The sequence below is a fragment of the Mesorhizobium sp. WSM4845 genome (genome assembly GCF_055811455.1).
On sequence record NZ_JBVVQA010000006.1, the window covers coordinates 35149 to 201142 of the forward strand.

Consider the following 165994-nt stretch of genomic DNA (forward strand, 5'->3'; position numbering starts at 1 on the left):
CGTCCACCAACAAACCCTCACAACACCTCCCGCTCCCCCCCCACGCCCCACAAAAAAACACAACTGTTGGCCGCCCAGCCGGCGGCGGGCGGGGGGCCCCCCCCGAAGCGATTCTATTTGCTGATCAGCCCGGTACCACCAGCACCTTGACCTCGCCTGGCGCAGGCGGATTGGCGATCACCGCAGCCGCATCCTCAAGCGTCACCTGCCGGGAGATGAGCTTGTCGATCTCGATCGCACCCGAGGCGATGAGATTGGCAGCCCGGCGATGCGTAAACGGATTGAGGAACGACCCCAGCACCCTCAATTCCCGGAACAACAGGTCGAAAGGCTCGAATTCGGCCTTCATGCCTTGAGGCATCACGCCGACGACGACAACCGTGCCACCGGCCCTGGCGAGCCGCATCGATTGCTCGACCGTGTCCCTTACGCCGGCACATTCGAACACCACATCGACACCACCCGGCAGGAGGCCCGACGGACCGACGACCGTGTCGATGATGTCGCAAGCGGTTGGATCGACCGTCGCTGTTGCGCCCAATTCTTCTGCAAGGGCACGCCGCGAGGCCTGGCGCGTCGACAGGATGATTGTCGTCGCGCCGGCAAGCCTCGCCAGTTGCACGGTGAGCAGGCCGATCACGCCGCCGCCAAGCACGGCGACCGAGGAGCCGGGTCTGATCTGCGCCAGGTCCACGCCATGCAGGCAGCAGCCAAGCGGCTCGCAGAACGCGCCATGCGTCGGCCTCAGGTCTTTCGGGAGGAGGAAGGCCTGCTTCTGAGGCAGCACGACATATTCGGCGAAGCCGCCGTCGCGGCGGATGCCGATGGCAACCAGATTATGGCACAGATTGATGCGACCGGCGTGGCAGTGCGGACAGTGCCCGCAGGCGATGTTGGGATCGCCGGTGACGCGATCGCCGACCGAAAAGCCGGACACGGCGGTTCCAATCGCCTCGACGATCCCGGAGAATTCATGTCCGAGCGTCACCGGCGGCGTACAGGGAAATTCGCCATGGAAAAGATGCCGGTCGGTGCCGCAGACGCCGCAGGCCTCGATCCGTACCAGGAGATCGTCCGGCCCGGCCACGGGCTTGTCGACCTCCCGAAGGGCGATGCTGCCGACGCCCTCCAGCCGCACCGCTTTCATGTCTGTAGAGCCTCCGGCGTCAATTGAAACTCGGTGGTTGGGACAGATTGGGCGCTGGCGCTGCCGGCTTGGCAGCCGGCGTTTCACCGAAATTCGGCGGCTGCGACAGATCCGGTGCAGGCGCAGTCGGCGCCGTGCCGCCATCCGCAGGCGGAACGCCGAGCGGCGACAGGCTCGGCGTTTCCGGCACCTGGTAGTCGATCGTGCCCGGGTCCGCTGCCGTGCCCTTGTAGTGCATCACCATTTGCGGGAAGGCGATGGTCAAGCCGATCATGATCACCTGGATGCAAACGAAGGGCACCGCCCCCCAATAGATCTGGCCGGTGGTTACCGGCGCGATCTTTTTGCCGGTGAGGCGATCGAGATAGGGCACCCGGGCGGCGACCGAACGCAGGTAGAACAGCGCGAAGCCGAATGGCGGGTGCATGAAGCTGGTCTGCATGTTGACGCCGAGCAGCACGCCGAACCAGATCAGGTCGATTCCGAGCTTGTCGGCGGCCGGCGCCAAAAGCGGCACGATGATGAAGGCGAGCTCGAAGAAATCGAGGAAGAAGGCGAGCAGGAAGACGAGGATGTTGACGCCGATCAGGAAACCGATCTCGCCGCCCGGCAGCGATGTCAGGAGGTGTTCGACCCAGATATGGCCGTTGACACCGTAGAAAGTGAGCGAGAACACTCGCGCGCCGATCAGGATGAACAGCACGAAGGAGGATAGCCGCGTCGTCGACGCCAGCGCCTGCTTGATCACGTCCAGCGACAGCCGCCCCTTCATCGCTGCCATGATCAGCGCGCCGACAGCGCCCATGGCGCCGCCTTCGGTCGGCGTGGCGATGCCGAGGAAGATGGTGCCCAACACCAGGAAGATCAGCGCCAGTGGCGGGATCAGCACTATGATCACCTGCTGAGCCAGCCGCGACATCATGTTGATCTTCAGGCGCTGGTCGGCGATTGCCACGACATAGATGGAGATCACGCCGATGGTGGCGCCGAGGATGTCGGCGTTTTGGCCCTGCGAGGGCGCCAGATAGCGATAGGCCGCGTAGGAAACCACGATTGCCGCCAGCACCGCGACCAGCAGCGACAGGACACCGTGGCCGAGGGTGCGGGCCTCAAGTGGCAGCGCCGGCATCGAGTTCGGCCGAATGATCGACATGATCACGATATACATCGTATAAAGGCCGGTCAGAACCATCCCCGGGATCAGCGCACCCGCATACATGTCGCCGACCGAGCGGCCGAGCTGGTCGGCCAGAACGATCAGCACCAGCGACGGCGGAATGATCTGGGCGAGCGTGCCCGACGCGGCGATGACGCCGGATGCCACACGGCGGTCATAGCCGTAGCGCAGCATGATCGGCAGCGAGATCAGGCCCATGGCGATGACGGAGGCAGCCACCACGCCCGTGGTTGCGGCAAGCAGCGCGCCGACGAAGATCACGGCATAGGCGAGGCCGCCGCGGATCGGCCCGAACAATTGGCCGATCGTATCGAGCAGGTCCTCGGCCATACCCGATCGTTCGAGCACGATGCCCATGAAGGTGAAGAACGGGATGGCCAGCAGCGTGTCGTTCGACATTACCCGACTGCCGTAGAAATTGTCCGGCAGCGCGTGCAGCAGCGGCCAAGCGAGATTGATCGATCCGCCCGAATAGGGTGACAGCACAACACCGATGAAGAAGAACAGCAGGCCGTTGGCGGCGAGTGAGAAGGCGACCGGGTAGCCGATCAGCAGGAAGATGACCAGCGAGGCGAACATGATCGGCGCCATGTTCTGGGCGATGAACTCGATCACGAGCGCACCTCTTCGGCAAGCGCCTTGGCTTCGAGTTCGGCCTGCTCATGCACCGATATGAACGGGGTGGGATCGTCCATGTCGCCGCGCATGATGGCGATCTTCTTGATGATCTCCGAGACGCCCTGCAGCGCGAGCAGGAAAAAGCCGGCCAGCAGGATCGCCTTCGCCGGCCAGATGATCAGCCCGCCCGAATTGTTCGACATTTCGCCGCTGCGAAACGACAGCGACACATAGGGAACGAAATAGATCACCATCAGCGTGACGAACGGCATCAGGAAAAAGAGGTGACCGAAGAGGTCGATCCAGTGCTGCACGCGGCGCGAGAACATGCCGTAGACGACGTCGATGCGGATATGGTCGTTCTGCTTGAGCGTGTAGGCGGCGGCCAGCATGAAGGCGGCGCCGAACAAATACCACTGCAGTTCCAGCCAGGCGTTCGACGACATGTCGAACGTCTTTCGGATGACCGCATTGGCGGCACTGACCAGCACTGCCAGCAGGATCAGCCACGACACCCATTTGCCGATGAACTCGTTCACACGGTCAATGGTTCTGGATAGAGTGAGAAGCCCTGCCATACATTCCTCCCTTTACGCATCGGCCCGAAAATCGGTCTCGATTTTCGGAAAGCACGGTGCGTGACTCAAAGAATTAGCGGCGCGCCGATTCCCGCTTGTTTTCCGCCGCTTTGATGTGGCCCAACGGTATGCCGTGCGTGGCCCGACGGGTCAACACAGGGCAGACCGAGTAAAACAATCTTGTGGGATGGGGAAGGGGCGAAACAGCCGCGGAAGGGGTCATGCGCAAAAATCAAAGTGATGTCTGCAGCAAACGCTACCCAGGTTGGCGCAGTCAGACGATCTTGCTTTGGTCTCGCCCGGCGCCGATCAGCACCAGCATGGCGACGAGGAACAGATACATCCAGGCGTCGCGCCACTCGACCGGGAAATAGCCGGCCCACAGCGATTCGGCCATGCCGAAAGCGGCAGCGCCAAGTGCTGCCCGCAACGGCGAGAGATAGCCGCCCACCGCCGTCACGAACAGGATTTTCAGCCCGTAGACCAGGCCGGAGCCGAAGCTGATGTTGCCATAGTAGAGGCCGGCGAGGACACCGGCCAGCGCCGCGCAAAGGCCGCCGGCGAGCACCGCGTGCCGAAACACCGCGCGCACGTCGACGCCGCACATGGCGGCGGCTTTGGGGTCGTCGGACACGGCGCGCCAGCGCCGGCCGAAACTCGAGCGGGCGAACGCCCAGGAGGCGAGCACAATGGTTGCCACGACGATCCCGCAGTCGAGCAATTGGATAAGCGTCAGGGTGGCATTGAAGTTGGCCCCGTTCGCAAAAATGATGGGCTGGGCCAGCATTGGCGGCAGCCACAGATCATGCGTGTCAGCGGCGATGCGGCTTGCCTCCGACAGCAGCATCAATATGCCCAGCGTCGTCACCACGATCGCATTGGGCGTGCGGTCGGCCAGCGGTTCGAAGATGCTGCGCGACAGGACATGGCTGATCAGCCCCGCATACAGGAACGCCGCGACAATACCGAGCGCGACGGCCGCGAACAGGGTCAGCCACAGGGCCTGATAGCCGAAGGCCGCGGTGAGGATCATCGTCTGTCCGCAAAAGGCGAACAGCGCCCCATAGGCGAGGTTCGTCCGGTGCAGGATGCCGTTGATCAGCACATAGCCGAAGGCGAGCAGGGCATAGAGCGCGCCGGAATGCAGCCCGTTCAGCACCTGCTGGAAGAAATAGAGCATGCCAATGTCCTTGGATCGCGGAGAACCGCGTCCGTGCGGAGCAGATTTGCATCGGCAATCTAACTTGTCAAACGCAGCTTATCGGTTAGAAATGGCGCCCATGACGGTTTCCTGGACCCCGCACCGCTTCACTGGCGGCCTTCTTGCGCTCGACACGGCGAATACCGTCGTGCTGCGCGGCGATCCCCGGAAAACCTTCGACCGATTCAAAGATCCGGCGGAGATCGCCCGTTTCGCCGACGCGGCGAGCGTCTTTCGCGCCGCCGAGCTTGGCGGCAGGCGGCTCGAAGCGCCGTTCCCGGACAAGATCGCGCCGGTCGTGCTGGCGATCCGCGAGACGACCGACCGGCTGTTTCGTCGTGCGGTGTCGAAGGGCGCGGTCACTACAGGCGATCTACCGGGCTTCCTGAAGGCCTGCGCCGACGGTCTCGCGGACGGCCGCACCGAGATCGGTGCGCCGGGACGGCCGTTCGGCGAGCCGGCGACGCCCATCGCCTTCGAGGCGGCACTGGCGGTTTCCGCACTGTCGCTGCTGCAGGCTGACACCGTCGCAAGGCTGAGGATCTGCCCCAATTGCAGCTGGTTGTTTCTCGACCGAAGCCGCAATTCCAGCCGTCGTTGGTGCGACATGGCGGTGTGCGGCAACCGCCAGAAGGCAAGTCGCCACTATCGCCGCCGAACGGCAGCCAGAGGGACCGCCAATGTCTAGGAAAATCTTGCGCCTGATCGTTGTCGGCGCCATGCTCGTGGCCGCGGCAACGCTCGGCGCCTGCCGCGATACCGGCAAGGACGGCGAAGGCAGATTGTTCGAGATTTCCGGCAGGCTGGTCGTCTTCAATTATCGCCTCGCAAGGGCAACCTTTGTCGTCACGCTGAGGCCGCTGCAGCCTATGGAGGAAGGACAGGTTGCGGTCGCCAGCTTCCAGAACCCAGCAGGCGGCGAGCCACTGATCGTCGAACAGAAAATCTGGCCGAAGCTCGGCAAGGTGTCGCTGGAGAGCCCGGCGCTTTCCTGCATCGTCAAGGACAAGCCCTATGCGATCTCGATCAGCATCAAGGATGCCAACGGTGCAATCCTCCAGAAGATCGACACCACGCTGATGTCGACGCAGGACCAATCGGTCCTGCCCGACCGGCCGCTGGTCATCGATCAGCTCTATACGCCCAATCCAGAGCTTGCCGGCCATCCGGACGGCAAGCTGCCGGGCGCTCCCAAGCCCGACTGCTCGAAGGCCGGCTGACGCAACATCGCCGGTATCGGTCGCGGCCGGAATTTTCTTGGCGCTGACGGACCAATTGGCGCGCGTTTCTTACAGCATCGGGCGTGGAACGGATCGTTTGTTGCGCTTCGCCTGGCATCTTCGATTTTGTTTGACCTGCCCGGCAAGGGGAGAAACACTGCAGCCTCCAACTCCGACGTTGGCTGCGCTCGAACTGCGGCCTCCGCAGAGGAAATGCCTGATGACGCTGCATGATGTCGCGCTCGACGACAAGTTCGACCTGCGAAAGGAGCGCATCTTCCTTTCCGGCGCGCAGGCGGTCATTCGCATGCTTTTGATGCAGCGCGAGCGCGACCGCCGGGCTGGCCTGAACACCGCCGGCTTCGTCTCCGGCTATCGCGGCTCGCCGCTCGGCGGCCTTGACATGCAGCTTTGGAAGGCCAGGAAGCAGCTCGCCCAGTCGGACATCGTCTTCCAGCCCGGCCTCAACGAGGAACTCGCAGCCACCGCCTGCTGGGGATCGCAGCAGGCCGAATTGCTGGGTGAGGGCACGCATGACGGCGTCTTTTCGGTCTGGTACGGCAAGGGACCGGGCGTCGACCGCTCCGGCGACGTCTTCCGCCATGCCAATCTCGCCGGCTCGTCAAGACATGGCGGCGTGCTCGCCCTGATGGGCGACGACCACATGGCCGAATCCTCGACCAACGCGCACGCGACCGAGTTCCTGTTTGTCGACACCATGGTGCCGATCCTCAATCCGGCCGGGGTCCAGGAGATCATCGACTATGGGCTCTATGGCATTGCCATGTCGCGCTTCGCCGGCACCTGGGCGGCGATCAAATGCGTCAAGGACAACATCGAATCGACGGCTTCGGTCGAGGCCGCGCTCGAACGGCTTGATATCGTCGTCCCGGACTTCGAGATGCCGCCCGGCGGCCTCAACATCCGCAACGAGATCGACATGCTCGGCCAGGAGGAGCGACTGCATGAATACAAGCGCGCCGCTGCTTCAGCCTTTATCCACGCCAACAGGCTGAACCGGATTGTCTATTCCGGCGGCAGTGGCCCGAAGCTTGGCATCGTCACCGTCGGTAAGAGCTATCTCGACGTACGCCAGGCGCTGGAAGACATCGGTGTCGATGAGGCCGCCGCCAACCGCATCGGCATCAGACTGTTCAAGGTTGGCTGCCCGTGGCCGCTCGACCTGCAGCACATCGCCGACTTCGCTCGCGGACTCGACACCATCGTCGTCGTCGAGGAGAAACGCTCGCTGATCGAGGTGCAACTGCGCGAGAACCTTTACGGCACGGCCATGCTGCCGATCATCGTCGGCAAGAAGGACGAGCGCGGCGACGGGCTGTTCCCTGCCAAGGGCGCGCTCGATCCCAACGACATCGCCATCGCGCTCGGCGAGAGAATCTTGCGGACGATCGGTCCGTCGGACGAGATCGCCGCGCGGGTGGCGAGAATTCGCCAGTTCCAGGCGATGCTCGCCGAGACAACAGACATCGCCTCGCGCACGCCCTTCTTCTGCTCCGGCTGCCCGCACAATTCCTCGACCAAGGTGCCCGACGGCTCGCTCGCCGCCGCTGGCATCGGCTGCCATTTCATGGCGCTGTGGATGGATCGCGACACCGTAGGTTTCACCGCCATGGGCGGTGAGGGCGCGCAATGGGTCGGCCAGGCGCCGTTCTCGAAGCGCGACCACATCTTCCAGAATCTCGGCGACGGCACCTACAACCACTCCGGCGCGCTGGCGATCCGCTTCGCGCTGTCGACCGACGCCAACATCACCTACAAGATCCTCTACAACGACGCCGTCGCGATGACCGGCGGCCAGCCGCACGAGGGCGGCCTGACCGTGGACATGATTGCCAGGCAGGTGCGGGCCGAGGGCGTCGGGCGGATCGCCATCGTCACCGACGAACCAGCCAAATATACCGGCAAGGTCGAATTCCCCGCCGGCGCCACCATCCATCACCGCGACGACCTCGACTTCGTGCAGCGCGAATTGCGCGCGGTCAGAGGCACATCCGTGCTGATCTACGACCAGACCTGCGCCGCCGAAAAGCGCCGCCGCCGCAAGCGCGGCACCTTCCCCGATCCCGACAAGCGCGTCTTCATCAACGAACTGGTCTGCGAAGGCTGCGGCGATTGTGGGGTGCAGTCGAATTGTGTGTCGATCCAGCCGGTCGAGACCGAATTCGGCCGCAAGCGCAAGATCGATCAGTCGAGCTGCAACAAGGATTTCTCCTGCATCAACGGCTTCTGTCCGTCCTTCGTCACCGTGCATGGCGCCAAGACCAGGAAGGCCGAGGGTATGGCCGGCACCACCGATCCGCTCGACGGCGTTCCCACGCCCGCGGAATTCCCGCTCGGTGACCAAGGCTGGGCGGCGATCATCGACGGCGTCGGCGGCACCGGCGTCGTCACCATCGGCGCGGTGCTTGGCATGGCGGCTCATCTCGAAGACAAAGGCTGCGGCATGATCGACATGGCCGGCCTTGCCCAGAAGGGCGGCTCTGTGTTCACCCATGTCCGCATCGCGCGCAGCCCAGGCGATATCCATGCCATCCGCGTTTCGGCCGGCAAGGCAGACCTTGTGCTTGGCTGCGACCTCGTCGTGTCGGGCGCCCAAAAGGTGCTCGCCGCGGTGCGCGAAGGCCACACGATCTTCCTCGCCAACACCGCGGAGATCATGCCCGGCGAGTTTACCCGGTCGGCCGATTTCTCGCTGCCGGTTGAGCGGCTGAAAAAGGCGATCCGCACTGCCGCCGGCGACGACAAGGCGCATTTTTTTGATGCCACCCGCACCGCCACCGCGCTGTTCGGCAGCTCGCTCGGCGCCAACATGTTCATGCTCGGCTTCGCCTTTCAGCACGGCGGCTTGCCGCTGTCTGCCGAGGCAGTCGAAAAGGCGATCGAGCTCAACGGCCAGTCGGTGGCGATGAACGTCTCAGCCTTCCGCTGGGGCCGCCGCGCCTCCCACCAGCCGGATTTCGTGCGTGCCCTCGTCGTCCAGCCGGGCACGGCTGCACAGAACACCGCTGTCGCCGAAACGCTCGATGACGTCATCGCCCGCCGCGTCGCCTTCCTCACCGCCTATCAGAACGCCGCTTATGGCAAGCGCTATGCCGACAGAGTGGCTACGCTGCGCAAGGCCGAAGCCAGCGTGGCGCCCGGTTCGACTGATGTGACCGAGGCCGCCGCGAGGAACCTGTTCAAGCTGATGGCGATCAAGGACGAATACGAGGTGGCAAGGCTCTACACCGATGGCTCCTTTGCCGCTGAACTGGGCAAGCAGTTCCAGAGCTACGACAAACTCGAATTCCATCTCGCCCCGCCGATCGGGGCCAGGCGCGGCAAGGACGGCAAGCCGAGGAAGTCGAGCTTCGGTCCCTGGATGATGAAGGGGTTCCGCCTGCTGGCAGCGATGAAAGGCTTGCGCGGCACGGTCTTTGATGTGTTCGGCTACAGCTTCGAAAGGCGTATGGAACGGCAGCTTCTTGCGCAGTACGAGGCCGACCTGGAGCTTGTCGCCGGCGCGCTGGCGCCAGGCAAGGTCGAGGCCGCGGCAGCGCTTGCCTCGGTGCCGGCACTCATTCGCGGCTATGGTCACGTCAGGCGGGCCAGCGCCGAAAAGGCCGCTGGCGAGCGCCTGAGGCTGCTCGATCGCCTGGCGAAGACAGCGGCTCGGCCGGAACTCCAGGCCGCCGAGTGAATGCCTTATCTGAAGAAACTCAACAGGCTTGACGCGGGCCCCGAGATGGCCCCTCTAAACCTTTCTTAATGCGGTTATGACATGACTGCGGTTCGCGCGACACCGCAAGGTCATGAACATAGATCGACCCGACGACATATCCGAGGACGTATACGTTGGCTTCGTTCGCTCGCTGTTTCGCGACGCGGGCATCTTGCTCGTTGGCGCCTTCACGCAAGGCGCTATGGCCCTGCTCGTGTATTGGAAAACGTCTGCGGCAATCTATCTCGCGCTCGCCATCCTGATGGTTGCCGCCAGTATCGGCCGTTATCTTGCGATCCGGAGGGTCAGTCCCGACACCATCGTCACCTACGAATCCGCGCTTGCCTGGGAACGCTACTACATTGTTGCCGGGACGATTCATGGGTCCGCGGTCGGACTTTTCGCGTTCGTATGCCTCTACGTGGTTCCGGACCTGTTTGGCGAGATTGCAGCGGTGTCGCTGGTGTTGGCAAGCACCATCACCATCGCCGGCCGCAATTTCGGCTCCCGAAAGATGGTCGCCATCCTGTCCGTGTCCGTGGTCGCGCCGATTGCGGTCGGCCTGATGCTGAAGGGCGACGTGTACAATGTCATTTTGGGCCTCTTCGTCATCCCCTTCATGTTCACCATCAACAAGATGGCGCATCTTGTGCGAAAGGTGCTGTTTACAGCAATCAGCGAAGAGAAGAAGGCGAACCGCCTCGCCCAGCGCTTCAATCGGGCGCTGAACACCATGTCGCACGGGCTTGTCATGCTCGGCCCTGATGGCCGGGTGGTGGTGGCCAATGCCGAAGCCGCGCATCTGATGTCGCTCAAGTCGCCCGACGCGCTGCTCGGGCGATCGATCCACGGCCTGCTGATGCGCGGCGTTGCCGGCGGCATGCTGGCGCCGAAGGACTGCCGCTACATCGAGGCCCAGCTCACGCGCGCCCTGCGCGAGGGCCGCGACCGCAAGGTTCTCGTCTCGCTCGCGAATGGGCAGCACTATGAGTTCTCGGCGCGTGAGGGCAGCCAGGAACTGGGCGTCATCACCTTCGAGGATGTGACGGCCCGCGTCGAGGCAGAAAGCAAGATCCGCTTCATGGCGCGCTACGACAGCCTCACCGGCCTGCCCAACCGCGCCTATTTCCAGGAGTTGATCGGAGAGGCGATGGCATCCGGCGATCTCGAGCGTCTCTGCGGGCTCGCCGTGCTCGACCTCGACGACTTCAAGAACGTCAACGACACGCTTGGCCACCCGGTCGGCGACGGATTGATCTACGCCGTCGCGGAGCGGCTGGCAGCGATCGCAGGACCAGGCGTCACCGTCAGCCGTTTCGGCGGCGACGAGTTCATGATCTTTTTCGATCGCGTTGAGGATGAGAGCCACCTGACCAGCCAAATCGACGGGATTTTCGATGAACTGCAGGGCGAGGTCGACGTCGCCGGCCATGGGCTGCGCATCCAGGCCAGCGGTGGCGCGGTGCTTTCGCGGGTCAGGGACACCGATGTCGACGCCATGATCGTCAAGGCGGACCTCGCGCTCTACAAGGCCAAGGAACTCGGCAAGAACACTTGGCGGTTGTTCCAGGCCTCGATGGATGCGGCATTTCGCGATCGTCAGCTGATGAAGGCGGATCTGCGCACCGCGGTGGAAAGCAAGGCGCTGCGGGTGGTTTATCAGCCGATCGTCGCGATGAGCACGATGCGGATCGCCAGTTGCGAGGCGCTGTGTCGTTGGGATCACCCCGATCTCGGACCGATCTCGCCTAGCATCTTCATTCCGCTGGCCGAAGAAATGGGCATCATTTCCGAGATCAGCACATTTGTCCTGCAGGCGGCATGTGCCGAATGCGTCAAATGGCCCGACCCGACCAGCGTCTCGGTCAACCTTTCGGCCAAGGATTTCCGCAGCAGTGGCATCGTCCAGAAAGTCCGTGATGCGCTCGCCAACTCCGGCCTCGCCGCTGGCCGCTTGGAAATCGAGGTCACCGAGACCGCGCTTCTCGACGACAAATCGCTGACGCGTCAGTATATCGAGGAGTTGAAACGGCTTGGCGTGCGCATTGCGCTAGACGACTTCGGCACGGGCTATTCGAGCTTGAGCTATCTCCACAAGCTGCCGCTCGACAAGGTCAAAATTGACCGCTCGTTCCTGATGGACGTCACCCACAACCCGAGTTCGCTCGCGCTGTTGAAGGGCGTGGTCGAACTCATCAGAGTTCTCGGTCTCAACGTGACTATCGAGGGCGTTGAGACATACGAGCAGCTCAACATTCTGACGCACTCTATCAAACCGGATATGGTCCAGGGCTTTTTGTTTGGTTCAGCGCTGACAGCGTCCGGCATCGGAACGATGGCTACCACGGTCTGGCCATTCGCCATCGATAAAAAGCCGGCGGGCAAACGTGCGCTTAGCTGATTTCCGCGCTTCATTTTCGACCAACTTGACCAGACGTGCCGCGGCGGCAAGTTAAGGTTAATATTAGGTAAACGACTTCGATTGGATTTCCATCTTTTATGCCACGACCGCACACGATAGGTTTTCAGGGAAGATGGCAGAAGGGAATTGTATTGTGGCGGTATCCGATGGGGTTGTTCATGTGGATGACCGACCGACCGACCTCAGCGGGATGTCTTCCTTCTCGCGCAATGTTTCGACCCTTCTTGAGCGCGTGGAATACAGGCGCTGCGAAAGCGGTGAAGACATGGAGGCGATTTACCGGCTTCGCTACAAGGCTTACCGGCTGAACGGCTTTCTGCCTGAATCCAGCGACCAGATGATGATGGATGCGCTCGACGACACGCCGAACTGTTATCGCTTTGGTGTCTTCGTCGACAATTCCCTTGTGTGTACGCTCCGTATTCATCATCTGACACCGAGCGAACCTTACGCGCCAGCAATGACCAGATTTGGCGATCTGCTTCATCCGCGGCTGCTTCGCGGCGAATCCTTCGTCAATCCGACGCTCCTGGCAGCCGACCCGGACTTCATATCGATGCATCGTGCCCTGCCTTACGTTACGTTGCGGCTAGCACTAATTGCCAGCGTCCACTTCCAGGTGACGGCCTGTCTCGGCGTGATCCGCAAGGAACACACGGCTTTCTACCAGCGGACTTTCGGTGCCGTGCAAGTGGGGCAACCGAGAGACTATCCTCCATTCACGGTTCCCGTGGTGCTCTATGACGCGAACTACGAGATCAATTTGGAGCGGGTACTCCAGCGTTTCCCATTCTTTCGGTCGACGCCGATGGAGCAGCGCATGCTGTTTGAGACACCCAGTGCCGGTGAACTCGCGCCGCTGACCATTCTGCCGACCGCCAAATACTACCGCGAAGCCGCCTGACAATTGGCAAATTTAGAGCGCGGCTGGAGCTTTCAGGCCGCTTCGGCGTTCTGGGAGGCGCGCCGGTGGTGCGCGGACGACGTCAATCTGCATCGCTTCGGCGGAAATTCTACCGAAAGGAACCCGACATGACCATTCCCACGCTCGCACTCACTCCGTTGATCTCGCTGATTGCTGGCGTGCTGATCCTGGTGATGCCGCGACTCCTCAACTACATCGTCGCGCTCTACCTGATCGTCGTCGGCCTGCTTGGGCTGTTTCCGCAACTCGCCGGCTGAAAATGTCGGCAGGCGCGGCGCGTTAGCCGGAAAGCAAGCGCGAGGGCGGCAGCCGCGAGCGCCTCCGAAACGACATCCTGCATCTGGCGTCTCCAATTTTCTTTTGAGGCTGTTGTCTCCAGCGATGCGGCAATAGCGCCATTGCCCTCGGCCTGGCTTTTCGCTATGTGCCTGAAAGATGTCTTCGAAGGGGTATTCCTATGGCTGATCACTCGCCGACCGGTCCTGTCGAACTAGGCGCGAAGATGGACTATGCCGAGCACGACCGCACCTATGCCGGCTTTATCATGCTCGCCAAATACGGGTCGCTGTTTTGCGCCGCCGTGCTTCTGGCAATGGCTTTCGGCTTCTTTGCGGGCGGCTTCTTCTCGGGCTTTGTCCTGTTCGTTCTGATCCTCGCCGTCGGCGCTTTCATTCTCCGGTAAATTCTTCAAAACCCCCTTGCCCGCGACATCGCCGGAAGTTCGGTCGGCGTCCTGCGCAGACAGGTTCCAGCCGAAAGGATCATGCGGTGGGACAGACGGTTTTCATCCCTCGTGAGCTCGATGCGAACGAGCCGCGCGTTGCTGCCTCGCCCGACACGGTGAAGCGGCTGGCGGGGCTGGGGTTTGACGTCATCGTCGAAAGCGGCGCCGGCACGGCATCGCGCATTCCCGACGAGGAGTTCGCCAAGGCCGGCGCTGCGATCGGTAAGGCCGGCGATGTCGCCAAGGCTGATGTGGTGCTGAAGGTGCGCCGGCCTGATGAGGCGGAGCTGAAGGCCTATCGCCCGGGCAGTGCCGTCATCGCCATCATCGATCCCTATGGCAACGATGCTGCGGTCGATGCTCTGGCAAGGGCCGGCGTCACGGCCTTCTCGATGGAGTTCATGCCGCGCATCACGCGCGCCCAATCGATGGATGTCCTGTCCAGCCAGGCCAACCTCGCCGGCTATCAGGCGGTGATCGACGCGGCTGCCGAATATGACCGGGCGCTGCCGATGATGATGACGGCGGCGGGCACGGTGCCGGCGGCGAAAGCTTTCGTCATGGGCGTCGGCGTCGCCGGCCTGCAGGCGATCGCTACTGCGCGTCGTCTCGGTGCCGTGGTCACCGCCACCGACGTGCGTCCCGCCGCCAAGGAACAGGTCGCCTCGCTCGGCGCAAAGTTCCTGGCAGTCGAGGATGAGGAGTTCAAGGCGGCCGAGACGGCTGGCGGCTACGCCAAGGAAATGTCTAGGGAATACCAGGCCAAGCAAGCCGCGCTGACTGCCGAGCACATCGCCAAGCAGGACATCGTCATCACCACGGCGCTGATTCCCGGCCGTCCGGCGCCGAAGCTCGTTTCGGCCGCGATGGTCGCCTCGATGAAGCCGGGCTCGGTGATCGTCGACCTGGCGGTCGAGCGCGGCGGCAATGTCGAGGGCGCCGTGCCCGGGCAGGTGGTGACCACGGTCAACGGCGTGAAAATCGTCGGCCATATCAACGTGCCGGGCCGCGTCGCTGCCTCCGCCTCGCTGCTCTATGCCAGGAACCTGTTTGCGTTCCTCGAGACGCTGGTCGACAAGACCACCAAGACGCTTGCCATCAACCGCGACGACGAATTGGCCAAGGCGACGATGCTGACCGATGGCGGCCAGGTCGTGCATCCGGCCTTCGCCGGCAAGCCGGCGGTGATGATCGCCTCGGCCGAGCCTGCGAAGCCCGCCGCTGCAAAAAATCCAGCCCTGCCAAAGAAAGCTGCCGCATCCAGGAAAGCTGCCGCACCCAAATCGCCCGCTAATAAGTCGAAAGGGATCGCGTGATGGACCAGACCTTGCAGAAAGCCCTCGACCAGCTCGACCAGGCTACCGCCGCCGTCCGGCTCGCTGTGCAGGATCTGGCCACAGCTCCAGGCGGCACCGATGCGGCGGGCGACGCCGCGCACGCGCTGTCCGGCGGGGCAATCGATCCGTTCGTCTTCCGCTTCGCCATTTTCGTGCTGGCGATCTTTGTCGGCTATTACGTCGTCTGGTCGGTGACGCCGGCGCTGCACACGCCGCTGATGGCCGTCACCAACGCCATTTCCTCGGTCATCGTCGTCGGCGCGCTGCTTGCCGTCGGCATCTCGGCGTCCGGCATCGCCACCGGCTTCGGTTTCGTCGCGCTGATGCTGGTCTCGGTCAACATCTTCGGCGGCTTTCTCGTCACCCAGCGCATGCTGGCGATGTACAAGAAGAAGGACAAGTAGAGCGCCATGAACGCCAACTTCGCCTCCTTCCTCTATCTGGTCTCCGGCATCCTGTTCATCCTGGCGTTGCGCGGCCTGTCGCACCCGACCACGAGCCGCCAGGGCAACATGTACGGCATGATCGGCATGGGCATCGCCATTGCCACCACGCTGGCGCTGGCGACCCCTTCGGCGGGAGGCTTCGGCCTCATCGTGCTCGGCCTTTTGATCGGCGGCTCGGTCGGCGCGGTCACCGCACGGCGCATCGCCATGACCTCGATGCCGCAGCTGGTCGCCGCCTTCCATTCGCTGGTTGGCCTTGCCGCCGTCATGGTGGCGGCTGCCGCCGTCTATGCGCCGGAAAGTTTTGACATCGGCACGGTCGCCGACATCCACGCCCAGGCGCTGATCGAGATGAGCCTCGGCGTCGCCATCGGCGCCATCACCTTCACCGGCTCGGTCATCGCTTTCCTCAAGCTCGACGGCCGCATGTCGGGCAAGCCGATCATGATCGGCGGCCGCCATTTCATCAACGCCGCCCTCGGCATCGGACTGATCGTGCTGATCGTGCTGCTCGTCACCACCGAGTCCAAGCTGGTGTTCTGGCTGATCGTGGCGGCATCGCTTGTCCTTGGCGTTCTTCTCATCATCCCGATCGGCGGCGCCGACATGCCGGTGGTCGTCTCGATGCTGAATTCCTATTCGGGCTGGGCGGCTGCGGCACTCGGCTTCACGCTCGGCAATCTGGCTCTGATCATCACCGGCGCGCTGGTCGGCTCGTCCGGAGCGATCCTGTCCTACATCATGTGCAAGGGCATGAACCGGTCGTTCATCTCGGTCATCCTCGGCGGCTTCGGCGGCGAGACGTCCGCCACTGCCGACGACGGCATCGAGCGCACGGTCAAGCAGGGTTCGGCCGACGATGCCGCCTATCTGATGATGAACGCGCAGAAGGTCGTCATCGTGCCTGGTTACGGCATGGCGGTCGCCCAGGCGCAGCACGCGCTGCGCGAGATGGCCGACAAGCTCAAGGCCAATGGCGTCGACGTGAAATACGCCATTCATCCGGTCGCCGGCCGCATGCCCGGCCACATGAACGTGCTCCTGGCCGAAGCCAACGTGCCTTACGACGAAGTGTTTGAGCTCGAGGACATCAACTCCGAATTCGCGCAGGCCGACGTCGCCTATGTCATCGGCGCCAACGACGTCACCAACCCGTCCGCCCGCGACGACAAGTCGTCGCCGATCTACGGCATGCCGATCCTCGATGTCGACAAGGCTCGCACCTGTCTGTTCGTCAAGCGCTCGCTCGGCTCCGGCTATGCCGGCATTGACAACACGCTGTTCTACAAGGACGGCACCATGATGCTGCTCGGCGACGCCAAGAAGATGACCGAAGAGATCGTCAAGGCCATGGATCACTGATCCGGGTTGGCGACCCCGACAATCGTCGCACTGCGAGCGTTGCCTTTCACCGGAGTGCCACCGTTCCATAGTCTGAAGCGGCGATTGAACTGCAAAGGTCAAACCACTCGCACCCGCCGCAAGCACCCCGGGTGCGGCCCGAAGAGAACGCATCGCGCATAGTTCGCAGAAGCGAGGGATGGAGCTGAAGTTCCATGTCCTCGGCAATCGAGTACCCCAGAAGCGTACCAACACTGGCCGCCGCCTGACGGTCGCGCTCCGTCACGCTGTCGCGAAGGCAGTGCGGCTCCGCCTCACCGAGCAGGGGCGCGCAAATATCGTCAGGCCCGGAGACGATCAGGATGTGTTCGCCTGCGGAGAGCCGAGCCGCGATCGCGTCGAAATTGGCGACGAACGCAGCGCTGTAACCCTTGCCTGCGTAAGTCAGCAGGCAAAGGAGATGGTGCGGCCGCAGCCAGACGGTCATTTTTGCGCGCGGGTCATGAGCTTGAGCGTCACCGCGGCCAATGCCGACTTGAGCGCCCCGCCGATCAGGAACGGCGTGACGCCGTGGACAATTGCCTGTTCGATGCCAATGGCGATGGAAAGCCATGCTGCGCCCAGCACGAGGCAAAGCGCGTTGCCCAGGAGCATGGAGACGAACGCCAGCCAGGGGCGGTTGCCGTTCCAGCCGCGCTCCGCCAGCCATCCCGTGAGCGCGCCGACCACGGGGAAAGCAAAGAGGTATCCGGCGGTCGGGCCGACAAAGTGATGCGCACCGGCAGCGCCCCCAGATAGAACCGGCAACCCGATCGCGCCTTCGACCAACCATGCAACGATCATGGCCGCGCCGAGTCTCCAGCCATAGACCGCGCCGATCAGGGTGACCGCAAAGGTCTGCATGGTCACGGGCACCGGAACCATAGGCACTTCGATGTAAGACGCCAATGCCAGAAATAGGGTTCCCAGGCCGACCGCCCCGATCTGCCAGGACAGCGACCAGTCGCGGATGCGCGGCGCGCTTGAAGCCGCGTGGCTGGCGGAGGTGGGGTTATGAGGCATATGTGTTCTCTTTCGTACTGGCTGTGAAGCAGGCGCTATGCCTGACTTGCGGGATTGAACGACGTGCTGCCCGGGAGGACGGAGTAGCGGATCAGGCGGCTGTCGGCAACGGCGGCTTGCCGATGCTTCATGGCGGCGCGACAAACGGCGCCGGATGTCACAGTCCTAAGTTTCGCGACAAAATCGCCAGCGTTGAACTCTTCAACAAATTCCTGTCGCAAAACCCTCCCGCAAAAAGTCGGCGATTTGCGACAGATATCTGCGACGCTTTTTGCACTTGCTTCGGATTCAGCACTACGATGGGCAAGTTCTGTTCCGATGGACGGATTTGTCACCAACGGAGGCACCGGTGTCTGGCCCCCAGCCTGTCGCTTCGCCGACCAAGTCCGGCTCGCCCGCGAAGGCCAACCTGCCGGCCCCCGGAAAGGCGCCGCGCAAGCTCAGCCAGGCCGTGGTCATCGTGCATGGCATGGGCGAACAGCGACCGATGGGCACGCTGAGGGAATTTGTTCAGGCTGTTTGGAGCCATGATTCCGCCCGCGCGCCGTTTTATGCCCATGTCGCGGATCCGGCCAACCCAGGCGGCGACAAGATCAACCAGAGCTGGATCACGCCTGACAGCCGGACGAACTCGCACGAACTTCGCCGGATCACCACCCCTTATGATGTCGATGGCCGCCGCACTGATTTCTACGAGCTTTACTGGGCCGACATCACGCAAGGCACGACGCGGGGCCGGCTTGCGGCCTGGGTGACAAATCTGCTCTGGCGCAAGCCCGCCGACATTCCGCGCGACGCCCGCGGGCTCTATGTCGTTACGCTTCTGGCAGTCATAACAGTCTTGGTCGCGGCGTTCGTGCTCGCGACGTCGGCCTTGCAAGGGTATATTTCCTGGATCACGGGCATGCTCGCCACGATCCTGGCCTCGTTCGTCGTCTGGGCGGTGGACCGGTTTGGTCTTCCTTATTTCGGTGATGTGGCCGCCTATGTGCGGGCTGAAGCGGCAACGGTCGAGAAGCGCGCGCTTGTCCGCGACCGTGGCCTGACACTGTTGAGGCGCCTCATGGTGGACGACGGCTACGACCGCATCGTGCTGGTCTCGCACAGCCTGGGGTCAATCATCGCCTATGATCTGCTGCAAATATTGTGGGCCGATTTCAGGCCACGAAAGCTGGAAGCCCTCCGCGACAAGGCGAGACTGAAAGCGATCCGCGCCGTCGACAAGGCTACGCTCAAGTCAGATGGTTCTGCGTGGCCCGACAAATTGGATGATTTTTCCGGATTCCGGCGCGCCCAATGGGAGCTCTACCGCCACCTCCGCGCCGGCGACGCCCCTTGGAAGATCAGCGATTTCGTCACGCTCGGCAGTCCGCTGACCCACAGCGAATTTCTGGTGACCTACAATCTCGCCGAATTCAGGCGCAGCATAGCTGAGCGGCTGTTCTCGGCATGCCCGCCGATCGCCGAGACGGCGGCCGGTGGAACCGTCCTCTATCAGGAAGGGCGCAGCCGTTCGGGCAAGCCGCAGCGGGCGGTGCATCATGGTGCGGTGTTTGCCGCGACGCGCTGGACCAACATCTTCGACAGGGGTAATGGCTGGCTGACCGGCGACCCGATCTCAGGACCGATGGCCGAAAATTTCGGCCCCGGCGTGGAGAACATTCAGGTCGAACTGCGCAGTTCGCTTGGCCGCATCTTCACGCACAGGCTCTACTGGTCGCTGGAGGCGACCGGCGTCGAGGTCGCGGCAGCCGCCGGCACCCCGCCGCGCTCGCATATCGGCGTGCTGCGTGACGCCGTCGATCTCGGCCGAAAACTGGAACGACCCGAAGCATAAAGCGGATTGGCGCGCCGGAGCATGCCAATACCGCAAATATCCGGTGCGCAGTCTCACAAAAAACCGAAAGAGTTCTCAATAACCTCGATAAGCTGGTGCGATCAATGTCAAGCGGCTTTCGAAAATTGCCCTACCGCAAACCGAAAATTGCGACGGTTCTGTCGCTGAAAAGCGGAAACGTTTGAAAGCACGCATGAGGATCCTGATCCTGGGCGGATACGGCGTTTTCGGCGGGCGCCTGGTGGAGCTTCTATCCGACATACCGGAGATTGAACTCATCATCTGCGGCCGCGACTTCTCTCGCGCCGAGGCGTTCTGCGCGCGTTACAGAGGGCGGGCCCGGGTTCGGCCGCTTGCGCTTGATCGCGCAGAAATTGTGGCCGGCCTGCGCGCGCAACGGCCCAATCTGGTCGTCGACGCGTCCGGGCCGTTCCAACATTATGGGACCAATCGCTATCGTGTGACTTCGGCCTGCATCGACGCTGGCATCGACTATCTCGACTTTGCCGACGCCGCCGACTTTGTGTTCGGCGTGCCTCAGTTCGACGCGCAAGCAAAGGACGCAGGCATATTCATTCTATCGGGCATCAGCAGCTTTCCTGTGCTGACCGCCGCCGTCCTGCGCGAGATGGCGAAGACGATGGACATCGTCTCTGTGAAAGGCGGCATCGCCCCTTCGCCGTATGCCGGAATCGGCCTCAACGTCATGCGTGCGGTGGTGGGCTATGCCGGCGCTTCGGTGAAGCTGCGACGACATGGGGTGCAATCGCATGGCATCGCTCTGGCTGAAAGCATGCGCTTCACCATCGCGGTGCCGGGCCGGCTGCCGCTCCGGAACATCCGTTTCTCGCTGGTGGACGTGCCGGACTTGCAGGTCATCCCGCCCGAGCATCCCTCAATGACCGATATCTGGATGGGAGCCGGGCCAGTCCCGGAAATCTTGCACCGGACACTCAACCTCCTGGCGAAGGCGCGCGCGAGGTTCAGGCTCTCGTCGCTGGAACCTTTCTCGCGTCTCTTCTACGCGGTGCTCAACCGAATGCGTTTTGGCGAGCATCGCGGCGGTATGTTCGTCAGCGCGTACGGCACCACGGATGGGCAGGACGCCGAACGGAGCTGGCATCTTTTGGCCGAAGGGGATGACGGACCATACATCCCATCGATGGCCATCGAAGCGATCATCCGTAAATTGCTGGCGGGCACTCGTCCGGAGGCCGGAGCACGGTCCGGGGTTCGCGCCCTTGAGCTTGCAGACTATGAGGCGCTGTTCCAAAGCCGGAAGATATTCACCGGGTTTCGGGGACACGAGATCGTTGCGCCCCTGTACTGCGGGATTCTCGGATCCGCCTTCTCCTCACTTGCTCCGCGCCTTCAGGATCTGCATGGCAGCACCGCCACCCGCCAATGGACGGGCTTCGCCGAGGTACGACGCGGTCGCGGCCCGGCGGCCGCGTTCGTGGCGGCGCTTGTCGGCTTCCCGAAAGCTGCGCCACGGGTGCCGGTCACGGTGACATTTTCGCCCGAGAACCGCTCTGAACACTGGATCCGTAGTTTCGACGGCAAGTGTTTTTCTTCGATTCAGTCGGCCGGCACTGGGAGGGACCAGCATCTTCTGGTGGAACGGTTTGGGATCGCGTCCTTCGCGTTGGCTCTGGTGGTGGACGGCGATCGTCTGACCCTGGTTCCGAGACGATGGTCGCTGCTGGGTATTCCAATGCCCGGCTTCCTCCTTCCCAAAGGCTCGAGCTTCGAAACGGAACGGGACGGGCAATTCTGCTTCGATGTGGAAATTTCGATGCCGTTGATCGGCCTGATCGTGGCGTATCGGGGGACGCTCAGCCCAACCTGAACGGCGGCTGCAGTCTCGCAGCCTGGTTTCGTGCATCGCACGGTCCCGCCGATTTCAGCGGCCTGACTACTCAGCAAGCGATTGTAGCTGCTTTGGAGTTTCTGAAGCAGCAGCCATCAGTCGATCCCGCACGCATAGTTCTTTACGGAAACAGCGGCGTGGAGAACATTCCGCTGCGCAGTTCGTTTTGGCCGCATCTTCACGCACAGGCTCTACTGGTCGCTGAAGGCGACCGGCGTCGAGGCAACAGCAGCCGCCGGCACGCCGCCGCTCGCATATCGGCGTGCTTTCGTGACGCCGTCGATCTCGGCCGCAAACTGGAGCCAAGCCAGCCGGCACCGACGACTTCTGCCGGAAGATAGGGCACGCTCGTTTGGGCGAATCAGCGCGCAGTTCATGGCCATGACGTCGTCAAAACAACCGGTCGATGCCGGGGAAAGTCTCGGCGTCGATAGAACCTCTCAAGCACCGATCAACGGTCGGTCAGGAAGACCGCCTCCTCGTCGTCGCGCTGCCTGCCCCCAAGTGCTGCCGCGGCGCTTGCGATGAAAGCGCCGACGACCAGGGACAGAGCGCCAAGCAGCGCGAAGGTGGCACCGGCTTTCCTGGCGGTATCGGCAGCCTGCTGGGCCTGGACCTTCGCCTCTTCGACCCTGGCAAGCACGGCATCGACACGGGCCCTGGCATCGGGTTCCGACAGCCCGGTGCGGGCGGCTACCAACTGCGACAGATAGGTCTTGTCGTCGGCTGACACTTCGCCTGCTGCTGCGCTCGCGATCAAAATGCGCGAGGCCTGCGCCGTCGCCGCCGCATCGCTCTCCGGGTTGGCGGCAGCAAGCCTGGCCGCATCGGCCGGGCGGAACAACGCATCGACGAAGTACGACGTTGCGTTGTCGGTCGCGGCGTCTCCGGCGTTTGCAGTAGCACCTGCCGAAGCGCCCATTGCCGCGCCCGACGCGACTGTCGAAGCGGCGTGGACGCCGGTTCCGACAGCTGCGGAGAGCGCCGAGCCGAGCACGCCGGCGACGAGCAACGTTGCAAGCGCCCAGGCGAGGAAGCCGTGTGCGGTATCGCGGAAAAAGACCTCATCGGTGTGGACGCCGACCCATTTGGTGCGTAGGCGCCCGGCAAGATAACCGCCTACGGCCGACGACAGCCACTGCACGATGATCAGCCACGCAGCCGTGGAGGCCGCGAAAGTTGTGACTGAGGTGCTCAAGCCGGACCACGGCGAAACCATCGTCAGCCCGAGCCCGGAGCCGAGCAGCATCAGGATCAATGTTAGCGTCGAGGCAGCAAAGGCGCCGGCCACGATTGGCCCCCAGCTGACAGCGCTAGAAGAGGATTCCGTCGGTGCGGAAACGTCGACAGCCGTTAGGGTTGACTGCATGTCAGCCCCCTAACGTGCGAAAAGCATGATGAGAATAATAATCGGAATCGGGACTCCGAGAAGCCAGAGCAAAATGCCACGTCCCATGAGTGCCTCCTGCGGCGATTGTGATCGATTACAATGCCTTGGATGCTCTTCCGTTCCGACCGGCCCTCATGATCCTTTTGTTGCGACGCAGCAGGGATCGTTGGTGGGCCTGGGCCTACCAATGCCTCAAGTGTCCGAAGCTGAGCAGCTGCTTGGGCTTTAAATGTCCAGGTTGGCGACCGACAGCGCGTTTTCCTGGATGAACTCGCGCCTGGGCTCGACTTCGTCGCCCATCAGCCGCGAAAACAGGGAGTCGGCGTCCGTTGCGTCATTGACCTTGACCTGCAGCAGCGAGCGCACATTCGGGTCGAGCGTGGTCTCCCAGAGTTGCTCGGCGTTCATTTCGCCAAGGCCCTTGTAGCGCTGCATGGTCAGGCCCTTGCGGCCGGTGGCAAACACGGCATTGAGCAGCGCCAGCGGTCCCGAGATAGTTTCCGATACATCCTTGCGGCGCAGCACCGGCGGCTCGCCGTAGACTTCTGCGAGGCGCGGCGCATAGCGGTCGAGTTGGCGGGCGTCGGCCGAATTGATCAGCGCGAGATCGAGATGCGCGAACTCCTTGACGCTGCGCACCGTGCGCTCAAACACATAACCGCCGACCCCTTCGTTTGAGGTCGACATGCGGCCGGTCCAGCCGCGTTCGGTGTCCTCGGCGATGATGTCGAGGCGCCGGGCGACACGCTCGGCCATCGCGTTGGCCCGGCCGAGATCGACGAAGACATCCGGATTGAGCGCGCCGGCGATCGCCGCCTGCTCGACCACGCCTCTGTTATAGCGGGTGTGCAGCCCGTTGATGAGCTGGCGCACCGCCAGCGCATCGTCGATGGCGCTGCGCAGGTCCTGCCCGGCCCGCACCTCGCCGGTGCTGAGCGCAAGCGACGCCTCTTCCAGCCCTGAGCCGATCAGGAATTCCTCGAAGGCGCTTTCGTCCTTGATGTATTGCGAGCTCTTGCCGCGCGTCACTTTGTAGAGCGGCGGCTGGGCGATGTAGAGATGCCCGCGCTCGATCAGCTCCGGCATCTGCCGGAAGAAGAAGGTCAGCAGCAAGGTGCGGATGTGGGCGCCGTCGACGTCGGCGTCGGTCATCAGGATGATCTTGTGGTAGCGCAATTTGTCGGCGTTGAACTCGTCCTTGCCGATCGAGGTGCCGAGCGCGGTGATCAGCGTGCCGATCATGTCGGAGCCGAGCATACGGTCGAACCGGGCCCGCTCGACGTTGAGGATCTTGCCGCGCAGCGGAAGAATGGCCTGGTTCTGGCGCGAACGGCCGCCCTTGGCCGAGCCGCCGGCGCTGTCGCCCTCGACGATGAAGATTTCGGACTTCGCCGGGTCGCGTTCCTGGCAGTCGGCCAGTTTGCCGGGCAGCGAAGTGACGCCGAGCGAGCTCTTGCGGGTGATGTCGCGCGCCTTGCGCGCGGCTTCGCGCGCCGCTGCCGCCTGGATGACCTTCTCGATGACCACCTTGCCCTCGGTCGGGTGCTCTTCGAGCCAGGTGCCGAGCGCCTCGTTGACGAGCCCTTCCACCACCGGACGGACTTCGGACGAGACCAGCTTGTCCTTGGTCTGCGAGGAGAATTTCGGGTCGGGAACCTTGACCGACAGCACGGCCGTCAGTCCTTCGCGGCAATCGTCGCCGATCAGCGCCACCTTCTCCTTTTTGGTGAGGCCCGTGGATTCGCCATAGCCGGTAATCTGGCGCGTCAGCGCGCCGCGGAAACCGGCAAGATGCGTGCCGCCGTCGCGCTGCGGAATGTTGTTGGTGAAGGCCAGCACGTTCTCGTGGTAGCTGTCGTTCCACCACATGGCGACTTCGACGGTGATACCGTCGCGCTCGGCCTTGATCGCAATCGGCTTGTCGATCAGCGGCTTCTTGACGCGGTCGAGATATCTGACGAACTCCTCGAGCCCGCCATCATAGTGCAGCTCATGGCGCACGACGTCGGCATGGCGGGCATCAGTCAAAATGATACGCACGCCGGAATTCAGGAAGGCGAGTTCGCGCAGCCGGTGCTCCAGCGTGCCGAAGTCGAACTCGACCATGGTGAAGGTCTCGGTCGACGGAAAGAAGGTGATCTCGCTGCCGCTGCGCCCCTCATAGGTGCCGGCAACCTTGCGCTGCTCATAGCTGCCGGTGACCCTCAGCGGTCCGTCGGCATTGCCATGCGAGAAGCTCATCTCGTAGATCTGGCCGTTGCGGCGGATTTTCAGCTTCAGCCAGGCCGACAGCGCGTTGACGACCGAGACGCCGACGCCGTGGAGGCCACCGGACACCTTGTAGGAGTTCTGGTCGAACTTGCCGCCGGCATGCAGCTGCGTCATGATCACTTCAGCCGCCGAAATGCCTTCGCCGGTGTGGATATCGGTCGGAATGCCGCGGCCATTGTCGATGACCGTCACCGAACCGTCGGGATTGAGCGTCACCGTGACGAGGTCGGCATGGCCGGCCAGCGCCTCGTCGATAGCGTTGTCGACGACCTCATAGACCATGTGATGCAGGCCCGAGCCGTCGTCGGTATCACCGATATACATGCCGGGCCGCTTGCGGACGGCGTCCAAGCCCTTCAAAACCTTGATGGAATCGGCGCCGTACTCGGCCTCAGCGCCGCTGGCGTTGTCGATCTGATCGCTCATGAAAACCTGTCTGATTGATGCCGCACATCCAGCGCAAAAAATCGGCTCCGAATCGCGCGTCCTTGATGGCCCAGATATAGGTGCAAAAGGCGGTTTTTCCAAGGTTTGCAAGCATTTCCGAATGGAAGAAGAGCACGCCTGGCGGGCCACGGCATCGGACCCAAAAAGTGGAACCGGTTTTGGGAACAGAGCGGCCGCACAAGAGCGGGCCGACCTGTTCCCGACGATCATCTACTCTCCTGTGCCCCGGTGACATTTCCGGAGAGCGGGCTCTTCGCCCTTGCCGTTCAGCAACATGGACGCTTGGCTTGCCAGCCACTACATTGAGTTCACCAGCGGAGCACGCCATGGACAGTCAGCCCGCCCCCTTTGTCCCACCGGCGCCGAAGCCGCGCACGTCGCCGCCTTCGACGCTGGAGATGATCCGCATCGTCTATCGCAATCCGCTCGAACTGTGGGGCGAGCCGACCTACAACCAGCCTTGGGTTTCGGTGACCGGCATCGGCGGGCCGCTGGTCATCGCCAACGATCCCGGCCTCATTCGCCACGTGCTGGTCGACAATGCCAAAAACTACAAGATGGCGACGGTGCGCCAGATGATCCTGCGGCCGATCCTGCGCGACGGCCTGCTGACCGCCGAGGGTGAGGTCTGGCGGCGTTCACGCAAGGCGATGGCGCCGGTGTTTACGCCGCGCCACATCTTCGGTTTTGCCGAGCCGATGCTGAGGCGTACGCGGGAGTTCGTCACCCGCTACGAGGGCGGCGGCACGTCGGACATCGCCCACGACATGACGCTGCTTACCTTTGACATCCTGGCCGAGACACTGTTTTCCGGTGAGATATCGGGTGAGCCGGGCAGCTTCGCCAAGGAGATCGACCGGCTGTTCGAAACCATGGGCCGCGTCGACCCGCTCGACCTGTTGCGGGCGCCAGACTGGCTGCCGCGCCTGACCCGCATCCGCGGCCGCAAAACCATGGCCTACTTCCGCAAGATCGTCACCGACACCGTCAAGATGCGCGAAGAGCGGGTCAAGCACGATCCGGACAAGGTGCCGCAGGATTTCCTCACGCTTTTGCTCAAGGCGGAGGGACCGGACGGGCTGACGCGCGCCGAGGTCGAGGACAACATCATCACCTTCATCGGCGCCGGTCACGAGACCACGGCGCGTGCGCTCGGCTGGACGCTCTATTGCCTGGCCGAAGCGCCTTGGGAGCGCGAAAAGGTCGAGCGCGAGATCGACGCCGTGCTGGCGCGCGAGCCCGACCCGACAAAGTGGCTCGACGCCATGCCGTTCACCCGCGCCGCCTTCGACGAGGCGCTCAGGCTCTATCCGCCGGCGCCGTCGATCAACCGCGAGCCGATCGAGCCCGAAACCTGGAACGGCCTCTACATACCGAGGCGTGCCGCGGTGCTGGTCATGCCCTGGGTCGTCCACCGCCATCGCAAGCTGTGGGACAGGCCCGACGCCTTCATGCCCGAACGTTTCCATCCGGGAAATCGCGAGAAGATCGACCGTTTTCAGTATTTGCCGTTCGGCGCCGGTCCTCGCGTCTGCATCGGCGCCAGCTTTGCCATGCAGGAGGCGATCATCGCTCTGGCGATCATGCTGTCGCGCTTCCGCTTCGATACCACCGCCGAGACCAAACCGTGGCCGGTGCAGAAACTGACGACGCAACCACAGGGCGGCTTGCCGATGCAGGTCACGCGGCGGCTTTAATGCATGTCGCGCAAAAGCATGCCCTCGGGCTTGAACCGAGGGTGTGCAGCGGTTTTGCGATAACGACATGCATGAGACAACAACCTAAAGCGCGTCGCATGAGGCCGGTCAAACGCGACGCGCTTTAGCGAGCCGCCTGATTGGCTATTCCGCCGTCTTGCGCTGGAACTGGCCGGCGGGCCGGTAGCGCCAGAGATAGCTCGGCAGGATGCTGCCGATCGACTGTGGCTGGATATCGAGACCGGCGAGCGTCCGGTTTTCCCTGATGGCCGCTTCCGAGACGATGTTGTCCCCGCGCAACTGCAGGACCTGATCCTTGGTCAGCAGCGGATTGGGCAAAAGCCCGAGGATCGAAGCCTGCATGTTCGCCACCCACCACGGCACCGACACCAGGAGCCGCTTGCGGTCGATCATGGCGAGCATTTCCTGCATGCATTGCTTGAAGGTGAGCACCTGAGGTCCGCCAAGCTCGTAGATCCGGCCACCCTGGACTTTGCCGTCGACCGAGCGCGCCACCGCTTCGGCGACATCGCCGACATAGACCGGCTGGAATTTGGTCCGCCCGCCGCCGATCAGTGGCAGGACCGGCGAATAGCGCGCCATGCTGGCGAAGCGGTTGAAGAAACTGTCCTCCGGGCCGAAAACGATCGAGGGCCGCAAGATGACCGCATCCTCGATCGTTTCCAGGACCGCTTTTTCACCGAGCGCCTTGGTGCGCGCATACTCGGATTGCGCGTTCAGATCGGTGCCCAGCGCCGAGATATGGGTGAGCCCGGCGCCGACGGCGCGCGCCGCTTCGGCGACCGCGCGTGCGCCGAACTCGTGGACGGGCGTGAACTTCTGCCGGCCGCTCTCATGCAGGATGGCTACCAAATTGACGACATGGTCGGCGCCCTGCACGGCGCGGTCGACCGACCAGCGCACGCGAATATTGGCCTGCACCGGCTGGATCTGGCCGACATTGCCGAGCGGCTGCAGATGGCCGGCGAGATCGGGCCGGCGGCAGGCGACCCTGATGCGATAGCCACGCCGGGCCAGCGCCCGCACCACATGGCGGCCGACAAAGCCGGAGCCGCCGAACACGACGACGAGCTTTGGGGTCTGCAGGATTTCGGTCATGGCTGGCTCCGGCGCGCTTTCCAGATCTACTGGGCTTGGCTGAAGCCGTTCATAATCCGTTTCGCGCCGAAGGCAAAGGGCGATCCTTTGTCGCCGTTTGCCGCGGTGTCGGCTGGTTCAGAACGCCCTGCCGATGCGCGCGTCGACCGATTGGCGGTTGCCGCCGCGGATGACGAAGAAGAACAGTATCGCCGCCCACAGCAGCGATTTTTCGGCACCCGAAAAGCCCTCGCCCAGGGTGACCCAGTGGAACCAGACGGTGACCAGGAGCACGAACATTCCGGCGAAGGCGGCCGGGCGGGTCAAGAGACCGATGGCGATGAAGATGCCGCCGAAGAACTCGGTGCAGGCCAGCAGCACCGACCAGAACGCGCCAGGATAGAAGCCGAGGCCTTCGACCATCTCGGCGGCGCCGAGCGGGTCGATGATCTTGCCAGAGCCATGGATGGTGAGGAAGATGCCGGCCACGGCGCGCAGGATGGTTTCAGAGGTAGTGTTCAGCGCCGCATAGAGGCTGCCAAGGGCCGGAACGACAAGATTGGTGCTGGGATTGTGGGTGCTTGCGGCCATTGGGGTTCCTCTTCTGCTGATCCACGCAAACAGCCGCCACCCCAGTCAAAGTCAAATGAACAAAAGTTGACCGGGAAATGCATGTTACGGGTCAGATGCGGAGAGCCCGGAAAAACCCAGCCGACGCGAGGGTTTCCGGCTGTTTCCGAAACGTGGTTCGACGAGGCAGCCTGGGCGTAACGGCAAGTACGCCCGCTGTCGACGATCCGAAAGATGTGACCGTCTTCAGGAAGAATACCGGGCGGCGAATTCGGAGATGCGCTGCACCACGGCTTTCGGAGCCGTTATACCCCGTGCCGCTGCCTTCTCCGCCGCTTCGGCCCGGGCACGGCCGGGGACATGCACGCCGTAGCGGCGGCGCAACCGGTCGAGTTGATCTTTCATGCGCTTCTCGAAATTCGGATCGAGCAGCTTGGGCTCGACGGCCAGCACGAAGAGGCCGGTTCCAGGACTGTCCGGTCCGCCACTGAACCATGGCGCATCGAGCGACCAGTTGGCGCCCGACAGGCCCGCCGCCAGCACTTCGACCATCAGCGCGATGTTGGCGCCGCGTTGGCCGCCGAAGGCAAGCATTGCGCCTTTCATGGCGGCGGCCGGATCGGTGGTCGGGTTGCCGCTCGCATCCAGTGCCCAGCCTTCTGGAATTTTCTTGCCGTCCTCGGCTGCCTTGCGGATGTTGACGAAGGCAGTGGCGCTCGATGACTGGTCGATGACCAGCGGCGCTCCGTCGGCGGCGGGCGCGGCGAAGGACATCGGGTTGGTGCAGTAGACCGGCTTGACCGAGCCCGAGCCGGCAAGCACGGCCGGTCCGTTGGTCGCGGCGAAGGACACCAGTCCCTGCGCGGCCAGCCGCCCGGTGAAATAGCCGAGCGCGCCGCATGTATAGGCGTTCTTCTGCGAAAAGATGGCAACGCCGAACAGGCGCGCCGCCTTGGCGAGATCGTCGATGGTGCGGTCGAAGCCGGTATGCGCCAGACCGCCGCGCGCGTCGGAGAGATAGATCGCCAAAGCCGGCCTGGTGATGACCGGCTCGGCCTTGCCATCGATGCGGCCGGCCTCCAGCGCTTCGAGATAGTCGATGAAATGCGACAGTCCGACCGTCGACAGACCTTCTGCCTCGGCCGCCACGACGGAGGCTGCAAGCGACTGCGCCGCTTCCTCATTGGCGCCGGCGCCGAGCGCCGCCATCCGGCACAGCCCTGTCGCCTGGTCGAGACTGAGTTGCATCTTTAGCTGCCCTGAAGCTCTAGCGAGTAGCGAATAGGGATTAGAGGAAATCAGCGAAGTATTCGCTATTCGCTACTCCTATTCGCTCCTCACTAACCAATTTTGTTCGGGATCCGCGCCTCGATCTTGCCGAGGGCGAAGATCAGGATGCCGGTGATCGCCATATAGATCAACGCCAGGAGCAGCAAGGGTTCATAGGTGAGGAACGTGCTCTGCCGCACCTTTGACGAGACGGCGAATATGTCGATCACGCTGATGGTCGCCACCAGCGGCGTCGATTTCAGTTGCAGCACGGTTTCGCCGGTCAGCGTCGGCAGCGCCCGGTAGAAGGCTTGTGGCAGCCAGATCCGCCGCAGGATCATCCAGCGGCTCATGCCGAAGGCGCGCGCCGCTTCCAACTGTCCTTTCGGCACGCCGGCGAAGGCACCCCGCATGACTTCCCCCTCGTAACCGGCGAAGGACAAGGTCAGCGCCAGGACGCCATAGGGCCATGCTTGCCTGAGATACGGCCACATCCAGGACTCGCGTACCCATGGGTACTGTGGAAACAGCGAGCCGAGCCCATAGTAGAGCAGCCAGAGCTGCAGCAGCAGTGGCGTTCCCCTGATGACGGTGCAGAAGGCCTTTGCAGGCGCCGCGAGCCAGAACGGGCCGGCAGCCTGCGCCAATCCGAGCGGAACGGCGAGCAGGAAGCCCAGTGTGCAGGTGACGGCGAGGATCCAGAGCGTACGCCAGAGGCCGACAAGCGCCATTTCGTAATATTGCGGCAGCCAGTCCCAGCGCATGAAAAAAGCGGCCGCGAAAACCAGCGCCAGTCCAGTCGCAATCAGCACGATACGGTGCGGCTGCAACCACAGCGACGCGCGGGCGGCTACGTTGACGATGGTCGTTTCGACAGCCATCAACGCGCCTCCTTGAGCGAGGGCATGCCGCGCCGAGCCCAGACCTCGATGCGGCCGATGATCAGATTGGAGACCAGCGTCAACAGAAGATAGATCACGCCCGCGGCGAGGAAGAAGGTAAGATAGGCCTTGGTCACGCCCGCCGCTTGCCGGGTGGCCAATGTCAGTTCGAAGAAGCCGACGACCGCCAGCAGGGCGGTGTCCTTGGTGGCGATCAGCCAGAGATTGGCAAGGCCGGGTATGGCGAAAGGCAGCATCGCCGGCAGCGTGATGCGTCGCAGCAGCAGGCCGGGAGACATGCCATAGGCGCGCGCGGCTTCGATCTGTCCCTGCGGGATGGCAAGGATCGCGCCGCGCATCACCTCGGTCGAATATGCGCCCTGGACGAAGCCGAGCACGGCAATGCCGGCCATCAGCCCGCTGATATCGATGCGCTGATATCCCATTGCCGTCAGCAACTGGTTGATCAAATCGGTGCCGGCATAATAGAGCAGCAGGATCAGCACTAGCTCCGGCACGGCGCGGACGATCGTCGTATAGACTGCCAGCAGATCGCGCACCACAGGCCCGCCATAGAGCTTGCCATACGCACCGCAAATGCCGATGACGAGGCCGAGACCGAACGCACCGGCAGCGATCTCGACCGAGTGGAGCAGTCCGACCAGAAGCGTTCCGCCCCAACCGGGTGGCGTCGGCGAAAGCAGTTCGATGATGCGGGCCACAGAGGCCGGAAGAAATGCGTCGATCAGCGTCGCCCCCGAATTGCTGGCGCCAAAACCACCGGCGATGCCGTCAGCGGAAAGCTTGCATAGGTAGAGTTCGACGAAGCCACACGGCGCGCTGTCTGCGCCGCGTGGTTGTTCGCTCGGGGATGCACGCCGTCAATTCGACTGTGGGTCGGCGCCATAGATGTCGAAATCGAAGTATTTCTTCGAAATCTCGTCATATTTGCCGTTGGCGCGGATCGCCTTGATGCCGGCGTTGATCTTCTCCTTCAACTCGGTGTCCTCCTTGCGGACACCGGCGCCGACGCCGGGCCCGAGGATCGCCAGATCCGGCGCGACCGTGCCCTTCAGATCGCAGCATTGCTTGCCCTGATCCGATTTCAGGAAGGCATCGAGCGCGATGGAATCGGCCTGCACGGCATCGACACGGCCGGCGGCAAGATCCTGATTGGCTTCGTCCTGGGTCTGATATTCCTTGATTTCCGCGGCTTCGGTGAAGTGCTTCTTGACGTAGTCGGCATGCACGGTCGAAACTTGCACGCCGATGATCTTGCCCTTGAGATCTTCCGGGCTAGCGCCGAACTTCTGGTCCTTCGGTCCGATGATAGCTGTCGGGGTGTTGTAATATTTGTCGGAGAAGTCGATCGTCTTCTTGCGCTCGTCGGTGATCGACATGGAACTGGCGATGACGTCGATCTTCTTGGTCGTCAGCGCCGGGATGATACCGTCCCAGGCGACGGGGGTGATGACGCAATCGAGTTTCTGCTCGGCGCAGACGGCGTCGATGAATTCGATCTCCCAGCCAACCCATTTGCCGGAAGCATCCGGCGAGGTGAACGGCGGATAGGGTTCGGCAGCGACGCCGATCTTGACCGGCTCGGCCTTTGCCATGCCCATCGCGGCGACGCCGAGCAGAAGCGCTGCGGCAAATGTCTTCAGAACCGTCTTCATGTCAATACTCCCAGTTTGTTGTTGTTCCCGGTTTCATCCGCCTCGGCTTAACCGATGTTGCGGATGAATTGCTTCAGCCTTTCGGATTTCGGCGCGCCAAAAATCTGCTCCGGCGGCCCTTCTTCCTCGACCAGTCCGTTGTAGAGATAGACGACATGTGTCGCGACCTCGCGAGCGAACTTCATCTCATGGGTGACCAGCACCATGGTGCGGCCTTCGCGTGCCAGGTCGCCGATCACCTTCAGCACCTCGCCGATCAGTTCCGGGTCGAGCGCCGAGGTCGGCTCGTCGAACAGCATGACGCGCGGATTGATGGCCAGCGCCCGGGCGATGGCCGCACGCTGCTGCTGGCCGCCTGACAGATAGGCCGGATAGACATCGCGCTTTTCGGCCAGGCCGACGCGGGCAAGCAGCTTTTCCGCCTCGGCGATGGCCACATCGCGCTTGACGCCCAGAACATGCACCGGAACCTCGATGACGTTCTCGATCAGCGTCATGTGGCTCCACAGATTGAAATTCTGGAAGACCATGCCGAGCTTGGAGCGGATGCGCTCGATCTGCTTGCGGTCGGCGGGAACGGTGTGGCCGTGGCTGTCGGCCTTCATCCGGATCTCTTCGCCATTGACGCGAACGATGCCGCTGGTCGGGTTCTCCAGGCAATTGATGCAGCGCAGCAGCGTCGATTTGCCCGAGCCGCTGCCGCCGATGATGGCGATGACCTCGCCGTCGCGCGCCGACAGCGAAACGCCTTTCAGCACATGCAGTTCGCCGAATCGTTTATGCAGGTTCTCGACATGGATGGCTTCGGCGGCGTCGTTCTGCGCCGTGTACTTCAGGGCGGGGGCGGTGCCTTGCGCTATCACCTTTGCGGTGCCTCACGAAATGGCCGGACCCGTCGCTGCTGGAATTTTTTACCCATTACCATCACTGGACAGACTTCTCATTCTCAAGATGTACCGTTCCGCTTGCCTCCGTCAACCATGCTTTTTGGACCATTGATCACTGCTCGCTGAGTGACTATTGGCTGGATGGGATGGTTCAGGAGCACTTGGTGGGTAAAGCATACGGGTCGCAGTCCATGGCCGGGCCCCTGCAGCGCGTGCTGATGCGGTCCGCCGCAAGCGCTATGGCCCGCGCCAAAACATCGGAATGGCACTATGGTGCGGGCTTCGATCCGCAAAAGGCCGCCGCCCAGCATGAGGCGCTGACGACGCTGGTTCTGGCATCCGGCGCCGCGATCGAATGGCTGACCGACGCCGATGACGGGCTTGCCGATTCGGTCTTCACGCATGATCCTTCGTTGATGACCGACCACGGCGCCATCATCCTTGCCATGGGCAAGGCGCTGCGCCGGGCCGAGCCCGGCCTGCACGAGGCGGCCTACAAGCGCATGGGCGTACCTATCCTCGGCCGCATCGAGCCTCCCGGACAGGTCGAGGGCGGTGATTGCGTCTGGGTGGATTCACTGACCCTGGCCGTCGGCCGCGGCGTGCGCACCAACCAGGACGGCATCCAGCAACTCGCCAACCTGCTCACCCCCAGGGGTATCCAGGTCTATGGCTACGACCTGCCGCTCTGGCATGGCGAGGACGCCTGCCTGCATCTGATGTCGGTGATCAGTCCGCTGGCCGACGATCTGGCGCTGGTCTATGCACCGCTTTTGCCGGCTGCCTTCTACCAGATGCTGCGGGCGCGAGGCATTCGCCTGGTCGAAGGCGACGCCGGGGAGTTCTTCGCCTCCAACGGCCTCAGCCTCAATGTGCTGCCGACCGCGCCGCGCGAGGTGATCGCCGTTGCCGGCTTCCCGAAGACGGCGGCGGCCATGGCGGCCGCCGGCTGCAGGGTTTCAACCTTCGAGGCGGACGCGCTGTGCATCGCCTGCGAGGGCGGACCGACCTGCCTCACACGTCCGGTGCTCAGGCAATGACGACAGTCGGCGAAGCGCTCATCACTTTGCTCGAAGCCCATGATGTCGATACGGTCTTCGGCATTCCGGGTGTGCATACGGTCGAACTCTATCGCGGCTTGGCGCGCTCGAAGATTCGCCACGTCACCCCGCGTCATGAACAGGGCGCCGGGTTCATGGCCGACGGCTATGCGCGCGCCGGCGGCAGGCCCGGCATCGCCTTCGTCATCACCGGACCGGGGCTGACCAACACCATCACCGCCATGGGCCAGGCCCGTGCCGATTCGGTTCCGATGCTGGTGATCTCGGGCGTCAACGCCACGTCGACACTGGGCAAGGGCCTTGGCCATCTGCACGAACTGCCCGACCAGCGCGGCATGATGGAAAAGGTCGCGCTGTTTTCGCACCGTGTCACCGAGGCCGACGAACTGCCGGGCGTTCTTGCCCACGCCTTCGCCCTGTTTTCGTCGTCGCGTCCGGGCCCGGTGCACATCGAAATCCCGACCGATATCATGGTCAAGCCGGCCGGCGGCATCGCCGCTTTGCTGACGAATGTCGCGCCGCCCGAGCCGAATCCGGCGGCGATAGCAGAGGCGGCAAAACTTTGCACGGCTGCCCGCCGCCCGCTGGTCCTTGCCGGCGGCGGCGCCAAGAGAGCCGAAGCGCCGTTACAGCGCCTTGCCGAAAGGCTGGGAGCGCCGGTTGTCCAGACGGCCAATGCCCGCGGCCTGCTGCACCGCCATCCGCTCGGCGTGCCGGCCAGCCCCAGTCTGAAGGCGGTGCGTGCATTGATGGCCGAGGCCGATCTGGTCATTGCCGCCGGCACCGAATTCGGCCCGACCGACTACGACGGATATGGCGACGGCGGCTTTGTCCTGCCGTCCAATCTGATCCGCATCGACATCGGCGCCGACCAGCTTGCCCGCCGGCCCGCCCGGATCTCGATCCATGCCGATTGCGGCGCGGCACTCGTGGCGTTGTTTGTCGAGATTGGTACGGACCAGCCGGCATCGGGCGACGGCCAGGCTCGCGCCGCTGCGACAAGGCAAGCAGCCTTTGCCGAAATGGCCCCGGCCCTCCAGGCGCAAACCCGCGCCGTCGAGATGATCCGCGATGCATTGCCGGGCTCGATCATCGTCGGCGATTCGACCCAGCCGGTCTATGCCGCCAACCTCTATTACGATCACGACCGTCCGGGCGGCTGGTTCAACGCCGCCACTGGCTTCGGCGCGCTGGGCTATGGTCCGCCGGCGGCGATCGGCGCAGCCCTTGCCGTGCCTGATGCGCCGGTCGTTTGTCTCACCGGCGACGGCGGTTTCCAGTTCACGCTGCCGGAACTGGGCGCCGCGCTCGACGCTGCGGCGCCGGTGATCTTCGTCGTCTGGAACAATCTCGGCTATCGCGAAATCGAAACCTCGATGCTCGATGTCGGCGTCGAGCCGGTCGGCGTCTCGCCGGCGCCGCCTGATTTCTGCAAGCTGGCTGAGGCCTACGGCATTGCCGCCGAGCGGCTCGCCGGCATCGGTCATCTGGCAGACGCACTCAAGCGCGCGCGGGCGACCGGACTGCCGTATGTCATCGAGATCACCATCGATTGAGTGCTGTGGCAGCGTCTGCCTGGGGATGCGATCCGCGTCGGATGGCCGACGTTCTGACGCCCACAAGCGGCGCTGCGTCATCAAGATTTCGGTTGAGTGATTGCGCGAAAGGCGCGACCTTCGGCGGCGGTGCGGCATAAGAGTGACAGGAGCGGTCGTAGATGACGGATACACTGGACGGCAGGCATGTTGTGGTGACCGGCGGCACCGGAGCGCTCGGTGGCGCGGTTGTCGGCAAACTGCTGGAGCAGGGCGCGATCTGCCATGTGCCGAACGCCCATGCCGCCGCGCCCGCGCATTTTCCCTTCCCGGCCCATGAGCGTGTTAGGCTGGCGCACAATGTCGATCTCGCCGATCCCGCCAAGGTCGATGCGTTCTTCGCCAGTGTTACGGATTTGTGGGCATCCATCCATCTGGCCGGCGGCTTCACCGCCGCGCCGGTCGAGAAGATCGAGCCCGCGTCTTTTGCCGAAATGATGGACACCAACGCCCGCACCACCTTCCTGTGCTGCCGCGCGGCGATCCGCTCGATGCTGGAATCTTCCGTGTCGGGCCGCATTGTCAATATCACGGCGCGTGCCGGGCTCGACCTGCGGCGCGGTTCCGGCATGATCGCCTATGCCGCCAGCAAGGCAGCGGTCGCGGCAATGACGGTGGCGATGGCGGAAGAACTCAAGGGCAAGGGCATCCTGGTCAATGCGGTCGCGCCCTCGACCCTCGATACGCCGGCCAACCGGGCTGACATGCCGGCCGCCGATTTCGGCAAATGGGTCAGCCTCGAAGCGGCGGCGGAAGCGATCGCCTACCTCGCTTCGCCGGCCAATCTGGCGATGAGCGGCACACTGGTGCCGCTCTACGGCAGGGCCTGATCTATCTCTTTGTTTGAGCGCGGATTTCCCAAAATCGGGTTGCCACGTTTGGGGTTACGATGCTCTGACCACGGTCAAACAAAAACCCCGCCGGATCGCTCCGGCGGGGTTTTTTAACAGGCCGCGCGAGGCGCGGCGTTAGTGGACCTAGCTACCCTGCTTCTTCAGCGCGGCGCCCAGGATGTCGCCCAGCGAAGCGCCGGAGTCGGTCGAGCCGTACTGGGCGACCGCTTCCTTCTCTTCGGCGATTTCCAGCGCCTTGATCGAGACCTGCAGCTTGCGGGTCTTCTTGTCGAAGGCGATGACGCGGGCATCGACCTTCTGGCCGACCGTGAAGCGCTCGGGGCGCTGCTCGTCGCGGTCACGGCTGAGGTCGGAGCGCTTGATGAAGGTCTCGATGCCGCTGTCGACCAGCCGCACTTCCAGGCCGCCATCCTTGACGCCGGTGACCTCGCAGGTGACGACCGCGTTCTTGCGCAGTTCGCCTGAAGTCGCCGCCTCGCCGGCCGTATCCTTCGCCAGCTGCTTGATGCCGAGCGAGATGCGCTCCTTGTCGATGTCGACGTCGAGCACCTGCGCCTTGACGATGTCGCCGCGATTGTACTCCTCGATCACCTGCTCGCCCGGACGGGTCCAGTCGAGGTCGGAAAGATGGACCATGCCGTCGACATCGCCTTCGAGGCCGATGAACAGGCCGAACTCGGTCTTGTTCTTGACCTCGCCCTCGACCTGGCTGCCGACCGGATGGCTGCTGGCGAAAGCCTGCCACGGGTTCTCGAGCGTCTGTTTGAGGCCGAGCGAGATGCGGCGCTTGGCCGGATCGACCTCGAGCACCACCACGTCGACTTCCTGTGTCGTCGACAGGATCTTGCCGGGATGCACATTCTTCTTCGTCCACGACATTTCCGAAACGTGGATGAGGCCCTCGATGCCCGGCTCCAGCTCGACGAACGCGCCGTAGTCGGTGATGTTGGTGACGGTGCCCTTGATCTTCTTGCCGATCGGGAATTTCGTTCCGATCTCGGACCACGGATCGCTCTCGAGCTGCTTCATGCCGAGCGAGATGCGGTGGGTTTCCTGGTTGATGCGGATGATCTGCACCTTGACCGTCTGGCCGATGTTGAGGATTTCGGTCGGATGGTTGACGCGGCGCCATGCCATGTCGGTGACATGCAGCAGGCCGTCGATGCCGCCGAGGTCGACGAACGCACCATAGTCGGTGATGTTCTTGACGACGCCTTCGACCACCTGGCCCTCTTCGAGGTTCTGCACGATTTCCGAACGCTGTTCGGCGCGGCTCTCCTCGAGCACGGTGCGGCGCGACACCACGATGTTGCCGCGGCGGCGATCCATCTTGAGGATCTCGAAAGGCTGCGGATTGTGCATCAGCGGCGAGACGTCGCGGATCGGACGGATGTCGACCTGGCTGCGCGGCAGGAAGGCCACGGCGCCGTCGAGATCGACGGTGAAGCCGCCCTTGACCTGGTTGAAGATGACGCCTTCGACGCGCTCGCCCTTGGTGAACTTCTCTTCGAGACGGACCCAGCTCTCTTCGCGGCGGGCCTTCTCACGCGAAAGCATCGCTTCGCCAAGCGCGTTCTCGATGCGCTCGACATAGACCTCGACCGTGTCGCCGACCTTAAGCGTCGAATCCTTGCCCTTGACGCCGAATTCCTTCAGCGGCACGCGACCTTCGACCTTGAGGCCGACGTCGATGATTGCCATGTCCTTTTCGATCGCAGTGATCGTGCCCTTGACGACTTGGCCTTCGCCGGAATGGCCGGCGGAAAAAGATTCTTCGAGCAGGCTCGCGAAATCATCGCGAGTGGGATTTGCAACTGACATAGTTTCTCCTGGAATGCCCCGCATCTCAAGCGGGGCGGGCGCCGTGGGTTAGCGTTGCGTTGGCCTGCCGGCGTTCCGGGCCTCAAAAAAGCCCTTGGCCGCCTAAGCGGCAATTCCGGCGCATGAAGAATGCTGGCAGGCTGGTTCGTGCCCGATATGGGTATCTTTTCGCCGCCGGCAATCGGCAACGGCAGGAAACCCGGCTCAGGCTTTGTTTCTCTTGGCCAGAACGCCGTCGATGATCGCCTTGGCCGCCAGGAACGCGGCTTCTATAGCCATTTCCGACGTGTCGAGCAAGTGCGCGTCGGCGGCCGGCTTCAGCGGCGAGTCGGCGCGACCCATGTCGCGCTCGTCGCGGCGCAGGATATCGACGAGGATATCGTCGAAATCGGCGGTGCCGCCGATGCTCTCGATCTCGGCCAGCCTGCGTTGTGCCCGCACCTCGGCGCTCGCCGTCACATAGAGTTTTATGTCGGCGTCGGGACAGACCACGGTGCCGATGTCGCGGCCGTCAAGCACGGCGCCCGGCGGCGCCTTGGCGAATTCGCGCTGCTTTTCGACCAGTATGCGCCGCACCGAAGGGATGACAGCCACTTTCGAAGCCGCTTCGCCGACCGCATGCGCCGTCAGCACCGACCGGTCGAGCTTGGCCAGGTCGACCTGCCGGGCAGCGGTCTCGGCGGCCGAGACATTGTCGAGCGGCAGGCCGAGCCGAAGCAGCGCATGCGCCACCGCGCGATAGGTGAGGCCGGTGTCAAGCAGGTTCAGCCGGTAATGGTCGGCCAGTCGGCGGGCAAGGGTGCCTTTGCCCGCGCCTGCTGGGCCGTCGATGGCGATGGTGAAGGTCGAAGTCATTCGCCGCCCACCGTAACCGAAAATTGCAATGATCCAGACAGGCGTGGCGATCCTTCGCGCCCCCCTCTGTCCTGCCGGACATCTCCCCCACTGGGGGGGAGATCGGCCGTCATCGCGGCTTTCGCCAATTGTCTAAGTTGCAGGTGTCTAAGTTGCAGGGTTGAGCGGAGCGGCCAAGCCGCCAATCTCCCCCCTTGTGGGGGAGATGTCGTCCGGCAGGACAGAGGGGGGCGCTGTCCCGCCGACGTTCCAATTTGGTCCCACGCTCCAAGGTTATTGATTGCCATCAACTGTCACTCGATCTCCGCCCCCAGCCCCTTCATAAGCCCCATGAACTCCGGAAAGCTGGTCGCGATCATCGCCTGGTCGTCGATGGTGACAGGTTTTTCCGTTGCCAGTCCCATGACGAGAAAGCTCATGGCAATGCGGTGGTCGAGATGGGTCTGGACGATGGTGCTCTTTCCGTTCGGGTGCTGGCCAAGCCCCTTGCCGCCTGGTTTGCCACGCACCGCCAGCGAGGCCTCGCCCTCGGTACAGTCGACGCCGTTGAGCTTCAGCCCTTCGGCGACCGCCGACAGCCGGTCCGATTCCTTCACCCGCAGCTCTTCCAGTCCCTGCATCAGCGTCTCGCCCTCGGCAAAGCTCGCCGCGACAGCAAGCACCGGATATTCATCGATCATCGTCGGCGCCCGTTCGGGCGGCACGGTGACGGCCTTCAGCTCGGAGTAGCGCACGCGCAGATCGGCGACATCTTCACCGCCTTCATTGCGCGGGTCGACAATGTCGATCCTGGCGCCCATTTCCTGTAGCGTCAACAAAAGACCGGTGCGGGTCGGGTTCATCAGCACGTTTTCGATTGTAATGTCCGAGCCCGGCACGATCAGCGCCGCCACCAGAGGGAATCCGGCCGAGGACGGGTCGCCCGGCACAGCGATGGTCTGGCCGGTGAGCTTGCCCTGGCCCTCGATGAAGATATGGCGCACGCCGCGCTCGTCGGTCTCGACCGACAGATTGGCGCCGAATCCCTTCAGCATCTTTTCGGTGTGGTCGCGCGTCATCACCGGCTCGATGACGGTGGTGATGCCGGGCGTGTTCAACCCCGCGAGCAGCACCGCCGACTTCACCTGGGCCGAGGCCATCGGCACGCGGTAGCTGATCGGCGCGGCATGTTTGGGGCCGCGCAGCGTGATCGGCATGCGGTCGCCGGGCGTCGCCTTCAGCACCTGCACACCCATCTGGCGCAGCGGCTCGAGCACGCGGCCCATCGGCCGGCCGGACAGCGAGGCGTCGCCGATGAAGGTTGTCTCCATGTCGTAGGTGCCGACCAGGCCCATGGTGAGGCGCGAGCCGGTGCCGGCGTTCCCGAAATCGAGCGGGCCTTCCGGCTGCAGCAGCGCGCCGTTGCCGGTGCCGCGGATCACCCATTCAGCGCCGCGCTTCTCTATATGCGCGCCCATCGCCTTCATCGCGGCGCCCGTGCGCATCACGTCTTCGCCCTCCAGAAGGCCGGTGATGCGGGTTTCGCCGGAGGCGAGGCCGCCGAACATGAACGAGCGGTGCGAGATCGATTTGTCGCCGGGCACCCGTGCTGTGCCTGAAAGCGCTGGCGATTTGCGGGCGGTGGCCGGTTTCTCGGCGGCAGTATGCGACATGGGTTTTCCCTAGGTGAAAAACGCCGGTGGCCGGCCTTTTTCTTGTGGTTTGCGCGGTCTCGTATCACGGCGGACGGAAATGGTCATCCCCCTGCAGGATGTCGCTCAAGGTGGGGATTTGAGACCTTGGCTTTAGGCTTTGACAGCGCCGTAAACTGTGGTTATGGGGACCAAACTTTCATCGACGAGGCTTGCTGTGGCAAAACCCGAACTTGGCACCAAACGCATCGACCCCGAGACGGGTCAAAAATTCTACGATCTGAACAAGGATCCGATCGTCTCGCCCTATACCGGCAAGAACTATCCCCGCTCTTATTTCGAGGAAGGCAAGATTGCCGCCCTTGAGGAGGAAGAGGAAGTTGCCGAGAAGGAAGCCGACGCCGAGGAGGAAGAGGGCGTCGAGGTCGTCTCGCTCGAAGAGGCGGACGAGGATGCGAAGCCCGACGATCTTCCCGATCTCGGCGATGACGAGGACGATGTGGACCTCGGCGACGACGACGATACCTTCCTCGCCGACGAAGAGGAAGAGGACGACGATGTCGCCGACATGATCGGCGTCGGCGATGACGACGACGAAGTCTGATCCGGCCTCTCCCACAGCGCCCGCCGACTTTCGCGGGTTCTTGATAAAAAGCGGCTCTTAAAGGCTTGATATTGACGGAAGGCGGGGTTAGAAGCCGCCTGCACTAACGGCGCGGTCTCAACCCGCGCCGGATCTCTTCGCCGGCAACGGCGCCGGTTGAGTGCCGGAGTGGGGCCATAGCTCAGTTGGGAGAGCGCTTGAATGGCATTCAAGAGGTCGTCGGTTCGATTCCGATTGGCTCCACCAAAATTTCTATAATGTTTCAGATGATTAGCGTTCTCCCCCTCGGGGGCCTGTTGCCCTGAAATGGTTCGGGGCACCGCCGGGGCACCCCGAGGCGCTTTTTGGGGCGCAAAATTTGCCTAGTCTCCGTTTTCCGCCAGATTTGCCGAAAGGCGAGAGGATGGGAAATGTTCGGACTTTTTAGCGCGGGCCTAGGTCCCTCGAAGTTAGATTGGCTTGAGGCACGATACGCTTGCATGTTCCGTATGCCGACGAGCGCAGGCCGTTGTGTCGCCGTAGCGTCAACCGGCTGAAGCCCGGCGGTGCTTCCTCAGCCGAGTGATTGCCGACCTGTCGACCGTAATCACGCCGCCGCAGTCAATCCGCACGGTGAGTTTGTCTGCTCCGCGATCGATGCGGGTGACGTCCCCAACAAGAACTACTCGGTCGCCGGCCCGGGCTTTGGGTGGCGGCTCTAGCGTGTAAGGATGGTCATAGGATGGAATGCTCACTCTGGCTCGGCCGCTAGGGAGAATGGAGATGACGGTACCTGCTAGCGCAACCTCATCGCCGACCTCAAATTCGCCAGGCATGTTAAGGTGCAGCATGGTCTTCCTCCCGATGCTTTCCTATTTGATGCTTTGCTAAATTAATGCCCGGCCACCGCGTTGGTTGCGTGCAATCCGCTTCGTACGGTTCCGCACATTTCCAAGCTGGATCGCGATGGCGACGGGACCACTTTGAGGTGCCTAGAGCGCCGTAAGCCGCACCAGAGAGGCATCGCCTATCAGCTGGCCGAAATTTTCTAGGGGCGCCCTACAGGGAACACTCAAAAGGTTCAAAAGGGTCTGGGCCGCAGGCTGCTCGCTGTTTCCCTGCTGTTTATCAGCGGCAGTGGATTAACCGGGAACCCGTTATTTAAAATGGGCTAAGCCATTGGCTCTTATAAGGCTTCTTGAACTGACTCCCCCTCGGGAGCATGCGCGTACCGGTCCCGAAATTACCCTCCCCAATAGTGGGTAATGGCCTCGATTACCACGCTATAGCAACGGGCCGTTCTGATAGCGGTGCAGTGGCGAAATTTTGAATAAGCCCCTATGGGGAACATTCAGGTAAGCGGTTACAAGCCGCCGCACCTTTCGGCGCGAACAGCTATGACGAAGGAACACGACCTCTGAAACGCGCGTCAGTCTTGCTCCCGCTTCCACAGATCCGAAGTCGATGCGTATGCGAACGATGCTGACCAAGCGATCAGGACGAGTCCATTGAGACCCTCCAAGGCAGCAACGATTCGCATCGGCCCAGTGGCATAGACTTCGCCAAAGCCGATCGTCGTGTAACAGGTAACCGAGAAATAGAAGAAATCCGCTGCGCTTCCGGAAAACAAGCCTGCGAGACCTCCAAGGTCTGGATGGTGGTTCATCCAGGCGTAGGCGAGCGCGAAAAGACAGATCCCCACCACGTGAGCAATGATTGCTGCGACGACCAAGAGCAGCAGATCAACCCGCATCGGAAGTGAAAAACGACGCCTCATCGTTCCGGCGATATTTAGCACTTCATAGTGCATCAGAACCGTTACCAGTGCGAGACCTACAGATATGGCGAACGCGATGAGCAATTGCGGTACCTTCAAGTAGCACTCAGATGCTCAACCGCTTATCACCGCGCGAGCGGTTCGAACAGCGTCGACCTGACGCGACGCGATGCGATGCCGAACACGCGAATGGTGAGGACGAACGCGAGCACCCGGTGGTGCCATCTCCCCGGGTCCTCGGCAAAATCGTCGGAACCGAACCGCTCCCAATGGCTTTCGTAATCAGGGGCGGCGTCAAAGAGGAGACTGTTATGGATCGGCAAGAAAATAGCGTTTTGGAGGCGGGCTGGCTTTTGGCGGTCCCGCTTTCTATCGGATTTGCCGTTTTGATTGCAGGCTTAGTGCTGGGCTAGTGTGCTATGGGAACCGGAACTCGATCACTCGCCCCTCGGCCTTCCATGATTGCCGGGCGTCAACGGAACCAAAGTCGCGCAATAGCTGAGGGACAGGAGCAAGGCGGACGCCACCGTCGCGCTTTTCGCCAGCCGGCCGCTCGGGCTTCTGCCTCGCTGCAAAACCAGCGCTCCCCCTTGCCGGTCGAGGTTACGGTTCGGTCATGACGGGCGAGGGAGAAATGCGCCGCTAGGTGTCAATCCTAATCGGAGGTTCACGCAAAGAAAAACCCGCCACCGTGAGGCAGCGGGCTTCAGTGATGGTCGCTCCCCCCACGCTTTCTACGAGGTTGCTTCGTGATCGGATGCGCTGCAAGAACCGCAATGAGCTTGGCGACTTCGTCCTCGCCGATCGGCAGATATCGGTCCTTTGCGGCTTCTCGCTTCCATTGGACGGCCATTAGATCGGGCGCTGGGACTCGGATTTGATCGGCCGCAGCCTGCCGGCTCCTGTCGACGCTGATCATCCGTTTGTCAGAATAGGCGCTAGATTTGTCCTCGTCCTCCAGGACGTACATCGCGTGAATGCTTTTCTCTTGCCAGTAAGCCGTTTCCGCTCTTGCCAGGCTGGTGACAGCATCAGCCTTGCGCCAAGGAAGTCGGCGCGCCTGACGCATGAGCTGTTGTGGTGCGTGTCGATGAGGACGACATCGGGCAGCGGATCAAGGCACTGCCGAACGAATGCAGCCAGCGCCTTTGTCTTGACGCCGGCGCTCATGCTGATGCGTCCCCTCCGGAAGCCAGCTGGAAAACCGACGCCGCCAGCTGCGCTGCCCAAAGTTCGGCTTCGAAGGGATATTTGCGCGCCGCGCCGGCCCTTGCGGGGCCGAAGCTTTTGAAGTTCAGTGCATGCGCAGGGGGCAGCATGCGCAAATACCATATTTTCGCGGCGGCAGGGGCCGCGACCATCCTTTTAAGCGGCTGCTCCGGTTCGGGCCTAGGTATGCCTGGCTCACCTGCTTGGTTTGCCACCACACCGCAGGCGGAACAGGCAACCTATTTCCGCAACCGATGCGTTTCCTACGGCTTCGAGCCAGGGACCCCGGCCATGGCCCAATGCATCCAAAACGAGTCCATTTCGTCTCGCGGCAGGGCATCTGCCAGGGCGAATGCGGCATTTGCCAACATGCAAAACAGTCAGCCGAAAACGACGACTTGCAACCGCTTCGGCAACACCGTGAACTGCACGACGTTTTGAGTCGACACCGAGAGGCGGAATGAGCGCCCGCCTCTCTCATTGCGAACGCTCGACGGCGAATGTTTGCGCGTCATCTCCCTCCGGCCTAGAGAATGGTGGCGGCGCCGGCGTGAGGCTGAGGATTGACGCGCCGCCGTGCCCCCGCCCGATCAGGACGCTTCCTGCACTTCCTCGACTTGTGGCGTCACGGGTGCAGGATTAATGACGTAGGTGTTCGAGGTCAGGTCGCTTGTAGATCGGATGATGATACCGTCGTCTCTTAATCGGGCAAACGTTGCCCTTGCGATACGCATGGGCTTGCCTTTGGCATCTGCGGCGGTGACTTTGTTCGACCAGGGAACGTGAGTGATGGTGTCAACGCGCTTGAGAAAGCGCTTTTCCTTCTCAGTCAACTCGATCACGCCGTTCCTCCATATCATCGCAGCGTTTGGCTGGCCGGTAACGCCGATGATGCGACTCCGTTCCCAGACAGGCGCATGGTTGCTGCCTATGTCGAGAAAACCTTGAGGCTAAGGGCTACCTGCCGAAAGGCGCAGCAGAATAGCTATGCTCGTCACCGTCAGCCGGGAGGAGTGTAGAGCGGCTCTCTGCATCGATGAACCAAGCACTGGCCATCGAGCGTCGGCACAAACCCTACCGCTGGGATTTCCGACCAGTCGCACGCATTGCTGTACCGGCGGACGTAGAGGGCATAGGTGTTCGGGCCGGTGGTCAGCACCGCCGAGCCATGGCTCTGGATTAGCGCCTGCGTCTGTTGGCAGGTCATGGCGCGGGTGTCCGGCCTGGCCTGGGCGAGGGTTGTGAAGGCAAGCGTGACCGCTGCCGAGGTCAACGCAATCCGGCGAATGGACATGACGAGACTCCCATGATGAGCCATTTTGTTGACAAACTCGCATGTCGCAGGGCAGCTGTGCAATGGCGGCCTTACCCTCCCGCACCGCGCTCAACATTGCCTGGGGCGGCCATGACGGCTACTGTGTCGCCAGAAACCGGGTTCATCCGGGGAATGTCGGTCTCCATAAGTTTCTGAACGGGCCTCGCTTTCGGTCGGCGGCCAGGCACCAGCATGACATCCGTGCTAAGTGCCCCCAATTCGGAGGGAAAGATGCGACTATTTTTGGTGTTGATTTTGATGGCTCTGAGCGGCTGCGTATCCAATGTTTCCCCGGATAGTGATGGTATACCACGCCGCGCGTCCTTTGCTGGAAACCGTTAGCCCGCTCAATTTGGCTGATTGCCAACGCCTATTTGCCGGTGCCTCAGCACTTGACGAGGAAAGCGAGACAAGCGGCAGCGCATAGAACGCGGAAAGCTAGCTTTCATCCCAAAAATCCTGCAGCGAGGCGTGGCGCAAGTCTTCCTCGCCGCGTAGGTGCTTGACGCGGGCCTTGATGCCCGGCTTGACCCATTGCGTTGCCGGTCGCTTTGGCATGTCCTTGGGCGGTGACCCGGCATGCTCCTGGACCCTTTTCCAAAGTCGTTCCCGCATCTCGCGATTGACGCTCACGAACGCGCTGCCGACATATTTGCGGGTGGCTGGGTCAGCCATCAGAGCAAACGCGGGCTTGCCCCTCTCGCGTTCGACGCCGAGTAGTTCAAACTCGCTTTCTGTGAAGGATTTTGTCTTCAGCCAATTGGTGGTCGGGCCGCTGCGATATTTGCTGTCCCGACGCTTCGATACCATCCCTTCCAGGCCAGCCGCGTCGATCAAGATGATAGATCGCATTAGCCTCGCCCGGCATGGTCTCACTGAACTGGATGCGGCTGTCAGACCCTATAAGGCCGGCCAGGATTTCCCGCCGATCCTCAAGTGCCATGTCGCGCAAGTCGTAGCCGTTAAGATGCAGCAGATCGAACGCGACGAAATAGAGGTCGTGCTGGCGCCTCGTGATTGCCTTGCGCAGCGCGGCAAAATCCGAAAGGCCAGCGTCATTTAAGACGACGACTTCGCCGTCGATGATGGCGTTCTGTACGTTGAGACCTTTGGCTGCCTCGACCAGATCGCGGTATTTGGAGGTCCGTCGAGTCCGCGGCGGGTGAAAATGCGCGCACCGCCGGCCCCGATGATGATTTGGGAGCGGTAGCCGTCGAATTTGGCTTCATGCATCCAGTCATCGCCTTGAGGCGGCTTGGCGACCAAGGTAGGCCTCATCGGAGGAATGAACTCTAGCCGGCCAGCACCGGCACTCACTCGTTTACGCACAGGTTCGAGTCTAGGCTCATTCGATTTGATGGCTAGGGGAACGGACCATGACCATTTTACTAAATTAGCAACGATGCATGAAGCGGCATACAATTTCGCCCAAGCCGGCGACCGCCCCCCGACCTGCCAGCCGGCCAGGCCCGGCGGCCGTTGCGCCCCCAAGTAGGGCTGCCGGGCTGCCCCATCAAACGCACTGTAGCGACCAACGTGAGACGAGATAGAACAAATAACGCAAAGGAGACCTAACCAGAGGAGCGCAGCAACCCCTCCTCCTTGGCAGCGGCTTCCAAGGCCTTCCTTACGTCGTCGGGTGTGCCCTCGCCTCCAAGGCAGGCCATGCAGGCTTCTTGGGTCCTCGCTTGGCCCACTTCATAAGTTCCGTGGCGGCACCCTCGACGTTGTTGCAGCCATAGGTGAGTCCAGGTCGGTCTGTCTCGATGTTGACCGGAGGGTGAAACCAATGGAGAGCTATGAGGGTAATTAGGGGATGCTCATGTGTTTGGTAGAGGCGAGGGCCTAGGCACGGATGCTTGGGAGAGAGGGCCACGCGCTTGGCGACGTAGCGAACGATACGGCGGGCCTGAGAGGCGGCTGGAGCATGCGACGAGGGCGATGCGGAAGGCGCTGGCATAGGCGCTGAAGATCGCGCTCTGGGTCGGCTAGACCTTCGGAGTTCCGTGACGGTAAATGAGCAGCGGGGACCGGGTGGGTGGCTTGGGGTTAGTCCCCGCTGCTTTGAGCTGCCTTCGCGGGGTGCAGTGGCAGCACAACTAAATAGTGACTGAGCGATGACAGGACCCAGACAGCGGAGCCTTGGGCGCCCTGTCAGACTTACACCGGCTAGTGCCGGCCCCAAAGGCCACCCGGGCGGGTGTCTCAAGAGTGCGGCCGGGGACGGGCCTTCAAAGATTGCGACTTCCGTACCCCAGCCTACACTCCGGCCTGACGCGCGTGCCCACCCAACCCAGCGTCAAGCGACAGGTCATTAGTAGCCGATAAAGATCGCCCCCAAATCGGCCGCTTGAGCTAGCTCGGATAGACAATTCGGGTGAGCGGGTTCAACGGGTCAAAAGGAGGGGTCGGAATATCCGGGCCAAATTTTCTTACGACCCATCGGATAACAGGCTCATGCGAGCTAAAGTGAGAGCTTCATGGGCCATAGTACCCCCTCCTCCTCGGCAGCAGCCTCCAAGTCCTTGCGTACTTCCTTAGGGTCAACCTCCTCACCCCGCAGGGCTTGAAGGCAGAGGGCCGACGCACGTTTCCACTTGGGCCCTCTTGGACCACTTCAGGAGCTGCTCGGATGCACCTCGGACATTGTTACAGGCATAGCTGACACCGACCATTTCGGTCTTCACGAACACCGGAGGGGAGAACCAGTAGGTTGCCATGGAGGGTAATTTAGAGCGGGAAGAGGAACGATGTAGGCCCGCGCGGGTTTAGAATTGCGGCGGCCAGTTCTCCGTGGAAGCACAGCCGTTGTGGGCCCGTCGCTTGTTCCTCAACGGCGGCGGGCTTCCCTTAGCAGGACCCGTCAGGGCAGCTATGGAGTTTCGTCCCGACCGGCCTTGCCGATCGCCTCAAGCAATGATGCCAGCGTTGGCGTCAATTCCTGTTCGACCTCCAGCCCAAGCAGCTTGTGTACGTGATGGCGATTGTCTTCAGCGCTGATGAACTGCCGAATGGCCTCGGCAAGTGGGGGGTAGCCCAGCCTTTCACGCTTTGCCATGTCTGCATGTCCCTACCCCGCCCTGCCGCAACTCGCAGGTCACGGAATGGTTGCATTAGGGGTCAGGAATGATTGGTAGAAATTTCTGAGCGCGAAGGACTGGCTGATCCGTATTCGGCTAGTCTGAGACTGAAAACCCCGGCAACCACCGGGGTTTTCAGCACACTAACTGCTAATAATACCAGCCCCAGACCCAAACACGCCTGCGAAAACACCGTCTGCGCAGACGGCCATATCGCCAGGCACGACGACAGGCCCTTCTCCAAGCCCGCCGCCGGCGCCGCCGCCTGCGGTGCCAGCTCCGATGTCGGACCGGCTCCGCCTGAGTATCCTCATCTTCGAACGGCTCTGTCTCCAGCGCGTCGAGTTCATCGAGGATGCCACTTCTGGCGCTCGGTACGCCGGCCACCGCGTTGATTGGCCGAACTGCGCTCGCAAGGGCTGCTGCCCCAGCAACGCCCAACACTCCTGTCAAAATAACCGCCGATCCATGGAACCTCCAATTTCAAAGCCAGCGAGACAAGGTCGCAATTGGGAAATAGCGCGGTGGATACAAAAGCAAAGTCAGATGCGTTTAGAGAGGCTTAACGGTCGGTTCCGCGAACATGTTACGGTCCCCGAAGCGATGACTTCGTCAATTCTCGCCATGCCGCATTGCACAATCACGCTGCGTGCGCAAAATGCGGCATGATCCGGAAATCCCTCACCGTCCTGGTGATCGACGAAAACCACATCCGCGCCTCCATCATCGAGGCGGGATTGCGGGAGGCCGGGCATGAGCAGGTCACGGTCGTTCACGATGTTGCGGGAATAGCGCGGCGCATTGCCGAGATCGAACCGGACGTAATCGTCATCGATCTCGAAAATCCCAACCGCGATATGCTTGAAAACATGTTCCAGCTTTCGCGCGTGGTGAAGCGGCCGATCGCCATGTTCGTGGACCGGTCGGATCAGGCTTCAATCGAAGCTGCGGTGGAAGCGGGGGTCTCCGCCTATGTCGTCGACGGGCTGCGCCAGGAGCGCGTCAAGCCGATCCTCGACATGGCGATCAGCCGCTTCAACGCGTTCTCGCGGATGGCGCGCGAACTTGAGGAAGCCCGCAGTGAATTGGAGGACCGCAAGGTCATCGACCGCGCCAAGGGCATCCTGATGCGATCACGCGGCCTGTCGGAGGACGCGGCCTATACGCTTCTGCGCAAGACCGCCATGAACCAGAACCGCAAGATCAGCGAAATCGCGCAGAGCCTGGTGACGGCGGCAGGCCTTCTGGATCCCGGAGAGATTTGAGCATGGCGGCCGAACACCAGATCAACGCAGGTTTCATACCGCTCTTCGACAGCGCCGTCCTTGTCGCAGCGAGGGAGATCGGCTTTGCCGCACGCGAAGGCGTCGACCTGACGCTCAGCCGCGAAACCTCTTGGGCCAACATCCGCGACCGCATCGCGATCGGGCATTTCGATTTGGCGCATATGCTGGGGCCGATGCCGATCGCCTGCAATCTGGGGCTCACCCCGCTCGCCTCCGACACGATCGTGCCGTTCTCGCTGGGACTGGGCGGTAACTGCGTAACGGTTTCGAACACGCTCTGGGCGGGCATGGCCGCGCACGGCGCCTTGCCCGATCTCAATCCGGCGCGGGCCGGCAAGGCCTTGGGAGCGCTGATCCGTGAACGGGCAAATGCCGGTCGCGACCCCCTGCGCTTTGCGGTCGTGCATCCGCACTCCGGACACAATTACGAACTGCGCTACTGGCTCGCCGCCTGCGGCATCGATCCGTCGCGCGAAATAGAAATCGTCATCGTGCCGCCGCCCTTCATGGCCGACGCGCTCGCCGCCGGCAGGATCGACGGCTACTGCGCCGGCGAACCGTGGAACAGCGCCTCGGTCGTCGCCGGCACCGGCCATATCGCCACGGTCAAGGCCACCATCTGGAAGACCAGCCCCGAGAAAGTCGTCGGCGTGCGCAAGGCCTGGGCCGAAAAACACCCGCAAGCGCTTTCGGCGCTGCTGCGCGCGCTCCATCACGCCGCGCGCTGGTGCCAGGATCCGGCAAACCGCGGCGAACTGGCCGCCCTGATGGCGCAGCCTTCCTTCCTCGGCCTTTCGCCGGCGCTACAGATGCCGACCCTGACCGGACATCTTGCGCTGGGCGGCGGCGCGGAACTGACCGTCGAGGACTTCTTTCTGGCTTTCGGCAAGGCGGCAAATTTTCCGTGGAAAAGCCACGCGCTGTGGTTCTACACGCAGATGGTCCGTTGGGGGCAGGTCAAGCACAGCGCTGCCCACATGGCGCTCGCGCGGGACACCTACCGGCCCGACCTCTATCGCGCAGCGCTGAAGCCGCTCGGCGTCGCACTTCCCGGCGCCAATTCTAAGGTGGAGGGCGCGCTGGCGTCTGCCACACCTGTCGGCTCCGCCGGCGCCAGTCTGGTGCTCGGCCCCGATGGTTTCTTCGATGGCCAGATATTCGATCCCGACGAGGTCGACGCCTACATTGCCGGGCAGAAATTGGCGCGCGCCGAAGCCTGATCATTTTCGCGCCATTCTTGTGCATTGCACAAAAATTATGCGTGCAACGGCGCTAATGAACAATCTTTGGCTTGCTCGCCCAACGAGCCAGCGCGCCGATGATTGTGGCATGCCGTTGATCTCATTGATGTTTGTCATCCATTCCGAAACTGGCACGGTTCCTGCATTGCAATAAGCAGACTCTTTTCGGGTCACGGAACAGGCGTCCAATGGCGGGCGCTACAGGCAAAGCTGCCGCTCAGGTCAACACGCGATCCCGGATGGACGGACGCGCGCGGCCTGGCCGGCGGCTTTTTTTGTTTTGACCGAGCACGGCAATCGACGGCGCTGATCCCAAGCAGTGCCCAACGGGAGACGACGATGACGAAACGCATCAAGACTGAAGCCCCTCTCGAGGGCATGACCCGCCGCAATTTTCTGATGGCAAGTGCTGCCACCGCGGCAACCCTGGCAGCGGCACGCGCGCTGCTGCCGTCTGGCGCCTATGCGGCGCCCGCGGCACCGGAAGTCACCGGCGCCAAGCTCGGCTTCATCGCGCTGACCGACGCGGCGCCGCTGATGATCGCCAAGGAGAAGGGCCTGTTCGAGAAATTCGGCATGCCCGATGTCGAGGTGCTCAAGCAGGCCTCCTGGGGCGCGACGCGCGACAATCTGATGCTCGGCGGCGAAGCCAACGGCATCGACGGCGCCCATATCCTGACGCCGACGCCTTACCTGATGCATACCGGCAAGGTGACGCAGAACAACCAGCCGATGCCGATGGCGATCGTCGCGCGGCTGAATTACGACTGCCAGGCGATTTCCGTCGCGCAGGAATATGCCGGCACCGGCGTCGGCCTCGACGCCTCCAAGCTGAAGGACGCCTTCGCGGCCAAGAAGGCCGAAGGCAAGGAGGTGAAGGCCGCCATGACCTTCCCGGGCGGCACTCATGATCTCTGGTTGCGCTATTGGCTGGCCGCTGGCGGCATCGATCCCGACAAGGATGTCTCGACCATCGTCGTGCCGCCACCGCAGATGGTCGCCAACATGAAGGTCGGCAACATGGACGTGTTCTGCGTCGGCGAGCCATGGAACGAGCAACTCGTCCATCAGGGCGTCGGCTTTACCGCCGCCACCACGGGCGAGTTGTGGAAAGGCCATCCGGAAAAGGCGCTCGGCCTGCGCGCCGCCTTCATCGACAAGAACCCGAACGCCACCAAGGCGGTCCTGATGGCCGTCATGGAAGCCCAGCAATGGTGCGAAGCCATGGAAAACAAGGACGAGATGGCGGCCATCATCGGCAAGCGGCAATGGATGAACGTGCCGACAGCCGACATCATCGGCCGCCTCAAGGGCGACATCAATTACGGCAATGACCGCGTCGCAACCGGCACCGACCTCTACATGAAGTTCTGGAAGGGCGGTGTGTCCTATCCGTTCAAGAGCCACGACAGCTGGTTCCTCGCCGAAAACATCCGCTGGGGCAAATTCGCGGCGACCACCGACATCAAGGCGCTGGTCGATCAAGTCAACCGCGAAGATCTGTGGCGCGAGGCGGCCAAGGATCTTGGCGTTGCTGCGGCCGATATCCCGGCGTCTCCATCGCGCGGCGTCGAGACCTTCTTTGACGGCAAGATTTTCGATCCGGCCAACCCGTCCGCCTATCTCGACAGCCTCAAGATCAAGGCATCGGCCTGACGTCGGCGGCAAGCGCCGCCGCTGCGCCGCTTGCCAGTGCTCAAGGAGCTTTTTGCGAAAATGTCTATTCAAGCCATCGAAGACACCAAGGTGAAGGCGTTCCCCGCGCCTGCCAAGCCTGCAGAGGTCATAGCTTTCACCGCCAAGGTGAGGCGCCGCTTCGATCCCGCCGCGATCGCCGGCAAGCTGGCGAGCACGCTGGTGCCGCCGGCCGTAGTCATCATCGTCATGCTCGTCGTCTGGCAGGTCGCCTGCTCGTCGCCCAATGCCAGCTTGCCGCCACCTAGCCAGGTATGGAACGAGGCCTACGATCTGATCGCCCATCCGTTCTTCGACTATGGTCCGCAGGATATCGGACTGGCCTGGCGGGTGCTGATTTCGCTGCAGCGGGTCGCCATCGGCTTCGGCCTGGCTGCCATCGTCGGCGTCGCGCTCGGTGCGCTGGTCGGCCAGTCGATCTGGGCGATGCGCGGCCTCGATCCTGTGTTCCAGATTCTGCGCACCGTGCCGCCGCTCGCCTGGCTGCCGCTGTCGCTGGCTGCCTTCCGCGATTCCAGCCCGTCGGCGATCTTCGTCATCTTCATCACCTCGATCTGGCCGGTGATCATCAACACTGCCGTCGGCGTCCGCAACATTCCAGAGGATTATCGAAACGTCTCCCGCATCCTCAGGCTCAACCAGCTCGAATTCTTCGTAAAGATCATGGTGCCGGCCGCGGCACCTTACATCTTCACCGGCCTGCGCATCGGCATCGGCCTGTCCTGGCTCGCCATCGTCGCCGCCGAAATGCTGACAGGCGGCGTCGGCATCGGCTTCTTCATCTGGGACGCCTGGAACTCGTCGCGGCTGCCCGACATCATCGTCGCTCTCGCCTATATCGGCGTCACCGGCTTCTGCCTCGACCGCTTGGTCGCGGCGGTCGGCGCCTTCGTCACCCGCGGCACAACGGCAAAGTGAGGAGAGGGGCGATGACGGCCTACCTGAAACTCGACCATATCGACAAATCCTTTGCCCGCGGCGGCCAGGTCAGCGAGGTGCTGAAAGACATCCGGCTGACCATCGACAAAGGCGAATTCGTCTCCATCATCGGCCATTCCGGCTGCGGCAAGTCGACCTTGCTCAACCTGATCGCCGGGCTGACCAAAGTCTCCGCCGGCGCGGTCCTGCTCGAGGACAAGGAGGTCGACAGCCCCGGACCCGAGCGCGCCGTGGTATTCCAGAACCACAGCCTTTTGCCGTGGCTCACCGTCTACGAGAACATCAATCTGGCGGTGTCGAAGGTGTTCGGTTCGACCAGGACCAAGGCCGAGCGGCATGACTGGATCATGCGCAATCTCGACCTCGTGCAGATGGCGCATGCCAGGGACAAGCGGCCCGCCGAGATATCGGGCGGCATGAAGCAGCGCGTCGGCATCGCCCGCGCGCTGGCCATGGAGCCGAAGATCCTGCTGCTCGACGAGCCCTTCGGTGCGCTGGACGCTCTGACGCGCGCCCATCTGCAGGATGCGGTGATGGATATCCATTCGAGGCTTGGCTCGACGACGATCATGATCACGCACGATGTCGACGAGGCGGTGCTGTTGTCCGATCGAATCGTCATGATGACCAACGGTCCAGCGGCGACCATCGGCGAGGTGCTTGCGGTGCCGCTGGCCCGGCCGCGCCGGCGCATCGAGCTTTCCTCCGACCGGACCTTCCTGCGCTGCCGCGAGGCGGTGCTGAAGTTCCTCTACGAACGCCACCGCTTCGTGGAAGCCGCGGAGTAAGGCCATGACCGAAAAACGCGTCATCATCTACAATTGGCAATCTGCATCGGCAATGGGCAATCTACCGCATTGCACAAATATTATGCTGCTGTGCAAGGCATTCTGACTAATCTTTGATCCGCTGCCGGGCTTGGTCAAAAATCGCGCGGCTGCGGTTCACATTGATTTTATTCGATAATCTGGAGCGGTGTCGAATTGGCACGCTTCCTGCTTTTCAGATTGTAGGTCCGAAAGGGCCAAGTGACACGGCGTCCAATGGCGGGCGCCACAGGCAAAGCTGCCGCTCAGGTCAATACGCGATCCCGGATGGACGGACGCGCAAAGACCTGACCGGCGGCTTTTTTGTTTTTACGCGATCGACGGCGCTGGTCCCAAGCGGCGCCCAACCGGAGACGACGATGACGAAACGGATCGGAACTGGCGCGTCCCTCGCGGACTTCACGCGCCGCGATTTTCTGGCCAGCAGCGCGCTGACGGCGGCACTGTTCACCGCCGCGCTCCTGCTGTTTCCCGTCGGCGCCAAGACGGAAAACAAGGACCTGGCCGTGGCGAGCCCCGTCTCGTTGCACGCACTGATGCCGCGCCGCTGATCATTCACCCACAAACATCCGCGGTGCATCCCACGCCGCAAACCGGAGCCAGACGTTGACCGCCAATCTCCCAGCCGCGCCCAGCCAGGACAATGCTCCCCGCCAGGCGCTTGTGATGTCCACCATCGCCTTCACCGTCTGCTTCGCGGTGTGGACGATATTTTCAATCATCGGCGTGCGCATAAAGCAGGACCTTGGGCTGAACGAGACGGAGTTCGGCCTGCTGGTCGGCACGCCGATCCTCACCGGTTCGCTCGTGCGCATGGTGCTCGGTGTCTGGACCGACCGTTTTGGCGGGCGGCTGGTATACACCGCGACCATGCTTGCGGCGGCGGTCGCGACCTTCCTGCTCGCTTTTGCGCATACCTACGGACAGATGCTGGTCGCCGCGTTAGGCGTTGGGCTCGCCGGTGGTTCCTTCGCCGTCGGTGTCGCCTATGTCTCGCGCTTCTTCCCGGCCGGCAAGCAGGGCACGGCGCTTGGCATTTTCGGTGTCGGCAATGTCGGCGCCGCGGTCACCAAGTTCCTGGCACCGTTCGTGCTTCTCTCCTGGGGCTGGCAGTCGGTCGCGATGATCTGGGCGGCAGCACTCGTCGTCATGGCCGCCGTCTTCTGGTTCACGACCGGCGACGATCCGGTCATCCGCGAGCGCCGCGCCGGCAAGGCAGCGCCTGCGAGAAGCTTCTTGCAGGAATTCGCGCCGCTCAAGAACCTGCAGGTCTGGCGCTTCGCCTTCTATTATTTCTTCGCCTTCGGAGCATTCGTGGCGCTGTCGCTGTGGTTGCCGCGCTACCTGATCGGCGTCTACGGCTTTGGCATCGCGACCGCCGGCATGATCGGCGCGGCCTATTCGATCCCTGCAAGTATCTTCCGCGCCTATGGCGGCGTGCTTTCCGACCGGATCGGCGCCCGAACCGTGCTCTACTGGACCTTCGCGGTCAGTGCCGTCGCGACTCTCGTTCTGTCTCTCCCCTCGGCAGACTACGTCGTGCACGGCATCAGCGGGCCGATCGCCTTCCATTTCGAGATCGGCCCGCTCGCCTTCATAGCCGTTGCCTGCGTGCTCGGCTTCTTCATGAGCCTTGGCAAGGCCGCCGTCTACAAACACATCCCGGCTTACTACCCGCAGAGTGTCGGCGCGGTCGGCGGCGTCGTCGGCATGATTGGCGGGCTCGGCGGCTTTGTCCTGCCAATCGCCTTCGGCGCACTCAACGACCTCACCGGCGTCTGGTCGAGCTGCTTCATGCTGCTCTTCGTCATCGTCGCCACCTGCTTTGCCTGGATGCACTTCAGCATCCGGCGGATGGAGCGCGCGGCCGCCGCCGAAGCTTCAGGCCTTTCCTACGCGGCTGAGTGAGACCGGAGTGGATCAGGACATGACCGAAAAACTCGTCATCATCGGCAACGGCATGGCCCCCGGGCGCATGCTGGAGCACCTGCTGGAAAAGGCGCCGGACCTCTACCAGGTCACCATCTTCAATGCCGAGCCGCGCGTGAACTACGACCGCATCATGCTGTCGCCGGTTCTGTCAGGCGAAAAGGATTATGAGGAGATCATCATTCATGGCGATGGCTGGTACATCAAGCACGGGATCACCCTCTACAAGGGCCACAAGATCGTCGCCATCGACCGGCAGGCAAAGACCGTCACCTCCGACCACGGCGTCACCGAGCCCTACGACAAGCTCGTCATCGCCACCGGCTCGGTGCCGTTCATCATCCCGGTGCCCGGCCACGATCTGCCGGGCGTGCTGACCTATCGCGATCTCGACGACGTTCGGGCGATGATGCTGGCCGCGCAGTCACGGGCCAAGGCTGTGGTCATCGGCGGCGGCCTGCTAGGGCTGGAGGCGGCTGCGGGCCTGAACGCGCAAGGCATGGACGTCACCGTGCTGCATGTCATGCCGACGCTGATGGAACGACAGCTCGATCCGGCCGCTGGCTATCTCCTGCAGCGGGCCGTCGAGCAGCGCGGCATCAAGGTCATCACCAAGGCCAACACCCAGGCGATCACAGGCAAAGGTAAGGTCGAGCAGGTGGAACTCGCCGACGGAACCATCATCCCGGCGACGCTGGTGGTGATGGCGGTCGGCATCAGGCCGAACGCCGCTCTCGCCAAAGAGGCCGGTATTGCCGTCAATCGCGGCATCGTCGTCGATGCCGGCATGCGCAGCAACGACCCCGACATCTTCGCGCTCGGCGAATGCGCCGAGGTCAACGGCATGGTCTACGGCCTGGTCGCACCGCTCTATGAGATGGCGCGTGTCGCCGCCAGCCAGTTGGCCGGCGACGAGGCCGCCGCCTTCGTCCATTCGGATACGCCGACCAAGCTCAAGGTTACCGGCATCGAGCTGTTCTCGCTTGGCGACTTTGCCGAGGGCGAGGACCGCCAGGAGATCGTGCTGCGCGATGCCGCGGCCGGCGTCTACAAGCGCCTGGTGCTCAGGGATGACCGCATCATCGGCACCGTGCTTTACGGCGAGACGGCGGACGGCGCCTGGTTCAACGACCTCAAGAAGAAGCAGACCGACATATCGGAAATGCGCGACACGCTTATCTTCGGCCAGTCATACCAGGGAGGCGCCTCCTTGGACCCTATGGCGGCCGTTGCAGCCTTGCCGGATGATGCGGAAATCTGCGGCTGCAACGGCGTTTGCAAGGGAAAGATCACTGGCGCGATCACGGCCAAAAGCCTGACCTCGCTCGACGACGTGCGCGCTCACACCAAGGCGTCCGCCTCCTGCGGCTCCTGCACCGGGCTGGTCGAGAAGCTGATGGTACTTACCATCGGCGACAAATATAATCCGGCGGCGGTGCAGCCGATGTGCGGCTGCACCACGCTCGGCCATGATGAGGTCCGCCGGCTGATCAAGGCCAAGGGCCTGAAGACCATTCCCGCCGTCATGCAGGAACTGGAATGGACCACCTCCTGCGGCTGCGCCAAATGCCGGCCGGCGCTCAATTACTATCTCGTCTGCGACTGGCCGGACGAGTATGCAGACGACTACCAGTCGCGCTTCATCAACGAACGCGTACACGCCAACATCCAGAAGGACGGCACCTATTCGGTGGTGCCGCGCATGTGGGGCGGCGTCACCAATGCCGCCGAACTGCGCGCCATTGCCGACGTCGTCGACAAATTCGAAATTCCAATGGTCAAGGTCACCGGTGGCCAGCGCATCGACATGCTCGGCATCCGCAAGGAGGATCTGCCGGCGGTGTGGGCCGATCTCGGCCAGGCCGGCTTCGTCTCCGGCCACGCCTATGCCAAGGGACTGCGCACCGTAAAGACCTGCGTCGGTTCGGACTGGTGCCGCTTCGGCACGCAGGATTCGACGGGGTTCGGCGTCCGCATCGAGAAATTCATGTGGGGCTCGTGGACGCCGGCCAAGGTCAAGATGGCGGTGTCGGGCTGCCCGCGGAACTGCGCCGAGGCAACCTGCAAGGATGTCGGCGTGATCTGCGTCGATTCAGGCTACGAGATCCATTTCGCCGGGGCAGCCGGCCTCGACATCAAGGGCACCGAGGTACTCGGCCTGGTCAAGACCGAGGACGAGGCACTGGAGCATATCGTGGCGCTGACGCAGATGTATCGCGAGCAGGGCCGCTATCTCGAGCGCATCTACAAATGGGCCAAGCGCATCGGCATCGCCGAGATCAAGCGCCAGATCATGGACGATGGCGAGAAGCGCAAGGCTTATTTCGACCGCTTCGTCTTTTCGCAGAAATTCGCCCAGGTCGACCCGTGGTCGGAACGCGTTTCCGGCAAGGACAAGCACGAATTCCGGCCGATGGCTTCGGTCGGCTTCGCGCAGGCGGCGGAGTGATGATGATGAATTGGATTGCTGTCGGCACGCTCTCAGACATTCCGCGCCGCGGCGCGCGCTGCGTCGCCACGCCTCAAGGCAAGATTGCTGTCTTCCGCACCGCTGACGATCAGGTCTTCGCCATCGAGGACCATTGCCCGCACAAGGGCGGGCCGCTCTCGCAGGGGATCGTCCATGGCGCGGCGGTGACCTGTCCTCTGCACAATTGGGTGATCTCGCTGGAAACCGGCAAGGCGCTCGGCGCCGACGAAGGTGCGGTGCGCACCATTCCGGTGCGGATCGAGGGCGAGCGCCTGTTCATTGCGCTGGAAGCGCTGGCCAGTCGCGCGGCTTGAATTATGAAGATCGACGAAGCGCGCGAGGTGAGGACCACCTGCCCCTACTGCGGGGTGGGCTGCGGCGTGCTGGCGAAGGTGGGGGGCGCGCGGGGGGGGGGGGGGCGGCGCGGGCCCCCCCCCCGCCCCGCCGGGGGGGGGGGGGGGGGGGGGGAGGGGGGGGGGGGGGGGGGGGGGGGGGGGGGGGGGGGGGGGGGGCGGGCGCCTCCCTGGCGTGGCTGTCGGGCGGCGCCCCCGACCCTGACCATCCGGCGAATTTCGGCCGGCTCTGTTCCAAGGGCTCGGCGCTGGCCGAGACGATCGACCTAGACGGACGGCTGCTCTATCCGGAGATCCACGGTCGCCGCACCGACTGGGACGAAGCGCTCGACCTCGTCGCCTCGACTTTTTCGCGGACCATCGCCGAGCACGGTCGCGACGCGGTCGCCTTCTACGTCTCCGGTCAGTTGCTGACCGAGGATTATTATGTCGCCAACAAGCTGATGAAAGGCTTCATCGGCTCGGCCAATATCGACACCAATTCGCGCCTGTGCATGGCCTCGTCGGTTGCCGGCCACCGCCGCGCCTTCGGCTCTGACACGGTGCCGGGCAGCTACGAGGATCTGGAACTCGCCGATCTGATCGTGCTGGTCGGCTCCAATCTCGCCTGGTGCCATCCGGTGCTCTACCAGCGCATTGCCGCTGCCCGGGAAAAACGGCCCGACATGAAGGTGGTGCTGGTCGACCCGCGCCGCACGATGACATCAGACATTGCCGACATGCATCTGGCGATCGCGCCCGATGGCGACGTCGCGCTGTTCACAGGGCTGCTCGCCTATCTCGGCCAGCACAACGCGCTGGACCGCACCTATATCACGGCGCACACAACCGGCTTCGGGCAAGCCCTTTTTGCCGCTTCCGCGCTCGACCTTGCCGGCATCGCCGCTGCCACGGACCTCGGCGAGGACGAGCTTGTCCGCTTCTACAGCCTGTTCGCCGCGACGGCGAATACCGTGACCGTCTACAGCCAGGGCGTTAACCAGTCGTCCTCGGGCACCGACAAGGTCAACGCCATCATCAACTGTCATCTCGCTACCGGCCGCATCGGCAAGCCCGGCGCCGGACCGTTTTCGGTGACCGGCCAGCCCAACGCCATGGGCGGTCGGGAGGTCGGCGGCCTGGCCAACATGCTGGCCGCCCATATGGAGATCGAAAACCCCGAGCACCGCGACCGCGTGCAGCGGTTCTGGAGTGCGCCGGCCGTCGCCGAAAAGCCCGGTTTGAAGGCGGTCGAGATGTTTCAGGCGGTAGCCGATGGGCGCATCAAGGCGCTGTGGATCATGGCTACCAACCCGGTCGACTCGATGCCGGACGCCGATGCCGTCGAGGCGGCGATCAAGGCCTGCCCGTTTGTCGTGGTGTCGGACGTGTTGGCCAAGACCGACACGGTCCGCCACGCCCACGTCCGGCTGCCCGCCGCCGCATGGGGCGAGAAGGACGGCTCGGTCACCAATTCGGAGCGCCGCATCTCGCGCCAGCGCGCCTTTTTGGCCACGCCCGGAGAGGCAAGGGCCGACTGGTGGATCGTCGCCGAAGTCGCCAAGCAGATGGGTTTTGACGAAGCGTTTTCGCATCCGTCGCCAGCCGATATCTTCGCCGAGCACGCCGCGCTGTCGGCGTTCGAGAATGACGGCGCCCGCGATTTCGACATCGGTGCGTATGCCGGGGTCGATGCAGAAGACTACGACGCGCTGGCGCCTTTCCAGTGGCCAGCGCCGAGCCAAGGCACCCCCCTCTGGCCTGCCGGCCATCTCCCCCTCAGGGGGGGAGATCAACCGTCATCGTGGCCTTCGCTAGTTGTGAACGTCGCAGAAAGAGCGCCGTCGGTGGAACTGCCAATCTCCCCCCTTGAGGGGGAGATGGCCGGCAGGCCAGAGGAGGGTGTTCAAGCTGGACATAGCTCAGCCAGCACCCGCTTCTTCGCCAACGGCAACTTCTACACACCCGACGGCAAGGCGCGCTTCATCCCGATCCGTCCAGTTCCGCAAACCCGCACGAACGAAAAATTCCCGCTGGTGCTCAACACCGGGCGGGTTCGCGACCACTGGCACACCATGACGCGGACGGGAAAAAGCCAGCGGCTGTCGCAGCACCTGGCCGAGCCGTTCGCCGAAATCCACCCGGCGGACGCGCAGCACTTCGGCATCGGCGATGCCGACATCGTCCGCGTCTCAACCGAGCATGGCGAGGTGCTGCTTCGTGCGCTGGTGACGGCGCGGCAGCGGCCAGGCTCGGTCTTCGTGCCGATGCATTGGACGGACCAGTTTTCCGCGCGGGCTCGTGTCGATGCGCTGGTGGCGCCCATCACCGATCCGATTTCAGGACAGCCGGCCTCGAAGAATGTTGCCGCCCGGGTGGAACGCTTCGCTGCCGTCGCGTTCGGCTTCGCGGTGCTTGCCGAACGGCCAGCCTCGATCGACGCCGACTATTGGAGCCTCGCCCGCTGCGCCGCCGGCTGGCGTCTCGAGCTTGCGCTGGAAGCCGACCGGGACTGGCCGGGTTTCGCGGCCTCGCTTTTCGGGGCGGACGCGCCAGGCGAGACGCTCGCCTATCATGATGTCGCCGGCGGGCACTATCGCTTCGCCCGCTTTGCCGGCAGCCGGCTGACTGGCGCGCTCTATCTTGCGCCCAGGCCGGTCGCGGTGTCGCGCGGCTGGGCGGTCGAGCAGTTGAGCGCGGACCATGCCGATCGGCGCGGGCGACTGGCGATCGTGGCGGGGCGGCCGGGCGGCAACAGCGTCGATCGCGGCGCCATCGTCTGCTCCTGTTTCGGGGTCGGCGCCAATCAGATCGTCGAAGCCGTGCGCGGAGGCTGCGTAAGCGTCGAAGCGATCGGCGCAACCTTGCATGCCGGCACCAATTGCGGCTCCTGCCGCGCCGAGATCAGGACCATCATCGAGGCGCGGCGCCTTCACGCGGCGGAGTGAGGGCGTCCAAAGCGCGTCGCGACGCTTACCAGCAATTTACAAACGGTGGGCTACCAACGTCCTTATCCGATTCGTTCCGAGCAGGACCATTATGAGCAAAGCCCTCACTTCATTCGCATTGGTGGCCATATTGACGGCTTTGCTGATGGCTCTCAGCCTGGCGGTGGCCAGGCATGGCTATCCCTTTGGTGCGATTGGCGCAGAACGTCTGGACGACGTCGCCGATGCCGGGACGTTTATCCCGCTCGCGGGCGTGTACTTCTTCAGCGCGCTGCTGATGATGATCCTGCCGATCAGGGTCGCCGGCATCGTCCTGACACATGCTGCGGATGCGATCTTCTGGACAGTCATCGTGTTGTTCGCGGCCATCATTGGCGGCCTCGCCGCCAGATGGGCTTTCGATCGAAGTAATGTCCTGCCGGCACTGCTGAATTGGCGGTTCCTGTTTGTCGTGGCCGTCGTCGGCTGCCATCTCTTCATGAACGAACTGCGCCGCAATATCCTGCTGAGAAGCCTGTTCTTTGTCGTCTTCGCCGCAGCGACGCTCGCCTGCCTGTTCTGGTCGTTCACCATCTGAGAAACCTCGCAGCCGCTGGGCCTGACGGCTCAGTTCTTGTCGACCGGCTTCGAGCGCATGCGCGAAACGGTCTCGCGTTCGGCCCGCTTCGAACGCATTGGCGGCAGGCCGCGGTCGATCAGGTCCATGTCTTCCAGCACCATGTCGCCCATGCGCTTGAAAGCGATGTCGAGCGCGCCGGCCCGGTGGGCGGAGCGCAGGAAGCCGGGCAGCGTGCGGACAGGATGGTCCTGCGCCAGCGGCTCTTGCGGAAACACATCGCTGGCGGCGACGATGTGGCCGCTGCGAACTGCATCCATCAGCGCCGGAAAATCGACCACGCCGGCACGGCTGAGCAGGATGAAGGCGGCTCCTTTGCGCATCCTGGCAAAGGCCTCAGTGCCGAGAAAACCCTGGTTTTCGCTGGTCACCGAAGCGACGACGAAGACGAAATCGCTACTCGACAAAACCGTGTCGAGGGAAGCCGGCTCGACGCCGTTCTCGATCAGGATCGAGGGCGGCAGCCACGGATCGAAGACCTTGGTCCGCGTGCGAAAGCCCGACAGCAGCCGGTTGAGCGCACGGCCGAGATCGCCGAAGCCGATGATACCGACATCCGCGCCGGAGAGAAGCCGCGCCGCCCGGTTACCCTCGCCGCCCCACAGCTCCTTGCCCTGACGAAACGCATGATCGGCGTCGACGATGTCGCGGGCGAGGTTGAGCGCCATGGCAAGACCGAGCTCGGCCACCGGCTCGGCAAACACCATGCCGGTGGTGACGACATGGATGCCGCGCGAAAACAGCGTTTCATACGGCATGTTGTTGATGAGGTTGCTCTCGACATTGAAGACACAACGCAGCGCTGTCATCCTTTCCAGCGTCTCCGGCGCGATCGGCGGCTGGCCGACGATGTAGCGCGCCTCGGCGAGCACATCGTGTGGCAGGGCCGCGACGCCTTCTGGCGACGTTTCGACGATACGGTATCTAGCGCGGAATCTCGCCAGTGCCTCGGGCGTGAAAATCAGGTCGAGCGTGCGTGGCTCGGGCGCGCTGATCACCAGCGGCAACGCGCTGTCGGACATGGCAGCCTCCTCCTGGCGCGATCCGCGTCGCGCCGCACTAGAATCATGGTTTACCACCTCGACACCCAAGCAGGCTTGCCGGGCTTCGCCTGCTGGGTTTGTGTTTGTCGCAGGTTTTTATCGGAAAACCATCGAACACTTTTTCCGAAATCTGCTTAGCACATGCCTGTCGAGGAGCAGAACTTTGCCGCTGGCGGCCTTGCGGTGTGGCGGCTGGTGGTCCAGATAGACGGCAATCGAAGGACAAGGAAGACAGCGACATGATCCCGTTTCGAAAGAACCTCATCGATGGCGAGTGGGTGGGCGATGCCGGCTCCCGCAACATCAACCCTTCCAATCTCGACGACGTGGTCGGCGAATATACGTCGGGCGACGCCGAGCAGGCGCGGCAGGCCATCGCGGCGGCGAAAGCGGCATTTCCTGCGTGGTCCCGATCGGGCTTGCTGGCACGCCATGCGGTGCTGAGGAAGGCGTCGGACGAGATCACCGCGCGGAAAGATGAAATCGGCCGGGCGTTGGCGCGCGAGGAGGGCAAGACGCTGGTCGAGGGAATTGGCGAAACCGTGCGGGCCGCCCAGATATTCGATTTCTTTGCTGGTGAGACGCTGCGCCTGTCGGGCGAGCTGGTTCCAAGCGTGCGGCCCGGCGTCGGTGTCGAGATCACACGCGAAGCGGTCGGCGTCGTCGGCATCATCACACCGTGGAATTTCCCGATCGCCATCCCGACGTGGAAGATCGCTCCTGCCCTGGCCTACGGCAACACCATCGTCTTCAAGCCGGCCGAGCTGGTTCCGGAGAGCGCCTGGACCATTGTCGACATATTGCACCGCGCCGGCCTGCCTAAGGGTGTGCTCAATCTCGTCATGGGCAAGGGTTCGGTAGTCGGCCAGGCCATGCTCGACAGCCCTGATCTCAATGCCATCACCTTCACCGGCTCGGTCGGCACCGGCAAGCGCGTGGCTGCCGCCAGCGTCGAGCACATGCGCAAGTACCAGCTCGAAATGGGCGGCAAGAACCCGCTCGTCGTGCTCGACGATGCAGACCTAGCCGTCGCCGTCGACTGCGCGATCAATGGCGCATATTTCTCGACCGGCCAGCGCTGCACGGCGTCGTCCCGCCTGGTCGTGACGGACGGCATCCATGACCGCTTCGTCGATGCGATGAAAGATCGCCTCGTCAAGCTGGTCGTCGGCGACGCCCTCGATGCGAAAACCCAGATCGGACCCGTCGTCGACCAGAGCCAGTTGAAACAGGACGAAGACTATATCGCCATCGGCCGCCAGGAAGGCGCCGATCTCGCCTTCGGCGGCGAGCGGCTCGATCGCGAAACCCGCGGCTTCTACCTGCAACCGGCGCTGTTCACGCAAGCCACCAACGCCATGCGCATTTCACGCGAGGAGATTTTTGGGCCGGTCGCCAACGTCATCCGCGTCAAGGACTATGACGAGGCCTTGGCGGTGGCCAACGACACGCCATTCGGGCTGACGTCGGGCATCTGCACCTCGAGCCTCAAGCACGCCACGCATTTCAAGCGCAACTCGGAGGCCGGCATGGTGATGGTCAATCTGCCGACGGCGGGCGTTGACTTCCACGTGCCTTTCGGCGGACGCAAGGGATCGAGCTACGGCCCGCGCGAGCAAGGCCGCTACGCAGCGGAATTCTACACTACGGTAAAGACCGCCTACACGTTCGCCGGCTAAGTAAATCAAGCCAGACGAAATCGAACGGCCTTCCCGGCGGGCGCGAGTTGCCGGGAAGGCGAACGTCTTCGTGGCCGAAACGACAGCGACCACTGGGCGCTAATGCATGTCGCGCACATGCATGAAACAGCAACCTAAGGCGCGTCGCAGGAGGCCGGTCAAACGCGGCGCGTTTTAGCCGTCATTCAGCAGGGTCCTTGCGAGGAGGGCTCGCCGGCTGCGACAGCCAGCCGCCGGAGAACCCGGCCTTGCACAGGCCGCGACGGATATGCGGGCTCGACCGCATCAGCTCCCAGATCAGCCGCGAGCGGTGGTTTTCAATCATCAGCACGACGATGCCTTGGTCCAGTCCATAGTGCGCATCCGATATCCAGCCGCTCGGCCCGAACTTCCGCCGGTTCGCCAGCGTCGGGTTGAAGCCGCTCGGCATCCTGAAACCGTCGACCACCTCAGGGTGGCGTTCTCTGAGGTGGCGCAGCGCAGGCAGGCAGATTTCCGGTGCGAAGGGCAGCGATGCGAGATACGACCACGGCGCAATCGTTCCGTCATCGGGGCCGAACGGTGCGCCACGCGCCGCATAGCCGGAAAATTTGCGCGGCCGCCGCTCGATCCGCGCGCGGAATTTGCCGGGTCCGTCACCCGCCGAAAGTCCCCAAAGTGCTTCGCCGTAGCCGTCATAGCCAGACGGGTTGTGCCGCGCATAGGCCCGGTGAAGGTAGGTCGCGCGGCGGCTGTTTTCGAAATAGTCCGAGTTCTTGTCCCGCATGAACGCATCCCGGATGCCATCGAAGTCGATCCAGGCATGCGAGAATTGGTGCATGAACAGCGGGCCGCCATAGAGCACGTCGTAGCCGTAGATGTTTTCCCACTGATATGTCGCCGTCCAGCCGGCATAGCTGTCGTCCGAGGCGGGTTTGTCGGGGGCGGCCATTGCCAGGACGTAAAGGATCGTCGCTTCGTTGTAGCCTTCCCAGCCATAACGCAGAAAACCGCTCTTCGGCTTCCAGCCCTGTCGCAAGATCGGTCTGCTGCCTTGAATCCATCGCCAGTCGACGCGTCGGTAGAGCATTTCCGCCAGCTCGCGGATTTCGGTTTCGTCGTCAGTGTCGCCTGTGAAATAGGCGCCAGCCGTGAGCACGCCGGCCATCAGCAGCGCCGTGTCAACCACTGACAACTCGCATCGCCAGGCGCGCAGGCCGGTCCGCATGTCGAGGAAATGGTAGTAGAAGCCTTTGTGGCCGGTGACGTCGTCGCCATCGCCTTGCCGGCTGTTCCAGAAGAAACGCAGTGCGGCAAGCGTCAGCTTCACGGCTGCGTCTCGTGCTATCCAGCCGCGCTCGACCCCGACCGGATAGCAGGACAGGGCGAAGCCGACGACCGCGATGCTTGCCGGCCAATTTGGCCGCGACGTGTCGGCAACCAGTCCGTTTTCCGCATTCACGGTTTCCAGAAAATAGCCGAAGGCGGCGCGCTGGAAGCGGTCGAGCAGTTCTTCGTCGGACTGTGGAGGTTCGATCCTAAGCAAACGACGGGAACTCCAGTCTGGCGTCCGTGGTTGCAAATCGTTCCAGTTGCTTCAATAGGTCGCCCGGCCGCCGGAAACGTCGAAAACGGCAGCCGTCGTAAAGGAACATTCCTCGGAAGCGATCCACGAGATCAGCGCCGCCACCTCCTCGACCTCGCCAAACCGCGCCATTGGTATTTTCGACAGCATGAAATCGATGTGCTGCTGGCTCATCTGCTGGAAGATCGCGGTGCGCACCGCTGCCGGCGTGACGCAGTTCACCGTCACCTTGGTCTTCGCCAGTTCCTTGCCCAGCGACTTGGTCAGGCCGATCACCGCCGCCTTGGAGGTGCTGTAGGCAGAGGCATTCGGGTTTCCCTCCTTGCCGGCGATCGAAGCGATGTTGACGATCCTGCCGTAATTGCGCTCGAGCATGTGCGGAACCAGCGCCTTGTTGCAGTAGAAGACGCCGTTGATGTTGATGTCGATGACCCGATGCCAATCCTCCACCGAATAGTCCCAGGTCGTCATGTTCGGTCCGGTGATGGCCGCGCTGGTGACCAGGATATCGACCGCGCCAAGGGCTTCGATCGTCTGCCGGGCGGCCTGTGCGACCGCTACAGGATCGGCGACGTCGACGGTCACGCCGTGCAAGTCGGCGATGACAGCCTTGGCCTGCTCGATCTGGGTGGAGTTGCGATCCCAGACGCAAACGCGCCCGCCCTCTTCAACGATTCGTTGCGCGACGGCCAGGCCGATGCCTGAGGCGCCACCGGTGACCACGGCCGATCGTCCGGCAAACCGTCCCGCAAAACTCATTGGCATATGGTCTCCCTCATTTGCCCGCCCCGACGGGCGCTGGCGACACCGCCGGCGGCGAATGTGAAGTCAACAGCGGAGAAGTTCAAGCCGGGGACTGGAGCCTCGAACAGGTTCATGGCGGGCCAGCAGCAGGCGGTTGAGAGCCGCTCTTGGCTATACGACCTGTCCATTCGATGCTGCCGTCGCTGCAAGGCGACTTCCACGCGCACAGTTCAAACGTTCTTGATCGACTTCCAATGGCTCAGCCGCTCCGCGATCAACTTCACCCGTCGCTGGTTGTCGCGCCCGTCCAGGATGCTCAAGTCCTCCGGTTCGGCGCGCAAGTAGACGCCTGAGGTGCGCGCGTTCAGTTTTGGCTGTGTGTCGGCGCGTGTGGTAAAGTACCCGGACGCGCGATCGGCGGACTCCAGCCGGATCTCTCCCGTCCCGTACAACTGCGACGCGTTCGCATCCAAGGGCCGTTCTCCATTCCAAAAGTAAAAGATGCCGGCAGGCTCCTTTCTCTCCTTTACCGCCTCGCTCCAGTATCTGGCTGACAGGCTGCCATTCTCTTGCCATGAGCGGCCGGCCAACTCCAGCGCACCATCGCGGTCTCGCGAGATACGCAGGAGGCTCACGGCGGAAGGTTCCTTTACGGTCCGCTCCGACAGGGAAAACTGCCACCAAAGGCCCTCTATTCGGGCGACGCGGCCTTCATTTTCAATAGCTTTTCGCAGCTTTTGGTTGACCGCTCTCATCTCCGCGGCGGTCGCCGCTTCGCCATACCTCACGGATGTCAGGCCCAGGAGATCGCTTGGTAGCTTGGAACCGTTGGCATGAAGGATAAACGTTCGGCGCATTCCAAGGACTCCGCCAAAAAGGCCGGCTTCGAAGACGACATTGTCTCGCGGAGAAGCTTGAGCGGATACAGAAGCAGATGATGCTGGCAGGCTTACACTCGTCCAGTCGTCCTGGGCGAAGACGAAAGCGGCGAAGTCGACCTCACGCGTAAGCTCGAGGAGGCGCCCCAGGGTGGTTGTCCCCGGATTGAAGGACGTCGTCCAGGGTTCCACATGCGCGATCTCTTCAAGACCGCGTGTCAGCGCCTGCAGCAGTTTTTTCTGCTTCCCCGAGGAGCCCAGGAAGATTCGAGGTTTGTCCATCCGTTTGCTCCAACCCAGCAGACCGGGGACGACCAGGGCCTGCCAGTTGTTGGTGTGGCCATCGTCTGGTTGCCCCCGAGATAGCGTACGCGGAGGGCCTCATTCATTGCAACGGATGCAACGCATGCCGACTGCCATTTTTTGGTCCGGTGCTGAAAGCAACTGAAAAACAGTTCCGCGCGGCGGTCATGCCGACCGTCTCATTAAATGCGGCGGCGATGGTTTTTGACGGCGTCGAGAGCGATGCCCCAGCCCTGCGCCGGGATGCTCGGGTTCTTGCCGCACCGCCTGTCGTGGCCTTTTGCCGCCGTCCCGGGGCGCCTTAGGACCGTTTTTGCCTCATTTGGGTGACACGCTGCGGGGGATGGGTTATATTGCACTGCACAATAGAAGCGTTCGCGCATGGCGCGGCGGCGAATCGGCATTGAACTGCATGGACGGGAATTCGCTACCGAGATGAAGATTCCAAAATCTCTGTTGGTCGACCCGGAGAAGAGCACGGTCTACGGCGCATTTGCTGTTGCCATCTCCATTTGGGCGTTCTCCTACTCCTCGGTTTTCGGCCCGATCCTGATCTTGGCCTATTATGCGGTCTGGCTTCCCCTGGTTCTGGTAGACTACCGGCGGCTGTTGCGACATGCCTCCAGCGCGTGGCTGCCGTTGGCGTTTGCATTCTATGTCTGCCTCTCGGTGTTCTGGTCGGATGCCCCCGGCATCACGTTGAGGACGTCAATCCAGTATTGCTCCCATATCGCCTGCGCCTACATCGCCGCGCGCACCGTCAGCGTCCGGACGTTGACGATAGGCTCACTGATCGGGATTTTTGTCGTCCTGCTCTATTCGCTCAAGGTCGGGGGATATTCCTATGATATGCTCGACGGGACGTACAATTTCGTCGGCGCATTCAGCTCCAAGAACCAGCTCGGCTTTGTCGCCTCCCTTGGCATCTATTTTTGCATTGTCTTCCTGGTCTTTCTCAGGCGCGGCCGGATAAGCTTTATCCTGACGGCGCCCATCTTCGTCCTATCGGCCTATCTTCTGATCATGGCGCATTCCGCCACCTCGACGGCTTCGATACCGGCAGTTCTCGCTCTGGTGGCTCTGCTTGCCATGGCCAAGAAGCTTCCACTCCGCTACCGACGGGTGATTTTCGTGGTCGGCGCATGCGGGCTGGTCGTGGTCACCGCGGTTGCCTTTGCAGGACTTCTGGATTTCGTCCTTGGCGCCTTCGGAAAGGATTCCACGCTCACCGGACGGACCTATCTCTGGGAGCAGGGCTGGGAAGCGGCGCAGCAGGCGCCAGTCCTCGGCGTCGGCTACGCGGCCTATTGGGTGCAGGGGTTCGCCGAGGCCGAGCGGCTTTGGAACGAATTCTACATCACCACCCGAAGCGGCTTCCACTTCCACAACACCTATATCGAAGCCCTCGTCGAGCTAGGTTATGTCGGGGCGACGATGATTTCGCTGATCATCGTGCGCACGCTATGGGGCCATATATCGGCCCTGATATTCAGGACATGGCAAGCCGAGTCGGTGATTCTTGGCGGCGTGATGGTGCTTCTGCTCATCCGGTCCTTCGTTGAGATCGACACCTTCAACCCCTACATCATGGGCTCCTTCCTCCTGTATTACAGCTACTTCAGGCTGGTCAGGGTGCATGTCGCCCGTCCCAGATGGACCGCGGCCGACCTCGCGGAACCAGAAACCGCAGGGCGCTAAGCAAAGGGCTAGAATATTACCTTGATTTGGTGCCGCGCACAAAAACGCCGCCTGACAGCGCCAAGGCCAAGCAATCATTTCATCTCACAGGCAGCAGGCGAGCCTCGCCCGAGTTGGGTTTGCTGCCTATTGATCAGGCCCTGAGGGTCAGGAGCGCATACCATGCGAACCGCTTCACAAAGGGAAGCGTCAAAAGTACTGAATCGACAGCTTTGCCAACTTTGTAGACGGTCTCCGAGATGGTTCGCGGCATCAGCGCGCTTCCTACGGAGCACAGGCCGAAATAGTCCACCTGGACATTGCTGAAATAGCGGCGGGCCAAAGCGAAGTCCGAAATTAGCAAGGGATGTTCATCAGCGGTGCGGATGAGGGGTGTCCGATTTCTGTAGGCATTCAGGAGCGGATTGTGTCCCATCGGCTCGTAGAAGGACGCCACGCCGTTCGGCTTCAGGACACGGACCACATCGGAAAAACACCGGTCCAGGTCCAGGTGATGGATGATCCCGCGTCCATACACCAGGTCGAACTTGTTGTCCTCGAACGACATGGCTTCCGCATTCATCGCCAGGAATGTAGCGTTCGTGCTTCCAAGCGTGCTCGCCCGTTCGTTCGCCTTGTTTACTGCTACATCCGAAATATCAATCCCCGTCAGAGATCGGCAAAGATCGGGCAGGTGCAGGGAATGCAGAGACCACCCCCCATCGGAGCAACCGTACTCGAGCACGTCTGCGTTTTTCGAAAGCCGTTTTATCTGCTCGTCTTGACGTTCAGCGCCGTGACGAATTGTTCGATACCACTTGTCCAGGCTTCCTCTTGGATCCTCCTCCTGACTGAATCTGAGATTGTGAAATTCTCTTTCTCGACTGACGATTTCGTCCCTTTCACTGTGCATGACGAAGTCCTCCTCGGATTTAAGTTGCAACTAAAGCACAACATCTCCTTGCGCTGCAATTACTCACGTCCCGAGTTGGCGGTAGGCCAGCTTGTCGGGGCGGCGAGCACAGTGTCGACGAGTTCAAGGTCGAACTCGTCCGGGTCGAACTCCTTGCAGATCGAATCTGTACGGCGCGGTCGGATCGGCCGATCGCTCCAATGCCTACTGGCTTGCCATTGGCACCAGCTTCACCTTGATCACGTCCCCAGGCAGCACGGGCGTATCTTCGCTGGCAGCGATTTCGCTGGTCTTGCCGTCGACAACCCGAACCAGGCCAAACGACATCGTTGGCTCTTCGCCGTCGCGATAGCGTTGTAGCGCCGGGCTCCCCGACATGGCTTCGGCCATCAGGCCGGTGTGCATGTTCATCTTGAGCATTGTTTCGCTGAGATCGGCTTCTGCCTGTTGCCGGCCGGTGGCGAGATCCGCATTCTGGGTGTTCTCCAGGTCGATGGCGTCCTGGTCGGCCTTGCTGATCGACTGCCTGGCGGTGAGGATAGCCGTTTCGTAATCCAGGATTTTTCCTTCCAGGTCGGCGATCGTTTGCTGCGAAGTCAGAACCCGAGTGTTGACGACAAGGCCCTTTTGCGCAAGCGAACCGATACCGCTGAGCTGTTCCTTTGCCAGGTCGACCTGCCGCTGCTGGTTGACGATCTTTTTCTGCAGCGAATCGATCTCGCTCTGCAATAGCTTCTTCAAATCGTCGAGCGCCTGAAGGCGCAGTTTGAGATTCTTTTGATCGGCCGTCAGGATCGCCATCTCGTCGGCAACGATGCTTGCCAGCTTCGGATCCTCGGCCACCTCCTTCGGCACGTCGAATGTCGGCTTGTCGGCAATCTGCGCTTCGATGCGCGCGCGCCGAACGATCAGTCGGACCCGTTGGTCCTGGAGAACGTCAAACTCGCCCTTGGCGTTGATTATGTCGCGGGCGTACCGCTGTCCTTCGGGGGCCCGCCGGACGCCGCCGGCGATGCTCATCGCCCTCAGGACGGTCAGGCCGGGCACGTAGGGATACTGGCCCGGCGTCTGGACCTCCCCGGAAATGTAGAACGGCCTGTACTGCGCCATTTCGACGGAGGCTTCCGGCCGGTCGGCCAGAGCGAGCTTGCGCTGGAGCGCCTGGCTGATCGCTGCCGCGATCTCGGATGTGGTCTTGCCGGATGCCGGCATTTCGCCGGCGAACGGCACGGACAATGTTCCAGACGGGCCGACCGTGTATTCTCCGTTGACGGCCGTCCAGTCGCGGAACGTGCCTTCAACGGTCTGCCATTCGGCCACGCGGATGGTCAGCTTGTCCTGGGATCCAAGCCGGTACTCGTCGGCCGCGGCGAGTTGGGGAACGGCGAGCGCCAGCGCGAGGCAAGTGGTCATAAGCCGCATCCGTCGCATGCGATTGCTAACCGTGCCGGCCCAGGAGATGTCGAAGATGTTTGTTTTCAACTGTACGTTTTCCGATTCGCTTTAGCCCGGCCCGATGAAGCTTGCTGCAGAATGCTTGGCGTCTGGACAGTCACTCCTCCGCACACAACCGGCTCCCGGCCCGTCAATAGCAGCCCCGCGACATCCAGACGGCAGGCACGGTCTTGATGATAATGCGAATGTCCTCGAACAGCGACCAGTTCTCGACATAGTGGCGATCGAATGCGACGCGGCTGTCATAGGAAACGTCATTGCGGCCGCTGACCTGCCAGAGCCCGGTCAGGCCAGGGCGCGATTTCAGGTAATAGACGGCCGAACTGCCATAGATTTCGAGCTCGTCGCGCACCACCGGGCGAGGACCGACAAGGCTCATGTCACCCTGAAGGATATTGATGATCTGCGGCAGTTCATCGAGGCTGAGCTTCCTCAGCACGGCCCCGACACGCGTGACGCGTGGATCGTTCTTGAGCTTGCGGGTGGCTATCCATTCGGCCTTGGCCTCCGGGTTGGCGGCAAGGTATGCCGCCAGCACCTGTTCGCCATTCTGTACCATAGTCCGAAACTTGAGGCACGGGAAAATCCGTCCTCCCCGCCCGATCCGGCTGTGACCGTAGAAAATCGGGCCGCCGTCGGAAAACTTGACAAGCAGCGCGACCATCACAAACAGCGGACTGAGAGCAACCAGGCCAATCAGTGAACCGGCGATATCGAAGCTGCGTTTAAGCAGGCCGCCGATTGGTGGAAAGTCGATACCGGCCTGCGGAAAATTCGCGTCGGCCGGCTTGGCTACGTCCCTCATGCGTAAACTCCATACGTTGAACGGATGGTTTGCCGCACGATATCAAAAAAATGCTGCATCGCAACACACAATTCGTTGAGCGCCTGAAATAATCGCGTCATGCATTGGTTAAATAATAAACCGATCCTGCGCAAATTTTGGCCTTTTATGGCGCGTTCGTGACAAATTATGGGCAACTTTGAAAAATTTAGTGCCTTTTGAGGCTGATTTTGGGCGCATCGCTCTTTGTGCCGCGTGCTTGAGAAATATCGCGCTGTAGCTTTGTAAAATATAGCGCGCTGTTATAGTAAAATACTGGGTTAATATTGTTGTTCTTACTGAAGTGAGTCCAGACCGGGTGATTGGTCGTGATACCGGGGTGTGCGTCGCAACATGGCAGAGTCGATCCCCCGAACTTATGCAAAATAATTTGCGGCTGGCCTTGCCCGCTATTGCACACCTTAATAGAGTTACAAATTGTTTCTGTCAGAGTATGGACAGCGTGGGAAGGCTGGAAGCAACCGGCCAAAAAAAGCGGGTGGCCTCAACAAGCTCGCATGGCGAAGGGAGGCTCGGGATGGTCAATCATCGATTTTTGCCCGAGCAGGTTGACGGGCTGTCGGGTATGTCGCTACCAAAATTCATTATCGGCATGATTTTCGCGCTGGCGATCGTGGTCGCCTGGTCTTATCTCGACGGCGCTTCGCTAGGCGCAACGCTACTTCGCGCTATAGCCTGCGCCATTGTCATTCAATTGGGCTACTTTCTGCTCGTTTTCGCCATGGTTGCCAGAAATACCCCGACGTCGGCTGACAAGATTCGCGACGTCGAACGAAGGCTGAGTTCGACCGAAGCGGCCGATGGCGAGAAGTTCAGTGCCAGGAGAAGCCTCCACTGACCTGACGGCAGGTAGCGTCGGCCGGGTCCCTCGCGCACTGCTCGCCCGACAGCATCCTGGGCAACCGACTTGTGATTTCCCCTTCAGCCTCGGATCCTCTGACTCGGCCACCACTGCCTAAACCCTGTCGATCGACCTGGTGATCAGCGATTCGAGTGCGCTGACCCCATCCAGAATGCGCAGGGACGGTGTGCGAAGCGGCCCGCCTATCCGCTGGCATTTCACCGCCCATCGATTTGCGCCATGACGACCCCGAAAGGAAAGACTGGACGGAGCGAGTGATTTTAACGATGCTTCGCACTCGCAGCATAAGCGCCGGCTGATGTTTCGTACAGCCGGGCAGTCAGTGAGAACGAGAGCTGCATTGGGGGAGAAAATTCGGAGCTACCTGTGCAGTCGAGAGGCGAATTGATGACAGAACCGGAAGTCTGCGTGATCATTGCTGCTCGCAACGCGGCGCGGACAATTGCGGTTGCCATCGCATCGGCCTTGCGCGAGCCGGAGGTGGCCGAAGTCGTCGTCGTCGATGACGCCTCCACTGACGATACCGCGAAAGTCGTTCGGGAGGCCGACGATGGCAGCGGCAGACTTTCCGTCATCCGGCTCGACGTCAACGGCGGTCCTTCCTTGGCCCGCAACGCCGCGATCGCCAGCTCCAAATCGCCGTTCATCAGCATTCTGGACGCCGACGATTTTTTTCTCGAGGGGAGATTTCGCGAGTTGTTCGCCAGCGCCGATTGGGATTTCGCTGCCGACAACATCATGATGATCAGGGACGATGCGGCGACCGACGTTTCGAAAATCACCGCTCCGCGGTTTGCGGCCGATCCGGAATTTCTCGATTTCGAGCGCTTCATCGAAGGCAACATCTCCAGTCGTCGTGTGCAGAGAGGTGAGTTGGGTTTCCTCAAGCCGGTGATCAGCCGCGCTTTTCTGGACCGGCATGGGCTGCGCTATGACGAAAACCTGCGGCTGGGCGAAGACTATGAACTCTACGCGCGCGCAGTTGCTTGCGGGGCGCGCTTCAAGGTCATCAGGTCCTGCGGCTACGGAGCGATCGTTCGCGCGGATTCGCTGAGCGGCCAGCACAGGACGCAGGATCTCAAGCGTCTGGCCGACGCGGATCTGGCGCTGCTGGCGATCGACAGTTTGCCGGAAGGCTCCAAGGCCGTGCTCAGAAAGCACGAACGGCAGGTGCGCGACAAATATCGGTTGCGAAACTTCCTCGACGTGAAGAACGAGAGAGGGCTGACAGCGGCTGCGGCCTACGCCCTGGCCAGCCAATCCAATCTCATCCCCATCGTTCGCGGCGTGGCCGCCGACAAGCTGGATGCGCTGTTTCGCCGCGCCGGCTTTGGCTCGAAACAGCCTGTGCCGTCGCGGCGCTTTCTCATGGCCGCAACCAGCCCGGTCGGCGAGGCTTGAGCTGGTCCGCCGGCGCGCCACACCGATCATGTCAACAGGTCCTTACCCTGCCTCAAAACGATGCGAATTTCCGATTCGCCGCACTTGGTGGTTGCCTACTCGCTTTGGGAATGGCATGTATGTTGCGGTGCAGCAATTTTGATTGGCTGTTTGAATCGGCCGAAAATGTCCGCCTGTGAGAGGAGCTGGACGATGCGACAAGAACTTTTTTGGCCCGGCCGGGCACAAGGGACAGCTTAGGCCGGCTATGACAGGAAACTGAGCGCATGGCCTCCATATTTGGCTTCAGATCAAGGGATCCGGCTCGAGACAGGCAGACCGATATCTCGCGCCTTGACCGCCTGGCAAAGCTGCTTGACCAGATCGCAGCCGAGATCGAGGCGGAGAAAAACGGGCTTGAGAATCGCTACCGGACAAAGGCCACCAACGCCGCCTTCCTGGTCGAGGCGATCGAAAATGGCGCGGCCTCCTCCAGTAGATCCTCCGAGGTCAGCGAACTGACGAAGTCGATCCTGAATTACGAGCGGCGCATCGCGGCGCTCGCCCGCCAGAACGAATTGATGAAGGGTCTCCGGCATTCGCTGGATGCTATCTTCGACGAAAGCGCCCAACCTGGCCCGGCCACCAAGGCCGATTTCGCCAACCCGGCCGCCGGCGCGGGGTGAAATTTCAAAGAGCCTGGGTGGCGCCACTGGGCAAGAAGCAGGCAACCGGGGAAGCTACCGGCAGAAGGTCAAGATCAGCTCGTTTCGTCATGATTTTGAACATCGATTTGGGTTGGGGGGGCGCACAGCACAAGGTGAGTTTGGTATGAACGCGGATTCGAAAAGCACGTCCACCCGAGCAACCGGCGACCGGCCGTTCACGCACATGATGAGGCAAGGGAAACTGAGGCAGCTATGTTCGGGCGGAGCGTTTCTGCTGGTCGCACTCGGCAGCCTGGTTGCGGGCCCGACCCCTTCCCGTTCGCAGGACATCCCGACTGCGCCATCGTTCGTCGATGATTTCACCAGCTTCGACCGGGCGCGTTGGTACATTGCCGACGGCTGGGCGAACGGCAAGTATCAGAACTGCATCTGGTCCAAAAAGCAGGTCAAGCTTTCCAATGGCATGCTGACGCTCGGTTTCGAAAAGCAGAAAGTGAAGGATCGCGACTTTGCCTGCGGCGAGGTCCAATCCAAGCAGCGCTTCGGCTATGGCACCTATGAGGCGCGGATGAAAACCGATTCGGGCTCTGGCATCAACGCCTCCTTCTTCACCTACATCGGCCCCACCGATAAGCAGCCGTGGGATGAAATCGACTTCGAGGTGCTGACCAAGGACACCTCCAAAGTGCAGGTCAACGCCTACATCGCCGGCAAGGGCAATAACGAGAAAGTGGTGGATGTAGCTGGCGGCACCGACAAGGCTTTTAACGATTACGCCTTCGTCTGGGAGAAGGACCGGCTGCGCTGGTACGTCAATGGAGAGCTGGTGAACACGATCACCGATCCGGCAAAGCTGCCCAGCCATGCGCAAAAGATATTTTTTAGCCTCTGGGGCAGCGACACGATGAAGGAATGGCTGGGGCCGTTTTCGGATCCGGGTCGCAAGCTTACCTTGCAAGTGGATCGCATCGCATTCACGGCGCTCGGCCAGCCATGCCAGTTTCCGGAATCGCTGGCATGCAGCATTAAATAAAGACCAATCTGAACCGGCCGGGCCGAAAGCGCTCCGAAGTCTTGAACAGGAATGAAATCAAATGAATTTGACGGTCTTTGGAATCGGCTATGTCGGTCTGGTGCAGGCGGCGGTGCTTGCCGAAGTCGGCCATCAGGTATTATGCGTCGACATCGACGTGAACAAGGTGGAGCGGCTCAATCAGGGCCTCATTCCGATTTTCGAGCCCGGGCTCGAAAACCTCGTCAAGGAGAACCACGCGGCCGGCCGCATCAAGTTCACCACCGACGCCGCGGCCGCCGTCAAGCATGGCCAGATCCAGATGATCGCTGTCGGCACGCCTCCGGGCGAGGATGGTTCGGCCGACCTCAAATATGTGCTGGCGGTTGCTGAGGCCATCGGCCGGGAGATGGATGCGCCCAAGATCGTCGTCGGCAAGTCGACCGTGCCGGTCGGCACCTGCGAAAAGATTAAGGCCAGGATCGCCGTGACGCTGAAGGCGCGGGGCCGCGAGGATCTTACTTTCGACGTCGCCTCCAATCCGGAATTCCTCAAGGAAGGCTCCGCGGTGGCCGACTGCATGAAGCCCGACCGCATTATCGTCGGCACCGGCAGCGAGGACACCGAGGCGGTGATGCGTGAGCTTTACGCTCCATTCAACCGCAACCACGAGAAGATGATCGTGATGGATGTGCGCAGCGCCGAGTTCACCAAATACGCGGCCAATTGCATGCTGGCGACCAAGATCAGCTTCATGAACGAAATGGCCAATCTGGCCGAGGAACTCGGCGCCGACATCGAGGAGGTCCGCAAGGGCATCGGCAGCGATCCGCGCATTGGCTACCACTTCATCTATCCGGGCCTCGGTTATGGCGGCTCGTGCTTCCCCAAGGACGTGCGCGCCCTGATCAAGACCGCCGAAGGCGTCAAATTCGATGCCAAGCTGCTGCGCGCCGTCGAGGAACGCAACAACGAACAGAAATCGGTCCTGTTCGATAAGGTGAACCGCTGTTTCAACGGCAATCTGAAGGGCAAGACTTTTGCGCTGTGGGGCCTGGCGTTCAAGCCCAATACCGACGACATGCGTGAGGCGCCGGCTCGGGTCTTGATGGAAGCGCTCTGGAAGGCCGGCGCCAAAGTGCAGGCTTACGATCCCGAGGCGATGCAGGAATGCCAGGCCGTCTACGGACTGCGCGAGGATCTGCTCTTGTGCGGGACCAAGGAGGCAGCGCTGCGTGGCGCCGATGCGCTCATGATCGCCACCGAGTGGAAGAATTTTAAGGCACCGTCGTTCGACGCGATCAAGGATGCGCTGTCCACGCCGATCATCTTCGACGGTCGAAACCTCTACGACCCCAAGGTCATCGCTCGCTACGGCATCGAATATCACTCGATCGGCAGGATGGCGGCGTGAGATCAGGCGGGACAGGCCGGTGGCCAGGACATCAAGGACGATCGCGAAGGCTTCGATGAACGCGCTCGTGTCAACAAGGGGTCTTCTCTGATGGTGCTGGGCATCAGGCCGGAACAGATCGCCAACGAGCATTTCGATCTTGTCGCAGTCGGTTCCGGTTTCGGTTCGGCCTTCTTCCTGCATGCGTTCGCCAAGCAGCGAAAGGCACGCATTCTGGTTCTGGAATGGGGCGGGCACAACACGCATGAATGGCAGCTCGAGCAGAACGTCAACACCGACATCGAGGACAAGACCACCTACAAGACCAACTCTGACAAGCCGTGGAATTACACCATCGGATTGGGTGGCGGAACGAATTGCTGGTTCGCCCAGACGCCGCGCTTTCACCCGAACGACTTCAGGCTGAAAAGCCTCTACGGCGTCGGTAACGACTGGCCGATCAGCTATGACGAGCTCGAGCCGTTTTACTGCGATGCAGAGGACGTCATGTCGATTTCAGGCGACCCCGACATGGCGGCGATGATGCCGCGTTCCAGGCCATTTCCCCAGCCACCGCATCACATGTCGACGCCGGACCGGATGATGAAAGCGGCGCAGCCGGACCAGCATTTTGTCATGCCGACAGCCCGCGCGCGCGTGCCGACCGCGCAACGGTCTTCTTGCTGCGCCAACTTGCGGTGCGGATTATGCCCGGTCGATGCCAAATTCACCGCCAACAATGGCCTGATGCACGTCTTCGAGCATCCCGACGTTTCTGTCTGCCTTGGCGCTGAAGTGCGCCGGCTCGACCATATCGGCGGTTCGGTCCGTTCGGTCGCATTCGTGCATGAGGGCAAGGAATATTCGATCAGCGGCGATCTTTTCATACTGGGCGCCAATGCCATCCAGAGCCCGGCGATCATGTTGCGGTCCGGCCTGTCGGGCGAATTCGTCGGGCGCGGCCTGCACGAATCCTACGGATGGAATTTCGAAGCCTATCTCGACGGTGTCGATAATTTCGACGGAAGCACCATCACCACCGGCTTGAATTTCGGCCTTTATGACGGCGCTCACAGATCGGACCATGCGGCGGCGCTGGTCTATTTCGAAAACCGCTGGCAGCACGGGATGCGCCCTGAGAAGGGACGTGTCCGTCAGACGCTTCCCATCATCATTGTTACCGAAGACCTGCTCGACCCGGAAAATCTCGTGATTCTCGACGAGGATGAAAACGCCTTCGTCAGTTTCGCGGGAGCATCCGACTATGCGGTCAAGGGCATGGCGCGGGCAAAGGAGAAACTGGCGGCGCTTCTGGCGCCGCTGCCGGTCGAAGAAATCTTCGATCGCGGCATCCGGCGCACCGAGTCGCATGTCCAGGGCACGTTGCGGATGGGCTCGAGCCCGGCGGATTCGGTGGTCGATCGGGACATGATCCACCATCAGCTCAGGAACCTGGTTGTCGTCGGCTCAAGCACATATTCAAGCTGTTCCTGCGCCAACCCGAGCCTGACGGCGGCAGCCCTCTCCCTGCGGGCGGCGAGCCGGATAGCAGGAAAGGAAATGGCCGGATGACCAAGGTTTCGCGACGCGCGGCACTGGCCATCATGGCTGGCGGAGTTGCTTCGACCGGCATCGCCTACGCCACCGTTTCCTCGCTTTCGGACGAAGACCTGGTGCGCGTCACGCTCGAAAGATATTTCGGCAGGCTGAACATGCGCATCGAACATTTGCAGCAGTTCGTCCTGGAATTCCAGAAGCGGAACCCCTGGATATTTCCAAACACAAAGCTGGGCGATGCTGTCACTGTGCTTGAGGCGCTGAAATTGGGCGCCGCACGCCGGTTTCTGCCCGAACAGAAAAAACAGGACCTGAGGCATTTCGACCGCTGGGTCATTGCCGAGTTCCATATGCTGACCGACTACGCCCGGCGCAGTTCGCCAGCCGACCCGGTCCGGTTCACCGGATGGCAGCCGTGTACCAATCCGTTCGCCAATTTGGAGACGCAGCAGGATGCTTGAAGCGGGTCGCAAGCCAGCATCCGTAAATAAGCCGTGCGTCATTGGCCGTAAACTTGAGAATGCGACAAGGAGCCGAAACCATGAAAGTGCTTTTTGCAGGCGGTAACGGTTACACGCCCCAGTTCAGCGGCGGTGTCCAGTCCAGCACCCATCACCTTGCCGAACAGTTGCGCGAGCACGGGCATGAGGCTTCGGTGCTCGCCGCCCTGTTCGGCCAGGGCGTCTTCGGCTACAAGGCGCGCGCCAAGATGAAGCTTTTGAGGCAGCGCGCTGTCATCGACAGCTTTCCGGGCTATCCGGTCGTGCGCGCCTGGTTTCCCTGGGAGGCGGCGGGTTTCGCCGTCGAAAAGCTGAGGCCGGATGTCGCCGTGGTCCAGTGCCACAAGTCGGTTCCGATCGGCAAGGCACTGCAGGCCGAAGGCGTGCCGCTGGTCGTCTATCTCAGGAATGTCGAGTTCCACGAATTGGGCGGCGATCTGCGCGAGCTGCATTCGGCGCTCTACATAGCCAATTCCGAGTTCACGGCGCGCACCTACAAGGCAAAATTCGATATCGATTCGACGGTTATACCGCCGACCATCAATCCCGCGCTCTACCGCACGCCGACGACAGGCGAGTTTGTCACGCTGATCAACCCCTATGAGGAAAAAGGTTTCGAGCTTGCGGTGCGCATCGCCGCCGCCTGCTCTGAAATCCCGTTCCTGTTCGTCGAAAGCTGGAAGCTTGACGATGATCATCGGGCCCGGATCGAGCAGACGATCGCGCCGCTCGGCAACGTCACCCTGGAGAGCCGGACCAACGACATGAAGACGGTCTACGGCCGCACGAAAATCCTGCTGGCTCCCAGCAAATGGGAAGAGGCCTGGGGTCGGGTGGCGTCGGAAGCCCATTGCAGCGGCATTCCAGTCGTAGGCTCGCGTCGTGGCGGCCTGCCCGAAGCGATCGGCTCCGGTGGCGTGGTGCTGGATTACGATGCCCCACTCGCCGACTGGGTGGCAGTGGTCAGGCGTCTGTGGACCGACAGCCTGGAATATGGGCGGCTTTCAGCGGCGGCGCGTGCATTCTCCGAGCGCCCGGAACTCGATCCGGCGGGTCAATTCGCGACCTTCTTCTCGATGCTGGAGAGGGCGACACAACAGCCTTCGCGGCAAGCCGCCTAACGCATGTCGCCCAAAAGCATGCGCTCGGGCCTGACCCGGGGGTGCGTAGCGGTTTTGCGACAACGACCGCATAAAAAAAATTAAAGCGCGCGTCGCGTGACCCGCTTTAAGTCCCGAAACCGGGTTCAAGCCGGTCGTTTGACCCGGCTTTTGAGCGTCTCGTAACCGCGTTCGCCAAGCAGCGTGCGCGCGACGGTCTTGATTGCCGTCTTGCGCCCGTCAGGCGAACTGATCTGCCTTAACCTGCCCGGAAGGTTGCGCGCCGCCTGTCCAAGTGCCGGAAGTGACAGCGTGTCGGGATAAATTACCAGATGCGTTTCAACGCACAGCACCGGCTTGCCGGAAAGCTCGGCGATCTTGAGGGCCTGCTGGTGCTCGCTTTCGATGAACAGGATGGCATCGCATTTGCGGTAGAAATCGGCTTTGAAACTGCCATGCACGCCAAGCCGTTGCCGTTCTGCCTTGCTCGGCAGGTCAAGCATGATCAGCTTGTCGTATTCTATGCCGTGCTTTGCCAGCCATGCTTCGGTAAGCGCGCGGTATTTCTCGAGCCGGCTGGTGACGAGCCAGCCGATCTTGCGGGTCGGGCCAAACAGAGGCAGCGCTTCGCCCAGGAATTTCTCATAGGCGGGGCCGTCGTCGTTTTCTGCTTCGGTCGGGTCCAGGCAAAGCACGCCGTCAATGTCGACGCAGCTTTGCGCGAGGAATTTGTGGTGCATGAAGTTCCATTGGAACATCCTTGGATGCGGCACGACCTCGAGGACGATGTCGGTTTCCTCGTGTTGGGGCAGCAGGCCGAACACCGCGGCAAAGGTGAAGTCCGCCTTGATGCCGGCGGCCTCTACCCGGCTGCGCGCCTCTCTCATGGCAGCGCCGCCGCTGACGCTGTCGTCGATCACCAGGACCTTGCGCATATCGGTCGCCTGGCGGTCGAGCGCGGCGCGGCGTTTGGTGACGCCCGAAGAATAGATCTTTCCGGCCAGGAAACTGTCCAGGTCGGTCATCGGAATGTTCGCCGTCAGGCTGAGCAGGGTGGCGGCGAGAATGCCGCTTCGCGGGACCCCGACCACCAGGTCGATGTCGCGCGGCAACCGGTGAAGGTTCCTGACAATCGCGTCATTCATGTCGGAGATCGATCGGTAGTGCATGGGATCAGACCTGGTCCTCGTATGGATGTCCGTGCAAGTTACTTTGCCTCGCTTGGCGCTGCCTTAGGCGCCCGTGCCGGCAACAGTTTTAGGGCCTCCCGCAACGCCTCGCGGCCGGAAGCAAACGCCAGCGCGGTCATGACCGTGATCATGTAGGACAGCGCCACCGCGCTCGCCATCGCGAAGATGTGCTGTTGCGGCAGCAACGGCTTGGCGAACCAGATCGCGGCAAGCGCCAGATGCGCGCCAAGCACGAAGGGCGTTGCCGCGCGAAGCATATGGCTTGCCCGCAGCGGCCCGGTCTTTCCGATATACAGCCACAGAAAAGGCGTTCTGAGATACTCGCTGACCGCATAGGCGATCGCCACGCCCAGCGCGCCATAGGGCAGGCCGATCAGGAAGGCCAGCACCGACGTCAAGGCTGTTATGATGCCCCAGCGCATGAAATCGCCCGAGCGGCCCTGGCTGATGAAAAGCCATCCCGCCGGGTTGTTGAGCGGCTGCAGCAGCCCGGCAAAACCGAGCGCCAGGAAGATGCTGGAACTCTGCCGCCACTGCTCGCCGAGCACGAACGGTATCAGCACGTCGGCCATGGCGATGGCGAAGGCAACACCTGGAAGTGCGACCAGCAATATCAGCGGCATGACGCGAAGGTAAGCGCTGCGGTAGCGATCCGGCTCATCCTTCAGCCTGGAAAGAGCCGGCACCATGACCTTCGACAGCGGGTTGGTGATCTGGCTCAACGGAAACAGAAGCAGCTTGTAGGCGCGGTCGTAGAGTCCAAGCTGCGCTTCGCCCCAGTATTTTCCGATCAGCACATTGTCGAGATTTCGGGCAAAGAAGTTGGCGAAGTTGAACCCGGTGATGCCGGCGCCGAAATTGATCAGCTCGCTAATGCCGTTGACCTTGCGCGGGAGGCTGGGGCGCCATCGCGAGTTTGCCCAGTAGCAAAGCGTGGGCAGTACGGCTGCTGTCAGGGTGCCGGCAAAAAGCGCCCAATAGGAACGGTCTATGAAAGTCCAGGCGATCGATACGGCGAGGCCGACAATGGCACTTGCGACGTCGATGATGGCCAAGCGGGCGAACTGCATTCGGCGTGTCAGCAGCGCCAGATGCTGGGCGCCCAGCCCATAGGCTATGATCTGCAGCCCGAGTGCTGCCACCAGGCCTGACACCCGCGGTTCGCCATAGAAGGCGGCGACCAGAGGCGCCGCGCCGGCAAGCACGCAGGCGAGCAATGCGCTAACCGCGACATTGACCCAGAAGAGGTAATTGACCTCCTCATGCTTAATTCCGCTTTTCTGAATCGTCGCCTGGGTCAGGCCGAAATCCTGGAACAGCGCGATGAAAGCCAGCACAGGCGCGCACATCGCCACGACGCCGAAGTCCTGCGGCGAGAGCAGGCGCGACAGCACGATGACGGAGACGATCTGTGTCGCAACTCGCACCGATTGCGCCAAAGCCGTAATGATAGCGCCGCGTCCGACCGATCTGCGGAGAGAGCCCTCTGGCGGGTCGAATGCATTGGCTTGCAAATTCAGGGTCCCTGATTTCGTGCCGGTCCCGGAGTCCCGACCCATGCCCGATGCTGCCACCAAACTACGGCAATAATTTTGCAGCGCAACAAAAAACGTCGACACAAAAAACGTCCATCCCTGCTATGCTGCACCAAAAATGTTGCGATGCAGCACGAGCTGTACTAAGGATTCTTTCGGGTGGGCCAACAGCGGTCGAGTTTTTCATGCTGCATGTCTTGTACTTGGTGCACGACGTCTCCGACCCGGCAGTGCGCCGGCGGATCATAATGCTCAAGGCAGGCGGCGCCCAGGTCACACTGGCAGGCTTTCGCCGGTCAGCAAGCCCGATCGCCGAGGTCGAGGGCTTGCATCCGATCGATCTTGGCGCAACGCGCGATGGGCGATTCGCCCAGCGGCTGGCAGCGGTCACCAAGGCGGCGGTTTCGATCGGGTCGAAACTCGGTTCGATGCCCAGACCCGACCTCATCATCGCGCGCAATCTGGAAATGCTGGCGCTTGCCCGGCGTGCCAAATCGGCATTCCAGGCAACCGTGCCGATCGTCTATGAGTGTCTCGACATCCATCGCCTGATGCTTCGCGACGATTTTCTGGGCAAGGCGATGCGCGGCGCGGAGCGCTATCTGGCCAGGGATGTAAAGCTGCTGGTCACCAGTTCGCCGGCCTTCATCGCAAACTATTTCAAGCCGTTCGGGCAGATTGCCGCGCCGGTCGAACTGCTCGAAAACAAATATTTCGAGCCTGCCGCGGTTTCGCTGAATGATCGCACGGCGGCGGAGCCCGTCGCTCCGCCTTGGCGGATCGGCTGGTTCGGCGCGCTCCGATGCCGCCGCTCCCTGGAACTGCTGGCCGAATTTTCCCGGCGACACGAGGGCCGCTTCGAAATCATCCTCAGGGGCCGTCCGGCGCTTTCCGAATTTCCGGATTTCCACGGTTTCGTCGAATCTGAGCCCTGGCTCTCGTTTGGCGGACCCTATCGGAATCCCGAAGATATGGCGACGATCTACCGTGAGGTTCATTTTTCCTGGGCCATCGATTTTTTCGAGCAGGGGCTGAATTCTGAATGGCTGCTGCCCAACCGCCTCTACGAGGGCTGCCGCTTCGGCGCCGTGCCGATCTCGATGGGCCACACCGAAACCGGCCGGTTCCTCGACCAGCAGGGGATCGGTGTTCTCTTGCCTCAAGCCACTCCCGAGGCACTCGAGGCTGCCTTGGGCGAGTTGGAGGAGCATCGTTTCGGGAAATTGCGGGCGCGTGTTCTTGCCCGCAATCCGCGAACCTGGAGCCACGATCGCAGCGATTGCCGGGCGCTTGTCGAAAAGCTTCGCGGGTTGACGGCCGTGCCCGATTCATATGCTGCCAAGGCACTGGCTTAGGATGGTTATGGATGGACATGGGCCGATGATGCAGACCAAAATTCTTCCGTCCGGCCTGATCGTGATTCCGTGCCTGAACGAAGCGGCTCACATCGGCGCGCTTGTTCATGAGCTTCGCCCGGCGGCCGAGAGGCTCGGCGCCCGGATCATCGTTGCCGATGGCGGCAGCACGGACGGCACAAGGGCGATCGTCGAGGAGATCGCCGGGAAGGATCCGCGGATCATCCTTCTTCACAACGAAAAGCGCCTCCAGAGTGCGGCGATCAATCTCGCCGTGGCCAGTTATGGCGAAGGGGCTGAATATGTCATTCGCGTCGACGCGCATGGCGGCTATCCCCCGGATTATTGTGATCGGCTGGTCGAGGAGGCGCGGATCACCGGCGCGGATTCGGTCGTCGTCTCCATGCTGACCAGCGGCAGCGGTATGGTGCAGAAAGCGGTGGCGGCTGCACAGAATTCCAAGCTCGGCACTGGCGGTTCCAAGCACCGGCATCTCTCAGTGGGAGAGTGGGTCGATCACGGCCACCATGCGCTGATGCGAATATCAGCCTTCAAGGCGGTTGGCGGCTATGACGAGACGTTCAGCCACAACGAGGATGCGGAACTCGACTACCGGCTGCGCAAGGCCGGTTGCCGGATCTGGATGAGCGGCAAGACGCAAATGATCTATTACCCGCGCTCGTCGCTCGCCGACCTCTATTTCCAGTATCTCGGCTATGGCCGCGGCCGGGCAAAGAACATTCTCAAGCACCGCATGATGCCGAAGGTCCGGCAGATGGTGCCGCTTCTGGTGTTCCCAGTCGTCATTTTCGCGGCTTTTTCCTTCGTGCATTGGCTGGCGATCACGCCGCTGCTGGTGTGGGCGTCGGTCTGTCTCGGTTATGGCGCGTGGACCGCCATCAGCCAGCGCAATCCGGACAATGCGCTTGCCGGGATTTCGGCGATGGTCATGCATTTCGGCTGGTCCGTCGGTTTCTGGCTGCAACTGCTTGGACCGCGATTGCAACGTAGAAGGGTGGCGTGATGGGTGTGGCCGAAAAAAACCGCAGCGTCGACGTCTGCGTCTGCACGTTTAGGCGGCCGGAGCTTGCCGACACGCTTCGCTCGGTAGCCGCCCTGGACGTGCCTTCGGGATTCGACATCCGCGTCATCGTCGCCGACAATGATGACGGGCCAACGGCCGAACTGCTGGTGGCGACGCTGGCGGAGACGCTGAAGCTGCCGATCAGCTATCGTCATTGCCCGGCACGCAACATCTCAATCGCCCGCAATACTTGCCTCGACGCCAGCACGGCGGATTTCGTCGCCTTCCTCGACGATGACGAAACGGCATCGTCGAGATGGCTCGTCGAACTGGTTGCAACGGCGGACTTGAGTGGCGCTGCCGCCGTGCTCGGGCCAGTGCGGGCGCGCTATCGGCCGGATGCGCCCAACTGGATGCGCCGCGGCGATTTTCACTCCACACTGCCCGTCTGGGTGGGCGGCGAGATCCGCACCGGCTACACCTGCAACGTCCTGCTCAGAATGGGCGCCGACAGCCTCCGCGGCCGGCGATTCAGCCTGGCGCGTGGCCAGACCGGCGGCGAGGACACCGAATTCTTCGACCACATGGTCAAGGCCGGCGGTCGCATCGCCTTTTCGCCGCAGGCCTGGGTCGATGAAGTGGTGCCGCGCGCCAGGGCGGCCTTCGACTGGCTCCGTCGCCGCCGGTTCCGCGTCGGGCAGACGCATGGGCACCTGCTGGGGCGCGACGCGCATGGCCTCGCGCTGGTCAGGCAAGTCGGCCTCGCCTCGGCAAAGGCGGTTTTTTGTTTCGCATCGGCAATCCCGGTCGCCATCAGCCCCGTGCGCAGGAACCGCAGCGTGCTTCGCGGCATCATGCATGTCGGCGTCGTGAGCGGTCTTGTCGGCGTGCGTGAAATCCGCCAATACGGCCTTCCCTCGTCGCAGGAAGGGGGCAAGCGTGCAGCCTGACGTCACCTTTGTCATTGCCGCCTACAATTCGGAGCTGACCATCGAGCGGGCGATCGCCAGCGCCATCGCCCAGCGCGGTGTCAGCGTGGAGGTGATCGTCGTCGACGACCAGTCGCGCGACCGGACGCTCGATCTGGCGCAATCCTACCCCGAAGACATCGTGCGCGTCGTCGCACTTAAGCAAAACCGCGGTCCAGGCGGCGCCAGGAATGTAGGCCTTGAGCTTGCCCGCGGCAGGTGGGTGGCGGTCCTCGATTCCGACGACGCCGTCTATCCCGGGCGGATCTGCACTATGATTGACCGCGCCGAGAAAGCGGGCGCCGCGATCGCAGTCGACAATCTCCAGGTCGTTCGCGAGGACGGTGTTGCCGAAGAGACGATGTTCCCTGCCGACTATCTCGAGGGTTTGAGCGAAATCTCGCTGGCGGACTATATTGCTGGCAATGTGGTCTTCGAATCCAGGTTCAATCTCGGCTATCTCAAACCGATCTTCCAGCGCCGGTTTCTGAACGAAAACGGGCTTCGCTATGACGAAAGTCTGATCATCGGCGAGGACTACATCTTGCTGGCCAGTGCTCTGGCCAAGGGCGGCAAGTGCGTGGTCGAGCCGACGACCGGCTATGTCTACCATATCCGGACCGGCTCCATTTCCCGCGTGCTCGAACCTCATCACGTCGAGGCAATGCGTAAGGCCGACCTCGTTTTCGCCAGAACCCATTCGATGGACGCAAAGGCCGCAGCCGCTTTCGCAAGGCGCACGCGCAGCCTGCGCAAGGCGGCGTCGTTCCTTTCTCTGGTCCAGCACATCAAGGCGCGATCCCCACTCAAGGCAGTGTGGACGGCGCTCAGCGATCCGGCGGCGGTTTGGCATATGGGCATGCCGATCGCCGTTCGGCTGCGAAGGGTGGCGGCGCAATTTGCCGTGGGTGCGGGGGAGGTGAAGGGTGCAGGCAGCTGAAAAATAGTTTTCGCGGCCTGCGACAGGTTGAAGTCGATCTCCTCAGAAGGAATATGCAATGAAGAAAGTCAGGAAGGCAGTCATACCGGTAGCGGGGCTTGGAACGCGATTCCTGCCGGCGACCAAGTCGATGCCGAAGGAAATGCTGCCGGTCGTCGACAGGCCTGTCGTGCAATATGCGGTGGACGAGGCGTTCGAAGCCGGCATCGAGCACATTGTCTTCGTGACGGGCCGCAACAAGGCGGTCATCGAGGATTATTTCGACCTGCATCCAGAATTGATCGGAACTTTGGAGCAAACCGGCAAGACGGCGCAGCTTCAGGCGCTGGAAAGCCTGCTTCCCGTGGCTGGTGCGACGAGCTTCATCCGGCAGCAGTCACCGCAAGGTCTGGGCCATGCGGTATGGTGCGCCCGGGAAGTCATCGGCGACGAGCCCTTCGCATTGCTGTTACCGGACATGGTGTCCTTCGGCGGTCGCGGATGTCTCGCTGAAATTGCGGACCTCTATGCGCAGACCGGCGGAAACGTCATCGCCGTCGAGCGCTGCGACCCGACCGAGACCAGCAAATACGGCATCGTCGGCTGCGGCGCCGATGTCGGCTCGGGCTTCGAGGTCACCGCCATGGTCGAAAAGCCGGCTCCGGCGAATGCGCCGTCGAACTACTACATCAACGGCCGCTATATCCTGCAGCCTGAAATATTCGGGCTGCTCGGCAATCAGCAGCGCGGCGCCGGCAATGAGATCCAACTGACCGACGCCATGGTCCGCCTTGCGCAAAGCCAGGCTTTCTTCGCGCAGCCCTTCAACGGCCGGATGTTCGATTGTGGCTCGAAGGAAGGGTTCATCCAGGCCAATGTCGCCTTCGCGCTGGCGCGCGACGACATGAAGGGACCGATCTTCGAGATGCTTCAGGAGTTCGTCCGGTTGCATGAGCGCCGGGTGGAAGCCGCATAAAGCCCATTTTTTGGGAGCAAGCATATGAATGGTGACGCAAGACATGCCGATATGTTTGACTGCCCAGGTCTCGCGGTGGCTGGCATGAAGCTTGCGTTGGGCATATGCTGATGCTCCCGCTCTAGCGCCTGCAAACGAGAGCAGCGGACCCGAGTGGAGACAGGAAAATCCGCGGCTCAAACAAAAATAGAGCGGCGGCGCGTTCGACTTGAGAGACCGCCGCTCTAGATGCAAACTTGAATTGGACCGAAGATGAATTATGCCAATTTTCCTCTCGACAAGAGGAAACCATTGCCGAGTTCGGACCCAGTCAGCGCCGACGATTTCATCGATGTCGAGCGCCTGCTCGGCATGGCAGCAAGGCAGGCAAAGGTGGTTGCGGCATGCGCTGCCATCGGACTTTTTCTGGGCGTGCTCTATTTGCAGACCACGCCTTCCACCTACATGGCGACGAGCCGTGTGCTGATCGATGAAGGATTGAACAAGGTCGTTGACGAGGTCTCGGCGGCGTCGGTCAGCATGCAGACCGACTCCGCCATTCTGAGCCAGATCGAAATACTCCACTCGGCGAGACTGGCGGCGGTGGTCGTCGACAAGCAGAAGCTCGATCAGAACGACGCTTTCATGAACCCTCCGACGTCGGCCGTGTCGAAGGCTGCCGGTTTTGTGCGCGGCGTGGTCCGGTATTTCCGTCCCAATCCCGCCGTGGGTACGGCCGACGTTACTCAGCTTGACCCGGCGACGCGTGACGCGATGATTGCCTCGTCGCGGCGCGATTACGCAATCCTCAAACTGCAGGACGAGGTGCAAGCCGAGCGCATCGGTCGAAGCTATGTGATCTCCATCGCCTACCAGGCCACGGACCCCGCACTTGCGACCGCGGTCACCAAAGCCTATGCCGACGCCTATCTCGCCGATCAGCTCGATGCGAGCTTCGATGCGACCGAGCGGGCGGCGGTCTGGCTGCAAGGTCGGCTGACGGAGCTTCGCGAAAGCTCCCAGGCAGCGGCGCTCGCCGTCGAGAAGTTCAGGGCCGAACATGGGCTGGCCGTCGATGACGGCCAGTTGATCAGTGACAAGCAACTGTCGGACCTCAATGGCCAGCTCATTGAGGCGCAGGCCGACACCGCCCGCGCCAGCGCCCGCTACCAGCAATACAAGTCGATCGTCGAAAGCGGTTCGGACAACGCATTCAGGGACGCCGCGATATCCGCCGACCAGCCGAGCAACTCGATCATTTCAACGCTCAAGACCCGCTATCTCACTGTCGCCAAGCGGCAGCAGGATATCGAAGCCAATTTCGGGGCTGAGCATCCCCAGGCGGTCGCACTTGCCAAGGAAAGGGCCGACATATCGGCGCAGATATTCGGCGAGCTGAAGCAATTGACCGAAAGCTACCGCAACGAATACGAAGTCGCTCTCGCGCGCGAGACGGCGCTCCGTGCAAATGTCGCGTTAGCGGCTGGCAAGAGTTCCATCGACAACCAGTCGCAGGTCAAGCTGCGCGAACTGGAGCAGAAGGCAACGGCGCTCTCGACGCTCTATCAAACGTTCCTTGGCCGCTACGAGGAAGCCTCCCAGCAGCAGTCCTTCCCGGTCGGCAAGATCCGCGTCATCTCGGACGCGACGCTGCCGAAGTCCGCGGCAACCCCGCGCACGTCCATAGTGCTGGGACTTTCGCTCGTGCTTGGCGTGATGTTGGGAGCCGGGGTTGGTGGCCTGAATGAGTTCAGGGAGCGGTTCTTCAGGACCGGCGAAGACGTTCGCGATCGCGTCGGCCTCAAATTCCTTGGCTACCTGCCGATCATTGGCAGCAAGGTCGCCAAGGACGACAAGCGCGATGACGGTCAGGCGGATATCAAAACCGCCCAATCAGCGTCGGCGGCTGAAAGACGCGCGCGCATGCGGGTGAGCATCGACGCCCCGGCATCGATGTTTTCCGAGACGCTGCGCAGCGCCAAGATTGCCTTCGACGTGGTGATGGAAGGGCAAGGCAGCCGGGTCATCGGCGTGATCTCGGTCCTTCCCGGCGAGGGCAAGTCGACCGTGGCGGCGAATCTGGCCGGATTGCTTGCCGCCAACGGGTCGAAAACGCTGCTGGTGGACGGCGACCTGCGTAACCCCGGCCTCAGCCGCAGCCTTGGCATGGAAGCCGAGCAAGGCCTGATGGAAGCGGTGGTGAGCGGGCAGACCTGGCAGTCCGTCGGCAAGATCGACCGGCAGACCAAGCTGGCGATCGTCCCCGCCGTACCGCGCGGTCATTTCTCGCACACAAGCGAGCTTCTGTCGTCGGCCGGGATGCGGCGTTTCATCGACAATGCCAAGGAGACCTTCCAGTACATCGTCGTCGATCTGCCGCCGCTCGGCCCCGTGGTCGATGCCAAGGCCTTTGCGCCGCTTGCCGACGGCTTCGTGCTCGTGACCGAGTGGGGGCGCACGCCGCGTGCGATGGTGCAATCCATATTGAGTTCGGAATCCTATATCGCCAACAAGATCGTCGGCGTCGTCCTCAATAAGGTCGATTTGAAGAAGCTGGCGAAGTATGGATCGATCGGCGGCTCGGAAAAATTCTTCGACAGATATTCGTCATACTATCTGGAGAAGTCGGAAGCGCGGACGAAGGTGAACAGCTGAGGCCGGTCTGTAGGACCGGCAGATCGTCGTCTTGCGCCGTCAGGCCGATACCGGGCCGAGGCCGTCGTGAGCGAAGACGTATGCCCCTCGAACAGACCATGACCGGCAGCCTTTGCACGAGCCGGTAGGGTCGGGAATGACGTTCCTTAGGGTGCCAGTCGATTTCCTCGCTTGATCAGTAGAGGTCGCCGAGCCGCGACGGGTCGTGCAAAAGCGTGCGCCGTGCTTTGTGCCGGACATTTCACCGTAGGACATTTGCAGCCAGGAACCGGCGTGACAACGCTGGCGCGTTTACGCCGCCGCCTTGAGACGGTAGCGGAAGATGGTGTGGTCGAGCAGAAGCCGGATGCGCGGTTCGGCCTCGATCGCAATCAGCCAGCTCGCGGCGATCATGGTCGCCCCGACGATGACCACCGAAAGCAGGTATGGCACTCCCGCACGCATCAAGGCGCCGAGAATGGCTGCGCCGACGACATTATGGATCAGATAGAGAGGGTAGGTCATCAGGCCGATCCGGCGCCAGCCGCGCCAGGACAGGTCGAGCCGTAACGACCACGCCATCAGCGCCATGGCAGCGAGGAACAGGACGACCGGCGGCCCGTAGGGCATCGCGGCTTCGACCTTGATGCTGCGGACGTCGACAGCACTTATGATCTGCAGCACGCCGCCGGCCAGGAACAAGGCGCAGAAGACAAGGCGGGCGGGCGTCACTGCCTTGAAACGCATCAGCCAGAACAGCACACCTGTCGCGAAAAAACATCCGTGATGCACCAGGAGCAGGTCGAGCCAGCGCGCCTCGGCAAGGTCCGTCCAGTCGAATGGATAGTACAGGCACCAGAAAAGCGTGCTGATAGCGCCGAGCGCAACTGCCACCGCTTCCATCAGGTCGAAGCGGCCGAGCCGCAGCAGGATCCAGACGATGGCGTAAAAGGCGATCTCGATGCCAAGCGTCCAGTAGACGCTGTCGACCCAGGGGTTGAACGGAACGAACAGGGCGGTGCGTATGAGCGTGGTGACTGCGTCCGTCGGCCAACTGAGATCGACGAGAAGCAGCACCATCGCGGTGACCGGCGCACAGATCCAGACGGCCGGCGCCAATCGTTTCACCCTTGCCTCGAAAAACCGCAGCGGTGTGGAATGCTCGGCGCTGAAGGCGATGACGAAGCCGCTGATGACGAAGAATATCTGGACGCCGACCCATCCGAATTGGACCAGTCCGCCTATTTCCGGATGCGGCGGGATGCCGCCCGTCGCACGCGCCGAAACGCCCTCGGGGAACGCCCACACCCAGAAGCCGTAGTGGTAGACCATCACGATGACAGCGGCGACAAAACGCAGGATGTCGACGCCGCCGAATGTTGTTTTTTGCTGAGCCATGCCGTGCCTTCGGAATGGCCCCCCACGCAAAGGTTTAAGGGCTATTGCTGCATTGCACAACAGACGATTGCAGTGCAGGATGAATTCGTATTCGTCCGAAGCCGCGATCCGCCTGCCGCGCTCCGAAAGCAGCTAAAGCCCGATTCCGCGTCCCTTCAGCGCTGCGGTGATTTCGTCGAGAATGACCGGATCGTCGATGGTCGCCGGCATTGTCCAGTCTTCCTTGTCGGCAATCTTCTGCATGGTGCCGCGCAGGATTTTGCCGGAGCGCGTCTTGGGCAGGCGCTTGATCGTGACCACCGTCTTGAAGGCGGCGACCGGGCCGATCCGCTCGCGCACCAGCGTGACCACCTCGGTCTCAATAGTGGCGCTGTCACGCGTGACACCGGCATTCAGCACGACGAAGCCGAGCGGAACCTGGCCCTTCATCGCATCTGCGACGCCGACGACAGCGCACTCGGCAACGTCCGGATGCGCGGCCAGCACCTCCTCCATGGCGCCGGTCGACAGTCGGTGGCCGGCGACATTGATGATGTCGTCGGTGCGGGCCATCACGAACAAATAGCCGTCCTCGTCCATCATGCCGGCATCCGCCGTCTTGTAGCAGCCGGGGAATTCCTCGAGATAGGCTTGGCGAAACCGGTCATCGGCATTCCATAGCGTCGGCAGGCAGCCGGCCGGCAGCGGCAGCTTGACCACGACATTGCCCAACGTGCCGCGCGGCACTTCGTGGCCGGCATCGTCGAGCACACGGATGTCGTAGCCGGGCATCGGCACTCCGGGCGAGCCGTATTTCACCGGCAGTAGCCCTAATCCGGCTGGGTTGATCGTCATCGGCGAGCCCGTCTCGGTCTGCCACCAATGGTCGATAACCGGCACGTTCAATTTCTGCTCCGCCCATTTGATGGTTTCCGGATCGGCGCGCTCGCCGGCGAGGAACAGCGTGCGGAATTTCGACAGGTCGTATTTCGGGACGAATTCGCCCTTGGGGTCCTGTCCCTTGATGGCGCGGAATGCGGTCGGCGCGGTGAACAGCGCGACCACGCCATGCTCTGATATCACCCGCCAGTAGGTGCCGGCGTCGGGCGTACCGACCGGCTTGCCCTCGAACAGGACGGTCGCGCAGCCATGCAGCAGCGGGCCGTAGACGATGTAGGAATGGCCGACCACCCAGCCGACGTCGGAAGCCGCCCAGAACACCTCACCCGGCTTGACGCCGAACTCGTTCTCCATCGACCATTTCAGCGCAACCATGTGGCCGCCATTGTCGCGCACGATGCCCTTGGGCTGGCCGGTCGTTCCGGACGTGTAGATGATGTAGAGCGGGTCGGTGGCGAGCACCGGAACGCAGTCGACATTGGCGCCCGCGGCCCGCTCGCGGGCGACGGCGTCGGCATAGTCGATGTCATGGTTCTCCTCTAGCTCGCAGCGCAGCTGATCGCGCTGCAGGATGAGGCAGGCTTCGGGCTTGTGCCGCGACATCTCGATCGCCTTGTCGAGCAGCGGCTTGTAGGCGACGACGCGCCCGGGCTCCAGGCCGCAAGAGGCGGAAATGATCAGCTTCGGTCTGGCGTCGTCGATGCGTGTGGCGAGCTCGTGCGAAGCAAAGCCGCCGAAGACGACCGAATGCACGGCGCCGATACGGGCGCAGGCAAGCATGGCAAACGCAGCTTCCGCCACCATCGGCATGTAGATGATGACCCGATCGCCTTTTTGGACGCCGCGGTTCTTCAGCACCGACGTCAGCGCGACCACCTCGCGTTTCAATTCGGCATAGGTGAATTTCCTGACCGTGCCGGAAATCGCGCTGTCATGGATCAGCGCGATCTGATCGGCGCGGCCACCCGCCACGTGGCGGTCGACGGCGTTGAAGCAGGTGTTGCAGGAGGCGCCGCCAAACCAGCGCCCATAGACGCCGGCATTCGCATCGAAGACCGTTTCGAACGGCGAGAACCAGTCGATGGCCTTGGCCGCATCCGCCCAGAATTTTTCCGGATCGCGTTTCCAGCCGTCATAGACCTCGTGGTAGCGTGACGCCATCCAGCTTTCTCCCAGGAATGTTTCTGTCCTTGGAAATAGCGTATGCTGTTTTTGCAAGCACGTGCAAATTCGTCTTGGCGACCTCGCTTTGGTCGAAATGGACGTGACCGCCGCGTTATCGCCGCAACCGGCCAGGTCGTAGAAAGCGCCTGCTTGCTTAATACTGTTGCTATAGCCGTGGCGCGGTGTTGGCCGTGCTACATCCCCCGGCGCAGCGCAGCCGTATGCACCGGTGCGTCCCACAATGCGGTCGTCTCATCGTCGAACATGGTCAGCGTGATCGAGCAGCCGGCCATGTCGAGCGATGTCACATAGGACCCGACCAGTGAACGGGCGACCGTCACGCCGTTTTTCTCGAAGATTTTCCGGGCGCTGTTGTACATCAGGTAGAGCTCCATCAGCGGCGTGCCGCCGAAGCCGTTGACGAAAAGCAGCGCCGGGCCTTTTGCCCTGTCACCGAGATCGCCAGATATCGCCGCGCAGATCTCCTCGGCGATGGCGTCGGCGCTCTTCAATGCGTCGCGGCGGCGCCCGGGTTCGCCATGGATGCCGACGCCGAATTCCATTTCGCCGTCGCCGATATCGAAGGTCGGCCTGCCGGCGGCCGGTACGGTGCAACTGGTCAGCGCAACGCCCATCGAGCGCGTCGCGCCATTGATGCGTTCGCCAAGCGCCTTCAACGGCTTCAGCGCCATGCCTTGCTCGGCCGCGGCGCCGAGGATCTTCTCGACCACCAGCGTGCCGGCAACGCCGCGTCGGCCAGTGGTGTAGGAGGAGTTCTCGACCGCGACGTCGTCATTGGTCACCACTTGCATCACACCCTCCGACATTTCAGCAGCCATGTCGAAATTCATCACGTCGCCCTCGTAGTTCTTGACGATGAACAGGCAGCCGGCACCGGTGTTGACCGCCTCCGCGGCCGCCATCATCTGGTCCGGCGTCGGCGAGGTGAACACCTGGCCGGGGCAGGCGGCATCCAGCATGCCATGCCCGACCAGCCCGCCATGCAGCGGCTCGTGGCCAGAGCCGCCCCCGGAAATCAGCGCTACCTTGCCGGGCTTGAGTGTCCTGCGGCGCACGAATTTATGCTCGTCGCCAAGCACAAGGATGTCGGCATGGGCGGCAACGAAGCCGTCGAGGCTTTCGGTCAGCACCGTGTCCACAGAATTCAGAAACTTCTTCATGGCCGTCTCTCCCGAAATAGCTGAACGTGGCGCGACTATGTCCCGCCCTTGCCGGCGATGCTGGTGATCTTCTGGATGAAATCGTTGACCGCCCTGTCGAGCGCCGCGTTCTGTTTGTCGTCGCCGAAATCGGGAACGATCAGCGAAACATGCCGCGTCTTGCGAATGCCGGATGCCAGCGACATTTTTCCCGGATGCGCCTGATGGTAGGCGGCAAGAAAATGGTCGCGTTCGGCCGGGCTGAAATGGCAGACGGCGAAAATAGCCGGCAAATGTTTTGACGGGATCGGGATCGAGTAGGCCGGACTGGAAATCTGGGTGACGAAGCTGCGATGCTTGCCCAACGCGTCGGCGAGGCGCTGGCGCATGCCGGACGGGCGCTGGTCGAGGACCTGCGACAGGATCGTCTTATAGGCGCGGATCGCCTCTTCGGAACCGGCTTCAGGCGTCTTCTTGGTTTCGGCCATGCCGGTGCCTAGATCGAGACGTCCGCAATGGCCACCTTGGCCATTGCGAGCTGGGCGGGAACCACGGAAAGGTCGCGCAGACCGGCCTCAATCAGCGCCGGGATCGCCGCAGGATCGCCGCCGGCGTCGCCGCACAGGCTGACCGGAATCTTTTGCGCGCGGCCGAACGCCGCAACCGAGGCGATCAGCCGAAGCACGGCCGGGTTCCTGATCGAATTGAGATGCGCGACCGAGGCATTGTCGCGCGCCGCCGCCATCACATACTGGGTCAGGTCGTTCGAGCCGATCGAGAAGAAGGCGACCTCGGCAAACGCCTCAGGAGCGATCGCCACCGACGGCACCTCGACCATGATGCCGAGCGGCGGCATTTTTTGCGCGACGCCGCGCGCGGCAAGCGCGGCCTGCTCTTCGGCGAAGAGCGCGGCTGCTCGCTGATACTCGTCCCACACGGCGACCATCGGGAACATCACCTTGAGATTGCCATGCAAGGCGGCGCGCAGCAGCGCCCTGATCTGCACCCGAAAAACCTCCGGTCTCGCCAGCGATAGCCTGATGCCGCGCAGGCCGAGAAACGGATTACCCTCCTCGACGGTGAAACCCGGCACCGGCTTGTCGCCGCCGGCGTCGATGGTGCGGATGGTCACCGGTCTGTCGCCGGCCCATTCGAGCACCTTGCGGTAGGCGCGATACTGCGATTCCTCGTCCGGCAGCGTCTTGCCGAACAGGAACTCGGTCCGCATCAGCCCGACGCCATCGCAGGTCGAGACATCGATACCGTCGACATCGGACGGATCGGCGATGTTGACCTGCACCCGCACCGCAGTGCCGGCTTTCGTCACCGCCGGCCGAGCCAAAAAAGTTTCCGCCCTGTCGCGACGTGCCGCGAAAGACGACGACGATTGCCGGAACGCCTCGACCTCTGCCCTTGTTGGCCTCAACACGATGCCGCCGTGCTCGGCATCGAGCAGGGCGACGCCGGCAAGATCAGCCGGCGAAGCACCGAGCCCCACGATCATAGGCACGCCGCGCGAGCGCGCCAGCATGGCGACGTGGCTGGCGGTACTGCCCGCCTTCAGCGCAATGCCGCCGCCGGCGCTCCAGTCGGTTTCGAGAAAGCGCGTCGGCGCGATGTCCTCGCCGTAGAAGATGGCGCCTGTCGGCGCGGCAGCCGCGCTGTCCGCTGTCAGCGCGCGAAGCACCTGGTCTCTGATGTCGCGCATGTCGGCGGCGCGTGCCCGGAAATAATCCTGATCCGACGTTTCATAGCCGACAATTTCGGCGTCAAGCGCCTGCCGCCATGCCGCATCGGCCGGCTGGCCGGCGGCAATCGCGGCAAAGGCCGGGCCGGTCAGCGCATCGTCCTCCAGCATGGCGAGCTGGAATTCGAGAATGTCGGCGGCATCGCCGTCGGTTGCCTGGATCAGCTTGGCAAGCCGGCCTGTCGCTGTGCCGATTGCCGTTTCGAGCGCGAGCCTCTCGTCAGCGGCGGTCGCTTTACCTTTATAGCGCGCGACGACCGGGTCAAGGTTGAACAGCGGCCCTTCGGCATAGCCGGCCGAAGCCGGGATCCCCTGCAGCTTAAGCGGTTCGGGCATGGTCCACGCCCTCGTCGAAGTCGCGCCGCACCAGTTCGACGAGCGCGCCGACCGCCTCGCCGGCATCGTCGCCCTTGGCTCTGATATGCAGCACCGTGCCTTTCGGCGCCTTGGCCGCCATCACCTTGACGATGCTCTTGGCGTCGAACCAAGGACCGTTGGCGGCGAGCGCAACTTCGACTTCGGCCGAAAACGTCTTGGCGAGCTTGGTGAATTTCACCGAAGGGCGCGCATGCAGGCCGACCTCATGGGTGATCAGAACGGTGGCTTCTGCGGATGCGGACATTGAGTCAAAATTCCTGTTCATTCACGATGGCGACAATTCGTGTGCCGTCGCCACCACTTCCCTGAGCGAGGCGCCGCCGGACGCCTCCGTCGCCGCCATCACCGCGCCCTCGACGATCGGCGCGTTGCAGACGATGATCTTGTGCGCGCGCGGCTCGCCGATCATCTCGACCGCCATCTCGCTGTTGGTTTCGGCGCCGCCAAGATCGACAAGTATAGCGACACCTGCCTCCGACCAGGCCTTGTCGATCGCGCCCATGATCGCCTCGACATTGGTTCCCAGCCCGCCATGGCCGTTTCCGCCGCACCATGCAAGCGGCACTTCGTCGCCGACCATCTGGCGCACCATGTCGGCCGTGCCCTCGGCGACCAGCGGTGAATGCGATACGATGACGATGCCGACATTGCTCATGCTTGCCCCTCGATGGTCTCGGTGACAGTCCGCACCAGAAGCGCGGTCGAGCGTGCCCCGGCATCCATATGGCCGATGGAGCGGTCGCCGAGAAACGAGGCGCGCCCGCGCAAGGCCTTCATCGGCACGGTGGCATCGGCAGCACTGTCCGCGACATCGGCGATTTCCGATCCGGTCTTTCCCTGCAGCAGGGCGTCATGAACCGGTTGCAGCACGTCGAGCATGGTCTTCTGCCCGACCTGCGACTTGCCCCTGGCTGCCACCGCCTCGATCGCCTTGCCGAACGCCGACATCAGGTTGGCGCGATCCGGCTCTACGGAAATTTCCTTGCCGAGCGCCATGAACAGCGTCCCGAACAAGGGGCCCGAAGCCCCGCCGACGGTCATTACCAGCTTGGTGCCGATCGCCTTCAGAGCGTCCGGCAGCGGCTTTGTCGCGAACGTGTCCGCCTCGGCGCGCACTGCCTCGAAGCCGCGCTTCATGTTCAGCCCATGGTCGCCGTCGCCAATTGCCTGGTCGAGCTTAGTCAGCTCTTCGGCGTGAGCGGCAATCGTGTCGGCGGTGACTGATATCAGCGTCTTCAGGTCAAGCTTGTCCATCGTCCCGGTCTTGTCCAGTGTCGCAGTCTTGTCCAGTGACCCGCTCTTTTCCAGTATCCCGTTCTTTTCCAATGTCCCGGGGCTCATCGGTTTGCAATCCTGTTTCCGGCCTGGTCGAAGAACAGCGGCGCCCGGTAGCGGATAATCACCCTGTCGCCTTTTTCCAATTGGATGTCGGGTTCGGTCAGCGTCACCAGCTTTCTGCTTCCCACCGTCACATGCAGGTGGTTCTGGTCGCCCAGATGCTCGACCCAGTTAACAACGCCGTCGGCGGGGCCATTCGATGCCTTGCCGATCGACAGATGTTCTGTACGCGCGCCGATCGTTTTGGTTCCCGCCGGCATGTCGCCATCCGGCAGCAGGCCGGTCGGCAGCAGATTGATCGCCGGCTGGCCGAGCCTTGCGGCTACATGAACGTTTGCCGGCTCCGAGTAGATGGTGCGTGGCGTGCCGATCTGCGCCAGCACGCCGTCGGCGAGAATGCCGATGCGATCGGCCATCGTCATCGCTTCGATCTGGTCGTGCGTGACATAAAGCATGGTGGCGCCGACCTCGGCCTGGATGCGCTTCAGTTCGAGCCGGAGATCGGCGCGCAGCTTGGCATCGAGCGACGACAGCGGCTCGTCCATCAGATAGATCGAGGGCTTGCGCACCAACGCGCGCCCGATGGCGACGCGCTGCATCTCGCCGCCGGAAAGTTTGGTGGAGCGGTTGTTCAGCTTGTGGTGGATACGCACCATCTTGGCCACATCCTCGACGCGGCGGCGCACCGAGTCCTCGCTCAGCCGCCGCGCAGGCGAGCGCAGCGGAAAGGCCAAATTGTCGAAGACCGACAGATGCGGATAAAGCGAATATTGCTGGAAGACGAAGGCGGTGTCGCGCTCGGCCGGCGACAACATTGTCGCATCGCGGCCGCCGATATGGATCGAGCCCGTATCCGGCCGTTCCAATCCGGCGATAAGTCTGAGCGTCGTCGTCTTGCCGGCCCCGGTCGGGCCGAGCAGCACGACGAATTCGCCGTCGGCGACGTGCAGATCGAGAGTGTCCACGGCGACATGTTCGCCGAAGCTCTTGGTCACGCCTTTGATCTGCACGTCAGCCATGATGCGCTCTTCCCTGGGAAGCCCCGTCATGGATTGCGGTTCGCACCGCGCGGCCGGAGCCCTTCTCGAAAAGCGACAGCCGTGCGCTGCTCAGCGCCAGGCCGACATGGTCGCCCGCATTGAGCCGGATTTCGGCCGGCACCCGCGCCTTGATGATGCCGCCGGATGTCTCCACCGCAACGATCTGCGTGGTGCCGAGATACTCGGTGCTATAGATGGCGCCGCGCAGCTTCGAAGCGTCGTCGAAGCGGATGTGTTCCGGTCGGATGCCGAGCGCCATGTCGGCCGGCGCGATGTCCTCGCGCACCTCCGGCACTGCCACCTTGGCGCCTTGCACCAAAATCTCCTTGGCGCCCTTTGAAAGCCCGCCGCCGAAGCCGAGAAAATTCATCGGCGGCGAGCCGATGAAATCGGCGACGAACATCGTCGCCGGCCGGTCATAGATTTCGCGCGGCGTGCCGAACTGTTCGATTACGCCGTGGTTCATAACCGCGATCTTGTCGGCCATCGACATCGCTTCCATCTGGTCATGCGTGACATAGACCGTGGTGGCGTGGATGCGGTTGTGCAGTTCGCGCAGTTCATGCACCATGAGATCGCGGAACTCGGTGTCGAGCGTGCCGAGCGGCTCGTCCATCAGGAAGCATTTTGGCCGCCGCACGATGGCGCGGCCGAGCGCCACGCGCTGGCGATCGCCGCCGGCAAGACCGGAGACCGATTTGTTGAGCAGATGGTCGATGCGCAACAGCTTCGCCGTCTCTTCGACGCGCCGGCGGATTTCGATGCCTGGCGTGCCCTGCGCCAGCAGCGGGAAGCCGATGTTCTTGCGCACGTTCATATGCGGATAGAGCGCGAACAGCTGGAAGACGAAGGCGATGTCGCGCTCGCGGGCACGCCGCATGGTAACGTCCTCGCCACCGAGCAGGATCTTGCCGCCGGTCGGCAGTTCGAGCCCGGCAATCATGCGCAACGTCGTCGTCTTGCCGCAACCCGACGGCCCCAGCATGACGAAGAACTCGCCATCCCCGACGACGAAGTTGGAATCCTGCACGGCGACGAAATCGCCGAATGCCTTTCTCAGATGCTCGACCCTGATCTCCGCCATCGTCTACTCCGGAAACTTCGAGACGATGATGAACATCGCCGTGCCGGCCAGCATGGTGATGAACGAATAAGTGTAGAGCGACAGCGCGAACGGCTGGAACAGCATCAGGAAGCCAATGGCAATGATCACCGTGGCGATATTCTCCATCAATCCGCGCCTCGCCCAGACCGGCCAGCGCGACTTGCGTTCTGCGGGTTGGGTCATGCTCATTTGCGCACCGCGCCGAAAGTGATGCCGCGCAGCAACTGCTTGCGAAGCAGGATGGTGAACACCAGGATCGGCACCAGGAAGATCGTCGTGCCCGCGGCGACCGCCGGCCAGTCCTGGCCGCCTTCGCCGATGATGGTCGGGATGAAGGGCGGTGCGGTCTGCGCCGTGCCCGAGGTCAGCAGTGCGGCGAAGGCATATTCGTTCCAGGCGAAGATCAGGCAGAAGATGGCGGTCGCGGCAATGCCGGTGGTCGCCTGCGGCAGCACGGTGCGCCAGAAGGCCTGCAGCCGCGTATATCCGTCGATCATCGCCGCTTCTTCGTACTCGCGCGGGATTTCGTCGATGAAGCCCTTCAGCAGCCACACGGCGAGCGACACATTGACCGCCGTATAGAGCAGGATCATGCCGAGCGCGGTGTCCGACAGGCCAATCTCGCGATACATCAGGTAGATGGGAATAGCGACCGCGATCGGCGGCATCATGCGCGTCGACAGGATGAAGAACAGCAGGTCGTCGGCCAGCGGCACCTTGAAGCGCGAGAAGCCATAGGCCGACAATGTGCCGAGGAACACCGCGCAAAAGGTCGAGCCGAAGGCGATGATCAGCGAATTGACGAAGCGCGGCATGAAGTTGGACGGGCCGGCGATCACCATGTTGCGCTTGCGCACTGTCTCATCGCAGACGCCCGTCGCCGGTCCCAGCGAGTTGATGTATTCCGGTGTCTGCCGGGTGCGGGTCGAGAACAGATTGCAGTAGCCCTCGAGGCTCGGCTGGAACAGGATCTTTGGCGGATAGGCGATCGAGTCCGGCGGCGTCTTGAAGCTGGTGGCGAAGATCCACAGCAGCGGCACGATCGAGATCAGTGCGTAAAGCACGATGATCGTGCCGGCGACGCGTTTCGACGTGGCCGAGGGTGCGACGACCGAATGGGCTGACGTCAGGCTCATCTCTGCTTCACCTTGTTGAGCGCCTTGACGTAGATGTTGGCCAGCCCGAACACCGCAACGAACAGGATGATAGCGAAGGCTGAGGAATAGCCCGTCCGCCAGCTTTCGAAAGCCTGCCGCTTCAGCGTGATCGAGGCGACCTCGGTGGTCGATCCTGGTCCGCCGCCGGTCAGGAGGTTGACCATGTCGAACATCTTGAAGTTCTCGATGCCGCGGAACAGTACCGCCAGCATGATGAAGGGCAGCGCCATCGGCAGCGTGATCGACCAGAACTGCCGCCAGTTGGAGGCGCGGTCGACCTCGGCCGCCTCATAGATGTATTCGGGGATCGAGCGCAGGCCGGCGAGACAGATCAGCATCACGTAAGGCGTCCACATCCAGGTGTCGACGATGACGATCGACCACGGCGCCAGCGACACGTTGGAGAGCATGCCGATCTGCGTTGCCGGAATGCCGGTGACGAACGAGATGGCATAGGCGAACAGCCCGATCTGCGGCTCGTAGAGGAAGCGCCAGAAATTGCCGACCACTGCCGGCGACAGCATCATCGGCACCAGAATGATGGTCGTCCAGAAGGCGTGGCCGCGAAACTTTCTATCGATCAGCCAGGCCAGGGTAAAACCGATCAGTGTCTGCAGCAGGATGGTCCAGAACACGAAATGCGCCGTCGTCTGCATGGCGATCCAGATGTCCTGGTCGCCGAGGATGCGCTTGTAATTGGCAAGGCCGACATTCCTGACCACCTCGTTCGGACGGTTGGCGCGGTAATTGGTGAAGGACAGATAGATCGCCCAGAACAGCGGGAAGATGTTGACGGCGAGCAGCAACAGGATCGTCGGCGAGATGAACAGCCAGGCGAGGCCCTTGTCGCTGATGCCCCGGACCTTGCGGGCCAACGGCTCAGGCGTAGCCCGGGCAACGCTGTCCGCAGTCCGATTGAGCATGGTCAGTCCCGCTTCGGTCACTTGGGTCGTCTCGACAGTGGAATTTATCTGAGCTGTGTCCCGTGCCAAGGGTGGCACGGGACACGCGGTCGTGGCTCGGGAGGAGCCGATTGGATACTGCCCCAACTACATCTTGCCGTCGTCCTGGAAGACCTCGGTCCAGTCCTTGACCAGGCCATCAAGTGCATCCTTGGCCGAACCCTGGCCGGCGACGACGTAATCATGGAAGCGCTTCTGCGACGCCTGCAGCAGCGGCGCATAGCTGGGCTCTGCCCAAAAATCCTTCACGATGGCCATGGAGTCGAGGAAGGTCTGCGCATAAGGCTGGCTGGCCGGGAAGCCTGGATCCTTGACGACCGCGTTGAGGCAGGAAAAGCCGCCGAGCGACCACCATTTGGCCTGCACGTCCTTGTTGGCGAACCACTTGATGTATTTGAGCGCAGCTTCCTGCTTGTCGGAGTAAGAGACCACCGAGATGCCCTGGCCGCCAAGCTGGGCAAATTGATCGCCGTCGGGCCCCTTGGGATTGGCGAAATAACCAATCTTGTCGCCGCCGACATTTTCGTCCTTCTGCAGGCCCGGCCAGGTAAAGGCGAAGTTCATGTGCATCGCCACCTGGCCGGATTTGAAGGCGTCGACGCCTTCGCCCATGTAGCTGTTGGAAGCCCCGGGAGGCGTGCAGCAGTCATAGAGCGCCTTGTAGAACTCAAGACCCTTCACCGATTTCTCGGAGTTGACGAAGCCGTCCATCTCGTATGGCTTGTCGGGATTCTCATATTTGAAACCGAAGCTGTAGAGCCCGTCCATGGCGCCCATGGTGATGCCTTCGGAGCCGCGCTCGGTATAGATCGATGCGCCATAGACCGTCTTGCCGTCGATCTCGCGCTTCTGGAAAAACTCGGCGATCTGCTTCAGCTGGTCGAAGGTCGTCGGCGCTGCGAGATCCCAGCCGTACTTTTCCTTGAATTCCTTCTGCAGTTCCGGCTTGGAGAACCAGTCCTTGCGATAGGTCCAGCCGACGACGTCGCCCATGGCCGGCAGCGCCCAGTAATTCGGCGAGTTCTTCGGCCATTCGGAGTAGCCGACGACGGTCGCTGGCACGAAGTCGTCCATGCTGATCTTCTCCTTGTCGAAGAAGTCGTTCAGCTTGACGTAGTGGCCGTTCTCGGCCGAGCCGCCGATCCACTGGCTGTCGCCGATGATCAGGTCGCACAGCTTGCCCTTGGAATTCAGTTCGTTGAGGAAGCGATCGGCATAGTTGGTCCACGGCACGAATTCGAATTTCATGCCGATGCCGGTTTCCTTGGTGAAATCCTTGGACAATTCGACAAGCGCGTTGGCCGGGTCCCAGGCTGCCCAGCAAAGCGTCAGATCTTCAGCCTGCGCGACATTCGAAACGGCGGTCGACGCAAACATCGCCGATGTCAGTCCCAACGTTAGTTTCAAGGTCGATTTCATGCCTTCCTCCCATTTGCGAAACGCGCCCGGATGACGGTTTCAAAACCTCAACCCCTCCTCAGGGGGCTAAACATGACGACGCAGTTAAGCGGCGGATGTTTAGTAATTTGTTTAGTGATGCAATTTTTACTAAACAACGCAAGCGAATTCGTCGCTGCGCTGCAGCATAATTTGCTTGTATCTGGGCGGTGGTCCTGGCCGCGCCCTTCCATCAGGAAATATCCCGACTTCCTGTCGCTCCTCGGCCGCGTCATCGTCGGTGGCTTCCGCCTTTGACTATGGCGAGGAGGTGGACTCGCTTTGAGTTGGTCCGTTGCCCGGTTGCGCGGCGACCGCCACCGCTGATATGCGGGGCGCGGCCGACCTGCCGCGAGATTGGATGGATGCATCCCTGAAACAATGACCAGAAAACCCTTGCCAGAGCTACCGGTCTCCGCCGTCCTGCCGGCGCTCGGTGAAGCGCTTGGCCATGGCAACAGTGCCGTGCTGGTGGCGCCGCCCGGCGCCGGCAAGACGACGCTGGTGCCGCTGGCGCTGCTCGATGCTGCATGGCTCGGCACGGGGAAGATCATTCTGCTCGAGCCGCGCCGGCTCGCTGCCCGCGCTGCCGCCCGCCGCATGGCCGAACTGCTCGGCGAGGAGCCCGGCGAAACGGTCGGCTATGCCATGCGGATGGAGAACCGCACTTCTGCGAGGACCAGGGTCCTTGTCGTCACCGAAGGCGTGCTGTCGCGGATGATCCTCGACGATCCGGAGTTGCCCGGTGTCTCGGCGGTATTCTTCGACGAGTTCCACGAGCGCTCGCTCGACGGCGATTTTGGTCTGGCGCTGGCGCTCGATGTGCAAGGCGCGCTGCGGACCGATTTGCGATTGCTGGTCATGTCGGCGACGCTCGACGGCGCGCGCGTCGCTCGGCTGCTTTCCGGCGCCCCGGTGATCGAGAGCGAAGGCCGCGCCTTTCCCGTCGACATCCGCTACGACGAGCGGCCGGCCGGCATCGCCATCGAGGACGCGATGGCCAAGGCGATCCGCGCGGCCCTTGCCGAGGAGAGCGGCAGCGTGCTCGCCTTTCTGCCCGGCCAGCGCGAGATCGAGCGCACCGCCGAGCGGCTGCAAGGCCGCGTCAGTGCTGACACCGACATCGTGCCGCTCTATGGCATGCTCGACAACAAGGCGCAGGACGCCGCGATCAAGCCGGCGCCGTCCGGCCGCCGCAAGGTGGTGCTGGCGACCTCGATCGCCGAGACCTCGATTACCATCGACGGCGTGCGCGTCGTCATCGATTCCGGCTTGTCGCGCCTGCCGCGCTACGAGCCGGCCAGCGGCCTGACGCGGCTGGAGACGGTGCGGGTCAGCAAAGCCTCCGCCGACCAGCGCGCCGGCCGCGCCGGCCGCACGCAGCCCGGCGTCGCCGTCCGGTTGTGGCGGTCCGAGCAGACCGCGGCACTTCCCGCCTTCACGCCGCCGGAAATCCTCGAGGCGGACCTTTCCGGACTTCTGCTCGATTGCGCCGCCTTCGGTGTCGCCGACCCGTCGAGCCTCTGCTTCCTCGATCCGCCGCCGGCCCCGGCACTCAACGAGGCAAGGGCGCTGCTTCGCGCGCTCGACGCCATTGACGAGGCAGGGCGACTGACGCAATCGGGTGCTGCGATGCGCAGGCTGGCACTGCCTGTGCGGCTGGCTCACATGGTCGCCGAAGCGGCAAATACCGGCCAGGCGTTCGAAGCGGCCATGCTTGCCGTGCTGCTCACCGAGCGTGGGCTTGGCGGCGAAGGCGCCGACCTCGAACGGCGGCTGATTCGGTTCCGATCCGAAAGATCGCCGCGCGCCACCGCCGCCCGGCAACTCGCCGAGCGGCTGGCAAAACAGGCTTCACCCTCCCCTTCGAGGGGGACCGAAGGACGGGCGAAACCCGTGGTTCGCCCCGGTATGTCGATCCGCGAAGCGGATCGGGGTGGGATTGGGTCGGGCACGCCATCGCCGACCCCACCCCGTCTCCCTCGCCTTGCTGGGCAAGGCTCACTCGCCGACCCTCCCCTCGGGGGGGAGGGCAGCGCCGGCGCTCTCCTCATTCATGCCTGGCCGGACCGCGTCGCCAGGGCGCGCGGAGAGCGCGGCCGTTTCGTGCTGGCCAACGGTTCAGGCGCCGTGCTCGACGCCGCCGACCCGCTGGCGGGCGAAACCTGGCTCGTCGTCGCCGATCTGCAGGGCAAGGCGCAGAACGCCCGCATTACGGCAGCGGCGGCGATAGACGAAGCCGACATTCGCGCTTCGCTCGCCGATAAGATCGAGACAAACCGCGAAACCAGGTTCCACCGCGACAGGCGTGCGGTGCGTGTGCGTGAAACCGTTCGCCTCGGCGCCATCACCCTGTCCGAACGCATGCTGCCGGCGCCGGCCGGCATCGCTGCCGATCGCGCCATCCTTGACGCCCTGCGCCAACACGGGCTGTCGCTTTTGCCGTGGGGCAAGGAGGCCGAAACACTGCGCCAACGGCTCGGCTGGCTGCATCGCGGTCTTGGCGCGCCCTGGCCAGATGTTTCCGATGCGGCGCTCATCGACCGCATCGACGACTGGCTGCTGCCCTTCCTTTCCGGCGCGGCGTCCTTTGCCGCGATCGATCCGGGCGTGCTTTCGGCCGGCCTCATGGCATTGGTGCCGCACGATCTGCAGCGCCGGATCGAGGCGCTGGCGCCGACCCATTTCGACCCTCCATCCGGCAGCCGCGTGCCGATCCGCTATGACGGTGAATGGCCGGTGCTGGCGATCCGCGTCCAGGAGCTGTTCGGTCTCGACCGGCATCCCGCGATCGCCAACGGCGCGGTGCCGCTGACGCTCGAGCTATTGTCACCGGCGCACCGACCGATCCAGACGACGCGTGACCTGCCCGGTTTCTGGCGCGGCTCCTGGGCCGATGTGCGAGCCGAGATGCGTGGCCGCTATCCCCGGCATGTCTGGCCGGAGAACCCGCTTCTCGCCACCGCCACCAGCCGCGCCAAACCGCGGGGGACCTAGCCTTTCTCCTTTTCCGGCTATAATCCTTGGCCATGATAAACATCCTGCGGGCGCCCGACTTCCAGCAAAGCCAGCGGCTGCGTCTCAACACGCTGATCAGGCTGCGCTGGCTTGCCATTGTCGGCCAGAGTCTGACGGTTCTTGTCGTTGCCTACGGGCTGAAATTCCCGCTGCCGGTCAGTCTCTGCTTCGCGCTGATCGCCTGTTCGGCCTGGATGAACCTGTTGCTGACCTTCCGTTATCCGGCGGCGCATCGGCTGACCCCGCTGCAGGCTTTCGCCATCCTGACCATCGACAGCCTGCAGCTTGCCGGTCTGCTCTACCTGACCGGCGGCCTCACCAACCCGTTTTCAGTGCTGGTCACCGTGCCCGTGGTCATCTCGGCGACGTCGCTGCCGCTGCGCCTGACCGCCATCCTCGGCGCGCTGGTGATGGTGACGGCGAGCCTGCTGGTGTTCTTCCATCTGCCGCTGCCCTGGTACGAGGGCGCGCCGCTGGAGATGCCGTTCATTTACGTCGCTGGCATGTGGATGGCGGTGTTTTCCTCGATCGCCTTCACCGCGATCTACGCTTTCCGCGTGGCCGAGGAAGCCCGGCTGCTCGCCAACGCGCTTGCCGCCACCGAGCTGGTGCTGCAGCGCGAACAGCATTTGTCGGCGCTGGACGGCCTTGCCGCCGCCGCCGCGCATGAGCTCGGCACGCCGCTCGCCACCATCACGCTTGTTGCCAAGGAGATGGAGAAGGCGCTCCGCAATGACCCGAAATACGGCGAGGACGTGACGCTGCTGCGCTCGCAGAGCGAGCGTTGCCGCGAGATCCTCAAACGCCTGACCAGCCTGTCCTCCGAGGGCGAGGCGCATCTCTCCCGCCTGCCGCTGACCTCGCTGGTCGAGGAGATGACCGCCCCGCACCGCGATTTCGGCATCTCGATCAAGCTTCTCCCCGGCGAGCGCATCGGCCCCGAACCGGTGGGACGGCGCAATCCCGGCGTCATCTACGGCCTCGGCAATCTGGTCGAGAACGCCGTCGATTTTGCCCGCAAGAGCGTCACCGTGCGCTGGAGCTGGAACGAGGCAACGGTCACCTTCTCGATCACCGACGACGGGCCGGGCTTTCCTCCCGAAATCATCGATCGCATCGGCGAGCCCTATATGTCGACACGCCAGGGCACCGAGGCCGGCGGCGGCCTCGGACTGGGGCTGTTCATCGCCAAGACCCTGCTTGAACGCTCGGGCGCCACGCTCGATTTCCGCAATTCAAACGAGCCGGGCGAGGGCGCCGTCGTGCGGATATCGTGGCCGCGCAGCGTCTTCCTCAATCCTGAATCGGCTTCGGCCACCATGTTTGACACGGCTTGAATTGGACAATAGCGCTCCAAAACTATATCTGCGTAAAATTCGGGCAGCAGGAATGTCAAGACGATGAATGGCGACGAAACGATTGGCGCAATGGTTGAGGGCGAGGACACCTCGCTGCTGATCGTCGACGACGACAGGCCATTCCTCACGCGCCTTGCCCGCGCCATGGAGACCAGGGGTTTCGTGGTCGAGACGGCCGAGAGCGTCGAGGAGGCCGTGGCCAAGGCGCGCGCCAATCCGCCAGCCTACGCGGTGGTCGACATGCGGCTCGCCGACGGCAACGGCCTCGACGTCGTTGCCGCCATCCGCGAGAAGCGCGACGACGCCCGCACCGTCATTCTCACCGGATACGGCAACATCGCCACCGCGGTTACGGCGGTGAAGCTGGGGGCCATCGACTATCTGTCGAAACCGGCAGATGCCGACGAGGTTTTCGCGGCTCTTACCCGCACTGCGGGCGAACGCGCCGCACCGCCTGAAAACCCGATGTCGGCCGATCGCGTGCGCTGGGAGCACATCCAGCGCGTCTACGAAATGTGCGACCGCAACGTCTCCGAGACGGCCCGCCGTCTCAACATGCATCGCCGCACGCTGCAGCGGATACTCGCCAAACGCGCGCCGCGCTAACGCCTGACCGTCCTTTGCGCGCGCCAAGGTCGCGTGGCACTGTAAGAACTGCCCTGCCATCGGCGGTTGCGCATCATCGCACAGGGTGATGTTGTCCCTGCCGGCTGGTAGGCGACACGACGGAGACGACATGCAGGACCAGAAGCCGCGGCCGACTTCCACCTTTCGCGAATTCCTGGCCAGCGAGGCGACAGGCGGCATCGTCCTGATGGCAGCCGCGGCCTTGGCGCTGGTCGTCGCCAATTCGCCGCTGGCCAAAACCTATTTCGACGCCCTTCACGCCTATCTGGGACCGCTCAGCGTATCGCATTGGATCAATGACGGCCTGATGGCGGTGTTTTTCCTGCTGGTCGGCCTGGAGATCAAGCGCGAGATGCTGGACGGCCAGCTCTCGACCTGGCCACGCCGCGCTCTGCCCGGCATCGCCGCTGCCGGCGGCATGCTGGTGCCGGCACTTGTCTATGTCACCATCAACCGCGACAATCCAGCCGCCCTGTCCGGCTGGGCGATCCCGACCGCCACCGACATCGCCTTTGCGCTCGGCGTGCTGTCGCTGCTCGGCAGCCGCGTGCCAGGGTCGCTGAAGGTATTTCTTACCGCGCTCGCCATCATCGACGACCTTGGCGCCGTTATCATCATCGCGGTGTTCTATACGAGCGGCCTGTCGCTCGCCTATCTCGGCGCCGCCTTCGCGGTCATCGCTCTGCTCATCGTGCTCAACCGCATGAAGGTGCTGACGCTGCTGCCCTATCTCCTGTTTGGTGTCGTGCTGTGGGTGCTTGTGCTGAAATCGGGCGTCCATGCCACGCTCGCCGGCGTGGCGCTGGCCCTGACCATACCTTTGAAAATCACCCCCGGCATCAGCCAGGATTCAGACCATTCACCGCTGCACCGGCTCGAGCACGGCCTGCACAGGATAGTGCCCTTCGTCGTCGTCCCGATCTTCGGCTTCGCCAATGCCGGCGTCCCGCTCGCCGGCCTCAGTGCTGCCACCCTGGTCGAGCCACTGACGCTGGGCGTCGCCGCCGGCCTCGTCGCCGGCAAGCTGGTCGGCGTGTTCGGTTCTTCTGCGCTTGCCATCCGGCTCGGCCTCGCCGATCTGCCGGTCAATGCCGGCTGGCTGCACATGGTCGGCATTTCGCTGCTCTGCGGCATCGGCTTCACCATGAGCCTGTTCATCGGCCTGCTCGCCTTCGCCAGCAATGTCGAGCTCCAGGACGCGGTGAAAGTCGGCATCCTCGCCGGCTCCTTCATCGCCGCCATCCTCGGCGCCGCCGTGCTGCTGATGGCGCCGGCAGCGAATGGGATGGACCAAGAGGAAGAGTAGCCGTCAAACGTCGCGCCGCCCCTCATTGCAATGCCCGAGCATTTCTCCCCGTATAGTGACGGGGAGAAAGACGCCTTCGCAAAGGATTTCGCCAATCTCCAGCGTTGCAGAAAGTGCGCCAAGGTTACGGCCAGCTCCCTTCTCCGTCACTATACGGTGAGAAGGTGCCGGCAGGCGGATGTGTGGCAGTGCGAAGGGCTAAGGAAGAGCACAAACGTTCCAGCTACTCGCTCTCGCCCTCCAGAGCCGGCACCGCCACGCCGGCAAGTTCCGCCGCGAGCAGCCGCGCTGCTCCGGCCCGCGCGATCCTCAGCATCAGCGCCTTGCGCGTCGCCGCCGCCATGCGGTGCTCGGGCGCGTCGCGCAGGATTTCGGCGCCGTAGCCGTCGGAAAGGATAAAACCGCATTCCTGCGGAAAGATCTCCGACGGCACACCGGGATGCGTGGCGAAAAAAAATCGGTCGGAGTGCAGCCGGTAGTCCGGCCATTTGCGGTCGACCCTGAAATCCTCGATCGAGGATTTGATCTCGATGATCCAGATGTCGCCCTGGCGGGTCAGCGCGACGAGGTCGGCGCGGCGCCCGGTCGCCAGCGACAGTTCCGGCAGCACATGCGCGCCCATCTCCCTGAGCAGCCGCTGCACGCCGCGCCGAACCAGCATCGCGCGCTCCGACTGGCGGCCATCGATCAGGGGATTGAGAGGAATCGGTGAGATAATTGGCATGGGCGCACCATGACAGACTTTGTTCACGGTTTGAACCGTTTTCTGGAAGGCACCCAAGGCGCGCTTGAAATGTGATTTCTGCGTGAAATCTTGGTACTCAAACGGACGCTGCACGTTCCACACATTAGCAATATGAGATACTGTGCGAATGCGGGTGGCTCCAGGGAGTGTGGATGATGAACGCGGACGAGATGCAGGCGGTAGCCGACACCCTGATGCGGGTCGTGACGCCTGACATGGCACCCAAGCAATTGATCAAAGCGGCCAGGAAGGAACACCCGAACGCGTCAAAGAAGGACATCGCCCGCGCGGCGTTCTTCTCGATTATCGCCAACGCCGAAGAAGACCACGGCAAGGCAAGGAACCTGCAGGCATTCGCCATAGCCGAGCGTGTCGACGGCACCTCTTGATCCCTGGAAATCCCAACCTGCAAAACGGCTGGCATTACGGGTCTCGCCCTTCACACCTGGGCGGGAACGACTGTGTCTGATGGCAAAACCGCCCCCGCGATATCGTCCAGGATCGGGCAGTCCGGCCGGTCATCGCCGTGGCAGGCATGGATCAGCTTCTGCAGGGTCGAGCGCATCGACTGCAGTTCGCGCACCTTCTCCTCGATTGCCGTCACATGCGCGGCGGCGATCTCGCGCACGTCATGGCTGGCGCGGCTGCGGTCCTGGTAGAGCGCCATCAGCTGGCGGCAGTCGTCGATGGAAAAGCCGAGATTGCGCGCGCGGCGCAGAAACGTCAGCCGGTGGATGTCGTCGCCCGAATAGTCGCGGTAGCCGTTGCCGGCGCGCTGCGGGCGGATCAGGCCGATCTCCTCATAGTAGCGAATGGTCTTGGCCGGCAGGCCGGAACGCTGGGCGGCATCTCCGACATTCATGATTGGTTCCCTAACTTCCGGCGGCCTGGCGGACCGCCCCATTGAATTTCCTACATAATCTTATGAGTGCCGTTGCCGAAAAGCCACAGCTTCGGACTTACCGGCATGTAAGCCCATGCATATAGGCATCCCCCGCTTGGCAAGCAAAGCAAATGACAGCATGAATGATGGCGACAAGGCGGCCGTCTCGTGCCGCTATCTTTCGGGCGGGGCATCGGACCTTTTCATGCGCATGAAGTCATTCGCAATCGTCGCCGCACTTGCGCTGTCGACAGCTATTGCTGGTTGCAGCACCATCGGCTCGCAGATATTCACCAACAACTATGGCCCGATGACCGATGCGGGCTATCAACTGCCGCGCATTCCGATCGAAAAGGTGCCGTTCAAGTACCGCCGGCAGGTGGTGAGCTACGACAGCGATGAAAAGCCGGGCACCATCGTCGTCGATACGCAGAACAAGTTTCTCTATTATGTCATGGGCGGCGGCGAGGCGATGCGTTACGGCATCGGCGTCGGCCGCGAGGGTTTTGAATGGCGCGGCACCGCCCGCATCGCGGCGAAGCGCGAATGGCCGACCTGGACGCCGCCATCGGCGATGATCAAGCGCCAGCCGGAACTCGCCAAATTTGCCGGCGGCATGGATCCCGGATTGACCAACCCGCTCGGCGCGCGCGCCCTGTATCTGTTCAACAAGGGCGGCGATTCAGGCTACCGCCTGCATGGCAGCCCGGAGTGGAACTCGATCGGCAAGGCGATGTCGTCGGGCTGCATCCGGCTGATGAACCAGGACATCATCGACCTTTACGACCGCACCTCCGTCGGCGCCAAGGTCATCGTTCTCTAGAACTCATACGCGGACCGTCTAGGCAACAACTGACGTCCCAAAACAAAAAACCGGGCAATTTGGCCCGGTTTTTTGTGTCGCTCGAAGGGCGAATTGACGTCCTTTGAGCTTAAGAGACCTGTTCGACCTGCTGCACCTCGGGCACAAAATGCCGGAGCAGGTTCTGGATGCCGTGCTTCAGCGTCGCCGTCGACGACGGGCAGCCGGCGCAGGCGCCCTTCATGTGCAAGAACACGGTGCCGTTCTCGAAGCCGCGGAAGGTGATGTCGCCACCGTCCTGGGCGACCGCCGGACGCACCCGCGTGTCGAGCAGTTCCTTGATGGTGATGACCAGTTCCTCGTCGGCCTTGTCGTAGAATTCGCCGGTCTGGCTGGTCTCGGCGGCGGGGCCGGCCCTGGCCATGACCGGCGCGCCGGACATGAAGTGCTCCATGATGGCGCCGAGGATCGCCGGCTTCAGATGCTGCCAGTCGGGGCCGTCCTTGGTCACGGTGACGAAATCATAGCCGAAGAAGACGCCCGTCACGCCGGGGATCTCGAACAGCCGGCCGGCCAGCGGCGAAGCCGCGGCAGCGCTGGCGGCATCGCGGAAATCGGCGGTGCCTTCGACAAGCACTTCCTTGCCGGGCAGGAACTTCAATGTCGCCGGATTTGGCGTCGATTCGGTCTGGATGAACATGGACGTCTCCGAGCCCGTTCGGGCATATAGTTTGGAATAATTCTAAATAGGCCCTATCGGCAGGACATTCAAGCGAAAGCCATCGCCGGAACGGCTGGCTGGGAGAATGTTTTTGCGGTCTTCTGCAACACACCTTAGGCCAGGCTGTCGATTTCTTCGTCTGACAGGTTCTGCGGCACCACTGTCACCGGGATCGGGAAGGCGGCGCCCTTGCCGGCGACCGCGCCGACCAGCGGGCCCGGCCCCTCTTTGCCGGCGCCGGCGGCCAGCACGAGGATGGCGATATCCTGGTCCTCCTCGATCAATTTGTGGATCTCTTCCGTCGGCTTGCCTTCGCGCACCACCAGTTCCGGCTCGATGCCGAGCTTCTGGCGCACCTTGTTGGCATAGCTGTCCAGTGCGGCGCGCGCGGTGGCGGTGGCCTCCTCGCGCATGATCTTCTCGACACCCAGCCAATGCTGGAAATCGTCCGGCTCGATCACGTAGAGCAGCACCAGCACGCCGCTGGTGCTCTGCGCGCGCTTCGAGGCGTATACGACGGCTCGTTCGCATTCGGGCGTGTCGTCGATGATCGCCAAAAACTTGCGGCGATGGCCGGCTTCGCGGCTGAGGCGTTTGGAGACCATATTCTACCTCAAATGGTTTCGGTCGCAATCTGCCACCGCCACAGCCCGGCCGCAAGCGACCGGCGGATGTAGCGATATTGGCTGCAGATTAACCCTGCAGCAGGCCGATGATGTCGCGCACGGTCTTCATCGTCGCCTCGGCCAGCAGGCCGGCCCGCTCGCCGCCATCCCTGAGCACCGCATCAACATAGGCGCGATCGTCGGAAATGCGGCGCATTTCGCCGGCGACCGGCGCCAGCTTTTCTACCGCGAGGTCGGCCAGCGCCGGCTTGAACACCGAAAACTGCTGGCCGCCGAACTCTTTCAGCACCGCCTCCTTCGAGATCTCGGCGAGACCCGCATAGATGCCGACCAAGTTTTCGGCTTCCGGCCGGCCGGCGAGGCCGTCCAATTCGCCAGGCAACGCCTCGGGGTCGGTCTTGGCCTTGCGGATCTTTTTCGAGATGCTGTCGGCATCGTCGGTCAGATTGATGCGCGACAGGTCCGACGGATCCGACTTCGACATCTTCTTCGAGCCGTCGCGCAGCGACATGATGCGCGCCGCCGGTCCGCCGATGATCGGTTCGGTCAGCGGGAAATAACCGTTCACGGTCTCCTCGCCGACCTTCATCTCGACGCCGACGCCAAGGCCGGCAATGCGGTCCGAAAAGTCGTTGTTGAATTTTTGCGCGATGTCGCGTGTCAGTTCCAAATGCTGCTTCTGGTCATCGCCGACCGGCACATGGGTGGCGCGATAGACGAGAATGTCGGCCGCCATCAGACTCGGATAGGCGAGCAGACCAAGCGAGGCGTTCTCGCGGTCCTTGCCGGCCTTGTCCTTGAACTGCGTCATCCGGTTCATCCAGCCGATGCGGGCGACGCAGTTGAAGATCCAGGCAAGCTCGGCGTGCTGCATGACCCGCGACTGGTTGAAGACGATGTGCTTCGTCGGGTCGATGCCGGAGGCGAGAAACGCCGCGGTGATCGCGCGCGTCTGGTCCTTGAGATCCTCATGGACAAGCTGCGCTGTCAGCGAATGCAGGTCGACGACGCAATAGATGCAATCGGAGGTGTCCTGCAGGGCGACGAATTTCTTGATGGCGCCGAGATAGTTGCCGAGGTGCAGATTGCCGGTCGGCTGGACGCCGGAAAAAACGAGGGGCTTGAAGGCGGTCATATGTCCTCATGGCTTGTGGAGGGCCGTTTCGCGCGCGGCGAAAGTCTTTCGACGGCGCGCTTATGGACGAGAGCGGGGAGCGGATCAAGAGGCCGTCAGCCATCAGCACAGATTGCGAATATTGACAAAATCGTGTAGATAGCTACATAATTTCAACTACATTAGCGTGAATAAGGCAAGAAGTGAATTGACGATCAACATAAGCAACAAGGAGGCAGACAGCTTGACGCGTGCCTTCGCGAAGGTCGAGGGCGTCGGCATTACCGAGGCGATTGTGATCGCTATGCGTGAAGCTCTGGAGCGCCGGCGTAATCGCGAGACGCCGCTGGAGACGGCGGCACGGCTCCGGGCCGAGTTCGGGATTGAGCTGAGCGAGCAGGCGCGTAACCCGCTGCCGCGCTCGGTTTATGACGAATTGTCCGGCGAAGACTGATGTTCGTCGACGCAGCCGCTATCGTCGCGGTGCTGAGCGACGAAGCCGAAGCCCAGCGCTGTGCGCACGCGGTCATGGAGGCGTCGGCTCCGTTCACGTCGGCGATCGCCGTTTGGGAAGCCGCGATGGCGCTTTCTCGATCGGAAAAGCTGGCCATACCGGTCGCCGTAAGCCTGAAGATAGTTAGCCGTTTTCTCGAAGAGCGGGCAATTGCCCTGCGGGAGCTTCCGCCGGCCTCTGACGCAACATCTCTGTCCGTTGAGGCGGCGTCGCGGTTTCGCAACAACGCTATCCGCCTGAACATGGCTGACTGTTTCCACTACGCTTGCGCGCACTACTACGCCGTTCCGATGCTTTCGACGGCGGACGAATTCCGGCTTACGGATCTGGAGACTGTCCCCTGACAGGCGGTGATCCCTTCCGCGCCATACTGCGCCGGATCATGCCGAAATCGGCGCCGCCGATGGCGAAGGCGGTGACGAAGTAAAGCAGCGCCCCGCCGGCGACCAGCCCAAGCAGGGTTGCAGTCTTTACCACCAGCGGCGAGCCCGAAGCCAGTTGGGCGGCGAACCAGTGCTCGGCAAAATACAGCGCCGCCGCCATCACCGCCGCCGACAGCACCAGCCGTGGGATGCGTCTCAAGAGCGGTACGTCGCGGCCCCAATGGCCGCGCCGGATCAGCACGCCGAGCAGCATCAGCGCATTGACCCAGCCGGCGACGGCCGAGGCGACGGCGATGCCCGGCGCGCCCATCTGCGGAAACAGCGTCAGCGCGGTGGTGATGTTCACCGCCACCGAGATCGCGGCGAAGATCATCGGCGTGCGTGTGTCCTCGCGAGCGAAATAGCCGGGGGTGAACGCCTTGATCAGCACGAAGGCCGGCAGCCCCAAGCCGAAGATCGCCAGGATCGCCGCCACGATCGGCGTCGAGTTGTTTGCGGCAAATGCTCCGCGTTCGTAGACCAGCCCGACGATCGGCTCCGCCATGACCAGCAGTGCCGCCGCCGCCGGCAAAGTCAGGAACAGCGTGAACTCCACCGACCGGTTTTGCAGATTGGCCGCCTCGATCAGATTGCCCGACTTCAGCGCCCGCGACAGTTCGGGCAGAAGCACTATGGCGACGGCGATGCCGACGACGCCGAGCGGCAGCTGATAAATGCGATCGGCATAGGCGAGCGACGACACCGCGCTGTCCTGCGCCGAGGCGATTGCGGTGCCGATCAGCTGGTTAATCTGGGTGATGCCGCCGGTGATCGCCGCCGGCAGCGCCAGGATCAGCAGCCGCTTGACATTGGGCGTCATCCTTGGCCGGCGAAAGCCGATCGAGATGCCGGCATGGCGCACCGCCACCCAGACGATCGCCAGTTGCACCAGCCCCGCCGCCAGCACGCCCCAGGCCAGTGCGAAGCCAACGGTGCGCGCGTCCGATCCCTTGTGCCAGGCATAGGCGAGCACGCCGATCAGGATGACGTTTAGGAACACCGGCGCCACCGCGGCGGCGAAATAGCGGCGCAGCGAATTCAGCATGCCGGCCATCATGGCGCCGAGCGACATGCAGATCAGATAGGGAAACATGATGGTCGCGAGCCGGACCGTCATCTCGAACTTTCCCGGCGAGTCGGCAAAGCCCGGCGCCACCAGGTAGCGCACGATCAGCGGCATCGCCAGTTCCATGGCGATGGTCAGCGCCAGCAGCGCCGTGAACAGCACGCCGAACACCTCTTCGGAAAAGCGCTTGGCGCCATCGGTGCCGTGGGTTTCGATCTCCTTGGCGAAGAGCGGCACGAAGGCGGCGTTGAAGGCGCCTTCGGCAAACAGCCGGCGGAAGGTGTTGGGAAACTGGAAGGCGGCGTTGAAGGCGTCGGCGATCGGCCCGGTGCCGAGCGCGGCCGCCATCAGCATCTCGCGGCCGAAGCCGAGGGCGCGGCTCATCAGCGTGCCGGAAGCGACCGTCGCGAACTTTTTGACAAGGCTCATGCGTCTGGAGACTGCCTGCAGGATTGGGACAAATGAGTGGTGGCGGTCACTCGGCCGCAGCCTTGGCCTTGCCGCCGCGCTCGGGCACGGTGCCTTCGAGGACGGCGATCAGCCTGTTTTTGATGGCGGCCATGCGGGTCGGGCTGTCGATCTTCTGGCCGGTGAGATCGGTGACATAGAAGGTGTCGATGACCTTTTCGCCGAAGGTGGTGATGTGTGCCGAGGCGATGTCGAGCGACAAGTCGGACAACGCCCCGGTGATCTCGGACAGCAGGCCCGGCCGATCCAGCCCCTCGACCTCGATCACCGAGAACCGGTTCGACAGCGTGTTGCGGATTTCGGCGCGCGGCTGGATGCGGAAGACCTTGGCGCCGCGCCGCGGCTTGGTGCGCTTCTCGATCATCTCCGGCAGCCAGCTCTTGCCCGACAGCACGTCCTCGATCAGCCGGCCGACGCGTTCGGCACGGCGGCGTTCGTCCTCGTCGCGGTCGAATTCCCTCGAGATCAGGATGGTGTCCAGCGCGCGGCCGTCGGAGGTGGTGAAGATCTGCGCATCGACGATGTTGCCGCCGGCCGCCACACAGGCGCCGGCAATGACCGACAGCAGGCGGGGATGGTCCTGCGCCAGCACGGTGATCTCGGTCACCGCCTCGAACTGGTGGGTCTTGATCATCGTGGCGAGCTTCTTGCCCGCCGCATCCGCCTCACGGATGAATTCGGCGTGGCGAAGCTGGTCGGCGAGATCGACCGCCAGCAGATAATTCTCATAGTGCTTGGCGACATAGCGCTTGCGCGCCTTTTCCGGCCAATCGGCGAGCGCCTCGGCCAGCTTTTCGCGGGCGGCCGCGGTGCGCATCGCACGCGACACTTCCGAAAACCCGCCGGTCAACAGCAGTTCGGTTTCGTAGTAGAGCGTGCGCAGCAACTGACCCTTCCAGCCGTTCCAGACGCCAGGCCCGACGCCTCTGATATCGCAGACGGTCAGGACGAGCAGCAGCTTCAGCCGTTCAACCGACTGCACGATCGCGGAAAAGTCCTCGATCGTCTTGCGGTCGTTGAGGTCGCGGGTCTGCGCGGTCATCGACATGACGAGATGGTTCTCGACCAGCCAGGCGACCGTTTCGGTGTCGGCCGCCGACAGCCCCATATGCGGGCAGATCCGCCGCGCGATCCGGGCGCCAGCTTCGGAATGGTCCTCCGGCCGGCCCTTGGCGATATCGTGCAGCAGCACCGCGACATAGAGCGCCTCGCGGCTTTTCTTCAGCCCCGGCATCAGCGAGTGGGCAAGCGGGTGGACCTTTTCACCGTCGCCGCGCTCGATCTCGGCCAGCACGCCGATGCAGCGGATCAGGTGCTCGTCCACCGTATAGTGGTGGTACAGCGAGAACTGCATCATGGCGACGATCTTGCCGAAATCCGGGACCAGCTTTGCCAGCAGTCCCGCCTCGTTCATGCGCCTGAGGTTGAGTTCGGCATTGCGGTCCGACGTCAATATGTCGAGGAACAGCCGGTTGGCTTCCTCGTCGCGCCTGAGCGCCTTGCCGACGAGGCCGAGCGAACGGGTCAGCAGCTTCAGCGCATCGGGGTGAAATTCCAGCCCGTGCTTGTCGGCGAACCAGAACAGCCTCAAGAGATTGACCGGATCGCGCTCGAACACCAGGTCGTCGGCGATGTTGATGCGATGGTTGTCGATAATGAAATCGGACGTGCCGGCAAGCTTGCGCTTGCGGCGCGAGAAGGTGAGGAAGATACGGTTGAAGCCCGGCACATGCTTGGCCTGCTCCTCCTCGAGCGCCGCGCAGAAGATGCGGGTCAGATCGCCGACGTCCTTGGCGACGAGGAAGTAATGCTTCATGAAGCGCTCGACCGCCGACAGGCCCGGATGTGTGGTGTAGCCCAGCCGCTCGGCGATCTCGCGCTGGATGTCGAAATGCAGCCGTTCCTCGGCCTTGCCGGTGAGGAAATGCATGTGGCAGCGCACCGCCCACAGGAAGTCCTCGGCCTTCTGGAATTCCCGGTATTCGGTGCCGGTGAAGACGCCCTTGTCGACCAGTTCCTCGCCGGTGCGGACCCGGTAGAAATACTTGCCGATCCAGAACAGCGTCTGCAGGTCGCGCAGGCCGCCCTTGCCGTCCTTGACGTTGGGTTCGACCAGATAGCGGCTTTCGCCGGCCTTCGCATGACGCTCGTCGCGTTCGGCAAGCTTGGCCTGCACATATTCGGGTCCGGTCGTGCGCACCACCTCGCGGTCGAAGCGCTGCAAGAGCTCGTCATAGAGCTTCTGCTCGCCCCACAGGAAACGCGCCTCCAGGATCGAGGTGCGGATGGTGATGTCGGTGCGCGACTGCCGCAGGCATTCGTCGATGTTGCGGGTGGCGTGGCCGACCTTCAGCCCCAGGTCCCACAGCACGTAGAGCATGTATTCGACGATCTGCTCGCCCCATGGCGTCTGCTTGTAGGGCAGCAGGAAGAGGAGATCGATATCGGATCCCGGCGCTAGCGTGCCGCGGCCATAGCCGCCGACCGCTACGACGGCCATGCGTTCGGCCGATGACGGGTTTTTGACGCGATAGACGTGGGTTGCGGCGAACTCGTAGAGCGCGCGGATGATTTCGTCCATGAGATGCGACAGCCGGGCGGCGCAGGCAGTGCCGCTGCCGTCGTCCATCAGCATGCGTTCGGCAATGCTGCGGCCGGCGGCCAGCCTGCTCTTGAGAAGCTGGAGAACACCGGCACGCGCAGCCTTGCCGGAGCCGTCGCCTGCCGTGGCCTCAGTCAGCGCAGTCATCTCGCGGCGCAAGGCTTCGCCGTCGATCAGTTCGTCGAGCTTCAGAGAGATTCTTGCCATAAGTGCCGTTCGGCCTCGCCGTTTTGGCGGCGTCTATAGCGCGTTTTCGCGGCGCTGGGTATGGGGCGGACGGACACGCTCTCCACGGGAGTCGAAACCGGATGATCGCCTCCTGCCGCACTTGATAGATGGTCTTGCTGGACGATGTTGCCAAGCCCGGAAGTGGCGGCGGCCATAAGCATGGAGCGGTTTGGGTCAGGCAGTCCGGCACGCACCACGGCACCAAACATCGAAATTGGCCTTGACCTTCCAGTTATTGGAAGCACTACCTCTGTTGCAAGTTCGAGACAGAGAGGCCTTTCCGCATTGACGCATTCCGACCACGACCATCACGCCCATAGCGGTTGCTGCCCGCCGAAAGCTGCTCCGTCCGTCGCCGACGCGGTCATTCGCGATCCGGTCTGCGGCATGACCGTCGATCCGGCCGCCGGCAAGCCGACCGCCGAGCATGGCGGCCATCGCTATCGTTTCTGCAGCGAGCGCTGCCGTTCGAGGTTCACGGCCGAGCCGGAAAACTACATTACCGCCACCGATCCGGTCTGCGGCATGCGTGTCGAGCGTGCCGCCGCGAAGCACTTTTCCCGGCATGAAGGCCAGGGCTTCTATTTCTGCTCGGCCGGTTGCAAGGTGAAGTTCGAGGCGGAGCCGGCAAAGTATCTTGGCGACAGGCCGGAGCAGCAGGCGATGCCGAAAGGCACGCAATACACCTGTCCGATGCATCCAGAAATCGTCCGCGACAAGTCAGGCGCCTGCCCGATCTGCGGGATGGCGCTGGAACCGATGGGCGCGCCGACCGGCGACGAGGGCCCGAACCCGGAACTGGTCGATTTCACCAGGCGCTTCTGGGTGAGCGCCGTGTTGTCGGTGCCATTGCTGATCTTCGCCATGGCGCCGATGCTCGGCCTGACGTTTAGCGCCTTCATCGAGGATTCGACCAAGATCTGGGTGGAATTGGCGCTGGCCAGCCCGGTTGTGCTGTGGGCGGCTTTTCCTTTCTTCCATCGCGGCTGGGAATCGGTTCTCAACCGCAGCCCCAACATGTGGACGCTGATTTCGCTCGGCGTTGGTGCCGCCTATCTCTACAGCGTCGCAGCCGCGCTGTTCCCCGATATATTTCCGCACCAGTTCCGCGGTCATGAGGGCACGGTCCCGGTCTATTTCGAGGCAGCCGCCGTCATCGTGGCGCTGGTTTTCCTCGGCCAGGTGCTGGAATTGCGCGCCCGTGAAAAAACCGGCTCGGCGATTCGCGCGCTGCTCGACCTCGCGCCGAAGACCGCGCGGCTGATCGGCGAGGACGGTTCCGAAAACGACGTGCCGCTCGACACGGTCAAGGCCGGCGACCGCCTGCGCATCCGCCCTGGCGACGCCGTGCCAGTCGACGGCATGGTGCTGGAAGGTCGCTCTTCCGTCGACGAATCGATGCTGTCAGGCGAGCCTCTGCCGGTCGAAAAGACTGAAGGCGACCCGCTCACTGGCGGCACGCTCAACAAGAACGGTTCGCTGATCATGCGCGCCGAGAGGATCGGCGCCGAAACTGCGCTGGCGCGGATCGTCGAGCTCGTCGCCAAGGCGCAGCGTTCGCGCGCGCCGATCCAGGGCCTGGCCGACCGCGTCTCCTTCTATTTCGTCCCGGCCGTCGTGGTGGTTGCGATCGTTGCGTTCATCGCCTGGGCGATCTTCGGGCCGCAACCCAGTCTGATCTTTGCAATCGTCTCGGCGGTCTCGGTGCTGATCATCGCCTGTCCCTGCGCGCTGGGCCTTGCCACGCCGATGTCGATCATGACCGCCACAGGGCGCGGCGCGCATGCCGGCGTGCTGATCAAGGACGCCGAGGCGCTCGAGCGCTTTGCCTCGGTCGACACGCTGATCGTCGACAAGACCGGCACATTGACCGAAAGCCGGCCGAGATTGACCGAAATCGTCGCTGCCGAGGGCATGGCGGACGATGATCTGCTGGCCCTTGCCGCCGGCCTCGAAAAAGGCTCGGAGCATCCGCTGGCCGAGGCGATCGTCGAAGGCGCCCGTGAACGCGGCGTAAAGATTCCCGACGCCGGCGGTTTCGAGGCGGTCACCGGCAAGGGCGTTTCCGGCACGGTGTCGGGACAGAAGGTGGCGCTCGGCAACGCCGCGATGATGGCCGCTCTCGGCATCGATATCGCATCCATCTCGACCAGCGCCGAGGCGCTGCAGGCCGAGGGCAAGACCGCGATGTTCGTCGCCGTCGGCAACAAGCTGGCCGGTATCGTCGCCGTCGCCGACCCGATCAAGGCGACGACATCAGAGGCGATAAAGGCGCTGCACGAGCGCGGCCTGAAGATCATCATGGCGACCGGCGACAACGAACGCACGGCGAAGGCCATCGCAAGCAAACTCGGCATCGACGAGGTGCGTGCCGGCCTGCTGCCGGAACAGAAGAGCGCGCTGGTCGAGGAGTTGCGCGCCAGCGGCGGCGGCGTCGCCATGGCCGGCGACGGCGTCAACGACGCGCCGGCGCTGGCCGCCGCCGATGTCGGCATCGCCATGGGCACCGGCGCCGATGTCGCGGTCGAAAGCGCCGGGATCACGCTGGTCAAGGGCGATCTCAACGGCATCGTTCGGGCCCGCACGCTCGCCCAGGCGACGATCCGCAACATCCGCCAGAACCTGTTCTTCGCCTTCCTCTACAACGTGCTTGGCGTGCCGGTCGCCGCCGGCGTGCTCTATCCGCTCACCGGCACGCTGTTGTCGCCGATGATTGCGGCAGCGGCGATGAGCCTGTCCTCGGTTTCGGTGATCACCAACGCGTTGCGGCTCAGGACGTTGAAACTCTGAGCCAAGTCCCCAGATAGGAACTCGTTCAAAAAGGAGATCATGAATGACGTTGGCCAAGAAGATCGTGCTGCTGCTGATGGCGGCCGGAATGCTGCTTGCCGTTTTCCTGGAAAGCATTCCGTCGCAAGCCCAGGAGACGAAACACGACATGGGGGCGCACGACATGGGGGCGATGGGCGCGCAGGGTGCCTCGACCGACAGCTACAAGGCGGCGATGGACAAAATGCACACCGCGATGACGGCGATCGAATATTCCGGCAATGCCGATGTCGATTTCGCCCGCGGCATGATCCCGCATCACCAGGCGGCTATCGACATGGCCAAGGTCGAGCTTGCCAATGGCAAGGATCCGGAAATGCGCAAGCTGGCCGAAGCGGTGATCGCGGCGCAGGAAGCCGAGATCAAGCGGATGCAGGATTGGCTGGTCGCCCATCCGGTGAAGTAGCATCGGCCATCGGGCCTCGACTGGAGCACGCCATGCCGTCAACGATAAGAACCACAACATTGCCCTCGGGCGAAGCCGTTCCCGTGCTGGGTCAAGGCACCTGGAAAATGGGCGAGGACGCCCGCCGCCATGCCGATGAGGTCAATGCCCTGAAGCTTGGGCTGGATCTCGGCATGACGCTGATCGACACCGCCGAAATGTATGCCAGCGGTGGCGCCGAGGAAGTGGTGGCGGATGCTATTGCCGGGCGCCGCGACGAGGTGTTCCTGGTCTCCAAGGTGCTGCCATCCAACGCCTCGCGCACCGGCGTGCCGGCTGCCTGCGAGACAAGCCTCAGGCATCTGCGCACCGACCGCATCGATCTCTATCTGCTGCACTGGCCCGGCAGCGTGCCGCTGGCGGAAACGGTCGAGGCCTTCGAAGCGTTGAAAAAAGCCGGCAAGATCCGCCATTGGGGCGTCAGCAATTTTGACACTCATGAGATGGAGGAACTGGTCAGCCTGCCGGCCGGCGACGGCGTCCAGACCAACCAGATCCTCTACAATCTGTCCCAGCGCGGCCCCGAATTCGACCTTGCGCCCTGGAGCCGGCAGCGCGGCATTCCGCTGATGGCCTATTCGCCGGTCGACCAGGGCGTATTGGCGCGCAACGCCAGCCTCGAAGCCATCGCCGCCCGCCACGATGCGACGCCGGCTCAGCTGGCGCTGGCCTGGGTGATGGCACAGGACGGCGTCATCGCCATTCCAAAGGCCAGCAAGCAGGAGCATATCCGCCAGAATGTCGCGGCGCTCGACATCGAGCTTACGCGTGAGGATTTCACCGAAATCGACCGCGCCTTCCCACCGCCGAGGCGCAAGCAGGGCCTGCAGATGATTTGAGGGATGGGAGCGGACGAGGCCCAGCTATTTCCCCGCCATTCCCTTCAGCCGATACAGCGCCTCCAGCGCCTCCCGCGGCGTCATCTCGTCGGGGTTGATCGCTCCGAGCGCGGCGCCCAGTGCATCGTCCTTCACCGGCTTCGGCGCTTCCCGTTTCACCGCCACCGAAAACAGCGGCAGATCGTCGACCAGCCGGTTGGCCTTGCCCGAAACCTCGCCCGCTTCCAGCTGATGCAGCACTTCCCTGGCCCGCCCGACCACCGCCTCCGGCAAGCCGGCCAGACGCGCCACCTGCACGCCGTAGGAGCGGTCGGCGGCACCCTTGCCGACCTCGTGCAGGAAGACCACGTCGCCTTCCCATTCCTTGACCCGCATGGTGACATTGTGCAGTCGAGCAAGCTTGCTGGCCAGCGCAGTCATTTCGTGGAAATGGGTGGCGAAGATCGCCCGGCAGCGGTTTTTCTCGTGCAGATACTCGACCGCCGCCCAGGCGATCGACAGGCCATCGAAGGTGGCGGTGCCGCGGCCGATCTCGTCGAGGATCACCAGCGCGCGCTCGCCGGCCTGGTTGAGGATCGCCGCCGTTTCGACCATCTCGACCATGAAGGTCGAGCGGCCGCGCGCCAGATCGTCGGAGGCGCCGACACGTGAAAACAGCCGGTCGACGACGCCGATATGGGCTGATGTCGCCGGCACGAAGGAGCCCGTCTGGGCGAGGATGGCGATCAGCGCATTCTGCCTGAGGAAGGTCGATTTGCCGCCCATATTGGGGCCGGTCAGCAGCCAGATCGCGCCGTTTTTGGCATTGCCTTCCGGCGACAGATCGCAATCATTGGCGACGAACGGTCCTTCGCCCGAACGCCGCAGCGACTGTTCCACCACCGGATGCCGCCCGCCCGAAATGGCGAAGGCGAGGCTCGCGTCCACGATGGGTCGGCACCATGCCTCGCTTTCGGAAAGCAGCGCCAGTGCCGCCGACACGTCGAGCACGGCGAGTGCTTCGGCGCCGGCGCGGATCTTGTCCGCCTCGCCGACCGCTTCCGCCGTCAGCCTGTCGAAGGCGGCAAGCTCGATCGCTAGCGCCCGGTCGGCGGCATTGGCGATCTTCGATTCCAAGTCCGCCAGTTCGGTCGTGGTGAAGCGCATGGCGTTGGCCATGGTCTGGCGATGGATGAAGCGCGCCTTCGCCCCGTCGCTGCTCGTCATGATCGCATGGTTGTTGGCGGTGACTTCGATGTAGTAGCCAAGCACATTGTTGTGCCGGATTTTCAGCGAGCGGATGCCGGTTTCGTCGATCAGCGAGCGCTCCAGCCCGGCGATCACCTTGCGCGATTCATCACGCAGCGCCCGCATCTCGTCGAGCTCAGCGTTGTAGCTGGAACGGACGAAGCCGCCGTCGCGCTTGAGCAGCGGCAGTTCGTCGGCGAGCGCCCGCGTCAGATGCTCGGCCAGCGGGCGCGGCAGCGCCTCGATCGCCGCCAGCGCCGCCGCCAATTCTGGCGGCAGGGCGGTCGCCCCAAACAGTTCGGCAATAGCGCCGGCGGCCTCGAACCCGGCACGCAGCGCGCCGAGATCGCGCGGGCCACCGCGGTTGAGCGCCAGCCGCGACAGCGCGCGTGGCATGTCGGCGACGCTCTTCAGGCTCGCCCGCACCGCCTGGCACAGCCGTGTCTCGGACCGGAAGAACGACACCGAATCCAGCCTTGCGCCAATTGCCGCCGGATCGGTCAGCGGCGCCATCAGCCGGTCGGCGAGCAGCCGCGCGCCGCCGCCGGTCACCGTGCGGTCGATCGCCTTGAACAGCGACCCCTCGCGGCTGCCGGACAGCGTGCGCAGCAGTTCCAGATTGGCGCGTGTCGCCGGATCGATGAACAGCGTCGAACCCTGCTCCTCGCGCTCGGGCCGCGACAGCGGCGGCCGCTCGGCCTTCTGCGTCTTCTCGACATAGGCGATGGCGCCCGAGATCGCCGACAGTTCGGCGCGGGAAAACGTGCCGAAACTGTCCGGCGTCGCCACCTCGAAGAAACGGGCGATGCGCCCGGCGGCCGACGCCGAGTCGAACAGGCTCGGCGGCTGCGGACTGGCGATGCGGCCGAGCACATCGAACACCGGTTTCAGCTCCGGATCGTAAAACACCGGTTCGGCGACGATCAGTTCGCGTGGGTCGACGCGAAAGACATCGGCGAGCAGCCGGTCGGCGCTGGTCTCGGCAACGCGGAAGGCGCCGGTCGAGATCTCGATCCAGGCCAGCGCAAAACTTCCTTGGTTCCCTGTCGCGCTGCTGCGCTCCCCGCTTCTTTGATCGGCTCCGCCCTTGACCCGGCCAAGTGCCATCAAGAAACTCGATTCCGACGGCGCCAGCAATTTGTCCTCGGTGATGGTGCCGGGCGTTACCAGCCGCACCACGTCGCGGCGCACCACCGATTTGCCGCCGCGTTTCTTCGCCTCTGCCGGATCCTCGATCTGCTCGCAGACGGCGACGCGGAACCCTTGTCCAATCAGCTTCTGCAGATAATCGTCGGCGGCATGCACCGGCACGCCGCACATCGGGATGTCGAGGCCCTGGTGCTTGCCACGCTTGGTCAGGACGATGCCGAGCGCCCGGCTCGCCTTCTCGGCGTCATCGAAGAACAGCTCGTAGAAATCGCCCATGCGGTAGAACAGCAGCGAATCCGGGTTCGCCGCCTTGATCTCGATATACTGCTCCATCATCGGCGTTGCCGGCGCAAAGGCCGGCGTAGCGCTGTCGCTGCGAATGGGCGTTTCGTCGTTCAAGAAGTTGCTTCCAAAATTTCCCAAGCCATCTGCTTGGCGGTTTACAGCGGCGAAGTGTAGCCTTAATCCCGAACGTTCCACAAAAGAAAGCACCGCGCGCGTCTCAACGAGGTGCTGCACGGGTGAGGAAATCGAAAGCATCATGGCCAAGAAAACCGAAAGCAACGGCCCCTCCGTCAGTGCGCAGGAGGCGCTGGAATTCCATGCCATGGGCCGCCCCGGCAAGCTGGAGATCGTCGCCACCAAGCCGATGGCCACCCAGCGCGACCTCAGCCTCGCCTATTCGCCGGGCGTCGCGGTTCCGGTGCTTGCCATCGCCGAGGATCCCAGCCGCGCCTTCGACTACACGGCGCGCGGCAATATGGTCGCCGTCATCTCCAACGGCACCGCCATCCTCGGCCTCGGCAATCTCGGCGCGCTGGCCGCCAAGCCGGTGATGGAAGGCAAGGCGGTGCTGTTCAAGCGCTTCGCCGATGTCGATTCGATCGATCTCGAGGTCGACACCGAGGATGCCGAAGAGTTCATCAATTGCGTGCGTTTCCTTGGGCCGTCGTTCGGCGGTATCAATCTGGAAGACATCAAGGCGCCGGAGTGCTTCATCATCGAGCAGCGGCTGCGCGAACTTATGGACATACCGGTCTTTCATGACGACCAGCACGGCACCGCCATCATTTCGGCGGCCGGCCTGATCAACGCGCTGGAAATCACCGGCCGCGACATGAAGACCACCAAAATGGTCTGCAACGGCGCCGGTGCCGCCGGCATCGCCTGCATCGAACTGATGAAGGCGATGGGCTTTGCGCCCGAAAACATCATCCTGTGCGACACCAAAGGCGTCGTCTTCCAGGGCCGCACCGAAGGCATGAACCAGTGGAAGTCGGCGCACGCCGTCAAGACCGACGCGCGCTCGCTGGCCGAGGCGCTCGACGGTGCCGACGTGTTCCTCGGCCTCTCAGCCAAGGGCGCGCTGACCACCAAGATGGTGCAGTCGATGGCCGAGAAGCCGATCATCTTCGCCATGGCCAACCCCGATCCGGAGATCACGCCGGAGGAAGTCGCCGAAATCCGCGCCGATGCCATCATGGCGACCGGGCGTTCGGACTATCCGAACCAGGTCAACAACGTGCTTGGCTTCCCTTACATCTTCCGCGGCGCGCTGGACGTGCGGGCGACCACCATCAATGACGACATGAAGATCGCCGCGGCGCGTGCGCTCGCCGAACTGGCGCGCCAGGATGTACCCGACGACGTCGCCGCCGCCTACCAGGGCATGCGGCCGAAATTCGGCCCCAACTACATCATCCCGGTGCCGTTCGACCCGCGCCTGATCTCGGCCATTCCGATCGCGGTTGCCAAGGCCGCGATGGAATCCGGCGTCGCGCGCAAGCCGATCCTCGACCTCGACCGCTACGCGCAGGAGCTTTCCGCACGCCGCGATCCGATCGCCTCGACCCTGCAGCGCATCTACGACCGCGTGCGCCGCCAGCCCAAGCGCATCGTTTTCGCCGAGGGCGAGGAGGAGCAGGTGATGCGCGCCGCCGTCTCCTATGTGAACCAGCGGCTCGGCACCGCCATCCTGCTCGGCCGCGACGACATCATCAAGGAGAACGCCAGGAACGCCGGCATCGAACTGAACAAGCAAGGCATCGAGATCATCAATGCCAGGTTGTCGCGCCGCAACGGCGTCTACACCGACTATCTGTACGAGCGCATGCAGCGCAAGGGCTTCCTGTTTCGCGACTGCCAGCGCCTGATCAACAACGACCGCAACCATTTCGCCGCCTGCATGGTGGCGCTGGGCGATGCCGATGGCATCGTCACCGGCGTCACCCGCAACTACTCGACGGCGCTCGACGACATCCGCCGCATCATCGACGCCAAGCCCGGCCACCGCGTCATCGGCGCCTCGATCGTGCTGGCGCGGGGCCGAACCGTGATTGTCGCCGACACCGCCGTGCACGATATGCCGAATGCCGAACAGATCGCCGACATCGCCGAGGAGGCCGCCGGCTTTGCCCGCCGCATGGGTTATGAGCCGCGGCTGGCCATGCTTGCCTATTCCACCTTCGGCCATCCGCAGGGCGAGCGCTCCGAACGCATCCAGGAAGCGGTGCGCATCCTCGACAAGCGGCGCGTCGATTTCGAATATGACGGCGAGATGGCAGCCGACGTGGCGCTCAGCGCACGCGCCATGGCGCAATACCCGTTCATCCGGCTGACCGGTCCGGCCAATGTGCTGATCATGCCGGCATTCCACTCGGCCTCGATCTCGACCAAGATGCTGCAGGAGCTCGGTGGCTCGACCGTCATCGGCCCGCTGCTGGTCGGCTTGGATAAGCCGGTTCAGATCGTCTCGCTCAACGCCAAGGACAGCGACATCGTCAACATGGCGGCGATTGCCGCTTATACCGCCGGGGCGTGAGGAACGAGCGCCTCTTCCTACAGCAGCCCTGCCTGCTCAGCCTCGTGGCGTAAATTCTGCCGCGGCCTTGGCCCGATCTGCTGGATCACCAGCCCGGCCGCCAGCGAGCCGAGATCGCCGCAATGCTTCAGGCTGCGGCCTTGTGTGTAGCCGTAGAGGAAGCCGGCGGCATAGAGGTCGCCGGCGCCGGTGGTGTCGACCAGTTCGCGGATTTCCGTCGCATTGATGGTGACGGTCTCGTCGCCGCGCACGATGATCGAGCCCTTTTCGGAGCGGGTGACGGCGGCGATCTTGCAATCCTTGCGGATCTGGGCCAGCGCCTCGTCGAACGAGGCGGTCTGGTACAGCGACTTGATCTCGTGGCTATTGGCAAAGACGATATCGACGGTGCCCGAGCGCATCAGCTCCAGAAACTCCTCGCGGTAGCGGTCGACGCAGAACGAATCCGACAATGTCATCGACACTTCGCGCCCGGCTGCGTGGGCGAGCTTCGCCGTCTGCCGGAACGCTTCCTTGGCGCGCGGCGGGTCCCACAGATAGCCCTCGAAATAGGTAATGGCGGCGCCCGACGCCTTGTCCGCCTCGACATCCTCCGGACCGAGCTCGACGCAAGCGCCGAGATAGGTGTTCATCGAGCGCTCGCCGTCCGGCGTGACGAAGATCATCGAGCGCGCCGTCGGCGGTTCGCCATTGAGCGGCCTGGTGTCGAAGGCCACGCCCTGGGCGTGCATGTCATGGGCGTAGATCTCGCCGAGCGTGTCATTCGAGACCTTGCCGAAGAAGGCGGCGCGGCCGCCGAAGCTGGCGACGCCCGCCGCCGTGTTGCCGGCGCTGCCGCCGGAGGCTTCGATGGCCGGGCCCATGCGGCTGTAGAGCAGCTCGGCGCGCCTCGTGTCGATCAAATTCATCGCGCCCTTGATGATGCCGTTCGTCTCAAGGAATGCCTCGTCGCACTGGGCGATGATGTCGACAATGGCATTACCGATACAAAGCACGTCATAGTTCGGCATCAATCATGTCTCCGCGAAAAACCACCGGCTTTCTGGCATGCCGGCCGCGGGCGGGTCTAGCGATTTGATGCGGCTTTGCCTAGGTCGTGATTTTAATTGGCGTGACGCCGCACGTGGTTGCGCCCTTGGTTGCGCTTGTGACTTCTCGTGTCTCCGCTTATTTCGCAGATGTTCAACATGGAATTGGAAACGCCGTGATCTCCAGCGCCGCCCGCGCCGCCGCCAGCCAGCTGTTCTCGCCCGAATTCCGCTCGGTGTTCGTAAAAACGTTGGGCCTGACCTTGCTGGCGCTCGCCGCGCTTTGGTTCGCCATCGAGGGCCTGTTCGAATGGCTGGCCTGGCCATGGATCGACGCATGGCTGCCCGCACTGCCGTCCTGGGCCGGATGGCTGGGCGTCATCGTCGCCGGGATCGGTCTGGCGCTGGGTCTGGCGCTGCTGATCGCGCCGGTGACGGCGATCATCGCCGGCCTGTTCCTCGACGACGCCGCCGAACTGGTCGAGCGCACCGACTATCCCAATGACCCACCCGGCCGCGCCATGCCGGCGCTGCGCTCGCTGGTGCTGGCGATAAGATTCTTCGGCGTCGTCATCCTCGGCAACATCGTGGCCTTGCTGCTGCTGCTGGTGCCGGGCATCAACATCGCTGCCTTCTTCATCGTCAACGGCTATCTGCTGGGACGCGAATTCTTCGAATTCGCCGCCATGCGCTTTCGCCCGGAGGCCGAAGCACGGGCGTTACGCAAAAAACATGCCGTCACGGTGTTTCTCGCCGGGCTGGTTGTTGCTGCCTTCCTCGCCGTGCCGCTGCTCAACCTTCTGACGCCGCTGTTCGCCGCCGCCATGATGGTGCATTTGCACAAGGCCATCTCGGCGCGGGAAGCGGCTTAGGAGTGCTGATGCTCTGGTAATGCCGGCTTGCGAATGCCGATGTCCTGCGCTTCCGGGGCGTACCCAACGGTACGCTCGATTCCGTTTGTTGGGCCCGGCGCTAGCGTAAGAGAAAACCGCGTCCCAGCTCGTCGTCGGGTTCGACGATGAATTCGGCCCGGCCGCAGTAGAAGGCGCGGCCGCCGACGCGGGCGATGATGGCGTCATGCGGCCCGGCTTTCGCGGTCCTCGCCACGCTGCCGGAAAAGCGCGAGCCGGCGATACTCTCGAACAGCCGCGTCTGGCCGGCGATTTCGCCCCTGGCATGCATCGCCGCCAGCCGCGCGATGACACCCGATCCGGTCGGCGAGCGGTCGACCTGGGCCTCGGCGAAGACGCATATGTTTTTGGTCGGGCTATCGGAATATGCGTCCTGTCCGTCGGTCAGGATGGTGCCGTAGAGAAAGGCAAGCTCGGCATGGTCGGGATGCGACAGCGGGAATCCCTTCTTCAGCTTCTCCGTCAGTGCCGTCGCCGCATCAACGAAATCGCGCACGCGGTTCTTGCCGAACTCCAGCCCGAACTGCCGGCAATCGGCGAGCGCATAGAAGGCGCCGCCATAGGCGATGTCGAATCCGATCGCCCCGTAACCCGGCAATTCGATCTGCTGGTCGCGGGCGAACAGAAAGGCCGGCACGCTTTCGAATGACACAGCACCGGCCTTGCCGTCCTGCACCTCGACCGAGGCGACGACCAGCCCGCACGGCGCCTCGATGTTGACTGTCGTCAGCGGCTCCTGCCGCGCCACCAGCCCCTCGTCGACGGAGTAGCGGCCGAGCGCGACGATGGCGTGGCCGCACATCGTCGAATAGCCCTCATTGTGCATGAACAGCACGGCGAGGTCGGCGCCGGGCAGGTCGAGTTCCACCAGCAGCGCGCCATACATGTCGTAATGGCCGCGCGGCTCGAACATCAGGATCTTCCTGAGATGATCGAGATGATCGCGCACATAGGCGCGTTTTTCCAGAATCGTGCCTGGAGGAATCCTGGGATAACCACCGGTGACGATCCGCAGCGGCTCGCCGCCGGTGTGCATGTCGACGACGCTGAGCTTCATGCGTTGGGTTCGGCAAACAACGCCTGCAGCTTGCCGAACGGCATGGCGGTGCGGGTGAAGCCGAAGGTGCCGTCCTGCTGGATCTCGCGCGCCGCCGTTTCCAGCATGCCGAAGGCGTAATTGGTCAGCCAGGGCCCGAGCGAAATGCGCTTGACCCCTGCCTGGGCAAGATCGGCGATGGTGAAGCCGGGCCTCACCATGACGTTGACCGGCTTGGTCAGCGCCGAGCAGACGGTTTGCACCGTCTCGACATCGCCGAGGCCTGGCGCGTAGAGCACGTCGGCGCCGGCCTTCTCGAAGGCCTGCAGCCGCTTGATCGTGTCGTCGATGTCTAGCCTGCCCCACAGAAAATTCTCGGCCCGCGCGGTGAAGACGAAGTCGTGCTTCAGCGCCCGTGCCGCCTCCGCTGCAGCGGCGACGCGCTCGACGGCATGCGAAAATTCATAAATCGGCTTGTCGGGCTCGCCGGTGTGGTCCTCGATCGAGCAGCCGGCGAGGCCTGCCGCTTCGGCTGCGAAGACAGTTTCCGCGGCACTTGTCGCGCTGTCGCCCTTGCCCTTCTCGAGGTCGGCCGAGACCGGCAGGCCGGTCGCCGCGGTCACCTCGCGGCAGTGGTGGATCATCGCCTCGAAGGTCACCGCGCCATCGGGCAGGCCGCGCGAAAAGGCAAAGCCGGCGCTGGTCGTCGCCAACGCCTTGAAACCGAAGGAGGCCAGCAGTTTCGTCGTGCCGACGTCCCAGGGGTTGGGCATGACGAAGATCGAACTGTGCAGGTCGCGAAAGATTTTGCCCTTGTCCATGGATGCTCCCCAGAGTGCGAAGCGCATTTTATCCCGCCACTGCCCGCCGGGCAAACGAATGCGATTGGGTCAGAAGCGATTGGCGTTCTCTCCTGCCAATTTGTCCAGTGCGTCGGACCCCTTGACGTATGCGGTCCCGTCCCAATGGTAGGTGACGGAGATGTCGCGCGAGGAAGCCTCGGGCGCCGGATCGTCGCAGCTTTCGCCATTCGGCACGGTGGCATCGGTCACCGTCGCCTTGATGGCCGCATAGGGCTGGCCTTCCGCAACGGTCTGAAACCCCAACTCCTGCGTGCGCCTGTAGGCACACAGGGACTCGTCGAACGTATAGATCATGTCGATCAGCTCGAACCTGTCGTCGCGGACCAGAATCAGCGGCGTGCTCACATAGCCCTGGCTCGAATTGAAATGCGTGCTCAGGGTAATGATGGCGTCATCGCCGGGCCCGATCGGCAGCTTGCCCGGATCGCGGAGATAGGTGCTCCGGTCGACGGCGACATTGACAGCGTCGAGCAGTCTCGGCTTGCCGGCAAGATCGTAGAGCGCCAGCACCGCAAAGCCCTCAGCGCTGTCGGAGGAACTGCCGAGGTCGAACAGCATGGCCAGCCGCTCCTTGCCGCCGGCCCTGATCTGGAGCACGCCAGCATCGGAAAAGCCCGACGTTTCGGGTGGCAGGCCACCGCTATCCCCACCTTCGATATGGCGCATCTCGATCGGCATGGAACCACGGTAGAAGCCGTCCTTGTCCGCCGCCAGATCGGGAATGACCATCCTGGCGAGGTCGAGATAGGTCGTGTCCTTGTGGCCGGGAACGGCGCTGCCAAGGTCCGGGAAGCTGACGCCCTGCGCGCCGGCCGCGGCCCACAGACACGGCAGCAGCAAGCAGGCGAGGGTGAAGCGAAACAGGATCGAGTTCATAGGCTGGGCGCCTCCCACTGTCGAACATTGGCAAGCTAGCATGGGCGCCTGGCGCGTCCAGCCGGATAAAAACCTGAAGACCAGATCAGGGGATCGGCACCAGCCCGGCCAGCTCGCGCATGTCGTCAAACAGGATGCCGCCGGCCTCGGTCAGGCCGTCGCGGTCGGAATGCGGGTCGCCGTAGTAGGAAAATACGCGCATGCCGGCGGCAATGCCGGCTAATGTCCCGGCGACGCTGTCCTCGATGACGATGCAGTCGGCGGGCGCGAAGCCCATCGTGCTTGCGGCATGCAGGAACAGGTCGGGAAACGGCTTGCCGCGCGAAACCATGGTCGAGCTGAACAGTGCATGCTCGAACAGCGGCAGCAGCCCGGTCTGGCCGAGCGTGATGTGCATTTTACTCACCCGCGCCGACGAAGCGACGCAAGTTGCGATGCCGGCAGCGTGCACGGCTTCGATGAACTGCCTGACATAGGGGACGGCTTCGACGCCATGCGCGAACAGGTCCGGCAGACCGGCGTTCCAACGGTCGACGAAATCGGCGCCGAGGCTGGCGCCGGTCGCCTCGACTTCCTTCTGCACCGAGACCATGGCGCGGCCGGAGAAGTTCTTGCGGCAATATTCGAAGCTTGCCGGGTAGCCGGCGGCGCTGAGCCATTCGGCGAGGCGTCGATTGGCCAGGTTCTCGGTGTCGACCAGAACCCCGTCGCAATCGAAGATGACCAGTTTGGGTAGGGACATCAGGCCGTGCCGGTCGATCCGAAACCGCCGGAGCCGCGCGTCGTTCCGCCGGCCAAGCTGCGCTCATCGACCGTCGCCTGCGTCACCGGGGCGAAGACGATCTGGGCGATCCGCATGCCGCGCGTCACCGCGAAATCCTCGTCGCCAAGATTGATCAGCAGGACCTTGACCTCGCCGCGATAGTCGCTGTCGATGGTACCCGGCGTGTTGAGGCAGGTGAGGCCATGCTTGAAGGCGAGGCCCGAGCGCGGCCGGACCTGGCCTTCCACGCCCTCCGGGATCTCCAGGATCAGCCCGGTCGGCACCAGCGCGCGTTTTCCCGGCAGGATCAGCAGCGGCCGGTCGTCCGGCACCGCGGCGCGCAGATCCATGCCGGCGGCGCCCGCGCTTTCATAGGCGGGAAGCGGCAGGCCTTCACCATGCGGCAGCCTGACGAAGCCGACGGCCGGACCGATGACGGAGGAAGTGTAGAGTGCTGCGCGCATGAGGCTGATCCTATCGCTGTCAACGCCGATTCAGTCAACTCGGCGGCCAGGCTATCAACGGCTTTCTTTCAGCGCAGTTCCGTTTCAGCGCAGTTCTACGGGAATGATCGTCGTCTCCTTGATCTCCTCCATGACGAAGGACGCCGAAACATCCGACAGCGCCACCTTGGCGATCAGCCGCTGATAGAGCCGGTCATACGCCTTCACGTCGGCGACGCGGGCACGCAATACATAATCGAGGTCGCCGGACATGCGGTAGACGCCGGTGATCTCGGGAAAGCCGCTCACTGCCGCCCGGAATTTTTGCAGCCAGTCCGGATCATGATTGGAGGTCCGGACCAGGATGAACACCGAAAGGCCAAGGCCAAGCTTGTCGGCATCGACCAGCGCCACCCGGCCGGTGATGACGCCGTCTTCTTCGAGCCGCTTGACGCGGCGCCAGCAGGCGTTGCGCGACAGCGACACCCTTTCCGACAATTGGTCGACCGACAGCGTGCCGTCGCGTTGCAACTCGGCCAGCAATCTTCGGTCGATCTCATCGATTTCCAGAGACATGTGGGATGTTTGTCCCATTATTTGGCCAAACACAAGGATGATTTGGGACCGATGAACCGAAAGCTCGTGCCAGAATACTCAGCATTGGGGGCTTACCCAGGCAGGAGGGATCACCATGACGACACGGCTTGCAAGGCTCTTTACCTCTCACCCGGCCAAGGTGGGCGAGACCTATTTCAGCCATATGGCCTTCGCGGCGTGGTTCTGCTCGCGTCTGTTCATGGCAGCGTTCGCCGCACTCATTCACGCTTTCTTGCCGTTTCTGTTTGAGACTACGGCCAGCCGAATCGTTCGCGAGCTCTATGAGCGCACGCACAACAGAGGCACACACGCGATCAAGGAGCCTGCGGCTCTCATGGATCGCGCCTGAGGGGGATTAAGCGATGTGCCGGTGGGCGGCCTATCTTGGCGAAGCGGTTTTCCTCGAAGACATCGTCACGGCGCCCTGCCATTCGCTGATCGCCCAGAGTCATTGCGCCCAAGAAGCCAAGTCGCCGACCAATGGCGATGGCTTTGGTCTCGCCTGGTACGGCGACCGGCCCGAACCGGGTCTCTATCGCGACATCCTGCCGGCCTGGTCCGATCCCAATCTGAAGAGCCTGTGCCGGCAGATCAGGTCCAGCCTGTTCCTTGCCCATGTGCGCGCCTCGACCGGCGGCGCCACCAGCCGCATGAACTGTCATCCCTTCACTGCCGGCCGCTGGTCGTTCATGCACAACGGCCAGATCGGCGGCTTCGAAAGAATCCGCCGCGCGCTGGAAAACGCGCTCTCCGACGATGTCTTCGATCGGCGCGAGGGCACCACCGATTCCGAACTTTTCTTTCTCCTGATGATCGACGAGGGTCTGGCGGGCGATCCGCAAGGCGCGGTGTCGCGCGCTACGGCGCGGGTGATCGACGCCTCGCGCCGCGCCGGCTTCGAACCGGCGCTGAGACTTACCGCCGCCTTGTCGGACGGCGAATCGCTCCACGCAGTGCGCTATGCGACCGATGCCCACGCGCCGACGCTCTACACCTCCGTCTTCCGCAATGGCGGCGGGCGATGCCTTATGTCGGAGCCTTTCGACCGTGATGGCGGCGACTGGCAGCCGATCCCGCCCTCTAGCTTCGTCACCATCACCAGAGACGGCATGACCATTCGTCCATTTGCGCCGGAACCGGCAAGACTGGCGCTGGCCGTGTAGATCCCTCGCTATCGCGGCAATATCGCGGGACAGCGCCCCCTCAGCAGACCCTCGCAGCGCAATTCCGATCAAGCACCACCTGTCCTCGAATGCTGAACTCGGCTTGAAGACGCGCCGTAGTCCGCCATTTGGTGAGGCTGGCGCCGCTAGCAAGCCGGAGCATTGGTCATGGACCTCGTCTTTTCCTCCACCAGAGAATTGGCTGCCGCGATCCGCGACCGCAAGATTTCCGCCGTGGAAGCGCTGGACGCGCATTTGGCTGAGATCGACAGGCATAATGAGGCGGTCAACGCGGTCGTCACGCTCGACAGGGAAGGGGCTCGCGCTCGCGCGAAGAAGGCCGACGAAGCGCAGGCGCGCGGCGACGCTCTCGGGCCGCTGCACGGCGTGCCGTTCACGCTGAAGGACACCCACGAAACACTGGGGATGAAGACGACGGTCGGCTTCCCGCCTTTTGCCGACTATGTGGCGAGAAAGGACAGCCCGGTCGTTCTCAGGTTGAAGGCGGCCGGCGGCGTGCTGGTCGGCAAGACAAACGTCGCAACGATGCTGGCCGACTGGCAGTCGAACAATCCGCTGTTCGGCCGCACCAGTAATCCATGGGATCTCTCGCGCACCGCAGGCGGTTCAAGCGGGGGAGCGGCGGCAGCACTCTGCGCGGGCATGACGCCATTCGAACTCGGCACCGACATGCAGGATTCGATCCGCCTGCCGGCAGCCTTCTGCGGCGTCTACGGCCTCAAGCCGACCGAGCATCGCGTCTCCCTGGCCGGCGCCTTTCCCGATCCCGGTGGCGTACCGCGCGGCGTACGGCTGATGTCCTGCATCGGTCCGCTGGCCCGCAACGTCGAAGATCTGGCGCTGATCCTGAGGATCATTGCAGGACCGGATGGCAGCGACACCGACCTTGCCCCGGTGCCTGTCGAGGGCACGCCGGAGGTTGATCCCAAGACCCTGCGCATCGCTTTCGCGCCGGCCTTTCCGGGTTTTCCGGTAGCCGGCGAGATCAGGGCCGCGGTCGAAAGTCTGGCCGAGCAACTCAAGTCTGCGGGGGCAGCCGTCGAGGAAGCAAGACTGCCGACGCTCGACTTGCATGACGATCTGACGCAAGGCGGTGCGCTGATCGGCATGATGCTGGAGGCTGCGCAGCCGGAGCCGCCGGAAGAACCGACACCGGTCTCGCGCTGGTTCGAGGCGCTCGCCCGCCGCGACCAGTCAATTCTTGCCTGGGACTGGTTTTTCGAAGGTTGCGATGTCTTGCTTTGCCCTGTCGCCATGACCACGGCCTTTCCCCATTGCGAGCCGGGAACACCGATCAAGGTCGATGACAGGGAGCAGAGCTACTGGCTGCTGCCAGCCTATGGCGCGGTGTTCAACTACAGCGGCCACCCGGCACTGTCGATTCCCTGCGGGCAGGACCGCGACGGCCTGCCCATCGGCCTGCAGCTGGTCGGCCGTCGCTGGTCAGAATCGCGGCTGCTTGGCATCGCCAGGGCGATAGCGCCGCTGAGCGGCGGTTTTCGCCGTCCGCCCGGCTATTGAGCAAACCGGGTCAACCCATAAGGCTCAAGCAGCGGGTCGCGCGCGTCGTCCAGTATTTCCCGGGCGGCGAACAGGCCGACGGCTGGCGCCAGCGTGATGCCCGAATGCATGACCGCGACATAGAGGCCGCTCACGCCTTGAGCCCGTCCGATGATCGGAAAGCCGTCGATCGGCGTTGGCCGACAGCCGACGGTGTGAAAATCCAGTTCCAGCCGGTCGGCGCCGCGGAGCATGGTTTTCATCGACGCATACAACTCTCGGGCTGTGGCTTCGGCTTCCATGCCCGGATCGGCGCCGCCGAAATCCGAGCCGGCGATGATGCGGCCCTCGGCAGTCTGGCGCATGTGCAGCCGGTCGCCGATCACCAGGCCGTTGAGCAGCTTTTCGTACGGGCGTGAATGGACGATCAGGCCGGGCGGCGTCTCGATCGGCAGTTTTAGCCCGGCCGTCGCCGCAATTGCCGCAGAGCCGGCGCCGGCCGCGATCACTACCTCGTCGGCGACAATCCGTCCGGCTGACGTATCGACGCGGCTAATCCTGCCATTGGTCTGTATCAGCGCGGTGACTGTCGTGCTGGTAATCACCCGCGCGCCAAGCCGCTCGGCGTCGGCCAGCAGCGTCTGCGTGGCCGCGACCGGTTCGGCCACGCCCTCCTCAGCGACGTGAAGGGCGAAGTCGGGAAGCTCGGTCAAATTGGGCTCTATACGTGCGGCTCCCACGCGGTCGACGCGCTCGATCCCGTAGCCCCAGGCGGAATGCTCGGCGGCATAGGCCTCAAGCTCGGCCGGCGGCAGGTCCCAGCACAGGCCGCCGCACCAGGCGAGCGGAATGCCGGCCACGTCATGGGCAAGCTGCGTCCATTCGGCCATCGAACGGGTACGCAGCCGGAAATACGGCTCTGGATTGCCCCAACTGGCATTGATCCAGGCAAAGGAATTCGGCGTGGCGACGCCGCCGGCACCGCTGTCGGCAACGATCGTCACGTTCGCGCCAGCCTTCGCCAGATGCCAGGCGATGGACGCGCCGATGATGCCGGCGCCGACAACAATGACGTGTTTGGCTGCGCTCATGGATGGACCTTTATCGAACCGCCTCTGTTGATGCCATTGCGGCGGACCTATCTCAAGGCCGGGCAAACCGCCCAAAATTGTTCGACAGGCTGCAAAAGCGCTGGTAGAAGCCCGCGCACCACATGGGATTCCACAAATTGGCTGAAGACATCACGAACGCGGTGGCGCGCCGCCGCACTTTCGCGATCATCGCGCATCCGGACGCCGGCAAGACGACGCTGACCGAAAAGCTGCTGCTGTTCGGCGGTGCCATCCAGCTTGCCGGCGAGGTCAAGGCCAAGAAGGATCGCATCCAGACCAGGTCGGACTGGATGAAGATCGAGCGCGAGCGCGGCATTTCGGTGGTCACCTCGGTGATGACCTTCGAGTATGAGGACAATGTCTTCAACCTGCTCGATACGCCCGGTCACGAGGATTTCGCCGACGATACCTATCGCACGCTGTCGGCGGTCGATGCGGCGGTCATGGTCATCGACGCCGCCAAGGGTATCGAGCCGCGCACGCTAAAACTGTTCGAGGTCTGCCGGCTTCGCGATATCCCGATCATCACCTTCGTCAACAAGATGGACCGCGAAAGCCGCGACCCGTTCGAGATCCTCGACGAGATCGAGCAGAAGCTGGCGCTGGACACCGCACCGATCACCTGGCCGATCGGCCGCGGCAAGACCTTTTCCGGCACCTATCATCTAGCGCTGAACGCCGTGCGAAAGGGCGACGCGGAGAAAGAACGCACGCCGGTCAACGGTCCCGATTCCAACCGCGTCGCCGGCCTGTTGCCGGAGAACGAGCGCGAGGCTTTCATCGAGGAGCTGGAGCTGGCGCGCGAAGCCTGCCGCCCGCTCGACATCGGTGCGTTCCGCGAGGGCCATCTGACGCCGGTCTATTTCGGTTCGGCGCTGCGCAACTACGGCGTGCGCGATCTGATCGAGGCGCTTGGCGCCTACGGACCGCCGCCGCGCGCGCAGGAGGCCGACACCCGCAAGGTCGAGGCGACCGAGGATAAGATGACCTCCTTCGTCTTCAAGATCCAGGCCAACATGGATCCCAACCACCGCGACCGCATCGCCTTCGTCCGCGTCTGCTCGGGCAAGCTCGAGCGCGGCATGAAGGCCAAGCTGGTACGCACGGGAAAACCGATGAGCCTGTCGGCGCCGCAATTTTTCTTCGCCCGCACCCGCGTCACCGCCGACGAGGCCTTTGCCGGCGACGTCGTCGGCATCCCCAACCACGGCACGCTGCGCATCGGCGATACGCTGACCGACGGCGAGGAGATCCTGTTCCGCGGCGTGCCGAATTTCGCGCCGGAAATCCTGCGCCGCGTCCGGCTCGGCGACGCGATGAAGGCCAAGAAGCTGAAGGAGGCGCTGCACCAGATGGCCGAGGAAGGCGTCGTGCAACTGTTCTCGCCAGAAGACGGCTCGCCGGCAATCGTCGGCGTCGTCGGTGCGCTGCAGCTCGACGTGCTGAAGGAGCGGCTGAATATCGAATACACGCTGCCGGTCGATTTCGAGATGTCGCGCTTTTCCGTCTGCCGCTGGATATCGGCCGACGACAAGGCCGAGGTGCATCGCTTCATCGAGGCGCATCGCGGCGACATTGCCCGCGACCTCGACAACGATCCGGTGTTCCTCGCCCAGCACGCCTTTTCGCTCAACTACGAGGCCGAGCGCTGGAAGGCGATCCGTTTTGCGGCGGTCAAGGATTACCAGGTCCGCGACAAGGCGGCCTGAGCTGTTGGTTTCCCCTTCTCCCCTTGTGGGAGAAGGTGTCGCCGAAGGCGACGGATGAGGGGTGTTCCAGGGAACGCCAACGTCTCGCTCCGCTGGAACACCCCTCATCCGTCTCGGCGCTGCGCGCCGATCCACCCTTCTCCCACAAGGGGAGAAGGGAAGATCGCCTTCGCTCACCCCCTGGCTGCCTCCTCGATCTTGGCGATGTCGATCTTGGTCATTTGCATCATCGCCTGCATGACGCGGCCGGCCTTTTCCGTGTCGGGGTCCTGCAGCAGCCTCGGCAATTGCTCCGGCACGACCTGCCAGGAGACGCCGAATTTGTCCTTCAGCCAGCTGCACTGCCTGGGCTCGCCACCGCCCTCGATCAGCCTGTCCCAGAAATAGTCGACCTCCTCCTGCGTCTTGCAGTCGATGGACAGCGAGACTGCCTCGGTGAACTTGAATTGCGGCCCGCCGTTGAGCGCCTGGAACTGCACGCCGTCGAGCTCGAAATAGGTCACCAGCACCTTGCCCTCATTATCGCCGCTGCCCTTGGGCCAGCGCATCACGCTCAGCACCTTCGAGTTCTTGAAGATGGAGATGTAATGGTTCATGGCCTCCTCGGCCTGGTCGTCGAACCACAGGCAGGGGGTGATCTTTTGCATTTTCTTGCTCCTCGGGCTGTTTTGGCTTGTTTTCACGCGTCCAACGGCCGGCTGGCGATTGATGCCGGTCGCCGCCGTCTGCCCAAGGACGCTCAAACAAAACACGATCCGACAGCACCTCTGATTTTTTTTACGTCCTGGACCGGCTTGCCGTCCTTGGCTCAAGATCCCGGCGCATCGCAAAACCGTGGCCAGACCAGACGGTGCCGTATATAACGCCGCTCAATTCCGGTTTTCCGCGCCTGTTCGGACGCGACGCAGACAGCAAGGACAGTTTAATGCCCGCCTACCGTTCCCGCACCACCACCCATGGCCGTAACATGGCCGGCGCCCGCGGCCTGTGGCGCGCCACCGGCATGAAGGATTCCGATTTCGGCAAGCCGATCATCGCTGTCGTCAATTCCTTCACCCAGTTCGTTCCGGGCCACGTCCATCTCAAGGATCTCGGCCAGCTGGTCGCCCGCGAGATCGAGAAGGCCGGCGGCGTTGCGAAAGAGTTCAACACCATCGCTGTCGACGACGGCATCGCCATGGGTCATGACGGCATGCTCTATTCGCTGCCTTCGCGCGAGCTGATCGCCGACTCGGTCGAATATATGGTCAACGCCCACTGCGCCGACGCCATGGTCTGCATCTCGAATTGCGACAAGATCACGCCGGGCATGCTGATGGCGTCGCTGCGTCTCAATATCCCGACCGTCTTCGTCTCCGGCGGCCCGATGGAGGCCGGCAAGGTGGTGCTTGCCGGCAAGACGCAGGCGCTCGATCTGGTCGACGCCATGGTCGCGGCTGCCGACGACAAGATCTCCGACGAGGACGTCAAGACCATCGAGCGCTCGGCCTGCCCGACCTGCGGCTCCTGCTCGGGCATGTTCACCGCCAATTCGATGAATTGCCTGACCGAGGCGCTCGGCCTTTCGCTGCCCGGCAACGGTTCGACGTTGGCGACGCACGTCGACCGCAGGCGGCTGTTCGTCGAGGCCGGCCACCTGATCGTCGATCTCGCGCAGCGCTACTACGAGCAGGACGACGACACCGCGCTGCCGCGCAGCATCGCCTCGAAGGGCGCCTTCGAGAACGCCATGACGCTCGACATCGCCATGGGCGGCTCGACCAACACCGTGCTGCACATCCTGGCTGCCGCGCATGAGGGCGAGATCGATTTCGGTCAAGACGACATTGACGCGCTGTCACGCAAGGTGCCGGTGCTATGCAAGGTTGCCCCCGCCAAGGCGGATGTGCACATGGAAGACGTCCACCGCGCCGGCGGCATCATGGCGATCCTCGGCCAGCTCGATAACGCCGGACTGATCAACCGCGACCTGCCGACCGTGCACACCGCAAGCCTCGGCGAAGCGCTCGACCATTGGGATATCTCGCGCACGTCAAGCCAGAATGTCCGCGACTTCTTTCTGGCGGCCCCGGGCGGCGTGCCGACGCAGGTCGCCTTCAGCCAGGATCGCCGCTGGGACGAACTCGATCTCGACCGGGAGAAGGGTGTCATCCGCTCGGCCCAATATCCTTTTTCCAAGGATGGTGGCCTTGCCGTGCTGAAAGGCAACCTGGCGCTCGACGGCTGTATCGTGAAGACCGCGGGCGTCGATGAATCGATCCTGAAATTCACCGGCCCGGCCAGGGTGTTCGAAAGCCAGGACGCCAGCGTCAAGGCGATCCTGTCCAACGAGATCAAGGCCGGCGATGTCGTCGTCATCCGCTACGAAGGGCCGCGCGGCGGCCCCGGCATGCAGGAAATGCTCTATCCGACCAGCTATTTGAAGTCGAAGGGCCTCGGCAAGGCCTGCGCGCTGGTCACCGATGGCCGCTTCTCCGGCGGCACCTCCGGCCTGTCGATAGGCCATGCTTCTCCCGAGGCGGCGGAAGGCGGGCTGATCGGGCTGGTGCATGAGGGCGATACGATCGAGATCGATATCCCGAACCGCACCATCCGGCTTGCCGTCGACGATGCCGAACTGGCCGCCCGCCGCGCCGCGATGGAGGCCAAGGGAGCCGCCGCCTGGAAGCCCGAGGAAAAGCGCAAGCGCAAGGTGACAATGGCCTTGCGCGCCTACGCCTCGATGGCGACCAGTGCTGCAAAGGGTGCGGTAAGGTATGTGCCGGAATAGGTTCGCTTCTTCAAAGGGATGACGGTAGATGGATTTCGACCTTATCGTCCGCGGCGGCACGCTGCCCGACGGCAGGATCGCCGATATCGGCATCATCGGCGAGACTATCGCGGCCATCGAGCCGGAGCTGAACGCTGGCGCGGGCACGGCGATCGACGCCCATGGCAATCTGATCTCGCCGCCCTTCATCGATCCGCATTTTCACATGGACGCCACGCTCTCGCTAGGCATCCCGCGCATCAACGTGTCGGGCACGCTGCTCGAAGGCATCTCGCTGTGGGGCGAACTGAAGCCGCTGTTGACGCACGAAGCGGTGCGCGACCGCGCGCTCGCCTATTGCGACTGGGCAGTGTCCATGGGCCTGCTCGCCATCCGCAGCCATGTCGATGTCTGCGATACCAGGCTGCTGGCGGTCGAAGCCCTGCTCGATGTGAAGAAGACCGTCGCGCCCTATATCGACCTGCAACTGGTCGCCTTCCCGCAGGATGGGTTTTATCGCTCGCCGACGGCGCGCGATAACACCATCCGCGCGCTCGACATGGGTGTCGACATCGTCGGCGGTATCCCGCATTTCGAGCGCACCGTGGCCGACGGTACGCGTTCGGTGACGGAACTGTGCGAAATCGCGGCAGAACGCGGCCTCATGGTCGACCTGCATTGCGACGAGACCGATGATCCGCTGTCGCGCCATATCGAACAACTGGCCTATGAGACGCAACGCCTCGGCCTGCAGGGCAGGGTCGCCGGCTCGCATCTTACGTCGATGCACTCGATGGACAATTACTATGTCTCGAAGCTGTTGCCGCTGATATCAGAGGCAGGCGTCTCGGCGATCCCCAATCCGCTGATCAACATCATGCTGCAGGGCCGCCACGACACATTTCCCAAACGCCGCGGCCTGACGCGGGTCAAGGAAATGCTTGCCCACGGTATTCGCGTCGGCTGGGGTCAGGATTGCGTGCTCGACCCCTGGTATTCGCTGGGCACCGCCGACATGCTCGACGTCGCCTTCATGGGCCTTCACGTCGCCCAGATGTCGAGCCCGGCCGACATGGCGCGCTGCTTCGACATGGTCACCAACGTCAACGCCGCCATCATGGGCCTCGACCATTTCGGCCTGTCGGTCGGCAAGCGCGCCAGCCTCGTCGTCCTCGATGCCGGCGATCCGGTCGAGGCCTTGCGCCTGCGTCCCGAGCGGCTCTGTGTCATCGCCAGGGGCAAGGTGGTGGCCGAGCGGGCCAGGCAGGAAACACGGCTCTCGATCGCCGGACGGCCGGCAACAGTAAACCGCAGGCATCGCCGGTCTCAAAACTCTATCGATCAGATTGATAGGTCCTGACCGCAAGTCTACAATCAACCTCCAGTTTTATGCCGAGGAGGATGTCATGTGGCACAAGGCGGCGATGGTGGTCGTGATGGCGGCGACCTGTGCAGGCTGCATGACGGCCGAAGACCGTCGTGCCGCGGACGAGGCGAAATGCCGATCCTACGGCTTCGTCAGGAAGAATGATGCCTTCGCCGAATGTCTGCAGCGCATCGATCTGGCGCGCCGCGCCGAGCTCAGAAGTGCGTCGGTCTTCGATCCTTGGGATCGGCCGGTGATCTATCGTCCGGTTATCATTCGGCCACGGCCAAAGTAGGCCGTTGCGATCGTCCGTACAGGCCCAGCCGATTTCCGGTCCCTGGTCTGGCCGGCTTCCCGATTTCCGCTCGTCAAAGCGGCCGCTTGCGTCTACGACGCTGCTCACCGGGCTTTCATGCGGGAGGAAGCGACATCGGCATGGCACAGCCAACAGCCCAGAATTCAACGTTCAGGAACGTGCTTTTGGCTGGCATTCTGCTGATGCTGGCCGGCGATTTCCTGTTTGCTTTGAATGATGCGATGGGCAAATGGCTGGTCGCCAGCTTTTCCGTCGGCCAGGTCGTGCTGATCCGTTCCATCGGCGCCTTTTTCGTGCTCGGTCCGATGATCGCGCGTCAAGGCGCGGCCAGGCTGTTCCGCATGGAGCGCCTGGAACTGCAGGTCTTGCGCGTCGTCATGACGACGCTTGACACGGCGCTGTTCTACGCCGCCGTCGTCTATCTGCCGCTCGCCGACGTCATGAGCTTCTACATGGCAGGGCCGATCTACGTGGCGGCGCTGTCCCACCTGTTGCTTGGTGAAAAGGTCGGCTGGCGCCGCTGGATGGCGATTCTGGTCGGGTTCTGCGGGGTGCTGATCATGCTCGAACCGTCCTCGGCCGCGTTTTCGCTGTCGTCGACCTTCGCGCTGGCCGGAAGCATTTCATTCGCCTTCGCGATCATTCTCAACCGGCGGTTGCGTAGCACCAGCGACACCTCGCTCGTTACCTGGCAAACCATCGGCACGCTGCTGGTCGGCGGGTTTCTCACCATCGGCAACTGGCAGACGCCGTCCTCGCTCGATTTCGGCGCCATGCTGCTTCTTGGCATCGTCTCCTGCGGCGCGCATCTGATGATCACCAGGGCGCTGAAGCTGGCGCCGGCGTCGACGCTGGCGCCGCTGCATTACAGCCTGCTGCTGTGGGCCGTCATCTTCGGGCTGGCCTTCTTCGGCGACATGCCCGGCCCGCGCATCCTGATCGGCTCGGGCATCATCGTGCTGGCCGGCCTGTTCATCTTCCATCGCCAGAAAGTAGTCGACACGGTGCCGCCCGAAAACGTGCCGAAAGGTGTCAACTAGGGTCCAGATTTCTGGTGCCTTAAGGTTCAGAGTTTTGGCATTTAACCGGCGCGCACCGCCGCCAGATGCGTTGAGAAGTCGGCCGTCTCCATCAGCGCCCTGCAGCGTGAAAAGCGACCGTCGGCATAGGCGCGGAAATCGTCGGCCGGATTGCTGTTGGCAAGCTGGATCAGTCCCCACAGCGTCCACAAGAGATCGCACATCGCCTTGTAGATGACGATGCGGCCGCGCTCCGCCGGCGTCGGCTCGCCACCGAAATAGGCGCCCATCATCTCGTCCTCCTGCGCCGTATCAAACTGGCCTTCGACGCTGAGGTCGCCGAGATCCCAGAGCGGGTCGTTCATGCCGGAATATTCCCAGTCGACGATCCACATCCTGTCGCCCGTATCGAGAAAATTTTCGCACAGCGGATCGCAGTGGCAGGCGACGAGAGGCAGGGGATGCGCGGCAAGCGCCGAGCGCACGGTTTCCGCCTCGATAACGACGTCGTGGTAACCGGCAGGCAGGGCGACGTCCTTGGTCGACAGCACCTTCAGGTAGTCGTCGATCATCGCAAACAGCTCGAAGCGGAAGGGAAACACCGCGCCGGATGTATGCAATCTGCGGAAGGCTTTGCCGGCACGCGCCGGACTGCCCGGCCGGGTCTTGAATTTATCCGGCGACATCGTCTCGGCGCCCGCGATGAAGCGCGTCACCATCACGCCTGTCTCGCCGTCGACATGCAGCAGCTCGGGGCTGACGCCGGCCATCGCCGCCTCCCGCGCCGCCACCGCCTCGTTGGCGCGGTTGATATACTCCTGCGTGCCCTTGCCGGGAATCCGCAGGCAGGCATCTCCAGCCCTGAAGACGAGGTTGGTGAGGCCACCCAGCCGCTCCAGCGGGCCCTCGTAGCCGGCCAGCGCCGGAATGGCTGCAAGCGCCGCGCGTGCTTCCTCGTCCACCATCGCTTCTGCCCTCTTTTCACGTCTATTTGTGGTGACGACGGTTCCACAAATTTCGCCGTTTGGCTATCATCGCTTGCATGCGGTTCACTCCAGCGCCGTGCGTTCCTGTAGGACGCGCTAAGAACGCTGCGGCACTTTGATTTGCGAACGAGACTGTAATGGCGGACAGGAAAAACAAAGGCGCGCTCGCCGCGGCCTATGCAGCGAAGCGGCCAGAGGAGGTGGCGGCGCTCTACGACCGCTGGTCCGACACCTACGACGCCGACATGTCGGCGGCCGGTTATCGCCATCCGACCATCTGCCTTGCCCTGCTTGCCCGCCACCTGCCGCGCGGCGCGGCACCGCTCCTCGATGCCGGTGCCGGCACCGGGCTCATCGGCGAGTGGCTGAAGATCGCGGGCTATCCGCAGGTCGAGGCGCTCGACATTTCCGAAGGCATGCTGGCCCAGGCAGCGCGCAAGGGCGTCTATTCGGCGCTTCACTGCTTGGCGCTCGGCGGCCCGCTGCCCTTCGCGGATGATGCCTATGCCGGCATCATATCGGCCGGCGTCTTCACCTCGGGCCATGTCGGCGCTGAGGGGCTGGACGAACTGATCCGCATCTGCCGGCCGGGCGGGATAATCGTGCTGACGGTCAAGAACACCCTGTGGGACGCCGGCTTTTCCGCAGGGATAGCCGACCTCGAGGCGAAGGGCGTCGTCACGCGCGCCGAGGAGACATCGCCCTATGTCTCCATGCCGGGCGAGGCCGACACCGTGCCCAGCCGCGGTCTCGTTCTGCGCGTGAACTGACCATCCCGCTCTTATGCATGTCGCTCAAAAGCACGCCCTCGGGCCTGACCCGAGGGTGCGCAGCGGTTTGCGATAACGACATGCATAGAAACAAGAACTCAAAGCGCCTCGCATGAATCCGTTCAGACGCGACGCGCTTTAGGCTCTGATCCTTTCTCCGGCCGGGTCGTAAAGCGGCTCGAGATGGATTTTTGCCGGCGTCCGCTCCATAGCCACCACCAGCTCGTAGTCGCCGCAGGTGAGGAAATCGTCGCTGACGCCGTCGGCGTTGCGCACATAGCCGTAGCCGATGTTCTTTCCGACCGTGTAGCCATAGCCGCCGCTGGTCAGGTAGCCGACCGGCTCGCTGTTGCGCAGGATCGTTTCGCGCCCGAGCAGCACGATCTCGCAATCGTTGACGGTGAAGCCGGCAAAGCGTTTTTTCAGAACCGCGCCGCCGATCTCTTCCAGCGCCCGCCGCCCGAGAAAATCTGTATTCTTGCGAAGCTTCACCGCCCAGCCGAGGCCGGCCTCCTGCGGCATGTCGTTGGGCGTGATGTCGGAGCCCCAGGCGCGGTAGCCTTTTTCCAGCCGCAGCGATTCCAGCGCCCTGTAGCCGATCGGGCGGATGCTGTGCTCCTCGCCCGCCGCCATCAGAGCGTCGAAGATTTCGCCCGTCGCCGCGATCGGCACATGCAGCTCCCAGCCGAGCTCGCCGACATAGGTGACGCGCAGCGCCCTAACTGTGGTGCCGGCGATGGAGATTTCCCGCACGTGTCCGAACGGGAAAGCGGTGTTCGACACGTCCGCATCGGTCACCGCAGCCAGCACGTCGCGGGCCCGCGGCCCCATCAGCGACAGCGTGCCGAAATCCTCGGTGACATCGGTGAGCGTCACGTCGAGCTCGTTGCCGACATGGTCGCCGATCCACGAGAAGTCATGCGTCCTAAAGCCGGTGCCGGTGACGACGTAGAATCGGTCTTCGCCGAGCCGCGCCACGGTCAGGTCGGCCTCGATGCCGCCGCGCGTGTTGAGAAGCTGCGTGTAGGTCAGCCGGCCGACCGGCTTGGCGACGTCGTTGGCGCAGATCCAGTCGAGCGCCTTCAGCGCATCCGCACCGGTCATTTCGTATTTGGCGAAGGACGACTGGTCGAAGATGCCGACGTGTTCGCGCACGTGCCGGTGCTCGTCGCCGACCGGCGAAAACCAGTTCTGCCGGCCCATCGAATAGATGTCGTTCGGCTCGACGCCTTCGGGCGCAAACCAGTTCGGCCGCTCCCAACCGAGCTTGGAGCCGAACACGGCGCGGTGCTTTTGCAGCCGTTCATAGAGCGGCGACACGATCCGTGGCCGGCCCGTGGCATACTCTTCATGCGGGAAGCCGATCGTATAGTGCTTGCCATAGGCTTCCAGCGTGCGGTCGCGGACCCATTGCCGGTCGCGGTGCAGGTCGGAAAAGCGCCTGATATCGACCACCCACAGGTCGAGTGGCGCCTCGCCGTCGACGACCCACTGCGCCAGCACCCAGCCGGCGCCGCCGCCTGCCGCGATGCCGAAGGCGTTGAAGCCGGCGCCGACGAACATGTTGGCGCATTCGGGTGCCACGCCGAGAATGAAATTGCCGTCCGGCGTGAAGCTCTCCGGCCCGTTGATCATCTGCTTGACGCCGACGGTTTCGAGCGCCGGAACCCGCTTGATTGCCTGGTTCATATGCTGCTCGAAATGATCGTAGTCGTCGTCGAACAGCCGGAACTGCCAGTCGTCAGGGGCATCGCCGCCGGGAAGACCGGTCGTCCAGGCTTGCGGGTTCGGCTCATAGCCGCCCATCACCAGCCCGCCGACCTCTTCCTTGAAATAAATGCGGCGGTCGGGGTCGCGGATCGTCGGCGCATCGCTCGCCAACCCGTCTATTCTCTCGGTGACGATGTACTGGTGCTTCACCGGCTGCAGCGGCACGTTGATGCCGGCTAGCGCCCCCACCTGCCGCGCCCATTGCCCGGCACAGTTCACCACCTTGTCGCAGGCGATATCGCCCCTGTTGGTCTTTACCGTTGTGACGCGGCCCTCCCGCATGTCGAAGCCGGTGACGCGGACATCCTCGAACAGCCTGGCGCCATGCATGCGCGCGCCTTTGGCCAGCGACTGCGTGATGTCGGAAGGGTTTGCCTGGCCGTCGGTCGGCAGCCAGTTGGCGCCGACGAGACCGCCGGTTGCCAGCAGCGGCCACATCGCCTTGACCTCGGCCGGTGACAGCAACTGCATGTCCATGCCGAAGCTCTTCGCCGTCGTCGCCAGCCTCTTGTACTCGATCCAACGGTCGGCATTGGTGGCGAGCCTGAGGCATCCGGTCATCTTCCAGCCGGTGGCCAGCCCGGTTTCGGCTTCCAGTCCCTTGTAGAGATCGACCGAATATTTGAGCACGCGGGTGATCGAGGCCGAAGACCGCAGTTGACCGACCAGCCCCGCCGCATGCCATGTCGAGCCCGAAGTCAGTTTGCCCTGTTCCAGGAGCACGACATCGGCCTTGTGGTCACGCGCCAGATGATAAGCCGTCGAACAGCCGATTATGCCGCCGCCGATGACGACGACCTCGGCGTGGGCGGGCAAGGTCATGATATCTGTCCGTATTTTGTTCTGTAGTTTTCCAGCGCGGCATCGAGCCGCGTCAGGTTTTCGTCGGTATAGGCAACGTAGTCGATGCCGGGCGCGTCGAGATAAAGTTCGGAAACCATGCTCCACATCGCCTCGCGCAACAGCGATGCGCATTGCATGGCCGCATGCGAGCGGCGGATCGCCTCGTCCGGCTCCTTCATGAAATAGGCGGTCAAGAAGGCGAAGGACTCCTCGTCGTTCATGGTGGCGTTCGAGGCAACGCCGGCGAGGTCGAACATCGCCGTGTTGAAGCCGGCATATTCGAAATCGATCAGCCACAGCCTGTGGCCGTCATCGAGAATATTAGCCGGCAGAAGGTCATTATGACCGAAGACGATCGGCAGCAATTTCTGCGCCCGTTCGAGCTCGTCTGCAAGCGTCAGCAGCCGCGGCAACTCGCTTCGCATGCGGCTGTCGGCTTCCTCCAGCGTGCGCGCATAGTCGCGGATGACATGGAATACCCAGAACATGAAGCCGGCGCCGGAGACATGATTGGGCATCTCGCGATGGAAGCCGCGCATCAGGGCGGCGACGCGGTCGATATTGGCGCGGACGTCCTCGGCGACAAAAGTCTTGGCGCCGAGAAATTCCGTTACCAGGATGCCGGGCTCGGAATGGCGGACGGCAGGCGCGAAGCCGGCGGCATGCGCCGCGCGCGCGGTCATCACCTCGCGCTCGCGAAAGACGTGATGGAACGGAAAGTCCTGGCCAAAGCGCACGACATGCCGCCCGGCGGCGTCCTTGACCAGATAGTTGGCGTTGCTCAGGCCGCCCGGCAGCGGCGCGATCTCGACGCTGCCGGTCCAGCAGGGCAGGGCGCGGATGCGGTCCTCGGTGGTCACAGGTGAATCCCTCGTTGCGCGGGGTTCAAGGCGTCGCGGGCGACGCAAAGAGGGCGGCCGGAAGGAGGGAGCAATGCGAAGTCCTCGTCGGTGCGGGATCCCGGGATCGGTATCCCGCACCGCACCGACGAGCCCCAGTGCCGGGTTCTTTGACTCCGGCATCCGCCCCCGCGGATTCAAAAAAGTCCTTTTCCCTTACGTCAGACGATTTCCCGGACGTTCGGGCAGGCGAATTTTGGTGCGGCTCTGCCATCGTTCTCCCGTGGCAGTTCCGAAGCCTGTCACAAGCCAGTGTCGCGCCATGTGATCCGGCTTGTCAACGACAACTTGTGGCTTTTTGCCCGAAATCACAAGGATTTCTTGTAAACTGTGGCCGATTTGCCTTAGAAGCGGTCAGTAGCGCAACAAGTCGATTGGGTGAGACCGATGCCCTCGAAGCGGCATGGCGAGATACTGCGTCTCCTCCATGAGGAAGGCACCGTCACCATCGCCAGCCTGGCCGACCGGCTGGGCGTCTCGCTGGAGACCGTGCGCCGCGACGTCAAGCCGCTGACCAGTGACGGTTCGATCCTGAAGATGCATGGCGCCGTCGGCCTGCCGTCGATGGCCGGCGAGGCGCCGTTCGAGCGGCGTATGCGCGAGAATGCCGATGCCAAGCGCGCCATCGCCCGCATGGTTGCCGCCACCATCCGCGACGGCGAAGCGATCATGCTCGACACCGGCACCACGACCTCTTTCCTGGCCCGCGAACTGCTCGGTCACCGGCGGTTGACGGTGGTCACCAACTCCTCCGACATCGCCCGCACGCTGGCCACCGTCAACGGCAACAAGGTCTACATGGCCGGCGGCGAACTGCGCAGCGATTCGGGCGCTGCCTTCGGCGTCTCGGCCATTGCATTCGTCAGCCGCTTTTCCGTCAGCCACGCTGTGATCTCCACCGGCGCGGTCGATGCCGTCACCGGCGTGATGGACTATGATCTGGACGAGGCGGAATTCGCCCGCATGGTGCTGTCGCGCGGCCAGCGCTCGCTCGTCATCACCGACCACACCAAGTTCGGCCGCCAAGGTCTGGTCCAGGTCTGCGGCCTCGACGGTTTTTCCGAACTCGTCACCGATCGGCCGCCGCCGCACGCCATCGCCGCAGCGCTTGCCCAGGCTGGCGCACGGCTCAGCATTGCCGGCAGCGAAAGCGGGATCTGACCTGGCCAGAGCAGTAATGCGGTGAGCCTGGGATCGGCGGCTTTTCTTCCTTGCCGTCCCGGTGTTTAGTCCGGCGATGGCCTTCACCATCCGCCAATTGCAGTTCTTCATCGCCGTCGCCGAGCAAGGCACAGTGACTGGCGCCGCCCAAAACCTGTCCATCTCGCAATCGTCGGTCACCGAGGCGATCAAGGAGCTCGAAGGCGATCTCGGCGTCGAACTGTTCGAGCGCCATCCGCGCGGCCTCAACATCACCCACAAGGGCCACCAGTTCCTGCGCCACGCGACAAAGATCCTTGCCGATGTTTCCGATGCGCGCCGCGCCTTCTCCGGCGAGCAAGCGGCGGCTGGCGGCCGGCTGCAACTCGGCGTCACCTCGCTGGTTGCCGGCTATGTCCTGTCCGACCTTCTCGCCCGCTATCGCCGCGCCTATCCGGGCGTCGAGATCTCGGCCATCGAGGACAATGGTGACTACCTCGAACATCTGCTGATCGGCGGCAAGCTCGACATCGCCGTCATGGTCACCTCGAACCTGCGCGACCGCACCGCCCTGCAATCGGAAATTCTCGAAGTCTCGCCCTACCGGCTATGGCTGCCCCTTGGCCATCCGCTGTCCGGCGCCGACATCATCGGCATCAGCGATATCGCGTCGGAGCCGCTGATCATGCTGACCGTCGACGAGATCGAAGAGAATACCGGAAAATTGCTGGCCGCGATCGCCGCCAAGCCGCATGTCGCCTTCCGCACCCGCTCGGTCGAAGCGGTGCGCAGCCTCGTCGCCACCGGCGCCGGCGTGGCGCTGCTGCCCGACCTCGTCTACCGGCCATGGTCGCTGGAAGGCGACCGCATCGAATCGCGCGATATTTCGGGCTCGTTGCCGGTTGTCCAGGTCGGCACGGTCTGGCGGCGCGGCTCCGGCCTGTCACAGGCGGCGCGCGACTTCATCGGGCTTGCCCAGTCGCAGCGCATGGTTCGGCAGCGGCTGGACAAGAACGGCCGCTGACCTATCGGAAAAACCGATATCGCCTTTCTGACAAATGAATTTGCGAAACCGGAAATTTCACAGCACTTTGACAATCAGGGACCAAGCCGCCGCGAGAGTGCGGCCCCTCAGATGGGAGATCGACGATGAATTCATTCCTGAAGTCATGCACTGCATTGACGGTCGCGCTGGCCTTCTCCGGCCAGGCGATCGCCCAGGTTAAGGAACTTGGCAAGGGCGAAGGCCAGGTCAACATTGTCGCCTGGCCCGGCTACATCGAACGCGGCGAAACCGACAAGAACTATGATTGGGTCACGTCTTTCGAGAAGAACGCAGGCTGCAAGGTCAATATCAAGACCGCCAACACCTCCGACGAGATGGTCGCGCTGATGAATGAGGGCGGCTTCGACCTTGTTACTGCCTCGGGCGACGCGTCGTTGCGCCTTGTCGCCGGCAAGCGGGTCCAGCCGATCAACACCGATCTCATCCCGAGCTGGAACACGGTCGACGACCGGCTGAAGGATGCGCCGTGGTTCACGGTCGGCGGCGTCCACTACGGCGCCCCCTACCAGTGGGGGCCGAACGTGCTGATGTACAACACCGAGGTGTTCAAGGAAGCGCCGAAGAGCTGGAACGTCGTCTTCGAGGAGATGACCTTGCCCGACGGCAAGCCGAACAAGGGCCGCGTCCAGGCCTATGACGGGCCGATCCACATCGCCGATGCGGCCAACTATCTGATGTTCCACAAGCCGGAGCTCGGCATCAAGGATCCCTACGAGCTGACCGAAGACCAGTACAAGGCCGCCCTCGATCTGCTGCGCGTCCAGCGCACGCTGGTCGGACGCTACTGGCATGACGCCGCCATCCAGGTCGACGATTTCCAGAACGAAGGCGTCGTTGCCTCCGGTTCATGGCCCTATCAGGTCAACACGCTGGTTGCTGCCAAGAAGCCGGTCGCTTCGACCATCCCCCAGGAAGGCGTCACCGGCTGGGCCGACACGACCATGCTGGCAGCCGACGCAGCCCACCCGAACTGCGCCTATATGTGGATGGAGCACTCGCTGTCACCGAAAGTGCAGGGCGATGTCTCCGCCTGGTTCGGTTCGCTGCCGGTGGTGCCGGCTGCCTGCAAGGGCAACGAATTGCTCGGCGACGAAGGCTGCAAGACCAACGGCTACGACAATTTCGAAAAGATCAAGTTCTGGAAGACGCCGGTGTCGAAATGCGCCACCCAGGACCAGTGCGTGCCTTACTATCGCTGGGTGTCGGACTATATCGGCGTCATCGGCGGACGGTGAGTTCGTTTCGCATTGCTCGCCAGTTGGCGCTGCCCCTCACCCTTGCCCCCTCCCCGTGAACAACGGGGAGAGGGGGTCGCGAGCGTTGCGGCTAGCCCCTTCTCCACGTCCCTACGGGGAGAAGGTGCCGGCAGGCGGATGAGGGTCAGCGCTGTCGCCTGAATTGACGAGCGTGGCAGATCAGGACAGCCCATGACATCAGCCGTTTCCTTCCAGAAAGTCTCGCGCCATTTCGGCAGCGTGCGCGCCGTCGACATGGTCGATCTCGACATCGTGCCGGGCGAGTTCTTCGCCATGCTTGGACCTTCGGGTTCCGGCAAGACGACCTGCCTGCGCTTGATCGCCGGCTTTGAGCAGCCGACATCGGGCTCGATCTCCATCTTCGGCGAACGCGCCGAAGGCGTTCCGCCCTATCGCCGCAACGTCAACACCGTGTTTCAGGACTACGCGCTGTTCCCGCATCTGAACGTGCTCGAAAACGTCGCCTACGGGCTGATGGTCAAGGGTGTCGGCAAGCCCGAACGGCAGAAGGCGGCCGAGGAAGCATTGTCGCTGGTCCGGCTTCCCGGCTACGGCGCCCGCCGCCCGAGCCAGCTTTCCGGCGGACAGCGCCAGCGCGTCGCGCTCGCCCGCGCGCTGGTCAACCAGCCGAAGGTGCTTCTGCTCGACGAGCCGCTTGGCGCGCTCGACCTCAAGCTCCGCGAAAACATGCAGGAGGAGCTGAAGTCGCTGCAGAAGGCGCTCGGCATCACCTTCATCTTCGTCACCCACGACCAGGGCGAGGCGCTGTCGATGGCCGACCGCGTCGCCGTCTTCAACGACGGCAAGATCATGCAGATCGGCACGCCGGAGGACATCTACCAGCGGCCGAGGACGCGCTTCGTCGCCGATTTCGTCGGCTCGTCCAATGTGCTGCCGCCGGATTTCGTTCAGCGCTATTCCGGCCAGCATCGCTGGGGCAGCCTGCGCCCTGAATCCATTCGCATCGGCCAGGCAGCCAAGGGCGACGGCGTTGCCGCTCGCCTCGTCTCGACCAATTATCTCGGCGCCACGACCAGACTGGCGCTCGACGCCGACGGGTTGAGATTGCATGCCATTGTGCCGGCCGGGGCGAAATTGCCCAGCGAAGGCGAGGCGGTCGTGCTCACCTTCAACCGCGAGCATTTGCATCTGATGGACGAGCCGGGATGATGGCGGTGAGGAAAGTCTTGGCTGACAGGCCAAGTGCGGCGCTTCACGGCGCCCCCCTCTGTCCTGCCGGACATCTCCCCCACTTGGGGGGAGATCGGCAGCTTCGCCAGTGGCGCCTCTTCTGCAACGTTGGTGATTGGCGAAAGCAGTCGCGACAGCCGATCTCCCCCCTCGTGGGGGAGATGTCCGGCAGGACAGAGGGGGGCGCGAAGGATCGCGGCCTGTCGAAGACACCATGACTCTGACTGCGACCCAGGCAAAACCCGCTCCCGCCGTCCTCCCCCGCGGCGGCGGCGTGCGCGGCGCCCTGTCCGACTTGTTCTGGCGCAAGCCGAAGCTGCTGCTGCTGTTGATGCTGCTGCCGCAGGTGCTGTGGCTTGGCATCGTCTATGTCGGCTCGCTGTTTGCGCTGCTCTTGCAGAGTTTTTTCTCGATCGACGAATTCTCCGGCCTCATCAACCGGCAGTTCACGCTGAAGACCTATGGCGACCTGCTGCAGGCCGCCAATCTCGACATCATCCTGCGCACGGTGACGATGGCGGCCCTGGTCACGCTCGCCTCGGCGACCATCGCCTTTCCCATCGCCTATTACGCGGCCCGCTATGCGCGCGGCCGCTGGAAGGCGCTGTTCTATCTCGGCGTGATGCTGCCGCTGTGGTCGAGCTATCTGGTCAAGATCTACGCCTGGAAGCTCATTCTCGCCAAGGAAGGCATTCTCACCTGGCTGCTCGCCAAGCTGCATCTGCTATGGCTGCTCGATGGCTGGCTGTCGCTGCCGGTCGTCGGCGGCAACTCGCTGTCGGTGTCGTCCACCGGCACCTTCATCGTCTTCGTCTACGTCTGGCTGCCGTTCATGATCCTGCCGGTGCAGGCGGCGCTTGAGCGCGTGCCGGGCAATCTGGTCGAGGCCTCGTCCGATCTCGGCGCCTCGCCCGGCCAGACCTTCCGCAACGTGCTGTTCCCGCTGGCGCTGCCGGGCATCGTCGCCGGCTCGATCTTCACCTTCTCGCTGACGCTGGGCGACTACATCATCCCGCAGATCATCGGCACCTCGCGGCTGTTCATCGGCCAGGCCGTCTATTCGCAGCAGGGCACCGCCGGCAACATTCCGCTCGCCGCCGCCTTCACCGTGGTGCCGATCGTCATCATGGGCTTCTACCTCTGGGGCGCCAAGCGCATGGGGGCCTTCGATGCGCTCTGATGGCTCACCAACCGCCCCTCTCGGCCTGAAGGTCGCCGCCGCCTGCGGCCTGCTGTTCCTGCATCTGCCGATCTTCCTGATCTTCGTCTATGCCTTCACGACCGAGGAAAAGAGCTTCGCCTGGCCGCCGCCGGGGCTGACCATGCAATGGTTCGCCGTCACCTGGAACCGCCCGGACGTGTGGGAAGCGCTGTCGCTGTCGGTCCGTGTCGCCGCTATCTCGACACTCGTCGCCCTGGTGCTCGGCACGCTCTGCGCGGCCGCCGTGTCGCGAACACGGTTCTTTGGCCGCGAAACCATCTCGCTGCTGGTCATCCTGCCGATCGCGCTACCCGGCATCATCACCGGCATCGCGCTGCGTTCGGCCTTTTCGCTGGCCGAGATTCCGTTCTCGTTCTGGACGATCGTGCTTGGCCACGCCACCTTCTGTGTCGTCGTCGTCTACAACAACGCTGTCGCCCGCTTTCGCCGCACCTCCGGCTCGATGATCGAGGCGTCGATGGACCTCGGCGCCGACGGCTTCCAGACCTTTCGCCATGTCGTGCTGCCCAACATCGCCACCGCGCTGCTTGCCGGCGGCATGCTGGCTTTCGCTCTGTCGTTCGACGAGGTCATCGTCACCACCTTCACCGCCGGCCAGCAGCAGACGCTGCCGATCTGGATGCTGGAAGAACTGATCCGTCCGCGCCAGCGCCCGGTCACCAACGTCGTGGCCATGGTCGTCGTGCTGGTGACGCTGCTGCCCATCCTCGTCGCCTATTACCTGACCCGCGACGGCGACCAGATCGCCGGTTCGGGCAAATGACGTCAAGAATCCATAAGGGAGAGACTGCCATGGACACAAAGATGCTGATCGGCTCGAAATTCGAGAAGGGCACCGAGACCGAGGAGCCGATCCTCAATCCGAAGACCGGGGCGACTATCCTCAACCTGCCTGAAGCCAGCCAGGCGCAGATCGAGGCGGCGGTGCTGGCGGCCGAAAAAGCCTTCGTCACCTGGTCGCGCACCACGCCCGCGCAGCGCTCCGGTTATCTCCTGAAGATCGCCGATCGCATCGAGGCCGCGGCACAAGATTTCGCCGCCCTCGAGGCACTCAATTGCGGCAAGCCGATCAATGCCGTGCTCAACGACGAAATCCCGGCGATCGTCGACTGCTACCGCTTCTTTGCCGGCGCTGTCCGCTCGATGCCCGGCCAGGTCGCCGGTGAATACATTCCCGGCCACACTTCGATGGTCCGCCGCGACGCCATCGGCGTCGTCGCCTCGATCGCGCCGTGGAACTACCCACTGATGATGATGGCCTGGAAGCTGGCGCCGGCGATTGCCGGCGGCAACACGGTTGTCTTCAAGCCGTCCGAGCAGACGCCGCTGACAGCGCTGAAGCTGGCAAAAATCCTTGCCGAGATACTGCCCGAGGGCGTCGTCAACGTCGTGCTCGGCAGAGGCGACAGCGTCGGCAACACGCTGATCAACCACCCCAAAATCAACATGATCTCGATCACCGGCGATGTCGCCACCGGCAAGAAGGTGCTGCAGGCCGCCGCCAAATCGGTCAAGCGCACGCATCTCGAGCTCGGCGGCAAGGCTCCGGTCATCGTCTTCGACGACGCCGATCTCGGCGCGGTGGTCAACGGCCTGCGCGCCTTCGGTTATTACAATGCCGGCCAGGACTGCACCGCCGCCTGTCGCATCTATGCCGGCCGGAAGATCTACGACAAGCTCGTCGCCGACCTTTCCTCTGCCGTCTCGACCATCAAATACAACTCCCCCGACGACACCGAAAACGAGATCGGGCCGTTGATCTCGCGCCGCCAGCGCGACCGCGTCTCGAGCTTCGTCGAGCGCGCCTCGGAGCTTAAGCACATCGAGATCACCACCGGCGGCAAGCCGGGCGAGGGCACCGGATTCTTCTACCAGCCAACCGTCGTCGCCGGCGCACTGCAGGAGGACGAGATCGTGCGCCGCGAAGTGTTCGGGCCGGTTGTCTCCGTCACCCGCTTTGCCGAGGTCGACGAGGCGGTGAACTGGGCCAATGACAGCGACTATGGCCTTGCGTCCTCGGTGTGGACCAAGGATGTCTCGCGCGCCATGGCGGCGGCCGCCCGGCTGCAATATGGCTGCACCTGGATCAACACCCACTTCATGCTGACCAACGAGATGCCGCATGGCGGGCTGAAGCAGTCCGGCTACGGCAAGGACATGTCGCTCTATGCGCTGGAGGATTATACCGCCGTGCGCCATGTGATGGTGGCGCACGGGTAGCGCCTTTTTCTTCTCCCCGTTGACGGGGAGAAGGTGGCCCGAAGGGCCGGATGAGGGGCAGCACCGGGCCTACTTCTGCGAAGCGGCGATCCCGGTATTCGACTCACCGGCCCCAAGGCCCTTGCCGCTTGGAACGACGCCCCCCGGCATCGGCGCCGAAGCCCGCTGCTTCCGGTGCGGCCGGCCGCTTGATCCTTGCCGAGGCGGCCACGACAAGCTCGTTGAAGCCTTCGCCACCATCGTCCAGCATCTCGAACAGTTGCCGCCGCATCCTCGGCTCCCAGAATTTGTTGATGTGCTCGGCGACGCCGGCAACGCCTTCCTCGCGCGGCTTCGAGTGAAAAAAGGTGGCAATCTGGTTGGCCATGCGGACCAGCTTTTCGCTGGTGCTCATGATGTGGCCTTCGTCATGCGACATGCTTGGCAACTCCGGTAGCCACCCGGTCGGGGTGGGTAAAAATATCGAAATCATCGCCGCGCACCAAAGCCACCAGCGTCATGCCGGCGTGACCGGCGGTACGGATGGCAAGTGCCGTCGGCGCCGAAACGGCAATGATGAACGCAGCGCCGATCGCCGCCGTCTTCTGCACCATCTCGACCGAAACGCGCGATGTCACCACGACAGCACCCAAGGTGCCATCGATCCCGGCTTTGGCGAGCGCCCCGGCCAGCTTGTCGAGCGCATTGTGGCGGCCGACATCCTCGCGCGCCATGACGATGCCCTTGCCGGGGATATAAAAACCGGCGGCATGGACCGCACCGGTCTCGGCATGAAGCGGCTGCGCTTTCGACAAAAGCCTGACCGAAAGGACGATGTCGTCGGTGTTAAGTGTAAGTCGTGACGAACCGACCGCCTCGACCGAGCGCATCGCCTCCTCGATCGACTCGATGCCGCACAGCCCGCAGCCGACCGGGCCGGCCAGGCGTCGGCGCCGCGCCTCGAAGCGTGTATTGGCCTGGTCCTTCAGCCTGATCTGGATGTCGATGCCGGCGCCGTGATCCTCGACCTCGATCTCCTCGATTTCCCGGCCGTTTGCGACAATGCCTTCGGTCAGCGAGAAGCCGAGCGCGAAATCCTCGAAATCGGCCGGACTTGCCATCATCACCGCGTGAGTGGTGCCGGCAAAGGAGAACGCCACCGGCGTCTCTTCCGGCACCATCCGGTTGGCGGCCGCACTGCCGCCGGCGCGGTGGGCGAGGCGGGAGATTTGTGTGATAGCGCAACGTTTAGGCATCACGCGGCACCCCCTTTGGCCTGCCGGCCATTTTACTTGGGAAGCGTCGAAGGCTTCTTGCTTCAATTGGCAGTTGCTCTCCCAGGCCATCCCCCACTCCGTCGCTGCTTCGCAGCGCCACCTCTCCCCCCTCCGGAGGGAGAGGAAGGGAGCCTGCAGTTCGCGCGCTTTCCTCTCCCCCGTCGATCGGGGGAGAGGTGGGGGGGGGGGGGGGGGGGGGGGGGGGGGGGGGGGGGTTGGGGGGAAAAAAAAAAAAAAAAAAAAAAAAAAATCGCCCCCCCCCCGCCGCCCCAGATAGTGGGAAGGGCGGGGGGGCCGCGG

At 63.0% G+C, this 165994-nt stretch carries 147 protein-coding genes, 1 tRNA gene and 1 pseudogene; 78 read left to right on the forward strand and 71 right to left on the reverse strand.

Annotation, left to right across the window (positions count from 1 at the left end; genetic code table 11):
• Positions 1-124: 124 nt before the first annotated feature.
• The 4 genes from AC0L2C_RS09240 to AC0L2C_RS09255 all read right to left on the reverse strand — a co-directional run bounded on the left by AC0L2C_RS09240 (position 125) and on the right by AC0L2C_RS09255 (position 4700).
• Positions 125-1147, reverse strand: coding sequence for a zinc-dependent alcohol dehydrogenase family protein (locus tag AC0L2C_RS09240; RefSeq protein WP_473523232.1), 1023 nt, complete (start codon positions 1145-1147; stop codon positions 125-127).
• Between the two features lie 19 nt (positions 1148-1166).
• Entirely contained in the window at positions 1167-2939 is a 1773-nt protein-coding gene (locus tag AC0L2C_RS09245) for a TRAP transporter large permease (RefSeq protein ID WP_287226730.1), read from the reverse strand.
• Positions 2936-3520 (reverse strand): TRAP transporter small permease subunit, encoded by a 585-nt coding sequence (locus tag AC0L2C_RS09250; RefSeq protein ID WP_023796806.1) that lies wholly within the window; start codon positions 3518-3520, stop codon positions 2936-2938. The genes AC0L2C_RS09245 and AC0L2C_RS09250 overlap by 4 nt, the downstream gene beginning before the upstream one ends.
• Positions 3521-3794: 274 nt before the next feature.
• A complete protein-coding gene (locus AC0L2C_RS09255) occupies positions 3795-4700 on the reverse strand; it encodes a branched-chain amino acid ABC transporter permease (RefSeq protein WP_473523233.1) in 906 nt (301 codons plus the stop codon).
• A 100-nt stretch (positions 4701-4800) separates the two neighbouring features.
• Here AC0L2C_RS09255 and AC0L2C_RS09260 point away from each other — a divergent pair, with 100 nt between their 5' ends.
• From AC0L2C_RS09260 to AC0L2C_RS09305, 10 genes are all read left to right on the forward strand, one after another.
• Complete coding sequence (locus tag AC0L2C_RS09260) at positions 4801-5409, forward strand: CGNR zinc finger domain-containing protein (RefSeq protein WP_473476398.1); 609 nt, start codon at positions 4801-4803, stop codon at positions 5407-5409.
• On the forward strand, positions 5402-5941 hold the full coding sequence (locus tag AC0L2C_RS09265) for a hypothetical protein (protein ID WP_091592717.1): 540 nt from the start codon (positions 5402-5404) through the stop codon (positions 5939-5941). Before AC0L2C_RS09260 ends, AC0L2C_RS09265 begins: the two co-directional genes overlap by 8 nt.
• Positions 5942-6161: 220 nt before the next feature.
• Complete coding sequence (locus AC0L2C_RS09270; protein ID WP_473523234.1) at positions 6162-9641, forward strand: indolepyruvate ferredoxin oxidoreductase family protein; 3480 nt, start codon at positions 6162-6164, stop codon at positions 9639-9641.
• A 112-nt stretch (positions 9642-9753) separates the two neighbouring features.
• Entirely contained in the window at positions 9754-12063 is a 2310-nt protein-coding gene (locus AC0L2C_RS09275) for a putative bifunctional diguanylate cyclase/phosphodiesterase (RefSeq protein WP_473523235.1), read from the forward strand.
• A gap of 154 nt (positions 12064-12217) precedes the next feature.
• Positions 12218-12988, forward strand: coding sequence for an N-acyl amino acid synthase FeeM domain-containing protein (locus AC0L2C_RS09280; RefSeq protein WP_473507795.1), 771 nt, complete (start codon positions 12218-12220; stop codon positions 12986-12988).
• Positions 12989-13116: 128 nt separating this feature from the next.
• A complete protein-coding gene (locus AC0L2C_RS09285; RefSeq protein WP_023796799.1) occupies positions 13117-13266 on the forward strand; it encodes a DUF3096 domain-containing protein in 150 nt (49 codons plus the stop codon).
• Positions 13267-13466: 200 nt separating this feature from the next.
• On the forward strand, positions 13467-13691 hold the full coding sequence (locus AC0L2C_RS09290; protein ID WP_023796798.1) for an aa3-type cytochrome c oxidase subunit IV: 225 nt from the start codon (positions 13467-13469) through the stop codon (positions 13689-13691).
• A gap of 86 nt (positions 13692-13777) precedes the next feature.
• A complete protein-coding gene (locus AC0L2C_RS09295; protein ID WP_473476389.1) occupies positions 13778-15049 on the forward strand; it encodes a Re/Si-specific NAD(P)(+) transhydrogenase subunit alpha in 1272 nt (423 codons plus the stop codon).
• Positions 15049-15474 (forward strand): NAD(P) transhydrogenase subunit alpha part 2, encoded by a 426-nt coding sequence (locus tag AC0L2C_RS09300; RefSeq protein WP_029347614.1) that lies wholly within the window; start codon positions 15049-15051, stop codon positions 15472-15474. The genes AC0L2C_RS09295 and AC0L2C_RS09300 overlap by 1 nt, the downstream gene beginning before the upstream one ends.
• Positions 15475-15480: 6 nt before the next feature.
• Positions 15481-16878: an NAD(P)(+) transhydrogenase (Re/Si-specific) subunit beta gene (locus tag AC0L2C_RS09305; RefSeq protein WP_023796795.1), complete on the forward strand. Its 1398-nt coding sequence runs from the start codon at positions 15481-15483 to the stop codon at positions 16876-16878.
• 46 nt (positions 16879-16924) lie between these two features.
• On the opposite strand, the gene AC0L2C_RS09310 is transcribed toward AC0L2C_RS09305, so the two are convergent.
• Entirely contained in the window at positions 16925-17344 is a 420-nt protein-coding gene (locus AC0L2C_RS09310; RefSeq protein ID WP_473523236.1) for a DUF1284 domain-containing protein, read from the reverse strand.
• Positions 17341-17919, reverse strand: coding sequence for a biotin transporter BioY (locus AC0L2C_RS09315; RefSeq protein ID WP_473523237.1), 579 nt, complete (start codon positions 17917-17919; stop codon positions 17341-17343). Before AC0L2C_RS09315 ends, AC0L2C_RS09310 begins: the two co-directional genes overlap by 4 nt.
• A gap of 349 nt (positions 17920-18268) precedes the next feature.
• Here AC0L2C_RS09315 and AC0L2C_RS09320 point away from each other — a divergent pair, with 349 nt between their 5' ends.
• The 3 genes and pseudogenes from AC0L2C_RS09320 to AC0L2C_RS09330 form a co-directional block, all read left to right on the forward strand.
• Positions 18269-19756 carry a hypothetical protein gene (locus AC0L2C_RS09320; RefSeq protein ID WP_473523238.1) on the forward strand — a complete coding sequence of 496 codons (1488 nt, stop codon included), beginning with the start codon at positions 18269-18271 and terminating at the stop codon, positions 19754-19756.
• 193 nt (positions 19757-19949) lie between these two features.
• Complete coding sequence (locus AC0L2C_RS09325) at positions 19950-21605, forward strand: DUF4166 domain-containing protein (protein ID WP_473523239.1); 1656 nt, start codon at positions 19950-19952, stop codon at positions 21603-21605.
• A pseudogene (locus AC0L2C_RS09330) lies at positions 21606-21760 on the forward strand (S9 family peptidase); the annotation flags it as partial.
• 317 nt (positions 21761-22077) lie between these two features.
• Here AC0L2C_RS09330 and AC0L2C_RS09335 read toward each other — a convergent pair.
• Both AC0L2C_RS09335 and gyrB read right to left on the reverse strand, forming a co-directional pair.
• Positions 22078-22995 (reverse strand): hypothetical protein, encoded by a 918-nt coding sequence (locus tag AC0L2C_RS09335; RefSeq protein ID WP_473521356.1) that lies wholly within the window; start codon positions 22993-22995, stop codon positions 22078-22080.
• 246 nt (positions 22996-23241) lie between these two features.
• A complete protein-coding gene (gyrB, locus tag AC0L2C_RS09340) occupies positions 23242-25713 on the reverse strand; it encodes a DNA topoisomerase (ATP-hydrolyzing) subunit B (RefSeq protein WP_128172916.1) in 2472 nt (823 codons plus the stop codon).
• Here gyrB and AC0L2C_RS09345 point away from each other — a divergent pair.
• Both AC0L2C_RS09345 and AC0L2C_RS09350 read left to right on the forward strand, forming a co-directional pair.
• Complete coding sequence (locus AC0L2C_RS09345; protein ID WP_128172917.1) at positions 25712-25966, forward strand: hypothetical protein; 255 nt, start codon at positions 25712-25714, stop codon at positions 25964-25966. The two genes, gyrB and AC0L2C_RS09345, sit on opposite strands and share 2 nt — an antisense overlap.
• A gap of 94 nt (positions 25967-26060) precedes the next feature.
• Positions 26061-27431, forward strand: coding sequence for a cytochrome P450 (locus tag AC0L2C_RS09350; protein WP_473523240.1), 1371 nt, complete (start codon positions 26061-26063; stop codon positions 27429-27431).
• A 144-nt stretch (positions 27432-27575) separates the two neighbouring features.
• Here AC0L2C_RS09350 and AC0L2C_RS09355 read toward each other — a convergent pair whose 3' ends face one another.
• The 7 genes from AC0L2C_RS09355 to AC0L2C_RS09385 all read right to left on the reverse strand — a co-directional run bounded on the left by AC0L2C_RS09355 (position 27576) and on the right by AC0L2C_RS09385 (position 33785).
• Positions 27576-28550: a complex I NDUFA9 subunit family protein gene (locus tag AC0L2C_RS09355; protein ID WP_473523241.1), complete on the reverse strand. Its 975-nt coding sequence runs from the start codon at positions 28548-28550 to the stop codon at positions 27576-27578.
• A gap of 117 nt (positions 28551-28667) precedes the next feature.
• Positions 28668-29120 carry a DoxX family protein gene (locus AC0L2C_RS09360; protein ID WP_023796785.1) on the reverse strand — a complete coding sequence of 151 codons (453 nt, stop codon included), beginning with the start codon at positions 29118-29120 and terminating at the stop codon, positions 28668-28670.
• A 225-nt stretch (positions 29121-29345) separates the two neighbouring features.
• Positions 29346-30347 carry an Ldh family oxidoreductase gene (locus AC0L2C_RS09365; protein WP_473523242.1) on the reverse strand — a complete coding sequence of 334 codons (1002 nt, stop codon included), beginning with the start codon at positions 30345-30347 and terminating at the stop codon, positions 29346-29348.
• A 92-nt stretch (positions 30348-30439) separates the two neighbouring features.
• Complete coding sequence (locus AC0L2C_RS09370) at positions 30440-31249, reverse strand: ABC transporter permease (RefSeq protein ID WP_473523243.1); 810 nt, start codon at positions 31247-31249, stop codon at positions 30440-30442.
• Positions 31249-31971 (reverse strand): ABC transporter permease, encoded by a 723-nt coding sequence (locus tag AC0L2C_RS09375; RefSeq protein ID WP_473476369.1) that lies wholly within the window; start codon positions 31969-31971, stop codon positions 31249-31251. The genes AC0L2C_RS09370 and AC0L2C_RS09375 overlap by 1 nt, the downstream gene beginning before the upstream one ends.
• A 159-nt stretch (positions 31972-32130) precedes the next feature.
• A complete protein-coding gene (locus AC0L2C_RS09380; protein ID WP_128244505.1) occupies positions 32131-32925 on the reverse strand; it encodes a transporter substrate-binding domain-containing protein in 795 nt (264 codons plus the stop codon).
• Between the two features lie 47 nt (positions 32926-32972).
• Positions 32973-33785, reverse strand: coding sequence for an ABC transporter ATP-binding protein (locus AC0L2C_RS09385; protein ID WP_036261459.1), 813 nt, complete (start codon positions 33783-33785; stop codon positions 32973-32975).
• 218 nt (positions 33786-34003) lie between these two features.
• On the opposite strand from AC0L2C_RS09385, the gene AC0L2C_RS09390 reads away from it, so the two are divergent.
• From AC0L2C_RS09390 to AC0L2C_RS09400, 3 genes are all read left to right on the forward strand, one after another.
• Positions 34004-34852, forward strand: coding sequence for a dimethylarginine dimethylaminohydrolase family protein (locus AC0L2C_RS09390; RefSeq protein WP_128244757.1), 849 nt, complete (start codon positions 34004-34006; stop codon positions 34850-34852).
• Positions 34849-36429: a 5-guanidino-2-oxopentanoate decarboxylase gene (locus tag AC0L2C_RS09395; RefSeq protein WP_473523244.1), complete on the forward strand. Its 1581-nt coding sequence runs from the start codon at positions 34849-34851 to the stop codon at positions 36427-36429. The genes AC0L2C_RS09390 and AC0L2C_RS09395 overlap by 4 nt, the downstream gene beginning before the upstream one ends.
• Before the next feature lie 161 nt (positions 36430-36590).
• A complete protein-coding gene (locus tag AC0L2C_RS09400; RefSeq protein WP_091592748.1) occupies positions 36591-37298 on the forward strand; it encodes an SDR family NAD(P)-dependent oxidoreductase in 708 nt (235 codons plus the stop codon).
• Between the two features lie 147 nt (positions 37299-37445).
• Here the strand turns inward: AC0L2C_RS09400 and rpsA are convergent, their stop codons facing one another.
• From rpsA to aroA, 3 genes are all read right to left on the reverse strand, one after another.
• Positions 37446-39143, reverse strand: a complete 1698-nt coding sequence (gene rpsA, locus AC0L2C_RS09405) for a 30S ribosomal protein S1 (RefSeq protein WP_027151507.1) — start codon at positions 39141-39143, stop codon at positions 37446-37448.
• A 204-nt stretch (positions 39144-39347) separates the two neighbouring features.
• Positions 39348-39998, reverse strand: a complete 651-nt coding sequence (gene cmk / locus AC0L2C_RS09410) for a (d)CMP kinase (protein ID WP_473523245.1) — start codon at positions 39996-39998, stop codon at positions 39348-39350.
• A gap of 293 nt (positions 39999-40291) precedes the next feature.
• On the reverse strand, positions 40292-41650 hold the full coding sequence (gene aroA / locus AC0L2C_RS09415; protein ID WP_128244502.1) for a 3-phosphoshikimate 1-carboxyvinyltransferase: 1359 nt from the start codon (positions 41648-41650) through the stop codon (positions 40292-40294).
• 196 nt (positions 41651-41846) lie between these two features.
• Between aroA and AC0L2C_RS09420 the strand changes: the two genes are divergently transcribed.
• Both AC0L2C_RS09420 and AC0L2C_RS09425 read left to right on the forward strand, forming a co-directional pair.
• On the forward strand, positions 41847-42233 hold the full coding sequence (locus tag AC0L2C_RS09420; RefSeq protein ID WP_128244501.1) for a TIGR02300 family protein: 387 nt from the start codon (positions 41847-41849) through the stop codon (positions 42231-42233).
• A gap of 170 nt (positions 42234-42403) precedes the next feature.
• Positions 42404-42479: transfer RNA gene (locus AC0L2C_RS09425), tRNA-Ala, on the forward strand.
• A gap of 1162 nt (positions 42480-43641) precedes the next feature.
• Here AC0L2C_RS09425 and AC0L2C_RS09430 read toward each other — a convergent pair.
• From AC0L2C_RS09430 to AC0L2C_RS09440, 3 genes are all read right to left on the reverse strand, one after another.
• Positions 43642-44088: a potassium channel family protein gene (locus tag AC0L2C_RS09430; RefSeq protein ID WP_236473766.1), complete on the reverse strand. Its 447-nt coding sequence runs from the start codon at positions 44086-44088 to the stop codon at positions 43642-43644.
• Between the two features lie 26 nt (positions 44089-44114).
• Entirely contained in the window at positions 44115-44312 is a 198-nt protein-coding gene (locus tag AC0L2C_RS09435; RefSeq protein WP_128244499.1) for a hypothetical protein, read from the reverse strand.
• A 383-nt stretch (positions 44313-44695) separates the two neighbouring features.
• Positions 44696-45058 (reverse strand): hypothetical protein, encoded by a 363-nt coding sequence (locus AC0L2C_RS09440; RefSeq protein WP_128244498.1) that lies wholly within the window; start codon positions 45056-45058, stop codon positions 44696-44698.
• Between the two features lie 11 nt (positions 45059-45069).
• Between AC0L2C_RS09440 and AC0L2C_RS09445 the strand changes: the two genes are divergently transcribed.
• On the forward strand, positions 45070-45639 hold the full coding sequence (locus AC0L2C_RS09445; protein WP_287239094.1) for a hypothetical protein: 570 nt from the start codon (positions 45070-45072) through the stop codon (positions 45637-45639).
• Between the two features lie 149 nt (positions 45640-45788).
• On the opposite strand, the gene AC0L2C_RS09450 is transcribed toward AC0L2C_RS09445, so the two are convergent.
• The 5 genes from AC0L2C_RS09450 to AC0L2C_RS09470 all read right to left on the reverse strand — a co-directional run bounded on the left by AC0L2C_RS09450 (position 45789) and on the right by AC0L2C_RS09470 (position 49571).
• Positions 45789-46040: a hypothetical protein gene (locus AC0L2C_RS09450; RefSeq protein ID WP_128244496.1), complete on the reverse strand. Its 252-nt coding sequence runs from the start codon at positions 46038-46040 to the stop codon at positions 45789-45791.
• 158 nt (positions 46041-46198) lie between these two features.
• Positions 46199-46492 (reverse strand): hypothetical protein, encoded by a 294-nt coding sequence (locus tag AC0L2C_RS09455; protein WP_091591761.1) that lies wholly within the window; start codon positions 46490-46492, stop codon positions 46199-46201.
• A 459-nt stretch (positions 46493-46951) separates the two neighbouring features.
• Positions 46952-47188 carry a hypothetical protein gene (locus AC0L2C_RS09460; RefSeq protein ID WP_473523246.1) on the reverse strand — a complete coding sequence of 79 codons (237 nt, stop codon included), beginning with the start codon at positions 47186-47188 and terminating at the stop codon, positions 46952-46954.
• A 46-nt stretch (positions 47189-47234) separates the two neighbouring features.
• On the reverse strand, positions 47235-47732 hold the full coding sequence (locus AC0L2C_RS09465) for an ATP-dependent DNA ligase (protein ID WP_473523289.1): 498 nt from the start codon (positions 47730-47732) through the stop codon (positions 47235-47237).
• Positions 47733-49385: 1653 nt separating this feature from the next.
• The gene (locus AC0L2C_RS09470) at positions 49386-49571 is read right to left on the reverse strand and encodes a hypothetical protein (protein WP_128244494.1); all 186 of its coding nucleotides are present in this window, start codon (positions 49569-49571) and stop codon (positions 49386-49388) included.
• A gap of 687 nt (positions 49572-50258) precedes the next feature.
• Between AC0L2C_RS09470 and AC0L2C_RS09475 the strand changes: the two genes are divergently transcribed.
• From AC0L2C_RS09475 to AC0L2C_RS09525, 11 genes are all read left to right on the forward strand, one after another.
• On the forward strand, positions 50259-50858 hold the full coding sequence (locus AC0L2C_RS09475; RefSeq protein ID WP_473523247.1) for an ANTAR domain-containing response regulator: 600 nt from the start codon (positions 50259-50261) through the stop codon (positions 50856-50858).
• Positions 50859-50860: 2 nt separating this feature from the next.
• Entirely contained in the window at positions 50861-52099 is a 1239-nt protein-coding gene (locus AC0L2C_RS09480) for a CmpA/NrtA family ABC transporter substrate-binding protein (protein ID WP_287239100.1), read from the forward strand.
• A gap of 360 nt (positions 52100-52459) precedes the next feature.
• Positions 52460-53776: a CmpA/NrtA family ABC transporter substrate-binding protein gene (locus AC0L2C_RS09485; protein ID WP_473523248.1), complete on the forward strand. Its 1317-nt coding sequence runs from the start codon at positions 52460-52462 to the stop codon at positions 53774-53776.
• Between the two features lie 60 nt (positions 53777-53836).
• Positions 53837-54733, forward strand: a complete 897-nt coding sequence (gene ntrB / locus AC0L2C_RS09490; RefSeq protein ID WP_128172929.1) for a nitrate ABC transporter permease — start codon at positions 53837-53839, stop codon at positions 54731-54733.
• Positions 54734-54744: 11 nt separating this feature from the next.
• Positions 54745-55542, forward strand: coding sequence for an ABC transporter ATP-binding protein (locus tag AC0L2C_RS09495; protein WP_128168359.1), 798 nt, complete (start codon positions 54745-54747; stop codon positions 55540-55542).
• Positions 55543-55940: 398 nt separating this feature from the next.
• Positions 55941-56132, forward strand: a complete 192-nt coding sequence (locus AC0L2C_RS09500; protein ID WP_128168358.1) for a hypothetical protein — start codon at positions 55941-55943, stop codon at positions 56130-56132.
• Positions 56133-56247: 115 nt separating this feature from the next.
• Positions 56248-57489 carry an MFS transporter gene (locus AC0L2C_RS09505; protein WP_287226924.1) on the forward strand — a complete coding sequence of 414 codons (1242 nt, stop codon included), beginning with the start codon at positions 56248-56250 and terminating at the stop codon, positions 57487-57489.
• Positions 57490-57508: 19 nt separating this feature from the next.
• Positions 57509-59959 carry a nitrite reductase large subunit NirB gene (gene nirB, locus AC0L2C_RS09510; protein ID WP_027151535.1) on the forward strand — a complete coding sequence of 817 codons (2451 nt, stop codon included), beginning with the start codon at positions 57509-57511 and terminating at the stop codon, positions 59957-59959.
• Positions 59959-60294: a nitrite reductase small subunit NirD gene (gene nirD, locus AC0L2C_RS09515; RefSeq protein ID WP_208602492.1), complete on the forward strand. Its 336-nt coding sequence runs from the start codon at positions 59959-59961 to the stop codon at positions 60292-60294. Before nirB ends, nirD begins: the two co-directional genes overlap by 1 nt.
• A gap of 209 nt (positions 60295-60503) precedes the next feature.
• The gene (locus AC0L2C_RS09520) at positions 60504-63260 is read left to right on the forward strand and encodes a nitrate reductase (RefSeq protein WP_473523290.1); all 2757 of its coding nucleotides are present in this window, start codon (positions 60504-60506) and stop codon (positions 63258-63260) included.
• A gap of 91 nt (positions 63261-63351) precedes the next feature.
• Positions 63352-63837 carry a hypothetical protein gene (locus AC0L2C_RS09525; protein ID WP_023796760.1) on the forward strand — a complete coding sequence of 162 codons (486 nt, stop codon included), beginning with the start codon at positions 63352-63354 and terminating at the stop codon, positions 63835-63837.
• A 29-nt stretch (positions 63838-63866) separates the two neighbouring features.
• Here the strand turns inward: AC0L2C_RS09525 and AC0L2C_RS09530 are convergent, their stop codons facing one another.
• The gene (locus tag AC0L2C_RS09530) at positions 63867-64898 is read right to left on the reverse strand and encodes a hydroxyacid dehydrogenase (RefSeq protein WP_128244490.1); all 1032 of its coding nucleotides are present in this window, start codon (positions 64896-64898) and stop codon (positions 63867-63869) included.
• A gap of 263 nt (positions 64899-65161) precedes the next feature.
• Here AC0L2C_RS09530 and AC0L2C_RS09535 point away from each other — a divergent pair, with 263 nt between their 5' ends.
• Complete coding sequence (locus AC0L2C_RS09535; RefSeq protein ID WP_473523291.1) at positions 65162-66598, forward strand: aldehyde dehydrogenase family protein; 1437 nt, start codon at positions 65162-65164, stop codon at positions 66596-66598.
• A gap of 181 nt (positions 66599-66779) precedes the next feature.
• Here the strand turns inward: AC0L2C_RS09535 and AC0L2C_RS09540 are convergent, their stop codons facing one another.
• The 3 genes from AC0L2C_RS09540 to AC0L2C_RS09550 all read right to left on the reverse strand — a co-directional run bounded on the left by AC0L2C_RS09540 (position 66780) and on the right by AC0L2C_RS09550 (position 70066).
• A complete protein-coding gene (locus tag AC0L2C_RS09540; RefSeq protein ID WP_128244488.1) occupies positions 66780-68123 on the reverse strand; it encodes a glucoamylase family protein in 1344 nt (447 codons plus the stop codon).
• 51 nt (positions 68124-68174) lie between these two features.
• Positions 68175-68927, reverse strand: a complete 753-nt coding sequence (locus tag AC0L2C_RS09545; RefSeq protein WP_091592787.1) for an SDR family NAD(P)-dependent oxidoreductase — start codon at positions 68925-68927, stop codon at positions 68175-68177.
• 209 nt (positions 68928-69136) lie between these two features.
• Positions 69137-70066 carry a TIR domain-containing protein gene (locus tag AC0L2C_RS09550; protein WP_473523249.1) on the reverse strand — a complete coding sequence of 310 codons (930 nt, stop codon included), beginning with the start codon at positions 70064-70066 and terminating at the stop codon, positions 69137-69139.
• Between the two features lie 456 nt (positions 70067-70522).
• On the opposite strand from AC0L2C_RS09550, the gene AC0L2C_RS09555 reads away from it, so the two are divergent.
• Entirely contained in the window at positions 70523-71785 is a 1263-nt protein-coding gene (locus AC0L2C_RS09555) for an O-antigen ligase family protein (RefSeq protein WP_128168407.1), read from the forward strand.
• 133 nt (positions 71786-71918) lie between these two features.
• On the opposite strand, the gene AC0L2C_RS09560 is transcribed toward AC0L2C_RS09555, so the two are convergent.
• From AC0L2C_RS09560 to AC0L2C_RS09570, 3 genes are all read right to left on the reverse strand, one after another.
• Positions 71919-72677 carry a class I SAM-dependent methyltransferase gene (locus AC0L2C_RS09560; protein ID WP_077376849.1) on the reverse strand — a complete coding sequence of 253 codons (759 nt, stop codon included), beginning with the start codon at positions 72675-72677 and terminating at the stop codon, positions 71919-71921.
• Between the two features lie 204 nt (positions 72678-72881).
• Complete coding sequence (locus tag AC0L2C_RS09565; RefSeq protein ID WP_128168406.1) at positions 72882-74090, reverse strand: polysaccharide biosynthesis/export family protein; 1209 nt, start codon at positions 74088-74090, stop codon at positions 72882-72884.
• A 172-nt stretch (positions 74091-74262) separates the two neighbouring features.
• Positions 74263-74937, reverse strand: coding sequence for a sugar transferase (locus tag AC0L2C_RS09570; protein ID WP_023796749.1), 675 nt, complete (start codon positions 74935-74937; stop codon positions 74263-74265).
• A 556-nt stretch (positions 74938-75493) separates the two neighbouring features.
• Between AC0L2C_RS09570 and AC0L2C_RS09575 the strand changes: the two genes are divergently transcribed.
• The 8 genes from AC0L2C_RS09575 (at position 75494) to AC0L2C_RS09610 (ending at position 83469) form a co-directional block, all read left to right on the forward strand.
• Complete coding sequence (locus AC0L2C_RS09575; protein WP_245277567.1) at positions 75494-75814, forward strand: exopolysaccharide production repressor exox; 321 nt, start codon at positions 75494-75496, stop codon at positions 75812-75814.
• A 411-nt stretch (positions 75815-76225) separates the two neighbouring features.
• Positions 76226-77239 carry a glycosyltransferase family 2 protein gene (locus AC0L2C_RS09580; RefSeq protein ID WP_287239107.1) on the forward strand — a complete coding sequence of 338 codons (1014 nt, stop codon included), beginning with the start codon at positions 76226-76228 and terminating at the stop codon, positions 77237-77239.
• Between the two features lie 266 nt (positions 77240-77505).
• Positions 77506-77904, forward strand: a complete 399-nt coding sequence (locus tag AC0L2C_RS09585; RefSeq protein WP_287239108.1) for a hypothetical protein — start codon at positions 77506-77508, stop codon at positions 77902-77904.
• Between the two features lie 145 nt (positions 77905-78049).
• A complete protein-coding gene (gene exoK, locus AC0L2C_RS09590) occupies positions 78050-78919 on the forward strand; it encodes an endo-1,3-1,4-beta-glycanase ExoK (RefSeq protein ID WP_023796745.1) in 870 nt (289 codons plus the stop codon).
• Positions 78920-78980: 61 nt separating this feature from the next.
• Positions 78981-80312, forward strand: coding sequence for a UDP-glucose dehydrogenase family protein (locus tag AC0L2C_RS09595; RefSeq protein ID WP_287239110.1), 1332 nt, complete (start codon positions 78981-78983; stop codon positions 80310-80312).
• Between the two features lie 90 nt (positions 80313-80402).
• Entirely contained in the window at positions 80403-81863 is a 1461-nt protein-coding gene (locus AC0L2C_RS09600) for a GMC oxidoreductase (protein WP_287239112.1), read from the forward strand.
• Positions 81860-82309, forward strand: a complete 450-nt coding sequence (locus tag AC0L2C_RS09605) for a hypothetical protein (protein WP_023796742.1) — start codon at positions 81860-81862, stop codon at positions 82307-82309. Before AC0L2C_RS09600 ends, AC0L2C_RS09605 begins: the two co-directional genes overlap by 4 nt.
• An 80-nt stretch (positions 82310-82389) precedes the next feature.
• Positions 82390-83469, forward strand: a complete 1080-nt coding sequence (locus AC0L2C_RS09610) for a glycosyltransferase (protein WP_023796741.1) — start codon at positions 82390-82392, stop codon at positions 83467-83469.
• A 125-nt stretch (positions 83470-83594) separates the two neighbouring features.
• Here AC0L2C_RS09610 and AC0L2C_RS09615 read toward each other — a convergent pair whose 3' ends face one another.
• Both AC0L2C_RS09615 and AC0L2C_RS09620 read right to left on the reverse strand, forming a co-directional pair.
• A complete protein-coding gene (locus AC0L2C_RS09615; RefSeq protein WP_353842973.1) occupies positions 83595-84617 on the reverse strand; it encodes a phosphoribosyltransferase in 1023 nt (340 codons plus the stop codon).
• 38 nt (positions 84618-84655) lie between these two features.
• Positions 84656-86152 carry a lipopolysaccharide biosynthesis protein gene (locus AC0L2C_RS09620; protein WP_353682530.1) on the reverse strand — a complete coding sequence of 499 codons (1497 nt, stop codon included), beginning with the start codon at positions 86150-86152 and terminating at the stop codon, positions 84656-84658.
• A 206-nt stretch (positions 86153-86358) separates the two neighbouring features.
• On the opposite strand from AC0L2C_RS09620, the gene AC0L2C_RS09625 reads away from it, so the two are divergent.
• The 6 genes from AC0L2C_RS09625 (at position 86359) to AC0L2C_RS09650 (ending at position 94049) form a co-directional block, all read left to right on the forward strand.
• Positions 86359-87528 (forward strand): glycosyltransferase family protein, encoded by a 1170-nt coding sequence (locus tag AC0L2C_RS09625; protein WP_287239117.1) that lies wholly within the window; start codon positions 86359-86361, stop codon positions 87526-87528.
• Positions 87529-87553: 25 nt separating this feature from the next.
• Positions 87554-88552, forward strand: coding sequence for a glycosyltransferase family 2 protein (locus AC0L2C_RS09630; RefSeq protein WP_287239118.1), 999 nt, complete (start codon positions 87554-87556; stop codon positions 88550-88552).
• Positions 88552-89502, forward strand: a complete 951-nt coding sequence (locus AC0L2C_RS09635; protein WP_473523250.1) for a glycosyltransferase family 2 protein — start codon at positions 88552-88554, stop codon at positions 89500-89502. Before AC0L2C_RS09630 ends, AC0L2C_RS09635 begins: the two co-directional genes overlap by 1 nt.
• Positions 89492-90460 carry a glycosyltransferase family 2 protein gene (locus AC0L2C_RS09640; protein ID WP_287239120.1) on the forward strand — a complete coding sequence of 323 codons (969 nt, stop codon included), beginning with the start codon at positions 89492-89494 and terminating at the stop codon, positions 90458-90460. The genes AC0L2C_RS09635 and AC0L2C_RS09640 overlap by 11 nt, the downstream gene beginning before the upstream one ends.
• A gap of 58 nt (positions 90461-90518) precedes the next feature.
• Positions 90519-91415 (forward strand): UTP--glucose-1-phosphate uridylyltransferase, encoded by an 897-nt coding sequence (locus AC0L2C_RS09645; RefSeq protein WP_023796734.1) that lies wholly within the window; start codon positions 90519-90521, stop codon positions 91413-91415.
• 252 nt (positions 91416-91667) lie between these two features.
• Positions 91668-94049 carry a polysaccharide biosynthesis tyrosine autokinase gene (locus AC0L2C_RS09650; RefSeq protein WP_287239122.1) on the forward strand — a complete coding sequence of 794 codons (2382 nt, stop codon included), beginning with the start codon at positions 91668-91670 and terminating at the stop codon, positions 94047-94049.
• A 291-nt stretch (positions 94050-94340) separates the two neighbouring features.
• Here the strand turns inward: AC0L2C_RS09650 and AC0L2C_RS09655 are convergent, their stop codons facing one another.
• The 14 genes from AC0L2C_RS09655 to AC0L2C_RS09720 all read right to left on the reverse strand — a co-directional run bounded on the left by AC0L2C_RS09655 (position 94341) and on the right by AC0L2C_RS09720 (position 107775).
• Positions 94341-95426: an acyltransferase family protein gene (locus AC0L2C_RS09655; protein WP_128168338.1), complete on the reverse strand. Its 1086-nt coding sequence runs from the start codon at positions 95424-95426 to the stop codon at positions 94341-94343.
• 132 nt (positions 95427-95558) lie between these two features.
• On the reverse strand, positions 95559-97466 hold the full coding sequence (locus tag AC0L2C_RS09660; RefSeq protein WP_473523251.1) for a propionyl-CoA synthetase: 1908 nt from the start codon (positions 97464-97466) through the stop codon (positions 95559-95561).
• A 197-nt stretch (positions 97467-97663) separates the two neighbouring features.
• A complete protein-coding gene (dhaK, locus tag AC0L2C_RS09665) occupies positions 97664-98650 on the reverse strand; it encodes a dihydroxyacetone kinase subunit DhaK (protein ID WP_128168336.1) in 987 nt (328 codons plus the stop codon).
• Positions 98651-98685: 35 nt separating this feature from the next.
• Positions 98686-99117: a hypothetical protein gene (locus AC0L2C_RS09670; RefSeq protein ID WP_473523252.1), complete on the reverse strand. Its 432-nt coding sequence runs from the start codon at positions 99115-99117 to the stop codon at positions 98686-98688.
• Between the two features lie 8 nt (positions 99118-99125).
• Entirely contained in the window at positions 99126-100712 is a 1587-nt protein-coding gene (gene ptsP / locus AC0L2C_RS09675) for a phosphoenolpyruvate--protein phosphotransferase (protein ID WP_128172945.1), read from the reverse strand.
• Positions 100696-100998 (reverse strand): HPr family phosphocarrier protein, encoded by a 303-nt coding sequence (locus AC0L2C_RS09680; protein WP_473523253.1) that lies wholly within the window; start codon positions 100996-100998, stop codon positions 100696-100698. Before AC0L2C_RS09680 ends, ptsP begins: the two co-directional genes overlap by 17 nt.
• Positions 100999-101019: 21 nt before the next feature.
• Positions 101020-101409 carry a dihydroxyacetone kinase phosphoryl donor subunit DhaM gene (gene dhaM, locus AC0L2C_RS09685; protein ID WP_027151568.1) on the reverse strand — a complete coding sequence of 130 codons (390 nt, stop codon included), beginning with the start codon at positions 101407-101409 and terminating at the stop codon, positions 101020-101022.
• Positions 101406-102008 carry a dihydroxyacetone kinase subunit DhaL gene (dhaL, locus tag AC0L2C_RS09690; RefSeq protein ID WP_473523292.1) on the reverse strand — a complete coding sequence of 201 codons (603 nt, stop codon included), beginning with the start codon at positions 102006-102008 and terminating at the stop codon, positions 101406-101408. Before dhaL ends, dhaM begins: the two co-directional genes overlap by 4 nt.
• Positions 102009-102091: 83 nt before the next feature.
• Positions 102092-103111: an ABC transporter ATP-binding protein gene (locus AC0L2C_RS09695; protein ID WP_023796724.1), complete on the reverse strand. Its 1020-nt coding sequence runs from the start codon at positions 103109-103111 to the stop codon at positions 102092-102094.
• The gene (locus AC0L2C_RS09700) at positions 103104-104216 is read right to left on the reverse strand and encodes an ABC transporter ATP-binding protein (protein WP_023796723.1); all 1113 of its coding nucleotides are present in this window, start codon (positions 104214-104216) and stop codon (positions 103104-103106) included. Before AC0L2C_RS09700 ends, AC0L2C_RS09695 begins: the two co-directional genes overlap by 8 nt.
• A 3-nt stretch (positions 104217-104219) precedes the next feature.
• Positions 104220-104426 (reverse strand): hypothetical protein, encoded by a 207-nt coding sequence (locus AC0L2C_RS09705; protein ID WP_473523254.1) that lies wholly within the window; start codon positions 104424-104426, stop codon positions 104220-104222.
• Positions 104423-105373: a carbohydrate ABC transporter permease gene (locus AC0L2C_RS09710; RefSeq protein ID WP_128168334.1), complete on the reverse strand. Its 951-nt coding sequence runs from the start codon at positions 105371-105373 to the stop codon at positions 104423-104425. Before AC0L2C_RS09710 ends, AC0L2C_RS09705 begins: the two co-directional genes overlap by 4 nt.
• Entirely contained in the window at positions 105370-106317 is a 948-nt protein-coding gene (locus AC0L2C_RS09715; RefSeq protein WP_128183436.1) for a carbohydrate ABC transporter permease, read from the reverse strand. Before AC0L2C_RS09715 ends, AC0L2C_RS09710 begins: the two co-directional genes overlap by 4 nt.
• 126 nt (positions 106318-106443) lie before the next feature.
• Positions 106444-107775, reverse strand: a complete 1332-nt coding sequence (locus tag AC0L2C_RS09720; RefSeq protein ID WP_023796720.1) for an ABC transporter substrate-binding protein — start codon at positions 107773-107775, stop codon at positions 106444-106446.
• A 399-nt stretch (positions 107776-108174) separates the two neighbouring features.
• Between AC0L2C_RS09720 and hrpB the strand changes: the two genes are divergently transcribed.
• The 4 genes from hrpB to nhaA all read left to right on the forward strand — a co-directional run bounded on the left by hrpB (position 108175) and on the right by nhaA (position 114102).
• Entirely contained in the window at positions 108175-110790 is a 2616-nt protein-coding gene (gene hrpB / locus AC0L2C_RS09725) for an ATP-dependent helicase HrpB (RefSeq protein ID WP_473523255.1), read from the forward strand.
• 32 nt (positions 110791-110822) lie between these two features.
• Positions 110823-112148: an ActS/PrrB/RegB family redox-sensitive histidine kinase gene (locus tag AC0L2C_RS09730; protein WP_023796718.1), complete on the forward strand. Its 1326-nt coding sequence runs from the start codon at positions 110823-110825 to the stop codon at positions 112146-112148.
• Positions 112149-112211: 63 nt separating this feature from the next.
• Positions 112212-112775: an ActR/PrrA/RegA family redox response regulator transcription factor gene (locus AC0L2C_RS09735; protein WP_128168331.1), complete on the forward strand. Its 564-nt coding sequence runs from the start codon at positions 112212-112214 to the stop codon at positions 112773-112775.
• A gap of 130 nt (positions 112776-112905) precedes the next feature.
• Entirely contained in the window at positions 112906-114102 is a 1197-nt protein-coding gene (gene nhaA / locus AC0L2C_RS09740) for a Na+/H+ antiporter NhaA (protein ID WP_473523256.1), read from the forward strand.
• 223 nt (positions 114103-114325) lie between these two features.
• On the opposite strand, the gene AC0L2C_RS09745 is transcribed toward nhaA, so the two are convergent.
• Positions 114326-114826 carry an MmcB family DNA repair protein gene (locus tag AC0L2C_RS09745; RefSeq protein WP_091593011.1) on the reverse strand — a complete coding sequence of 167 codons (501 nt, stop codon included), beginning with the start codon at positions 114824-114826 and terminating at the stop codon, positions 114326-114328.
• Between the two features lie 176 nt (positions 114827-115002).
• Here AC0L2C_RS09745 and AC0L2C_RS09750 point away from each other — a divergent pair, with 176 nt between their 5' ends.
• Entirely contained in the window at positions 115003-115236 is a 234-nt protein-coding gene (locus AC0L2C_RS09750) for a hypothetical protein (protein ID WP_077377488.1), read from the forward strand.
• A 50-nt stretch (positions 115237-115286) separates the two neighbouring features.
• Here the strand turns inward: AC0L2C_RS09750 and cueR are convergent, their stop codons facing one another.
• Positions 115287-115709 carry a Cu(I)-responsive transcriptional regulator gene (gene cueR / locus AC0L2C_RS09755; RefSeq protein ID WP_287066122.1) on the reverse strand — a complete coding sequence of 141 codons (423 nt, stop codon included), beginning with the start codon at positions 115707-115709 and terminating at the stop codon, positions 115287-115289.
• 226 nt (positions 115710-115935) lie between these two features.
• On the opposite strand from cueR, the gene AC0L2C_RS09760 reads away from it, so the two are divergent.
• Positions 115936-116553, forward strand: a complete 618-nt coding sequence (locus AC0L2C_RS09760) for a L,D-transpeptidase (protein ID WP_287282979.1) — start codon at positions 115936-115938, stop codon at positions 116551-116553.
• A 109-nt stretch (positions 116554-116662) separates the two neighbouring features.
• Here AC0L2C_RS09760 and AC0L2C_RS09765 read toward each other — a convergent pair whose 3' ends face one another.
• The 3 genes from AC0L2C_RS09765 to trpS all read right to left on the reverse strand — a co-directional run bounded on the left by AC0L2C_RS09765 (position 116663) and on the right by trpS (position 119014).
• Positions 116663-117232 (reverse strand): NifU family protein, encoded by a 570-nt coding sequence (locus AC0L2C_RS09765; protein WP_473523257.1) that lies wholly within the window; start codon positions 117230-117232, stop codon positions 116663-116665.
• Positions 117233-117366: 134 nt separating this feature from the next.
• Positions 117367-117858, reverse strand: coding sequence for a universal stress protein (locus AC0L2C_RS09770; protein ID WP_023796709.1), 492 nt, complete (start codon positions 117856-117858; stop codon positions 117367-117369).
• 88 nt (positions 117859-117946) lie between these two features.
• Entirely contained in the window at positions 117947-119014 is a 1068-nt protein-coding gene (gene trpS, locus AC0L2C_RS09775) for a tryptophan--tRNA ligase (RefSeq protein WP_027151584.1), read from the reverse strand.
• 187 nt (positions 119015-119201) lie between these two features.
• Here trpS and AC0L2C_RS09780 point away from each other — a divergent pair, with 187 nt between their 5' ends.
• Both AC0L2C_RS09780 and AC0L2C_RS09785 read left to right on the forward strand, forming a co-directional pair.
• A complete protein-coding gene (locus AC0L2C_RS09780; RefSeq protein ID WP_027151585.1) occupies positions 119202-119447 on the forward strand; it encodes a type II toxin-antitoxin system VapB family antitoxin in 246 nt (81 codons plus the stop codon).
• Positions 119447-119851 carry a type II toxin-antitoxin system VapC family toxin gene (locus AC0L2C_RS09785; RefSeq protein ID WP_473523258.1) on the forward strand — a complete coding sequence of 135 codons (405 nt, stop codon included), beginning with the start codon at positions 119447-119449 and terminating at the stop codon, positions 119849-119851. Before AC0L2C_RS09780 ends, AC0L2C_RS09785 begins: the two co-directional genes overlap by 1 nt.
• On the opposite strand, the gene murJ is transcribed toward AC0L2C_RS09785, so the two are convergent.
• Positions 119826-121424 (reverse strand): murein biosynthesis integral membrane protein MurJ, encoded by a 1599-nt coding sequence (gene murJ, locus AC0L2C_RS09790; protein WP_287066120.1) that lies wholly within the window; start codon positions 121422-121424, stop codon positions 119826-119828. The genes AC0L2C_RS09785 and murJ overlap by 26 nt on opposite strands.
• A gap of 46 nt (positions 121425-121470) precedes the next feature.
• Complete coding sequence (locus tag AC0L2C_RS09795; RefSeq protein WP_287066118.1) at positions 121471-124272, reverse strand: [protein-PII] uridylyltransferase; 2802 nt, start codon at positions 124270-124272, stop codon at positions 121471-121473.
• A 306-nt stretch (positions 124273-124578) separates the two neighbouring features.
• Between AC0L2C_RS09795 and AC0L2C_RS09800 the strand changes: the two genes are divergently transcribed.
• From AC0L2C_RS09800 to AC0L2C_RS09810, 3 genes are read left to right on the forward strand one after another with little or no spacing between them, the layout of a single operon-like run.
• Positions 124579-127083 carry a heavy metal translocating P-type ATPase gene (locus AC0L2C_RS09800; protein ID WP_473523259.1) on the forward strand — a complete coding sequence of 835 codons (2505 nt, stop codon included), beginning with the start codon at positions 124579-124581 and terminating at the stop codon, positions 127081-127083.
• 43 nt (positions 127084-127126) lie between these two features.
• Positions 127127-127528: a CopM family metallochaperone gene (copM, locus tag AC0L2C_RS09805; RefSeq protein WP_473523260.1), complete on the forward strand. Its 402-nt coding sequence runs from the start codon at positions 127127-127129 to the stop codon at positions 127526-127528.
• Positions 127529-127560: 32 nt separating this feature from the next.
• Entirely contained in the window at positions 127561-128406 is an 846-nt protein-coding gene (locus AC0L2C_RS09810; protein ID WP_287066115.1) for an aldo/keto reductase, read from the forward strand.
• A gap of 24 nt (positions 128407-128430) precedes the next feature.
• On the opposite strand, the gene mutS is transcribed toward AC0L2C_RS09810, so the two are convergent.
• On the reverse strand, positions 128431-131181 hold the full coding sequence (gene mutS / locus AC0L2C_RS09815) for a DNA mismatch repair protein MutS (protein WP_287254581.1): 2751 nt from the start codon (positions 131179-131181) through the stop codon (positions 128431-128433).
• Between the two features lie 142 nt (positions 131182-131323).
• Between mutS and AC0L2C_RS09820 the strand changes: the two genes are divergently transcribed.
• A complete protein-coding gene (locus tag AC0L2C_RS09820) occupies positions 131324-133603 on the forward strand; it encodes an NADP-dependent malic enzyme (RefSeq protein WP_128244462.1) in 2280 nt (759 codons plus the stop codon).
• 17 nt (positions 133604-133620) lie between these two features.
• Here AC0L2C_RS09820 and AC0L2C_RS09825 read toward each other — a convergent pair whose 3' ends face one another.
• On the reverse strand, positions 133621-134613 hold the full coding sequence (locus tag AC0L2C_RS09825; protein ID WP_473523261.1) for an adenosine kinase: 993 nt from the start codon (positions 134611-134613) through the stop codon (positions 133621-133623).
• A 194-nt stretch (positions 134614-134807) separates the two neighbouring features.
• Here AC0L2C_RS09825 and AC0L2C_RS09830 point away from each other — a divergent pair, with 194 nt between their 5' ends.
• On the forward strand, positions 134808-135503 hold the full coding sequence (locus AC0L2C_RS09830; RefSeq protein ID WP_473490611.1) for a sulfate transporter family protein: 696 nt from the start codon (positions 134808-134810) through the stop codon (positions 135501-135503).
• 100 nt (positions 135504-135603) lie between these two features.
• On the opposite strand, the gene AC0L2C_RS09835 is transcribed toward AC0L2C_RS09830, so the two are convergent.
• The 6 genes from AC0L2C_RS09835 to AC0L2C_RS09860 all read right to left on the reverse strand — a co-directional run bounded on the left by AC0L2C_RS09835 (position 135604) and on the right by AC0L2C_RS09860 (position 140099).
• On the reverse strand, positions 135604-136599 hold the full coding sequence (locus tag AC0L2C_RS09835) for a proline racemase family protein (protein WP_473523262.1): 996 nt from the start codon (positions 136597-136599) through the stop codon (positions 135604-135606).
• Positions 136596-137399, reverse strand: a complete 804-nt coding sequence (locus tag AC0L2C_RS09840; RefSeq protein ID WP_287066107.1) for an isocitrate lyase/PEP mutase family protein — start codon at positions 137397-137399, stop codon at positions 136596-136598. The genes AC0L2C_RS09835 and AC0L2C_RS09840 overlap by 4 nt, the downstream gene beginning before the upstream one ends.
• Positions 137400-137468: 69 nt before the next feature.
• Positions 137469-138317 carry a hypothetical protein gene (locus AC0L2C_RS09845; protein WP_287066106.1) on the reverse strand — a complete coding sequence of 283 codons (849 nt, stop codon included), beginning with the start codon at positions 138315-138317 and terminating at the stop codon, positions 137469-137471.
• An 85-nt stretch (positions 138318-138402) separates the two neighbouring features.
• The gene (locus AC0L2C_RS09850; RefSeq protein ID WP_287055152.1) at positions 138403-139059 is read right to left on the reverse strand and encodes an HAD family hydrolase; all 657 of its coding nucleotides are present in this window, start codon (positions 139057-139059) and stop codon (positions 138403-138405) included.
• Positions 139059-139544 (reverse strand): dUTP diphosphatase, encoded by a 486-nt coding sequence (dut, locus tag AC0L2C_RS09855; RefSeq protein ID WP_027151599.1) that lies wholly within the window; start codon positions 139542-139544, stop codon positions 139059-139061. Before dut ends, AC0L2C_RS09850 begins: the two co-directional genes overlap by 1 nt.
• Positions 139545-139628: 84 nt before the next feature.
• On the reverse strand, positions 139629-140099 hold the full coding sequence (locus AC0L2C_RS09860) for an Lrp/AsnC family transcriptional regulator (RefSeq protein ID WP_287066102.1): 471 nt from the start codon (positions 140097-140099) through the stop codon (positions 139629-139631).
• Positions 140100-140214: 115 nt separating this feature from the next.
• Here AC0L2C_RS09860 and AC0L2C_RS09865 point away from each other — a divergent pair, with 115 nt between their 5' ends.
• The 3 genes from AC0L2C_RS09865 to AC0L2C_RS09875 all read left to right on the forward strand — a co-directional run bounded on the left by AC0L2C_RS09865 (position 140215) and on the right by AC0L2C_RS09875 (position 142825).
• Entirely contained in the window at positions 140215-140469 is a 255-nt protein-coding gene (locus AC0L2C_RS09865; RefSeq protein WP_091592874.1) for a DUF6356 family protein, read from the forward strand.
• Positions 140470-140482: 13 nt separating this feature from the next.
• A complete protein-coding gene (locus tag AC0L2C_RS09870; RefSeq protein ID WP_023803738.1) occupies positions 140483-141283 on the forward strand; it encodes a class II glutamine amidotransferase in 801 nt (266 codons plus the stop codon).
• A 168-nt stretch (positions 141284-141451) separates the two neighbouring features.
• Positions 141452-142825, forward strand: coding sequence for an amidase (locus AC0L2C_RS09875; RefSeq protein ID WP_287066098.1), 1374 nt, complete (start codon positions 141452-141454; stop codon positions 142823-142825).
• Here AC0L2C_RS09875 and AC0L2C_RS09880 read toward each other — a convergent pair.
• Positions 142819-143895, reverse strand: coding sequence for an NAD(P)/FAD-dependent oxidoreductase (locus tag AC0L2C_RS09880; protein ID WP_473523263.1), 1077 nt, complete (start codon positions 143893-143895; stop codon positions 142819-142821). The two genes, AC0L2C_RS09875 and AC0L2C_RS09880, sit on opposite strands and share 7 nt — an antisense overlap.
• A 122-nt stretch (positions 143896-144017) precedes the next feature.
• Between AC0L2C_RS09880 and AC0L2C_RS09885 the strand changes: the two genes are divergently transcribed.
• On the forward strand, positions 144018-145625 hold the full coding sequence (locus tag AC0L2C_RS09885) for a peptide chain release factor 3 (protein WP_473523264.1): 1608 nt from the start codon (positions 144018-144020) through the stop codon (positions 145623-145625).
• A 173-nt stretch (positions 145626-145798) separates the two neighbouring features.
• Here AC0L2C_RS09885 and AC0L2C_RS09890 read toward each other — a convergent pair whose 3' ends face one another.
• On the reverse strand, positions 145799-146272 hold the full coding sequence (locus tag AC0L2C_RS09890; protein ID WP_473523265.1) for a VOC family protein: 474 nt from the start codon (positions 146270-146272) through the stop codon (positions 145799-145801).
• Positions 146273-146550: 278 nt separating this feature from the next.
• Here AC0L2C_RS09890 and ilvD point away from each other — a divergent pair, with 278 nt between their 5' ends.
• The 4 genes from ilvD to AC0L2C_RS09910 all read left to right on the forward strand — a co-directional run bounded on the left by ilvD (position 146551) and on the right by AC0L2C_RS09910 (position 151096).
• Positions 146551-148395: a dihydroxy-acid dehydratase gene (gene ilvD, locus AC0L2C_RS09895; RefSeq protein ID WP_023802860.1), complete on the forward strand. Its 1845-nt coding sequence runs from the start codon at positions 146551-146553 to the stop codon at positions 148393-148395.
• A 28-nt stretch (positions 148396-148423) separates the two neighbouring features.
• The gene (locus AC0L2C_RS09900) at positions 148424-149734 is read left to right on the forward strand and encodes an amidohydrolase family protein (RefSeq protein ID WP_473523266.1); all 1311 of its coding nucleotides are present in this window, start codon (positions 148424-148426) and stop codon (positions 149732-149734) included.
• 46 nt (positions 149735-149780) lie between these two features.
• Positions 149781-150035, forward strand: coding sequence for a hypothetical protein (locus tag AC0L2C_RS09905; RefSeq protein ID WP_473523267.1), 255 nt, complete (start codon positions 149781-149783; stop codon positions 150033-150035).
• Between the two features lie 140 nt (positions 150036-150175).
• Positions 150176-151096, forward strand: coding sequence for a DMT family transporter (locus AC0L2C_RS09910; RefSeq protein ID WP_287239167.1), 921 nt, complete (start codon positions 150176-150178; stop codon positions 151094-151096).
• Positions 151097-151137: 41 nt separating this feature from the next.
• On the opposite strand, the gene AC0L2C_RS09915 is transcribed toward AC0L2C_RS09910, so the two are convergent.
• A complete protein-coding gene (locus tag AC0L2C_RS09915; protein WP_128168304.1) occupies positions 151138-152040 on the reverse strand; it encodes a phosphotransferase family protein in 903 nt (300 codons plus the stop codon).
• Positions 152041-152198: 158 nt separating this feature from the next.
• Between AC0L2C_RS09915 and AC0L2C_RS09920 the strand changes: the two genes are divergently transcribed.
• Positions 152199-152831, forward strand: coding sequence for a class I SAM-dependent DNA methyltransferase (locus AC0L2C_RS09920; protein ID WP_023802865.1), 633 nt, complete (start codon positions 152199-152201; stop codon positions 152829-152831).
• 138 nt (positions 152832-152969) lie between these two features.
• Here AC0L2C_RS09920 and AC0L2C_RS09925 read toward each other — a convergent pair whose 3' ends face one another.
• Both AC0L2C_RS09925 and AC0L2C_RS09930 read right to left on the reverse strand, forming a co-directional pair.
• A complete protein-coding gene (locus AC0L2C_RS09925) occupies positions 152970-155423 on the reverse strand; it encodes a GcvT family protein (protein WP_473523268.1) in 2454 nt (817 codons plus the stop codon).
• Positions 155420-156304, reverse strand: a complete 885-nt coding sequence (locus AC0L2C_RS09930; protein WP_128168301.1) for a phosphotransferase family protein — start codon at positions 156302-156304, stop codon at positions 155420-155422. Before AC0L2C_RS09930 ends, AC0L2C_RS09925 begins: the two co-directional genes overlap by 4 nt.
• 426 nt (positions 156305-156730) lie before the next feature.
• Between AC0L2C_RS09930 and AC0L2C_RS09935 the strand changes: the two genes are divergently transcribed.
• The 7 genes from AC0L2C_RS09935 (at position 156731) to AC0L2C_RS09965 (ending at position 164438) form a co-directional block, all read left to right on the forward strand.
• Positions 156731-157504 carry a DeoR/GlpR family DNA-binding transcription regulator gene (locus AC0L2C_RS09935; protein WP_128183265.1) on the forward strand — a complete coding sequence of 258 codons (774 nt, stop codon included), beginning with the start codon at positions 156731-156733 and terminating at the stop codon, positions 157502-157504.
• Between the two features lie 76 nt (positions 157505-157580).
• Positions 157581-158507: a LysR family transcriptional regulator gene (locus AC0L2C_RS09940; protein WP_473523269.1), complete on the forward strand. Its 927-nt coding sequence runs from the start codon at positions 157581-157583 to the stop codon at positions 158505-158507.
• Positions 158508-158632: 125 nt separating this feature from the next.
• Entirely contained in the window at positions 158633-159784 is a 1152-nt protein-coding gene (locus AC0L2C_RS09945; protein ID WP_473523270.1) for an ABC transporter substrate-binding protein, read from the forward strand.
• 192 nt (positions 159785-159976) lie between these two features.
• A complete protein-coding gene (locus AC0L2C_RS09950; protein WP_473523271.1) occupies positions 159977-160975 on the forward strand; it encodes an ABC transporter ATP-binding protein in 999 nt (332 codons plus the stop codon).
• A 235-nt stretch (positions 160976-161210) separates the two neighbouring features.
• Positions 161211-162176, forward strand: coding sequence for an ABC transporter permease (locus AC0L2C_RS09955; RefSeq protein WP_473523272.1), 966 nt, complete (start codon positions 161211-161213; stop codon positions 162174-162176).
• On the forward strand, positions 162166-162981 hold the full coding sequence (locus tag AC0L2C_RS09960; protein WP_287217673.1) for an ABC transporter permease: 816 nt from the start codon (positions 162166-162168) through the stop codon (positions 162979-162981). The genes AC0L2C_RS09955 and AC0L2C_RS09960 overlap by 11 nt, the downstream gene beginning before the upstream one ends.
• A 29-nt stretch (positions 162982-163010) precedes the next feature.
• Positions 163011-164438 (forward strand): gamma-aminobutyraldehyde dehydrogenase, encoded by a 1428-nt coding sequence (locus AC0L2C_RS09965; protein WP_473523273.1) that lies wholly within the window; start codon positions 163011-163013, stop codon positions 164436-164438.
• Between the two features lie 103 nt (positions 164439-164541).
• Here AC0L2C_RS09965 and AC0L2C_RS09970 read toward each other — a convergent pair whose 3' ends face one another.
• Both AC0L2C_RS09970 and fdhD read right to left on the reverse strand, forming a co-directional pair.
• A complete protein-coding gene (locus tag AC0L2C_RS09970; protein WP_473523274.1) occupies positions 164542-164856 on the reverse strand; it encodes a formate dehydrogenase subunit delta in 315 nt (104 codons plus the stop codon).
• Positions 164846-165673 (reverse strand): formate dehydrogenase accessory sulfurtransferase FdhD, encoded by an 828-nt coding sequence (gene fdhD / locus AC0L2C_RS09975; protein WP_473523275.1) that lies wholly within the window; start codon positions 165671-165673, stop codon positions 164846-164848. Before fdhD ends, AC0L2C_RS09970 begins: the two co-directional genes overlap by 11 nt.
• A gap of 66 nt (positions 165674-165739) precedes the next feature.
• On the opposite strand from fdhD, the gene AC0L2C_RS09980 reads away from it, so the two are divergent.
• Positions 165740-165994 (forward strand): hypothetical protein (locus tag AC0L2C_RS09980; protein WP_473523276.1); only part of this gene is annotated, 255 nt, incomplete at its 3' end.

Coding starts and splice junctions, on each gene's coding strand:
- AC0L2C_RS09240 (WP_473523232.1), bottom strand. CDS start 1,147: ATGAAAGCGGTGCGGCTGGAGGGCGTCGGCAGCATCGCCCTTCGGGAG.
- AC0L2C_RS09250 (WP_023796806.1), bottom strand. CDS start 3,520: ATGGCAGGGCTTCTCACTCTATCCAGAACCATTGACCGTGTGAACGAG.
- AC0L2C_RS09255 (WP_473523233.1), bottom strand. CDS start 4,700: ATGCTCTATTTCTTCCAGCAGGTGCTGAACGGGCTGCATTCCGGCGCG.
- AC0L2C_RS09260 (WP_473476398.1), top strand. CDS start 4,801: ATGACGGTTTCCTGGACCCCGCACCGCTTCACTGGCGGCCTTCTTGCG.
- AC0L2C_RS09265 (WP_091592717.1), top strand. CDS start 5,402: ATGTCTAGGAAAATCTTGCGCCTGATCGTTGTCGGCGCCATGCTCGTG.
- AC0L2C_RS09270 (WP_473523234.1), top strand. CDS start 6,162: ATGACGCTGCATGATGTCGCGCTCGACGACAAGTTCGACCTGCGAAAG.
- AC0L2C_RS09275 (WP_473523235.1), top strand. CDS start 9,754: ATGAACATAGATCGACCCGACGACATATCCGAGGACGTATACGTTGGC.
- AC0L2C_RS09285 (WP_023796799.1), top strand. CDS start 13,117: ATGACCATTCCCACGCTCGCACTCACTCCGTTGATCTCGCTGATTGCT.
- AC0L2C_RS09290 (WP_023796798.1), top strand. CDS start 13,467: ATGGCTGATCACTCGCCGACCGGTCCTGTCGAACTAGGCGCGAAGATG.
- AC0L2C_RS09300 (WP_029347614.1), top strand. CDS start 15,049: ATGGACCAGACCTTGCAGAAAGCCCTCGACCAGCTCGACCAGGCTACC.
- AC0L2C_RS09305 (WP_023796795.1), top strand. CDS start 15,481: ATGAACGCCAACTTCGCCTCCTTCCTCTATCTGGTCTCCGGCATCCTG.
- AC0L2C_RS09310 (WP_473523236.1), bottom strand. CDS start 17,344: ATGACCGTCTGGCTGCGGCCGCACCATCTCCTTTGCCTGCTGACTTAC.
- AC0L2C_RS09315 (WP_473523237.1), bottom strand. CDS start 17,919: ATGCCTCATAACCCCACCTCCGCCAGCCACGCGGCTTCAAGCGCGCCG.
- AC0L2C_RS09325 (WP_473523239.1), top strand. CDS start 19,950: ATGAGGATCCTGATCCTGGGCGGATACGGCGTTTTCGGCGGGCGCCTG.
- AC0L2C_RS09335 (WP_473521356.1), bottom strand. CDS start 22,995: ATGCAGTCAACCCTAACGGCTGTCGACGTTTCCGCACCGACGGAATCC.
- AC0L2C_RS09345 (WP_128172917.1), top strand. CDS start 25,712: ATGAAAACCTGTCTGATTGATGCCGCACATCCAGCGCAAAAAATCGGC.
- gyrB (WP_128172916.1), bottom strand. CDS start 25,713: ATGAGCGATCAGATCGACAACGCCAGCGGCGCTGAGGCCGAGTACGGC.
- AC0L2C_RS09350 (WP_473523240.1), top strand. CDS start 26,061: ATGGACAGTCAGCCCGCCCCCTTTGTCCCACCGGCGCCGAAGCCGCGC.
- AC0L2C_RS09355 (WP_473523241.1), bottom strand. CDS start 28,550: ATGACCGAAATCCTGCAGACCCCAAAGCTCGTCGTCGTGTTCGGCGGC.
- AC0L2C_RS09360 (WP_023796785.1), bottom strand. CDS start 29,120: ATGGCCGCAAGCACCCACAATCCCAGCACCAATCTTGTCGTTCCGGCC.
- AC0L2C_RS09365 (WP_473523242.1), bottom strand. CDS start 30,347: ATGCAACTCAGTCTCGACCAGGCGACAGGGCTGTGCCGGATGGCGGCG.
- AC0L2C_RS09370 (WP_473523243.1), bottom strand. CDS start 31,249: ATGGCTGTCGAAACGACCATCGTCAACGTAGCCGCCCGCGCGTCGCTG.
- AC0L2C_RS09380 (WP_128244505.1), bottom strand. CDS start 32,925: ATGAAGACGGTTCTGAAGACATTTGCCGCAGCGCTTCTGCTCGGCGTC.
- AC0L2C_RS09390 (WP_128244757.1), top strand. CDS start 34,004: ATGGCCGGGCCCCTGCAGCGCGTGCTGATGCGGTCCGCCGCAAGCGCT.
- AC0L2C_RS09395 (WP_473523244.1), top strand. CDS start 34,849: ATGACGACAGTCGGCGAAGCGCTCATCACTTTGCTCGAAGCCCATGAT.
- AC0L2C_RS09400 (WP_091592748.1), top strand. CDS start 36,591: ATGACGGATACACTGGACGGCAGGCATGTTGTGGTGACCGGCGGCACC.
- rpsA (WP_027151507.1), bottom strand. CDS start 39,143: ATGTCAGTTGCAAATCCCACTCGCGATGATTTCGCGAGCCTGCTCGAA.
- cmk (WP_473523245.1), bottom strand. CDS start 39,998: ATGACTTCGACCTTCACCATCGCCATCGACGGCCCAGCAGGCGCGGGC.
- aroA (WP_128244502.1), bottom strand. CDS start 41,650: ATGTCGCATACTGCCGCCGAGAAACCGGCCACCGCCCGCAAATCGCCA.
- AC0L2C_RS09440 (WP_128244498.1), bottom strand. CDS start 45,058: ATGCGTCAGGCGCGCCGACTTCCTTGGCGCAAGGCTGATGCTGTCACC.
- AC0L2C_RS09455 (WP_091591761.1), bottom strand. CDS start 46,492: ATGTCCATTCGCCGGATTGCGTTGACCTCGGCAGCGGTCACGCTTGCC.
- AC0L2C_RS09460 (WP_473523246.1), bottom strand. CDS start 47,188: ATGGCTGACCCAGCCACCCGCAAATATGTCGGCAGCGCGTTCGTGAGC.
- AC0L2C_RS09470 (WP_128244494.1), bottom strand. CDS start 49,571: ATGGCAAAGCGTGAAAGGCTGGGCTACCCCCCACTTGCCGAGGCCATT.
- AC0L2C_RS09475 (WP_473523247.1), top strand. CDS start 50,259: ATGATCCGGAAATCCCTCACCGTCCTGGTGATCGACGAAAACCACATC.
- AC0L2C_RS09480 (WP_287239100.1), top strand. CDS start 50,861: ATGGCGGCCGAACACCAGATCAACGCAGGTTTCATACCGCTCTTCGAC.
- AC0L2C_RS09485 (WP_473523248.1), top strand. CDS start 52,460: ATGACGAAACGCATCAAGACTGAAGCCCCTCTCGAGGGCATGACCCGC.
- ntrB (WP_128172929.1), top strand. CDS start 53,837: ATGTCTATTCAAGCCATCGAAGACACCAAGGTGAAGGCGTTCCCCGCG.
- AC0L2C_RS09495 (WP_128168359.1), top strand. CDS start 54,745: ATGACGGCCTACCTGAAACTCGACCATATCGACAAATCCTTTGCCCGC.
- AC0L2C_RS09500 (WP_128168358.1), top strand. CDS start 55,941: ATGACGAAACGGATCGGAACTGGCGCGTCCCTCGCGGACTTCACGCGC.
- AC0L2C_RS09505 (WP_287226924.1), top strand. CDS start 56,248: ATGTCCACCATCGCCTTCACCGTCTGCTTCGCGGTGTGGACGATATTT.
- nirB (WP_027151535.1), top strand. CDS start 57,509: ATGACCGAAAAACTCGTCATCATCGGCAACGGCATGGCCCCCGGGCGC.
- nirD (WP_208602492.1), top strand. CDS start 59,959: ATGATGATGAATTGGATTGCTGTCGGCACGCTCTCAGACATTCCGCGC.
- AC0L2C_RS09525 (WP_023796760.1), top strand. CDS start 63,352: ATGAGCAAAGCCCTCACTTCATTCGCATTGGTGGCCATATTGACGGCT.
- AC0L2C_RS09530 (WP_128244490.1), bottom strand. CDS start 64,898: ATGTCCGACAGCGCGTTGCCGCTGGTGATCAGCGCGCCCGAGCCACGC.
- AC0L2C_RS09545 (WP_091592787.1), bottom strand. CDS start 68,927: ATGCCAATGAGTTTTGCGGGACGGTTTGCCGGACGATCGGCCGTGGTC.
- AC0L2C_RS09550 (WP_473523249.1), bottom strand. CDS start 70,066: ATGGACAAACCTCGAATCTTCCTGGGCTCCTCGGGGAAGCAGAAAAAA.
- AC0L2C_RS09555 (WP_128168407.1), top strand. CDS start 70,523: ATGAAGATTCCAAAATCTCTGTTGGTCGACCCGGAGAAGAGCACGGTC.
- AC0L2C_RS09560 (WP_077376849.1), bottom strand. CDS start 72,677: ATGCACAGTGAAAGGGACGAAATCGTCAGTCGAGAAAGAGAATTTCAC.
- AC0L2C_RS09565 (WP_128168406.1), bottom strand. CDS start 74,090: ATGACCACTTGCCTCGCGCTGGCGCTCGCCGTTCCCCAACTCGCCGCG.
- AC0L2C_RS09570 (WP_023796749.1), bottom strand. CDS start 74,937: ATGAGGGACGTAGCCAAGCCGGCCGACGCGAATTTTCCGCAGGCCGGT.
- AC0L2C_RS09575 (WP_245277567.1), top strand. CDS start 75,494: ATGGTCAATCATCGATTTTTGCCCGAGCAGGTTGACGGGCTGTCGGGT.
- AC0L2C_RS09580 (WP_287239107.1), top strand. CDS start 76,226: ATGACAGAACCGGAAGTCTGCGTGATCATTGCTGCTCGCAACGCGGCG.
- AC0L2C_RS09585 (WP_287239108.1), top strand. CDS start 77,506: ATGGCCTCCATATTTGGCTTCAGATCAAGGGATCCGGCTCGAGACAGG.
- exoK (WP_023796745.1), top strand. CDS start 78,050: ATGAACGCGGATTCGAAAAGCACGTCCACCCGAGCAACCGGCGACCGG.
- AC0L2C_RS09595 (WP_287239110.1), top strand. CDS start 78,981: ATGAATTTGACGGTCTTTGGAATCGGCTATGTCGGTCTGGTGCAGGCG.
- AC0L2C_RS09600 (WP_287239112.1), top strand. CDS start 80,403: ATGGTGCTGGGCATCAGGCCGGAACAGATCGCCAACGAGCATTTCGAT.
- AC0L2C_RS09605 (WP_023796742.1), top strand. CDS start 81,860: ATGACCAAGGTTTCGCGACGCGCGGCACTGGCCATCATGGCTGGCGGA.
- AC0L2C_RS09610 (WP_023796741.1), top strand. CDS start 82,390: ATGAAAGTGCTTTTTGCAGGCGGTAACGGTTACACGCCCCAGTTCAGC.
- AC0L2C_RS09615 (WP_353842973.1), bottom strand. CDS start 84,617: ATGCACTACCGATCGATCTCCGACATGAATGACGCGATTGTCAGGAAC.
- AC0L2C_RS09625 (WP_287239117.1), top strand. CDS start 86,359: ATGCTGCATGTCTTGTACTTGGTGCACGACGTCTCCGACCCGGCAGTG.
- AC0L2C_RS09630 (WP_287239118.1), top strand. CDS start 87,554: ATGATGCAGACCAAAATTCTTCCGTCCGGCCTGATCGTGATTCCGTGC.
- AC0L2C_RS09635 (WP_473523250.1), top strand. CDS start 88,552: ATGGGTGTGGCCGAAAAAAACCGCAGCGTCGACGTCTGCGTCTGCACG.
- AC0L2C_RS09645 (WP_023796734.1), top strand. CDS start 90,519: ATGAAGAAAGTCAGGAAGGCAGTCATACCGGTAGCGGGGCTTGGAACG.
- AC0L2C_RS09650 (WP_287239122.1), top strand. CDS start 91,668: ATGAATTATGCCAATTTTCCTCTCGACAAGAGGAAACCATTGCCGAGT.
- AC0L2C_RS09655 (WP_128168338.1), bottom strand. CDS start 95,426: ATGGCTCAGCAAAAAACAACATTCGGCGGCGTCGACATCCTGCGTTTT.
- AC0L2C_RS09660 (WP_473523251.1), bottom strand. CDS start 97,466: ATGGCGTCACGCTACCACGAGGTCTATGACGGCTGGAAACGCGATCCG.
- dhaK (WP_128168336.1), bottom strand. CDS start 98,650: ATGAAGAAGTTTCTGAATTCTGTGGACACGGTGCTGACCGAAAGCCTC.
- AC0L2C_RS09670 (WP_473523252.1), bottom strand. CDS start 99,117: ATGGCCGAAACCAAGAAGACGCCTGAAGCCGGTTCCGAAGAGGCGATC.
- ptsP (WP_128172945.1), bottom strand. CDS start 100,712: ATGCCCGAACCGCTTAAGCTGCAGGGGATCCCGGCTTCGGCCGGCTAT.
- AC0L2C_RS09680 (WP_473523253.1), bottom strand. CDS start 100,998: ATGTCCGCATCCGCAGAAGCCACCGTTCTGATCACCCATGAGGTCGGC.
- dhaM (WP_027151568.1), bottom strand. CDS start 101,409: ATGAGCAATGTCGGCATCGTCATCGTATCGCATTCACCGCTGGTCGCC.
- dhaL (WP_473523292.1), bottom strand. CDS start 102,008: ATGGACAAGCTTGACCTGAAGACGCTGATATCAGTCACCGCCGACACG.
- AC0L2C_RS09695 (WP_023796724.1), bottom strand. CDS start 103,111: ATGGCTGACGTGCAGATCAAAGGCGTGACCAAGAGCTTCGGCGAACAT.
- AC0L2C_RS09700 (WP_023796723.1), bottom strand. CDS start 104,216: ATGGCGGAGATCAGGGTCGAGCATCTGAGAAAGGCATTCGGCGATTTC.
- AC0L2C_RS09705 (WP_473523254.1), bottom strand. CDS start 104,426: ATGAGCATGACCCAACCCGCAGAACGCAAGTCGCGCTGGCCGGTCTGG.
- AC0L2C_RS09710 (WP_128168334.1), bottom strand. CDS start 105,373: ATGAGCCTGACGTCAGCCCATTCGGTCGTCGCACCCTCGGCCACGTCG.
- AC0L2C_RS09715 (WP_128183436.1), bottom strand. CDS start 106,317: ATGCTCAATCGGACTGCGGACAGCGTTGCCCGGGCTACGCCTGAGCCG.
- AC0L2C_RS09720 (WP_023796720.1), bottom strand. CDS start 107,775: ATGAAATCGACCTTGAAACTAACGTTGGGACTGACATCGGCGATGTTT.
- hrpB (WP_473523255.1), top strand. CDS start 108,175: ATGACCAGAAAACCCTTGCCAGAGCTACCGGTCTCCGCCGTCCTGCCG.
- AC0L2C_RS09730 (WP_023796718.1), top strand. CDS start 110,823: ATGATAAACATCCTGCGGGCGCCCGACTTCCAGCAAAGCCAGCGGCTG.
- AC0L2C_RS09735 (WP_128168331.1), top strand. CDS start 112,212: ATGAATGGCGACGAAACGATTGGCGCAATGGTTGAGGGCGAGGACACC.
- nhaA (WP_473523256.1), top strand. CDS start 112,906: ATGCAGGACCAGAAGCCGCGGCCGACTTCCACCTTTCGCGAATTCCTG.
- AC0L2C_RS09745 (WP_091593011.1), bottom strand. CDS start 114,826: ATGCCAATTATCTCACCGATTCCTCTCAATCCCCTGATCGATGGCCGC.
- AC0L2C_RS09750 (WP_077377488.1), top strand. CDS start 115,003: ATGAACGCGGACGAGATGCAGGCGGTAGCCGACACCCTGATGCGGGTC.
- cueR (WP_287066122.1), bottom strand. CDS start 115,709: ATGAATGTCGGAGATGCCGCCCAGCGTTCCGGCCTGCCGGCCAAGACC.
- AC0L2C_RS09760 (WP_287282979.1), top strand. CDS start 115,936: ATGCGCATGAAGTCATTCGCAATCGTCGCCGCACTTGCGCTGTCGACA.
- AC0L2C_RS09765 (WP_473523257.1), bottom strand. CDS start 117,232: ATGTTCATCCAGACCGAATCGACGCCAAATCCGGCGACATTGAAGTTC.
- AC0L2C_RS09770 (WP_023796709.1), bottom strand. CDS start 117,858: ATGGTCTCCAAACGCCTCAGCCGCGAAGCCGGCCATCGCCGCAAGTTT.
- trpS (WP_027151584.1), bottom strand. CDS start 119,014: ATGACCGCCTTCAAGCCCCTCGTTTTTTCCGGCGTCCAGCCGACCGGC.
- AC0L2C_RS09785 (WP_473523258.1), top strand. CDS start 119,447: ATGTTCGTCGACGCAGCCGCTATCGTCGCGGTGCTGAGCGACGAAGCC.
- murJ (WP_287066120.1), bottom strand. CDS start 121,424: ATGAGCCTTGTCAAAAAGTTCGCGACGGTCGCTTCCGGCACGCTGATG.
- AC0L2C_RS09795 (WP_287066118.1), bottom strand. CDS start 124,272: ATGGCAAGAATCTCTCTGAAGCTCGACGAACTGATCGACGGCGAAGCC.
- copM (WP_473523260.1), top strand. CDS start 127,127: ATGACGTTGGCCAAGAAGATCGTGCTGCTGCTGATGGCGGCCGGAATG.
- AC0L2C_RS09810 (WP_287066115.1), top strand. CDS start 127,561: ATGCCGTCAACGATAAGAACCACAACATTGCCCTCGGGCGAAGCCGTT.
- AC0L2C_RS09820 (WP_128244462.1), top strand. CDS start 131,324: ATGGCCAAGAAAACCGAAAGCAACGGCCCCTCCGTCAGTGCGCAGGAG.
- AC0L2C_RS09825 (WP_473523261.1), bottom strand. CDS start 134,613: ATGCCGAACTATGACGTGCTTTGTATCGGTAATGCCATTGTCGACATC.
- AC0L2C_RS09835 (WP_473523262.1), bottom strand. CDS start 136,599: ATGAAGCTCAGCGTCGTCGACATGCACACCGGCGGCGAGCCGCTGCGG.
- AC0L2C_RS09840 (WP_287066107.1), bottom strand. CDS start 137,399: ATGGACAAGGGCAAAATCTTTCGCGACCTGCACAGTTCGATCTTCGTC.
- AC0L2C_RS09845 (WP_287066106.1), bottom strand. CDS start 138,317: ATGAACTCGATCCTGTTTCGCTTCACCCTCGCCTGCTTGCTGCTGCCG.
- AC0L2C_RS09850 (WP_287055152.1), bottom strand. CDS start 139,059: ATGTCCCTACCCAAACTGGTCATCTTCGATTGCGACGGGGTTCTGGTC.
- dut (WP_027151599.1), bottom strand. CDS start 139,544: ATGCGCGCAGCACTCTACACTTCCTCCGTCATCGGTCCGGCCGTCGGC.
- AC0L2C_RS09860 (WP_287066102.1), bottom strand. CDS start 140,099: ATGTCTCTGGAAATCGATGAGATCGACCGAAGATTGCTGGCCGAGTTG.
- AC0L2C_RS09865 (WP_091592874.1), top strand. CDS start 140,215: ATGACGACACGGCTTGCAAGGCTCTTTACCTCTCACCCGGCCAAGGTG.
- AC0L2C_RS09870 (WP_023803738.1), top strand. CDS start 140,483: ATGTGCCGGTGGGCGGCCTATCTTGGCGAAGCGGTTTTCCTCGAAGAC.
- AC0L2C_RS09875 (WP_287066098.1), top strand. CDS start 141,452: ATGGACCTCGTCTTTTCCTCCACCAGAGAATTGGCTGCCGCGATCCGC.
- AC0L2C_RS09880 (WP_473523263.1), bottom strand. CDS start 143,895: ATGAGCGCAGCCAAACACGTCATTGTTGTCGGCGCCGGCATCATCGGC.
- AC0L2C_RS09885 (WP_473523264.1), top strand. CDS start 144,018: ATGGGATTCCACAAATTGGCTGAAGACATCACGAACGCGGTGGCGCGC.
- AC0L2C_RS09890 (WP_473523265.1), bottom strand. CDS start 146,272: ATGCAAAAGATCACCCCCTGCCTGTGGTTCGACGACCAGGCCGAGGAG.
- ilvD (WP_023802860.1), top strand. CDS start 146,551: ATGCCCGCCTACCGTTCCCGCACCACCACCCATGGCCGTAACATGGCC.
- AC0L2C_RS09900 (WP_473523266.1), top strand. CDS start 148,424: ATGGATTTCGACCTTATCGTCCGCGGCGGCACGCTGCCCGACGGCAGG.
- AC0L2C_RS09905 (WP_473523267.1), top strand. CDS start 149,781: ATGTGGCACAAGGCGGCGATGGTGGTCGTGATGGCGGCGACCTGTGCA.
- AC0L2C_RS09910 (WP_287239167.1), top strand. CDS start 150,176: ATGGCACAGCCAACAGCCCAGAATTCAACGTTCAGGAACGTGCTTTTG.
- AC0L2C_RS09915 (WP_128168304.1), bottom strand. CDS start 152,040: ATGGTGGACGAGGAAGCACGCGCGGCGCTTGCAGCCATTCCGGCGCTG.
- AC0L2C_RS09920 (WP_023802865.1), top strand. CDS start 152,199: ATGGCGGACAGGAAAAACAAAGGCGCGCTCGCCGCGGCCTATGCAGCG.
- AC0L2C_RS09925 (WP_473523268.1), bottom strand. CDS start 155,423: ATGACCTTGCCCGCCCACGCCGAGGTCGTCGTCATCGGCGGCGGCATA.
- AC0L2C_RS09935 (WP_128183265.1), top strand. CDS start 156,731: ATGCCCTCGAAGCGGCATGGCGAGATACTGCGTCTCCTCCATGAGGAA.
- AC0L2C_RS09940 (WP_473523269.1), top strand. CDS start 157,581: ATGGCCTTCACCATCCGCCAATTGCAGTTCTTCATCGCCGTCGCCGAG.
- AC0L2C_RS09945 (WP_473523270.1), top strand. CDS start 158,633: ATGAATTCATTCCTGAAGTCATGCACTGCATTGACGGTCGCGCTGGCC.
- AC0L2C_RS09950 (WP_473523271.1), top strand. CDS start 159,977: ATGACATCAGCCGTTTCCTTCCAGAAAGTCTCGCGCCATTTCGGCAGC.
- AC0L2C_RS09955 (WP_473523272.1), top strand. CDS start 161,211: ATGACTCTGACTGCGACCCAGGCAAAACCCGCTCCCGCCGTCCTCCCC.
- AC0L2C_RS09960 (WP_287217673.1), top strand. CDS start 162,166: ATGCGCTCTGATGGCTCACCAACCGCCCCTCTCGGCCTGAAGGTCGCC.
- AC0L2C_RS09965 (WP_473523273.1), top strand. CDS start 163,011: ATGGACACAAAGATGCTGATCGGCTCGAAATTCGAGAAGGGCACCGAG.
- AC0L2C_RS09970 (WP_473523274.1), bottom strand. CDS start 164,856: ATGTCGCATGACGAAGGCCACATCATGAGCACCAGCGAAAAGCTGGTC.
- fdhD (WP_473523275.1), bottom strand. CDS start 165,673: ATGCCTAAACGTTGCGCTATCACACAAATCTCCCGCCTCGCCCACCGC.